Origin of the sequence: Acinetobacter sp. YH01006, assembly GCF_013420445.1 — a bacterium.
Taxonomy (GTDB): Bacteria; Pseudomonadota; Gammaproteobacteria; order Pseudomonadales; family Moraxellaceae; genus Acinetobacter; species Acinetobacter pseudolwoffii.
Genome location: NZ_VOYB01000003.1, coordinates 115,344 through 302,919, shown reverse-complemented (window position 1 = coordinate 302,919; position 187,576 = coordinate 115,344). Strand labels below are relative to the sequence as shown.

186 protein-coding genes, 1 other RNA gene and 2 pseudogenes (1 of these 189 running past the window's edge) are annotated in these 187,576 nt (G+C 43.3%); 106 read left to right on the top strand and 83 right to left on the bottom strand.

Features of this window, described 5'->3' with window-relative positions; all coding sequences use genetic code 11:
* Positions 1 to 124 precede the first annotated feature (124 nt).
* The 6 genes and pseudogenes from FTT73_RS04565 to FTT73_RS04540 form a co-directional block, all read left to right on the top strand.
* Positions 125 to 1,429 (top strand): annotated as a pseudogene (locus FTT73_RS04565) (TolC family protein); the annotation flags it as partial.
* Positions 1,426 to 3,563, top strand: a pseudogene (locus FTT73_RS04560) (type I secretion system permease/ATPase). The pseudogenes FTT73_RS04565 and FTT73_RS04560, both read left to right, overlap by 4 nt.
* Complete coding sequence (locus tag FTT73_RS04555) at positions 3,560 to 4,747, top strand: HlyD family efflux transporter periplasmic adaptor subunit (RefSeq protein WP_180191081.1); 1,188 nt, start codon at positions 3,560 to 3,562, stop codon at positions 4,745 to 4,747. The pseudogene FTT73_RS04560 and the gene FTT73_RS04555 overlap by 4 nt, the downstream one beginning before the upstream one ends.
* Positions 4,748 to 4,865: 118 nt before the next feature.
* The gene (locus tag FTT73_RS04550) at positions 4,866 to 5,465 is read left to right on the top strand and encodes a YigZ family protein (RefSeq protein ID WP_005171279.1); all 600 of its coding nucleotides are present in this window, start codon (positions 4,866 to 4,868) and stop codon (positions 5,463 to 5,465) included.
* On the top strand, positions 5,458 to 6,075 hold the full coding sequence (locus tag FTT73_RS04545) for an acyltransferase (protein WP_100328714.1): 618 nt from the start codon (positions 5,458 to 5,460) through the stop codon (positions 6,073 to 6,075). The genes FTT73_RS04550 and FTT73_RS04545 overlap by 8 nt, the downstream gene beginning before the upstream one ends.
* A 410-nt stretch (positions 6,076 to 6,485) precedes the next feature.
* A complete protein-coding gene (locus FTT73_RS04540) occupies positions 6,486 to 7,328 on the top strand; it encodes a universal stress protein (RefSeq protein WP_180191080.1) in 843 nt (280 codons plus the stop codon).
* 170 nt (positions 7,329 to 7,498) lie between these two features.
* Here FTT73_RS04540 and FTT73_RS04535 read toward each other — a convergent pair whose 3' ends face one another.
* The 9 genes from FTT73_RS04535 to dnaE all read right to left on the bottom strand — a co-directional run bounded on the left by FTT73_RS04535 (position 7,499) and on the right by dnaE (position 21,122).
* A complete protein-coding gene (locus FTT73_RS04535) occupies positions 7,499 to 8,164 on the bottom strand; it encodes an O-methyltransferase (protein WP_005096677.1) in 666 nt (221 codons plus the stop codon).
* Positions 8,165 to 8,297: 133 nt separating this feature from the next.
* The gene (locus tag FTT73_RS04530) at positions 8,298 to 9,014 is read right to left on the bottom strand and encodes a D-Ala-D-Ala carboxypeptidase family metallohydrolase (protein ID WP_005096679.1); all 717 of its coding nucleotides are present in this window, start codon (positions 9,012 to 9,014) and stop codon (positions 8,298 to 8,300) included.
* Positions 9,015 to 9,150: 136 nt separating this feature from the next.
* Positions 9,151 to 9,474, bottom strand: coding sequence for a ferredoxin FdxA (gene fdxA / locus FTT73_RS04525; protein ID WP_004279936.1), 324 nt, complete (start codon positions 9,472 to 9,474; stop codon positions 9,151 to 9,153).
* A gap of 204 nt (positions 9,475 to 9,678) precedes the next feature.
* The gene (gene mutS / locus FTT73_RS04520) at positions 9,679 to 12,327 is read right to left on the bottom strand and encodes a DNA mismatch repair protein MutS (protein WP_180191079.1); all 2,649 of its coding nucleotides are present in this window, start codon (positions 12,325 to 12,327) and stop codon (positions 9,679 to 9,681) included.
* 335 nt (positions 12,328 to 12,662) lie between these two features.
* Complete coding sequence (locus FTT73_RS04515; protein WP_180077397.1) at positions 12,663 to 14,669, bottom strand: triacylglycerol lipase; 2,007 nt, start codon at positions 14,667 to 14,669, stop codon at positions 12,663 to 12,665.
* Positions 14,670 to 14,792: 123 nt separating this feature from the next.
* Complete coding sequence (locus FTT73_RS04510; RefSeq protein ID WP_005171266.1) at positions 14,793 to 15,734, bottom strand: ABUW_2363 family tetratricopeptide repeat lipoprotein; 942 nt, start codon at positions 15,732 to 15,734, stop codon at positions 14,793 to 14,795.
* A 120-nt stretch (positions 15,735 to 15,854) separates the two neighbouring features.
* The gene (gene cysE / locus FTT73_RS04505) at positions 15,855 to 16,664 is read right to left on the bottom strand and encodes a serine O-acetyltransferase (protein ID WP_005096684.1); all 810 of its coding nucleotides are present in this window, start codon (positions 16,662 to 16,664) and stop codon (positions 15,855 to 15,857) included.
* Entirely contained in the window at positions 16,664 to 17,512 is an 849-nt protein-coding gene (locus FTT73_RS04500; RefSeq protein WP_180077399.1) for an RNA methyltransferase, read from the bottom strand. Before FTT73_RS04500 ends, cysE begins: the two co-directional genes overlap by 1 nt.
* Before the next feature lie 37 nt (positions 17,513 to 17,549).
* Complete coding sequence (dnaE, locus tag FTT73_RS04495) at positions 17,550 to 21,122, bottom strand: DNA polymerase III subunit alpha (protein ID WP_180077401.1); 3,573 nt, start codon at positions 21,120 to 21,122, stop codon at positions 17,550 to 17,552.
* A gap of 363 nt (positions 21,123 to 21,485) precedes the next feature.
* On the opposite strand from dnaE, the gene FTT73_RS04490 reads away from it, so the two are divergent.
* Positions 21,486 to 22,250 carry an IS5 family transposase gene (locus FTT73_RS04490; RefSeq protein WP_180191087.1) on the top strand — a complete coding sequence of 255 codons (765 nt, stop codon included), beginning with the start codon at positions 21,486 to 21,488 and terminating at the stop codon, positions 22,248 to 22,250.
* A gap of 299 nt (positions 22,251 to 22,549) precedes the next feature.
* Here the strand turns inward: FTT73_RS04490 and FTT73_RS04485 are convergent, their stop codons facing one another.
* From FTT73_RS04485 to FTT73_RS04435, 11 genes are all read right to left on the bottom strand, one after another.
* Positions 22,550 to 23,245, bottom strand: coding sequence for a methionine ABC transporter permease (locus tag FTT73_RS04485; RefSeq protein WP_005096687.1), 696 nt, complete (start codon positions 23,243 to 23,245; stop codon positions 22,550 to 22,552).
* Positions 23,242 to 24,267 carry a methionine ABC transporter ATP-binding protein gene (locus tag FTT73_RS04480; RefSeq protein ID WP_005171261.1) on the bottom strand — a complete coding sequence of 342 codons (1,026 nt, stop codon included), beginning with the start codon at positions 24,265 to 24,267 and terminating at the stop codon, positions 23,242 to 23,244. Before FTT73_RS04480 ends, FTT73_RS04485 begins: the two co-directional genes overlap by 4 nt.
* 76 nt (positions 24,268 to 24,343) lie before the next feature.
* Positions 24,344 to 25,219, bottom strand: a complete 876-nt coding sequence (locus FTT73_RS04475) for a MetQ/NlpA family ABC transporter substrate-binding protein (RefSeq protein ID WP_005096689.1) — start codon at positions 25,217 to 25,219, stop codon at positions 24,344 to 24,346.
* Positions 25,220 to 26,160: 941 nt separating this feature from the next.
* Positions 26,161 to 27,444 carry a phosphoribosylamine--glycine ligase gene (gene purD / locus FTT73_RS04470; RefSeq protein ID WP_100357115.1) on the bottom strand — a complete coding sequence of 428 codons (1,284 nt, stop codon included), beginning with the start codon at positions 27,442 to 27,444 and terminating at the stop codon, positions 26,161 to 26,163.
* 162 nt (positions 27,445 to 27,606) lie between these two features.
* Positions 27,607 to 29,181 (bottom strand): bifunctional phosphoribosylaminoimidazolecarboxamide formyltransferase/IMP cyclohydrolase, encoded by a 1,575-nt coding sequence (purH, locus tag FTT73_RS04465; protein ID WP_005096691.1) that lies wholly within the window; start codon positions 29,179 to 29,181, stop codon positions 27,607 to 27,609.
* Positions 29,182 to 29,276: 95 nt separating this feature from the next.
* Entirely contained in the window at positions 29,277 to 29,546 is a 270-nt protein-coding gene (fis, locus tag FTT73_RS04460; protein WP_001086304.1) for a DNA-binding transcriptional regulator Fis, read from the bottom strand.
* A 396-nt stretch (positions 29,547 to 29,942) separates the two neighbouring features.
* Complete coding sequence (locus tag FTT73_RS04455; RefSeq protein ID WP_180191078.1) at positions 29,943 to 30,797, bottom strand: DUF3426 domain-containing protein; 855 nt, start codon at positions 30,795 to 30,797, stop codon at positions 29,943 to 29,945.
* Positions 30,798 to 30,812: 15 nt separating this feature from the next.
* Complete coding sequence (gene prmA / locus FTT73_RS04450) at positions 30,813 to 31,718, bottom strand: 50S ribosomal protein L11 methyltransferase (protein ID WP_005171256.1); 906 nt, start codon at positions 31,716 to 31,718, stop codon at positions 30,813 to 30,815.
* A gap of 129 nt (positions 31,719 to 31,847) precedes the next feature.
* The gene (locus tag FTT73_RS04445) at positions 31,848 to 32,735 is read right to left on the bottom strand and encodes a bile acid:sodium symporter family protein (RefSeq protein WP_005096694.1); all 888 of its coding nucleotides are present in this window, start codon (positions 32,733 to 32,735) and stop codon (positions 31,848 to 31,850) included.
* An 88-nt stretch (positions 32,736 to 32,823) separates the two neighbouring features.
* A complete protein-coding gene (locus FTT73_RS04440; RefSeq protein ID WP_005096695.1) occupies positions 32,824 to 33,711 on the bottom strand; it encodes a bile acid:sodium symporter family protein in 888 nt (295 codons plus the stop codon).
* 145 nt (positions 33,712 to 33,856) lie between these two features.
* On the bottom strand, positions 33,857 to 34,327 hold the full coding sequence (locus FTT73_RS04435; protein WP_180191077.1) for a hypothetical protein: 471 nt from the start codon (positions 34,325 to 34,327) through the stop codon (positions 33,857 to 33,859).
* A gap of 255 nt (positions 34,328 to 34,582) precedes the next feature.
* On the opposite strand from FTT73_RS04435, the gene mnmG reads away from it, so the two are divergent.
* The 3 genes from mnmG (at position 34,583) to FTT73_RS04420 (ending at position 38,444) form a co-directional block, all read left to right on the top strand.
* Positions 34,583 to 36,463 (top strand): tRNA uridine-5-carboxymethylaminomethyl(34) synthesis enzyme MnmG, encoded by a 1,881-nt coding sequence (gene mnmG, locus FTT73_RS04430; protein ID WP_100328704.1) that lies wholly within the window; start codon positions 34,583 to 34,585, stop codon positions 36,461 to 36,463.
* Positions 36,464 to 36,779: 316 nt separating this feature from the next.
* Complete coding sequence (gene mhpT, locus FTT73_RS04425; protein WP_180077406.1) at positions 36,780 to 37,985, top strand: 3-(3-hydroxy-phenyl)propionate transporter MhpT; 1,206 nt, start codon at positions 36,780 to 36,782, stop codon at positions 37,983 to 37,985.
* 132 nt (positions 37,986 to 38,117) lie between these two features.
* Positions 38,118 to 38,444: a hypothetical protein gene (locus tag FTT73_RS04420; protein WP_035337926.1), complete on the top strand. Its 327-nt coding sequence runs from the start codon at positions 38,118 to 38,120 to the stop codon at positions 38,442 to 38,444.
* Positions 38,445 to 38,486: 42 nt separating this feature from the next.
* On the opposite strand, the gene glnG is transcribed toward FTT73_RS04420, so the two are convergent.
* Both glnG and glnL read right to left on the bottom strand, forming a co-directional pair.
* Positions 38,487 to 39,968 (bottom strand): nitrogen regulation protein NR(I), encoded by a 1,482-nt coding sequence (gene glnG / locus FTT73_RS04415; protein WP_180000891.1) that lies wholly within the window; start codon positions 39,966 to 39,968, stop codon positions 38,487 to 38,489.
* Positions 39,955 to 41,064 carry a nitrogen regulation protein NR(II) gene (glnL, locus tag FTT73_RS04410; RefSeq protein WP_005096702.1) on the bottom strand — a complete coding sequence of 370 codons (1,110 nt, stop codon included), beginning with the start codon at positions 41,062 to 41,064 and terminating at the stop codon, positions 39,955 to 39,957. Before glnL ends, glnG begins: the two co-directional genes overlap by 14 nt.
* A 341-nt stretch (positions 41,065 to 41,405) precedes the next feature.
* Here glnL and rimO point away from each other — a divergent pair, with 341 nt between their 5' ends.
* The 12 genes from rimO (at position 41,406) to lpxA (ending at position 53,715) form a co-directional block, all read left to right on the top strand.
* A complete protein-coding gene (gene rimO / locus FTT73_RS04405; protein ID WP_005096703.1) occupies positions 41,406 to 42,749 on the top strand; it encodes a 30S ribosomal protein S12 methylthiotransferase RimO in 1,344 nt (447 codons plus the stop codon).
* Positions 42,750 to 42,795: 46 nt separating this feature from the next.
* Positions 42,796 to 43,524: a UMP kinase gene (gene pyrH / locus FTT73_RS04400; protein WP_004279886.1), complete on the top strand. Its 729-nt coding sequence runs from the start codon at positions 42,796 to 42,798 to the stop codon at positions 43,522 to 43,524.
* 78 nt (positions 43,525 to 43,602) lie between these two features.
* Entirely contained in the window at positions 43,603 to 44,157 is a 555-nt protein-coding gene (frr, locus tag FTT73_RS04395) for a ribosome recycling factor (RefSeq protein WP_005096705.1), read from the top strand.
* Between the two features lie 7 nt (positions 44,158 to 44,164).
* On the top strand, positions 44,165 to 44,917 hold the full coding sequence (gene uppS, locus FTT73_RS04390) for a polyprenyl diphosphate synthase (protein ID WP_005096706.1): 753 nt from the start codon (positions 44,165 to 44,167) through the stop codon (positions 44,915 to 44,917).
* Positions 44,918 to 44,920: 3 nt separating this feature from the next.
* Positions 44,921 to 45,745 (top strand): phosphatidate cytidylyltransferase, encoded by an 825-nt coding sequence (locus tag FTT73_RS04385; protein ID WP_005096707.1) that lies wholly within the window; start codon positions 44,921 to 44,923, stop codon positions 45,743 to 45,745.
* Positions 45,746 to 46,942, top strand: a complete 1,197-nt coding sequence (gene ispC, locus FTT73_RS04380; protein WP_100534993.1) for a 1-deoxy-D-xylulose-5-phosphate reductoisomerase — start codon at positions 45,746 to 45,748, stop codon at positions 46,940 to 46,942. It begins immediately after the preceding gene.
* A 3-nt stretch (positions 46,943 to 46,945) separates the two neighbouring features.
* Positions 46,946 to 48,301, top strand: coding sequence for an RIP metalloprotease RseP (rseP, locus tag FTT73_RS04375; protein WP_100355037.1), 1,356 nt, complete (start codon positions 46,946 to 46,948; stop codon positions 48,299 to 48,301).
* Between the two features lie 39 nt (positions 48,302 to 48,340).
* A complete protein-coding gene (bamA, locus tag FTT73_RS04370; RefSeq protein ID WP_180077410.1) occupies positions 48,341 to 50,785 on the top strand; it encodes an outer membrane protein assembly factor BamA in 2,445 nt (814 codons plus the stop codon).
* 82 nt (positions 50,786 to 50,867) lie between these two features.
* Positions 50,868 to 51,365 (top strand): OmpH family outer membrane protein, encoded by a 498-nt coding sequence (locus FTT73_RS04365; RefSeq protein ID WP_005171235.1) that lies wholly within the window; start codon positions 50,868 to 50,870, stop codon positions 51,363 to 51,365.
* 3 nt (positions 51,366 to 51,368) lie between these two features.
* Entirely contained in the window at positions 51,369 to 52,439 is a 1,071-nt protein-coding gene (lpxD, locus tag FTT73_RS04360) for a UDP-3-O-(3-hydroxymyristoyl)glucosamine N-acyltransferase (RefSeq protein WP_005096712.1), read from the top strand.
* 5 nt (positions 52,440 to 52,444) lie between these two features.
* The gene (gene fabZ, locus FTT73_RS04355) at positions 52,445 to 52,930 is read left to right on the top strand and encodes a 3-hydroxyacyl-ACP dehydratase FabZ (RefSeq protein ID WP_171063349.1); all 486 of its coding nucleotides are present in this window, start codon (positions 52,445 to 52,447) and stop codon (positions 52,928 to 52,930) included.
* Complete coding sequence (lpxA, locus tag FTT73_RS04350; RefSeq protein ID WP_074382858.1) at positions 52,927 to 53,715, top strand: acyl-ACP--UDP-N-acetylglucosamine O-acyltransferase; 789 nt, start codon at positions 52,927 to 52,929, stop codon at positions 53,713 to 53,715. Before fabZ ends, lpxA begins: the two co-directional genes overlap by 4 nt.
* A 73-nt stretch (positions 53,716 to 53,788) precedes the next feature.
* Here the strand turns inward: lpxA and FTT73_RS04345 are convergent, their stop codons facing one another.
* Complete coding sequence (locus FTT73_RS04345) at positions 53,789 to 54,586, bottom strand: YbgF trimerization domain-containing protein (RefSeq protein ID WP_074382857.1); 798 nt, start codon at positions 54,584 to 54,586, stop codon at positions 53,789 to 53,791.
* 293 nt (positions 54,587 to 54,879) lie between these two features.
* Here FTT73_RS04345 and ffs point away from each other — a divergent pair.
* Positions 54,880 to 54,976, top strand: an RNA gene (gene ffs / locus FTT73_RS04340) — signal recognition particle sRNA small type.
* A gap of 192 nt (positions 54,977 to 55,168) precedes the next feature.
* On the opposite strand, the gene FTT73_RS04335 is transcribed toward ffs, so the two are convergent.
* The 4 genes from FTT73_RS04335 to FTT73_RS04320 all read right to left on the bottom strand — a co-directional run bounded on the left by FTT73_RS04335 (position 55,169) and on the right by FTT73_RS04320 (position 58,164).
* Positions 55,169 to 55,780, bottom strand: coding sequence for a regulatory protein RecX (locus FTT73_RS04335; RefSeq protein WP_180191076.1), 612 nt, complete (start codon positions 55,778 to 55,780; stop codon positions 55,169 to 55,171).
* A 90-nt stretch (positions 55,781 to 55,870) separates the two neighbouring features.
* Positions 55,871 to 56,911: a recombinase RecA gene (gene recA / locus FTT73_RS04330; protein WP_005096717.1), complete on the bottom strand. Its 1,041-nt coding sequence runs from the start codon at positions 56,909 to 56,911 to the stop codon at positions 55,871 to 55,873.
* Between the two features lie 145 nt (positions 56,912 to 57,056).
* The gene (locus FTT73_RS04325) at positions 57,057 to 57,497 is read right to left on the bottom strand and encodes an RNA-binding S4 domain-containing protein (protein WP_180191075.1); all 441 of its coding nucleotides are present in this window, start codon (positions 57,495 to 57,497) and stop codon (positions 57,057 to 57,059) included.
* Complete coding sequence (locus FTT73_RS04320) at positions 57,490 to 58,164, bottom strand: HAD-IA family hydrolase (protein WP_218955688.1); 675 nt, start codon at positions 58,162 to 58,164, stop codon at positions 57,490 to 57,492. The genes FTT73_RS04325 and FTT73_RS04320 overlap by 8 nt, the downstream gene beginning before the upstream one ends.
* Positions 58,165 to 58,385: 221 nt before the next feature.
* Here FTT73_RS04320 and FTT73_RS04315 point away from each other — a divergent pair, with 221 nt between their 5' ends.
* Complete coding sequence (locus FTT73_RS04315; RefSeq protein WP_174894521.1) at positions 58,386 to 59,687, top strand: integrase family protein; 1,302 nt, start codon at positions 58,386 to 58,388, stop codon at positions 59,685 to 59,687.
* Here FTT73_RS04315 and FTT73_RS16305 read toward each other — a convergent pair.
* The 9 genes from FTT73_RS16305 to FTT73_RS04275 all read right to left on the bottom strand — a co-directional run bounded on the left by FTT73_RS16305 (position 59,597) and on the right by FTT73_RS04275 (position 64,726).
* Positions 59,597 to 59,818, bottom strand: coding sequence for a hypothetical protein (locus FTT73_RS16305; protein WP_005251506.1), 222 nt, complete (start codon positions 59,816 to 59,818; stop codon positions 59,597 to 59,599). The two genes, FTT73_RS04315 and FTT73_RS16305, sit on opposite strands and share 91 nt — an antisense overlap.
* Positions 59,819 to 59,938: 120 nt before the next feature.
* Entirely contained in the window at positions 59,939 to 60,232 is a 294-nt protein-coding gene (locus tag FTT73_RS04310; RefSeq protein ID WP_180191074.1) for a hypothetical protein, read from the bottom strand.
* A 9-nt stretch (positions 60,233 to 60,241) separates the two neighbouring features.
* Entirely contained in the window at positions 60,242 to 60,556 is a 315-nt protein-coding gene (locus tag FTT73_RS04305) for a hypothetical protein (protein ID WP_174894519.1), read from the bottom strand.
* Positions 60,556 to 60,780 carry a hypothetical protein gene (locus tag FTT73_RS04300; RefSeq protein ID WP_180191073.1) on the bottom strand — a complete coding sequence of 75 codons (225 nt, stop codon included), beginning with the start codon at positions 60,778 to 60,780 and terminating at the stop codon, positions 60,556 to 60,558. Before FTT73_RS04300 ends, FTT73_RS04305 begins: the two co-directional genes overlap by 1 nt.
* Positions 60,781 to 60,825: 45 nt before the next feature.
* Complete coding sequence (locus FTT73_RS04295) at positions 60,826 to 62,358, bottom strand: recombinase RecT (RefSeq protein ID WP_180191072.1); 1,533 nt, start codon at positions 62,356 to 62,358, stop codon at positions 60,826 to 60,828.
* A gap of 30 nt (positions 62,359 to 62,388) precedes the next feature.
* A complete protein-coding gene (locus tag FTT73_RS04290) occupies positions 62,389 to 63,207 on the bottom strand; it encodes a PD-(D/E)XK nuclease family protein (protein WP_180191071.1) in 819 nt (272 codons plus the stop codon).
* Positions 63,204 to 63,446, bottom strand: a complete 243-nt coding sequence (locus FTT73_RS04285) for a hypothetical protein (protein ID WP_180191070.1) — start codon at positions 63,444 to 63,446, stop codon at positions 63,204 to 63,206. Before FTT73_RS04285 ends, FTT73_RS04290 begins: the two co-directional genes overlap by 4 nt.
* 189 nt (positions 63,447 to 63,635) lie before the next feature.
* Positions 63,636 to 64,001 (bottom strand): hypothetical protein, encoded by a 366-nt coding sequence (locus FTT73_RS04280; protein WP_180050308.1) that lies wholly within the window; start codon positions 63,999 to 64,001, stop codon positions 63,636 to 63,638.
* Positions 64,001 to 64,726, bottom strand: coding sequence for a S24 family peptidase (locus FTT73_RS04275; RefSeq protein WP_180050310.1), 726 nt, complete (start codon positions 64,724 to 64,726; stop codon positions 64,001 to 64,003). Before FTT73_RS04275 ends, FTT73_RS04280 begins: the two co-directional genes overlap by 1 nt.
* 116 nt (positions 64,727 to 64,842) lie before the next feature.
* On the opposite strand from FTT73_RS04275, the gene FTT73_RS04270 reads away from it, so the two are divergent.
* The 31 genes from FTT73_RS04270 to FTT73_RS04120 all read left to right on the top strand — a co-directional run bounded on the left by FTT73_RS04270 (position 64,843) and on the right by FTT73_RS04120 (position 92,081).
* On the top strand, positions 64,843 to 65,058 hold the full coding sequence (locus FTT73_RS04270) for a hypothetical protein (protein ID WP_005251531.1): 216 nt from the start codon (positions 64,843 to 64,845) through the stop codon (positions 65,056 to 65,058).
* Positions 65,058 to 65,366: a hypothetical protein gene (locus FTT73_RS04265; protein ID WP_180191069.1), complete on the top strand. Its 309-nt coding sequence runs from the start codon at positions 65,058 to 65,060 to the stop codon at positions 65,364 to 65,366. Before FTT73_RS04270 ends, FTT73_RS04265 begins: the two co-directional genes overlap by 1 nt.
* Before the next feature lie 54 nt (positions 65,367 to 65,420).
* A complete protein-coding gene (locus FTT73_RS04260; protein WP_180191086.1) occupies positions 65,421 to 66,335 on the top strand; it encodes a DNA cytosine methyltransferase in 915 nt (304 codons plus the stop codon).
* A gap of 59 nt (positions 66,336 to 66,394) precedes the next feature.
* Positions 66,395 to 67,225 (top strand): hypothetical protein, encoded by an 831-nt coding sequence (locus FTT73_RS04255; protein WP_257232853.1) that lies wholly within the window; start codon positions 66,395 to 66,397, stop codon positions 67,223 to 67,225.
* The gene (locus FTT73_RS04250) at positions 67,222 to 67,827 is read left to right on the top strand and encodes a restriction endonuclease (RefSeq protein ID WP_180191067.1); all 606 of its coding nucleotides are present in this window, start codon (positions 67,222 to 67,224) and stop codon (positions 67,825 to 67,827) included. The genes FTT73_RS04255 and FTT73_RS04250 overlap by 4 nt, the downstream gene beginning before the upstream one ends.
* Positions 67,824 to 68,075, top strand: coding sequence for a hypothetical protein (locus tag FTT73_RS04245; protein WP_064096026.1), 252 nt, complete (start codon positions 67,824 to 67,826; stop codon positions 68,073 to 68,075). The genes FTT73_RS04250 and FTT73_RS04245 overlap by 4 nt, the downstream gene beginning before the upstream one ends.
* Positions 68,072 to 68,587 (top strand): RusA family crossover junction endodeoxyribonuclease, encoded by a 516-nt coding sequence (locus FTT73_RS04240; protein ID WP_180191066.1) that lies wholly within the window; start codon positions 68,072 to 68,074, stop codon positions 68,585 to 68,587. The genes FTT73_RS04245 and FTT73_RS04240 overlap by 4 nt, the downstream gene beginning before the upstream one ends.
* Before the next feature lie 19 nt (positions 68,588 to 68,606).
* Entirely contained in the window at positions 68,607 to 69,059 is a 453-nt protein-coding gene (locus tag FTT73_RS04235; protein ID WP_257232852.1) for a hypothetical protein, read from the top strand.
* Positions 69,056 to 69,346 (top strand): hypothetical protein, encoded by a 291-nt coding sequence (locus FTT73_RS04230; protein ID WP_180191065.1) that lies wholly within the window; start codon positions 69,056 to 69,058, stop codon positions 69,344 to 69,346. The genes FTT73_RS04235 and FTT73_RS04230 overlap by 4 nt, the downstream gene beginning before the upstream one ends.
* Before the next feature lie 259 nt (positions 69,347 to 69,605).
* Positions 69,606 to 69,914: a hypothetical protein gene (locus tag FTT73_RS04225; protein ID WP_180191064.1), complete on the top strand. Its 309-nt coding sequence runs from the start codon at positions 69,606 to 69,608 to the stop codon at positions 69,912 to 69,914.
* A gap of 2 nt (positions 69,915 to 69,916) precedes the next feature.
* Positions 69,917 to 70,147 carry a hypothetical protein gene (locus tag FTT73_RS04220; protein WP_180191063.1) on the top strand — a complete coding sequence of 77 codons (231 nt, stop codon included), beginning with the start codon at positions 69,917 to 69,919 and terminating at the stop codon, positions 70,145 to 70,147.
* Position 70,148: 1 nt separating this feature from the next.
* A complete protein-coding gene (locus tag FTT73_RS04215) occupies positions 70,149 to 70,361 on the top strand; it encodes a hypothetical protein (RefSeq protein WP_174893646.1) in 213 nt (70 codons plus the stop codon).
* A 3-nt stretch (positions 70,362 to 70,364) separates the two neighbouring features.
* Entirely contained in the window at positions 70,365 to 72,023 is a 1,659-nt protein-coding gene (locus FTT73_RS04210) for a portal protein (RefSeq protein WP_180191062.1), read from the top strand.
* Positions 72,020 to 72,565 carry a hypothetical protein gene (locus FTT73_RS04205; RefSeq protein WP_180191061.1) on the top strand — a complete coding sequence of 182 codons (546 nt, stop codon included), beginning with the start codon at positions 72,020 to 72,022 and terminating at the stop codon, positions 72,563 to 72,565. The genes FTT73_RS04210 and FTT73_RS04205 overlap by 4 nt, the downstream gene beginning before the upstream one ends.
* A complete protein-coding gene (locus tag FTT73_RS04200; protein ID WP_180191060.1) occupies positions 72,558 to 73,199 on the top strand; it encodes a hypothetical protein in 642 nt (213 codons plus the stop codon). Before FTT73_RS04205 ends, FTT73_RS04200 begins: the two co-directional genes overlap by 8 nt.
* A gap of 15 nt (positions 73,200 to 73,214) precedes the next feature.
* Positions 73,215 to 74,117, top strand: a complete 903-nt coding sequence (locus FTT73_RS04195; protein ID WP_180191059.1) for a phage capsid protein — start codon at positions 73,215 to 73,217, stop codon at positions 74,115 to 74,117.
* A gap of 182 nt (positions 74,118 to 74,299) precedes the next feature.
* The gene (locus FTT73_RS04190; RefSeq protein ID WP_180191058.1) at positions 74,300 to 74,803 is read left to right on the top strand and encodes a Gp49 family protein; all 504 of its coding nucleotides are present in this window, start codon (positions 74,300 to 74,302) and stop codon (positions 74,801 to 74,803) included.
* Positions 74,804 to 74,861: 58 nt separating this feature from the next.
* The gene (locus FTT73_RS04185; RefSeq protein WP_180191057.1) at positions 74,862 to 75,425 is read left to right on the top strand and encodes a hypothetical protein; all 564 of its coding nucleotides are present in this window, start codon (positions 74,862 to 74,864) and stop codon (positions 75,423 to 75,425) included.
* A complete protein-coding gene (locus FTT73_RS04180) occupies positions 75,425 to 77,449 on the top strand; it encodes a carbohydrate-binding protein (protein WP_180191056.1) in 2,025 nt (674 codons plus the stop codon). Before FTT73_RS04185 ends, FTT73_RS04180 begins: the two co-directional genes overlap by 1 nt.
* 2 nt (positions 77,450 to 77,451) lie before the next feature.
* Positions 77,452 to 77,904 (top strand): GNAT family N-acetyltransferase, encoded by a 453-nt coding sequence (locus FTT73_RS04175; protein WP_180191055.1) that lies wholly within the window; start codon positions 77,452 to 77,454, stop codon positions 77,902 to 77,904.
* A gap of 2 nt (positions 77,905 to 77,906) precedes the next feature.
* Positions 77,907 to 78,290, top strand: a complete 384-nt coding sequence (locus FTT73_RS04170) for a hypothetical protein (RefSeq protein WP_180191054.1) — start codon at positions 77,907 to 77,909, stop codon at positions 78,288 to 78,290.
* Entirely contained in the window at positions 78,290 to 80,320 is a 2,031-nt protein-coding gene (locus FTT73_RS04165) for a methyl-coenzyme M reductase (RefSeq protein ID WP_180191053.1), read from the top strand. Before FTT73_RS04170 ends, FTT73_RS04165 begins: the two co-directional genes overlap by 1 nt.
* On the top strand, positions 80,320 to 83,145 hold the full coding sequence (locus FTT73_RS04160; protein WP_180191052.1) for a lytic transglycosylase domain-containing protein: 2,826 nt from the start codon (positions 80,320 to 80,322) through the stop codon (positions 83,143 to 83,145). Before FTT73_RS04165 ends, FTT73_RS04160 begins: the two co-directional genes overlap by 1 nt.
* A gap of 93 nt (positions 83,146 to 83,238) precedes the next feature.
* Entirely contained in the window at positions 83,239 to 83,463 is a 225-nt protein-coding gene (locus FTT73_RS04155) for a hypothetical protein (RefSeq protein WP_180191051.1), read from the top strand.
* A 66-nt stretch (positions 83,464 to 83,529) separates the two neighbouring features.
* Positions 83,530 to 86,697: a hypothetical protein gene (locus FTT73_RS04150; protein WP_180191050.1), complete on the top strand. Its 3,168-nt coding sequence runs from the start codon at positions 83,530 to 83,532 to the stop codon at positions 86,695 to 86,697.
* A gap of 66 nt (positions 86,698 to 86,763) precedes the next feature.
* The gene (locus tag FTT73_RS04145) at positions 86,764 to 87,072 is read left to right on the top strand and encodes a hypothetical protein (RefSeq protein WP_180191049.1); all 309 of its coding nucleotides are present in this window, start codon (positions 86,764 to 86,766) and stop codon (positions 87,070 to 87,072) included.
* Positions 87,072 to 88,775 (top strand): phage terminase large subunit, encoded by a 1,704-nt coding sequence (gene terL / locus FTT73_RS04140; RefSeq protein ID WP_180191048.1) that lies wholly within the window; start codon positions 87,072 to 87,074, stop codon positions 88,773 to 88,775. The genes FTT73_RS04145 and terL overlap by 1 nt, the downstream gene beginning before the upstream one ends.
* A 9-nt stretch (positions 88,776 to 88,784) precedes the next feature.
* Positions 88,785 to 90,827 carry a hypothetical protein gene (locus FTT73_RS04135; protein WP_180191047.1) on the top strand — a complete coding sequence of 681 codons (2,043 nt, stop codon included), beginning with the start codon at positions 88,785 to 88,787 and terminating at the stop codon, positions 90,825 to 90,827.
* Between the two features lie 71 nt (positions 90,828 to 90,898).
* Positions 90,899 to 91,183: a holin gene (locus FTT73_RS04130; protein ID WP_257232851.1), complete on the top strand. Its 285-nt coding sequence runs from the start codon at positions 90,899 to 90,901 to the stop codon at positions 91,181 to 91,183.
* Positions 91,167 to 91,709 (top strand): glycoside hydrolase family protein, encoded by a 543-nt coding sequence (locus FTT73_RS04125; protein ID WP_180191046.1) that lies wholly within the window; start codon positions 91,167 to 91,169, stop codon positions 91,707 to 91,709. The genes FTT73_RS04130 and FTT73_RS04125 overlap by 17 nt, the downstream gene beginning before the upstream one ends.
* Complete coding sequence (locus FTT73_RS04120) at positions 91,710 to 92,081, top strand: hypothetical protein (RefSeq protein WP_180191045.1); 372 nt, start codon at positions 91,710 to 91,712, stop codon at positions 92,079 to 92,081.
* A gap of 168 nt (positions 92,082 to 92,249) precedes the next feature.
* Here FTT73_RS04120 and FTT73_RS04115 read toward each other — a convergent pair whose 3' ends face one another.
* Positions 92,250 to 93,185, bottom strand: a complete 936-nt coding sequence (locus FTT73_RS04115; protein ID WP_180191044.1) for an acyltransferase family protein — start codon at positions 93,183 to 93,185, stop codon at positions 92,250 to 92,252.
* A gap of 305 nt (positions 93,186 to 93,490) precedes the next feature.
* Between FTT73_RS04115 and FTT73_RS04110 the strand changes: the two genes are divergently transcribed.
* Together FTT73_RS04110 and FTT73_RS04105 are read left to right on the top strand one after the other, a co-directional pair.
* Positions 93,491 to 94,342, top strand: a complete 852-nt coding sequence (locus tag FTT73_RS04110) for a 3'(2'),5'-bisphosphate nucleotidase CysQ (RefSeq protein WP_005096720.1) — start codon at positions 93,491 to 93,493, stop codon at positions 94,340 to 94,342.
* A gap of 60 nt (positions 94,343 to 94,402) precedes the next feature.
* Positions 94,403 to 95,137, top strand: coding sequence for a phosphoglycerate mutase family protein (locus FTT73_RS04105; RefSeq protein ID WP_034608526.1), 735 nt, complete (start codon positions 94,403 to 94,405; stop codon positions 95,135 to 95,137).
* Between the two features lie 85 nt (positions 95,138 to 95,222).
* On the opposite strand, the gene FTT73_RS04100 is transcribed toward FTT73_RS04105, so the two are convergent.
* Positions 95,223 to 95,663, bottom strand: a complete 441-nt coding sequence (locus FTT73_RS04100) for a hypothetical protein (RefSeq protein WP_180000046.1) — start codon at positions 95,661 to 95,663, stop codon at positions 95,223 to 95,225.
* A 201-nt stretch (positions 95,664 to 95,864) separates the two neighbouring features.
* Entirely contained in the window at positions 95,865 to 96,131 is a 267-nt protein-coding gene (gene rpsT / locus FTT73_RS04095; protein ID WP_005171172.1) for a 30S ribosomal protein S20, read from the bottom strand.
* Positions 96,132 to 96,345: 214 nt separating this feature from the next.
* On the opposite strand from rpsT, the gene FTT73_RS04090 reads away from it, so the two are divergent.
* From FTT73_RS04090 to FTT73_RS04070, 5 genes are all read left to right on the top strand, one after another.
* Complete coding sequence (locus FTT73_RS04090) at positions 96,346 to 97,011, top strand: NAD(P)H-binding protein (RefSeq protein ID WP_100357128.1); 666 nt, start codon at positions 96,346 to 96,348, stop codon at positions 97,009 to 97,011.
* 11 nt (positions 97,012 to 97,022) lie between these two features.
* Positions 97,023 to 97,532: a ribonuclease E activity regulator RraA gene (rraA, locus tag FTT73_RS04085; RefSeq protein WP_100535000.1), complete on the top strand. Its 510-nt coding sequence runs from the start codon at positions 97,023 to 97,025 to the stop codon at positions 97,530 to 97,532.
* Positions 97,533 to 97,641: 109 nt separating this feature from the next.
* Complete coding sequence (locus tag FTT73_RS04080) at positions 97,642 to 98,424, top strand: glutathione S-transferase N-terminal domain-containing protein (protein ID WP_180191043.1); 783 nt, start codon at positions 97,642 to 97,644, stop codon at positions 98,422 to 98,424.
* Positions 98,425 to 98,643: 219 nt separating this feature from the next.
* On the top strand, positions 98,644 to 99,327 hold the full coding sequence (locus FTT73_RS04075) for a response regulator transcription factor (RefSeq protein WP_005096728.1): 684 nt from the start codon (positions 98,644 to 98,646) through the stop codon (positions 99,325 to 99,327).
* Complete coding sequence (locus FTT73_RS04070) at positions 99,327 to 101,249, top strand: ATP-binding protein (RefSeq protein WP_180191042.1); 1,923 nt, start codon at positions 99,327 to 99,329, stop codon at positions 101,247 to 101,249. Before FTT73_RS04075 ends, FTT73_RS04070 begins: the two co-directional genes overlap by 1 nt.
* A gap of 58 nt (positions 101,250 to 101,307) precedes the next feature.
* Here FTT73_RS04070 and FTT73_RS04065 read toward each other — a convergent pair whose 3' ends face one another.
* The 3 genes from FTT73_RS04065 to FTT73_RS04055 are packed head-to-tail and all read right to left on the bottom strand — an operon-like array spanning position 101,308 to position 103,480.
* Positions 101,308 to 102,477: a cupin domain-containing protein gene (locus FTT73_RS04065; RefSeq protein ID WP_100535003.1), complete on the bottom strand. Its 1,170-nt coding sequence runs from the start codon at positions 102,475 to 102,477 to the stop codon at positions 101,308 to 101,310.
* Positions 102,478 to 102,503: 26 nt separating this feature from the next.
* Positions 102,504 to 103,097: a nucleoside triphosphate pyrophosphatase gene (locus tag FTT73_RS04060; RefSeq protein WP_074382848.1), complete on the bottom strand. Its 594-nt coding sequence runs from the start codon at positions 103,095 to 103,097 to the stop codon at positions 102,504 to 102,506.
* Positions 103,097 to 103,480, bottom strand: a complete 384-nt coding sequence (locus FTT73_RS04055) for a DUF2237 family protein (RefSeq protein WP_005096732.1) — start codon at positions 103,478 to 103,480, stop codon at positions 103,097 to 103,099. The genes FTT73_RS04060 and FTT73_RS04055 overlap by 1 nt, the downstream gene beginning before the upstream one ends.
* Before the next feature lie 139 nt (positions 103,481 to 103,619).
* On the opposite strand from FTT73_RS04055, the gene FTT73_RS04050 reads away from it, so the two are divergent.
* The 4 genes from FTT73_RS04050 to FTT73_RS04035 all read left to right on the top strand — a co-directional run bounded on the left by FTT73_RS04050 (position 103,620) and on the right by FTT73_RS04035 (position 107,340).
* Positions 103,620 to 104,807, top strand: a complete 1,188-nt coding sequence (locus FTT73_RS04050) for a phosphoglycerate kinase (RefSeq protein WP_074382847.1) — start codon at positions 103,620 to 103,622, stop codon at positions 104,805 to 104,807.
* Between the two features lie 154 nt (positions 104,808 to 104,961).
* A complete protein-coding gene (locus tag FTT73_RS04045; RefSeq protein ID WP_100535005.1) occupies positions 104,962 to 105,240 on the top strand; it encodes a hypothetical protein in 279 nt (92 codons plus the stop codon).
* Between the two features lie 119 nt (positions 105,241 to 105,359).
* Positions 105,360 to 106,400 carry a class II fructose-bisphosphate aldolase gene (fba, locus tag FTT73_RS04040; protein WP_180077423.1) on the top strand — a complete coding sequence of 347 codons (1,041 nt, stop codon included), beginning with the start codon at positions 105,360 to 105,362 and terminating at the stop codon, positions 106,398 to 106,400.
* A gap of 85 nt (positions 106,401 to 106,485) precedes the next feature.
* Entirely contained in the window at positions 106,486 to 107,340 is an 855-nt protein-coding gene (locus tag FTT73_RS04035; protein WP_005096737.1) for a DMT family transporter, read from the top strand.
* Here the strand turns inward: FTT73_RS04035 and FTT73_RS16300 are convergent.
* Positions 107,303 to 107,530: a hypothetical protein gene (locus FTT73_RS16300; protein WP_005096738.1), complete on the bottom strand. Its 228-nt coding sequence runs from the start codon at positions 107,528 to 107,530 to the stop codon at positions 107,303 to 107,305. The genes FTT73_RS04035 and FTT73_RS16300 overlap by 38 nt on opposite strands.
* Positions 107,531 to 107,636: 106 nt before the next feature.
* Positions 107,637 to 108,290 carry an oxygen-insensitive NAD(P)H nitroreductase gene (nfsB, locus tag FTT73_RS04025; protein WP_005096739.1) on the bottom strand — a complete coding sequence of 218 codons (654 nt, stop codon included), beginning with the start codon at positions 108,288 to 108,290 and terminating at the stop codon, positions 107,637 to 107,639.
* Between the two features lie 733 nt (positions 108,291 to 109,023).
* Here nfsB and FTT73_RS04020 point away from each other — a divergent pair.
* Complete coding sequence (locus FTT73_RS04020) at positions 109,024 to 109,242, top strand: hypothetical protein (protein WP_005096740.1); 219 nt, start codon at positions 109,024 to 109,026, stop codon at positions 109,240 to 109,242.
* Positions 109,243 to 109,272: 30 nt separating this feature from the next.
* On the opposite strand, the gene FTT73_RS04015 is transcribed toward FTT73_RS04020, so the two are convergent.
* Positions 109,273 to 109,992: a UDP-2,3-diacylglucosamine diphosphatase gene (locus FTT73_RS04015; RefSeq protein WP_074382842.1), complete on the bottom strand. Its 720-nt coding sequence runs from the start codon at positions 109,990 to 109,992 to the stop codon at positions 109,273 to 109,275.
* A 125-nt stretch (positions 109,993 to 110,117) separates the two neighbouring features.
* Positions 110,118 to 110,627, bottom strand: a complete 510-nt coding sequence (locus FTT73_RS04010) for a peptidylprolyl isomerase (RefSeq protein WP_005171140.1) — start codon at positions 110,625 to 110,627, stop codon at positions 110,118 to 110,120.
* A 422-nt stretch (positions 110,628 to 111,049) separates the two neighbouring features.
* Between FTT73_RS04010 and FTT73_RS04005 the strand changes: the two genes are divergently transcribed.
* Together FTT73_RS04005 and FTT73_RS04000 are read left to right on the top strand one after the other, a co-directional pair.
* Entirely contained in the window at positions 111,050 to 112,777 is a 1,728-nt protein-coding gene (locus FTT73_RS04005; protein ID WP_005171137.1) for a glutamine--tRNA ligase/YqeY domain fusion protein, read from the top strand.
* A gap of 68 nt (positions 112,778 to 112,845) precedes the next feature.
* Positions 112,846 to 113,757 carry a bestrophin family protein gene (locus tag FTT73_RS04000; protein ID WP_005096746.1) on the top strand — a complete coding sequence of 304 codons (912 nt, stop codon included), beginning with the start codon at positions 112,846 to 112,848 and terminating at the stop codon, positions 113,755 to 113,757.
* 82 nt (positions 113,758 to 113,839) lie between these two features.
* Here the strand turns inward: FTT73_RS04000 and FTT73_RS03995 are convergent, their stop codons facing one another.
* The 4 genes from FTT73_RS03995 to putA form a co-directional block, all read right to left on the bottom strand.
* Positions 113,840 to 114,400, bottom strand: coding sequence for a lecithin retinol acyltransferase family protein (locus FTT73_RS03995; RefSeq protein ID WP_034608524.1), 561 nt, complete (start codon positions 114,398 to 114,400; stop codon positions 113,840 to 113,842).
* A 405-nt stretch (positions 114,401 to 114,805) separates the two neighbouring features.
* Positions 114,806 to 115,030, bottom strand: a complete 225-nt coding sequence (locus FTT73_RS03990) for a hypothetical protein (RefSeq protein WP_005096749.1) — start codon at positions 115,028 to 115,030, stop codon at positions 114,806 to 114,808.
* A 243-nt stretch (positions 115,031 to 115,273) separates the two neighbouring features.
* Entirely contained in the window at positions 115,274 to 116,356 is a 1,083-nt protein-coding gene (gene trmA, locus FTT73_RS03985) for a tRNA (uridine(54)-C5)-methyltransferase TrmA (RefSeq protein WP_005096751.1), read from the bottom strand.
* Positions 116,357 to 116,540: 184 nt separating this feature from the next.
* Positions 116,541 to 120,257, bottom strand: a complete 3,717-nt coding sequence (gene putA / locus FTT73_RS03980; protein ID WP_373686431.1) for a trifunctional transcriptional regulator/proline dehydrogenase/L-glutamate gamma-semialdehyde dehydrogenase — start codon at positions 120,255 to 120,257, stop codon at positions 116,541 to 116,543.
* A 158-nt stretch (positions 120,258 to 120,415) separates the two neighbouring features.
* Here putA and FTT73_RS03975 point away from each other — a divergent pair, with 158 nt between their 5' ends.
* A complete protein-coding gene (locus tag FTT73_RS03975; protein ID WP_180191040.1) occupies positions 120,416 to 120,910 on the top strand; it encodes an Lrp/AsnC ligand binding domain-containing protein in 495 nt (164 codons plus the stop codon).
* A 77-nt stretch (positions 120,911 to 120,987) separates the two neighbouring features.
* Here FTT73_RS03975 and putP read toward each other — a convergent pair whose 3' ends face one another.
* Complete coding sequence (gene putP, locus FTT73_RS03970) at positions 120,988 to 122,496, bottom strand: sodium/proline symporter PutP (RefSeq protein ID WP_074383168.1); 1,509 nt, start codon at positions 122,494 to 122,496, stop codon at positions 120,988 to 120,990.
* 420 nt (positions 122,497 to 122,916) lie between these two features.
* Here putP and aspA point away from each other — a divergent pair, with 420 nt between their 5' ends.
* From aspA to FTT73_RS03945, 5 genes are all read left to right on the top strand, one after another.
* Positions 122,917 to 124,359 (top strand): aspartate ammonia-lyase, encoded by a 1,443-nt coding sequence (aspA, locus tag FTT73_RS03965; RefSeq protein WP_218955684.1) that lies wholly within the window; start codon positions 122,917 to 122,919, stop codon positions 124,357 to 124,359.
* Positions 124,360 to 124,489: 130 nt separating this feature from the next.
* Positions 124,490 to 124,855, top strand: a complete 366-nt coding sequence (locus tag FTT73_RS03960) for a hypothetical protein (protein ID WP_005171129.1) — start codon at positions 124,490 to 124,492, stop codon at positions 124,853 to 124,855.
* Between the two features lie 123 nt (positions 124,856 to 124,978).
* A complete protein-coding gene (gene mfd / locus FTT73_RS03955) occupies positions 124,979 to 128,437 on the top strand; it encodes a transcription-repair coupling factor (protein ID WP_005171128.1) in 3,459 nt (1,152 codons plus the stop codon).
* Positions 128,438 to 128,666: 229 nt separating this feature from the next.
* The gene (locus tag FTT73_RS03950) at positions 128,667 to 129,101 is read left to right on the top strand and encodes an HIT domain-containing protein (protein WP_100357142.1); all 435 of its coding nucleotides are present in this window, start codon (positions 128,667 to 128,669) and stop codon (positions 129,099 to 129,101) included.
* Between the two features lie 56 nt (positions 129,102 to 129,157).
* Positions 129,158 to 130,648: an adenylate/guanylate cyclase domain-containing protein gene (locus tag FTT73_RS03945; protein ID WP_005171127.1), complete on the top strand. Its 1,491-nt coding sequence runs from the start codon at positions 129,158 to 129,160 to the stop codon at positions 130,646 to 130,648.
* A 66-nt stretch (positions 130,649 to 130,714) separates the two neighbouring features.
* On the opposite strand, the gene fdx is transcribed toward FTT73_RS03945, so the two are convergent.
* From fdx to FTT73_RS03905, 8 genes are all read right to left on the bottom strand, one after another.
* Positions 130,715 to 131,053, bottom strand: coding sequence for an ISC system 2Fe-2S type ferredoxin (gene fdx / locus FTT73_RS03940; RefSeq protein WP_005171126.1), 339 nt, complete (start codon positions 131,051 to 131,053; stop codon positions 130,715 to 130,717).
* Positions 131,054 to 131,068: 15 nt separating this feature from the next.
* Positions 131,069 to 132,928: a Fe-S protein assembly chaperone HscA gene (hscA, locus tag FTT73_RS03935; protein ID WP_100357144.1), complete on the bottom strand. Its 1,860-nt coding sequence runs from the start codon at positions 132,926 to 132,928 to the stop codon at positions 131,069 to 131,071.
* A 34-nt stretch (positions 132,929 to 132,962) separates the two neighbouring features.
* Positions 132,963 to 133,478: a Fe-S protein assembly co-chaperone HscB gene (gene hscB, locus FTT73_RS03930; RefSeq protein ID WP_005096765.1), complete on the bottom strand. Its 516-nt coding sequence runs from the start codon at positions 133,476 to 133,478 to the stop codon at positions 132,963 to 132,965.
* A gap of 103 nt (positions 133,479 to 133,581) precedes the next feature.
* Positions 133,582 to 133,902: an iron-sulfur cluster assembly protein IscA gene (gene iscA / locus FTT73_RS03925; protein WP_005096766.1), complete on the bottom strand. Its 321-nt coding sequence runs from the start codon at positions 133,900 to 133,902 to the stop codon at positions 133,582 to 133,584.
* 34 nt (positions 133,903 to 133,936) lie between these two features.
* Positions 133,937 to 134,323: a Fe-S cluster assembly scaffold IscU gene (gene iscU / locus FTT73_RS03920; protein WP_005171124.1), complete on the bottom strand. Its 387-nt coding sequence runs from the start codon at positions 134,321 to 134,323 to the stop codon at positions 133,937 to 133,939.
* 107 nt (positions 134,324 to 134,430) lie between these two features.
* On the bottom strand, positions 134,431 to 135,648 hold the full coding sequence (locus FTT73_RS03915) for an IscS subfamily cysteine desulfurase (RefSeq protein ID WP_005171123.1): 1,218 nt from the start codon (positions 135,646 to 135,648) through the stop codon (positions 134,431 to 134,433).
* 1 nt (position 135,649) lies between these two features.
* Positions 135,650 to 136,123, bottom strand: coding sequence for an Rrf2 family transcriptional regulator (locus tag FTT73_RS03910; RefSeq protein WP_005096769.1), 474 nt, complete (start codon positions 136,121 to 136,123; stop codon positions 135,650 to 135,652).
* 112 nt (positions 136,124 to 136,235) lie between these two features.
* On the bottom strand, positions 136,236 to 136,886 hold the full coding sequence (locus tag FTT73_RS03905) for a hypothetical protein (protein WP_180191039.1): 651 nt from the start codon (positions 136,884 to 136,886) through the stop codon (positions 136,236 to 136,238).
* 203 nt (positions 136,887 to 137,089) lie between these two features.
* Between FTT73_RS03905 and FTT73_RS03900 the strand changes: the two genes are divergently transcribed.
* The 3 genes from FTT73_RS03900 (at position 137,090) to FTT73_RS03890 (ending at position 139,995) form a co-directional block, all read left to right on the top strand.
* On the top strand, positions 137,090 to 137,569 hold the full coding sequence (locus FTT73_RS03900) for a phasin family protein (protein WP_100355016.1): 480 nt from the start codon (positions 137,090 to 137,092) through the stop codon (positions 137,567 to 137,569).
* Positions 137,570 to 137,726: 157 nt separating this feature from the next.
* Entirely contained in the window at positions 137,727 to 137,999 is a 273-nt protein-coding gene (locus FTT73_RS03895) for an HU family DNA-binding protein (RefSeq protein ID WP_004786051.1), read from the top strand.
* Between the two features lie 130 nt (positions 138,000 to 138,129).
* Positions 138,130 to 139,995 carry a SurA N-terminal domain-containing protein gene (locus tag FTT73_RS03890; protein WP_179999936.1) on the top strand — a complete coding sequence of 622 codons (1,866 nt, stop codon included), beginning with the start codon at positions 138,130 to 138,132 and terminating at the stop codon, positions 139,993 to 139,995.
* A 63-nt stretch (positions 139,996 to 140,058) separates the two neighbouring features.
* Here FTT73_RS03890 and FTT73_RS03885 read toward each other — a convergent pair whose 3' ends face one another.
* Positions 140,059 to 140,928 (bottom strand): DUF2797 domain-containing protein, encoded by an 870-nt coding sequence (locus tag FTT73_RS03885; RefSeq protein WP_005096774.1) that lies wholly within the window; start codon positions 140,926 to 140,928, stop codon positions 140,059 to 140,061.
* A gap of 34 nt (positions 140,929 to 140,962) precedes the next feature.
* On the opposite strand from FTT73_RS03885, the gene FTT73_RS03880 reads away from it, so the two are divergent.
* Together FTT73_RS03880 and FTT73_RS03875 are read left to right on the top strand one after the other, a co-directional pair.
* On the top strand, positions 140,963 to 141,433 hold the full coding sequence (locus FTT73_RS03880) for a DUF6231 family protein (RefSeq protein WP_005171117.1): 471 nt from the start codon (positions 140,963 to 140,965) through the stop codon (positions 141,431 to 141,433).
* A gap of 98 nt (positions 141,434 to 141,531) precedes the next feature.
* Positions 141,532 to 142,212, top strand: a complete 681-nt coding sequence (locus FTT73_RS03875) for a YidB family protein (RefSeq protein WP_180191038.1) — start codon at positions 141,532 to 141,534, stop codon at positions 142,210 to 142,212.
* A 65-nt stretch (positions 142,213 to 142,277) separates the two neighbouring features.
* Here the strand turns inward: FTT73_RS03875 and FTT73_RS03870 are convergent, their stop codons facing one another.
* From FTT73_RS03870 to FTT73_RS03860, 3 genes are read right to left on the bottom strand one after another with little or no spacing between them, the layout of a single operon-like run.
* Entirely contained in the window at positions 142,278 to 142,892 is a 615-nt protein-coding gene (locus FTT73_RS03870; protein ID WP_005096777.1) for an OB-fold-containig protein, read from the bottom strand.
* Between the two features lie 20 nt (positions 142,893 to 142,912).
* Positions 142,913 to 143,221 (bottom strand): Rieske (2Fe-2S) protein, encoded by a 309-nt coding sequence (locus tag FTT73_RS03865; protein WP_171304337.1) that lies wholly within the window; start codon positions 143,219 to 143,221, stop codon positions 142,913 to 142,915.
* Positions 143,222 to 143,235: 14 nt separating this feature from the next.
* Positions 143,236 to 144,240, bottom strand: coding sequence for an adenosine kinase (locus FTT73_RS03860; RefSeq protein WP_159138148.1), 1,005 nt, complete (start codon positions 144,238 to 144,240; stop codon positions 143,236 to 143,238).
* Between the two features lie 277 nt (positions 144,241 to 144,517).
* On the opposite strand from FTT73_RS03860, the gene FTT73_RS03855 reads away from it, so the two are divergent.
* From FTT73_RS03855 to FTT73_RS03845, 3 genes are all read left to right on the top strand, one after another.
* The gene (locus FTT73_RS03855; protein ID WP_100535023.1) at positions 144,518 to 144,970 is read left to right on the top strand and encodes a GNAT family N-acetyltransferase; all 453 of its coding nucleotides are present in this window, start codon (positions 144,518 to 144,520) and stop codon (positions 144,968 to 144,970) included.
* A gap of 165 nt (positions 144,971 to 145,135) precedes the next feature.
* Positions 145,136 to 148,075 carry an insulinase family protein gene (locus FTT73_RS03850; RefSeq protein ID WP_005171109.1) on the top strand — a complete coding sequence of 980 codons (2,940 nt, stop codon included), beginning with the start codon at positions 145,136 to 145,138 and terminating at the stop codon, positions 148,073 to 148,075.
* A gap of 21 nt (positions 148,076 to 148,096) precedes the next feature.
* The gene (locus FTT73_RS03845) at positions 148,097 to 149,239 is read left to right on the top strand and encodes a phospholipase A (RefSeq protein ID WP_180191037.1); all 1,143 of its coding nucleotides are present in this window, start codon (positions 148,097 to 148,099) and stop codon (positions 149,237 to 149,239) included.
* Positions 149,240 to 149,310: 71 nt separating this feature from the next.
* On the opposite strand, the gene FTT73_RS03840 is transcribed toward FTT73_RS03845, so the two are convergent.
* The 3 genes from FTT73_RS03840 to ilvA form a co-directional block, all read right to left on the bottom strand.
* A complete protein-coding gene (locus FTT73_RS03840) occupies positions 149,311 to 150,651 on the bottom strand; it encodes a TrkH family potassium uptake protein (protein ID WP_180191036.1) in 1,341 nt (446 codons plus the stop codon).
* Positions 150,648 to 151,304, bottom strand: coding sequence for a TrkA family potassium uptake protein (locus FTT73_RS03835; protein ID WP_180191035.1), 657 nt, complete (start codon positions 151,302 to 151,304; stop codon positions 150,648 to 150,650). The genes FTT73_RS03840 and FTT73_RS03835 overlap by 4 nt, the downstream gene beginning before the upstream one ends.
* Before the next feature lie 162 nt (positions 151,305 to 151,466).
* The gene (gene ilvA, locus FTT73_RS03830; protein ID WP_005171103.1) at positions 151,467 to 153,005 is read right to left on the bottom strand and encodes a threonine ammonia-lyase, biosynthetic; all 1,539 of its coding nucleotides are present in this window, start codon (positions 153,003 to 153,005) and stop codon (positions 151,467 to 151,469) included.
* Positions 153,006 to 153,109: 104 nt separating this feature from the next.
* Here ilvA and rpiA point away from each other — a divergent pair, with 104 nt between their 5' ends.
* The 7 genes from rpiA (at position 153,110) to FTT73_RS03795 (ending at position 159,862) form a co-directional block, all read left to right on the top strand.
* Positions 153,110 to 153,781: a ribose-5-phosphate isomerase RpiA gene (gene rpiA, locus FTT73_RS03825; RefSeq protein WP_100355010.1), complete on the top strand. Its 672-nt coding sequence runs from the start codon at positions 153,110 to 153,112 to the stop codon at positions 153,779 to 153,781.
* Positions 153,782 to 153,931: 150 nt separating this feature from the next.
* Entirely contained in the window at positions 153,932 to 154,609 is a 678-nt protein-coding gene (locus FTT73_RS03820; RefSeq protein WP_180039759.1) for a M48 family metallopeptidase, read from the top strand.
* 202 nt (positions 154,610 to 154,811) lie between these two features.
* On the top strand, positions 154,812 to 155,867 hold the full coding sequence (argC, locus tag FTT73_RS03815; protein ID WP_171304333.1) for an N-acetyl-gamma-glutamyl-phosphate reductase: 1,056 nt from the start codon (positions 154,812 to 154,814) through the stop codon (positions 155,865 to 155,867).
* Positions 155,868 to 155,944: 77 nt separating this feature from the next.
* Complete coding sequence (locus FTT73_RS03810) at positions 155,945 to 156,694, top strand: DUF6776 family protein (protein WP_074382830.1); 750 nt, start codon at positions 155,945 to 155,947, stop codon at positions 156,692 to 156,694.
* Positions 156,695 to 156,712: 18 nt separating this feature from the next.
* Positions 156,713 to 157,126, top strand: a complete 414-nt coding sequence (clpS, locus tag FTT73_RS03805; protein ID WP_005171093.1) for an ATP-dependent Clp protease adapter ClpS — start codon at positions 156,713 to 156,715, stop codon at positions 157,124 to 157,126.
* A gap of 9 nt (positions 157,127 to 157,135) precedes the next feature.
* Complete coding sequence (gene clpA, locus FTT73_RS03800) at positions 157,136 to 159,412, top strand: ATP-dependent Clp protease ATP-binding subunit ClpA (protein WP_005171089.1); 2,277 nt, start codon at positions 157,136 to 157,138, stop codon at positions 159,410 to 159,412.
* 96 nt (positions 159,413 to 159,508) lie between these two features.
* Positions 159,509 to 159,862 (top strand): YnfA family protein, encoded by a 354-nt coding sequence (locus FTT73_RS03795; protein ID WP_005096798.1) that lies wholly within the window; start codon positions 159,509 to 159,511, stop codon positions 159,860 to 159,862.
* Positions 159,863 to 159,966: 104 nt separating this feature from the next.
* Here FTT73_RS03795 and FTT73_RS03790 read toward each other — a convergent pair whose 3' ends face one another.
* The 3 genes from FTT73_RS03790 to FTT73_RS03780 form a co-directional block, all read right to left on the bottom strand.
* Positions 159,967 to 160,440 (bottom strand): hypothetical protein, encoded by a 474-nt coding sequence (locus tag FTT73_RS03790; RefSeq protein ID WP_180077435.1) that lies wholly within the window; start codon positions 160,438 to 160,440, stop codon positions 159,967 to 159,969.
* Positions 160,441 to 160,543: 103 nt separating this feature from the next.
* Positions 160,544 to 161,464 (bottom strand): ornithine carbamoyltransferase, encoded by a 921-nt coding sequence (gene argF / locus FTT73_RS03785; protein WP_005171086.1) that lies wholly within the window; start codon positions 161,462 to 161,464, stop codon positions 160,544 to 160,546.
* A 113-nt stretch (positions 161,465 to 161,577) separates the two neighbouring features.
* Positions 161,578 to 162,225 (bottom strand): TetR/AcrR family transcriptional regulator, encoded by a 648-nt coding sequence (locus FTT73_RS03780; protein ID WP_005171084.1) that lies wholly within the window; start codon positions 162,223 to 162,225, stop codon positions 161,578 to 161,580.
* A gap of 231 nt (positions 162,226 to 162,456) precedes the next feature.
* Here FTT73_RS03780 and prpB point away from each other — a divergent pair, with 231 nt between their 5' ends.
* Together prpB and prpC are read left to right on the top strand one after the other, a co-directional pair.
* The gene (prpB, locus tag FTT73_RS03775; RefSeq protein ID WP_005096803.1) at positions 162,457 to 163,341 is read left to right on the top strand and encodes a methylisocitrate lyase; all 885 of its coding nucleotides are present in this window, start codon (positions 162,457 to 162,459) and stop codon (positions 163,339 to 163,341) included.
* Between the two features lie 4 nt (positions 163,342 to 163,345).
* A complete protein-coding gene (gene prpC, locus FTT73_RS03770) occupies positions 163,346 to 164,485 on the top strand; it encodes a 2-methylcitrate synthase (protein WP_005096804.1) in 1,140 nt (379 codons plus the stop codon).
* A gap of 52 nt (positions 164,486 to 164,537) precedes the next feature.
* Here the strand turns inward: prpC and FTT73_RS03765 are convergent, their stop codons facing one another.
* Both FTT73_RS03765 and FTT73_RS03760 read right to left on the bottom strand, forming a co-directional pair.
* Positions 164,538 to 165,158 (bottom strand): aminotransferase, encoded by a 621-nt coding sequence (locus tag FTT73_RS03765; RefSeq protein WP_220387178.1) that lies wholly within the window; start codon positions 165,156 to 165,158, stop codon positions 164,538 to 164,540.
* Between the two features lie 98 nt (positions 165,159 to 165,256).
* On the bottom strand, positions 165,257 to 165,730 hold the full coding sequence (locus tag FTT73_RS03760; protein ID WP_180191034.1) for a CinA family protein: 474 nt from the start codon (positions 165,728 to 165,730) through the stop codon (positions 165,257 to 165,259).
* Positions 165,731 to 165,983: 253 nt separating this feature from the next.
* On the opposite strand from FTT73_RS03760, the gene FTT73_RS03755 reads away from it, so the two are divergent.
* Positions 165,984 to 166,214 carry a hypothetical protein gene (locus FTT73_RS03755; protein WP_004280185.1) on the top strand — a complete coding sequence of 77 codons (231 nt, stop codon included), beginning with the start codon at positions 165,984 to 165,986 and terminating at the stop codon, positions 166,212 to 166,214.
* 646 nt (positions 166,215 to 166,860) lie between these two features.
* Entirely contained in the window at positions 166,861 to 167,097 is a 237-nt protein-coding gene (locus FTT73_RS03750; protein ID WP_005096808.1) for a hypothetical protein, read from the top strand.
* A gap of 172 nt (positions 167,098 to 167,269) precedes the next feature.
* Here FTT73_RS03750 and FTT73_RS03745 read toward each other — a convergent pair whose 3' ends face one another.
* Complete coding sequence (locus FTT73_RS03745; protein WP_005096809.1) at positions 167,270 to 167,611, bottom strand: hypothetical protein; 342 nt, start codon at positions 167,609 to 167,611, stop codon at positions 167,270 to 167,272.
* Between the two features lie 1,294 nt (positions 167,612 to 168,905).
* Between FTT73_RS03745 and FTT73_RS03740 the strand changes: the two genes are divergently transcribed.
* The 3 genes from FTT73_RS03740 (at position 168,906) to FTT73_RS03730 (ending at position 169,951) form a co-directional block, all read left to right on the top strand.
* Complete coding sequence (locus FTT73_RS03740; RefSeq protein WP_180001698.1) at positions 168,906 to 169,196, top strand: type II toxin-antitoxin system HigB family toxin; 291 nt, start codon at positions 168,906 to 168,908, stop codon at positions 169,194 to 169,196.
* Between the two features lies 1 nt (position 169,197).
* Positions 169,198 to 169,599 carry a type II toxin-antitoxin system HigA family antitoxin gene (locus FTT73_RS03735; RefSeq protein WP_180075069.1) on the top strand — a complete coding sequence of 134 codons (402 nt, stop codon included), beginning with the start codon at positions 169,198 to 169,200 and terminating at the stop codon, positions 169,597 to 169,599.
* A 211-nt stretch (positions 169,600 to 169,810) separates the two neighbouring features.
* Entirely contained in the window at positions 169,811 to 169,951 is a 141-nt protein-coding gene (locus FTT73_RS03730; RefSeq protein ID WP_005096816.1) for a hypothetical protein, read from the top strand.
* 40 nt (positions 169,952 to 169,991) lie between these two features.
* On the opposite strand, the gene FTT73_RS03725 is transcribed toward FTT73_RS03730, so the two are convergent.
* Positions 169,992 to 170,627 carry an SOS response-associated peptidase gene (locus tag FTT73_RS03725; RefSeq protein WP_180077437.1) on the bottom strand — a complete coding sequence of 212 codons (636 nt, stop codon included), beginning with the start codon at positions 170,625 to 170,627 and terminating at the stop codon, positions 169,992 to 169,994.
* Between the two features lie 458 nt (positions 170,628 to 171,085).
* On the opposite strand from FTT73_RS03725, the gene FTT73_RS03720 reads away from it, so the two are divergent.
* Positions 171,086 to 171,355 carry a hypothetical protein gene (locus FTT73_RS03720; protein WP_074382825.1) on the top strand — a complete coding sequence of 90 codons (270 nt, stop codon included), beginning with the start codon at positions 171,086 to 171,088 and terminating at the stop codon, positions 171,353 to 171,355.
* Positions 171,356 to 171,795: 440 nt separating this feature from the next.
* Here FTT73_RS03720 and FTT73_RS03715 read toward each other — a convergent pair whose 3' ends face one another.
* The gene (locus tag FTT73_RS03715; RefSeq protein ID WP_180077439.1) at positions 171,796 to 171,972 is read right to left on the bottom strand and encodes a hypothetical protein; all 177 of its coding nucleotides are present in this window, start codon (positions 171,970 to 171,972) and stop codon (positions 171,796 to 171,798) included.
* A 680-nt stretch (positions 171,973 to 172,652) separates the two neighbouring features.
* Here FTT73_RS03715 and FTT73_RS03710 point away from each other — a divergent pair.
* Complete coding sequence (locus FTT73_RS03710; protein WP_074382824.1) at positions 172,653 to 173,822, top strand: MFS transporter; 1,170 nt, start codon at positions 172,653 to 172,655, stop codon at positions 173,820 to 173,822.
* 19 nt (positions 173,823 to 173,841) lie between these two features.
* Here FTT73_RS03710 and FTT73_RS03705 read toward each other — a convergent pair whose 3' ends face one another.
* Positions 173,842 to 175,332 carry an amidase gene (locus FTT73_RS03705; protein WP_159515793.1) on the bottom strand — a complete coding sequence of 497 codons (1,491 nt, stop codon included), beginning with the start codon at positions 175,330 to 175,332 and terminating at the stop codon, positions 173,842 to 173,844.
* Positions 175,333 to 175,380: 48 nt separating this feature from the next.
* Complete coding sequence (locus tag FTT73_RS03700; RefSeq protein ID WP_180191033.1) at positions 175,381 to 176,811, bottom strand: diguanylate cyclase; 1,431 nt, start codon at positions 176,809 to 176,811, stop codon at positions 175,381 to 175,383.
* 317 nt (positions 176,812 to 177,128) lie between these two features.
* On the opposite strand from FTT73_RS03700, the gene FTT73_RS03695 reads away from it, so the two are divergent.
* Positions 177,129 to 177,572, top strand: coding sequence for a hypothetical protein (locus tag FTT73_RS03695; protein ID WP_005096827.1), 444 nt, complete (start codon positions 177,129 to 177,131; stop codon positions 177,570 to 177,572).
* A gap of 58 nt (positions 177,573 to 177,630) precedes the next feature.
* Here FTT73_RS03695 and accC read toward each other — a convergent pair whose 3' ends face one another.
* From accC to aroQ, 3 genes are read right to left on the bottom strand one after another with little or no spacing between them, the layout of a single operon-like run.
* Positions 177,631 to 178,995 carry an acetyl-CoA carboxylase biotin carboxylase subunit gene (accC, locus tag FTT73_RS03690; protein WP_180191032.1) on the bottom strand — a complete coding sequence of 455 codons (1,365 nt, stop codon included), beginning with the start codon at positions 178,993 to 178,995 and terminating at the stop codon, positions 177,631 to 177,633.
* An 18-nt stretch (positions 178,996 to 179,013) separates the two neighbouring features.
* The gene (accB, locus tag FTT73_RS03685; RefSeq protein WP_005107117.1) at positions 179,014 to 179,430 is read right to left on the bottom strand and encodes an acetyl-CoA carboxylase biotin carboxyl carrier protein; all 417 of its coding nucleotides are present in this window, start codon (positions 179,428 to 179,430) and stop codon (positions 179,014 to 179,016) included.
* Between the two features lie 16 nt (positions 179,431 to 179,446).
* Positions 179,447 to 179,902, bottom strand: a complete 456-nt coding sequence (aroQ, locus tag FTT73_RS03680; RefSeq protein ID WP_180191031.1) for a type II 3-dehydroquinate dehydratase — start codon at positions 179,900 to 179,902, stop codon at positions 179,447 to 179,449.
* A gap of 960 nt (positions 179,903 to 180,862) precedes the next feature.
* Between aroQ and ybaK the strand changes: the two genes are divergently transcribed.
* The 3 genes from ybaK (at position 180,863) to FTT73_RS03665 (ending at position 183,330) form a co-directional block, all read left to right on the top strand.
* Positions 180,863 to 181,330, top strand: coding sequence for a Cys-tRNA(Pro) deacylase (gene ybaK / locus FTT73_RS03675; protein WP_180191030.1), 468 nt, complete (start codon positions 180,863 to 180,865; stop codon positions 181,328 to 181,330).
* Between the two features lie 194 nt (positions 181,331 to 181,524).
* Positions 181,525 to 182,778 carry a YncE family protein gene (locus FTT73_RS03670; RefSeq protein WP_005266472.1) on the top strand — a complete coding sequence of 418 codons (1,254 nt, stop codon included), beginning with the start codon at positions 181,525 to 181,527 and terminating at the stop codon, positions 182,776 to 182,778.
* Positions 182,779 to 182,847: 69 nt separating this feature from the next.
* Positions 182,848 to 183,330: a hypothetical protein gene (locus FTT73_RS03665; protein ID WP_180191029.1), complete on the top strand. Its 483-nt coding sequence runs from the start codon at positions 182,848 to 182,850 to the stop codon at positions 183,328 to 183,330.
* Positions 183,331 to 183,442: 112 nt separating this feature from the next.
* On the opposite strand, the gene FTT73_RS03660 is transcribed toward FTT73_RS03665, so the two are convergent.
* Genes FTT73_RS03660 through tusD form a run of 4 tightly spaced genes read right to left on the bottom strand, consistent with a single transcriptional unit; the run spans position 183,443 to position 184,836 of the window.
* Positions 183,443 to 183,754, bottom strand: coding sequence for a TusE/DsrC/DsvC family sulfur relay protein (locus tag FTT73_RS03660; protein WP_005171043.1), 312 nt, complete (start codon positions 183,752 to 183,754; stop codon positions 183,443 to 183,445).
* Positions 183,755 to 183,768: 14 nt separating this feature from the next.
* Positions 183,769 to 184,053: a hypothetical protein gene (locus FTT73_RS03655; RefSeq protein WP_180191028.1), complete on the bottom strand. Its 285-nt coding sequence runs from the start codon at positions 184,051 to 184,053 to the stop codon at positions 183,769 to 183,771.
* Between the two features lie 19 nt (positions 184,054 to 184,072).
* Positions 184,073 to 184,423, bottom strand: coding sequence for a hypothetical protein (locus FTT73_RS03650; protein ID WP_005096837.1), 351 nt, complete (start codon positions 184,421 to 184,423; stop codon positions 184,073 to 184,075).
* A gap of 44 nt (positions 184,424 to 184,467) precedes the next feature.
* On the bottom strand, positions 184,468 to 184,836 hold the full coding sequence (gene tusD / locus FTT73_RS03645) for a sulfurtransferase complex subunit TusD (protein WP_005096839.1): 369 nt from the start codon (positions 184,834 to 184,836) through the stop codon (positions 184,468 to 184,470).
* A gap of 71 nt (positions 184,837 to 184,907) precedes the next feature.
* Here tusD and FTT73_RS03640 point away from each other — a divergent pair, with 71 nt between their 5' ends.
* The 3 genes from FTT73_RS03640 to FTT73_RS03630 form a co-directional block, all read left to right on the top strand.
* Positions 184,908 to 185,918: an NAD-dependent epimerase/dehydratase family protein gene (locus tag FTT73_RS03640; protein ID WP_074382815.1), complete on the top strand. Its 1,011-nt coding sequence runs from the start codon at positions 184,908 to 184,910 to the stop codon at positions 185,916 to 185,918.
* Positions 185,919 to 186,053: 135 nt separating this feature from the next.
* Positions 186,054 to 187,448: a class II fumarate hydratase gene (gene fumC, locus FTT73_RS03635; protein ID WP_180191027.1), complete on the top strand. Its 1,395-nt coding sequence runs from the start codon at positions 186,054 to 186,056 to the stop codon at positions 187,446 to 187,448.
* Between the two features lie 126 nt (positions 187,449 to 187,574).
* Positions 187,575 to 187,576, top strand: a 2-nt sliver of a protein-coding gene (locus FTT73_RS03630; RefSeq protein WP_100355114.1) for a hypothetical protein. 490 nt of this gene lie beyond the right edge of the window; only 2 of the gene's 492 nt are visible here; the start codon is cut by the window's right edge — 2 of its three bases fall inside, at positions 187,575 to 187,576; its stop codon lies beyond the right edge, outside the window.

The window sequence follows — 187,576 nt, the reverse complement described above, 5'->3', positions numbered from 1 at the left end:
TTAATCCTATTGAAAAAATGTGGGCATGGGTGAAAGCAAAAAGGAAAAAATGGTTGGTTAACTCAATAGATAAGCTTTTTAGTCGTTTCTTTAACGAGTGTATGGGTAATTAAGCGGTTTGACTATAGCTGAACTGCCACAGATTACCCGGCCACAACAGGGACAGTCTGCTACCGGCCCTATCGTGGCTCCTATTCCACAAAAGATGAATGTGGTGGAAGCGATCCATACCGCAGTTCAGCGACGTCCTGAAATTAGCCAGAGTATTTCTACCCTGTCTGCACAGGCGGCCAATATTGATGTGGCAAAAGCAGCCTATTATCCGCAGTTATCGGGCGGATTGGGGACCGGTGATCTGACCTCGGGTGAGCGTGGACGTCAAGTGATTTCCTTAAATGCGACACAGATGCTGTATGACTTTGGCAAGATCAAAACCAATGTCAGTATCGAGGAAGCCAGATTGGCAGAAGAGCAGGCAAGGGTGCTGGTCAGTCTGGATCAGGTAGCTTTTGAAGTGGCAGATGCGATTGTTAATATCAAGCGTTATCAGGAAATTACCAAAATTGCCCAGCAACAGATTCAGGGCATTGGACGGATTGCAGAAATTGCCAATTTGCGTGCCCGTGCCGGTATCAGCAGTCAGGCCGATCCAATTCAGGCTCAGTCCAATCTGGAAGCGGCACAATCGAACCTGCTGGTGCAGCAGACCCAGCTCAGACAATATCAGCAACGTTTACGCACTTTGCTGGGGTTTGATGTGTCTGCGGTGGAATGGGAGATTCCAGAACGTATTGTGGCGCAGGCCGATCTGTATCAGGATCCGGAATTTACCTAGATTCCCAATATGATTCTAGCACAATCAGGTGTAGAGGTTGCACGCTTTCAAAAAGATCAGGCACGTTTAAGTCGTTATCTAAGCATTCATCTGAAAGGCAGTTTAAGTCAGGCTGTTAATGGGCGGAATCCGAATAATAATGAAGATGACGGCTTTTATAATTCAATCATGATTGAAGCCAGCAGTAATTTTTATCAGGGTGGTGCAGCACGCTCTCAGGCACGTTCTGCCAGTTATGCCGAAGAAGCTGCACGTGCGCAGGTCAATACGGTTTATCTGGATGTACTGGATCAGGTTCGCTTGATTCGTGAGCAGATTGAAAATAAGCAAAAACAAATGGGAGTTTTATCCCAACGTCGTGCAACCACGGTACGAACCAAAGAGCTGTATCAAGAACAATATAAATTGGGTACCCGAACCGTGGTGGATTTGCTCAACGCAGAACAGGCGATTCATAGTGCAGCACAGGAAATTGAATCTGCGCGCTATGACATCTATTCGGCGATTGTGCAATATATTCAGGTTACCGGCCGTACACGGGATATTTACGCGCTTAACCGTATTTCTATTCAGGGGTTTGAAGTTCAGCCATGAGTACTACAATAAATTATCAACCGTGGCTTAAAGCGGTTTTGAATATTGCCAGACATTACCGGATTGAACCTTCTGAGGAGCGGATTCGTCTGCAACTGGACTGGAACCAGCATCATGACATCGACGAGATGCTCAAAATTGTCAGCCGGCAGATTGGTTTAAATGTCCGTAAAAATAATTTGACAGCAGCTTGCTGAATCCGTGGCGTTTGCCTTTGCTGGTGGAGTTTGAGAGTGGGGATGTGGGTGTGATTGAACGCATCGACACCCAAGCTAACGTCAGTATACAGCTCAGTGGCGATGAAGGCTTGTCTCAAAGTTTCACGGTTGAACAGTTAGAGACGGGCGTAAAGCATCTGTATGTTCTGCGTCCCGAATCTTCTGTGCCGGATGCGCGGGTGGATGAATATATCAAGCCGTTTGAGAAAAACTGGTTCTGGTCAATTGTCTTGAATGACTGGAAACGTTATATCGATGTCATGTTCGCCTCTTTAATCGCGAATATTCTGGCACTGGCCACGATTGTTTTCTCGATGAACGTGTATGACCGCGTGATTCCATCACAATCGATTCCTACCTTATGGGCTTTGGCTGGCGGTGTGCTGATTGCGGCAATTTTCGAGTTTGTTTTACGCGTCTCCCGAATCTATCTGTCAGACATTATTGGTAAACGTGCTGATCTGAAAATTTCGGATCGGGTATTTGGCCATTCTTTGCGCATCAAAAATAGTGAACGTTCCAAATCGACTGGTACCTTTATCTCGCAGATTCGGGAACTGGAAGGGGTACGCGAACTGGTCACTTCAACCACAGTGACTGCGATTGCCGACCTGCCATTTTTCTTCCTGTTCTTAGGGATTTTCTGGGTGATTGGCGGCAACCTGTTCTGGGTGATGCTGCTGGTGGTGCCACTGATGATTCTGCCTGGCATTCTGGCGCAGAAAAAACTGGCAGAACTGGCTCAGCTGGGCATGCGTGAATCTGCCATCCGTAATGCCTTGCTGGTAGAAGCCGTGCAAGGGATTGAAGATATCAAGCTGCTCAGAGCTGAAACACGCTTCCAGAATCAGTGGAACCATATGAATGAAGTTTCAGCCGATGTCAGCATGCAGCAACGTAAGATTGTGGGTTTGATGACGGCCTGGACGCAAAAAATCCAAGGCTTGACCTTTGCCATTGTGGTATTGGTCGGTGCTTTTGCGGTGATGGACGGCGAGATGACCACAGGTGCATTGGTGGCCTGTTCGATTCTGTCTTCACGAATGCTGGCACCCATTTCACAAATTACTGGCGTGTTGGGTCGTCTGCAACAGGCCAAAGTGGCCAAAGCCGGTCTGGATGAGTTGATGAAAAAATCGGTCGATCAGCCGGATTATTCTCATCTGATTCATCGCCCAGCTCTGGATGGCCATTATGAACTCAGTGGTGTGGTATTCAAATATGGCGAAGATGATCCAAAACCAAGCCTGATGATTCCAAAGCTTGAGATCAAACCGGGTGAAAAGATTGCGATTCTGGGCCGTAACGGTGCCGGGAAATCAACCTTGTTGCAGCTCTTGTCTGGTATGCAGACGCCGTTACAGGGCAAGGTCAAACTGGATGGTATTGATTTAACCCTGATTGATCCTTCAGATGTACGTCGTGATATGGGCTTGCTGAACCAGAATTCGCAGCTATTTTATGGTTCGATTCGTGAAAATCTCAGCTTGGGTGCGCCCTTGGCCACCGATCAGCAAATTCTGGAAGCGCTGCAAATCACGGGTGCATTCGCTTTTGTGCAGGAGAAAAAAGAAGGTCTGGATCATATCATTCTGGAAGGTGGTGTTGGCTTTTCTGGCGGTCAGCGTCAGGCGCTGTTATTAACACGGTTATTGATCCGTCAACCGAAAATTCTACTGCTAGATGAACCTACTGCTGCGATTGATGATGTGTCAGAAAAGCAGTTGATTGATCATCTTAAAAGTTATTTGAGCCATCGTACCATGGTGGTTGCGACACATCGCCGTGCGGTACTGGAGCTGGTGGATCGTATTATTGTGGTGAATGATGGGAAAATTGTCATGGATGGTCCACGAGATCAGATCCTGAATCAGTCACAGGGTGGCAATAAGCGGGTTGTTGGAGCAAGTGCATGAGTGAACTCAAAGAACTAAAACGTTCAAGCAAAGTCAGCTTTCAGGAACCACCTTTGCCTAAATCGAGTGTCATTATCTGGATTGTCGGCATTGGTTTATTGGTATTGCTGATCTGGGCCTGGTTATTTAGCTTGGAAGAAGTCTCTACCGGTACGGGTAAAGTGATTCCATCTTCTAAAGAGCAGGTGGTTCAGTCTTTAGAAGGCGGTATTTTGACCACACTCAATGTTAGAGAAGGTGAAATTGTAGAGCGCGGCCAAGTGTTGGCTCAGCTTGACCCGACCCGTTTTGAATCCAATGTCGGTGAATCTGAATCCTTACTGATTTCATCACGTGCGACCTCAGCTCGCTTACGCGCGGAAGTGAGCGGTACGCCATTGGTATTTCCCGAAGAAGTCTTGAAATACCCAAAACTGGTGAAAGAAGAAACGGCACTGTATCAGTCACGTCGTGCCAATCTGGAGGAATCCGTGGCCGGTCTAGAACAGGCCTTGGTACTGGTACAGCAAGAGCTGGAAATGACAGCACCACTGGTGGCTAAAGGGGCAGCCAGTGAGGTTGAAGTACTGCGCTTAAAACGTGAAGCCAACGACCTGCGTAATCAAATGAATGATATTCGTAATCAATATTATGTGAGCGCGCGGGAAGAGCTGTCCAAAGCCAATACCGATGTGGAAACTCAGCAGCAGGTGGTACGCGGCAAGTCAGATACCTTGAGCCGGACTATTTTTAAATCACCGGTACGCGGTATCGTAAAAGAAATTGATGTGATGACCTTGGGCGGCGTGATTCTACAAAATGGCAAGTTGATGACCATCGTGCCACTCGACGAAAAACTACTGGTTGAAGCGCGGATTTCACCACGTGATATTGCCTTTATTCGTCCAGATCAGGAGGCACTGGTTAAAATTACAGCATATGATTATTCAATCTATGGTGGGTTGAATGGTAAAGTTGCGATGATTTCACCAGACACCATCCGTGATGAAGTCAAGCAGGATCAGTTCTATTACCGGGTCTATATTCGCACGGAGAGTGACAAACTGAATAATAATGCGGGTCAGGAGTTTAATATCACCCCAGGTATGGTGGCCACGGTAGACATTCGCACCGGTTCAAAAACTGTCATGGATTATCTGATCAAGCCATTCAACAAGGCCAAAGAAGCCTTGCGGGAACGCTAATCTTTTCAGGCCATTGAGTTAAACAATCGAGTCAAATCGGGCCTCTCCATGGAGAGGCTTTTTATTTGTTGGAGTAAAGCAGGTATACTGCCAGGGTTCGATTTTAAAGCCTGAAGTTATGCCATATACGCTTGCCAGCCTGGTCAGTTTTGAGGAAGACATCAAAAAAAGCCGATTTCAGGCATTTGCGACCCCTGTAGAAAATGAACAGCAGGTCAAAGATTTTCTGGACGTTTATCGTGATCCAAGTACCACGCATCAATGCTGGGCCTGGAAAATTGGCCATCAGGTGCGCTTTAACGATGATGGTGAACCTTCAGGCACTGCGGGGCGCCCGATTCTCGCCACCATTGAAGGTAATGAACTGAGCAATGTACTGGTGCTGGTCAATCGCTGGTATGGCGGGATTAAACTCGGCACCGGAGGTTTGGTTCGTGCCTATGGCGGCTGCGCTGGACAATGCTTGCTGCTGGCAGACAAAATTGAACTGATTGAAAAGAAAAAAGTGCAATTTTTCTGTCAGTTTAATGAATGGGCCATTTTTCAGTATGAACTGAATCAGCAGCAAATCGATTATCAGGAAGACTATAGTGCCGAAGGCGTTCAGGTTCAGGCACAGTTGCAGAAGCATCAGATTGAAGCTTTTGCTTTAAAAATTCAGGATGTGACTCGTGGCCGTGAACAGCTCAAAATCATAGAAGAAGCGACAGATGACTGAAGCAGATCCATTACTGAAATATCGTGAGCAGCATAAACATCGCCTGAACTATATGCCTTGGCTATACTGGTCCTTAAAGCCGAAAAACCGTGGCTGGGCAGAAGCTTGGCAAAAAGAATATCAGGCTTATCTGATGGAAATGGAAACCGTCGAGATTGGTGAAAACTGTTTCATTTCGCCACTGGCACATATTTTTGCGGAACCGGGACGCAAGATCGTCATTGGCGATAATACCTTTATCGCCGCAGATTGCACCCTGCATGGCCCACTGGACATTGGCAATGAAGTGGCGATCAATCATCACTGTATTCTGGATGGTGGCCGGCTGGGGATTAAACTGCATGATCAGGTGCGTATCGCAGCGTATTGTCATCTGTATGCATTTGATCACGGTATGCAGCTAGAACAGCCAATTTATCAGCAAGCGGTACGCTCACAAGGCATCGAAATTGGCCGGGATGTCTGGCTCGGCGCACATGTCGGTATTAAAGATGGCGTTAAAATCGCAGATCAGGCCATTGTCGGAATGGACAGTATGGTCACCAAAGATGTCGAAGCACGGGCTATCGTTGCTGGGAATCCTGCAAGCTTTATTCGATACCGCAAATAAAGCTTTACACTCGGTAGATCTCTTTCATCAATCAGAAAATGATGGTTCTATTGATATTTAAATCCACGAGATATTAAAAGCCCTTTCTTCCTTTCGGATGAGAAGCAGTGCTTCGCAAGGGCATGAGCGGATTTTATAAAGACCTCTTCCTTATGCAACAGTATTGCTGACTTCCTAACAGCAAGAGGGAATTTCGCTGGTATAAATTAGAAAATGATTTTAAAAGCATTTTAATGATCTGAATTTAAGTGTTTGGCCTAATGGCTGAATTATTCTTCTAATTATCGGTCAATCACATAAAAGTTAACATATTTCAATTCAAGCCTTACAGATTTTGCTGCACATTTTATAAAGCTTATGCTAAGTTAAAAATAACAAAGAAATTTTTATCATAAATAGAGAGGCTAAACATGAAACGTGTCATCGCCTGCATCGACTCTTCACCATGTATAAACGCGCTGGCAGACGCGGCTGCATGGATTGCCAAACAGACTGGACGTGAACTGGTTTTGTTACAGGTCTTGGATTATTACCCGGCCAGTTATCATCTGGGCGAGATCAGTGGGGTAATCGGGTTTGAAAGCAATGCCATGTTGCTGAAGGAATTGGCCGAGCTTGAACAAAAACAAAGCGAAATTGCCTTGGATTATAGCAATAATCTGCTGCAACATATTTCCGAGCGGATTTTAGCCGAATATGGTATTCAAACCACACATATTCAGGAAAAAGGGGATTTTCTGGAGCAAAGTTTCCAGATTCTTGAGCCGGATGATATCGCATTAATTGGATTGCTCGGTGAGCGCTCAGCTGAAAAGAATAAACCGATCGGCACCAATGTCGAGAATTTTATTCGTGGTGCCAATTGTACGGTCATGACCGTTGGGGAGCAGTTTAAACCGCCAACACGATTTATTTTTGCCTATGAATATTCTCCAACCTGTATCAAAATGATGAGACGGATTGCGGAAAGTGATCTGCTGCGCTTATTACAATGTCACCTGTTATATATTGGCGATCATGCCGAAATTTTAACTGAGCCGCTGCAATATCTGACTCAAGCGGGTCTAGATGTAGTGCCGCAATATCGCTATGGCGATGTCGCCGAGAATATTTTGACCTATCAACAGGAGATGGGTATTCAACTGATTGTTCTGGGCGCATTTAGTCACAGCAAAATCCATCAGTTTTTCCTCGGTAGTATTGCCACCACAATTTTCCGTAATTCCAAGGTGCCTTTACTGGTCGCAAAGTGAGGATTGCCTAAAAAGCAAACAAAATTAAAATTTAAACGTAAATTGTTACAGCTTGATTTAAAAATGATCAGAGTTATCCTCATATATTGTGGATAACTCTGTGGTTAATGTTTTTAAGTTAATGTTATATATAATAAATATGGCGCTGGGTAATTTTTGTTCTTCTGATTTTATTTGACAATCGCAAGTGCAAAACCATCATGTCCTTTACTGCCTACAGTCTGTAAAGCGGTACAAGACAAGATACGTGGATGATTTTGCAGCGCTTTAAACATGGCACGGATGCCTTCAATACTTGGCTTGTGATTGTCCGGATTGATAATCTCGCCTGCACGGATTACATTGTCCAGAAAAATAAGTGTACCTGAATGCGACAGGTTTAAACTGAGTTCCAGATATTCCGGATAACTCTGTTTGTCTGCATCAATGAAGATAAAATCAAAAGCCTCGGTCTCTGCGGGTAGAGCTTTGAGTACATCTGCTGCACGACCACATTTCAGTTCAACAGTTTGCTTGAGCTGGGCACGGTCAATATTTTCCTGACCCATTGCCGCGTGGGTATCACGTCCTTCAATTGTCAGGATATAGCCATCATCGGGCAAAGCACGTGCCAACCACATGGTGCTGTATGCGGCAAATGTTCCGAGTTCCAGTACACGTTTACATTGATTCATCTGGATCAGCATCTGCAACAACATGCCTTGATTTGCTGCTACAGCCAGATGATCTGGCAGACCATGCGCAGCAGTATTTTCCAGCGTCTGGTTCAGGATGGGATCTTCAGGAATTAAATGTGACTCAATGTAGTTGTCAATGTCTGTCCACATGTGTTGCATAGTTTTAGCACCATCAATTGCGATGGGTGCATTTTAAACTTTTCGCGGCATAGCGCAATTTATTGTGCTATAGCTGCTGTTTTTTTAGGCTATATAAAGTCTTAAATGAACTTTGTATAGCCGTTGTCATGACTTAGTAATTACACATTGAAGAATTTCGCCCCAGACTTGGCCCCCAGGTACGGTAACCTTGGGTATCGATGTGGATCTGACCAGAAGCATACATGCCGAGTCCCATATTCAGACTTTGACCATGTTGCGCCCAGAACTGGCACAGTTTGAACTTGGTATTTTCAATATAACTATAGTCTTGCGCTTGTGGATATTCTGGGCCAATACGAAAATCGATGGCAGAATTATACAGATGGCGTGAAGAATTGGCGCCACCGGCACACTGGTTTAAAGGCAGGTCACGATAGACGGAAGTGACTTCAAAATCAGTCAGGACATTGGCGGCTACTAAATATTTAAATACACGCAAGGTTGGAACCTGATTGGCCCATAATTCACGGCTTGGAATCATGTACTGTGAACGACCACATTTGGCCCAGTCCCGCGCGGTACGCATTAATTCAAAACTGGGAATAATATTGCCTACGCCATTGCGTTCCAGAAACACTTCATACTCACGTACACGTGATAAATTATCCAGCGCAGAGACCCAGTGGGTATACAGATAAGGTACAGTTTTGGGTTGGACTTTGCGGTCGTATTGAACACGTTCTTGGGGAATATAAATCCGCTTTCCATCGGGCACGGTCTGTCCCGGTGGTTTTGGGGTCGTGGTACAACCCACAAAAACGAGAGGGATTACACACAGACTCAATAATCCCTTTGCAAAATTCTTCATTTATAGAAATCAGATATTTATAAATAGCGCTATTTTAGACTAAATATAGGGAGAAATTTGGAGAATATTGCAATGAAATGTGTGCGTTGAGTATAAAAAAGATCAGCATTTGCTGATCTTTTAAAGTTTAAACTAATTACTTTTCAAGGTATTGTAATTTGTCTGCTTTGCCATTCCATTCTTCACGGTCTGCTGGCTGGTCACCAATTTGTGTGATATTTGGCCATTTTTGTGACAGGTCAGCATTCAGTTCAATAAAGACTTCCTGACCTTCTGGTAATTCGTCTTCAGAGAAAATTGCATTTGCCGGGCATTCAGGTTCGCATAACGCACAGTCGATACATTCGTCCGGGTTAATCACAAGGAAGTTAGGACCTTCATAGAAACAGTCTACAGGGCAAACTTCAACACAGTCTTGATATTTACATTTAATACAATTTTCAGTGACAACGAAGGTCATGGCGACAGCTACCTAAAAAATATGGTTCTAATTACGAATGCTGTATTTTAGGCAAAAACAGGGGGAACTAACAATTCCTTTTATTGATATTTGTTATATATAGGGCTGTTAAATTTGAAAAAAGGTCGCATACCGATGAATTACAGCATTCATCGGTATGTTCAGGACATCGACCCTATGCCAGATGAGGTCTAGGACCGAGAATTAACTTGGCTGTTTGATCAGGTCTTTGAGCGCATATAACTGCTGCAAGGCTTCACGCGGAGTTAAACTATCTACATCAATATCTTCGAGTAAGTCCAGTGCAGGCGATTCTTTTTCAATTTCGATGATACGTTCTATAGGCTCCATAACTTCAGGCATTGCAAACAGATCATGCTGCGGGCTCAGTGGCTTGGCCTGATGCTGTTTTTCCAGAATCTTTAAGCGGTTTTGCGCTTCTTTAATCACCGCAGCCGGAATGCCTGCCAATTTCGCGACTTGCAAGCCATGACTTTGACTGGCCGGGCCATGTTGCACCTTATGCAATAAAATCAGATTGCCATTCAGCTCTTTGGCCGTGACATGGTAGTTGTTAATGCCACTTTCCTTATCCAGTTCAGTCAGTTCGAAATAATGCGTGGCGAATAAACACAAACATTGAATGCGTTTGCTCAGATCTAGCACACAGGCCCAAGCCAGCGACAAGCCATCATAGGTACTGGTTCCACGGCCAACTTCATCCATCAGTACCAAAGAATGACTGGTGGCATGATGCAGGATTTGCGAGGTTTCGGTCATTTCCACCATAAAAGTCGATTTGCCTGTCGATAAATCATCGGCAGAGCCAATACGGGTGAAGACACGATCTACAGGGCCTAGGGTTGCAGCTTGCGCTGGAACATAAGCGCCACAATAAGCCAAGAGTACGATCAATGCAGTCTGGCGCATAAATGTAGATTTACCGCCCATATTGGGTCCGGTAATGATGGCCATCCGATGGGAAAAATCCAGTCGCATATCGTTCGGAGTAAAGGCCGATTTACTGAGGGCTTCTACCACCGGATGCCGACCAGCAGTGATACTTACACCAACTTCAGGACTGAATTTTGGACGCGACCAGTTGCGTAAACGCGCCTGATGGGCAAAATTCGCAATCAGATCAATCTGGGCTATGGCGCTGCTCATCATCTGTAAATTGCCGATATCCTGACGCAGTTCATCCAGCAGCATTTCAAACAGCATTTTCTCACGGGCCAAAGCACGCGATTCGCTAGATAAGACTTTGTCTTCAAATGCTTTCAGTTCAGGGGTGATGTAGCGTTCGGCATTTTTCAGGGTTTGCCGGCGAATATAATGCTCGGGTGCTTGTTCGGCCTGTGCGCGGGTCAGTTCAATATAATAGCCACTGACGCGGTTGTAGCCAATTTTCAGTCCCGGAATTCCGCTTTGTTCACGCTCTTTAATTTCCAGATCAATCAGGAACTGGCTGGCATGATCACGAATCTGACGCAATTCATCCAGTTCACTGTCAAAACCTTCGGCAATGACATTACCATCACGAAGCAGGACGGGCGGGTTTTCCACAATGGCGGACATCAGACGTTGATGCAGACCATGGAAGTCGCCTAGCTCTTCATTGAGTTGTACTAAAAGTTTGGACTGTTGCTGACTGACAATCGGTTGCAGGGCATGGCGTAAAAATGGAATTTGCGCACAGGCCTGACGCAGTTGTACCAGATCACGTGGACGGGCACTGCCAAGCGCAATACGGCTCAGCACGCGTTCAATATCGCTAATTTCTTTTAGTACCAAACGTACAGGTACTTCGTGGAAACCTTGCAGCAGGGCTTGAATGGCATCCAGGCGCTCATCCAGCAAGGCGGTATCGCGTAAAGGTTGCATCAGGGTGCGACTGAGCAAGCGCCCCCCCATGGCAGTCTGGCAATCATTGATCAGCTGAAATAAGGATGTCCCATGCTCAAATAAAGGCTCAATCAGTTCCAGATTGCGACGTGTCACTGGATCTAGGGCAATAAAGTCGGAACTCTGTTCTAGCTGAATCGAACGAATATGTGGTAAAGCGGTTTTCTGGGTTTCTTTGGCATAGTGAATCAGTGCCGCAGCGGCAGCTTTTGCCAACGGCAAATGATCAATCCCGAAACCGGAAAGTGTGCTGACGGCAAACTGGTCGCACAAGGTTTTTTGTGCATTGTTCAGGTTAAAGTCCACATTAGGACGCTTCGTCACGGAAATATCAAGTTGCTGCTTGAGTTGCTCGGTCAGCATCGGATCAGTCGTATTTTCATCCAGCAAAATTTCGCTTGGCATTAGGCGCGCCAGTTCAATCATGAGCTGGTTGAGATCATAATCCTGCTGCTGTACTTTAAACAGGCCGGCGCTGAGATCGAGCAGTGCAATCCCGATCTGATTTTGCTGAATACATAAAGCCACCAGATTAGAGCTTTGATGTGCACCGAGCATGGCATCATCGGTCAGGGTGCCCGGGGTGATAATCCTTACCACGCCGCGCTCCATGGGAGCCTTACCACGAGTACTTGTGCTCTCGCCCTCACCAATCTGTTCACAGATCACCACCGTTTCGCCTTTTTTGACCAGACGGGCCAGATAGCCTTCGGCTGCATGGAAAGGCACACCTGCCATTGGGATCGGCTGACCATTGGCTTTACCGCGATGGGTCAGGGTAATGCCTAAAATTTTGGCTGCCTTGTGTGCATCTTCAAAGAACAGTTCATAAAAATCACCCATACGATAAAACATCAATGAGTGTGGATGCTGCACTTTCACCGACATGTATTGCTGCATCATGGGCGTTAAGGTAGAAAGATCAGCCATAATTTCCGAACTGGTCATTAAAAATAAATCCTTTCAACAAGAGAGAAATGCAAATACTGATAAGCAGCGTATGCACAAAAAATTAAAGCACATCTAAACAGATCTATAAAAATATTTTATCGAGGATCTGCTCAGGAGCATAGTGAATGAGGTCGCTTATCTTAGGGTGCTTTAAATCAAGATTGACACAAGTCTATCAAATTTAATTTTTAGAAAGAAATGAAATCCAGATGAATGTTTAAGTCATGCGACAGATCTGTCGGTCTGAGTTTTTATTCAGCATGATTTCCAATTTTAAAAAACAAACCACTGGATGTGAACATGCAGTGGTTGATTTAAATTAAGGGAATTGTTTATTCGGGATCATAAAGACCAAGGTCAGACAGGTGTAATCTGAGAATCCGGCGCAATTCCAGTACAGCCTCAGGGGTTTCCTGAATGGAATGGCCACCCTTGATCACTTTACTGGATACCGCACCTTGCAAATAAGCACTTTCGTAGGAAACAATGCCATCACTCATCAGCTGAGGTTCTGTAGTATCTACGGTATTACCGATGATGGAGTGAAATTTGAAGCCGGTATAGGGCTGAATGTTTTTAGTCAGCGCATTGAATTTCGAATTTTCACTCAAATCACTCGGGCCATTTTGAATCAGGTCATGTCCCAGTTCTTTGACAAATTCTTTTAATCCGATTTCGCCTTGTAAAGTATCAGCAAAGGCACCTAAAAATGCACCTGGAACCCGAATAATTTTACGCGCCAGTTTGGTATGCCAGCGATTGGCATATTCTGTGCCACGATGCGGTGTGGCCAAGAAAATCGCCCGACTAAAATTTGGAATCGGCTGCATTTGCAGGCGTGCTTGAAACAGCGGTTTATCCTTAAACTGTTCAATACGGGTATTTTGTACCAGTTTAAAAGCATCTTGGCTGATATCGGCATTGCTGACCATCAAACGGGCAATCACGCCGCCCATACTATGTCCGACCAGTACGGCATCTTTTTTAGCTGCGGCATTGTTCGCGACCTGGGCAAATCCTTGCTGAACCAGTGCATTGATTTGAAAATGGCTTTCCAGAATCGGCATGTTGGTGGAATAAAACACCTGCCAGACCTGAAAGTTTTCTCTTAGAACCGGATCCCCCATAATATCGTTGGTCATACGAATCCAGGCTTCGGGGCTGCTGGCCAGACCATGGACCAATACCAGGATCTTCTTGTTCGGATTATAAGGTTCCAGCATATACAGGTGGGGCATGCTCAGACTATCATCCCGATCAATCAGGGTCAGATAGGCCAGACGCCCCAGATTGTTCTCGGCCAGCCATAAACCATAAGGTGCTGAAAAATTGGCTGCCAGAGCATATTCCTTAGAAGCGACCTTAATTTTTTCATATTTATAGGGATCATAGAGTTTCAGATGAAATTCGGAGGTCGATAAAATCTGTTCAGTACTATTGGCTGATTTAGGTACAGCGGTGATCGTGGTGGCCAGATATCGTGCTGCATGGATATTGGGATTGATACCATTCGGATATTTGTGATTGAGTGGGTCAGTAATATATTTTTTATCCTTTTCGGATGGTTGCTGCTCCGGTAGAACCACTAAAAACTCTGAACCAAAACCGTCACGACGGGTAATTGAACGCAGTCCAGAGAAGTTCATGTTGTAGGTGGACAGTAGTTGCTCAATGGGCTGGTTTTTCAGCTGCGGAAAATTTTCCAGATCAATGCTATACACACTGTTACCCACCTGAATCCGTTGGCCGGAACGCTTGGTTTCATAACGTTCAGCATAGCGTTGAATCAGATGGGCAATCGCCAGGTTGTAAAAATCACGAATCTGAACCTGACGGTTGTCGAAAATACGGTCTTGCGGGGCACGCTCGGTTTTAAACAGGTAGGCATAACTATAACGAATGCTTTTATCCAGCATGCTGAGCTGCTGATCCAGACATTTCTGGATATTCTGTTTTTGCAGCTGTTGCTTTTCCTGAGATTGGGTCTTGCTCAAAACACTGGTGTTGCACTCGGCTGACTTGGCATTCTGTAAAGAATTGGCGAGATACAACTCACTTGCTGTAGAAAGTAATTGTTCATCTAAAATCTGGGGAATCTTTTTAAGATCCTTTACACATTCTTCGGGCTGGTCAATACAGATCTGGGCTTCACGCCCCGTCATGGACAACACATTTAGACTGGCTTCGCTCAGTTTGTCGCGCGTCAAAATACTGTCACGCTCATTGCTGAGTGTGACATTAAGTGCCTGTTCCTTAACACTGACCACCTGACAGCCGCTCAGCACGCTGGTGATGACTAAAGTGCACAGTATTAATCTTTTATTTATTTTTTCGTGCATAAAACCTTTCACTGAATTTAAGTTGTAAGTTTGGATAATGGTTTGTATTTTACTAATTTTTTCTCATAAAAATAGACCGCCGTAGCAGTCTATTTGTAATCAGAGAAAGAAGATAAATTTTGATTATGGCGTTTTAGGCGTTGCAGCAGCTGGAGCTTGATTTGCGGTTTGCAGAACTTGCCAAACATTCCAGCGACCTTGTTTCTCAATTTCCTGAATCAGACGGTCTGCCACTTCAGCTTCTTGCGGGTATTTCACTTTATAGTTTGCCAAGGTTTGAGCCGCATTTTTTTTCTGTTCCAGCGCAATATAATTATTGGCTGCAGCAAGATAGGCTTCCTGAACGCCAGCTTTCATGGCTTTGTCCAGATAAGGGATCGCTTCACGTTGACCGCCACCTTCGGACAGGCCAAAGCCGAACCAGAAGTTCACTTCAGGATCATCTTGGTTGATCTTAAGAATTCGTTGTGCATAGGTCAGGGATTTGGTGGTATAGACTGAACCCAGATCCAGATTACGTGCCATGACACTGGCTTTAAATGCACGTACCAGAACATCGAAAGAGGCATTTTCACGTGCAGCTAAAGTATCCAGCTGTTGAGTGACTTCACGCAGTTTGGCTTCAAAGCCACGACGTTCCTGACGATCGCTAAAACGTGGTGGATAATGACGTGCTTTACCTTCCACCATTTGCAGGAAATCATCAATCTCGGTGATGTCGATTTCATTGGTATTTGCCAGAGCCGCATAACGCATTGAACGTGTATTGCTGTCTACAATGGGAATAATCAGTTTATTGACATCCAAGGTTAATTGCTTGGATGGATCATTTGGATGAGTCACGACCATTTTGGTCACGGGTTGAGCCGCAGCTTTTTGCAAATGCACCTCAAACGGAGGTGGTTCATTATAATTGAATGGATTTAATGCATAAAATGGCGGACTTAATTCAGGTTCTACAAAAACCACTTGATCCACAGGTTTCTCAGCAGACTTCTGAGAGACGGTCGAACATGCAGTCATTGTGAATGCTAAACAAGCAAGTGCCAAGGGCTTAAAGGTCATAATATTCATCCATTCGTGTTATTTTTTAAAACAGCTAGTACAAAAATCACATGACCGTCAGTCTATGAAAACTCTAACGATCATGCAAGTAAATGCATGTTACAGAATTGAACGCTCTATTCAGGCTTTAGACTGACTGGTTTGAGCTTCACATTCACGGCGCGCTTCTTCCAGAATCTGTAATTCTTTTTTGCTTAAAGGCTGCCCATCTTGTTGCTGTTTATTAAAGGTCGGATCCAGCAAAGAAAGACGGTTGCACAAGTTGTTCATGCGTTTTTCATTTTGCTGAATACGGTCCAGCAGAATGCGCATACCCTCCAGAATTGGATCAGACTGGTCTTCAGTTGCAGCATAGGGCTGGAAGCCGATACTTTCTGCATAATCACGACGACGGGTTTCTGCATCATCCTTCGGTTTGTTTTTGGTAATAAAGCGTGCAGGGTTACCCACAGCCGTCGTGTTTTCAGGAACTGCTTTAGTCACGACCGCATTAGAACCGACCTTGGCATTTTTCCCGACAGTAAATGGCCCTAAAATCTTGGCACCAGCACCAACCACCACGCCATCTTCTAAAGTTGGATGGCGTTTGCCTTTATTCCAGGTCGTTCCACCCAAAGTCACCCCATGATAGAGGGTAACATCATCGCCAATTTCTGCAGTTTCCCCAATTACGACACCCATGCCGTGATCAATAAAGAAACGACGGCCTATCTTGGCGCCCGGATGTATTTCAATACCAGTCGCAAAACGGCTAAATGAAGACAATGCACGTGCAGTTCCCTTACAGTCTTTGTTCCATAGCTCATGTGCCATGCGATGCATGATCAGCGCATGGATGCCAGGGTAAGTGGTTAAGACTTCTAAGGTATTGCGTGCTGCAGGATCGCGCGCAAAGACAGCTTGTATATCTTCTTTGAGCTGTTTTAGCATTAGATTTGATCCTCGTCCTGTGATGATGTATGTGAAGATTTTTTCCAGGTGCCGTTATTTAAGGCCTGAACGCGGCTGAAAATACCACGAAGTGAATGATATTCCATACGATCTAATTGTATACGTCCAAAAAGACGACGCAAGCGTAAAGGCAATAATCTTGGATTTTTTGGGTCCATAAATTCAATTTCGGCCAGCATTTTTTCCAAATGCGGATAGAACTGTTCCATCTGCGCATGATTCACCAAAGGCTCATCCCATTCCATTTCAATGCCATCAATGACTTGCATGGTTGCTTTAGCATCACGTGGTTGTTCAATCTGGCTCATGGCTGCCATGCGCATTTCATAGCAGATCACCTGAATGGCTTGAGCCACATTCAGTACGCCGTAATCGGTATTGACTGGAATGGTCAGGTGATAGTTGGCCATTGCCAGTTCTTCATTGGTCAGACCGCGGTCTTCACGGCCAAATAGAATTGCAACTTCTTGCTGCTCTTGTACCACGGCGCTCATGGCTTTTGTCGCAGCAGGGCGCACATCTAACAGCGGCCAGGGAATGGTACGGCTACGTGCGCTGGTACCGAATACAATCTGACAGTCTTTAATGGCATCTTCGAGCGTTTCTACAATCTCGATCTGCTCGATCAGGTCAGTTGCGCCTGCGGCCAGTGCATCAATATCCGGATGCGGATAGGTTTTTGGCGCCACCAGAACCAGCTTGGACAGGCCCATGGTTTTCATGGCGCGTAAAGCACTGCCGATGTTGGCAGGTAAAGTGGTATTGACCATGACAATACGCACATGGGAGAGATGTGCTGAAACAGCAGCATTGTCAATTTGACTCATGAGGATTCCAATTTAAAGGTGTTTTAAAGATCAGGATTTATGAATATTGTGGCTGGGATTCAGCCTGATACAGTTCCAGCGCATTGTCCATGCTCATGCCAGCAGGTGGCGGTGGAACATTGACCGGTTTGGCCTGTTCATAAGAAACAGCTTTGGCGGCTTTGGACTTGACCTGATATTCAATATGCAATGCTTCTTTACCAAAATAATCACGCAATTTAGCCAATAGTTCGTCCCGTGGCGCCACTTTCCAGTTGAGACCCAGATGAAGTTCGGTCGTAGCATAAGGATAGTCTAAATACAGAATTACCGGAATATGCGCTGACATGTCGATATTGGTATATGGCGTCAAAATCTGCTGCAAGTCACGACTCAGACTTTTACTGAAATGCTCGGCAGTTAGGGTGATTTTAATGCTGTTGGCACGCTTCTGGCGAATTTCATTCAGGCTAAAGGCTTTAGTAAGACGTCCCATTGGGCGGTCAAAGCCTTCACGCTCATAGATTTCACCTTCAATCACCACAACTTTATCCAGCTGGATAATCTCTTTAAAGCGGTTAAAACGTTCATGATTGGCTGAAATTTCAATACGCGCCGTACCATCATCCAGAGTCATCATCATCCGGTTCGGGAAATTGGCAATATCCACCACCAGTCCTGCAAATACGGTGGTCACGCCACGGCGGGTCGGCGTCAGCTCATTGATCTGACTAGGTACAAAGGATTTCAGTTCATTACGATAGACATCAATCGGGTGGCCGGTGAGGTACAGGCCGAGGGTGTCTTTTTCACCTTTCAGGCGAACTTCATCCGCCCATGGCTTGACCGGTTTAGAGGGTTTGCGCTGAACTTCTTCCACTTCACCAAACAGATCCATGATGCCGGTTTCACGGTTGGAGCGCGCCTGTTCCGCAGCTTGCACCGCTTCAGGCAGTTGTGCCATCAGGTCGGCACGATCAATGCCTAAACAATCCAGCGCACCGGAGCGAATCAATGCTTCCAGGGTACGTTTATTGATTTTTTTCAGGTCAATACGATGACAGAAATCAAACAGGTCACGGAAAGGACCTTCTTGTGTACGCGCGTCAATCACTGATTGCATCGCAGCTTCACCGACACCTTTAATCGCACCCAGACCATAGACAATGGTTTGTTCATCCGTGGCATGGAACTGATACAGCGACATATTCACGGAAGGTGGTAAAACTTCCAGATGATTCTTGCGACAGTCATCAATCAGGAATACCACGTTGTCGGTGTTCTGCATCTCCGAGGTCAACACCGCAGACAGGAATTCCGCCGGATAATGCGCTTTTAGCCATGCAGTCTGATAGGCAACCAAAGCATAGGCCGCAGCATGTGATTTGTTAAAGCCATAGCCGGCAAACTTTTCCATATAGTCGAAAATATGGTTGGCAGTGGCTTCATCAATGTCTTTTTTCGATGCACCTTCAATAAAGATCTGGCGCTGTTTGACCATCTCTTCCGGTTTTTTCTTACCCATGGCACGACGTAACAAGTCCGCGCCACCGAGGGTATAGCCGGCACAGTACTGTGCAGCCTGCATGACCTGTTCCTGATAGACCATAATCCCGTAGGTGGGTTCTAGTACGCCTTCAAGCAAGGGATGCAGATATTCAAAATCGCCTCCATGCATCCGGTGGATAAAGTCAGGAATCAGATCCATCGGGCCCGGACGGTACAGCGACACGAAGGCAATAATTTCTTCAAATTTGCTTGGGCGTGCCTCTTTCAGCATCTTCTTCATGCCCACGGATTCAAACTGGAATACCGCGGTGGTGTTGGCATTGGCAAAGACCAGATACGCGTCTTTATCTTCAAGCGGGATATAGGCAATGTCTAGAGGCTTGTCAGATTTGATGCGTTTATTAATATTTTTAACTGCATCTTCAATTACGGTCAGGTTACGCAGACCCAAGAAGTCAAACTTTACCAGACCAGCAGATTCAACATCATCTTTATCGAACTGTGCCACGCGTGAAGTACCATCAGCCTCACACATGACGGCAGAGAAATCGGTAATTTTGGTTGGTGAGATGACCACACCGCCGGCATGTTTACCGGTATTTCGGGTAATACCTTCCAGTTTTAGTGCCATTTCCCAGATTTCAGCCGCATCATCATTATCTGGGTTGGATGGATTGGTGACGATATCTTTAAGCTGTGGTTCGGCTTCTAGCGACTCAAGCAAGCTTAAACCCAAAGGCTTGGTCGGGATCATTTTCGAGATACGATCGGCCAGACCATAAGATTTACCCAAGACACGCGCCACATCACGAATCGCACCTTTGGCCGCCATGGTACCGAAGGTGGCAATTTGCGAAACTGCATCACGGCCATAAGTACGCGCCACATAGTCAATCACGCGGTCACGACCTGCGATACAGAAATCGACGTCGAAATCGGGCATCGACACACGTTCCGGGTTCAAGAAACGTTCGAACAGCAGTTCATAACGTAGCGGATCAAGATCGGTGATTTTTAAGCTATAAGCCACCAGTGAGCCTGCACCTGAACCACGGCCCGGACCGACCGGAACGCCGTTACTTTTCGACCACTGAATAAAGTCCATCACGATCAGAAAGTAGCCCGGAAACCCCATCGAGTTAATGATATTAATCTCGTACTCGATTCGCTCATCATAAGGCTTGCGAACTTCTGGCCAGTGTTCATCACGCTGTTCAGGTGGATACAGGAAATTCAGACGTTCTTCCAGACCTTCTTTGGACAAGTGTGCAAAGAAAGTATCAATGGTATGACCTTCAGGAATCGGATAATCCGGCAGAAAGTATTGACCCAGTCGCAATGTGACATTACAGCGTTTGGCAATGTGGTAAGTGTTCTCAATCGCAGAGGGAATATCCGAGAACAGCTCTGCCATTTCCTCTGCAGATTTAAAATATTGTTCAGGTGAATAGGTTTTAGGGCGGCGGTTATCCCCCAGTACATAACCATCGGCAATGCAGACTCGGGCTTCGTGGGCTTCATAATCATTGCGGGTCATGAAGTGCACGTCGTTATGTGCCACTACACCGATATTATATTTTTTGGCCAGTTTCACTGCTTCCAGAATAAAGTCATCTTCATCCGGACGGTTGGTGCGGGTCAGGGCGATATAAACGCGATTGCCGAATTTTTCGACCCATTCTTCCAGCAAGGGTTCCGCTTTTTGCGGATTTGAACTCATCAGCATCTTGCCGACATCGGAATGCATGCCGAGCAGGGCAATCATGTCCTCGGACTGGTTTAAAATCCATTGTTTTTGTACGCAGGGAATGTCTAATTGCTGACCACTGATAAAGCCTTCAGACACCAGTTCAGTCAGGTTACGCCAGCCTTTATTGGTCATCGCCAATAAGGTCATACGATGTTCGGCATCATTCAGGCGAATTTCAGAACCGAGGATCGGCTTGATGCCTTTGCCTAAGCATTTGCCATAGAACTTGACTGCGGCATGCAGGTTAGACAGATCCGTCAGCGCGAGGGCAGGCATCTGTTCTTTTTCGGCAGCTTTGACCAAGTCAGGTATCCGTACGATGGATTCAGTAATCGAAAATTCTGTATGAATACCAAGATGAACAAAGTGCATAGATGAGTCCCTGCTAAAACCATTGAATAGTTTAACATGGGATTTATTGTTTCAGTTTGAAAATGAGGGGAAATGGCTAACTTTTAGATTTTAATTAAATGTTGATTTGGGGCTTTGTCCATATCTATAACGAGATGGGATTGTTAACTGAAATTGAATTTCTGACTAGCGACATGGATGTCGCCAGTTGATCTGTGGCACAAGGAAGTATCATCAAGCCAACAGAAGATTTTTGTTACCTTGCATAGCAGTGCTTTCAAAAGTAAAAGAAGAATTTTAAATATTAGGGTCTGTTGACATTTTCTGTTCAAAAAAATAGCGAGAAAGTAAAATTTAATCGCCAAACCAAATTTACTTCTCGCTATACCTCGTACAATGCTGAATGATCAACACTGGTCTAAGTTACTTTCTATTTTCCGAAATTTTGATATCTATTTCAAATCTAATTTGAGAAATTTTGTCGAAGCAATACTTTATAGAATAAGAACAGGCTGCCCATGGCGTGATTTGCCTAAAGAATTTGGTTCGTATAACTCAATCTTTAAAAAATATAATCGTTGGTGTAAAAATGATAAGTTAATGAAAATATTTAAATTAATTTCTTCAAATACTGATATGGAATGGGTTTTTATTGATGGTAGTCATGTTCGGGCACACCAACATTCTGCTGGAATAAAAGATCAGGATATTTCTAAAAGCATTGGTGGAAATAGTTCTAAAATACATTTAGCTGTTGATGCGGATGGCAATCCAATCGAAATTATTATCTCCGATGGAACGATACATGATGTCAAGATTGCTCCCAAAATGATTGAAAAACTTGATTTGAGTGAAACGGAAGTATGTTGTGCAGACAAAGGATATGACTCTGAATCATTAAGAGAACAAATATCTGCGAAAAAAACTAAAGCGAATATTCCAAGAAAATCAAATACTCAGTCAAATAATGATCATATGGATTGGTATTTATATAAAATCAGACACTTAGTTGAGAATGCATTTTGTAGGTTAAAGCAGTTCAGAGGAATAGCAACACGATATGATAAGCTAAAGTGTAGCTATGAGGGGGCAGTTGCATTAGCTTGTATATTTATTTGGCTACCTTTATCGGGTAAATTCTATACTTGAAATGTCAACAGACCCTAGTAAGTTTATTCATGACATTATTTGAAAAATAGAATTTCGTTATTTTTACTTCAATTTTAACTTTGTAATATTTGTGCCTTACTTTTGACGGGGCAAAAGTAACAAAACCCCTTTATCTGATGGTACATCCCAGTACCACAGATCAACGGGCGACTTCCTGTCGCCGTGGCACGTATCAAATAGTTGCAGGACTTTACTTTGAAATAATGAGAAAGGGTTCGTAAGTATTAAAAACAATAAAACCCTCTTTTAGAGGGCTTTATTCATACATAAAAACTAGATTAACGAAGTCGGGACAACCAGTCCCCCAGACTTTGTACAATCTGTACCAAAATCAATAACACAATCACCGTCATGATCACCACAGAGGTATCGAAACGCTGATAACCGTAAGAAATGGCCAGATCACCGATACCGCCGGCACCGACAGCACCCGCCATTGCTGTTGCACCAATCAAGCTGATGGTGGCAGTGGTCAGGTTCAGAATCAGTGAACTACGTGCTTCAGGTAAGACAAACTTGAAGATAATCTGCATTGGGGTTGCACCCATCGCTTGCGCAGATTCAATAATGCCTTCATTCACTTCCAGTAATGAGGTTTCAACCAAGCGACCAATATAAGGGCCGACATAAATAGTCAGTGGTACAATTGCGGCCCAAGTACCAATTGAAGTGCCGACCAAAAACTTGGTCAGCGGAATAACGGCAATCAGTAGAATAATAAATGGTAGTGAACGTAGCGCATTGACAATCGGATTGAGACCGTGATAAATCACACGATTTTGCAAGATGCCGTTAGGACGCGTCACCACTAAAGTAATTGCCTGAATAAAACCCCAGATACAGCCAAACAGCATTGCGAAGAACACCATATGAAAGGTTTCTTGCAGCGCTGTCACAAATTGATCCATCGACAGCGAGCTTTTCCAGAACGGCGCAGTAATTGTCGTCAGCCACTGTACAATTAAATCTCTCATGCCTGTACTCCTGCTTGATCTACCTGTACGCCGTTATCTTTCAGATATTGCACTGCAGCGCTAATCTCTGCGGAATCACCCAGGAGCTGAATAAACATCTGACCAATCACCGAACCATTAATTTCGGTCATGTTGGCAAACAGGATATTTAAACTGATATCAAACTGTTTAATCACGGCCTGAATCACCGTTTCCTGAGCCGAGCTGCCAAGGAATTTTAAACAATAAATACTGTGATGATTCTGGTTTTCCAGATTATTCAGAATATTGACCGGCAAATGTTGCTGAAGCACGGTTTGAATAAAATTTTTGGTGGTCGGGTGTTGCGGCTGACTGAAGATCTGTAGCGTGCTGCCGGTTTCAATCACATCACCTTTTTCCATCACAGCGACATAATCACAGACGGTTTCAATTACATCCATTTCATGAGTGACCATGACAATGGTAATACCTTGCTCTTGATTGATTTTTTTGAGTAATTGCAGAACTGATTTGGTGGTTTGTGGATCGAGTGCCGAAGTCGCTTCATCACAAAGTAAAATCTTGGGATGGTTGGCAAGGGCACGGGCAATCCCGACGCGCTGTTTTTGACCACCAGACAATTCATCCGGAAAAGCCTGCCGTTTATGTTTCAGGTCAATAAAATCTAATAATTCTTCGAGGCGTTTTTCCCGTTCAGCCTTGCTCCAGCCCAGAAGCTTCATAGGCATTTCGATATTGGCCGCCACGGTTTTGGTTTGCATTAAATTAAAATGCTGGAAAATCATGCCGATATTGGCACGTTCTTGACGCAATGTTTTGGCATCGAGTGCGGTAAAATCTGTTCCATTAATGATAATCTGACCTGAGCTTGGACGCTCAAGTAAATTAATCAGACGGATGAGGGTACTTTTACCGGCACCACTATAACCGATGATGCCAAAAATACTGCCGGTTGGAATCGATAGATTAATCTGATTCAAGGCATGCAAGGTTTGACCCTTAAGCTCATACTGTTTTGAAATATCTTTAAATTCAATCATAGTGTCAAAAACTGCATCACGGATAAAAAAACAGGCAAGAAATCGTCCTTGCCTGTTCTAAAAGACTATTATAGTACTATTTTGATTCAGTTAAATACGTCACCGGCTTGTTTACTGCAACTTTAGTGCCACCAAAATTTTCATCGACATACGCTTGAACTGCTGGCGTATGATACAAGGCACCTACTTTTTGCAGTACAGGATCCGTTTGACGATCTGCTGCAACCGCTAATACGTTTACATTCATTTTTGTGCTTTGATCAATTGGCTCATAGTAAACCGCATCTTTTAATACGTTTAAACCGCCTTCCATTGCCAGCGTATTGCCTAGCACAATTGCATCAACTTCATCTTTTACACGTACTGCAGTTGCCATTTGAATAGGCTTAATCACGATTTGTTTTGCATTTTCAGCCACATCAGCTGTTGTGCCTTTTACATTGTCAAAGCCAGCTTTTAATTTGACCAGACCTGCCGATTGTAAAAGTAATAACGCGCGTGATTCATTTGCACCGTCGTTTGGAATGGCAATGGTTGCACCTGTTTTAAACTCATTCAAAGATTTTACTTTGCTTGAGTAAATTCCCATTGGTTCTAAATAGGTGGTAGACAATGGTGCAATTTTTGCTGTATTGGCATCGTTATACGCAACCATATAGGCATATGACTGGAATGCATTGACATCGATTTCTTTATTGGCAACGGCTGTGTTCATTGACACATAGTCAGTGAAATTTTTCACATCAAGTTTAATGCCGGCTGCTTTGGTTTCAGGTAATGTGGCGATATAGCGCCATACATCTGCATCTGAACCGGTCGATGCCATGGTTACGGTTTGAAGGCCATTCGCATCATTGGCTTGTGCTGCATCATTGGCAGGCGCTTCTTGTTTGCCACACCCAGTCAAAGTTAATACAGAGGCACTCAATAAAACGCCAAGTAATTTTTTCATGAAATTTTCCTAATTTTAATCTTGCCTAGAGTATAAGCATTTTTAAATCGTGTTAAATAAGATTTTTATACGATCTAAGTATGTGTCCTGATCGTTGTTGGTACTGGCCTTAAACTAAAAGAATCCAAGCCTACAGCAATCGTTCTGGTGAACGCGATCAAGTCAGAAATGCCACAAACCTGATTGTAAATAATCTATTTTGGAGAGAAAAAATAGATAGTTTATAAGCACATGAAGTAGTTTGAGCATTCTGGGATTGTCGATATCATAGCAATAAAACTATATTCGATATACTGGATAGCAAAGCCTTGTTTAGCTCTTTAATTGAATAAAAAACCAAGTTGTTTTATAAAAATATTAATTAAAACAATATTTTATTTATATTAGGAGTATGGTTTTTAGGGAGTTGTTTAAATAGTGAGCTTTATAAGATTTTATCCAATCTAAATCATAAAAATGGATATATATGATTTATTGATGGAATCAAAGTAGCGTTGCGCTGTTCTAGACATCAGGGTGTTATCTCGATTCAGCTTCTTTGGGAAATAGCACATAACTTCATCGTCTGTGCACATTTGGATAAATGGGTCGGTGTCGGCGTCTTGGTATTAGATTTGCATAAACTTATTAGGGATGAGCATACAGTTTTTTTTAAAAATTTATGTAATTTCAAAAGGTTGCGTTAAGGGGCTTAGGTAACGCCGAGTTTAATGAGTTATATAAAGCTTTGAATAAGTTGCATGAGGAAAACACCTATGCTTTAGATATAAAAAATTGAAGTAGATGTTCAAACTTATAACGATAAATTCCCATATTTGTATGACTATTACCAATAATTTCTTGAAAATAAAGAAAATTATGAAAAACTAGCTAAAAATTACCTTATTGCAAAATAAGAAAACCCCGCACTCAGCGGGGTTTTTACTTAATCAAATGAATGGTTAAGCATTTTCACGAGCAATCGCACGGTAACCAATATCTTTACGGTATTGAACACCATCAAAAGTCACTTTTTGACAAAGCTCGAGCGCTTTTGCTTGCGCTTCACCAATGGTATTACCGAGTGCAGTCACACAAAGTACACGACCACCAGCCGTTACGATGTCACCATTCTCAAGTGCTTTCGTACCTGCATGGAATACTTTCGCATCTGCCATTTCTGTGTCTAAACCAGAAATTACATCACCATTGCTAGAAGTTTCTGGGTAGCCTTTAGATGCAAGTACGATACCTACAGTTTTACGTTCATCCCATTCAGCTTCCGCAGGTAAGTTACCCGCAATACCAGCTTCAACCAAATCAACTAAAGATGATTTTAAACGCATCATAATTGGTTGAGTTTCAGGGTCGCCAAAACGGCAGTTGAACTCGATCACTTTTGGTTGACCTTGTTCATCAATCATCAAGCCTGCGTATAAGAAACCTGTATAAACGTGACCGTCTTTTTTCATACCTTCAACGGTAGGACGCATCACTTCATTCATGGTTTTTTCAAATACATCTGCAGTCACAACAGGTGCAGGAGAATAAGCACCCATACCGCCAGTGTTTGGACCTTGGTCGCCTTCAAAGATACGTTTGTGATCTTGTGAAGTCGCCATAGGTAAGATGTTGTCGCCATCAATCATGCAAATGAAAGATGCTTCTTCGCCTGCAAGGAATTCTTCAATTACAACGCGAGAACCTGCATCGCCAAATTTGTTGCCTGCAAGCATGTCATCGATCGCATCAAATGCTTCTTGATTGGTCATGGCAACGATCACGCCTTTGCCCGCAGCAAGACCGTCGGCCTTAATGACGATCGGCGCACCATTTTTTTCAACAAATGCTTTCGCAGCATCTACTTCTGTAAATACATCGTAGAACGCAGTTGGAATGTTGTGGCGTTTTAAGAAATGTTTCGCGAAAGCTTTAGAGCCTTCAAGCTGCGCAGCAAATTGAGTTGGACCCCAAATTTTTACACCCGCCTCACGGCAAGCATCAACGACACCGTTTACCAATGGAGCTTCTGGGCCGACAATGACAAGCTCAACTGCATTGTTTTTTGCGAAATCGATAATCGCAGCATTGTCTAAAATGCTTAAATTTACGTTTTCACATTTATTTTCAGTGGCTGTACCTGCGTTGCCCGGAGCAACAAAGACTTTTGCAACTTTATCGTCTTGTGCGATTTTCCATGCCAATGCATGTTCACGACCGCCATTACCCAAAACTAAAATATTCATCTAAAAATCCCTCAAAAGAATAGAATCCCACCTTGCGAAGCCATGCTTCTCACCCTGTAAAAAAGAAGGGCTTCACGAATAAAAATGTCCCTTTATTTGTGAAAAGTCCCCCTTTTTACAAAGGGGGATTTAGGGGGATTAATAAATACGACTTTGAATCAATTAGTGACGGAAATGACGCATGCCAGTGAACACCATCGCAATACCTGCTTCGTCAGCAGCCGCAATGGTTTCTTCGTCACGCATAGAACCACCCGGCTGGATAATACATTTGATACCCGCTTTAGCGGCGTTATCAATACCATCACGGAATGGGAAGAATGCGTCAGACGCCATGACTGCACCCTCAACCACCAAGCCAGCATGTTCAGCTTTAATTGCAGCAATACGAGCAGAGTTCACACGGCTCATTTGACCTGCGCCAACACCAATCGTTTGACGGTTTTTCGCATAAACAATCGCATTAGATTTCACGTATTTTGCGACTTTCCAGGCAAAGATCATGTCATCAATTTCTTGTTCAGTCGGAGCACGCTTGGTCACCACTTTAAGATCAGCTTTAGTAATCATGCCCAAGTCTTGATCTTGTACTAACAAGCCGCCATTCACGCGTTTGTAATCAAGTTGCGATTGACGCGCATCGATTGCTGGAAGTTCACCGCAAACTAAAACACGTACGTTTTTCTTCGCACCAGTCACTTCAAGTACGCCATCAGCAATACTTGGTGCAATGATCACTTCAACGAATTGACGCTCAACAATCGCTTGAGCCGTTGCAACGTCTAATTCACGGTTGAATGCAATGATGCCGCCAAATGCAGATTCGGGATCTGTTGCATACGCAAGGTCATAAGCCGCTTGAATGCCGTCTAAAGACACTGCAACGCCACATGGGTTTGCGTGCTTAACGATTACACAAGCAGGTTTCGCAAAAGATTTAACACATTCAAGCGCAGCGTCTGTGTCTGCAATGTTGTTATAAGAGAGTTCTTTACCTTGTAGCTGTTTCGCAGTTGAAACTGAGGCTTCTGTCGCTGTGTCTTCAACGTAGAACGCAGCAGACTGGTGCGGGTTTTCGCCGTAACGAAGATCTTGAACTTTGTTCAATTGTGTATTGAAGGTACGTGCAAACTTGTCCGCTTCACCTTCTTGTTTGCCTACGCGAGCGCCAAGGTAAGATGCGATCATGCCGTCATATTGTGCAGTATGTTCAAATGCTTTTACTGCAAGGTCGAAACGAGTCGCATGCGATAAAGCGCCTTCAGCTTTAAGCTCAGCTACAACAGTGGCATAGTCAGAAGCATTCACCACGATGCCTACAGATGCATGGTTTTTTGCCGCAGCGCGAACCATGGTAGGGCCACCGATGTCGATGTTTTCAATCGCATCAGCCAGTGAACAGTTTGGTTTTGCTACAGTTGCAGCAAATGGATAAAGGTTTACAACGACTAAATCAATAGCATCAATGTTGTGTTCAGCCATCACAGCTTCGTCTAGACCACGACGAGCCAGAATACCACCATGAATTTTAGGATGTAGCGTTTTTACACGGCCGTCCATCATCTCTGGGAAACCAGTATGCTCTGAAACTTCTACTACAGCGACACTATTGTCTTTCAACAATTTGTAGGTACCACCTGTAGATAAAATTTCTACCCCTAGAGCAGCAAGTTCTTGTGCAAATTCAACAATACCAGTCTTGTCAGACACAGAGATTAAAGCGCGTTTAATAGTCATGATCTTCGTCACAGTTTTCAAGGAACAGAATAAAACAAAATCAGCAATTTACAGGTTAAAAAAAATGCCTGCGGAAGCCGCAAGCATTTTATCATTTATTCACTCATTAAACCGTGAGCTTTTAACTTTTTACGTAAAGTACCACGGTTGAGTCCGAGAATCTCGGCAGCACGTGTTTGGTTACCACGTGTATATTCTAGAACTACAGATAGAAGAGGTTTCTCCATTTCTGCTAGCACCATGTCGTATACCTGAGATGGTTGCTCGCCCTGTAGTTGCGCAAAATAATGGCGAACTGCGCGATCTACGTGGATACGTAAAGCAACATCAGATTGTGCAGTAAAAATAGGAGATTTGCTATTCATGCGAATTAATCCGAAAAACAAATATCGCTTGGGTAAAGCGATATAAAAAGTGGTCTAAAATTGAAATGAACTCCGCTTTAGATCCTAAAACTGGAGTTCTAAAACTTAATCATTGCATTGAGCCAATAGCTTGACACATCTCAACGTTTTGGTCGAAAAATAAGCGTAACAATAGTTAAAGTTTTGTTACTGACCAAAATCAAAACAAAAAAATCTGCACGATACGCAATAAATTTTATAGCGCATTAGGCAAGACTGTATTTGTTGTGAAAAAGTAGCGAGGAGTTGCAGCACATAGCTTTCGTGGCGCGTATCATACCATTGTCTAAGCAAAAGTGAGCAAGAAAACTGCATTTTTTTTAACTTTTTTTAATTTTTTAATGCTTTCTATTCAGATTAAGGGCGAATTATTTCCAAACTATAGCGATCAAAGCTTTTACGATCGACAGGAAGCTCAAATTTGAATTTGAATGGACTGTTTTTCGGGATACGTTCAATATTGACCAGACTTTCAATCAGGTACTCTTTGGCAGACAGGTTATAAGTCGCAACAACTTCACCGCGCTGTTCCAGATTGATTCTTAAAATCGGTAAAGCCAGGCTACGGTCATGGAAGTTGATCAGCTCACCGCTAAATTCAGTTTTCTTGTGACTGGTTGCCTTGATCTTGACTTTATTGACCTGAATCAGCGTGTAGTATTTTTCCAGATTGGAACAATTAAACACCTCGCATACATTGTTAAAGGCCAGACTCATGATATGACTATTTTTGATGTATTGCGGATTAAACCAGAAAAACTGGAACAGCAATACGCCAAATAGCATCAGGTTCAAGATGCTCCAGCCAATATAATACATTGGCCCACGGTATATCTGTTTTTCTGCCTGATCTTCCCAGTTCATGCTCGGCAGTACCGAGATAGGTTCGGTACTGAAATAGTTCAGATTATTTAAATAGGTTTCCAGATTGATATTTGAATGTTCAACTTTCTGATCGAAAATATATAAAAGACTGTGCGTATTTTGCTGTTGATCGCGACCATATACAGGTGGGTTATATCGAGAATAGGTTTGATCCTGAGACGCTGAGGTAGTGACCGAGTTTTGGGCTTCGGCCACCAGATGCGATAAGGCATTAAATGAAGTGGTACATTTGGGACAGCAAACCATACCCTGCGCAATGGTGAGTTGAGCAACTGTGACCTTGTAGGTGGTGGAACAGGTAGGGCAATGGGTTCGTTTGTCACTCATAAACTATTTGTAGACTCATTCATTCTTATGGCGTTTACCCGAGATACGGCACCAGTGCTCGTCTCGTTTTTCTACGTCTAATATATCAAAATAATTTGAGTAAATGCTAGTAACATCAGCAACTTGCTCTTCGATAACTCCGGCAAGTGCGAACTGTCCCTCAGATTTAATTAAAGTTGCGAACTCAGGAGCCAACATCATTAGTGGCGCAGCCAAAATATTGGCAACAAATACGTCAGCCTTGGTAGTGCCGAGTTCATCTCTAAATTCTTCTGGCAGGCCGACATAAAGTTTGTCCAGTACACCATTCAGTTCAGCATTTTGCTGGGTGGCCAGAACTGCTTGTGGGTCAATATCAGTGGCATATGCTTTTTTAGCACCTAAGAGCAGGGCAGCTACCGCGAGAATGCCTGAACCACAGCCATAATCGATGACGATTTTGTCTTTAACGTCAATTTTGCCGAGCCATTGTAAGCACAAGAATGTAGAGGCGTGGTTCCCTGTACCGAATGCCAGACCCGGATCAAGCTTGATATTGACTGCATCGGCTTCAGGTGCTTGCATCCATTCCGGTACAATCCAGTATTTTTCAGCAATCTGGATTGGCTCATACGCATCCATCCAGGTGCGTTCCCAAGCCTGATCTTCAATGAATTCGTACTTGATCGGCGCTTCTGGCATTTGCGCACCAATAAAGGTTTCTAGTGCAGCAACGTCAATTTCTTCGCCTTCTTCCTGTGCATAAATACCAGTCACAATCACTTTATTCCAGAGTGGTGTTTCGCCTGGAAGTGGTTCCAGCAAATCCTGGTTTTCAGCATCATCCAGGGTCACACTCACTGCGCCTAGTGAGCTGAGTAATGTCTCAGTATAATCGACCTGAGCTTGTTCAACCGTAATATGAATTTGTAACCACTTCACAGAAATAACCTTTATACATTTTTCAAAAAGCTATTGTAACGGAAGTTCAGACACAACGCTGCTATCTTCTTGATGCATACCCAAAATAAAAAGGATGCCGAAGCACCCTGTATAAAGCTCTATAAAGACTTATGAAACCTTAGAGAGAAGAGGTGTTCTGTCTAATGGTGCAAAGCGGTTAAGCAGCAGACCAAAAATGGCAGCAAAAATATACATGAAGATTGAATAAACCGCGGCAGGCATGGCCACAGCAGTGCTGGACATCACGGTCAGGGCAATAGTCATGGCTAATGTGCTGTTGTGAATGCCGATTTCAAAGGCACTGGCCCGTGCCTGAGCGGTATCTATATTCATTAAGCGGGGGACAAAATAGCCGATGGTCAGGCTGAAAATACAGAACAATGCCGTGGCGACACCGACCTGAGTCAGATATTCGGCAATATTGGTGCGTTCACTATAGATGGCCCCGACAATAATCAGAATCAAGAATATGACTGCAAAAATGCGCAGCGGTCTATTCAGTTTTTCAGTCAGGCGTGGTGCATGATGTCGAATCAGCATACCAATCGCGACAGGAATAATAATGATGCCAAACACCTGAAGAATTTTGCCAAGCTGGAGCGTGATCTGCTGGCTGTCCTGCATGAAATGCATAATCGAAAAATTAACGATCAACGGTAAAGTTAAGGCTGCAATCACTGAATTAATTGCAGTCAGGGTGATGTTGAGTGCCAGATCACCTTTGAAAAGATAGCTAAACAGATTGGCCGTACTGCCGCCGGGTGAGGCGGCTAACAGCATCAGACCCACGGCAAGAAGTGGGGGTAGGGCCAAAACTTTACACAGGATAAATGCAATACCGACCAATAAGACCAGTTGACAAAATAATGCGACTAAAACAGCTTTAGGATGTTGGGTGACCCGGGCGAAATCTTTGAGGGTAAGTTCGAGACCTAAACCCACCATAATAATTGCGAGCGCAAGCGGCAGTAAAATCGTAATAATGCCAGAATCCATCTGTCATGCTCCTTGTTAAAAATTATTTTAATACTTTTGCTTTTCTTGGGAAAAGCATACAGCTTTATCGCAGACTCAGCCAAATAAATTACAAATCCGATAAACGATTTTTATGGCGATAAGCGATATATTGGCGACTCATCATCACCCCGAAAATAGTCGCAAAACTATACATGACAATGGTGTAAATGCCGGCCGGAATCGCCATGGTGACATTGCCTAAGACCGAAATCGCAATGGTGATCGCAATCGCCGTATTATGAATGCCGATTTCAAAGGTACAGGCCCGTGCCATTTTTTCTGGAATACCCATCAGTAGCGGAATGCAATAACCAATAAACAGGCTGGAAAAACATAAAATCACAGTGGCTAAACCAATACTGGAAAAATATTCAAAGAGATTAAAACGATCTCTAAAAACGGCAAATATCAAGAGTATGCTTAAAAAACTAATTGAAACGAAGCGCATCGATTTGCTGACGGTAATGGATAAGCGTGGAAATTTGGCTCGAAGCAGCATCCCGATGATCACGGGGATCAGGGTAATTAAAAACACCTGTATCATTTTTTCAACTGGAAATGTCACAGTCGAGTCGTGACTCATAAAATATTGTAATGACAGATTGATAATAAAGGGTAGGGTGAAAATAGAAATGATGGTATTGATGGCAGTCAGGGTGATATTCAGCGCGACGTCGCCTTTATACAGATAGCTAAACAGGTTGGCGGTTGGGCCTCCTGGTGAAGCGGCCAGAAGCATTAAACCTACTGCGAGTAAAGGAGCTAAGTCTAGAATCAGGCAAATAAAGAAAGCAATACTGGTCAACAGCACGAGCTGTGTAAATAGGGCAATAAAAATGACTTTAGGATAGCGGCTTAAGCGCAGGAAATCCTTGATTTTTAATTCGAGTCCCAGCCCCATCATCATGATTGCCAAGGTAATAGGCAAAAAAAAGTTAAAAAACCCCGAATCCATGAAAAACCCTTTTTATTATTGATTTTTAGATAGATTTTAAGTGTAGCCTAGCTGAATAAATAAGCAATATAAAACGGGCAAAATGTATTCACTTTGCCCGTCAAAGCTTTTACTTGAAATGTAAGCTATTTAGAGCTATGACGGCTTACATTCCTGGCTGAGTTTGCATTTGCGCATCAGGCAGAGTCTGCTGGTCATTCATTGGTTGCTGCATTTGCGGCTGACTCATTTGTGGTTGCATTGGCTGACTGTGCATTTGGGATTGTCCCTGAGGGCGTGGCGGCATAAAGCCTAAAGCACATTTACCTTTGACTTCGGTTCCATTAATGGTGGCAGTGGTCGCGCTACTATTGCCACTACAGGTACTCATGAGTTCAGCTTCATCACCTTTGATTGAAGCATTTTTTGATGAAGCGAAAAACTGTGGCTCACAGGTTCCATTCCAGATAATGCCTCGATGAGCAAAACTGACTTGAGCACCTTGGGTTTTGCCTTTACAAACCTGTTGATACTTTTGCGCATTATAAGTGGTTTCGACCTTATCATTTGCTGAGGCTACAAATGGCGCAAAACATAAACCACACAGAACAGTTGAGAGAAAAATATTCTTATTCATCAGTTATACCTTTGTTTGTAATGTAAGCAGTATATAGCTTAAAAAATACTCAAAATTAAACAGTGTAAATCGAGTAATTTTCTGAACTTATATGTTTAATTTATATAGTCCCTCTGCAAAGTTAAATTACAGTGCTTGATTCTTGTACAGGATGATTCATTTTTTATCTCAGGATAAATTCGACTGAATCTGTCTACTTTAGAATGAAATTTGCTATAATACTCAGCTATCCTTTTTTATCTCTCAATTACCACTATGCATTATCCTAAAGTATACGATGTCATTGTTATCGGTGGCGGTCACGCCGGTACAGAAGCAGCTCTGGCTGCAGCGCGTATGGGTCGACAGACTTTACTCTTAACTCATAACATTGAGACTTTAGGGCAGATGAGCTGTAACCCGGCCATCGGTGGTATTGGTAAATCGCACTTGGTGCGTGAAATTGATGCCTTGGGCGGTGCAATGGCGCTGGCTGCCGACAAAGGCGGTATTCAGTTCCGTATTTTGAACTCGCGTAAAGGTGCAGCAGTTCGTGCAACACGTGCGCAGGCAGACCGTGTCCGTTTTAAAGCGGCAATTCGTGAAACCTTAGAGAATCAGGCGAACTTGGATATTTTCCAGCAAGCGGCTGATGACCTGATTGTTGAAGGCGATACCGTCAAAGGTGTGGTTACCCAAATGGGCATTCGTTTTGATGCCAAAACTGTGGTGTTGACTGCGGGTACATTCTTGGGTGGCGTAATTCACGTTGGTCTGGAAAAATCCAGTGGTGGTCGTGCCGGTGATCCGCCGTCGATTTCATTGGCAGCACGTTTGCGCGAATTGAATTTACCTGTGGGGCGTTTAAAAACCGGTACACCACCGCGTATCGATGCACGTTCGGTCGACTTTTCTGTAATGACACCGCAGCCGGGTGATTTCCCATCTCCAACCATGTCGTTTATGGGCGATGCGTCTATGCATCCGGAACAGGTGAACTGCTATATCACCCATACCAATGAACGTACGCATGAGATTATTCGCGGTGGTCTAGATCGATCACCAATGTATACCGGTAAAATTGAAGGTGTGGGGCCGCGTTATTGCCCATCAATTGAAGATAAGATTCACCGTTTTGCCGATAAAGACTCGCATCAAGTATTCTTGGAACCGGAAGGTCTGGATACGCACGAGCTTTATCCAAATGGTATTTCAACTTCATTGCCATTTGATGTGCAGTTTGAGTTGGTTCGCTCAATCCGTGGTATGGAAAATGCGCATATTTTGCGTCCAGGCTACGCCATTGAATACGACTATTTCAACCCGCAAGCGTTGAAATTTACCCTTGAAACCAAAGCGATTAATAACCTGTATTTTGCTGGTCAAATTAATGGAACCACTGGTTATGAAGAAGCAGGTGCACAAGGTTTGCTGGCAGGTTTAAATGCTGCACGTCGTGCCTGGGATCAAGAGCAGTGGACACCAAAACGCGATGAAGCCTATATGGGTGTATTGGTAGATGACCTGATTACGTTAGGCACCAAAGAACCGTACCGTATGTTTACCTCACGTGCTGAATATCGTTTGATGTTACGTGAAGACAATGCTGACCAGCGTTTAACTGCGATCGGTCGTGAATTGGGTCTGGTCGATGATGCACGTTGGGCGGTTTACTGCGAAAAAATGGAAGCAGTTGAAAAAGAAACCGGTCGTTTGCAGCATCTTTGGGCGGCTCCAAACAATCCGATGGGCAAGAAATTCGTTGAGATGACTGGCGCAGATTTATCTAAAGAATGTTCAGCGATCGATCTTTTGAAACGTCCAAATATTTCATTTGCGCAAATTGCCGAGTTAACCGGTTCTGATGTATCTGCGCAGGTCGGTGATCAGATTGAAATCGCAGTGAAATATGCGGGTTATATCAACCGTCAGCATGAAGATGTGGCACAAATGAAACGTCTTGAAGAAACCCGTATTCCAGGCGACTTCGATTATGACATCGTGTCGGGGCTGTCGCGTGAAATCACGTTGAAACTGAAGGATGTACGTCCTGAAACATTGGCGCAAGCCAGCCGTATTCCGGGTGTGACGCCTGCGGCTGTTCAATTGGTGATGATTACGATTCGTAAGAATGCACAAACGAAAAAATCTGCTTAAGAATACAGTGTGAAAAAGCCCGCGCAATGCGGGCTTTTTATCGGCTGATATTTTTGTATAAGTCTCGGCTATCTTTCAATTATAAATAACTACTATTTAACTAAGTGACTTATTTATAAAGATAATAAAAATTATTAAGATGTAAAAAGTCTATAAATTTTAGCTTTTAGGTCTAATGGAAAGGGTATTAAGTAGAGTTGATGGACTTAAATCCGACTATTGTCGTGGTATTTCTCTGACCAGATTAGGATAAGAATAGGGGAAATAGGATCGTCAGGCTATCAAACGATTTATAGGTTATTGATGGAGATCAATCATGATGCAGCCTTATAGTGAAAAATTACGAAAAATATTGACGATTTTCTTGTGCTTTTGGGTGGCATTTTTTGAGGGTTTCGATCTTCAGGCTCCTGGAATTGCAGCAAAAGGAATTGCGGCAAGCTTTGCTTTAGATCAGGTTCAGATGGGCTATGTGTTTAGTCTGGGTGTCTTTGGAATGCTCTTTGGTGCATTCTTTGGCGGACGTATCGCGGATTATTTGGGACAAAAGAAAGTCCTGATGTTGTCTGTGGCTATTTTTGGTGTGTTCATGTCACTGACTGCAATTGCACCGAGCATCGAGGTTTTATATGCTGCGCGTTTCTTGACCGGTTTGGGTCTGGGTGCTGCAATGCCGACCATGATTTCCGTGGTTGGAGATGAAGCAACTGAAGCCAATCGCGGTAAGCTCAATAGCTTGATGTATTGTGGCCTGCCTGTTGGTGCTATTTTTGTCGCCGGTTTGGCTATGCTGCTTCCAGATATTCAATGGCAGACTTTATTTTTAATTGGTGGTTTAACGCCTTTAGCGCTTCTCCCTTTTATGGGCTTTATTCTTAAAGATCAACCTAAAGCAGCGGTAGCGCAAAAAAGATCTGGCGAAGCTGTACCGGGCATGGTCGAGGTTTTGTTCAAGCAGCAACAGTATAAAAATACAGTGCCGCTTTGGGTGGGTTTCTTTTTTACCTTGATGATCAACTATATTCTGATTAGCTGGTTGCCTAATCTGCTAATGGAACAAGGCTTGCAAAAACAGCAGGCATTTCTGGTGATGCTGGTGTTTCAGGTGGGTGCGGTGATAGGAACCTTGGGTTTGGGTTATTTGCTAGATCGTTTAAAATTGTGGCAAATGGCAACCCTTATTTACAGCGGCTTATTTGTTGCCTTGGTTTTGTTGTTCACCAGTACCTCGATTCCGCTATTAATTTTAGCCGGCGTGATGGGTGGGATCTTTTCTACAGGTGGTCAATCTATTCTGTATGGCATCTCACCGATTTTTTATTCAGGTGCAGGTAAAGTTACAGGCGTAGGCAGCGCCATTTCTTTAGGTCGTTTAGGTGCCATGACCGGTCCGTTATTAACCGGGAAAATTTTGGCATTAGGTTTGGGAACTACAGGTATCCTTATGGCAAGTTTACCTGCGGTGGTTGTATCAGCGGTAGCAGTCACGGCACTGTCACGTTATAAGGCAGCTCATAAATAAGCCAGTTTTCTATTTTTATTGCTATTAAAAAGGAATCTACGGATTCCTTTGTTATGGCTCATATTTTAATTGAGTAAAATCGGCAGATAAAATTTGCTAAAATAGATGGATAGCAAACAGACTGGTTTTTATATGCCTTACCAATTGATCGAACTCGATATTCAGGCCACCGATAATATTGCCTGTCCACATTGCCAGCAGAACATTATTGACTGGACTGAAGAACAATATGTACAGCCATGTGAACATACTTTATTTATTGCCATGGATATTGGCTTTGAATATATGACCGATGAATTTGAGCACAGTATGCCGCGTTCGGTAGATGATCTGCATGCCAATGACGATCAGGTGAATATGTTTGATGAAATTACCGCCAGTACTTATTCAGACTATCTGATCTTAAAGTCAGACTTGGGCGCAGCAGGTTATTCGCGTTATATCGGCTTAACTGTTTAACTCATCTCAGTATAAAAAAGCACCCGAAGGTGCTTTTATAGATTAGCTTGGACTTTCGATTTCTTCTTCTACCTCATCATCGGCCGTATCCATACCGAGTTCTTTGAGCTTGCGGGTCAGCGTGTTACGGCCCCAGCCCAAAAGTTCAGCTGCATGACGTTTGCGACCACGGGTTTGTTGTAGCGCAGCATTAATCAGGGTGCGTTCAAACATCGGCGTCGCAACATCCAGAAGTTTCATCTCGCCATTTTTGAGTTTTTGCATGGCCCATTGACCCAGCAATTCATCCCAGTGCTGTGGACCCACTTGGTTTAAGTTTGGAATTGGTGAGCCTAAATCTAAATCTTGAATTGGGATTTGTTTCAGCTCAGGTGGTAGGTCTTCTGGATAGACTTCACGACCTGTGATCATCACGGTCAGCCAGCGACAGGTATTTTCAAGTTGACGCACATTACCTTGCCACGGCAGTTTTTGCATATATTCCTGGGTTTCAGGACGCAAAATTTTGGGATTAACGCCGAGTTCTTTACCAGCACGTGCCAGGAAGTGCTGCGCCAGCATCGGAATGTCTTCACTACGATGTGCCAGTTTTGGAATGTGAATCCGAATCACATTCAGGCGGTGATACAAGTCTTCACGGAAACGGCCGTCATGTACCAGTTTTTCCAGATCCTGATGTGTCGCTGCCACGATACGCACATCGACCTTAACTGGAATATGACCGCCAACACGGTAGAACTCGCCATCGGCCAAAACACGCAATAAACGGGTTTGGGTTTCAAAAGGCATGTCGCCAATTTCATCCAGAAACAGCGTGCCGCCGTTGGCCTGTTCAAAACGACCTTGACGCTGGGTATTGGCACCGGTAAATGCACCTTTTTCGTGACCAAAAAGTTCGGTTTCGATCAGGTCTTTTGGAATAGCTGCCATATTGAGGGCAATAAAGGGCTTTGCACTACGCGGTGAATGGCGGTGCAAGGCATGTGCCACCAATTCTTTCCCTGTACCGGACTCACCATTAATGAGTACAGTAATATGCGATTGCGCTAAACGGCCGATGGCGCGAAACACTTCCTGCATGGCGGGAGATTCACCGATAATTTCAGTCGATTGAATCGGCGGGGCAACTTTTGCTGATTCTTGTTGTTGCAGCTTGGTAATATGCAAAATCGCACGATTGACCAGTGCCAGCGCTTCATCAATATCAAAAGGCTTTGGCAGATATTCAAAAGCACCAGTTTGATAACTTGATACAGCAGACTCTAGGTCTGAATGCGCCGTCATAATAATCACAGGCAGGTCAGGATAATTGTGTTTGACCTTACCCAAGAAGGTGAGTCCATCAATCCCCGGCATACGGATATCGGTCAGAATCACATCTGGTGCATCAATACTGAGTTGATCTAGTGCAGATTGTGCTTCTTCAAAGCTGGTCACGTCCAAGCCTTCTTCTTTAAAGGTTTTTTCCAGTACCCAGCGCATGGCACGATCGTCATCAATCACCCATATTTTATTTCGCGACATGATTCGACTCCCAAGGTAAATATAAGCTAAACACGGTTTTTCCAGCCACGGACTGACATTCAATCATGCCGTTATGCTGATGAATAATATTTTGAGCAATACTGAGACCCAGTCCGGTACCTTTGGCGCGACTGGTGACCAGTGGATAAAACACAGATTCGATAATGTCTTCGGGGACCCCAGGGCCATTGTCTTCAATATCAATGCGTACCACAGAGCGATGAATTGCCCCGTTAATGGTAAATAGGCGCTGAATCCGGGTTCTTAAAACCAGTTCAGGCTGGTGATCGACAAAAAACTCTTTGTTCTCGGTCATGGCCTGTACTGCATTGGCGCAAATATTCAAGATCACCTGAATCAGTTGATCACGGTCTGCCAGCACTTCAGGTAAGGACAGGTCATAATCCCGAATAATCTTGATTTTCTTTTTGCTTTGATTGGCGATGAGTGAGCGCACCCGCTCAAGTGGCTCATGTACATTTACCAGCTCATAGCTTGGCAGTTGGCGTGAACCGAGCATGGTGTCGGCCAGATTTCGGAGTCGATCGACTTCACTAATAATAATATCGGTAAATTCTTTGTATTGTGGATCATTCAGACTGCGAGCCAGAAGTTGTGTTGCCCCCCGAATTCCGCCGAGTGGGTTCTTGATTTCGTGCGCGACACCGCGAATCAGCTGGCGAGCCACTTGATGTTGCTGAATCAGGTTTTCTTCACGCGAAATTTTAAGCATACGGTCACGAGGATTGAGCTCGATTAACAACAGTGGGTGATAGGGCTTACCCAGATTTAGTTGAGAAACCGTGTAATCGACATGAATGTCCTTAAAGTTGACAATCAGTGTGGCTTCACGGCGCGTATAAGGTTGGCCTGTAGTTAAAGTGTTGTTCAGCGCTTCTTCAGTATTAAACTCATCGGTCGGATGTTGCAGAAGACCCAGTGCCGGACTTCCACTGGCGCGAAATAAGCTCACATCAAATAAGGCTTCGCAGGCAGAGTTGAGATAATAAATATTAAGATCGCGGTCTACCAATAAGATACACGTGGTCATATTGTCCACTAAAACACGATAGTCGATCGGAATAAGCTGATCCATTCGCGGTTTTTTTCCTGTATTAAAATGGCGCAATGGCATCTTCATAAAGCAATTTAATCAATTTTAAGTTCTGATTTGATGCAAGATGCACGCCAACTTTTATGACTAAAGCTTATTTATTGCGATGAAATGCAGAAATGTGCCACAGCGACACAATTCATCTTAGGTATAGCGGATTAAATTGAGGCTGTAAATCTAAAATGTTCTATTTTGGTGCGCGCGCAAATATGTTGTATATTTTATGGCGTTATTTTAGTGCATGATGCAAAGAGTCAGGTTTTCAACTATTTTTATGATGCGAAAAGACATACAATACGCGCATTCTAGTAGAGCGAAAATTCATGAAGTCCCCCAAAGTCGGTTTTGTATCTTTAGGTTGTCCTAAGGCATTGGTAGATTCTGAACGTATTTTAACCCAGTTAAAGACTGAAGGTTATGACGTCGCTTCGGATTATGACGGTGCTGATTTAGTTGTAGTAAATACCTGTGGTTTCATTGAATCCGCAGTGCAAGAATCGCTAGACGCGATTGGTGAGGCGATGAGCGCGAATGGTCGCGTCATCGTAACAGGCTGTCTAGGTAAAGACGAAGACAAGATTCGCCAGATGCATCCGAATGTCCTGAAAGTGACAGGTGCAGCGGCATATAAAGATGTTATGGATGCGGTTCATCAATACGTGCCTGAACCGCCAAAACACAATCCATTTATTGATTTAGTTCCAGAGCAAGGTATCCGCCTAACACCTAAACATTATGCCTATTTGAAAATATCGGAAGGCTGCAACCATCGTTGTACTTTCTGTATTATTCCAAGCATGCGTGGTGATTTGGTCTCCCGTCCAGTTGGTTCTGTGCTTGAAGAAGCCGCAGCGCTGAAACGTGCCGGTGTTAAAGAAGTACTCGTTATCTCCCAGGATACTTCTGCTTACGGTCTGGACACCAAATACAAGCTGGATTTCTGGAACGGCCAGCCGGTGAAAACCAAATTCTATGACATGTGTGAAGCACTCGGTCAGTTGGGAATCTGGGTGCGTTTGCACTATGTTTATCCATATCCGCATGTCGATGCCGTGATTGACCTGATGGCTCAAGGCAAAATCCTGCCTTATCTGGATATTCCATTTCAGCATGCGAGTCCAAAAATTCTCAAGCTGATGAAACGTCCTGCGCACAGTGAAAACACACTGGAGCGATTGAATATCTGGCGTGAAAAATGTCCTGATCTGGTTATCCGTTCAACATTTGTGGTGGGCTTCCCGGGTGAAACCGAAGAAGACTTCCAGATGCTGCTCGATTGGCTGAAACAAGCTCAATTGGATCGTGTAGGTTGCTTTACCTATTCACCAGTTGAAGGTGCGACAGCAAACGATTTGCCAGACCACGTTCCTGAAGAAATTAAACAAGAGCGTTATGAGCGTTTCATGCAGGTTCAGCAAGAAATCTCGGCAGCCAAACTCCAAAAACGTATTGGTCAGACCATGACCGTGCTGGTAGATGATCTGGAAGAAGAATTCCCGGTGGCAGTTGCGCGTTCTTATGCAGATGCACCTGAAATTGATGGCAATGTTTTTGTTGAAGATATCGATAAAAGCGTCATTAAGGCAGGGGATTTGCTTGAAGTCGAGATTACCGATGCAGACGAGTACGATCTGTATGCAAAACTCATTTCAGTCAAATCTGCTTAAAATTTTGAATTAAAAAAATTTAAATTGAATACTTTGGAGTTTGATGATGTTGGATTCTAAAAAGCCACGCTTTGGTCGCATCCTGTTAAAGCTTTCTGGTGAAGCACTGGCAGGCAATAAAGACATGGGAATCGATGCACAAGTGCTCGACCAGATGTCGCTTTCTATTGCGCACCTTGTGGGTTTAGGCGTACAAGTAGGTATCGTGGTTGGTGGTGGTAACCTGTACCGCGGTAGCCAGCTGCAAAAAGACGGTCTGGTTGGCCGGGTCACTGGCGACCAGATGGGTATGCTGGCAACCGTGATGAACGGTCTGGCACTACGCGACGCTTTGGTGCGCCGTAATATTAAAACCCGTTTGATGTCTGCACTGCCAATTGGTGCAGTGGTTGAGTCTTACTCGAGCCGTGATGCGATCCGTCACCTGACTCAGGGTGAAGTGTGTGTATTCGTGGCAGGTACAGGTAATCCATTCTTTACCACAGATACCGCAGCATGTTTGCGTGGTATTGAAATCGAATCAGATTTGATTTTGAAAGCCACTAAAGTCGATGGCGTATATAACAAAGATCCAAGCAAATATGACGATGCGGTTAAATATGACACTTTAACCTTTGATCAGGTGCTGGATGAAAAACTGGGTGTCATGGACTTAACTGCGATCTGTTTATGTCGTGACCACAATGTGCCACTACAAGTATTCGATATGAATAAATCTGGCGCATTACTTTCAGTGGTGATGGGCGAAAAAGAAGGGACTCACGTTACCAATTAATGACGTGAGCACCAAAGCACTTTATACTACGCGCTAATTTAGCAATTAACTTTTTTAGAATTAAGTAAGGAAGATCATATGATTAACGATCTTAAAAAAGACAGCGAAGACCGTATGAACAAAACTCTAGAATCTCTAGAGCATGGTTTTGCAAAAGTTCGTACCGGTCGCGCGCATCCATCTATTTTAAATAATGTGATGGTTTCTTACTATGGTTCAGACGTTCCATTGAACCAGGTGGCAAACGTTGGTGTTGAAGATTCACGTACCCTGTTGGTTCAACCGTTTGAACGTTCAATGGTGGCTGCAATTGATAAAGCGATTCGTGAATCTGACTTGGGTCTTAACCCGATTTCAGCAGATGCGATCCGTGTACCTATGGCAGCACTCACTGAAGAAACACGTCGTGACATGCAGAAAGTTGCCCGTACTGAAGCAGAAAATGCAAAAGTGGCAATTCGTAACATTCGCCGTGATGTATTGGGTGATATCAAAGCTTTATTGAAAGAAAAAGAAATTTCTGAAGATGAAGAACGTCGTGCTGCTGATGAAATCCAGAAAATTACCGACAAATTTGTTGCTGAAGTTGACAAACGCTTGGCTGCGAAAGAAGCTGAATTGATGAAGGTCTAATTCATCGATGACCGCTGCTGAAGAAAACCCCTGTCTTCCGAAACATGTTGCCATCATTATGGATGGCAACAATCGTTTCGCCAAAAAAAATCAGATGCAGAAAGGTGATGGACACCGTGAAGGAAAAACGGTTCTAGATCCGATTGTAGAACACTGTAGAAAAAGAAATATCCAGGCTTTAACTGTTTTTGCCTTTTCCAGTGAAAACTGGAATCGTCCACAGTTTGAAGTCGAATTGCTCATGAAACTCCTGCTTGACACGATTCATGAGCAACTCCCCCGCATGGAAAAATTCAATATTGCCTTACGTTTTATCGGTGATCGCAGCCGTTTGTCCGCTGAATTGCAGGGACTCATGTTGCAAGCCGAACAAAGGACTGCTAATTTCAATAGTATGACACTCACTATTGCAATCAGTTATGGCGGTATGTGGGATATGGCACAAGCTGCAAAGCAAATTGCCAGTGATGTTTTAACAAATAAATTAGATCTTGATGCAATTGATACTGATGTATTTGGTCAATATGTCAGCCTCGGTGACTTACCAGCAGTTGATCTGCTGATTCGTACTGGCGGAGATTTCCGTCTGTCGAATTTTCTGTTATGGCAGGCAGCCTATGCAGAGCTTTATTTCACTGAGACGCTGTGGCCAGAATTTACCGTTGAAGAACTTGATGATGCACTTGCCGTATTTGGTGGGCGTGAACGTCGTTTCGGTAAAACATCAGAACAGGTTCATCAGGAAAAACTTGAGAATTAATACATGTTTGAGCGGATTATAACCGCATTGGTGTTGGTAGCAGTTGTACTGAGCTGTATGTTTGCTACTGAATCACATTATCCAATGTTTGTATTGATGGTTCTTGCTGCCGGGGTTGCCGGTTATGAGTGGTTTAAACTCATGCCGCGAAAATTTAAGCAGGTCATCAAGCCCGTTGCATGGGGATATGGGTTGCTGACCGCGGCTCTATCAGCATTGGCATTGTATTTTGCTGAAGTCGCTTTGTTGTTATGGGTGGCTTCTATTATTACCTGGTTACTCAGTATTTACTGGGTCAAGTCTTATCCTGAGTATGACGGCTGGTACAACGCAAGCCTAAATGGCATTGGTGTAGTGCTGATTTCTGCTGCTGTCACCGCAATTTTCTCGGTTTGGCAAAGTTCACCGTGGTGGTTGATGTACCTGTTTTTACTGGTATGGGGCGCAGACAGCGGTGCATATTTTGTCGGCCGTAAATTCGGTAGGAAAAAACTTGCACCAAATGTCAGCCCAAACAAATCTGTAGAAGGGCTGTATGGTGGTGTGGTCACCTCAATGCTGATTGTGATTGCAGTTGCTTTGCTTTATCTGGAGATGACCTGGCCAGAACTTATTTTATTCCTGATCTTATCGGTGATCACGGTCTTCAGTTCAGTACTGGGAGATCTGTTTGAATCCATGATCAAACGACGTGCCGGTATTAAAGACTCGGGCCGTATTTTACCGGGTCATGGTGGGGTGCTGGATCGTATTGATTCTTTGCTTGCTGCAGCTCCAATCTTTGCGGCAGGTATTGCTGTTCTAAAACTTATTGGTGTAGATTTATAAATGTCACAAGCGGTTTGTATACTGGGTGCTACAGGTTCTATTGGTCAAAGTACTTTAAAAATCTTGCAGCGACATCCTGAAGCGTACTCGGTTTTTGCTGTAACCGCGCAAAGTCGTATTGATGAGCTGGTCAAGATTTGCCAGCAATATCGCCCTAAAGTGGCGGTGGTGCCTGCGGCAAAAGTGGAGGAGTTTTCAAAACTCCTTCAGCAACATGGTCTGGCTGATATTGAAATTCTGCAAGATGAAGCCGGTTTAATTGCTGTGGCTGAACATGCGGATGTCGATATTGTCATGGCTGCCATTGTCGGTGCTGCCGGATTGTTGCCGACACTGGCTGCAGTAAAAGCAGGCAAGCGCGTACTGTTGGCCAATAAAGAAGCTTTGGTGATGTCCGGTGACGTCATGATGCAGGCTGCACGCGATCATGGTGCATTATTGCTTCCGGTGGATTCCGAACACAATGCGATTTTCCAGTGTTTACCACAGCACTATTTTGAGGCAGAGCGTCATGGCAAGCCCAAGCTGGGTGTCTCGCAAATTTTGTTAACTGCATCTGGTGGGCCGTTTCTCAATCATAGTCTACAACAGCTTGAAGATGTGACGCCTGCACAGGCCTGCAAGCATCCCAACTGGTCAATGGGCCAAAAAATTTCGGTCGATTCAGCGACTTTAATGAATAAAGGTCTGGAATTGATCGAAGCCTGTCATTTGTTTGCAGTTCAAGAACAATTTGTTACAGTCGTGGTGCATCCACAGAGTATTATTCACTCCATGGTTCAATACGTTGATGGTTCAACTTTGGCACAAATGGGTAATCCGGATATGGGCACACCTATTGCACATGCATTGGCATGGCCTGAGCGAATCAGTACGCATGTACCACCCTTAGATCTGTTTATGCACTCGCAGCTTAACTTTCAGGAACCGGATGTGATTCGTTTTCCTGCATTAAAGTTGGCGCGTCAGGCGATGCAGAGCGGCGGAATTGCACCCACGATTTTAAATGCGGCCAATGAAATTGCAGTTGACGCATTTTTACATCAGCAAATTAGGTTTACCCAAATTCCTCAAGTGGTTGAACATGTCCTGAATCAGATGGACAATCAGCCGGCAAATGATCTGGAGGCTATCTTGCAGGCAGATCAAATGGCACGAGGTTTATCACAGCAGTATGTTGTGAATAAAGGAAGTTAAGACATGAACGCCTTGTTTATTATTGCAGCCGCAATCCTGTTACTCGGTCCCTTAATTGCGATTCATGAGTTTGGTCACTATATTGTGGCGCGTAAACTGGGCGTTAAAGTGTTGGTGTATTCGATTGGTTTTGGACCAACGCTGTTAAAGTGGACCTCAAAAAAATCCGGCATTCAATATCAGCTATCCGCCTTACCTTTAGGCGGTTATGTGAAAATGCTGGATGAACGTGAAGGCAATGTTGCTGAAGAAGACTTGCCCAAAGCATTTAACCGTCAGCATCCCTGGAAACGGATTGCCATTGTGGCAGCGGGACCATTGATCAACCTCATTCTTGCGGTGCTGTTATTCTGGGTGCTGTTTTTACCGGCACAAGAGCAGCTGAATACCCGCGTTGGTAAAGTTTTACCAGATACGCCGGCTGCAACAGTACAAATGCAGCCGGGTGACAAAATTGTTGCTGTGGACGGGACTCCAGTCGAAACCTGGGAAAAACTGAGTTATGCGCTGGTGGATCGTGTGGGTGAAACCGGTGTAGTGTCTATTCAGGCAGAACGTGCCGGGGAAAACAAGCTGTTCCAGTTACCGATTCGGGACTATTTAAAAGACCAGAGTCAATCTCCGTTAGACAGTCTGGGCTTCTTGCCTTATCGACCGGAAATTCCGGCTGTGATTAGCAAGCTGACTGAAGATGGTGCAGCAATTCGCCAAGGCCTGAAGCAAGGTGACAAAATTCTGGCCATTGATGGTGTCCAGATGAAAGACTGGTTTGATGTGGTACAAATTGTACAGGCATCACCAGAAAAATTACTGAAGATGGATGTATTGCGCGAAAACCAGGTGGTGCAACTTGAAGTGATGCCACAGGGCAAGCGTGACAATATGGGCAATGTCACGGGTATGCTCGGTGTACAAAGTGATCCGGGTAAAATCTCGATTCCCGCAGAATATAAGCAGACCATTCACTACAATCCAGCTGAAGCACTGGTGATGGCATTTGATAAAACGGTGCACTTATCTTCGATGATTCTGAACTCGATTGTCAAAATGGTACGTGGCATGATTGGACTGGATAACTTATCTGGACCGATCACCATTGCCAAAGTCGCAGGACAAAGCGCAGAAATGGGTTGGGAAACTTTTATTTCCTTTATGGCGCTAATGAGTGTAAGTTTAGGAATATTAAATCTACTGCCGATTCCAATGCTTGATGGCGGACATCTGGTTTACTATTTTGTTGAATTAATTCGTGGTAAACCTGTTTCCGAACAAATACAATTGGTTGGACTAAAAATTGGTATGGTACTGCTCGGCAGTATGATGCTTCTGGCATTATTTAATGATTTTATGCGTTTATAACAACGTAGATGGAATAAATTAACAGCGGAAAAGACTGGCATGCAGCACACACATTTATTTATGCCTCTGGCACTCGTTAGTGCAATGGCAGTAGCACAACAAGTATATGCAGCAGATGAATTCATTGTACAAGATATAAAATTTGATGGATTAGTGCGTTTAACTCCTGAGAATGTATATGGCCTCGTGCCAATTAACAGTGGTGATCGGGTCAATGATCCGGTCATTGCCAATGCAATTCGCAGTTTATATGCATCAGGCTTATTTGATGACATCAAAGCTGTTCAGCAAGGCAATACTCTAGTTTTTCAGGTGGTAGAGCGCCCAGTCATTTCGAAAATCGAACTGAAAGGCAATAAGCTGATTCCAAAGGAAGCACTTGAAGATGGCCTGAAAAAAATGGGTCTGGCTGAAGGTGAAGTGCTGAAAAAATCTGCTTTACAGACAGTCGAAACCGAGCTTGAGCAGCAATACATGCAGCAAGGTCGCTATGATGCAGATGTTACAGTCACGACGACAGCAAGACCGAATAACCGGGTTGAATTGCAGATTGATTTTATTGAAGGTAAAGCCGCAAAAGTTTTTGATATCAATATCATTGGCAATACTGTTTTCAAAGAATCAGATATTAAACAGGTATTTGCTGTTAAAGAAAGTAGCTGGAACTCGGTGATTTCACGTAATGACCGTTATGCACGTGAAAAAATGGCTGCAAGCCTTGAAGCATTGCGTGCTATGTATCTGAACCAGGGTTATATTAACTTTAATATTACCAATTCCAGTTTGAACTTGAGTGAAGATAAAAAGAATGTCTTTATTGAAGTGTCTGTAGATGAAGGCGAACAATTTAAATTTGGTCAAACCAAATATTTAGGTGATGCACTTTATCAAACTGAAGAATTGCAAGCCTTACAGCTGTTTAAAGAAGGTGAAACTTATTCGCAAGAAAAAGTAAATGTGGTTAAGCAGCTATTACAGCGTAAATATGGTAATGCTGGTTATTATTATGCAGAAGTGAATATTGTTCCTCAAATTAATAATGAAACCAAACAGGTTGATTTAAATTACTATATCAATCCGGGTCAGCAAGTTACAGTACGACGTATTAATTTTACCGGTAATACCAAAACTGCAGATGAAGTATTGCGTCGTGAAATGCGCCAGATGGAAGGTGCTTTAGCCAGTAATGAAAAAATTGACTTGTCTAAAGTCCGTCTGGAACGTACCGGGTTCTTTAAAACAGTCGATATCAAGCCTGCACGTATTCCGGGTTCACCGGATCAGGTCGATCTAAATGTCGCAGTAGAAGAACAGCATTCAGGTACCAGTACCTTGGCAGTGGGTTTCTCGCAAAGTGGCGGTGTGACGTTCCAGGCAGGTTTAAGTCAGACCAACTTCCTGGGCACTGGTAATAGTGTATCGATCGACTTGTCGCGTTCTGAAACCCAAGATTATTATAATCTGAGTGTGATGGACCCGTACTTTACCATTGATGGTGTACGTCGCGGCTATAACATGTACTACCGTAAAACCAAGCTCGATGATAACTATAACGTCAACAACTATGTCACAGATAGTTTAGGTGGTGGAATCAACTTCGGTTATCCAATTGATGAAAACCAGAGTGTTAGCTTAGGCCTAAATGTCGACAATACTGAAGTAACGACTGGTAATGGTGTTTCCACCTATGTTCGTGATTACCTATTAGCAAATGACGGTAAGTCAATAGGCCAAAGTCCTTACTGTATCGACAATGCTGATCCTTGTAAAACTGATTTAAAATCAGACCGCTTTCAAGGTGAATTTTTAACATATAACTTAAACTTAGGCTGGTCTTACAATACTTTAAACCGTCCAATGTTTCCGACGACAGGAATGTCACATCGTGTCAATGCTGAAATAGCCTTGCCAGGTAGTGATGTTGAATATCAAAAAGTGACTTATGATGCTCAGGCTTTCTTCCCGCTAGGCAAAGATTTTGTGCTGCGCGGTTATGGGAAGTTGGGCTATGGTAATGACTTACCATTCTATAAAAACTTCTATGCTGGCGGTTTTGGTTCAGTGCGTGGTTATGAAAACAGTACTTTAGGTCCAAAATATGACAGTGTCTATGCAGAAAATGCAGGCATTAGTGACTTTGATCTAGAGGAGGTTGGTGGTAATGCATTGGTTCAGTTTGGTACTGAACTGGTACTGCCAGTGCCATTTAAAGGCGATTGGGCACGTCAGGTACGTCCAGTGATTTTTGCCGAAGGTGCACAAGTTTTCGATACAAACTGCGATGTTTCACAATCTGGTGACTTACGTCAATATTGTAAAGATAACTTCGGTTTCGATGCAGGCAATATGCGCTATAGCGTCGGTGCGGGTTTCACCTGGATTACCATGATTGGCCCATTGTCACTGAGCTATGCTTATCCGTTGAATAAGAAAGATGGTGATGAAATTAAAAATATCCAGTTCGAAATTGGCCGTACTTTCTAAGATTATTAGCTAATCCTGAATATAGATTTTGCTCATGAGGTTGCGAGGCTTTATGAGCAAATTTTTTTGAATGAGTAAGAATATGAAAAAAATGATCATGGCGATGAGCCTGGCTTTGGCAAGTGTTGCACCTTTGACTCAAGCAGCTGGTATTGGTGTGATTGACTTGGAGCGTGTAGTCGAAGGCAGTACTTATCTGAAACAGCAAAACACGGCATTTCAACAAAAAATTCAGCCACAAACCAGCAAGATTGAACAACTCAGTAAAGAACTGGAAGCTTTGCAGCAGCGTGCTCAGTCTAATACCAAACTGAGCGATGCTGAAAAGCAGAAGATGTCTACGCAATATCAGGCTAAATTTCAGGAATTGAATCAGTTGCAACAATCTGTGCAGAGTAATGTTCAGAGTTCGATTCAGCAGATTCGGACGGTATTTGATGCACGTGTAAAGCAAATTGCTGAACAATTGCGTAAAGAAAATAACCTGGATGTGGTTTTAAATAAAAATTCAGCACTTGCTTATGACGCTAAATATGATTTAACTGATAAAATGATTCAAAAGGTTAATGCAATTAAGTAATCAATGAATCATCAACAGCTTCAGTTAGCTGACCTTGCTCGCCTGGTTCAAGGCGAGTGCGTAGGTCAGGCAGATTTGCGTTTGAGCGCTTTGGCCAGTCTTGAGCATGCGACATCGCAAGATTTGGCATTCGTCAATGCAGACAAATATGTAGAGCAAGCCAATCAAAGTCAGGCAGCTGCTTTAATTGTCACGGCTGAACTGAAACAACAAATAACGTCACATCAGAACTTTATTGTTGTTGCAAATCCTTATCTGGCTTTTGCGATCCTGACCCATGTATTTGAGAAAAAAAATACCCAGCGTGGTATCGAAAGTACTGCTCAAATTCATCCTTCAGCGATCATCGCCGATGATGCGTATATTGGACACTATGTGGTGATTGGCGAGCATTGTGTTGTGGGCGCCAATACCGTGATTCAGCCTCATGTACATGTCGATAATGATGTGGAAATCGGTCAGGACTGTTTTATTGATGCGCATGTGACGCTGACGGGTGGCGCCAAAATTGGCAATCGCGTTCGTATTCATGCCAATACCGTGATTGGCAGCGAAGGTTTTGGTTTTGCACCTTATCAAGGTAAATGGCATCGTATTGCCCAGCTTGGTTCTGTGCGTATTGCTGATGATGTGCGTATCGGGTCAAACTGTAGTATAGACCGCGGTGCATTGGATGATACGATTTTGCAACAGGGTGTGATTATTGATAATCTTGTGCAAATCGCGCATAACGTCAAGATTGGTGCCAATACCGCACTCGCAGCAAAATGCGGAATCGCCGGAAGCACTACAATTGGCAAAAACTGTGTATTTGCAGGTGCGGTGGGGGTAGTAGGCCACATTAATATCGCAGATAATGTCACAATTACTGGCATGTCAATGGTGACAAAAAATATTTCTGAGGCGGGCAGTTATTCTTCTGGCACACCTATGTTGGAAAGTTTGCACTGGAAACGTGCTGCTGTGCGTTTTAAACAATTAGCAGATGTGCCATTGACCCAGGTGATGAAACGACTAGATCATATGCAATCTCAAATTGAGTCCATTGAATCAACATTTAAGTTGCGTAAATAATTATGATGACAGAGTCGAATTTGCCTACATTCACGAAACCTGAATTGCCAATGAATATTCAAAAGATTCGTGAATATTTGCCCCATCGTTATCCATTTTTATTGGTTGATCGCGTGGTCGAGATTACCGAAAATGGCATTGTTGGTTATAAAAACGTCTCAATTAATGAAGAGTTTTTGCAAGGCCATTTTCCGAATTATCCAATTATGCCGGGTGTGCTGATTGTTGAAGCACTGGCACAAATCTCGGGAATCTTGGGTTTTGTGATGAACAATGAAACACCAAGTGCGGGTTCATTGTTCCTTTTTGCCGGTGCGGAGAAGGTTAGGTTTAAAAAACAGGTGGTTGCAGGCGATCAATTGGTATTAAAAGCTGAATTGGTGATGCAAAAGCGCGGCATTTACAAATATAATTGTATTGCCACTGTAGATGGCGTCGTCGCAACAACCGCGGAAATTATGGTTTCGCATCAAAAAGTCGAGCAGGCATGAGCAATAATCCCCTTATTCATCCAACTGCCATTATTGACGCATCAGCAGTCATCGCTGCTGATGTAGAAATTGGTCCATACTGTATTATTGGGCCAAACGTCACTATTGGTGCGGGTAGCAAACTTCATTCACATGTAGTGGTGGGTGGCTATACGCGTATAGGTGAATATAATGAAATTTTCCAGTTCGCCAGTGTAGGCGAGGTTTGTCAGGATCTTAAGTATGCCGGTGAAGAAACCTGGCTTGAGATTGGCGATCACAACAAGATCCGTGAGCATTGTAGTTTGCATCGTGGTACCGTTCAGGATCAGGGTTTAACCAAGATTGGCAGTCATAATCTTCTAATGGTCAACACCCATATTGCCCATGACTGCATGGTCGGTGATCACAATATCTTTGCCAATAATGTCGGTGTGGCTGGACATGTTCATGTCGGGGATTATGTGGTCATTGGTGGAAACTCAGGGATTCATCAATTCTGCAAGATTGACTCTTATAGCATGATTGGCGGAGCATCACTGATTTTGAAAGATGTGCCGGCCTATGTGATGGTGTCAGGTAATCCTGCGCACGCTTTTGCTATGAATATTGAGGGAATGCGTCGTAAGGGCTGGTCTAAGGCCATAATTGACGGTTTGCGTACTGCCTTTAAACTGATTTATAAATCAGGTTTAACCACTCAGGAAGCAATCGAGCAGATTCGTAAAGATATCTTGCCGGAAGTTGCCGAAGCACAACGTTTGATTGATTCTCTTGAACAATCCAAGCGTGGTATTGTGCGCTAAAATATTTCAAGTAAAAAAAGACACCTTTAAGGTGTCTTTTTTATTGCTGAATTAAGGGTTATCTAGAAGATTATTACTTAAAAAATTTAGCTTCTTCAGATTGCGGGTAATTACTGAGTAATTTGTTCTTGTACTGGGTGGCAATGGCCGGTTTTTGCTCGACGTCCTTGCTAATGTTATGCAGTTGATAAAGCGCACGCGAAGCACGGGTCGACTTTGGATAGCGGTCTGCCACAATGGTGTAATTGCGTTTTGCTTCTTCAAAATTTGGCGGATCGATGGCCAGATTGAATTCTGCTAACCAGAAATAGGCATTGCTGATATACACACTATTCGGATTGTTTTTAATAAAGTTCTGCATGGGTGCAATGGCTTTGGCTGCACCGCCATTTTTATAGGCATCTAAGGCTACTGTATAGGCTGCTTTGTCCAGCTCGGTGGGCTGTTGTCCGCTGCTCGCTGTATTGATCTCATTCGCATTTAAACTGGGAGAACTATCCTGTGGGTTGTCCTCCGTTGGGTTTTCTTCAGCCGGTTCAATTTTTTGCTGTAACAGTTCCAGGCGCTGATCGAGATCGGCATAGCGATTGGTCAGTTCGCTTTTCAGTTGGGCAATTTCATTTTCCTGTTCTTCCATTTTGCCGCGCAAGATCCGCAGATCACTTTCCAGTTGCTGGTTTTTTTGCATAATCTGCCAGCTGGTATTGGTTTGCACAGGTGTCGATACGCCGGCAGAACTCGCAGACTGGGTATTCATTGACGCTTGATTGGCAGTCTGGCTCAAGCCACGCGATTCAATTGGAATATTGGCAAATAGCGGTGTGGTAAAGAGTGCTGTCACTGCACACAATACGGTCTTTTTAAACATCATAAAATTTCCATAATTCTTTGTGAGATACGTATCCGCTGCTCATCTTTTAAAGAAGATCATTCATATACATTGCACACATTAAAAACGGCATTTTTAGAAATTGCAACAAGGTTTTACAAAGATCATGCGAATCTGGGTGTTGATGGATTGATTGTGAAGATCGCTTGAAAATCAGCAGAAATATTAATATTGTTTTTAAAATAATCAAACGGATAGCTTGATGGATTATTTTAAGGAACAAAGCTTGCAACTTGATTAAAAATCTCTATACTCTGTTTTTGTAATGGTAGCCCTGCTGGTTACTTCGCAATTGTACTCTATGAACCCCGCCAGGACCGGAAGGTAGCAACGGTAATAGAACTATGATGTGCCGGAGCTTTGCTGGTAGGGTTGCCACCATATTTTTAAATAATAAAAACATTTTATCCCAGCCTATTAATCTCAAAGCTCACTTCTAATATCAGCTAATTTTTAATATTTTATTATCCCGATAATTCGTTCTGCTAGCGAACTGATTTTCTCATTTTAAGATCAATCTGCAAACACTTTTGTAGTGGGTCTATTAATGAATCTGAATACAAATTAATCTTCCACTTTACGGTTAATCGCCTTAATAATCGTATCCATTTCAAAACCACGGTACATCAGAAAACGGATCTGTTTGGCCTTGAGCTTCGGATCTTTAGTAACTTCCGCCCCATATTTTTTGACTTTCAGCGCATAGGCTTGCTGCACCCAGTCAGTTTCTTTCAGTTCTTCTGCGATTAAAGCCGTATCAACTTTCTTGTTTTTTAATTTCATTTTAATCTGATTGGGGCCTTTGCCTTTACGCTTTTGGCTCGACAGCATGGTTTCTGCGACACGCTGATCACTCTGGTAATTCTCTCGTGATAATTCTTCAACTAATTCTAGTACTTCATCGCGATCCTCTGCATATAGGCATAGCTTCTCGATCAGTTCGGCTTTGGCATATTCCTTGCGGGTCAGTACGGCAAAGGCATAAGAACGCAAACGCGAGCCAGTTAAGCCCGGTTTTTTCTTTTCATCACCAGAGGTATCAAACAGGCGCTCTTCTGAATCGAAAGTGGGTTTTTGTTTCGATGTGTTTTGCTGGGTCGCTTGATCATCAGCATCGCCAAATTGCTGTTTTAAAGTTTCATAATCGAGCAGTTTGCTGAATTTTGCCTCTGACATCTTTCTCTCGCATTTTATCATCTACCCATCATAACAAAACGCCCCGTAGGGCGCTGTGTCGTGATGTTTAAAGACTAGGCAAATAATAGATTAGGCATCTAAAAGATCTGCTTCTTCTTTATTATCTTCTTCAGTGATCACGGCTTTGGTCAGCAGTTGCTCGCGAATCAGCTTTTCAATGGTTTGTGCCATTTCTTTATGCTCTTCCAGATAACGGATGGTATTGTTCTTACCTTGGCCAATTTTGTCGCCTTGATAAGAATACCACGCACCGGCTTTCTGCACGATTTCTTGCTGTACAGCAAGATCGATCAATTCACCTAGATGGTTCACGCCTTTGCCGTACAGAATCTGGAACAGCGCTTCTCTAAATGGAGGTGCCATTTTGTTTTTCACGACTTTGACTTTGGTTTCAGAACCAACGATCTCGTCACCTTCTTTCACCTGACCAATACGACGGATGTCTAGACGTACAGATGCATAGAACTTCAATGCGTTACCGCCAGTCGTGGTTTCCGGGCTACCGAACATGACACCAATCTTCATACGAATCTGGTTAATGAAGATCACCATACAGTTGGAACGCTTGGCATTACCGGTGATTTTACGCAGTGCCTGGCTCATCAAACGGGCTTGCAGACCCATATGCGAGTCACCCATTTCGCCTTCAATTTCCGCACGTGGCGTTAGAGCAGCTACAGAATCGACCACGATCATGTCAATTGCACCAGAGCGTACCAGCATATCTGCGATTTCAAGTGCCTGTTCACCGTGATCGGGTTGCGATACCAGCAGGTTGTCGATATCTACGCCAAGCTTACGCGCATATTGCGGATCAAGTGCATGTTCGGCATCGATAAATGCGCACGTACCACCGGCTTTTTGACATTCTGCAATTGCTTGCAGGGTCATCGTGGTTTTACCTGATGATTCAGGACCATAAATCTCGACGATACGGCCCTTCGGTAGGCCACCAATACCGAGTGCGATATCCAGGGTTAAAGAACCTGTAGATACAGCTTCAACAGCCTGAACGGTATTGTCACCAAGACGCATGACTGTATTTTTACCAAACTGTTTTTCAATCTGGCTTAAGGCAGCGTTAAGCGCCTTGTTTTTATTCTCATCCATCTTACAACCTCAATACGATGTCACTCAGTTAGTACTCAAGTGGATGTCTTAAATTAGAGCTTTGTTCCACAGGCGTATAGTGACAGAATTTTCCCTAGTGTTCTATCAATGTCAGCGCATGTACGACACATTCTGACGCTTGGATTTAATCGTCATTATACGACCATGACTGATCAAAACTCTGACTATTTTCATTTTTAAATTTACTGATATCCCGGCGATCTTTCTTGCTTGGGCGATGATCGGGACGAGCTAGATTATGCAACTTTCTTTGTGAGGTAATCAATTCCCGTCGAGCAATACTGACTTCGGTTTCTTCATACAGTTTTTGTGCCACAGGTGCAGGGCCGCGAACATCAGAAAGTTCTTTAACCAGCACGGTTTTCTTGTCGATGCCTTGCTGAATCGTCAGTTCCATGCCAACACGAACTTCGCGTGATACTTTGACACGTTCACCATTGTGGTGGACTTTACCACCTTCAATTGCATGTTTGGCAATGGAACGGGTCTTGAAAAACCGTGCTGCCCAAAGCCATTTGTCTATACGCATGCCTACCACATCTTCGGGTAAAGACGATTTACGCATATTTTTTCTCTACCTCAGCCTGATTTAAATAAGTGATTAAATCTGTTAATTGGTGCAGCATCGGATAATTGCAAGTCTCGCGTGCGACTTTGGCCGAAGAGGGTTGCTGGATACTGAGCAGGTTTTCAATCCCGTAGGCTTTGGCTCCATTCAGGACTTTTTCAGTATCATCAATAAAATAAGCATGTTGCGGATCGAAGGGATGCATGGCGTTCAAGCCTTGCCAGAATTCAACAAATTCTTTGGCGTGCCCAATCGTTTCTGAACTGACAATCACATCAAAATAATGGCTTAAATTTAAGTGATCCAATTTAAAGGCCAGTCCGGCACAATCGGCATTGGTGGCCAGCCAGATCGGGTAGCCATTCGTTTTCAGATAATCCAGTAATTCGAGACAATACGGGCGTAAAGCGACTTTGTCTTTATGTTCAATCTGCATCGCCAGAACATCAACTTCGACTTTAGCCGTCCAGAAGCGTGAGGAGTACCAGTTTAGGGTATGATTATGTTCCTGATAGAATGCGGAGAGGGTCGCCTGACTGTGTTCCATGCTACAGCCATGTGTGGCAGCATAACGCACAGGCAGCAACTCATTCCAGATGAAATCATCGTAGGCAAGATCAAGTAAAGTTCCATCCATATCGAAAATTATAGTCGGCTTCTGCATTCAAGATTCTCCAAAGTTTTTCAAAGTTCAACAAAGCATATAGAAAAGCTTTAGATTCAATAGAATTACTCAACTTTCGCGTTTATTAACGACAATCAAATAATTTCAAAGTTCAACAAAGTCATTTACCTTTCAAGAAAAAATATGTACATATGTGTGTACATAATTTCGCTCTGCCTGAATATGTACAGAGTATAGAACATTTGGACTGGAAAATTTAAATGGCTTTAAGTGATAGTTGGCTCAAATCCAACAATGGGAAACCGCGTGAAAAAGTTGAGGTGGTGACGGATCGGGATGGCCTGTCAGTTCGAATTACACCTAAAGGCAAGATCGTCTTTCAATATCGCTATCGTTTTGGCGGCAAGGCCAAAAGACTGGACTTAGGGACCTATCCTTTACTCAGTTTGAAAGATGCCCGGGTACAGGTGCATAAATATAAAGCTGAACTCGACCAGGGCAAGGATCCGATGCAGCTTAAACTGAAAGGGGAAAGCGACTATCTGAAACAGCTCACAGTCAAAGACATTTGCGATCTTTGGTTTAATACGGTGGCCATTCATAAAGTCTCATATAAGGATGATTATCGGGCCTTTGAGTTGCACGTTTATCCGCGTATAGGTAGACGGATCTGTGATGATGTATCGCTGCAAGAATGGTCACAATTGCTTTTTGATATTGCTGCAGATGCTAAAACCGTATCGATTAAAGTACTGGGCAATTTAAGAATGATCATGCGCTGGGGATGCATTCACGGAAAATTACAGCATCAGCCGATTCAGCATTTAAGAGCAGCAGATCTAAACGTGAAGAAAGTGAAACGGTCGCGTTATCTTTCAGAACAGGAAATATTCTGGGTGGTGCATGCTTCACTGAGATCCAATGCCATATCACCAAAAAACAAAGCTATTATCATCATGCTGCTGTTCTTCGGTTGTCGTGTATCAGAATTAAGGCTGGCCAAGAAGTCTGACTTTGATTTTCAGGAAATGATCTGGCACGTACCACCAGAGAACCACAAAATGGGGGATCGTACCCATAAGCCGATTATTCGGCCCATCATTCCGCAAATTGTGCCATTCATTAAGTATGTGTTTTCACTATCACCAGATAGCTGTGAATATGCTTTCCCGAACTTAAAAGGCAAAGCCTATACCATGCTGGCCAAAAGCTTTCAGACCACTATCCCTGTATATGTGAATGAGAATGTGCGTAAACGTTTTGGTGTGGAGATCCAGCACTGGACCACACATGATTTACGCAGAACAATGAGAACGCATATATCCGAACTGGCACCACCGCATATCTGTGAAATTATGCTTGGCCATGGTTTACCTGCAGTGTGGGGAACTTATGATTTACATGAGTATTTAGATGATCAGGCGCAGGCGTATGAAAAGTGGTTCTTCAAGCTCTGCGCCATATTAGACAATTACGAGCGCTTTGATATCAAAGGCTGTATTTCAAGTGATTCAAGCAATCCGTTGTCTCTTTCCCAAGCATCCACGGCTTTGATCCCGTAACGGCTGCTTGAGCGCCCATGTGCTTTGATCACTGGTTCAGGAAAATCCTTTTTATTGCGCCAGTTGATCAAAGTGCCTTTTGTTACCCCATAACGCTTCAGTAACTCAGGCGTTGAGATATATAAAACCATCAAGACACCTCCTTTGAAACCTTCAAATATTCCGCTTTAGCAGCTGCCCAATTCGCTGCATCGTATGGGCTTAAACCTTGTTCTTTGCACCAGTTGGTACACCAGAGGAATTGAGCATGATCAAAGTTCATTGGCTTTTTCCTGTGCTTCGATCATTTCGTTAATTACTTCTTCAACAAAGTCTAGAGCCATCAACTGGCCAAAGCTTTTATCGTCATAACCTTCCTGATGCATTGCGTCATTAACGGTGTCATATTGATTTTCAAGACGCTGTTTTAGGTTTCTAATATTTTCAGACTTAATCAAAATAAACCCAGCTTCATTAATTGCCTTCAAAACTGCTTCCGCCTGATCTTCTGTCCACTCCGCAAAGTTCGCATGTAATGCCTTGGTAATAACTTCTTTAAGTTCCATCACGCCACCTTAATCCATCTGCCAGTGCATATAGCAATCAACACCATTATTTTTCATGTGGTCTAATGCAACTGATAAGCCTTTGCAATTTTTATTACCTTGACCAAATGAACTGCTTAAAATAAATGTTCCTGGGAAACTCCAATGCTTATAGCAGTTGATACCAGCATTATTTAACGTGCTTTCACGAACACCTTTCAGGCCACTGATACAAATTCGGTCATTGTTGGCAGTGCCACCATCATCAACAGTTTTTGCAGCCTCACGACCTAGACTTACTGCTTCACTAATTATTTTGCTTAAGTCGCTGTATTTATTTCCCATCACGCCAATTCCTCTAAAAATTCTTTTCCGTGTTCCAGGTACTGGCCTAAGAACATTTTAAATACCGGCTGACAAGGTTTATTCATTTGCAGTCCGATGATCTCAATCTGTTTGTGCTTCGGCTTCCAGGCTGTTAGATGGTCGCCTTTGCTAACGCCACGGTATCCATTTCTAACCAGCCAGTTTTTAAACGGATTCAATAAATTTAATGGGATAACTTTCATAATTTATTCCTGTAGACCACACCCGAAGGTGTGGCCAGATCCGTATTATTTATTTGGGAACATATCCATCTGATCTTCGATCAATTTCTTTTTTTGCTGGTAGGCTTGCAGTAATTCCTGTTGATGCTCACTGGTCAAGTTCGGCTTCGCTGCATTCATTTGCTGGGCGACTTGTCGAAGATCCTCACCGTTCTTGGCATCAGAGATCAGTAGGATAAGACCGCTTTTAACTGACCCACTTTTGAGAGGATCTACAGCTGGCGCTTGTGATGCCTCAAACTTGGCGCGTACTTCCTCAATGTTGTCTGCTAGATACTTTGCATCACCTTGATTTAAGGCACTGTCATTTTCGATCTGTTCTTCGATATCCAAGACTTCAGCTAGTGACTTGGCTTGGTTTAATGCTTTGGCGTAAGCTCTGCGCAATTCAGCAGGTGCCGGCTGTTTCTTTTGCTGTACCAGTGCTTCAGCTTCTTGTTGCAGGCGCTTCAATTCATCAACGCTTATGCCGCTATCTGCATCATTTGATGACTTGGATTCTGAAACCGAACATTCTTGAGCTCGAGCATTAATCTGTCTCATCAGGTCTTCTTGTTGGTCGATATTCAGACCATCTTCATTAATAACCTGAATACGTAGATCAGCAAATTCCGAATCTTTAGTGCACGTTTTTAAGCTCTCAGTGAATTTTTCTATAAGCTTCACGTCTTTGGATTTAGTCGCACGCTTTGGCTTTTCTTCTGCAGCAACTTCTTTCACAACATTCTGCTTAATGCTGTCCAAAGTTTGCGGTGCTGTATTCACTGGCTCAGGCGTTACATCAATGATTGATTCAAGTTCTTCTTCCTGTGTACGGATACCCATCAACACTTCTGGTGCATAGATCCGGCCAAAGAATGATGCAGCACGATAGCGAAGCATCTGCTCAGGCATGGTTTGCCATTTAGATCCATTCTTCTGGTACCAGCCTTCTTTAACAGCCATTTCCATAGAGATTTCGGCAGATTCAAGACGCTCACCTGTACCGGCTTCAATTGCCCAGGCTTTACATACGATGTTGCGCAATTTAACTGTATGTGTTTTTTCTTCTGGCAAGCTCTTACGTTGTTGAGGATTCCACTTCCATTCTTTGGTGGTATAGGTCACTTCAATTTCACCACGATCTTCCATTGCAAAGCGAAGCGGTGAATATTTGCCAGAGGTATTAATAGCACCAATAACAAACTGAGATGACCAGGCTGGACGACCTTCAACAATGTAAAGGTTTTGCATAATCATTAGCGGATCTGCACCCATACGATTGGCCATATTGAGTGCAATCACACAGTTGGCCAAGCCGTTTGGATTTGGTTCTGAACGATATAACCAGTTGCCGTTCTGATCTTTACCATCTTTGACTTTTAGTGTGTCGCGGTAAACTTCCGGCACCATGGTTGAGGCTGCAAGCATCTTGGCAATACGCTGTGCTAATTCAAAGCCTTCAAGTGAAGTAAGGCCCACTTCAACCGGTTTAGGTGCAGCATGAGCAGCTTGGCGAGAAGTACGAAGTTGTTCAGTTGTCATTACTTGAGAAGTCATTGTGGTATTCCTTATTTTTTAAAAAATTAATTACTTACGAAATTTGCAGGTAGCGTACGCAGGGCAGAACTTTTCATTGCAGAGCATTGATTTAGAGTTGCCGTAAAACGTACCGTGTTTAATAATTTTGGCCGCGTGGTGCAGTAGTCCTGGATCTTCTTCAGTACCCAGCAGTACTTCTGCAGGTGATTCAATTTCACCGATACCCACGTGCTGACCTTTATCTGTTTTGCCAGTGGTCAGGCCATAAATACGGGCAGGGGCTGTTACCGGTTCCTGTAGAGCATGTGCAGCAAGTACGGTATAAATTCCCATTTGCGGCGCATGGCCAACGGTCTTCACTACGCCGTCACTGCTTACAGCAGCCTTACCGGTTTTGATATCAGAGATACCTAATTCACCATCTTCATTTTCATAAATGCGGTCGATGGTGCCAGTAAGTTCAATGCCTAGATCTGCAAGGATTAATGATTCACAACGCACTTCCACACCGATGAAGTTCTGAGTAGGTGCAATGTGAGTGATGTACTTGTGCATCAATGATTGACCAATTGATTCAGCGTCATTTTGATTCAGATCAGACCAATCAACTTCCTCATTCGGCTGCCAGATCTGGTGATGCAAAATTTCTTCGCATTCTTCCAGGCTAACTTCTTCACCGATTAAGTTCAGGTGATCCCATTGGGTTACAGCTTCGTGAATTGCAGTACCCAAGCGAGTGCGTGCACCAGCTGGATTACGTTTATTTAAAAGATTCTTTGCTTCCCAGCGTGCAGGGCAATCAAACAGATCACCTAACGATGAAGCGCGGATCGGGATAATCCGGGTAGGATTGACGTAGGCATTCACTTCGCACCCCCTACAGACTTCGCAATCGCTTCCGCCTGATACGCAGACTGCTTTTCCGCTGCATGCAAAATCATGACTGACAGACCAAAGAAGATTGAAAACAGGAGCATCCAAGCAGCGACATTAGAAGCGACTTCTTTCGCTACAGACTTAGATTCTGGGTGCTGGTACAAACGCTCAGACGTTTGGCTTGATTGGCCGAACTCTGGCAGGTTGCTTTGAATAGGATTTTGTTTCATACTTATCTCGCATATTTGCAAGCCCGCTAGATTTCCAGTCCCTGCGGGCTTTTTATTGGGCACGATATAAATATCGCATTAACGATAAATATAGTCAATAGCTATTGCGATATTTTATCGCTAAAAAGATCTAATTATTTTTATGGCAATAAAAAACCACCTGAAGGTGGCTTTGGGGGCAGAAGGTAATTAACGTGACTTACACATATCTCCTTTGTATCTATAGCTCTCCACTATTCCCTCAACCAACTTAAATTCTAGTCTGCACCACATGTTCTGAGGAACTGAGGTTTGCGTATTGATTAAATAACCATTGACTACAGACGTATCAGACTTGGAATTGAATACGGTTTGGCTTTGGTTGTATTCAAGGATTTCAAAGTTACTTATTTTATATTCTCTGTCCGGAATTCCCATTTCCTCAATCAATTGGGCTTTGTTTAAGCCCTTTTTTTCATCCATTCTTTTTTCAAACTTAGCAACTGTTACGCAAGCTGAAAGAAAGAGTACAAGTAAAGAAGCTACTGATAGTCTTAATAATTTCTTTTTGTTCATCACCAGTTCTCCATGGATTGCCAAGACCAAGCCCAGCCAATAATTTGAAATTGTTGATCAATTATTTCCTGAGCGGTTAATCTTTCTTCTGGAAATTCCACAGTATTATCGGAAACAATTCGCACACCACCGAGAGGGAGATTGTAAAGTCGCTTAAATTTAAAAAGTCCACCATGGCAAATAGCAAATACTTTGCCATCTTTTATAGTTGTACGCTCTAAATCAACGTAAACAGTATCCCTGTCTTTAATAGTTGGTAGCATTGAATCACCACTCGCAGGAAATGCCACACAGTTTGCTTGATGAATGTGCCTATCGTTTAGAGATTTACTATTTATAGTGATTTCCTCATGCTCTTGTTCAAGAACCTCCCCAAATGATCCAGATCCACAGGAAATAGAAAGATTCGGATAATACCTAATTTTCACTAGATTATTTATTTGATAAATAATCTCATCATTATTATTAACATGTTCAATTATTTGATCAATTGTGCCGTTGGTATGCTCTTTGTTATTTACAGATTCCTGTTTACCTGTCAATAAATAACTACTTGAAGTACCTAGTGCCTGAGCAATAGCTTCCATATTTATAGCTGATGTACTTTTTTTATCATTCTCTAAATCGGAAATAGTTGATTGGCCAACTTTTGCTTTTTTAGCTAGTTCAGGCTGAGACATGCTTAGAGATCTTCTTAGTGTTCTAATTCGATTTCCTACACTCATGATTATTGCTCCAAAGTTGATATCGCTATTGTGATGTAAATTTATATCGCTATGGCGGTTGCTTAAATATCGCAATCAAGATAAATTATCCCAATAGCTATTACGGGAATGATGAAATGACTAATTGGAGTCAGTTAATTAAAGACCTTCAGGACAAAGAGAAGGGGAATATGACTCAGCAACAAATTGCAGAGAGTGTTCCTTGCTCACAAAACTACATAAGCGACCTAAAGGCTGGAAAGAAAGGTAAAAGGCTTTCTTATGAAATCGCTGACGGTTTAAAGAGACTACACAAAGAGAAAGTAAACCCAGAAAACGAAGGGGTTGCTTAATGTCAGAAAAATTAACTGAAAGCATCACGTTCAAATGCACGTATGAAGAAAAACGTGATTTAGAAGCTATTGCGAAGTCTGAAAACAAAACTTTGTCTGAACACATTAGAAGTTTGGGCATATCAAATATTTCTGAAATTCGGGAACGTTTAAATAATCTCGCATCTCTTATGCGTCTGACCACAGATACCGTAGACACGCCTATTTTTGAATTAACACCCGAACCATTGATGAAACCTACCGGCACAAAAAAAGCCCATCTGTACGACCAGATGAGCTTCTTTGCCATTCACTCAGAAAGTAAATGAGGCATGTAACCAATGTTGAATTTAACACGAAATAAAGAATCTATCAAAGGGGAAGTGAATGAGTTGGCTCTTTTCGCAGGCGCTGGTGGCGGAATACTCGGATCGCATCTCTTGGGGTGGAACACAGTCTGCGCAGTTGAACGTGATGCCTACGCAGCACAAGTTTTGGCGCAACGACAAAATGATGGAATTCTCGCGCCTTTCCCAATTTGGTCTGACATTACAACTTTTGACGGAAAACCATGGAGAGGAATTATTGACGTTATATCTGGCGGATTTCCATGCCAGGACATCAGTTCAGCAGGTAAAGGTGCAGGGATCAATGGGGAGCGTTCTGGGCTTTGGGCAGAAATGGCACGAATTATCGGTGAAGTACGACCGCAATACGTGTTCGTGGAAAACTCACCAATGCTTGTTTCCAGAGGACTTGCCCGAGTCATCAGTGACCTTGCCGAAATGGGGTATGACGCACAATGGGCACGTTTTTCAGCATCTAACTTTGGAGCGCCCCATCAGCGTGACCGAATCTGGATTGTTGCCCACGCCAAAAGCTACGGATTCTCGATCGAGGACTTCACCAAGCGATTTCCTGCGCAAATCACCAGGACTGGAAACAGTCGTCAATATGTGGCCAACACCGAAAGCATCGGACTGGAACAAGCGGGGGGAAGTCAGCCCTCATCCTCGCAACGGTCTTGCGGGAGCTGTAATGAACTTTCCAACCCCAACTGCTTCAGATGCAAACAAGTGGAGCAACGAATCACTGGAAGAAAGACAAACCAAGGGCAGGCAGGTGCGACTGAACACTGCGGTAGCCCCAGAGGGGGGCAATGGTGGTCGGTTGAACCCCGATTGGGTCGAGTGGCTGATGGGGTGGCCCATCGGGTGGACCGACTTAAAGCCATTGGAAATGGACAAGTTTCAATCGTGGCTAAAAACGCATTTGAGATCTTAGGCGGTGAAGTATGAATGCTGCAAAAGTAATCGACTTCCCTAAGCCGACACTGAAGCAAGGGGCTGGGAAAAACATGTATAGCGATAAGTTTGATCAAGGCTATGTGATGTCTAGCCGCTTGTATCGAAAAGAAGTGTGGCCATTCATTAGTGATGCTGCACGTAACGTCTATGCGGAGCTGGAAAACCGCATTAACGGACATAACAAGGAGTCTGATTTTGTCAGCTATTCACAACTTCAGGGCAGTGATCTACCAGGTGCACGTCAATTGGGCCGTAAAACTGTATCTGCTGGCTTAAAGGAACTTATTAAATACGGCGTTATTAGTGTTGTTGCTAGCGGAAAACAAGGCATGAAGTCTTATCGAATTAATGAGATTTCTATCAAAGATCGGTTCACTAAGGGAACTAGTTCACCTACGACACCGGTTTCATTAGTGAACCAAACTAGTTCACCTACGACACTAGTAACTAGTTCACTAGGGGAACACACAATAGATACTCCTATAGATCCTTTAGAAAATAATAATTATAAAGCGCCGTCTGAATTTGTTCCTCAGGATCGTGGTGCTTTGAATTTTATTGACTACCACTCTGACGATCCAAAGCTGTACACGCTGAAAGATCTATCTGGGATCTACCCAATCAAAAAAGATTTCATGGCTCAAGCAGCTGTGAGCTTTTCAAAGCTGTCACAAGACATCGTACTTGAACAACTCAAAGAGCTGGCGCAATGGTCAGTTGGCCAACCTGAACGCATTTCTCAAAAGTGGATGACCACCTGGTTGAACTGGTTACGCAATTACCAGCCGGCAAAACCGAAGGCAGAGTCAAAACAACCTAAGGCTGAACAACCAAAACGCCATCGCTATGGCCAAGGTGTAATTCCACGAGGTGAATCATGAGCAATATTCAATTATTCCAGGACGCATTCGTTGTTGATTTCCCAGCTGAGATTGCAGACCAGGTCTTAGGTCGGATGCAAGTGCTGTACGGTGAAATGTTCGATAAAAAATACGGATATATCAATCCAGCAGAGCTGCAATTCACTGTTTGCACGGTTTTGAACGGTTTGAAACCTGCAGAGTTACGCCGTGGTTTAGAGCGTATGAATTCTGAAAAATGGTGTCCATCACTTCCAGAGTTTCGTTCTTGGTGTGTGCATGACGGCGACTGGTGGACAGCTGAACAAGCATGGGCCAAAGCTTTAAATTTTGAAGCAGATCCGACCAATAAGATCACGACATTGGCCAAACGTGCACTGGATGAAGTACGCCACATACTCAAAACCGAAGGCCAGAAAGCAGCTCACTTTGCATTCAGAGATATTTACAGCGATTACCTGGACAAAGCTAAAAAGGCCGGACGTGTTCAAGTGATGTACGTACCACCGATGAAGCCAGTAGCGATTGAGCATAATGAGAAGAATCGTAAAGGCGTGCCATGTCCACCTGAATTGGCGGCAAAAGTGAAAGGTGTTTTTAATCGTGCAGGGGGTGCAGCGTGAGTATCAGTCAATCACACGGCCACATGTTTGAACTCACGATTGAAATCGTTTTGTTCATCACGTTCCGGAGAAAGAAAACCTATGTGCAGGATGTTCTGGATGATGTGGTTTCAGACGTAAGCAAAAGAACTGTGCAGAAGTATCTGGCATCACTTGAGAGGCTTGGATACATCACAGGCGATAAAAAATACCCACAAGGCTTCCTGCCAACCGAAAAAGCTAAACAATTATTTGAGGCTGGTACATGACTGGAACCCGTTGGAGCGAAAAGCAGTTAGAAGTTCATTTGAATAAGCATAATTTGCGCAAGGAATGCGCGTCAGTGCAATTTAAAAACAAAATTGAAGCAAAGACACATGAAGCAGAACAAAACGCCGTAGACGCGAAACTAGGGCGAAATAGCGCAGGGGGAGAAAAAGTTATTTTAGATTTTAATTTGCCGGCTATTCCTCCATCGGTAAACCACTACTGGAAGAAATCTGGACGCGGTTTCAAGTTGAGTGATGAGGCAAGAGATTTTCACGATCTGGTCAGCATGTTGGTACCGCCAACCAGAACAGCAGCACGGTTAAAACTGGAGGTGACGTTTCATTTTCCGAATCGATTAAGACGGGATATCGATAATTACTTGAAAGCAACGATTGATAGCCTGGTGAAGTGTGAATTTTGCGTAGATGACGAACAGTTTGATGAGCTGATAGTACGCCGGGGCAATGTGGTTAAAGGCGGATTACTCAAAATAAAAGTGATGGAAATTTAAAGTGAGTATAGGGGTTGCTATGGGAAGTTCTATGGGGCTGCAACTAACAGGCGGTGAGTGTGGAGAGGGGGTATATACGAACGACCCTCGCGCGCGCGCGCGTTTTATCAATCTGCATACCAAAAAGAAGGTCAAAGAGTTCAAGTTAAAACTACGGAATTACAAGCGTCCGGACTTCAATCGCATGATTCTGGACTTAGGCAAATGCGGCTGGACACACGAAAAGATTGCAGACGTTCTGCCGGTGTCTGGTGCTTCTACAGTTTCAGAATGGGCGCGTGGTGGCGTTCCAAACTATGACAACGGCCATGCATTCATTTTGCTATGGCAAACAGAGACGGGCATTGTGCGCTACCCACTGGAAGGTGAATGGATGACATACAAGTACAAGATTGGCCAGATGGATATTTTTGATGACGGCGGCCTGTGTGATCAGGTTATTGATGAATTGGATCGGGAGTTAGGGTTGTGAAGAATTATAAAAGCTTTAACCAATGGATGGGCGAGCAAGGCTTTAATGCTCTGCGTCATGCCAATTGCTGCCGTATCGCTTATGAGGGTGGTCAGGAGTCTATGAAAATGCGTATTGATGAACTGCAAGAAACAAACCTAAACCTTGAGGGGGAGTGTGTACAGCTGCAGAAACGTCTTGATGCTGTAAAAGCAATCATGAATGAATATTACACTGGGAGTTATGAAGAATCGGCAGAAATGGCAGGATTAATCAGTGCTGCGCTGGAAGGTGACCATGCCACCTGACTACACCCACATAGAGAATGACGGCACGCCGTGGAAGGAATCCAACGGCGATTGGTTTTACTGGCGTGATGTATGGGGCTGGATTCAGTATGTCGGGCCGAAGAATAGTAATTTTTTTAATAAGTTTAGATAACTTGCACAGTAAAACCGAACGAATGTATTGAGAGAATGAAAGGTTTGACTAGTATCCAGGAAACACAGCAAACTTTCCTGCAAACATCGGCACAGTAACCCTATCAACCAACGATAGGGTTTTTTTATGGCAGCTCGCAAAGTAAATACACCAGGTGCACCAGAGAAAGCACCAACTACAGCAGAACAGGCCGATGCAGCACTGGAACACATCACAGGTCAGGATGCTGAATCACAAGACCAGTCTACTGATGAAACCAGTTCACTAGGTGCACTAGTTGAACCTGTCGAAGATCCACGTATTGATCAGATCCTTGTAAACCAAGCACGCATCGAAAAGAAACTCGACCAGTTATTAAAGTCGGGTGGCATTGAAGTGAAGAAAAAACAGCGCTGGTCCCAAGGTAAAAACGGTCTAGAACTTAAGGATATCTAATTATGTGTGGTGGATTCGTAGGCAAGGCCATTAGCACTGTAACGGATGCCATTGGCCTGACTGATACCAAAGCAGCATCTAAAGGCTATGACGCTCAGGCAGCAGAAGCCAAAGCCCGAGCAGAGGCACAGACAGCAGAAAATGCAGAGATTGCCACACGTAAAAAGCGTAAGGCATCTGAGGTGCTTTCATCATCTTCTCAGGACGAGAAGAAAAATACCTTAGGAGGCTGATATGTGTGGTGGAAAGTTAAGAGGCTTATTTGGCGGTAGCATCAAGGACTTTGGTAAAAACCTTCAGAACTACTCCAAAGACCAGGCTGCTGAAAACTCACCAGAGGCCAAGCAATCGAAACAGGACAATGCACAGGCTGCCATGAAAAAGCGTCGCGCATCGGAAGTTCTGAGTGCTGGTGATAGCAATAAAAAATCAACACTAGGCGGATAAGGCATGAGTGATCGAGCAAGTCAAATTTGCAAACGGTTAGGTGAGCTTCGGGCAGAACGTGCCAAATATGAAGCGCACTGGACTGAATGCTACAAGTACGGAGCACCTGAGCGCCAGCAGTGTTTTAGTGGTAGTTCAGGTACCGAAGGCACCAGAGAGAAACAGCGTGCTGATTTGCTGGATTCTACTGCTGCCGAATCAATCCTGATCTTTGTATCTAACCTGATTGCAGGTACCACACCTGCAAACGCGATCTGGTTTAAAGCTGTGCCTGATGGCATGGATGATCAAGCTGAACTCACACCAGGGGAACACTGGCTTGAACAGGTCGCACAATTCTTATTTCGCAATATCCACGGCGCAAACTTTGACAGTGAAATCTACGACATGATCATTGATTTCGCCGTTGCTGGTTGGGGCGTGGTTTATCAAGACATTGACCGTGAAAAAGGCGGTGGCTTCACATACCAGTGCTGGCCAATTGGTGAATGCTTTATTGCTTCCACGCGTCCAGACGGGCAAGTAGATACGATTTACCGCGAGTACACCAAAACTGCTGCACAGCTGGTGACAGAGTTCGGCGAAAACAAAGTAAGTGATGCAGTACGTAACGCTTACCAGAGCCGTCCAGATGACCGTTTCAAGATTGTGCATGTGATTGAACCACGCAAGGTCAAAGCATCAATGACCAACCGTGTATTGCTGCCAAAGAACATGCCGTTCGCTTCATATCATGTGGAGGTAGATGGAAAAAACATCCTGAAAGAATCTGGCTATAACGAATTCCCATGTGCGGTACCACGTTTTAGAAAGATCCCGGGTAGCGTGTACGGGATTGGCATCATGTCTACGGCGTTACCAGATGCTAAATCAGCCAATGCTTTGATGCGTGACACCTTACGCAGTGCTGAGATTGATGTGCTTGGTTTCTGGATTGCTGAGGATGACGGGATTTTAAACCCACGTACTGTACGTATCGGTGGCGGCAAGATCGTTCCTGCAGGAAACGTGGATTCAATGAAGCGTCTGGATAGTGGTCGGGGCTTTCAGGTCGCAGATCCGCTGTTAGATCGTCTTCAATCCAGCATACGCAGAAAGCTTATGGCCGATGGTATGTCTCAGCATTACAACACGCCACCAACGGCAGCAGAGATTTATGCACGTGTCGATATGATCCGGCAGCAGCTTGGTCCCTTATATGGCCGTGCACAGGCTGAGTTACTTGTCCCTATCCTTGATCGTGCTTTTGGTTTGGCATATCGGGCAGAAGCATTAGGCGAAGCACCAGAAGATCTACAAGGCCGCAATCTTTCATTCAAGTTTATTTCACCACTGGCACGTGCTCAGAAGCTTGAGGAAGTGGCCAGTATTGAACGTCTTATGGCTTCACTTGGATCAATTATTGAAGTCGCACCGGATGCACTGGACAACATCAATCTTGATGCAGTTCCACAAGTACTGGCGGCTGGTCTAGGTGCACCAACTTCAATCATGCGTACTACAGATGAACTTCAGGCATACCGTGAACAGAAAGCACAGGCACAACAGCAGGCAGCTGCACAGGAACAAGAAGCGGCCATGGCACAACAGATGACAGGTGCCATTACTCAAGGCATGGGTAAAGGTCTGGAAGCACAAATGGTCAGTGAGGTGATGCAATGATTTTAGGTTTTGCGGTGATGGCTATTCTTGCGCTGATTGCTTGTGCTTCGTTTTATGCGGCTGAAAACAAGGTCAAAGCCTTAAGCAATGAGCTGTTTGAGGAAAGAGCAATATCCAGCAACTTGCGCAATGAAAAGCACCATGAATGGGAACGTGCAGAAATACTGCAAGGACAAGTTTTTGCATTGAAGCAGGACATTGCCGACCTTAAGGCTCAGCCTGATCAGGAATTTAAAGAACTGGTCCAGGAGCAAGAGGGCGAATTAGGTTTTGGCCACCACGTCAAATGGCGCTCACATCGAAAGCCAACGGCGCAAACCTACCAGATTCACTTTGATATTGAGCCGAACGGCCAACGAATTTTAGAAGAACTTACGGCGCGTTTTAAGCGCAATCCATTTACCGATGATGAACGCGAAACCTGCCGCCGTCTTGGCCGTGCGGAAGTCGTGGACTTCATTCTTAATCGAATCAACACAGCAAACGATCCTCGTTATAACGAGCAATTAGAACTTGCACACATGGAGCAAAACAATGGATGAACAACAAGCAGCAAACACACCAGACGTTCAAACAACTGAACAAACTCAGACTACAACACCACCTGCAGCAACAGAAACGCAGCCGGTGCCAGGTGCTGATACAACACAGCAGGCTCCTGGTGAGCAAGAAACGCAAACAACTGAAACAGATCCAGCTACGGCGGTACCAGAGTCTGCCGATGCTTATGCCGTTGAAATTGAGGGCTTCGATTTTGATGCTTTTAAAGCGGATAACACTGAAGTACTGCAATCATTCCATGCTGAAGGCATGACCAATAAGCAAGTCGAAGCAGTCGTTAAAGCCTATGAACAACACCAATCCGTTCAAATGGAAGCACTGCAGGAAGAATGGGGTAATGACTTTGGGGTGAATGTGAACTTGGCCAAGCAAGCCATTGAAGCACTAGGTTTTCAGGCTTCGGATCTGGACTCACCAATCGGTGCGTTAAAGCTGGCAGCCGCTATTGGTAAGCACATTCAAGAAGATTCACCACCACAGAACACACAGCAAAGCGGTAGCGAGTCTATTGAACAATTGATGTTATCGGAAGCATACAGCAATGCTAATCATCCTGATCATAAGTCAGTTGCAGCGCGTGTAAGCCAGCATTTCCAAAAGCAGTTCCCAGAATAATTTAAGGGGTTAAAGATGTCTCAAGACTTCGCAACAAATAATGGAATGATCACCGCTGCATTTAAGCGTGAGTTCCATGCCGCATTTGAAACTAAGGCCAAGACTACAGCTTCAGCACTACAAGTCTTGACCGTGGATCGCGGCAATATCGGTGGCTCATCATTCACAGTGAATGACTTGGGCACTCTTAAAATGAAAGAAATGACTGATCGTTTCCAGGATACAGATTGGTCGGTACCAGAAGCCGGTACACGTCTTGCTGTAATGAAAGATTTCGGCTTGTTCGTGCCAGTTGATCCACGTGATGAAGCGAAGCTTTCAGCAAATCCAACATCTGAATATATGCAGTTATGTTTAGGTGCTGAGTATGACGAACGTGACACCACGATTATTAAAGCACTAGGTGCTTCAGTACAGCGTAAAACAGCTGATGGTGAGGACTATACCGCTACGCCGTTGCCTAGTTCACAAATCATTCTGGCGAATGCATCACCAATGAATAAAGCCAAGATTGTGAAAGCACGTGCAACCATGCGTAAAACCAAAATGGACAAGCGTGGCCCGATGTATGCCATCTATAACTCAGAAATCCTTGAACAGATTCTGACTGATGATGAGCTGACCAAATGGGATCGTGACACTATTCAATCGATTCAAGATGGTGATGTGGCTAAAAAATGGGCTGGCTTTATCTGGTTGCCTTATGAAGAGCTACCAGACGGCGCAGGTGGTGTAACTGAAGGACGTACATTCTTTTCTGCATCACGTTCAGTTCATTTCGGTCGAAACATGATTTCTAACTTTGACATTGCTGTTCGAGCGGATAAATCCAATACCAAGCAGATCGGCGGTATCGCTTCATACGGTGCAGCACGTTCACTGGAAGAAGCAGTTATTGCTATCGACTTCCTTCGTTAAGTAGGGGTTTTGGCTCGACATCTTGGGCATGGGGTGTCGGGTCTTTTTTAATTGGCACGAATTCGAGGGAATTAGAATGATTCAATTTCTGATGTGTCTTTTTGGTTTTCATGGTGCGACTGAGATTGGATCTGATGCCAAGCCAGAGTGCCGCAATTGTTTGAAAGAAGTGGAATAAGAATATGAGTAAAAAATTACTAGCCTTAACCATGGTTGCATTCGCTGGTACAAGCCTGGTGCACGCAGCAACTATGACTCGTCAGGAATATAACGATTATCGCGGTTGGCAACTGCCAGAAGGTGAAAATGGTGAGGATCAAGGTTATTTGATTGAAGACCGGGCAGGCAAAAAGAATACTGAACAACTTAATGGTTTTGTTCTATGGTTGCCTAAAGATGAATTTGATCGAAAATTTAAGCCGCAGCCTAAAGTCACACCGGAACGAATTAAGGAATTATTGACCCGTGTGCAATTGCATTTCACTTTTGGTGAGACGCCAACTAAATACGTTCGTGCGGATGCTTGGCTTGATGGCTCTTTTCATCTAGCAACAGCAATGTCAAAAGCAGTAAATCCGGAAAATTTTAGCAAAGAACTTGGCATTGAGTATTCAAGAGAAGATGTCATGGCCATTGCAGAAAATAAACTCTGGGAGCTTGAGGGCTATCGCCTGTTCCGTGGCTAACACCCAACAAACTACAATTTAAAAGCCTTCAAGATCATTAAAACTTGAGGGCTTTTTTATGTCTATTACAACCAGAACATCCATCGTCAACCATGCTTTAAGCCTGATCGGGGATAGCAACATTGCATCATTCGATGAGAACACGGCACGTGCTGAACGCTGCCGGAATATCTATGACCAGGTGCGTAAATCCATCCTGCGTGATCATCCGTGGTCGTGTGCAAAGAAACGTACCATTCTTGCACCGGTGACAACTTATCCGGCCTTTGGCTATAGCAACGCCTTTCCTTTGCCGCGTGACTTCATCCGGCTTGTAAGCGCCAATACAGAAAAATATGAGGTCGAGAATCGCTACATTCTGGCCAATCAGCAGCAGATCAACCTTGAATATATTTTTGACAACGATAACGAAGATTCTTGGGATTCAATGCTGGTGGAAGCCATGTCACTTAAAATGGCCGCCAAGCTATGCAAACCGAATACTGGTAGCGATGCAGCAGGACAATCAGCAGAAGCGCAGTACCGCGATCTAATCAAGCGTGCACGTACGATCAATGCGCAAGAACGACCTTCTGAAGACATCGTGTATGAGGAATCACGCTATATCGGGAGTCGCTACTAATGAAGCAATGGCTACTCAAAAATAACCTGTCCAGTGGTGAGCTGTCACCGTTACTGCATACTCGAACTGATGTGCAGCAATATGCCAACGGCGCTAAAAAACTATTGAATGCAATTCCATTGGTCGAGGGTGGAGCAAAGAAACGACCAGGTACTAAGTTTCGCGGTATTTTCGCTGGTGCATTGCGTCTGATCCCTTTTGTACCGAACTCAGACAATCCATTTCTATTGATCTTGGGTATTAATACACTGCAGGTGTATGACCCTTTAACGCAATCCATAGTCCATACAGGAAGTACGCCGTATAACACAGCGGCCAAAGTTGCACAGATCCAAGTGGCACACTCACGCTATCGCATGTTCTTTGTTCAGGGTGATCATCCGGTGCATCGTCTGGTCTGTAGTAAAGACTTTGATAATTGGGATTTTGATCAATTCACTTTTGTCACCGCACCGGTGGATGAAATTAACACTACGCCTAACGTGGCATTAAAGCCAAATGGCACAGATGTTGGCAAAACCATCACATTGACCGCTTCATCATATCCAAACTGGAAAAATACTGAAAACTACATCATTGGTGAGCGTGTTATTCACCTGCTTAAAACATGGGAAGCGGTATCAGATAACTCTGCATCCGAGCCGACGGATCTGAATGATAAGTGGCAGGAAGTCGCTTGGTATGACATTCCAGTTTTTAATGTTTCTCACATTGGCGCAATCGTAAATATCAACGGTGGCCAAGTCCGTATTACTACGATCACATCGGGTACAGTGGTTTCAGGTGAGGTGCTAGTCAAACTCAATGCAGACGTTCAGGCCATTGCCAAATCATGGACCTTAAATACTGCAGCGTTTACAGCAGCGACTGGCTACCCATCCACGGTGACATTCTTCAAACAGCGCCTGGTCTTTGCCAACACAAAGAACAACCCGAACCAGTTATGGGTTAGTGCAATCGGGAATGATGGTGATTTCTTGGAAGCAACGGACGATGCCAGCGCATTTTCCATGGCTTCATCTTCTGCACAGGCAGACAACATTCTGCATCTGGCACAGCGTGGTGGTGTGGTGGCGCTTACTGGTGGATCTGAGTTTCTGATCAGTTCAACCGGTGCATTTACACCAGCATCTGCACAGATCGAACAGCATACAACTTACGGCGCACAATCTAATGTTCGTCCGTGTCTGGTGGGTAATGAGCTGCTATTTGTCCAGCGTGGTGGTAATCGTCTACGTGCCTTGTCTTATCGTTATGAAGTAGACGGTCTGGTCAGTCCGGAGCTGTCAGCCATTGCACCACACATTGCAGAAGATCACGGTGGTATCAAAGAACTGACCTATCAGCAAACGCCGTATAGCCTGGTCTGGATGGTGCTCAATGATGGCAAGGTGGCCAGTATTACTTTAAACCGTGATCAGGAGATGAATGCCTGGGCACAGCATGACTTTGGTGGATCTGTACGCTCAATCTGTGCATTACCTCAAGCTGCCGGCAATGACCTGTGTTTCATGCTGATTCAGCGTAAAGCATCTGTGGTGCTTGAGCAGCTGGACGAAACATCATTCATGGATTGTGAGATCGCACATAACGGCGCATTGGCAAATAGAAACCTGCATAACAGCACACAGTATCGATTCCAGAATGCAGACGGTTATTTCTATGATGATAACCAACCAACATCCGGCACGTGGTTTGCCGGTCAGTCGTTCAATATGGAAGTTGAGTTTTTACCACCGGATCACAGCCAGGTGCCAAGTACTGCAATGCTTCATAAGATTCAGGCGCATGAAACGGTTTTGTATGTGCGTAATTCAATTGGTGGCTACTGCAATCAGTACGAACTTGAGCATAAGTCATTTAACCAGTCTGCATTCCAGAACCTGACCTATACGGGGCCAGTCAGTGTCAGCATGAATGGCTGGTCGACCTTGCACGAAATGGAATTAAAAATAACACACAACAAACCGCTGCCTTTCCACGTCCAAAGTGTAGCTATGTTGGTATCAATGAATGAGAGATAAAGATGCTTGTACGTGCAGCAACACTAGAAGATTTAGACACGCTTGTTGACTGGGGCAAGCGTCTGACCAATGAATCACCACGGTTTAAAAAGCAGGGCTTTGATGAGAAGCGCGCTAGAAATGTATTTACGCATTTGATTAATGAGCTTGAGTCCATCTTGATCGTGATAGACGAGTACTCGAATCCGGTAGGTACATTGATCGGTGCGATTGATATTGATTGGCGAACAGGCCAGAAACTTGCTTATGAGCAGGGGCTTTATGTCCTGCCTGAATATCGTAAATCAGGTGCAGCCAGTGATCTGATTGAAACATTCAAAGTATGGGCAGAGATGAACAAAGCAGACCGTATTCAAGTCGGTACCATCACCGGCATTTATGCTGAACGTACTGTGAAGCTGTATAAATCTCTAGGCTTTGAGTTGGTCGGCTATGTTCTGGAAATGGAGGTCTAATCATGTGCAATCCAGGCGGAATCATGCAAGGCGTTCAAAACATGGCAAATGCTCAAATGGCGGATGCTATATCAAAAGGTAATGCTAAGACAGTTAATTCAGTCGCACGTGCAGAAGCTGAAAAAATGAAGCGGCAAGGCAAGAGCAATGCTTCAACGGCGCGTGCACAGGCTGCGGAAAATGGGGTGAATGTTGATGTAGGTGCAGCAGCAATGCTTCAGGATGAGCATATTTCTGATGCAGCCTATAACGCATCACTCAATATTTCGGATGCAGGTTATCAGGCTAAACAGGTTCGCATGCAGGGCAAAATGCAACGTAATAATTATGCGATGCAAGCCGCCTCTGACTTTATGGGTGCAGCATCAACAGGAGGATGGAAATAATGGCGTTAATTCCAAAATCTCAAGGTCGGAATACATCTCGGCCAGTTATGCAGCAGCACACACCAATGACCGGACTCGGAAGTATTGGTAAGACAATTGACGGCATTATTGATGAACGCAGACGAAAATCCGATGAAGCCGATGTATCTGCCAAACGTGCAGAGCTTTATCATAATGATCTGGCAGAGAAAGAAGCCAAAGTTAAGCTAGATGATGTACTGACGACCGAACTATCAGAGCAGGTTACATTGCTTAAAAACGATGTGGCCAACGGCGCAATGAATGCTGATGTAGCCAATAAAACATTACAGCAATGGTCTGAAAAGCGTTTCAAAGATATGGAAGGTGAGCTGCCCGGGCATGCACATCAGGCATTAAGTCAGCACTGGTCCAGCAATGTGAGCCGTAATGCCACTGCATTCCTGCCATTGCAATTAAGCGCAGACTCCAAGAAAGGCGAGGTATTGGCTGATCGTTATCTTGAGATCGGCACACGTATGGATCGTGAAGCCGGTGCGGAATACGTCAAATCCAATATTCAAAGCTTAAATATCCCAGAAGCACAAAAACAGGCGCTGATTTATAAATACCAAGGCGCACGTGATCTGCAAGATATTGACGGACGTATCACCAGTGCCATTGAAAACAAGGATACAGCCAGCCTGCAGCAGCTCATTACCGAAATGGATAACGGTGGTTTTGGTTATACCGATGGCCCAACGCTACAGCAAAAGAAAGCCCAGGCACTCAGCCGGATCGATGCAATCAATAAACAGGTTGAAGTTGAAGAAAATAAGCGTCTGCAATTAGCCGGCAAAGTTCTGAATGATTTTAAATCTCAGGTGCTGACTGGTCGTGCTTTGGATGATGATTATCTGGCAAGTGTAGGCGGTGCAGTGGTCGGTACTGAACATGAAGCCGAATATAACTTCTACAAATCACAGTCCAATAATTTTCAGCAGTTTTCTAACCTGTCTACATCTGAGCAGCTAAAGCGTATCAATGAACAGAAGGTGCGTGCCAAGAATAGCAAGACCACTGATGCTGTGAATGAGGAAAAGATTTTAGGCGTGTATGAGTCGATCCATAAGGAAAAGACAGAAACATTAAAAAATAATCCCAATCAGGCGGTACGTGAAGCAGGTTTAGAAATACATAGCCTGAATGCTGGTGAGTTGAAAGGCAGCCCTAAATCATTTGCTGCAAAGGCGATTGATAACGGCGTGAGTCAATTGGCACTTAAAGATCCAAACATTGTGGTGAAACCAATTGCTGTAGAAGACCTGCCAGAAGCCAAACAGGCGTTTGAAGCGAAGTCTGTGAATGACAAACTGGATTTTATTGGAGAGCTGATCAACCAATCAAAAGGCGTACCGAATGGCAGTAAGATCTGGTCTGCAACCATGGGGCAGCTAGGGGGTGGCGATCTATCTTATTTAATGGCTGGTGTAGCACGTGCCAATAACTATCGCTCACGTGATGGCGAGGATGTAGCGGCTGCAATCATTTCTGGTACTCAGGCACTAAAAAACAAAGCTTTGGTTATGCCTACAGATGAACTACTCAAAGAAGAATTTAATAATTACGTGGGTAATTCTGTTTCTGGTGCTACAGCAAACATGAATTTTTCGGCGTTTAAATCAATCTATGCACATTTATCTGAGCGTAATGGCTACCAGCACAAAGACAAAGACGATATGAGCAAGGATCTGGTCAAAACTGCATTAAGCATGGCTACTGGTGGCGTATATGAACAAGGCATGAAGTACGGTAATCAAAAGACATGGAAGGTATCTAAGCCCTATGGCATGGATGATGACCGCTTTGAAAGTGAAGTCAGCAAAGGCTATGCCGCGATTTCTCAGGCTACTGGTATCAGCACAGCCGAACTGGAAGATTTACGCCTACGCCGATCTGACAAGCGATCTAAAAAAGGCGAGATCCAATATGACTTGATCAATGAACGTGGTGCACCCTTGCAAGTGGGTGGCGTGATGTGGCGGATCAATATGCAGGGAGCAACCAAGTAATGAGTAACTGGCTATCTGAATACTCCACTGATGACCAAAAGCAGGTCGATCAGCTGAATACACCAGGCGTGGCGTTTAAGCCGCTTGAGCAGAAAGCAGAATCTGGCGCATTGTTTAAGGTGGCTGCACCGTTTCGTGGTGCGGCAGCTGGCTTTGCCAAAGTCGGTGATGCGATTGCCGCGCCAGTTGATGCTGTTGTAGATCGTGTTTCATATTCCCTTGATGATGTTGGCAAAGAAGAATTTAGCGAGCCGTATTCTGCCTACAAGGAACGCAAGCAAAAGACGCGTGATGATCTGGTATACGAGTCGATTGATTATCTGCAAGACAAAGAGAATACCGGCACAGTCGGCAATATCGCATTCAGTCTGGGCGACTATGCAACACGTGCGGTGGTCGGTAGCGCTGTTGGTGGTATTGCCGGTGCGGCAGCTGTTACCGGTGGATCTGAAACTCACTATGTCTATGGTGATTTAACCCGGGAAGGTGTGGACGAAGAAACCGCTTTAAAAGTCGCTTTGACTGATGGTGCTGTGGCTGCAGTATCAACGGCTTTGCCTATGTCTTATGGTTTTAAAGGCACAGGTGGAGTGATTAAAGATGGTCTGCTTTCCGTTGGTGGCGCATCTGGTCTATCCATTGGTGGCCAAGCTGTATCAGGTGCAATCCTAGAATCGGAAGGCTACGACAAACAGGCCAAAAAATACGAAGTCACAGCCGAATCAGTCACCACCGATGTTCTATTAAATACCCTGTTTTTTGGTGCAGCACGTGGTGCAGGCAAGTATTTTAATAATCCCGATGTCACACCAGAACAGCAGCAGGCAGCACTGGTTTTAAATGAATTGGAGTTTGAAAATACACTGGCACCAGTGAATCCGGCCAATCCAGTTCAAGCCAATAACCATTATAAAAATATGGATGCCGCAACTGAAGCAATCCGTATGGGTCGACCGGTGAATGTGGTGCATCCAGTTAATGGTGAGGATAAGCAGAAGCCTGTTAATTACGACACCATGGCTTTACCAACCAATGCCAAAACGATTGCACGCAAAGCACAACAGGCCGGGATTCCTCCAAATGTAGCTTTAACGATTGCCCATATTGAAACTGGCGGCTCATTTAGCCATACAGCCAAAAACCCAACATCTACTGCACACGGTTTATTTCAGGTACTGGATAAGTCCTGGAAGAACTTAGGCGGTGGTGATCGGGCGAATATTGACGAACAGATCCGCATCGGTTTCAAGCACATGAAGCAGGCAGAAAGCCATATCAAGAAAAGTATTGGCCGTGAGCTGCAACCGCATGAACATTATTTAGGGCATTTACTTGGACCAGGTGGAGCGTCTGCAGTATTAAAGGCAGATCCTAATACTCCTTTGATCGATGTGGTTCGTAAATACGATCCAAAAAATGCCGATGCTATTGTGAAAAATAATGCCATGGATGGTATGACCGTCGGCCAAGCGATTGGCAAATGGCGTAACAAGTGGAATGGTTTAAGCGCTCGATATGGTGGCAATGGCACCAGTACTGCAATCGGCATGGATGGTTCAAGCTATGACATGGCTTATGAGGTCAAATCACTGGATGAACTAATCGCATCAAACGATCTGGCTTATGGGGTAAATCCGCTTTATCCATCGGAACTACAACCGCGTGACCGTACCCGTGAAGCATCACGTCAACAGATTGAACGCATGGCAGAGGATCTGCGACCTGAGTTGCTTGGCGAATCTCCAAAGCTGTCTGATGGTGCTCCGATCATCGGCATGGACAATGTGGTCGAGTCTGGTAACGGACGTACACTGGCCATTGCAAAGGCTTATGAATCGGGCCGTGCTGAAGAATATCGGGCCTTTCTGGAACAGTACGCGGCTGAACGTGGTATCGATATTGCTGGTATCAATAATCCTGTTTTAGTCCGGACACGTTTAACCGATACCGACCGTACGCAATTCGCAAAACTGGCCAATGAATCGGACGTTGCGCAGTACTCCGCTACAGAACGTGCTGTGAGTGACTCAGATCGTCTGCCTGATGCTTCCTTGCTAAAGATTAACAATGATGGCTCAATTAATTTAGATGGCTCTATGGACTTTGTACGCGGTTTTGTGGGGTCATTGCCAAAGTCAGAACAGGGTACAGTGATTACCGGTGACGGACGTTTAAGCCAGGAAGGGAAACGCCGTATTGAATCTGCAATCATGCAACGTGCTTATGATGATTCGTCCTTGATTGGCCGCATGGCTGAGAATCTGGATGATGACAGCAAGACAGTATTGAATGCCTTGTTACGCGCTGCACCACAATTGGCACAGCTTGATAGCTTAGTGAAGCAGGGTGGTCGTCATCAAAATACTTTGGCCAAGGATCTGGCACAGGCAGCGCAAAAGCTCAGTGATCTGAAAGCCAATGGCCAGACCGTACCAGATTATTTAAATCAAGGTCAGCTCCTCGAGGACGGTTTAAGTGATGGTGCAAAGCAGTTTTTAAACGTATTTGATACCAATAAGCGCAGTGCTAAGGCCATTTCAGACAATATTCAAAGTGAGATTGATCGGATCGAGGGGATGGGCGATCCGCGACAAGGTTCGTTGTTTGGTGATGGACCAGAAGAGTCAGCGGCTTTAGATATCATCATGCAGAATCCGGATCAGCAAATTTCTGTCAGTCGTATGCGACCGGATGGTGAGATGGAAGAAATCACAATGACCTTGCGTGAACGACTGGATGAAATGGAAGCTGAAGCGCGTCAGGCACAAGAAGATACTTTGGCCGCACAAACTGCCATTAGTTGTGCTTTACAGTTTGGGGAATAAATCGTTTAATGATTAGGCGGATAGGGTCGCTCCTGAAAGGCATTTAACCTGAATGCTTTCCGCACTCTTTTCAGGTATTTACAGAGGTGTGAAATGGAATTAAAAATAGAAAATTGTTTTTGGCTGGATACAAATGCTCCTTATGTTTTTCTTAATGAGAATAATGATGGATTATTTTTAATAAAAAAAATGGAAGAAAACTCTTTTGAATATTTAGATCAAAAATTTTTCACAAAAATATATACATTTTCAGGAAGTCCGAATGATGTAGTTCGTTTAGCAAATGAAAAGGAAAGATTGGCTGGTCACAGATTATAATCCCTACCCAACAAACCCAATCCTAAAAGATGCTCAGATGATGAAAATTATCTGGGCATTTTTATTATGAAAGACCAATGTAAGGCCGCCGTAGCCAAGGCACTCGGTAAGGCCACACTAAACCAGCAAGAAGCAGCCGACATTGAAAACCGCATTAAAGATGCAATGAAGTCTTTGGCCAAGCAGGATATTCAGAACTGGCGCAATTTATCTGATGCTGAAAAACTGGTGAAAGCCGGTGAATTTGTCGCAGAAGATATTCAGGCACAACTAAAACGAAAACACGCCATTGCAGCACGCGACATTCTCACTCAAAACAAAAACCTTGCCCTGCTGGATCATCCGACCTTAACCGCCAGTGAAGTTGTAGATCGTATGGTTGCAGCACATGGTGATATGTCCGGCATCCAATCAATTGATACTAAAGCTCGTGCGATTGCAGCCATTTACCGTGGTGAGCTGGTGGACTTTTATACCAATGTTAAAGGCGGTTTAGGTGTATTCACCGATGCTGAACTGGTGCAAAAGATTGTTCGTGAACGATTCAATGACAGCACTGGCGACCCATTGGCCAAGAAGATCAGCGACAAGATGGGCGAGGTCTTTGAAGGTATGCGCGAACGCTTTAACCGTGCCGGTGGTGATATTGGAAAACTGGATGATTGGGGATTACCGCAGACGCATAGCTTAGAAAAGATTGTATTAGCCGGCAAACAGGCATGGGTGCAGAAAGCTGAAAGCTTAATCGACACTTCAAAATACGTGCATGAGGACGGATCGTATTACTCTCAGCAAGAGATCCGCGAACTACTCGAATACTCATTCGATACCTTGAGCAGCAACGGTGCCAATAAAACTGAAATTGGCCGTCAGTCCTTCGGTGGTAATTCCAAAGTTACCAGCCGACATTCTGAAAGCCGGGTACTGCATTTTAAAGATGCTGAATCATGGATGGAATATCAGGCAGAGTTCGGCGGTATGCCGTTTGTAGACTTGGTGGAAGCACATATTAACGGCTTATCCAAAGATATTGCTATGGTGGAAAATCTTGGCAGCAGTCCTAAAAATTCCATGCGCATATTGATGGATGCAGCAGAGCAAAAGGACTGGCAGAAGGGTGTTGATGCAAACGATACGGGCAAGTCGCGTAAACGTGCACAGACCATGTTTGACGAGTTTTCAGGCCAAAATACACCGCAATCCGAAGTGCTGGCCAATATGGGTTTAGCGTACCGGTCAATGAACGTGGCATCCATGCTAGGTGGTACCACAATTTCATCCGTCACCGATCAGGCCATGATTGCAAAAACTGCATCGATCCATGGTATTGCCTACCGCAAAACCTTTGGTGAACTGATTTCGCAACTCAATCCAAAAAATAAAGAGGATCGACAGCTGGCGCACAGTTTAGGTCTGGCCACAGAGGAAATGCTCGGCTCTATCGCACGTTGGTCTGATGATGGTCTAACTTCAGTACATGGCAAGTCACAGAAACTGGCTCGAGTGTCCAGTGGTATTGCTTCACAGGTTATGCGCGTATCTGGCCTAAACGCACTCACAGCAGCTTCAAAAGTCGGCTTTAGCAAGATGCTTATGCATAAATACGGCACTTTAACCCGCTCTAAAGCATGGGCCGATCTGGACGCAATGGATCGTGAGCTGATAGAAAAAACAGGACTGAACGAACGCGCTTGGGAAGTCATGCGCCTGGCTGATCCGGTCGTGGATCGTAAGGGAAATCAGCTCATGTCAGCACGTTCTATTTATGAAATTCCAGATGATAAGATTTTAAGTGCTGTGGATGGTGACGTTAAAGCTTTGACGGATGATATTGATAGTCAGATTAAAGCACTAGATGATCGTAACGCTTTAGATGATCAGCGCATGACCAACAGATCACAAAAGGTTGATGATGTTAAACGACAGCTATCACAACGTCTTCTAGATTATGCCAATCGAAAAGATGCTAAATCACAGGCTGAAAAACAAGCCCTTCAGGATCGTATTGATTTAATCGATGCGCAGAAGGAGGCTGCAACTGCTCAGACAGATATAAACCGTTATCTTCAATCAGAAAAGCAGGCTGGTCGAATTCAAGATTTCCTACAGCAAGTCGAAGATGGCCGTCACTCCGATAAAGCTTCAGAATCCACACGCAAGAATATTGAACGCAATGCTAAGCAGTATGGGAATAGAGCAGAAAGTTTAGGTTATCGCCTTGGTAATGCTGAGCGAAGAATGACAGAGCTTCGTGCAAAAATGCGCAATGCAGATAGCAGTGCCAATAAATCTATTCAGCAGAAGTTTAAGGAACTGGATAAGCGTGTAAATACCTTGGATGCGGAGTTTATTGAATACCAGACAAAGGTTGCTGAGCGCCAGGCTAAACGTCAGCATGTCATGGATCGCCTTGCAAATAGCATTGATGGAGAGAAAAAATTATTAGCGCAAAAAATCCGTGATGAAGTGGCCACACAATTTCAGGCGCATTTACTGGATGAGCAGGGAATGGCGGTAGTTGAAGCCGGTCTACGTGAGCGTACATGGATGAGTGCAGGGCAAAAGAAAGGTACAGCCATGGGTGAAATTCTAAAAGGGATGCTTCAGTTTAAATCCTTTCCAGCAGCATTCTTGATGCGCCATGGTTCACGTACCATGGCACAGGATGGTGTGAAAGGTAAGGCGGCTTATGGGGTGTCATTATTTGCCATGACCACCATACTGGGCGCACTGGCGGTACAGCTTAAAGAACTGGCCAACGGCAATGACCCTTCGACCATGTGGGATAGTGACGATCCACAAAAGACTATGAACTTCTGGACTCGTTCAGCGGTTCAGGGTGGTGGTCTATCCATTCTTGGCGATATTCTTGTTGCTGGTACGGATACTTCAGGGCGTAGTACCTCAGACTTTATGGTAGGTCCATTGGGTTCAGATGTTAAAGCTGTGCTCGGTTTGACTGTAGGCAACCTGACGCAGTACTACGATGATAAAGATACCAACGCATCCAATGAAGCATTCCGCTTGCTCAAGAACAAGATACCAGCGCAAAACCTGTTCTATACCAAAGCTGCGACTAATCGCCTAGTCTTTGACGAAATTCAGGACATGATTGCACCAGGCTACCGTGAAAAATTATTGCGGAAAGCTGAACGTCAGCACGACCGGACGCGCTTCTGGGGTGATGATGTCGGTGATATTCAGATGCCTGATTTTGATCGTATCGTGGAGTAAGTAGGACACCCAATTTAGCCCAACCGAACCCCCTGTATATATAGCTTATATACGGGGGATTTTTTTATGCGTGATGACCAGATAGAGCGAATCAAATTACTTTCAGAAGAAATTGCAGACGACATGGTTAGTACTGCGGAAGCAGCGATTGATACCAACATTGCAACAAAAGTAGGGCGTGGGGATAAAGCCTTTTTATATGGCATCGTCAAAAATCAGGCTGGTGTTATGGCGACCCTGCAACGTGTTTTAGATGTTAAATCCGGCAAGATTCCGCCGATCAGTGCAACTCAGGCAACACAGGAGAAATACGAACAGCAACTGATTAAAAAAGCCGAAGCAGAAGCTGCAAAACTTAAACAACGCCTTAGCTAATGACTAAACCTAAGATTTCATTCTTAGCGTTCTTTCTGCTTTGGGCTGAGCTGCAAGGCTGGAAGGTACCGCTATTCCATGTTCAGGTCTGTATTTTCCTTGAAGAATTTTATCTTAAAGGTCGTACAGGCTTGCTTATGCTTCCGCGTGGGCATTCCAAGTCAAGTATTCTGGACGTGTTTAACGCCTGGGTAATTTACTGCTGGCCACATACACAGATCCTGCACCAGGGAACAACTGATTCAGATGCATATAAATGCTCAAAAGGCACACGTGATGTACTGGAAAAGCATCCGCTGTGTATTGATAATCATAATGTCAGCATTCGTCAGGGGGAGATTGAACGCTGGTTTGTAAATGGTACGCTAGATGTTCGATACGGTACCATGCTGGCCAAAGGGATTCTTTCTGGTGTCACAGGCCATCGTGCGCACTTCATTCAAAATGATGACGTTGAGACACCACAAACCACAGCCAATCCGGATCAACGTGAAAAGCTGCCGAAAAAATTATCTGAGCAGACACACATTGCCATACCAGGTGCAAAAAAGCTTTGGATCGGCACACCGCATACCCACGATTCACTTTATGAAAAAATTAAAAAACAAAGAAAGGTGGATAAATTAATTCTCAAAATGTTTGAGCATGAAAAGCGTTTTGAGGATACCCAGAAAGGCCAGAAAGTTTTACTTGATTTCAATCCTGTTCACGGCTTCTCTGGCATCGGCGTTGGTGCAAAGTACCTGCATAAAGGTGAACATTATGAATGCCGAAAGCTAAAAAATGTCTGGGAAATTACCTTTCTTGAATCAAACTATATTGTTGATTTCTATTCTGAAGGACTTTGGGAGGAGCGATTCACACCGGAAGAAATGGAATTCCGGCGCGAAGAATGTAAAACCCTGAATGAATGGGATTCACAGTATCAGATGCATGCCAAACCTATTGGTGATGTGCGTCTTGATCCAGATAAGATTCTGGCCTATGACTGTGAGCCGGTGCTAAAACGCGCCAATGGAGAATACTTCATGATGCTGGGTGAACGCCGTATTGTCGGCATGTCCGCCAAGTGGGACCCATCATCCGGAAAACTTAAATCAGATATTTCATCTACAGCATTGGTTCTGCATGACGACCTTGGGAACAAGTACTGGCACAGATCCATTGCATTGACTGGTCCGGATATTATCACCAATGAAAATGGTGAAATTATTGGCGGTCAGGTATGGCAGTTGTGCGATCTGATTGAAGAATTCCATGTGCCGAAAATTGTAATTGAGACTAACGGCATTGGCGGCTTTGCGGGTTCTTCACTTAAAGCAGCTTTGAAGAAGCGAAAACTTCGTTGTGGTGTAGAGGAACGACATGCTTCACAGAATAAGAATAAGCGCATTCTTGAAAGTTTTGAAGGACCGCTTATGTCTGGTCTGCTTTGGGCGCATATCTCTGTTCTTGTGGTTGCCAATCCAGATGGTAGTGAAGAAGATGGTAGTGAAGAAGATGCACCAGCGGCTAAACAGATGCGTGAATGGAATCCAGCCGTGGCCAATCAACCAGATGATTACATGGACTCAGCAGCCGGTGCAATCGTAGACCAGCCGGAACGCGTAGGCAAAATACACAGAAATAATGAGGTCAATGAAGGCCCTAATTGGAGAGGGAATAGTGGCGTGATTGAAGCCACTCTAGACTTTGAAAATTAGGGGCAGATCATGGCAGTTCCAGAACAAACGTCGTATATCGAACACACCGGGAATGGTGCAACTACTAGCTTTGCGCTGAAATTCCAGTGTGAATCAAAAGACCATTTAATTGTATTAATTGATGATATAGAACCACCGATTGCAACGTGGAGCTTAACTGGTGGAAATGTGGTATTCACTACTGCACCAGCAGCTGGTAAAAAAATCACATTACAGCGAAACACTCCATTTGGCCGGACTACAGATTACCAATCTTTCAATAACTCATTTCGACCACAAACGGTAAACAGTGATTTTGATCGGCTTTGGTTAAAGCTGCAGGAGCTTGGTGTAGCTGACTGGCTTATGAAGCTTTATGTGGATCGACTGCATCAGCAACAAGAAGAAAAAATCAACGATCTAAAAGGCTATGTAGATGATCGAGATGATGAGCTTCGAGCTTATCTCATGGAAGAAATCCGCAAGCAGGGTGTAGCTCTAGATCAGCTAGATGAGTATTACAATTATCTCATGCAGCGCCTTGCCCAAATTGCTGTAGATAAGGGTTGGGATGCCTCTTTTGTTGTAGATGGAGATAAAACCCAGAAACAAATTAATGCTGCTTTGATGGATGGTAATGCTTATGTAGAGTTTTTTGGAGACACTACTATTGATGCAACAAATGCTATTAATATGTGTCTACTGTACTGTCAGACTTACAATAAAGTAGCGAAAAGCGTACACGGAAAAACGTATACATTAAATGACACTGTAATCGTACCAACAAATTGCGATTTTAGTGGATCAGAATTTGTATTTCCTACTGCATTGAATAAGCCTGCTGTAGAAATTAAGCGGATGTCTGGTGCTAACCAAGTTCTTATTGAAAACGTATCTATAAAGCTACCATCTATTGCGAATAATCGAAAAATTGGTCAGATACCCGCTGCGGGGGGTCGAGGTGTAAAAATTTCCGGTCTGCGTGATAGTGAGGTAGTGTTTAACTCGATTCGAGGGTTTGAAGAAAATATCGAAATGTTCAGTGATACAGGGAATATCTACATTTCTTACAACGATTTCAGATTCTTAGGTATGGTTGATGCGTCTAAAGTCAATATCCACATTAATGTTGAAGGTGGTGGCTGGATCAATGAATGTACTTGGTATCGGGGACACTTCGCACGGTACACGGCAGACACAACGGCATTCGGAACAACTTGTTTAAAAATATCAAAAGCTGCGGGTGGTAATAATGCGCCTAACGGTCATGTGTTTTTCGCTTGTTCAATGGAAGGTGCATTCACTAAGACTATTGATTTCAACTATGATCCTGCACTTACAACTTCGTTCTTTAGCGCAAATAAGTGGATTTCCTGCCGCTTTGAAGATGCACATGAGTTTAAATTCTCTGCTGTTTCTCTATATGACACATTTATTTCTTGTATGATTTCACCTCATGCTGTTTTTACAAATGATGTTACTCCAATCATGCTTGCATGTACACGACACGCCAAGTTTTCTTTGGATGGGGCTGACGATATTGGAACCACAAGAAGAACAACTAAAAGTCATTTCTTTGAATCCAAACAAAGTGCATCAAATATGGCGCTCAGCGTTGGTATTTCCGGACAGTTAAACTTTGCTGTTACTTCATCGGGTGCTTTGCATGTATTCAGCCCTTCAGACCCTCTAAAGTTATGGGGTATAGCAAAGCTATATAGTCGTGGCGGTGTTCCAGCTTTAGCTTTTGGTGACGGTTTTGCGGATGCCCCCGAATCACTGTTTAGAAATAATATCGGCGACTGGAGAATTGAGGCGAGTTTATCACCAACCGTAGCACAAACGGGAACGAGGGATTTGGGGTATGCGAATGCAACTTGGCGAACTCTGTATGCTGTTAAAACTCAGCTTTCCGGCGGTATAGGTGCGTTTGGAGTAACACCACCAACAACTAAACGAAGTATTACAGGGAAGAAAACACCTACAACCATTGCAGAGCAGAATGCTGTCCTAGATAGTATTGTTTCGGCGTTAGTTGCTTACGGTCTTGTTAGTGATGATCGGACAGTTTAGGAAACACATCTTCGCAGGACACACAACAAACAACATTTAACCCTGATTTTTAATTAGATCAGGGTTTTTTAATGTCAAAAATTGGGGGCGGCATGTCCGATCAGAAATCAGCAGTAATGGAAATGGCAGCGACTGTCTCATCCGCTGCATCAAAAACAACGTATGCAGGGGCTGCTTCTGGTTTTGTGGCATGGCTGGCTTCAGTCGATGTCCTGGCCTGGATGGGTATCGCACTTGCTTTAGCGGGCTTTGTTGTGAACTGGTATTACAAGCGGCTGGAAAATAAACGAGCTGACGAGATCCACAAACTAAAAGTAGAGCAATGGGAGAAATATTACGATGTCAAACAAGACTAAATACTATGTGATTGGTTCTTCTCTGGTGCTTGCTGCAGGCATGTGGATCACTGGTCCAAGTGATCAACAGGTGCAAGCCACTGCAGTAAAAGAAGGCTATACACCCAAGCCAGTCATTCCAGTTAAAGGGGATGTACCGACTATTGGTCACGGCACGACAGTCTATCCAAACGGTGTGCGCGTAAAGATGAGTGATCCAGCGATTGACCGCAAACAGGCGTTTGAATATCTCAAACTGCACATGGATAAAGATGCACAGCGCTTCAATAAAACAGTTCTGAATATTCCAATTTCACAACCTGAATATGATTTGTACTTAGATTTCACATACCAATATGGCACCGGCGCATGGTCTGGATCGTCAATGCTTCGTCATTTGAAAGCACGTGAATATATCCAGGCGTGTAAGTCACTTTTGAAATGGAAATATGTGGCCAAGCGCGACTGCAGTATTCGTTCTAACAACTGCTATGGCGTATGGACCCGACAAGTTGAACGCTATAACAAATGCATGGGAGTGAACTAGATGCCGTTTTTATCGCTGATCTGGAATAACAAACGCTGGTCCTTGATCGTGGTGCTGTGCATCGTGATTCTCTGCCAGCTCTTTCAGGCCAATCGTTTAGCCGGTGATTTACGAAAAGCTGAAACGACATGCCAGGACAAAATTAATAAAAAGCTAAAGCCATATCTTGATGCTGAAAAGGAAGCACAGAAGCTGGCCAATAAAGCAGGGGAAGAATATGAAGAATCAAAAGAAGTTGAGCGCGTTAAAACCGAGACAATTACACGTGAAGTGCAAAAGATCGTTGAGCGTCCTGTTTATATCCACACTAATTGCTTTGATGACGACGGGGTGTCAGCAGTCAACACCGCTGGTAATACCGGCAAACCTTAAAACACTCTGTCCGGATCTACAGGAATTAAAGTCTGGCCAAGCCAAAGAAGTACTGCAGGTGATGGTTGATGATCGACGAAAGTATGTAGATTGCCAGAACAGACACAAAGCCATTGTGTCGATTATAGAAAAGCCCTCTAAGTGAGGGCTCTCTAACTTAATAAATCTTTATAAAATATATTTAAGTCGTTTATTCAGGAGAACCAATATCAAGCCGGCAATAACAGAACTTAATAACACACAGATCGAAATCAAAGTGTTTTGATGGTTAGGAATGATTTGTCTAAATAAAAATAAAAACAGGGGGTGTATTAGAAATATTCCCGTTGATAAGCTTGCTAAATTCTTAGTCTTTCCTTTTATTTCAAGATTAAGCACAAAGATGAACAGGGCGGGAACTACCAAGAACAACATCAGCAGCTGGTCTAAACCTTCTGTTGTGCTAATAAACATATAATTTAAATATGACTCAATAATAAGCAAGCTTGAAAGCAACAAAACAAGATTAATGTTTATTTTAAATTTACTGAGGTAAACATGGTGCTTATTAATTAGATAGCCAAGAGTGAGAAAAGGAAAACAGATAAAGAAAAAATTACGATGGAATGGTGTAGAGTTCAATAATTTATCAACGCCACCTGAGAAAAGATGCATATTTCCTGCTTCTTGAGCTAACCATCCAAGAATATAGATCAACAATGAGGCAAGAACTAAATATAAACTTTTCACATTTTTAACGAGAAACAACATACAACCTGCGAGTGCGGTTCCTGATAGATACCAAAGCACAAAATATCCATTAATCGCATTAAATAACAGGCTCTTTAATTCTGGTTTATACCAGAATGGGAGATAGAAAAGATTCCAAATTAAAAAAAGAATAGCTACTCTACTTAACCACTTTAAAAATTTTTTCAAGTCTGTAATTAGAAAGAAGTAATAACCAGTGATTATTAAAAATGTTGGAACAGCAATACGAAAAACACCGTTAACCAATATAAAACTGAGTTCTTTAGAAAAGTCAAAAAACAATGCTGTATGAAGAAAAACAACAAAAATCGCTAAAGAAATTTTAAGAATATCTATCGATATATTTCTATCCATAATTTTGACCGTAATCCTTTTTTTAATTCACACGCCATATTAAGAGAATTTCGTACCTTTATCTAAGAATTTTATATTTATTTTGCTATATCATTTAAAAGTGTAGAATTGAGCACTAAGTACTCTAATGAATACCAGTACTAGATAGGTATATATGTGGATGTGTACAGGAGTGTGTACATAAATATTTATAAAATTAGATATTAAATAAAAAATATATCTAAATTAAAGGTTTGTAGTCTTAACCGTCCATATCGAAAATTATGGTAGGTTTTTCAGAGCATTTTGACATATTTAGGTTTTCTATGTTTAAAGCAATAGCAGCACCACAAGATCCGATGATTTTGCAGTTTGTGCCCATTTTGACACAAGCCTGTGAAATTTTGCGAGAAGAATATCAGCGTTATTGTTCTGGTGCGGCTTTTGATGTCATCCAAAAAAATGATAATTCTCCGGTAACTCAGGCAGACTTAAGGGTCAATACTTTTCTAACTCAGGCTTTGGCAGATATTTCAGACTTGCCTTTATTGTCAGAAGAAGGAAAAGAACATGAGCGTCGTTCATGGCCAGAATTCTGGTTATTAGATCCGCTAGATGGCACCAAGGAGTTTTTGCATCAGCGGCCTGAATTCACCATCAATTTGAGTTTGGTTCGTGGAAGTTTGACGACTTTTGCCATATTGGCAGTACCAGAACAGCAACTGATTTATTTCTGTGCAGAGCAGGGGCTGCCTTATAAATATGATATTCAGCGAGATACGTGGTTTGGCTATGAAGCAGCGCCAACAGACCAACGAATTGCGATTGGTCTGAGTCAAAGTAGCCAGCAGAAACCGAAATATGTCGACTATTTACAGCATCTGGCCAAACTTACCGAATATACAGAGTTCAAAGCGGGCAGCGCCTACAAGTTTTGTATGATGCTGGAAGATCAGGTGGATATCTATCCACGTTTTCACCCAACTTCGGAATGGGACACCAGTGCTGGTCAATGTATGCTCGAACGGATTGGTGGTGGTTTGGTCGATTTAAAAGGACGGCCATTTATTTATAATCATCGCGATACCTTGCTCAATGGCGGATTTATTGCCTATAAAAATAATAATATGAAAAATATTGCATTACAGGCGGTGGCTGACATGCAGGCCGAGCATTGAGCAAAATCCTGAGCATGGTATAGTGATGATTAACTCATTACCAATCCAGTTGGCTGTCACGTGTCCCTGAAACTGCTTCCACCGAGTATGTTAAGTGCAATTGATTTATTGCCTGATGTACAGACGCCTGTCACCTTATTCACACGCCATTCGGTTCGTGAAGATGTTCCGGGTCAAGGTCTGGCAGGTTATGACCTGCAATTGACTGGTCAGGGGCGGGATCTGGCACAGGAATGGGGCGCTTATCTGGCTGATCAGACAGATCGTGTAATTCATCACTGTATTTCGAGCCCGATCCAGCGCTGTATTGATACTGCTGCGCTCATGATTGAAGGTGCGGATGCGGTTACCCCTGAGCAGAATACCCATCGTATTGAAATTATCGAACAGGGATTGCTGGTCGAGCCGGGCAGTTTTGTGCTGGATATTCAAAAAGCCGGTCCTTATTTTGCCAAGCAGGGCGCTCTCGGTTTTGTGAACAGTTTTGTGAATAATGCCTTGCCGGGGATGAAACAGCCGATTCATGGTGTGGTGGATGTGCTGGAACTGATTTATAACACCCATCCGCAAAATAAGTATGGGCTGAGTCTGGCGGTCAGTCATGACACGATTCTGGCAGCGATGATTGCCGTAATGTCCGGGCGTCAGGACATCAGCCGAGAAGACTGGCCTAAAATGATGGAAGGTCTGTTTGTCTGGTTCGAGGGTGATGTTTTTCTGGAATCAAAACTGAAATGGATCTGGCGTGGTCAGGTACATGAGCTGGATATTGCTGATTTTAAGCGTTCCCAGTAATTTTAATTCAATAGGTATTCATTTATCATAAAGGAAGCCCAATCGCAGATATGATTGGGCTTTTTACATATAGGTCTGTTTTTTTCTAAATATTGGCTTTTAAACGCTGAGGATAGGCATTGAGATCAAGCAGGTCACCTGTATCATTCAGCGGCCAAAGAGGACTATTGACTGGAACCTGTTGCTGATGAATGCGACTATATTTGTCGGCGGCGATCAGTGTTGCGATGTCATGTTCCGGAAGGCTGTAAGCTGCGACGACTTGTTGGGGATAGCTGGTGCGTATATAAAAATCTACTTCATTTTCACCGTTATATCGGGCAAAGATATATTCTACTGCGGGCAAATACACACCATAGCCTAACCAGGCGTCTACGCCTTGAGATGCCTGAAGTTCAGCAGTGCCTTTCATGTTGGAAATCACCCGGCCTAAAATGTCTTTTTCACCTTGGGTCTTAAAGTATTCAATATATTGCTGTTCGATTGCTAGAAACTTCTCTAAAGATGGCAAATATTTTGTAATCATGGTTTTTATTCCCCTCACAGCCAGCGAAATAGTGACAAGCTTAAAATTATAGTGATGTAAGCAATATGATTGAGAATACCATAGTTTTTATATGGGATTATATCAGAGTAAAAAATTGAAAATAAAAATGAGAAAAATACAGAATCATTTTTTAGCAGACACAAAAAAAGCCCTAAAAAGGGCTTTTTTCATTGCAACAAATTAGTTAGCTAATGCTTTAACTTGTGCGTTCAAGCGGCTCTTGTGACGAGCTGCTTTGTTTTTATGGATGATGCCTTTGTCAGCCATGCGGTCGATTACTGGAACAAGCGTTTTGTACGCTTCAGTAGCAACAGCATAGTCATTAGTGCCGATAGCAGCTAATGTACGTTTAAGATAGGTACGAACCATAGAACGCAAGCTTGCGTTGTGTTTGCGTGCTTTAACGTTTTGACGAGCACGTTTTTTAGCTTGAGCAGAGTTTGCCACTCGTGCACTCCTTGAAATAGATTGGTCTGGGCGGGCTGAAACTCAACTGAAAACCATCATCAGAGGAATTATCACCAGCCCGTAAACAAGTGCCATATTTTGATTAAACTGAGCACCGAAGTCAAGTCTTGACATGCTTTGACAACATTTTAGATGCAGAAAAATTCTAAAGAAAACGTTAGATTAGTATTCTACCTAGGAGATCGTATAAAAAATGACTAAATCGCTGATTCATCCCATCGTCATAGGTGCCACCGGTTTGGTGGGAAAACAACTCTTAAAACGTCTGCAAGACGAGCCAACTTGCCAGCAGATTACTGCAGTGGTCAGAAAATATCAAAATGATCTGGATAGTTTGGATAAAGTCCAGCAATTGGTGCTTGAAGATTTCCTGATGCTGAATGATCAGGATGTCAGTGAGCACAGTCACGGTTTTAGCTGTTTGGGCAGTACCATGAAACAAGCCGGATCCAAGCAGGCCTTTTATAATATTGATTATACCATTAATGCCCATTTTGCCGAATTGCTGCAACAGACTTCAGCGCATTACTTGTTGTTGAGTGCGATGGGCGCCAACTCCCAGTCTCATTTTTATTATAATCAGGTTAAAGGCCAGCTAGAAGAATATGTACAGACCTTGAGTCTGGATAAAATCAGCCTGATTCGGCCTTCATTATTAATTGGCGAACGTCCCGAGCAGCGTTTTTTGGAGGATGCCGCACAGCAGGTTTATCATAAAATATCGCGTTTTATTCCGGATGGTTTTGCTTATAAGCCAGTGACAGCCGAGCAGGTGGCTCATACTATGGTCGAGGCCGCGCTGACTCAGACGGTAAAATTTGAAATTTATGATAATTTACGCATACAAAAAATGAAATGAGGGGAAACACCGTGTCTACAGCAGCATTTGTCACCTGTGACTTATTAGATGATCATCCGGAATTAGAGCTTCAAGTGGTGACACCTTGTCTGGACGGTAAATTTTTTAAAAGTTATGGGGCCCGTAAAACCTTTGGCGGTCAGATTGTGACGGTGAAATGTTTTGAAGATAACTCCCGGGTGAAAGAGTTACTGGGCACAGATGGAACAGGCAAGGTACTGGTGGTCGATGGCGGTGCATCGATGCGCTGTGCCTTGATGGGTGACCTGATTGCGGAATCTGCGGTCAAAAATCACTGGAATGGTGTAATTATTTATGGTTGTGTGCGTGATGTCGATGCGATTGCTGAATTAGACCTTGGTGTGCATGCCTTGGCGGCTATTCCACAAAAGAGCAATCGCAAGGGCGTGGGTGAGGTGGATATCTCCCTCTGTTTTGGTGGAGTCACGTTTAATGCTGGCGATTATGTCTATGCAGACAATAATGGCATTGTGATCTCTAAAACAGCCTTAGTGGCTTAATTGGCCAAGTGTTACATTAAAGAATAACAACAAAACTGATCTATACCGCGAAAGACAGGATGCTTAGATTCTGTCTTTCAGTTGAATAAAACTAAAATAGGAAAATATTATGTTGGGTCATCAAATTAAAGTTGCACAAGCTTTGGCCTCTGCAGTCGCTCAAGGTGGACGTGGCATGGTCGGTACACCATTTCCGAATCAGCCTGAAAAAGCCTTAAAGCTCTATGAATATGAGGGTTCGCCATTTTGTCGCCGGGTGCGTGAAGTCATGACTTTGCTGAATCTGGATTATGAAGTCTATCCATGTCCACGGGGTGGTACTCATTTTCGTCCCGAAGTTCAGCAATTAGGCGGAAAACTCCAGTTTCCATTTCTGGTAGATGAAAATACGGGCGATCGACTTTATGAATCGCAAGATATTATTCATCATCTGTTCAAGCACTATGGCAAAACAGGCAAGACACCCAAAAAATATGCTCACTATCCCAAAATTCCGGTGGTTGCAATTGCTGGCACAGTCATCAACGGTTTACGCGGAGGAATGGTGAATCCCAAGATCAAGGATCGGCCAACACCTGAACAGTTACTAGAATTATGGGGTTTTGAGGCTAGTCCTTATACCCGGATCGTACGTGCCGTTTTGAGTGAGCTGGAAGTTCCCTTTATTTTTCACAATGTCGCCAAAGAACGCTGGCAGGATTATGGGCCAGCCAAGTTGCGCTTAAGACCAGGGAAATATGAACCACTACCAGGCGGGAAGCGTGAACATTTATTTGAAATGATGGGAAATAATATCCAGGTTCCTTATCTGGTCGATCCAAATACAGGCGTGAATATGTTTGAATCAGCTGAGATTGTAAAATATTTAAAACAGCAATACGGCGTCGCTTAAAATATTCAGCCTATTAAAATTCTAAAATTGTGCTTAAGAAATGCCATTCACTGCGTAGATGGCATTTTTTATGCTGGTTTTAAGCAGACGGTATTTAGAATATCCCTATGAGGCTAGAAAGAAATAGCATAAAAATGAAATAAATCATGATTTTTAGAGTTTTTTTGGTTATATTTTACTCTTCAAGGTGACATAACAATAAATATAAGGGGCGTGCTTATGACAGCACTAGAGGCAGTCTTGCCAGTACCTGTATTAATCGTTGAAGATGAGTATGTCATTCAACGACGTTTAAAAATTATATTAACCAATTTGGGCTATAGCGAAGATGTTCTGCTCTTTGCCAATAATCTTAAAGAAGCATATTTCATTTTAAAACAACAGCCGATTTCACTGGCATTGGTCGATTTGGGGCTGCCAGATGGGAGTGGGATTTCGATTATTGAAAAAATTCGCGAAAATGACGCACAAACTCTGATTTTGGTGGTTTCGGCCTGGAGTACGCAAAACAGTTTATTTACCGCAATTCAGGCGGGTGCCACCGGTTATGTATTAAAAGAACGCGATGATGTGGAGGTCACTTTGGCGATCCGCAGTATTTTACGGGGTGGCGCGCCAATTGATCCTTTTATTGCGCGGGAAATTCTCAAGCAGATTTCTATACCTGCTTCATCACCACCAGTCGAACGCAACCATTCGGATGCCGAGCAGGAAGTGCTGACCCATCGGGAAAAAGAAATTCTGTCACTGGTCGCACAAGGCCTGAGTAATCGAGAGATTGCCGAGCAACTTTGTGTGTCACGTTATACCGTCGAAAGTCATATCAAGCATATTTACCGGAAACTGTCCGTCAGTCGGCGTACCAAGGCAGTCAGTACCGCACGGCATTTAGGAATTCTGTGATGCATCCAGCTCGTTCTGGAAGCAGGCAGCGACAGAGATTGCAATGGATCGGTATTTTGCTCTTTTGCTGCTGGCTGTGTCTGTTAAGTGGTATGAGTCAGGCGCAAGACCATTTTCAGGTCAATGATCTCTGTGATGTAAAGATTGACTACATTCAAAAGGTTCAGGTGCAAAATCCTAGCCAGATGCCTGCATCTGGCTGGCAAAGTGTCAGTTTACCGGATAACTGGCAGCGTAACTGGAAAGATTATCATGGTGGGGCCTGGTATAAAATTGTTTGGAACTGGTCATGCCAAGACAATATTCGTCTTGCAGAACCGATTGCCTTTTCCATTGATTATATTAATTCGGCCGGCGCCGTGTTCCTGAATGGTGATTTACTCTGGTCAGATCAACACCTGCAAGAGCCATTGTCAAAAAGTTGGAATATGCCGCGTTACTGGATTTTGCCCATCAGTGGCTTAAACAAGGGCAGTAATGAAATTCTGGTTTATGTACAGGGTTATAGTTTTCAGAACGCCGGACTGGGTAAAATTGAATTTAATAATGTGCTGGTCAATAGCCAGAAGCATTTAGGCGAAATCTGGGATCGTCGCACGCTGTTTCAGATGAATATGATTTTCTCTGCAATGATTGGGATCATCTGCTTCATTGTCTGGCAATTTCGACGTTCAGAAACCACCTTTGGCTGGCTGGCACTCAGTTCATTCCTATGGATTCTGTTTATTTCCAATGTGCTGACCACAGAAAGCTTTCCATTTCGCTCCAGCATCGCGGCCAGCAAAGCCAATATGCTTTGTTTTATTGCCTATATCCACTGTTTTAGTCTGTATTTGATCCGCTTTTTAAAACAGAGATTTAAGTATGTGGAGCGGGGATTTATCCTGATCACGCTTTTATTTGCTCTGCTGATTGTGATGAGTTCCTTGGATTATCTGGGGCAGATACTGGGTACAGCATTTATTTTCTATGTGGGATTATTTATAAGCTGTATTATTTATGTGAGCTATCAGGCACTGAAAACCCGCAATGGGGAATATCTTTTCCTGATGCTGTGTCTGTGGGGGATTTTGTTATGTGTAATCGTAGATCTGATCATTTTAAGTCAAACGGCAATTAGTGATTTTTCACCTTTATCACCCTATACCTCACCGATTATTACCCTGTTTGTGGTGCTGATTATGGCCACGCGGTTGAATCGTAATGTCAGGAAAATCGAAAAATTTAATAGCCAGTTAGAACGTAAAGTCCAGCAGGTCGGTGCTGATCTGAATAAAAGCCTGAACGATAAACATCAACTGGAGCTGGATAATGTCCGCTTACAGGAGCGGATTAACTTATCGCATGAACTGCATGACGGGCTAGGAGGCTCGATTGTGCGCTCTATGATTCTGGTCGATCAGAGTACTGACAGCATTCCCAACCGACAGTTTCTTTCCATGCTGAAATTGCTCAGAGATGATCTCAGACAAATCATTGATAGTGGTTCGTCTATCGAAAATAAAGTACCGAAAACCCCGCTACTCTGGATTGCCCCGGTACGTTATCGTTTTACCCAGTTGCTGGAAGAGATAAATATTGAGGTTGAATGGTTATTTTCAAAAGTCTGGCAGCGTGAACCGACCGCATTGCAGTGTTTGACCCTGATTCGGGTGGTCGAAGAAAGTCTGACCAATATCATTAAGCACAGTCAGGCCAGTCAGGCGAAAGTCAGTCTGGAATATTTTCTGCCACATCAACTCACCTTAAGTATTCAGGACAATGGCGTTGGGTTTGATGCTGAAATAGTGCAAAAAAATGGTCTGAGTATTGGGATGCGCAGCATGAAAATGCGGGTCGAACGTATGGGAGGCGTGTTTCAGATTGAGTCTGAGAAAGGGCATACAGTGATTCAGGTCGTATTGGAGCTCTATCAACCCTAATCTTTGCAAATAAAAAGAGGATTATTTAATCCTCTTTTTATTTGGCTTTAGCTTAGAATTAGTCTTGTTCTGCTGGCGGAACCAGCATCAGTACCGCATCATTTAATAATGCCGCGACATCTTCCAGAATATCTTCATCAGCGAAGTTTTCATCGAGCAATATGGTTTCACCGTCTGCAAGCTGCTTGAGTTTTGTGGTAAATGCCTCAGAGATCTCAATCCCTTCACCATTGGCCCAGAACAGAACATCGCCGTCTGCTTCAGTGTAGAGCAGGCGTGAAGCCGGTTCGAGCATCAGGCTATAACCCTGATCCAGTGCTTCTTCCAGATCACCTGTACCGATTTCTTCTGCTTCTGGAAGGTTCTCTGGATATTTGGGTTCTGACATTAAAGTCATAATGGCATCTTCTAAAACATTCGAATTATGCAGTTGCTGCATGATCTGTTCTTTTAGATATTCCAGCTCATTGCCGCTGACTTCACCAATGGCTCCGACCTGGTCACGAATAATATCAACCAGTGGATTGCGTAAACTTTCATTCTCAGAAAATTTATCACCAACACGGTCCATCATATCGCTCACATTTGGCATACGGAAGCCAAAGGAAAAGGTTAGACAATCATCTTCTGCAACGCCGTAATGCGCCAAACCAGGTGGCACATACAGCAAGTCGCCAGGTGCCAGAACTTCGTCAAAATTCACCTCAATTTCAGGCAATAATTTCAGTGGCTGACCCGGAACCAATGCAGTTTCGGCATCACACATTTGTCCGAGCTGCCAGCGACGATGCCCGTAGCCTTGTACCAGAAAGACATCGTAAAAATCAAAGTGCTTTCCTACAGAGCCGCCTTGAGGTGCATAAGACACCATGATGTCATCGCGGCGCCATTGCGGAATAAACGGGAACTTTTTCCACATTTCCGACAGGTCAAATGAATAATGATCTACCGCCTGAACCAAAAGTGTCCACAGCTTGGGCATTTTCTGAAAATCAGCTTTAAGTAAAGGCGAAGATTTCACGCTCCACTGATTCGGATCGCGATCTTTTTGCTTGATTAAACGCGCAGTGACATGTTCCTCAAGCGCAAGTTCCATCACGTCATCAGGTTCAAGCAGATTGGCGATTTCAGGCATCGCATTACGCACCAGTAACGGTTTTTTTTGCCAGTATTCACTCAAAAATTGTTCAGCGGTGATTCCGCCTAAAACGTCTAAAGGTTGAGACATAGATTACAGCCTGAATTAAGGGGAGATTAAGGAACTAAAATTTTCAATTCACGAAGAATGTGACACAGCTTGATCATCGGCATGCCCATCAAAGTGGTCTGGTCTTGCCCGATCATTTTTTCAAACAGGCTGATGCCGAGGCTTTCACATTTGAAACTGCCGGCACAATGCAGTGGCTGTTCAATCGTGACATAGCGTTCAATTTCGGCTTTGGACAGTTTACGGAACTTGACTTTATAGTGCTCGACCAGCGTTCGTTCATAACCAGTAGCCTGCTGTTGCACACTGAGTGCAGTACTGAAATAGACAATCTTGTCCGAATTGGCCTGTAACTGGCGAATGGCTTTTTCAGGGGTTAAAGGTTTGCCAATAAAAATATCTGGTGCGCCTTCACGCCATGCCACCTGATCCGAACCAATCACAATCGCTTCAGGATTTTTCTCAGCAATATATTTGGCTTTCTCAAAAGCCAGACGCTTGGCCAAATCATCTGCGTGATTTTCACCGCGAGGAGATTCATCGATATCCGGTACTAGAGAAATATAATCAATATGCAGGCGATCCATCAACTCTTTACGGGTTTGGCTGGAGGATGCCAAAATAATCTGTACAGCATTCATTAGACAGCATATTCCTCAAGAATATTTAAAGGTACATAAGACAGCACCGCTTTATGGCAGGCTTGCAGCTTGATCGGGGGCGCTTGACCTGCTTCATAGGCTTCGACCCAGCGTGTCACGCAGAGGCACCAGAAATCACCGGGTTGCAGGCCAGGGAAGTCCAGCTCTGGCAAAGGTGTGATCAGGTCATTGCCCACTTTTTGCGAGAAATTGAGAAATTCCGACGTCATCTGCGCGCATACCGTATGCTGCCCCAGATCAGTGGTCGCAGTATGGCAAAAGCCATTGCGGAAATAACCGGTAATCGGATCGAAGCAGCAGCTTGATAAAGGCTCACCTAACACATTCAAACGGTTAAGATTTGGATCAGGATGTATCGACATAGGCACTGAATCTAAAAGAAGCTTTTTTCTATCATAACAAAACTTTGGCATTCAGAATGTTTTCTGCAAAAGATGCTAACCTTTTTCTGCATAATCATTTAAAATCGGCTGGTTTTAATATCTATAAAGTGAGCTCTACATGAACTTTCAGCGTATGACTGACCTCGATTTAGCAGGTAAACGTGTTCTGATCCGTGAAGATTTAAACGTTCCTGTTAAAAATGGTGTGATCACCAGCGATGCGCGTCTTCGTGCAGCATTGCCAACCATTCAAGCAGCAGTTGAAAAAGGCGCTGCAGTGATGGTGTATTCTCACCTTGGTCGTCCGGTTGAAGGTGAGCCTAAAGCTGAACAATCGCTTGCACCTGTAGCGGCTTACTTGACTGAAGCTTTGGGTCAAGACGTAAAATTATTTACCGACTACCTAGATGGCGTTGAGGTTCAGCCGGGTCAAGTTGTGTTACTTGAGAACTGCCGTTTTAACGTTGGTGAGAAGAAAAACAATCCTGAACTTGCTGCAAAATATGCAGCGCTGTGTGATGTATTCGTGATGGATGCATTCGGTACAGCGCACCGTGCAGAAGCATCGACTGAAGGCGTAGCGCGTCTTGCTAAAGTTGCAGCAGCAGGTCCTTTATTGGCAGCTGAACTTGATGCACTAGGCCGTGCACTTAAGACACCTGAAAAGCCAATGGTGGCAATTGTTGCGGGTTCTAAAGTATCGACTAAACTTGATGTATTGACTTCACTGTCTGACATCTGCGATCAATTGATCGTGGGTGGTGGTATTGCCAATACTTTCCTTGCTGCGGCAGGCTATAACGTTGGTAAGTCACTGTGTGAAAAAGATCTGATCGATACTGCAAAAGCCATTGCTGCAAAAGTATCAGTGCCACTTCCAACTGACGTTGTGGTTGCCGATGCTTCTGAAATCAACTTTGAAGATTTCCTGGGTTCATTGGCTGCTGCGAAAGCAACTGTGAAAAATGTTGCCGATGTTGCTGATAACGACATGATTCTGGATGTAGGTCCGGAAACTGCGAAAGCATTTGCAGAAATCCTGAAAACCTCTAAAACCATTCTCTGGAATGGCCCGGTGGGTGTGTTTGAAGTCGATCAATTCGGCGAAGGTACCAAAACTTTATCTTTAGCGATTGCTGAATCTGCCGGTTTCTCGATCGCGGGTGGTGGTGACACATTAGCTGCAATCGACAAGTACGAAGTAGCAGATAAAATTGGCTATATTTCTACGGGTGGTGGTGCATTCCTCGAATTCGTTGAAGGTAAAACCCTTCCTGCAGTTGCCGTACTCTTAGAACGTGCTTGATTGCATGTCCTAAGCTAAAAAAGCTGGCCAAGTGCCAGCTTTTTTATGTCATTTTTTTGACAATGAAAACTTACCCTTCATAGCTTCGTCATGAAAATGCAATAAATCTGTCATAAGATGCAGTCATTAAATCACCAAATGATGAGATCACGTGATGAAAAAACAGTTAACTTTGGCGGCTTTATTCGCTGCATCATTGGCACTGACTGCATGTGCGAAACAGGAAAATGCACCGGTCGCTGAAACAGAAAGCTCGGCAGCAGTAGCCAATGAGACTATAACGCCAGAGCAGCAAGCAGCCATTGATGCTATTGACCAGCCAGTTTTAGATGAAAAAAATACCGATATTCCAGCTGAAATTGCCAATGCGCCAGCAGATGAAGCAACTGCAGACCAGTCAGTTGCAGCGACTTCTGAGCCTGTAGCACCTTAATCCAGTGCATGTGAGACAAAATCCCTGCAAAAGCAGGGATTTTTTTTAAATAGTGTTATTTGTTGCTGAATTGAAACCTTTGAACATGTAGAATATGTGGCATTCACTGGGAGGATATTATGGCTCTTATTTCATTGCGCCAGCTCTTGGATCACGCCGGCGAACATGCTTACGGCGTACCAGCATTTAACGTAAACAACTTAGAACAAATGCGTGCAATTATGCTTGCAGCAGATGCAACCAATTCACCTGTTATCGTACAAGCATCTGCGGGTGCGCGTAAATATGCAGGCGCTCCGTTCTTGCGTCACCTGATTTTGGCTGCAATTGAAGAATGGCCACATATTCCAGTGGTAATGCACCAAGACCACGGAACCAGCCCTGACATTTGCCAACGTTCAATCCAGCTCGGCTTTTCATCAGTGATGATGGACGGCTCACTTGGTGAAGATGGCAAAACCCCAACTTCATACGAATACAACGTTGATGTGACTCGTCGTACGGTTCAAATGGCACATGCATGTGGCGTTTCTGTAGAAGGGGAGATCGGTTGTTTAGGTAGTCTTGAAACAGGTATGGCGGGTGAAGAAGATGGCGTGGGCGCAGAAGGCGTACTGGATCATTCTCAACTCCTGACTTCAGTTGAAGAAGCACGTAGTTTCGTTGCAGATACCAATGTGGATGCGCTGGCGATTGCTGTAGGTACTTCACACGGTGCGTACAAATTTACGCGTCCACCTACAGGCGATATTCTGGCGATTGACCGCATTAAAGAAATTCATGCGGCACTTCCAAATACGCATTTGGTTATGCACGGTTCAAGCTCTGTGCCACAAGAGTGGTTGGCAGTAATTAACCAGTATGGCGGCGACATCAAGGAAACTTATGGTGTTCCGGTTGAGCAGCTGGTTGAAGCGATCAAACATGGCGTGCGTAAAATCAACATCGATACTGACTTGCGTTTAGCATCTACAGGTGCAATGCGTCGTATGATGTCAGAAAAACCAAGCGAATTCGATCCTCGTAAATTCTTCAGCGCAACGGTTGATGCCATGAAGCAAATCTGTATCGATCGTTATGAAGCATTTGGTACTGCCGGTAATGCAGACAAGATTCGCCCAATTTCTTTAGAGAAAATGGTGTCGTACTATAATAAATAATTCCCAGTGAATCATTTATAGAAAAAGCCCACAGCGAATGTGGGCTTTTTTGTAGACTGATAAAGATCAAGAATAAGAGCAGCATATGGAACTGATTTTCGCAGCAGCGCTGTGTAGCGTTGTGGTCTCAATATTATTAAAAGTCGCCAAAAACAGAGGACTGAGTCCGATCCACATGATTAGCTGGAATTATGCCACCGCCAGCTTGTTGTGCTTTTTCTGGTTCAAGCCGGATATCCAGCATATTTCGCCAAGCCAGACACCATGGTTCCTCATTCTGGCATTGGGTATTTTGCTTCCGAGCGTATTTCTGTTGCTGGCCAAAGCCTTAGAAAGCGCTGGAATTTTAAAAACAGAAATCGCCCAGCGGCTTTCTGTAGTCTTGTCACTGGCGGCGGCTTATTTTATTTTTCAGGAACAGTTTAATCAGCTGAAAATACTCGGTATTGCCCTAGGTATTGGCGCAGTGCTGTGTATTTTATTTTCACATCGGCAAGGATCAGGACAGGGCAGTCAGGGCATGTTGTATCTGGGGCTGGTCTGGGTGGGTTATGCACTGATTGATGTATTATTAAAATATACAACCAGTTTAGGTTTGCAGTTCGCCGTTGCACTCAATCTGATGTTTATTTGCGCTCTGATCATGTCGATGGGCTATCTACTACTTAAATATAAAAGCTTGGGGTCGATACAGAATATCGGCGCTGGTCTGTTATTGGGTGTGCTGAATTTTGCCAATATTGCGTTTTATGTCAAAGCTCATATGCTGCTCAAGGATTCGCCGGCAATTGTCTTTGCTGGCATGAATATTCTGGTGGTGGTATTTGGAGTCATTGCAGGTCTGATGTTCTTTAAAGAGCGACTCAAACCTGCAAGTGCCGCGGGTTTACTGCTAGGTCTCACTAGTGTGATTTGCCTAGCTTATGCAATGTCTGTTTGACATAAGACGATGCAAATTCAATCGGATGTCGCAGCAGGTCGCCTGCCTCGGCCAGTCCAAGCAGTAAACCCGCCTGTTGGCAGTCAGGACAGTGCGGATAACGATGCTGTTGATCTTTATAGTGTTGGAGATAAATTTTATCGCAATGATGGCATGCAAATTTCAGGGATTTGGAGGTAAGGAGCGACATAGATGACCTCTATTGTTATTCTATTGGATGACAATTAAATAAAGCAAAAAATAGGCCCGAACTGATATGGAAAGGGGCGCCTGGCCCCTTTTATAGCATAAAATCCTTACAGTTTGGTGAAAATGTCTTCAGCAGGTAGACGTGATTTCGGCAGTTTGGCATTGAAGTCATTTTCACTGCGATAACCCAAAGTCAGCAAGACAGAGGGAATTAAACCCTGTTCTGCGAGTTGTAATTCTTCACTAATTATCTCTTCATCAAAGCCGCCAATTGGTGTGGCATCGACACCTTCAATTCCGGCAGCCAACAGCATCTGACCGAGCGCAATAAAGGTCTGATTTTCAGCCCAGCGCTGAATATCACCTTTTTCATTACGATAATAATGAATATAGCCTGCACGGGTATTTTTCTGGCCTTCTTTGGCCGATTCATCTTTAAAACGCCCGCTGAGATCGTCGCGATTCAGTAAGTTTTCCAGATGCAGCTCATTAATATCGGCTTTGGTGCAAAATAAAATAGTATGCGAAGAATCCAGAACTTTGGGTGCATTGTAGGCATAAGTACCGATCAAGGCTTTGGCAATGCGCTGTTTGGCGGCATCATGATCGGCAATAAAAAAATGCCAAGGCTGAATATTGATTGAGGAAGGTGCAAAACGCAAAACTTCTAATAAACGTTCAAACTGGGCTGCCGGGATTTTCTTGCTAGGATCATAGGCTTTGGTGGCATAGCGGGTCTGTGTGATCTTGAGTAAATCCATCAATGGACTCCAATTTTTTTAAATAAAATGAGGGTAGATGCTCTGGATCTATAAAATTTTTCAGATCTGGAGATTATTACAATAAAACAGCATCAGGCAAAGTCTGTTGTTTAATGATCTTGATATAGATTCAAGCAAAACTTAGTGTTGAATCAGATGAAAACCCGGTTTTTGTCTATTGGCATTTTTTAGCAAGAAGCGTGGAAGAGTAAGTATCGCCGGCAATGTGCAAATGGGGCAGTGAATGCGGTTTACAATTATTTTAAAGATAAACTGAAGACCTGGCAGCAAATCGCGTGGTGGATTGGACTGTAAAATGCCGGAAATGAATCTGAGTTAATAGGCTGTAGAGATTTTTATTTTCTATCAGGAATAATCTGGTTATTTAAATCCAAGTGAATGTTAATGAACCGCTACAAAGAGGAACAATTTGTACGAAAAACAGCTTAGAGAATAGCGCTGATAAAGTGTGCAAAATAATTATTTAAAAGAATAGGGTTAATCTTTATTTGTAATGACAATGTATGTTTGCTTTCTATTAAATAAGCATGTATACTTATAGATACTTCGAGCGGGTATAGTTCCCGCTTTTATTATTTCTAGCTAATTGTGATTCACTTTTGGTTCAAGCTTGAGCTTGAATAACATCTAGTAACTACAGAATTATTATACAAATTTGGTTTTCTTAATCTCTTTGTACAGTCACAAAAAGCTCATTTTATGAGTAAATATTTTGAATATATTAAATGAATGGCATACCGCTACAGCCGTAAATGGTGGCGAAATTAATGTTAAACTGGTTCCTTTAAAGCGTAAGCAAAACACTCAGGATGGTTTTATCTGGGTAGAAGTTGGAAAAATGATCCAGCTACAAACAGGTGAAGAAATTCTGTTTAACCTTGATGGTAAAAGTTTCTATACCGGTGTGAATAAGCTTTATCGTCTGTGCTAAGCAAACACATATCTTAAAAAAAGTGGCCGATTAATATCGCCACTTTTTTAGTTTTAGGGTCTCGAAATCTTGGTTTTCCTGAATTTCCAGTATCTCGGCACTGTCTTCCTTCCAGTCACCCAGTACGATTCTTTTTTTCTGACCTAGCGGATGAATGGCTGCGCGATGCGTATGGCCATGGATCAATACGTCAACGTCTTGTAATGCCAGCTCAACGGCCTGATCATTAACATCCATCACTTCATAGCTTTTAAACTGCTGCGCCTGATGACTTTGCTGACGAAAGCCATTGGCTAATTTTTTACGGAAAGACAGCGGTGTACGCTTTAATAAGCCTAGCAGAAGTGGATGCCGGATAATCTTTTTAAAGCGCTGATAAGCGATGTCATCGGTACACAGTGCATCACCATGTTCCAGGCGAAAACGTGTTCTTGCAATGTTCAGTTGGTCTATCTCAGGAAGCAGCTTTCCGCCAAATTGAGCTAAAAACTTGCTGCCGAGAACAAAATCCCGGTTGCCTGCCTGAAAATATACCTGATTGCCAGCCTGAATAAACTGTTTTAAGGCAGTGATAATTTCGTCCAGCCATGGGGCTGTATAGTCATCACCGATCCAGGCATTGAACCAGTCACCCAAAATATACAATCGGGTATTTTGATCTTGATATTCGGTCAATAAATCTAAAAACCCCCGAACAAGTCGAGGGTGATCAGGTGACAAATGTAAATCTGAGATAAACAGATAGGTCACGAATCTTTTCCTTATTTTTTAATCCCACCTAACCTCCCTTACTTGTACTTCATTTAAAGCAGTGCTTTAAATTTTATTCAGGAAGGAAAGTCCCTCTTTTTTAAAGAGGGATTTAGGGAGATTAATTATTCAGAAATGATTTTTGCAGACTCAATAACCACATTTTCTAGTGGAACATCAGCGTGGTAGCCACGGTTGCCAGTACGAACGCCTTTAATTTCGTTGACAATGTCCATGCCGTCAGTCACTTTACCAAATACTGCATAACCCCAACCTTGTGCTGTTTTACCAGAATGGTTGAGGAATGCGTTGTTGCCAACGTTAATGAAGAATTGAGCAGATGCAGAATGTGGAGCTTGCGTACGCGCCATGGCAATTGTGCCCAAATCGTTAGTTAAGCCATTGTCTGCTTCATTTTCGATTGCATCACGGGTCGCTTTTTCTTTGAAGTTTTCATCCATACCACCACCCTGGATCATGAAACCATCAATCACACGGTGGAAAATTACGCCGTCATAAAAACCGTCACGCACATATTCTAAAAAGTTAGCCACTGTTTTAGGTGCTTTTTCAGCATTGAGTTCAAGAACAATACGACCTTTATTGGTGTTTAATTCGACTTGAGGAAAACTCATTGTGTAATCTCCTAATCATGGACGAGTGCCATGGTTTTTTCTGAATGAGTGAAGCATAAGCAAACTACAATCGACTAGGCAAGTAAAAACATTATTTTCTTTGTTAAAAGCATAAAAATAGTACCTTATTTATACGTTGATTTATCAAGGCATTTCAGATATTGCCCTATCAGGCACCCTATTTTGAATTGGCGTAAATTAATGATTTTACTGCTTGTACAGGCACTGATATTTTAGTTTCAGGCAACTCGCCGTATTTTCATTTTTTAAAATGGGTGAATTGAAATCAAATACCATAGTTAGCGGTTGAGAGATTATTCACCTCTAGTTAAACTAAGGAACTTTGATAATGAATATGCGTACAACCTGTGCGATTAAATATTCGTTAATCCCTTTTTAACTTTAGAAGTGAATGATTGATCATGAAGCCAAATGATGTTGTGACATCTCTGCCCGAGAACCCGACCCAAAAGAACAATGCAGTCGATTCAGTGCAGCAGCAAGAACAACAACCGGGCTTGGACTTTGTACGTCAGGTCATTACGGATGATTTAGCCGCTGGTCGTACCCAACAGATCGTCACGCGTTTTCCGCCTGAGCCAAATGGCTACTTACATATTGGCCATGTGAAAGCAATTTGCTTGAACTTTGGGATTGCTGAAGAATTCCAGGGGGTGTGTAATCTTCGTTTTGATGATACCAATCCGGATGCTGAAGAACAGGAATATGTTGATGGTATTGCCAATGATGTGAAATGGTTGGGCTTCCAGTGGGAGGGCGAGCCGCGCTATGCATCGAGCTATTTTGATCAACTTTATACATGGGCGGTTCAGCTGATTGAACAGGGTGATGCCTATGTGGATTTACAAAGCCCCGAAGACATCCGTTTAAACCGCGGTAATTTTGTCGAGCCGGGTAAGAACTCGCCACAACGTGATGCAACTGTTGCAGAGAATCTGGAACGTTTTGAGAAGATGCGTAGCGGCGAATATGCTGAAGGTCAGGCTGTTTTACGCGCTAAAATCGATATGACCTCACCGAACGTACATATGCGTGATCCGATCTTGTATCGTATTTTGCATTCAGCGCACCATCAGACGGGCGATACATGGAAAATTTATCCAATGTACGACTATGCGCATCCATTGTCTGATGCGATTGAAGGCATTACCCACTCGCTTTGTACATTAGAGTTCCAGGATCACCGTCCGTTCTATGACTGGGTGGTGGCAAAGGTTAAATCACCATCTGTGCCACGTCAGTACGAATCTAGCCGTTTGAATGTGGATTACACTATCACCTCGAAACGTAAATTACGTAAACTGGTTGAAGGTGCTCATGTGAATGGTTGGGACGATCCACGTATGCCAACTGTAGTCGGTATGCGTCGCCGTGGTTTTACACCTGAAGGTCTGCGTGATTTCTGCCAGCGTGTCGGTGTATCGAAAGTGGATGGTAGTATTGTCGATGTCGCGATGCTGGAATATTGCATCCGCCAGTCTCTGGAAAATACCGCAGCGCGTGGTATGGCCGTGTTAAATCCACTGAAAGTGACCTTAAGCAACTTGCCAGCCGATATGGATCTGACCCATTCACGTCATCCGAACGTGGACATGGGCGAACGCGTGATTCCTTTAACCACTGAGCTGTTTATTGACCGTAAAGACTTTGAGGAAGAACCACCAAAAGGCTTTAAACGTCTGATTCCAGGTGGTGAAGTACGTTTACGTCATGCCTATGTGATCAAATGTGATGAAGTCATTAAAGATGAAAATGGTGAAGTGGTTGAGCTGAAATGTTCGATTGATCCTGAAACTTTGGGTAAGAACCCTGAAGGCCGCAAGGTGAAAGGCGTGGTTCACTGGGTATCTGCGACTAAAGGTGTGCCTGCCGAAGTCCGTATTTATGAACGTCTGTTCACTGAGTCGGATCCTGAAGTGGGTGATGACTTCCTGGCCAACCTGAACCCTGAATCATTAAAGGTGGTTCAAGCCGTGATTGAGCCGGCATTGGCGCAAGCTCAACCGGAAGATCGCTTCCAGTTTGAGCGTGAAGGTTACTTCGTTGCCGATCAATACGATCATAATAGCAAGAAACCAGTATTTAACCGTATTCTTGACTTGAAAGACAGTTTCAAGCCAGGCAAATAATCAGGTTTAAATCAGATATTAAAAGCCCAACTTCGGTTGGGCTTTTTCAATACAGCAGGGAAAATGCCATGATTGTGCGTGATAAAAACAATAGTATCGGTTTACTGTTTGCCTGGCAGGGCACAATTTTGCCTAAGGTATTGCCGGCTTTAGTCTTGGTGGTCTTTATTTCCGGCCTACTGGTCTATTTGAGTCAGGCACATTTTGTGAATCTTCCTGCCGTACCCGCAATCGGCTTTACCATTTTTGGTGTGATTCTTTCGATCTTTCTCAGCTTTAGAAATACGGCATGTTATGAGCGCTGGTGGGAAGGGCGCAAGCTCTGGGGAGCGCTAATCGCCACCACACGTCATTTATGCCGGGACAGCCATGTGCTGGATGATCAGACCCGCGAGGTCTTGTTATATCGCATGATGCTGTTTAGCCATCTGTTGCGTGACCGGCTCAGACAGCAAGTACAAAGTATTCAGCATTACCAAACAACCACGCATTTTGAAAATATGGCATTCGATCAGTTGCTCGTGCAAATCAATCCTTCACAATGGGTGCTGGAACAGATGCAAAAGGAGTTGGTTCAGCAATATAAGCAGGGCAACATCAGCGATATTATTTATAACAATTTGAATCAGCATACTGTGGCCTTGGGCAATATTCAGGCCGGTTGTGACCGGATACTGTCGACGCCATTGCCATTTTCTTATTCGGTACTGTTACATCGTGCAGTGTATTCGTTCTGTTTTATTTTACCTTTTAGTTTGCAGGCCAATCTGGGCCTGTGGACGCCGATTCTGGTCGGGTTGATTGCTTATATGCTCTTAGGCCTAGATGAGCTCAGTGCTGAGCTAGAAGAGCCTTTTGGGCTACAGGATAATGATCTGCCACTCGATTCAATGGTACGACTGGTAGAACGGGAAACCTTAAGCTCTTTGGGTAAAGGTTTACCTGAAGCGATTCAGGCCAAAAAAGGTTATTTAACCTGATCTGTTCCTTTTAATATCAAAGTTTAAACCCGAACTCAAAATTTCTTACTAACAAAAAATCATCGGCAGGCTGAGCTTTAAATTAACGATGTTTAAGATTAGTCAGGTCTGACACTTTCGTTTTAGCCTGATCTTGCAATTCACGGTATTGTTGCAAACGCAGATTGGCTTTATCTCTAAGCTTCTTCTTGATGTACAAGGCCAAGGCAAAACTCGTCGTGGTCAGGGTCAGGAACATGCTGTTCATGAAGCTCATCATCGAGCTGATATAACCAATCGTGGTCAGGCGATTCATCATATAGATCACTTGCGGGCTGCTTTCTACGCCAGTAATCGCCCAAGTACACAGATGTTCGCAATTATTGATAATTAAATGATAATTATTTTCATGCATTCTGGAACGCATGCGACGCACAACTTTACGGCCTTTATATTTCGCCGAGTCATAATGTTGCACATGAATCGCTTTGCCATGACTGAATTTTTCAATAGAGGTTATTTCAATGGGGCGTTTCTTAAATAAATGTGCAAAGCCCGAATAATGAATAACACGACCACGTCCAGCGTATATCCCATGATGGGTATAACCGAAATGTTTAACCATAAGATGTGCTCCTATGGGAAACCGTTTAGTCTGTTGCATATCAGAATTAAGCCATTTAAAAAAGCATTGTAGTTTAATAGCAAGTGTACTGCCTTTTGCTAAATTAATCGACGCTTTGCTTGAGTTTAGGCAGACAAGCAATAGGCGTATGCAGCAAGTGACTTGATCACCTGTATGGCAGAATTCAGATGAACATCTGTTCAGCAACACCCATAAATAGCCTAAGCTAACTTTTACATTTCAATAAAATCAGAAAAAGTGAGAGGAAGAAGTGTTCAGATTTATTACCAATTACTCAATAGAAGGCAGAAGGTTGTGTAGTCGGATTTATACAATTGAACTCTCTAAGTTTGGTTCTTCTTCAATGTAATTAAAGCGACAGATATAAAAAAAAGCACCTGGTTACACAAGTGCTTTTTTTGATCAGGCTAGAGCCTTTGCCGATTACTGCAAGGGCAAGTGTTGAAGTTCATTCAGTTCCTTACGACTATAGCCGCGTGATACAAGAACCTTTTTGATTCCGATGATGATCTCTTCATCAGTTGCTTTAGACAAAGCTTCAAGAAGCTGTTCATTTGTCTTGAAAGAGCAATCATTTTCTACACAAGCAATCTGATTCTTGTGTTCATTGTGTTGTTCCACAGAAAACAACTTTTGCCAAAAACTCATAGAGCCTTCATACAACAACCTAACATAGAGTGAAATATAGCCAATTAAATAAATAAAGCAATAGGACCTATGTGATAAAAGCAGCAGTTGGTCTTTAAAATTTCCGATTGAAGCTCAAAGAGCTAACGATATTTTTAGCTTTACAAATGATAATTTGTTATTAAGTTAATGATTTAAGATATAAAAAAAGGAATTTCGAAAAACTCCTTTTTTGTAACAAGAAAATAAATTGAAACAAATTCTTTATCTTCTTTCTAACAATACGCCCGTTTCTACATGGTGTGTATATGGAAATTGATCAAACATAGCGAATTTGCTGATTTTATGGGTTTGAGACAACTGTTTCAGATTGTCATGCAATGTGTCTGGATTGCAAGAAATGTAAATAATGCGTTGGAAGCGCTGTAATAGTTTAAGCGTTTCATCATCAATACCGGCACGCGGTGGATCGACAAATACCGTATCAAAGTCATAAGTCGCAAGATCAATATTGGCTTCTTGCAGGCGGCGGAACACACGCTCGCCGTTGTAAGCTTGGGTGAACTCTTCTGCAGAAAGACGCGCGACCTGAATGTTCTCAATCTGGTTTTGCTCAATATTCCACTCAGCCGCATAGACTGAAGATTTGGCTAACTCGGTTGCCAGAACACGGCGGAACTTGGTCGAGAGTGGCAGGGTAAAGTTACCATTACCACAATATAATTCCAGCAAATCTTGATCAGATTGCTCTGCCGCATCACATGCCCATTCCAGCATGTTTTGGCAGACTTGGGCATTCGGCTGGGTAAAGCTGCTTTCGATCTGTTTGTATTGATAGGTACGATCAAAAACAGAAAGTTCTTCCACCACATATTCATCAGACAGGACAAACTTCTGTCCACGGCTGCGGCCAATTAACTTGATATTTAACTGTTCTGCCAGTGCTTTGGCTGCCGGTTCCCAGCTTTCATCCAATTTACGATGATAAATCAGAGAAACCAGAACCTGACCACTTAAGGTCGCCAGAAAATGTACTTCAAACAGACGTGTCGATAATACTGGATCTGCTTTGAGCGCTTGCAGTAATTTAGGCATCAACTGATTGATACTGAGGTCTGCAACCGGAAATTCATCAATGCGGATGACTTTTTTCTGTTGATCTTCATTGCGCTCGAACATGGCATAGAACATGTCATCCTCAGTATGCCAGATCCGAAATTCAGCACGCATGCGGAAATATTTTTCAGGAGACTGGAATACTTCGAGGGCAGGTGGTTGATATTCGGCAAACTGAGCGCTGATGCGTTCAATTTTGGCATCGAGTTGTTGCTGATAAGATGAAGTCATATGCAGTAAGAAGTCGCAAATATTTTAAAGCGCAAATGGTAGCAAATAATTGCTGATCTGCCTAAGCCTATTGTGGCTGAGCGGCTTTAAAAACTGCATAAAAAAGACCAAACCCTCTGAGGAGAAAAATTTGGCCGTAAAGAGGAAATCATGAACAGAAAAATGACAAGATGATTCGATTAATTTAGAGATGACTCATCGTCATCAAGCTGGCATTGCCACCGGCCGCCGCCGTATTGATACTGATCGCGCGCTCAATCACAAAACGCTCGACCGGAATATTATAATCTCCCGGACGAAGATGGGTGATGCCTACAATTGCACCTTTACGGGCTGCAATGCGTTTCTGCAAATTAATCAGCTCAGAAGAATCGCCATGCTGCAGTACAGCATCAAATGCACCTGTTTCAATATCCCGGACCACTTTAAATTGCTTGCTGACAGCGGCTGGCATCGTTGGTAAATATTTCAGAATAAAAGTATTGTCAGCCAGTACCGCAGGACGACTGCCAACCGATAAAATCGCCAGAATTTGCTGAATCTGGTCTTGATCCGTCTGTGCCAAAGACAGCACACTTTCACGTGGCAAGATCATGTACTGGTTTTCCTCGCCGGTTGGGCCTTGCAAGACAAAACTTTGGCCGGTAGCAATCGGATATGCTGGGTGTAAACTTAGATGGGGGAAGGTTTGCAACGCCCAGGCTTTGAATGCCTGCAGCAGTTCATTTTCCACCGGAGCCTGACCCGATTTCACCGCATAGGGCGCAGTAAGTTTCTTCTCGGAAACCTGATGCATTAAACGGTACAGATACAATGGTCCGCCTGCTTTGGGACCCGTTCCGGACAGGCCTTCACCGCCAAAGGGCTGTACCCCGACCACGGCACCGACAATATTACGGTTGATATATAGATTCCCGACTTCGGCCTGAGCCACCACAGTCTGGATGGTTTCATCAATACGGGTATGTAAGCCCATGGTCAGACCATAGCCTTTGCCATTGATCTGCGCTAATAACTGCTCCAGTTCGCCATATTTATAGCTGATTAAATGCAGCACCGGGCCAAAGACTTCACGCTCAAGATCATCCAGATTCGGCAGTTCAATCAGGATCGGTGGAATAAAGGTTCCCGGCATGAGTTCAGTATGATCAGGATTAAACATCAGTTGATGAACTTTATGACCTTTGCTGCGCATCTGTTCAATATGCTTCTGAATATTTTGCTGGGCTTCTGCATCAATAACCGGGCCAATATCCGTGGCCAGCAAGACCGGATTGCCCACACGTAATTGCTGCATGGCACCTTTCAGCATAGTGCGTACCGCATCAAGATTATCCTCCTGCACACAAAGCACACGCAGAGCAGAACAGCGCTGACCGGCACTGTCATAGGCAGAACTGACCACATCCAGTACCACCTGTTCGGTCAGGGCGGATGAGTCCACGATCATGGCATTTTGACCACCGGTTTCGGCAATCAGGGTGACACTCTCACCAAACTGGTTCAGACGTGTTGCCACGGTTTTTTGCAGAATATGCGCCACTTCAGTCGAGCCGGTAAACATGATGCCCTGAATGCGTGAATCCGCACTGAGTTGCGCACCGATCGTTTCACCACGACCAGGCAACAGTTGCAACACATCTTGTGGAATACCTGCTTCCCATAGAATCTGCACCGCTTGTGCGGCAATCAATGGGGTCTGTTCAGCCGGTTTGGCAATTACCGTGTTGCCGGCAACCAGTGCTGCTGAAATCTGACCAGTAAAAATGGCCAGTGGGAAATTCCATGGACTGATACACAGCACGCTTCCCAAAGGCTGAATCTGTACATTATCAGGCAGATCCATGACTTGACCGGCATAGTAACGCAGGAAATCAATCGCTTCACGCACTTCCGCAATCGCATTGGCATAGGTTTTACCGGCTTCACGTGACAGGAGCACCATCAGTTGCAGTAAGCGTTGCTGCATAAGGTCTGCGGCTTTATTCAGGCAGTCAGCACGTTCATTTTTAGGCAGGTTGGCCCAGTAGCTTTGTGCATGGACGGCTTGCGTTAAAGCAGTTTCCGCCTGTTCAGGGGTGGCTTCATAAACCACCCCAACCACATCCTGATGTTGTGCGGGATTGATGATCTGAACCGTATGTGTGGTATCTGGCTGGGTAAACGCCGTTCCCATCGCTGCAGCTTGAAATTGCGTGCTTGCTAAGTCTGACGCTATTTTATTAAGTGTAGCAAGATCAGCATCATTGGCCAGATCCAGTCCGGAAGAATTCGGACGTAAAGGGCTGTATAAATCGTTTGGATAAGGAATATGCGGATGCTTGGCACCGATCACGCCTTCCTGTTGAGCCGCTTTTAAAATGGTCTGGCGTGGATTTTCAATTAAATCTTCAAGTTTCAGGGTTTTGTCGGCAATCCGGTTTACGAATGAAGTATTAGCACCATTTTCCAGTAAACGGCGCACCAGATAAGCCAGTAACGTTTCATGATTGCCGACTGGCGCATAGATCCGGCAGGGTACACCCAGTTTATTTTTCGATGGATCGCCCACGACATTTTCATACAGCGGTTCGCCCATGCCATGCAGACATTGGAACTCGTATTGGCCGGCATAATACTGCTCAGGTTGCGCCAGTTGATAGATCGTCGCTACCGTTTGTGCATTGTGTGTGGCAAATTGCGGGTAGATATAATCTGGCTCAGCCAACAGCTTACGCGCACAGGCGATATAAGACAGATCGGTATGCACCTTACGGGTAAATACCGGATAATCCGACATTCCATCAATTTGGGCTTTCTTTATTTCGCTGTCCCAATATGCGCCTTTGACCAGACGAATCATCAGGCGTTTCTGGCTGCGTTTTGCCAGATCAATGATGTAATCCACGACATAGAAGCAGCGTTTCTGATAAGCCTGAATCACAAAGCCAATACCTTTCCAGTCCTGCAATTGTGGTTCAAAACACAGACGTTCTAATAATTCTAGCGAAATCTCAAGGCGATCGCTTTCTTCAGCATCGATATTTAAACCAATATTGTATTGCTTGGCCAAGACCGCGAGTTTCAGTACTTTTGCATAGAGCTCATCATGCACTCGATCCATTTGCGAACGCTGATAACGCGGATGCAGGGCAGAGAGTTTGATGGAAATGCCCGGGCCATCATAAACGTCTTTATCCTGCGAGGCTTGCCCGATGGCATGAATCGCTTGCTGATAATCCTGATAATAGCGTTCCGCATCCGGATCGGTCAGTGCTGCTTCACCAAGCATGTCATAGGAATAACGAAAGCCTTTTTCTTCCAGACGTTCTGCATTTTTCAGCGCCTCATCAATGGTTTCACCCGTCACAAACTGTTCGCCCATCATGCGCATGGCAACATCGACAGCCTTACGGATAATGCCGCGACCACTGCGCGCCAACATGCCGGTTAATAAACTGGACAGGCTTTTTTGCTGTGGGGTTTCCATTAATTTACCCGTCAGCATCAAGCCCCAGGCTGCGGCATTGACAAACATCAGCTGGCTTTGACCGAGATGTTCTTTCCAGTTGCCCTGATTGATCTTGTCGCGGATCAGCAGGTCACGCGTGGCTTTGTCTGGAATACGCAGCAAGGCTTCGGCCAGACACATCAGGGCAATGCCTTCCTGAGAAGATAGGGAAAATTCCTGTAACAATCCTTGTACGATGCCCGCTTTACCGCCTGAATTTTTACGTTCACGCAAGGAATGCGCCAGATCAAAGGCAAGCGCTTGAATCTTGTTGCTGAGTTCGGAGGAAATTTCACTATGCAGCAAGAGTTCTTCGACGCATTCAGTTTCCGCACGGCGCCATGCAGTGTTGATACGTTGTTCGTACTCATTTTTATCTTTGAATTCGGCGATATAATTTGGCTGCTTCATGGCATCTGAACCATAGGTGGGGCTTAGTGTGGTCGGCATAGTGACATCCTGTACTGCTGCAATCAGATCTAGCGGGGCTAACGAGTTTTAATCTATAATCACAGAATATTTGACGAATATCTCACTATAGTTTTTACATTTTTTAGAGGATAATTCTAATGCAGCCTCCTTGTTTAAGCCTAGACCGTATAGATATTCGTATCCTGAGTTTATTACAATCCGATGCCAAATTATCCAATATTAAACTGGCTGAACTGGTAAATTTATCGCCGACCGCGGCACTGGCGCGGGTGCAGAAACTGAGCAAAGAAGGCTATATTCTGGGCTACGAAGCCCGTCTGAATCCAAATCTGCTCAATAACGCTTTTGTGGTTTTTGTAGAGATTTTACTGGATAAAACCACACCGAATGTTTTAGATGAGTTTTCCCATGCAGTCCGGCAGATTCCAGAAATTATTGAATGTCATATGATCAGTGGCGGTTTTGATTTCGTGGTAAAAATCCGCTGCGCCAATATGGATGAATTCCGTAAAATTTCCGGGCAAATCTTGTGGCAACTGCCTGGGATCAAGGAAACACGCAGTTATCCGGTGATGGAGGTGATTAAAGAAAGTCAGCAGATCCATCTAAAAATACCGGGAAAATCTAAATAATTTGTAGCGTATTAACGACTAATCTAAAAAACACAAAAGGGACTCGAAAGTCCCTTTTATTGTATTGAATATCCAGACTATTTTTTCATTTCAGCCATTTCTTTTTGATATTCAGCTTTGGCCATTTCAAAACGATGTACCACATCATCACTCGGTGCCTTATCCACTAAGCTGACAATCACGATACTCAGGGTAGCCAGAATAAAACCGGGAATAATCTCGTACAGGCCGGTATCACCCATATAGTTTTTCCAGACGATTACCGTCACCGCACCGACCAGCATGCCGACAATCGCGCCGTTGAGGGTCATACGCTTCCAGAATAGCGACAAGATAATCAGCGGGCCAAATGCTGCACCAAAGCCTGCCCAGGCATAAGCCACCAGACCTAAAACCTTGCTGTTCGGATTAATCGCCAAGGCAATCGCAATTAACGCAATTACTAAAACCATAGCACGACCGACCCAGATCAGTTCTTTTTGCGAGGCATTTTTGCGCAGGAAGCTCTTGTATAAATCTTCAGTCAGGGTGGTTGAACAGACCAGAAGCTGACAGCTCAAGGTGCTCATAATCGCGGCCAGAATAGCTGCAAGTACGATGCCAGCGATCCATGGATTAAACAGGATTTTAGTCAATTCCATAAACACGGTTTCAGGGTTCTGGTTCACCACCGAGGCGAATGCTGGATTAACGGTGAAATAGGCAATCCCGATATAACCAGCTGCCACTGCGCCGCCCAGACACAGAATCATCCAGGTCATGCCAATACGGCGTGCAGCAGGAATGGTCTTCACTGAATCTGCTGCCATGAAGCGCACTAAAATATGTGGTTGACCAAAATAACCCAAACCCCAGGCCAGACTGGAAATAATCGCCACCACGCTTAAGCCTTCAAGCATACTGGACGCATGTGGACGGGCAGATTCAAGGATGACACTCACTTGCTGGCTATTGTCACCCAAGGCCAGGAAGGTAATGATCGGGGTCAGCAACAGTGCGAAGATCATCAAACCGGCCTGAAAAGTATCCGTCCAGCTGATTGCCAGAAAACCACCAATACACACATATAAAATTGTCGCCATCGCACCGATGATAAGCGCCGTGGTGTAATTCCAGCCGAACAGGCTTTCAAACAGGCGTGCACCTGCGACCATGCCCGAGGCACAATAAATTGCAAAGAACACCAGAATCACCAAGGCAGACAAGACCCGTAAAATGCGTTTGCGGTCGGAAAAACGGCTGGTGAAATAATCTGGCAGGGTCAGGGCATTATTCTGGTATTCGGTATGCGCCCGTAGACGACCTGCCACCAGTAACCAGTTTAGCCACGCTCCGATAATCAGGCCGATGGCAATCCAGGCTTCTGACAGGCCAGACAGGTAAATTGCGCCCGGAAGACCCATCAGCAGCCAGCCACTCATATCTGATGCACCTGCGGAAAGAGCTGTAACGACACTGCCCAGACTACGTCCACCTAAAATATATTCATCAAAATTGGAGGTTGCACGGTAAGCATATAAACCGATTGCAATCATGGCGATAATATAAAACATGAAGGTAATCAGGGTCGGATTTAAATAAGTCATAGGCAGGGCATCCTGTAAATATGGAAACCATCGTTCCAGATGATTTTTTGTACGGAGATCACAAGGCAGTGATTCAAGCACGGTTTAAAAATTACACTCTGTAACATTTACACAGCTTTTATGTATGTTTATTGTAAATACCAATTTAACTAGATGGAACTTAAGGAAAGATAAGCCACTTAACACAGAGAGATAAAGTATTGGATTGAGGCAAAACAAGCTAATTCAGGATAAGCGATTAAAAGATTTAAATTTTAGCTTTTTATTTACATGATCTTACAAAACTCACAGCTTTACTGTATTGGTAATAAATATTAGCAAATTTAGGTTAAAGTCCTCCTATTCGCTCTGTATTTGTTTGCTCATATTGAGACCACACCAAATACGGTGCATCGCCAAGAGTATTTTTTAGTGGACAATATGCTGCAAATCGAACCAACCCGCATTGAACGTGACTTATTGGGGGAAAAACAGATCCCGTTGCATAGCTATTATGGGATTCACACTTTACGTGCCATCGAAAATTTCCAGATTTCAGGATTGGCTATAGGGCAACAATCACATTTTATTTGTGCATTGGCCCAGGTCAAAAAAGCTTCGGCACAGACCAACCTGCATTTTCAAAAAATATCCGAGCAAACCAGTACTGCGATTCAAAAAGCATGTAATGAATTGATTCAGCATCCTGAAAACTGGCAAGCAGCCTTTCCACTTGATCCTTATCAGGGCGGTGCTGGTACGTCAATTAATATGAATGCCAATGAAGTCATTGCCAATATCGCCTTAGAGCTCTTGGGGCATCATAAAGGTGAGTATCACATCCTGCATCCGAATGATCATGTGAATACTTCGCAATCGACTAATGATGTCTATCCAACTGCTTTGCGTTTGGCAACTTATAGCAGCCTGAATGAATTATTGGCAGTGTTAAAAGCACTGATTGACTGTTTATATACGAAGGCAGCCGAATTTCAGTATGTGATCAAGATGGGACGTACCCAGTTGCAAGATGCCGTCCCGATGACCATGGAGCAGGAATTCCGGGCTTTTGCGACTTTATTAAAGGAAGATTTAAAACTGATTGAGCAGATGCGCCAGTTATTGCTGGAAGTGAATTTAGGTGCAACGGCGATCGGGACTGGGGTAAACACGCCGCCAGGTTATGCGACACAAGTCGTCGAAACTTTGGCGCACCTGACGGGGCTGCCTTTAAAAGGTGCAGAAGATTATGTGGAGGCCACCAGTGATTGTGGTGTCTTTATTATCTTGTCGAGCAGTTTAAAACGTCTGGCAGTGAAACTGTCCAAAATCTGTAATGACTTGCGCTTGCTTAGCTCGGGACCACGTACAGGTCTGGCTGAAATTCGCTTACCGGAATTGCAGGCAGGCTCATCAATTATGCCGGCAAAAATCAATCCTGTGATTCCGGAAGTGGTCAATCAGATTGCCTTCCGGGTCATCGGTAATGATTTGACCATTACTATGGCAGCGGAAGCTGGGCAGTTACAACTGAATGTGATGGAACCTGTGATTGCCCTGACCATGAATGAGTCGATTCAATTGTTGACTCAAGGCATGCAAACCCTGAATCAGAAATGTATTGCTGGCATTCAGGCCAATGAAGAAATCTGTTTAAGTTCGGTCATGCGCAGTGTCGGGATTGTGACCTTACTTGAGCCGATTCTGGGGCATGCCAAATGTGATGAAATTGGTAAACAATGTATGCGTGAAAATAAAACCGTGCCGCAAGTGGTATTGGAACTCGGTTTATTAAGCGAAACACAATTAGAAGAAATCTTTGCATTTGAAAATCTGGTGTCTGAAATACCTGTAGCAGAGAGTCAGCTCGAACAGGTTTCTTGATAGCATAAATTGTCTTGAAACAGCTCAACTCAACTGATTGTTGTGATTTTGACAATTTGCCTCAAGTTCGATATGTGGATTTGAGGCATTTTCATCTAGACTAGGGTCTGAACTTTATTTGGCTGGGTAAATGGCGATGTTTGATAAAATCAGTGCATTATTTAAAACTAATAAACCGACTGCTGCACAGTTATATTTAGACGAGCAGAATATCCAGCATGTCGAAGGCACAGGTTATATCGTGGATGGCATTGACTTAAATCAGGAACTGGCCGCACGCTTAGAATATTTGTCCAATCGCCGTCTAAAACAGTTTGATGATTTAAAAGCTTTATACGACACCGCGATGCTGATCAATGAAAAGATTGATCTGGAAATTGCCCATCAGCGTTTTAATGTGACTTTGGGAAATACCGAAGAGAACCTGCTGCAATTTAAAATGATCCTCAAGAAGTTAAATGATTATTATCGTAACTTTCTGCGAGAGAAAAAATAAGTGTTAAAAGTGGCTTGAAATCGAAGCGTATGGATGTGGCAAGACTGCATAAAAATAACAAAATATCCTGAGATCATCGTGCTAGTATAAGCCTCAGGTTATTTAGACTTTAAAGCTATATCCATGTTCCAACAAGAAATTTCCCAACTCAATTTACCACAACTCAAAGCAGGCGAGAAACGCTGGTTAGGCAATCTGCAAGGTTCCTCGACGGCATTGTTGCTCAAAGAAATCGTGCAGCAGCAATCGCGTTTATTTATTGTGATTGCACGCAATAACCAGCATTTGGGTCAACTGGAAAGTGAACTGGAATTTTATGGGATTAAACCCACGATTTTTCCAGATTGGGAAATTTTGCCTTATGACCGCCTGTCTCCGCACCAGGATATTGTCTCGGAACGTCTGGCTATTTTATCCAATATGCCAAAAACTGGCGTGCTGTTACTTTCTGCCTCAACCTTGGCCCAGCGTATCGCACCGACTTCATGGATTTTGGGTGAACATTTTGATATTCACGTCGGACAGAAATTCGATCTGGAACAACAGAAGAAAAAGCTGATTCAGGCCGGTTATCATCTGGTCGATACGGTTTATGATCCGGGTGAGTTTGCGGTACGCGGCAGTATCATGGATATTTATGCCTCGGGGCAGGAAGCACCGATTCGGATTGACCTGTTTGATGATGAAATTGAAAGCCTGAAATTTTTCGATTCCGAAACTCAGCGCACCACACAAAGTTTGCAACAGTTTACCGTATTGCCGGCACAGGAATTTCCACTCAAGGAAGGCCGTGCCACCTTCCGTGACCGTTATGCCGAATTTTTCTCAACTGCCAATCCAAAGAAAAACCCGATCTATCTGGATGTGATGGAGGGCATTGTTTCACCGGGAATCGAGTTTTATTTACCGCTGTTTTTCAGTGCTGAGGCCATGCAAGACCAAAGCTCACTTATTTCGTACTTACCAAAGAATGGCATTGTCATTACAGATCGGGCTTTAGACGAGAGTTTGACCCAATTCTGGCAAGATGTGGTGCGCCGTTATGAAGATCGCCGTCACAATGTTGATCAGCCGATCCTACCCCCAGACAGCCTGTTCTTTCAGACCAATCAGGTTCTGGAGCAGCTGAATCAATTTGCACGTATTATTGCCGCCCAAACGCCTTTTGACCAAAAAGCCGGCGTATTGAACCTCGATACCCAGTTGCCACCACGTCTGCCTGTCGATCCAAAACGTGAAAAACCATTTATTGAAGTCAAAAAATATATCGATCAGGCCAATCATCCGGTTCTGCTGGTGGCAGAGAGTGCCGGACGCCGTGAAAGCTTAAAAGATGCGTTACGACCAAGTCTGGGTGATATTCCGACGGTTGATAACTTTGAGAGCTTTATCACCTCCCTGTATGCGATTGCGATTACCAATGCGCCATTAGAGCGTGGTCTGGTGCTGACCGATCGTGTCAGCATCATTTCTGAAAACCAGCTCTATGAACATCGCGTGGTACAACGCCGCCGTAAACGTCAGCAGGAAGTTTCAGAAGAATTTCTGATCCGAAGTCTAACTGAGCTGACCATGGGCGCGCCTGTGGTACATATCGATTATGGGGTTGGACGTTATGCCGGTCTGGTCACCCTAAGTATTGATGATCAGGATCACGAATTTTTGCAGCTGGATTATGCGGATGCCGCCAAAGTCTACGTGCCGGTGACCAATCTGCACTTAATTAGCCGGTATAGTGGTGGTGATCCGGATCTGGCACCTTTGCATAAGCTCGGGACAGATGCATGGAATAAAGCCAAACATAAAGCGCTGGAACAGATTCATGATGTTGCGGCCGAGTTGCTGCATATTCAGGCACGCCGTGTCTCTAAACCCGGCATCAGTTTTGAAATTGATCAAAGTCTGTATATGCAGTTTGCCAGTGGCTTTGCCTATGAAGAAACGCTGGATCAGGCCAATGCGATTGAAGCCACGCTGCATGACATGCAACAAGCCAAACCGATGGATCGACTGGTCTGTGGTGATGTCGGCTTTGGTAAAACGGAAGTGGCGATGCGTGCTGCATTTGTTGCGGTACAGAATAACCGGCAGGTGGCGATTCTGGTGCCGACCACCTTGCTGGCACAGCAGCACTATGATTCATTCAAAGACCGCTTTGCCGATTGGCCGGTCCGGATTGAAGTGCTGTCACGTTTCGGTTCTTCCAAAGCACATACCAAGACCATTGACGACCTGATTGAAGGCAAAGTGGATATCGTGATTGGTACGCATAAAATTTTGCAGGAAAATGTCCAGTTTAAAAATCTTGGCCTGATGATTGTCGATGAAGAACATCGCTTCGGAGTACGTGACAAGGAGCGGATCAAGGCGATGCGTGCCGATGTGGATATGTTGACCCTGACAGCCACTCCAATTCCGCGTACACTAAATATGGCCTTTAGTGGCATGCGTGATCTATCGATTATTGCCACACCGCCGGCACGCCGTCTTGCGGTGAAAACCTTTGTGCAAGAACATACCGATGACACCATTAAAGAAGCGATTCTGCGTGAACTGTTGCGTGGTGGTCAGGTCTATTTCCTGCACAATGAAGTCGATACGATTGACCGTGCCGCCGAGCATATCCGTACATTGGTGCCGGAAGCCCGGGTGATTGTGGCACATGGCCAGATGCGTGAACGTGAACTGGAGCAGGTGATGCAGCAGTTCTATCACAAGGAATACAATGTTCTGGTCTGTTCGACCATTATTGAAACCGGGATTGATGTCCCAAATGCCAATACCATTTTGATTGAACGTGCTGACAAACTGGGCCTGGCACAATTACATCAGCTCCGTGGCCGAGTCGGGCGCTCGCATCATCAGGCCTATGCCTATTTAATGGTGCCGTCTTTAAAAGCCTTAAAAGGCGATGCCGAAAAACGTCTGGATGCGATCCAGCGTGCTTCGACCTTGGGGGCCGGATTTATGCTGGCTACCGAAGATCTGGAAATTCGCGGGGCAGGTGAATTACTCGGCGAACAGCAGAGCGGTTCAATGCAGGCGATTGGTTATAGCCTGTATATGGAAATGCTGGAAAAAGCCACCAAAGCCATTCAAAAAGGTAAAACCCCAAACTTCGATGCACCCTTGTCATTGACCGCAGAAATTACCCTGCATATGCCAGCGCTCATTCCGGATGATTATCTCGGAGATGTGCATCAGCGTCTGTTGTTCTATAAGCGTATCAGTAATACTGATACTCAGGAGAAGCTGGACAATATTCGGATGGAATTGATCGACCGTTTTGGCATACCGCCACAACCGGTCAAACAGCTCTTTGCCGTGCATCAGATTCGTCTCAAAGCCGAGCAGCTTGGCATCACCAAAATTGATATTAGTGCTCAAGGTGGGCATGTGGAATTCGCGCCAGATACCCCGGTTCAGGCCATGACCATTATCCAGATGATGCAGAAACATCCAACCTATTTCCGGATGAATGGCGGGCAACGTCTTAAGGTCATGGTCATGCTGGAAGATTACCAAAAGCGGATTCAGTTTATTCAGGATTTGCTGGACAGTCTATTGAAAGAAGTGGGCTAATTTGATTTAAACTAAATCAGTTTGAAAGTTCATGATACATTTCATTTTCATTGAAATTTTCAGGAATGATAAACCAGCTTTTTTTAATGAAATGTTCGAACAAATTCTCGTGATGCGCCTTGCAACAAATCATGAGAATTTGTCTTTAAACCCATTGCTTTCAATATTCAGCTTCGGTTGGATATGTTAGTATTAGCCATCATTCTAATTTTGCATCATTTATAAAGATATGTTTAGTTTGCATCCACAACTTGCTCAAGATACTTTTTTTGTAGGCGACTTTCCTTTGTCAACATGTCGTTTGATGAATGATATGCAATTTCCCTGGCTGATCCTGATTCCACGTGTGCCGGGTGTCTCTGAATTATATGAATTGAGCCAAGCTGACCAAGAGCAGTTTTTACGTGAATCAAGCTGGTTATCAAGCCAGCTGGCACGTGTTTTCCGTGCGGATAAAATGAATGTCGCGGCATTGGGCAATATGGTTCCGCAATTGCATTTTCATCATGTGGTTCGTTATCAGAACGATGTAGCATGGCCGAAGCCTGTTTGGGGTACACCAACTGTTCCTTATAGCAGTGAAGTATTGGCACATATGCGTCAAACACTCATGCTGGCGCTACGTGGTCAAGGTGATATGCCATTTGACTGGCGTATGGACTGATTAGCCCCAAGTATTCCGAGATCTATGAACGATTGCGGATTTCAGGGAGTGACTGAATGCAATTAGACGACTGGATTCAAAAAGAACCACAACAGTTTGAATATTTTCATCGCTTGATGGGCTATATCATGCTGTCTCTGGTTCTGGTCGTCTTTCATTACACTGAACCGGATACCCAGTATCAGCTCTTTGTTCCTGTATTTTTATTCCTGATTTTATTGATTAGCTCGAAACTGTCGCGCTGGTTAATCTATCGCCATGATTATCGTATTCGGCGCAATGTTCTTTTTCTGATTGATGTTATTGTCATTGTAGTGGTTTTAGCCGCAGTACAGCTGGATCTGGTATTGTCCTTGCTGGGTTTGGTGGCAATACTCTATACCGCAATCAGTAATAAAATTTCATTGATGATGGCTTCTCTGGCCAGTCTGGTCGGGATCACCGTTTTTTATCTGGCCAATATTCTGGTCTTTGGTTTTGGGACTTATTTTGAACCGACCAGCAGTGAACTGACGGTTTTAGGCTTCATCTGCCTGATTACCTATTTTGGTGTCGGAAGTTTTTATCAAAGTGGTCGTGTGCAATATATGACCCAGAAGAAAAATCATTATTTTGAACAGATGAACCGTTATATGGAATTTGCCAATCAGCTGAGTCGTTATGCGCCTGTGCAGTTGTGGCAATCCATCATGAAAGGTGAATCTGAAGCGAAAATTGAATATAAGCGTAAAAAGTTAACAATTTTCTTCTCGGATATTCAAGGCTTTACAGAACTGTCTGAAACGCTTATTCCAGATGATTTAGCATTCTTGCTCAATGATTATTTGCGGCATATGACCGAAATCGCCAAAAATTATGAAGCGACTGTTGATAAATTCATGGGGGATGCCATCCTGATTTTCTTTGGTGATCCAAACTCTGAAGGCGTAGAGCAGGATGCCAAGAACTGTATGGAAATGGCGATTGCCATGCGTCAGCAAATGAAACTGCTGCGTGAGCGCTGGATTAAAATGGGTTATCCGCCACTGCATATCCGTATGGGTATTTCGACCGGTTATTGCCACGTCGGGAATTATGGTGCGACGCATCGGATGGCCTATACCATTGTAGGACGAGATGCCAACTTGGCAGCGCGCTTACAGAGTGCAGCTGAAGTGGATGAAATCCTGATTTCAGAAGATACTCATAATCTGATCAAAAATGATTATTTATGTGCGCCGAAGAAACCAATTTTCTTGAAAGGCATTAAAGCACCGGTAAGAACCTGGCAGCTCATGGAAAAATATGCATCGCAGAAAGTTGAGTATCAACGTTGGTTCGACTATGAATATAAAGGCTTTCATTTACTGCTCAATCTGGACGAAGTACAAAACTTTGAATATCCAGAATTGATTCATGTACTGGAAAAAATGATTAAACGCATTGAAACTCAGCAGAAATTGACCAACTCTCAGGGCATCGTCAAGCTTAAACTTGAAGATGAAGTGATTGAGCATCTCCAGCCACAAGACGAATTTGAATCACTCAAAGACTCCAAAGTAATCTAATCATTCTCATAAATATAAAAAACCACGTCTAAGCGTGGTTTTTTATATGATCTTTCAAGAAAAATCTTAATGATTTTCCGAAGCGTGATTGATGGTGTATTTTGGAATTTCAATTTCCAGATCTTCATCGACCAGTGTGACCTGACAAGAAAGGCGTGAATCAGGTTCCAGACCCCAAGCGCGATCCAGTAAATCTGCTTCTACATCATCCATTTCTTCGAGGCTGTCGAAGCCTTGACGTACCACAACGTGGCACGTTGTACATGCAGCTGACATATCGCAGGCATGTTCGATTTTAATGCCATTTTTGAGTAGGCTTTCGCACAGGTTGGCATTGTGTTCGACTTCAAACTCAGCACCTTCGGGGCAAATCTGCGCATGTGGAAGAACTTTAATACGTGGCATAGTCGTTACCTTAAATTAGTTTGAGTTTGACCAGTCGTCGAGTTTAGTGCCCTTAAGAGCGGCATCAATATGTTGATTCATACGTGCTGCTGCAAAAGCATCACTATGTATTTTAAGCAGTTCAACTGCAGATTCAATCGCTTTGATATCTGAACCTTGAAGCTCGGTTTCAAGTTGTGCCTGTGCAGTTTGCAGTGCTGCCAGTTGCTCTTCAGTCAACAGAGCGGCATCTACTTTTAGTGCCTGAACCAGTGCTTCTAGCTCACGCTGGGCTTCAACTTTGGTTTCATTCAAATGACGCAGATTTTTATCTTCCTCGGCAAATTTATAACCGTCAAGTAATAGGCGCTCAGTATCTTCACCGGATAAGCCATAAGATGGCTTAATATCAATTTGCGCATGCACGCCAGATGTTGTTTCTTTGGCAGATACCGTCAACAAACCATCAGCATCGACCTGGAAAGTTACTTCGATACGTGCCTGACCGGCTGTCATTGGCGGAATGCCATGCAAGACAAAACGACCCAGACTACGACAATGTTCAACCAGATCACGTTCACCTTGAACCACATGGATCAACATGGCAGTCTGGCCATCTTGATAGGTAGTAAATTCCTGACGACGTGCTACAGGAATGGCAGTATTACGTGAAATCAGACGTTCCACCAGTCCGCCCATGGTTTCTAAACCTAAAGACAGTGGGGTAACATCCAGTAATAAGGAACCATCAGTCGAGTTGCCAATCAGTTGGTTTGCTGTAATCGATGCGCCAATGGCAACCACTTCATCCGGGTTAATCGTGCACAGCGGTTCTTGGCTAAATACGTCACCAACTGCTTTTTGTACGGCATAAGAACGGGTTGAGCCACCCACCAGAACCACATTTTGAATGTCATCCAGTTCAAGCTTGGCATCACGCATCACACGTTTACATACGCTGATGGTTTTGTCCAAAGCAACTTTAATGATTTCTTCAAAGGTTGGACGGTCAAGGTTTAAAACTTGATCGAGTAATTTGAGTTGAACTGAATCTGCATCAGACAAAGCTTCTTTGGCCTTACGTGCTGCCACAATAAAATGTGCATATTCAGCATCATCTAAAGTTTCGATGTTTAGCTGTTTCTTGGCCCATTTCAAAATTAAACGGTCCAGGTCATCACCACCGAGGGCAGTGTGGCCACCAGTCGCAAGCACTTCAAACACGCCTTGCGAAAAACGCAAAATCGAAACGTCGAAAGTACCGCCACCCAAGTCATAAATCACATAGTTGCGATCTGTACTCAAGTTGCTTTCCTGATCGAGGCCATAAGCCACAGCAGCAGCGGTTGGCTCATTCAATAAACGTAAAACATTCAAACCGGCAAGCTGGGCAGCATCTCGGGTTGCCTGACGCTGTGCTTCATCAAAATACGCTGGAACGGTAATCACTGCACCATTCACCGGATTTTTCAGACTTGCTTCAGCACGATCTTTGAGCTGCTTTAAAATTTCTGCAGAAATTTCAACCGGAGTTTTACGACCTTGTGCGGTTTCAAAAGCCGGCATTTCATTCGCTTCGCCGACCAAGGCATAAGGATGCTGGAATTTGATATCCGCTTGAGAGCGACCCATGAAGCGCTTGACTGAAACGATGGTATTTTTAGGATCGCTGGTAATAAAAGGCGCGGCTTCATTACCATATTGAGTCTGCTGTTCTGCATAATGCACGATAGAAGGAAGTAGCACACGACCTTGTTCGTCATTCAGCACTTTGGCTTTACCTGAAAGAACCGTGGCAACCAAAGAGTGGGTGGTGCCTAAATCGATACCAATCGCAATGCGGTGTTCATGTGGTGCACTTGATTGACCTGGTTCTGCAATTTGCAAGAGAGCCATAGTGTTACATCCTTTGCACGTTAAATATTAAAAATTAGAAATCATCATCAAGGTCAAAGCTGTCATCGTCCAGGAAGCGGTCTTCCGCCTTGTCGATATCTGCCATGACTTTAACAAAGAAGCGTAGTTTACGCACTGTATCGCGTGCTTCAGCCCAGTCTTCATCGGTATAGTCAATTTTAAACTCACGAACCAGACCGTCAATCCATTGCTGTACTTCAACTTTCAGTGAAGTTAAATCTTCAGCAGAGGTGGCATCGTCGAGTTGTTCACGAATTTCCAGAGCGTCCTGCAAGAATTCAAAATCACTGATCGATTGATCTAAGTGATAATCCTGTTTCTTGAGGGACAATAAATACGCTGCACGGCTATCGACCGCTGACAAAACTTTAAAAGCCTGATTGATATCACTTGATTTAATCAGGGCCTGATCTTTGTCTTCAGCTTTATCGGGATGATATTGTTGCTGTAACTTTAAAAATTCAGTTTTTAAAGTTGCCAAATCAATATCGAGTGCTACTGGAAGATTGAACAGCTCAAAATGATTCATGGGAGATGGGGTCCGCGATTAATGTGCAAAAATAACTGTATAAATGCAATTAAAACAGTGTGAAACACACTGTTTTAATGTCAAAAGAGAATAACTGCCGGGTTTATACAGTGAAGGATTCACCACAACCGCATTCGCCTTTTTTGTTGGGGTTGTTAAATTCAAAGCCTTCGTTCAAGCCGTTTTTAACATAGTCCATCTCCATACCTTCAAGATAAACCAGACTTTTCGGATCAATGAATACTTTAACCCCAAACTGCTCAAATGCTTGGTCATGTGTATCGACTTCGTCAACGAACTCGAGTACATAAGCCAGACCAGAACAGCCTGAAGTTTTCACACCAACGCGAATGCCTTCACCCTTACCGCGATTTTTTAAATAATTGCTGATATGAGTTGCAGCATTTTCAGTTAAATGGATCATGAAAACTCCGTTAAAATTTAAAAACGTGGAACAATTAAGCTTTAACTTTCTTGTTACGGTAGTCTTCTACAGCTGCTTTGATTGCATCTTCTGCAAGAACAGAGCAGTGTACTTTTACTGGTGGAAGTGCCAGTTCAGTTGCAATATCGATATTCTTGATTGCTTGAGCTTGATCCAAAGTTTTACCTTTAAGCCATTCAGTCACCAAAGAACTTGATGCGATTGCTGAACCACAACCATAAGTTTTAAAACGTGCTTCTTCAATCACGCCTGCATCGTTGACTTGAATCTGTAAACGCATCACGTCACCACATGCGGGTGCACCAACCATACCCGTACCAACGTTTTCAGCATTTTTATCTAAAACGCCAACATTACGAGGGTTTTCGTAATGATCAATTACTTTTTCGCTATAAGCCATGTTGCTTCTCCAAACCTCGGGGTCAGCCTTAGTATTATTAAATATGGGGGTTAAAAAACTTTTCTCAATGAGATAGCAACCGATTGGTCACTATCTCAGGATGAAGATTAATGTTCAGCCCATTCAACTTTAGAAAGGTCGATACCTTCTTTAAACATATCCCAAAGCGGAGAAAGTTCACGTAACTTCTCAACAGCAGCTTTAGTGATACTCAATACATGGTCGATATCTTCTTCAGTGGTGTATTTACCAAAGCTGAAGCGGATCGAACTGTGTGCAAGCTCGTCTGAAAGACCCAATGCACGAAGTACATAAGAGGGTTCAAGTGTTGCAGAGGTACATGCTGAACCTGAAGATACCGCAGCATCTTTCAAGGCCATCATCAGTGATTCACCTTCAACAAAGTTGAAGCTGATATTCAAGTAGTTCGCTACGTTTTGTGTAGGATGACCATTCAAGAACACCTGTTCAAGGTCTTGTACGCCATTCCAAAGCTTGTCGCGAAGTACACGTAAGCGGGTTTGTTCAGCTTCCAGATTCTTGCCTGCAAGTTCGAATGCTTCACCCATCCCCACGATTTGATGCGTTGCCAGCGTACCTGAACGCATACCACGTTCATGACCGCCACCATGCATTTCAGCTTTTAGGCGTACACGTGGGCTACGACGTACAAACAGGGCACCAATACCTTTAGGGCCGTAGATCTTGTGCGCAGAGAAGCTCATCAGGTCTACTTTTAAAGTTGAAAGATCAATTTCAACTTTACCTGCCGCTTGTGCTGCATCGACATGGAAGAAAATTTTGTTGGCACGAGTGATTTCACCAATCGCTGCAACATCAGTAACCGTACCGATTTCGTTGTTCACCATCATCAGTGAAACCAGAATCGTATCTGGACGAATTTCTGCTTGAACCATTTCCGGAGTAATTAAACCGGTTTGAGGTTGTGGTTCAATATAGGTAATCTCAAAACCTTCAGACTCTAACTCACGGCACGTATCTAAAATTGCCTTGTGTTCGATCTTAGAGGTAATGATATGTTTACCTTTCGATGCATAGAAATGAGCCACACCTTTAAGCGCAAGGTTGTCTGATTCGGTTGCACCTGAAGTCCATACGATTTCACGTGGATCAGCTTTAATTAAATTAGCGACCTGTTCACGTGCATATTCAACTTTTTCTTCTGCTTGCCAGCCATAAGCATGTGAACGAGATGCAGCATTACCGAAGGTACCTTCGAATGTTAAACATTCCATCATACGTTCAGCAACCTGAGGATCTACCGGAGTCGTAGCTGCATAATCAAGATAAATCGGACGTTTCATGTCAAATACCTGTAACCGATAAAAGGGCTGAATCAAAGGGTGCTGAATTTTGGCGTAATGACACTGTTTGTACATTGTCACGTGCAACCAGATCAGCAAGCGAGATTTTTGCTAAATAATCGGCAATGTGGTGGGAGAGTTCCTGCCATAAATCATGAGTCAAGCACATCGCACCATTCTGGCAGTTGCCTTTATGGTCACAGCGAGTCGCATCAACTGTTTCGTTTACAGCTTCGATAATTGCTAACACAGTAATTTCATCTGCATTACGTGCTAAATGGTATCCACCATTTGCTCCACGAACACTTGAAACTAAGCCATGGCGCTTGAGTTTCGCAAATAACTGCTCAAGATAGGCAACAGAAATAGTTTGACGTGCCGCAATTTCGGCGAGCGTAATCGTTTTTTCAGAAGGCTGCAAAGCTAGATCAAGTAGAGCAGTCACAGCGTAGCGACCGCGAGTGGTTAGGCGCATGATTCGATACACATGGTTAGACTAGATGTGTCGATTTTAAGAATCCCGACTAAATTAGTCAAGTTATTTTTAGTAGACCTTAGTGGGATTTAATTTTTTCATAATGAAAGATTTAGATACTGAGCCAATTATACACTAATAACGTAATCAAAAGTATGCTACTCAGGCCGAAAATGATATTAGTACGCTTTTGACAGCGTTCGATCCGTTTCAGGCGGTTTTTATACTGTTTGACTTCTACTTGCAAGGTATTGATCTTGGAACGCTGCTCTTCAATTTTCTTTAAGAGTGGTGCTATACGCTTTTTGGACGCAATAATTTCCGTTTCATCAGTGGGTGTTTCAGACAGCCAGTGTTTCCAGTCGGCTAATACTTTTGGCAAGCTGAATACGGTTAATAAATCACGAAATTCGTCTTTCAAAACCTGGTGACCATCAATGCGCATACTACGAATGCTACGACGATTGCCAAAAATAAAAATTTTGATCAGATCGGGAAGTGTGGTACGCACATCCAGATCTACAATGCGACCCGGTGCTTTATGGTCAAATAAAAGACCATTTGTGGTGAATTGCACATAAAAGTCGAAATATGGAATATAGCTATTGATTTTAATCGAGATATTTTCATCTACAAACTTCTTGGCTTGTAATGCAACGACACGATCATGCTTGAGAATGAAGGTAAATATTGTTTCTAAAACAATTAACGTCATCGTAAGCAACAAATGCGGTTGATTTTGACTTTGTTGCGATTCGCTCATATACAACCAATCCTTACCTGAAATATAAAGTGAAAAAGCTTCCTGCCTGTGAAGAGATTTCAGGGTTAAATCAAATTAGACTTGAAATAAATTGCTTTGTAGAACAGTTTAGCAAATCTATCAAGTACTAAATTTGCTATTATGCAGTGATTTTGTAGAATAATTTATAATAATTGCGCAGAAAACAAACAGGAGCCGTGCACATGGACAAGTCAAAAACAGCACAAGACTCAGCTGAAGCTTTAAACCAGAAAACAGTGAAAGCCAAGTCCAAATCTGCCTCGGAGCGCAAATCGGCTCTTGATTTTCGTAAATACACCAAACAGATCTGGCTGGCTGGACTGGGAGCATTTTCACGTGCCGAAGAAGAAGGCAATAAACTGTTTGACTCACTGGTCAAGGTTGGAGAAGAACTGGAGTCTAAAACTGCAGATATTGCAGATCAAACTGTAGAAAAGGTCTCAGAAAAGGCCAAAGAGTCGGTCACAGAGACCAAAGATAAAGTGGAAAAGCTGATCGACAACTCTGTTCATCACTCATTGAATCGTATAGGATTAGTCACACTCAAGGATGTACAACATTTGGAACGTTTAATCCTTCAGTTACATGCCAAGGTTGATCAGTTGACTGCGGAACAAGAAAAAATGCAGGAAGAATTGTCGAAAAAAACACAAATAAAATGACTTTATTTATTATTCAATGTTTTTTTCGCATATTTTTTGAAAAAAAAGAGGTTCTTAAGTATTGCGTTTATACCTAAAGCATTGCTATAAAGGCGTTATGGCATGTTAAACAAATTCTTGAACCTTAAATAAACGATATTAAGAGGACGTAATCTTCATGAATAAATCAGAATTAATTGATGCAATTGCAGAGAAAGGGGGATTATCTAAGGCTGACGCAGGTAAAGCTTTAGATGCTACAATTGCTTCTGTTACTGAAGCTTTAAAAGCGGGTGATACAGTTACTTTGGTCGGTTTTGGTACTTTCGGTGTAAAAGAACGTGCTGCACGTACTGGCCGTAACCCACAGACTGGCGCTACTCTTGAGATCAAAGCAAGCAAAGTGCCTAGCTTTAAAGCGGGTAAAGGCTTAAAAGACGCTGTAGCTTAAGCTTACCCAGCGATGAAACGCGCCTTCTTTGGCGCGTTTTTTATTGATAAAATAAATTGTGATGATTAACACATTCATTCAATGGGTATTTTCGGTTAAAATCCTTTGCAAATAAAATATTGGAATACTTATGGAAGCTTTTCGTAAAGTTATTAAGGGTTGGTTGGGTAAAGTTTTACTCGTTCTGTTTTTGACCCCGTTAGCGCTTGTAGGTATTGAAGGATATTTTAGCGGCGGGAGCTCTGATGCGGCAAAATCCGTGAACGGAACTGAAATATCTCAAAAAGAATTAGAGTCACTGACGAAATCATTTAAAGAACAATATCTCAGTTATGCCAATGGCGATGAAACCTTGCTGAATCAAAGCTTCATTGACCAGAAAGCCATGGATACTTTGGTTTCACGTACTTTATTGCTACAACAGGCAGAAGAATTAGGCATCAGCCTGAGTGACCAGCAAATTGTACAGATGATTGCCCAGCAGCCGACTTTCCAGCAAGATGGTAAGTTCTCTGATGCTTTATATGAGAACTATCTTAAATCAATTGGCATGACCAATCGTGCTTTAGTCGAAAGTTTGCGTAAAGATCATGCGCTGAAAATGCTGTCTTCGACATTCCTGGACTATCCACTGGTGAGTCCGGTCGAAATGCAGCAAATTGCCGATTTACAGACTGAACAGCGTCATATTCATATTTCCAGTATTAATCTGGACAGTTATAAACAAGATGTCAAAGTCAGCGATGCTGAAGTCGCTGCCTATTATGAACAGCACAAGGGATCGTTTACACAGCCGACCAGTGTCGATGTCGACTATGTGGTGTTGAAGCCAAGTGATATTCAAGCACAGGGTTTGGCAGTGACAGATGCTGAACTTCAGGAAGCGTATACAGCCTTTGTTGCGACACAAAAACAGGCAGTTAAACCAGAGGTGAAGCATATTTTGATTACGGCGGACAGTCGTAGTGATGCTGAAGCACAAAAACTGGCTGCAGAAGTGGCAGCGAAAATTAAAGCCGGTAACACTTTTGCACAGGCTGCAGCACAATATTCTGAAGATCCTGAATCCAAGTCTAAAGGCGGAGCAATTGCAGTTTATGAAACTGGCGTATTTGGTAGCACATTTGATCAGACTGTTAGCTCTTTAAAATCAGGTCAGGTCTCTGCTCCTGTGAAAACAGATTATGGTTATCATATTATTTCTGTGCAATCGCCTGATGTGGCTGTGCCATCTTTTGAGTCACAAAAAGCACGTTTATCTGAAGAGGTTTTGACTGCTAAAAAATCCAATGCATTCTCCGATACGGTGAATAGCTTGAATGATATGGTGGTGGGAAGTGATTCTCTGGAGGTTGTTACACAAGAAGTGAAAGGCGTGCAGGTTCAGAAAGCCCAAGGAGTAAAACTTTCAACCCGTGACCCAGTGTTGAGCGATGCCAACCTTAAAGTCAAACTGTTTAATGATGATGTCAAAAATGGTGATCGTAATGCTTCATCAAGCATTCAGTTGGCCAATGGTGATGTGGCCTGGATCAAGGTGCGTGACTATCATGCAGCTGGTGAACAAACACTGGCAGAAGCGAAACCGCGTGTTCAGGCTCAATTGATTGAAGACAAAGCCGCTGCTTTGGCAAAAGCAAAAATTCAGAAAGCTCTGGATGAGTTCAAAACCAAACCTGCTGCATCAGTCGCCAAAGGTGCTTTGATTTTTGAAGATGCTGGCGTGTATACCCGTGCTGAAGGTTTGCTAAAACGTGATGTACAACGTGCCGCTTTTAGTCTTCCGACACCAAAAGCAGGCCATTGGTCAGTGACCACAGCGAAAATGCCAAATGAGCTGGTCGTGGTTGCGGTATCAGAAGTAAAGAAAAACCCGGTGGATGTATTGAGTGCAGAGCAACGTAGTGAGTTGGTGAAGTTGTATCAGCAACTTCGTGGTCAGCAAGAATTTGATGACTATACGCGCTACCTGAAATCTCAGGCAAAAATCAAATAAGACGATCTTGAATAAAAAAACCAGCCTGCGGGCTGGTTTTTTATGCTCTAGCCAAATGAGGGTTTAAGCACGAATAATCAGTTCATAACCGGTATATTTACGCATATTGATTACACCGGTATCCAGAATTAAATACTGACCTTTAATACCCTGTAATTTGCCACGAATCACCGGAGTTTTATCCAGATTATGTGATTTAATCTTTTCTGGATATTGCTCGACCGGATAAATAAACTCGCGTGCCAATTCCTGCTCAAGCACTTCAATATTTTCATTAAACTCAAGATTCTGATTAAATTCTTCACGAATGCTTTGAATTTTAGGTGCAAATTCTTCTAACAGCTGTTCACGGACTTCAATCAGATTCAGTGGTTCTGCTTCACCTTTGAGCAGCTTGCGCCAGTCTGTTTTGTCTGCGACCTGCGTACCAAACATGACTTCCAATTTGCCAGAGAGGCGACGTGAGCCAACTTTCATAATCGGCAGGGCTTGGGTTGCGCCCTGATCCAGCCAGCGGGTCGGCATTTGGCTGGTACGGGTAATCCCGACCTTTAATGCACTGGAATTGGCTAGATAGACAATATGCGGTTGAAAGCAGACATTCTGGGCAAATTCATCTTCGCGGCAAGTGCCTAAATGATAATGACAGGTTTCTGGCTTCATGATGCACATATCACATGAAGCATTGGTCTTAAAACATTTAAAACAATGACCTTGCGAGAAAGATTTTGAGGTTTTATTGCCACAAGATACGCAATAAATCTTCCCCGTCCATTCAATCTCGATGTCTTGGCCTAAATTAAACGGAAGATCAATTTCTGCACGATCCAGAATTAATTTATACTCAACATTTGCCCGCTGTATCTGTTGATCAGTTACACTAAGGTCTTTGAGGCCGACATGCATTTTATGGCAAATGCCCTGAAGTTCCATAAAGATTACTCACTTAAATCATAAGGATGCAGTTATGGCTGAGCAGAATGTCATTACTTCAATGCTAGACGATTTCGCACAGGAACAGCCAATTCATACTGCTATTTGTATTGGGCAGGACTTAAGGCAAGTCCAGTTTCAGCCATCTATTCAATGGCACTATTTTAGCGTATCTGGCTTTTTAAATCTGCCTTTTCAACAACGTTATGACCTGGCTGTGGTAATGCTGGATACGATAGAAACCGAACATTTGTCTGAACAGATCATGAGTCAAATCTTGGTAAAATTGCGTGATTTATTTGCTAAACGTCTGGTGGTGATCAGTCGGCTGCAAGATGAAAAACTATTGAGAGCTTTGGGGTTTACCCAGCTGATTGACAAGACCACGCACGGAGCGGATTTTGCGCTGTGGCAGTTTAATATTTTAACCTATAAGCATGTGCCCGACTGGTTTAACTCCAAGTTCTGGGCCAATCCGGAAAACTGGGATAAATTTCGCTGGTAAGCCTGTGCCTGCTTAATTGCAAATATTAACACAATCCTGCCTAGACAATATGAGGACAGACCGTATTCTGTAACTATGATGCATACAGGATATAGAGCATGACGAATCTGAGTAATATCGTGGAAATATTGGCCAAGCAGGCATTGGGTGGCGGGCAGTCTCAAAAGCGATCTTCACAGCAGGGTGGTCTGGCAGATATCCTGGGATCGGTATTGGGTCATTTGAATAAATCTCAGACTCAACAAGATCAGAGTCAACACAATCAGAATCAGCAGAATCAAGCCGGCCAGCAGACCCGACAAAATGGTTTGGGTGCAATTTTAGGTTCAGTTCTCAGTCAGTTAGGTGGTGCAAATCGTCAAAGTACTGCTCAACCCCGTTCAGGATTGGGAGGAGGTTCGACTGGCAAAACCTTATTGATTGCTGTGCTACCTCTGGTACTGACCTGGATTCAAAAACAGGGTGGTTTACAGGGTGCATTGGATAAGCTTAAAGGACAGGGGTTGAATAGTCAGGTTGATGACTGGGTGTCGACTGGCCCGGGTGAAAATGCCAATGTCGATCCGCAGCAGGTACAAAATCTGTTTGATGATCAGGAAATTGAAGAAGTTGCACAGCAAACTCATGCGCCTAAACAGGATGTGTATAGTGCAATTTCACAAGTCTTGCCGCAGATTATTGACTCACTTACGCCACAGGGTGAACAGACCAGTAAGCAGGAAGCCAATAATGATATTCAAAATGTCTTGAATATGGTCTCAGGGCTTCTCAAAAAATAAATTCCATCATGTAAAAATCCCGATTTGAGTCGGGATTTTTTAATGCTATGCAGACTTTAAAATCGCTAATCTAGGTTCAGGCTAAACAGCTGGTTAGAGTCGCAGATTTTTTTGGCAATATAATGAGATTTTCGGGTGCGAATTAAAATAATTTGCGATTGAAAACCCAGTTCACCAAATTCCGGTTCTACCTGTACATAATGCAGTTGTCCATATTCATCTCGAACCCGCGCTTGAGCAGAAAATCCAGGGCGGGCATTGCCACTTGAAATCGTTGCCAGACGGCCGAGCAAATTGACATTATTCTTTTTATATTTGGGTGGAATGACCTGATCCAGGCAATGAATCATGAAAATCGTAAAAAAAGTGGCAATAATTAAAGCCGGAATAATCAGATAATAAGCCGGCAGAAACTCAAACTCCTGAGAATAGATCAGGAATTGTAAAACATAGCCAGCAAAGCTGAAATTCATCAGAAAGAAAAATACAATTAGAGTTTTGGAGAATTTGACATTTAACAGGTCTAATTGTTGAAAATTATAAGGTGAAATTTTTTGCAAAAATTTGCTGGATCTGAGTCCAAAATAGAAACCAATGGTTTTCACCACGCCAAACAAAATAATCGCCAATAAACTGAGATGAAAAGGCATCAGATTATAGTCTAGAAAAAATGCAGGCATGGTGAAGTCCGTTTTAGGTCTTATTCTGTGAGGTAAATTCCACCATCAGAATGCACGGTAATTTCTACTTTTTCAAGTGACTGACCTTGGCAAGGCCCGGAAATACATTCACCGCTTTCTACCAAAAACAGTGCACCATGCGTTGAACATTCAATAAATTCCTGATCACGATCCAAAAACTGGTTTTCCAGAAATTCCAGCTCGACTTGCAAATGCGGACACAGGTTTTGATAGGCATAAAAGGCTCCATCGCGCTGGGTAATAAAAATAATATCCCCATTCTCCAGTTCAAAAGCTCGGGCTTCACGCTCTGGAATATCTTCGGTCATACAAATTTTAAACATTAAGCACATTCCTTCTGAAAGTCTTGTAATAATGCCGCATAGTCTTCAATCGCTAAACGTGGGCCAAATTGCGAAACCACCTGACTGGAAATTAAAATCGCCAGTTCAGCCGCAGTTTTAAGACCTAGGTTGGCATTCAAGGCATACAGGAAAGCCCCGGCAAATGCATCACCGGCACCATTCGCATCTACTGCAGTAACTTTGCGGCCAGGAACTTTAAATGTATTGTCGTGATCCGAAATAAGTGCACCCTCGGCTGACAATGTAATGACAACGTGTTGACTGAGTGTTTTTAATTTAACTAGAGCCGCGTCAATATTATCGGTCTCTGTATACATCAGGGCTTCTTGCTGGTTACACAGCAACAGGTCGACACCTTCTGCAATCATTTCATCCAGACCGGCACGCGCATATTGCACCATGGCAGGATCCGATAAAGTTAAAGCAATTTTAACTCCGTTAGCGCGGGCAATTTCACGTGCCTGTTTGACGGCATGGCGTGCTGTTTCAGAAGTCGATAAATAACCTTCGATATATAGCCATTTCGCAGTATTTAGCGCACTAAAATCAATTTGTTGATCCGTGAGTTCAGCAGTAATACCTAGATAAGTATGCATGGTACGTTCAGAATCAGGACTCACCAGAACCATACAAGTTCCCGTTACACCTTCGCTGATCGACTGGATTGTGGTCTGAATGCCCGCATCATTTAAACCTTTCAGATAGATTTGCCCCAGTTCATCATTACCAACACGGCAACCATAAAATGCAGAACCGCCAAGTGCAGAAAATGCCACGGTAGTGTTGGCTGCTGAACCGCCTGAAGCCTGACCTTTATAAACTTGAGTCGCTTGAAGATTTTGATAAAGCGTGGCCTGAGTATCACCATCTGTCAGCTGCATGGTGCCTTTTTGCAAGTGATGTGCAGTTAAAAAGTCGTCAGACACTTTAAATTCTTGGTCAATCAGCGCATTACCAATTGCAAAAAGATCAACATTTGCCATGTTTAAATATCACATTAAAAATGAAAGTGCCAAGTTTACACGATTGCTTGGGATTGCTGTAGTTTGCTGAATCATTTTCAAATATTTTCCAAGAATGCTGTATTTTATTCAGTGACTATCTTTGGTCTAAGATTTGACTTATTTTTATGCACTACGTTGCTGTAGCATTGATTTAAGCATCAAATTTTATTTATAAGGATATATCGCGTTCGACATGATACTTTAAAGTCGCTCTGCGAAGATCATTCTTCACAATCATTTCAAATAGTGTGCGTATATGGATATTAAAATTGTAAAAGTTGAACAACTTCCTGACCAGGTCGAAACGCTAGCTACCCTTGCGCGTAAAGAAGGCTTAGATGTGATGGATAAGTTAATTGAAGAATATCGCACCGGTAAAAACTGCTTTGCTCAAGCCAATGAACATTTACTGGTCGCGCATGATGGCAAAAAACTGATTGCCTGTGGTGGCCTAAACCAGCAATGGGGCGATAATGGCATTGAAGAGCGGATTGGTCGTGTGCGCCGTTTCTATGTCCATCCAAAATATCGGCTACATGGGGTCGGTAAACAGCTTCTGGCTTATCTGGAACAGTTGGCAGCTCCGCATTATTCGGCCTTATGTCTGCAAACAGATACCCGACTGGCTGCAAGTTTTTATCAAAAACAGAATTATGTATTTGTGGAAAATAATCCAAGTTATAACTACTTCAAATATTTGATTTCGTGATCTTGCTGCTGTTGAGCCAGACTTAGCCAGTAAATTTGATGATTTAATTTTCAAATGATCAAGTTTACTTAATTCGATCAAAATCCTCGGTTTTCAACGTGAATAATTCAGATAACTAAAGCTATAATGTCCTTAGTTATTTTAATTAAAGCATTAGGAGATCGCATGACTGTAGATGTCACTGAAACCATTTCTCAAACTGTACATCCTGCGTTTCAGTTGTTACGTCAACAACATGTTGAAGCTTTAGACATTTTTGTGTCTGAATATAAACATAAAGTGACTGGCGCCACACATTATCACCTGGCGACCAATCACGATGAAAATGTCTTTCTGGTGGCGTTTCGTACCCAGCCGATGGATTCTAAAGGCGAAGCACATATTTTGGAACATACTGCATTATGCGGTTCAGAAAAGTTCCCGGTGCGTGATCCATTCTTCCTGATGATCCGCCGTTCATTGAACACCTTTATGAATGCCTTTACTGCGGCAGACTGGACGGCTTATCCATTTGCAACGCAAAACAGCAAAGATTTTCAAAACCTGCTTGAAGTGTATATGGACGCGGCATTTGCTGCGAACCTGAATCCACTGGATTTTGCTCAGGAAGGCATTCGCATTGAACTGGAAAATGGCGAGCCAGTCTATAAAGGCGTGGTCTTTAATGAAATGAAAGGGGCGATGAGTTCGCCTTCAGACCAGCTGTATCATACGCTGGCGCATCATTTATATCCGCATACCACTTATCATTATAATTCTGGTGGTGATCCTAAAGATATTCCTGACTTAACTTACCAAGAGTTAGTCGATTTCTATAAGTCACATTATCATCCAAGTAATGCAGTCTTCATGACTTTTGGTAATCAATCTGCATTTGAACTGCAAGAACAGTTTGAAAAACTGGCATTGTCCAAATTCGAGCAGGGTCAGACCTTATATCCAACGCCTGAAACCCGTTTGACTGCACCATTGACTGTGACAGACAGCTATGCGGTCGATGCTGAAGATTTGCAGGACAAAACCTATCATGTGCTGTCATGGTTATTGCCAGAAGCCAGCAATATTAAACTGCGTTTGGGTATGCGTTTAGTCGAAGGGATTCTGCTGGAAGATTCAGCATCACCACTGCGTCATTATCTGGAAACCTGTGACTATGCACAGTCTAGTGGTCCATTTATGGGCGTGGATGATTCTAATTTTGAAATGACCTTCTACTGTGCGGTGCAGGGTTCAAATCCTGAACATGCAGAAGAATTTAAAAATGGCGTGTTTAAAGTTTTAGAAGATGTCGCCTCTAAACCGGTCGATCAGAACATGGTCGATGCAATTTTGCATCAAATTGAACTGCATCAGCGTGAAATCAATGGGGATGGCACGCCTTATGGTCTGAGCCTGATTCTGAGCGGTTTGGGCAGTGCGATTCATCACCGTGATCCGGTGGAAGTCTGGGATGTGGATTCCGCGATTGCTGCGGTGAAAGAAGAACTGCAAGATCCAATGTGGTTATCCAACCTGATTCAAGAGCATCTGCTGGATAATCCGCATCGTGTACAACTGACCCTAGTTCCGGATGCGACCAAATCTGCCAAAGAAGCGGCCGATGAAAAAGCCCGTCTGGCTGAAATTGGCAAGAATCTAACCGAAGAGCAGAAAGCTGACATTATTGCCCAGACTGAAGCATTGAATGTGCGTCAGGATACACCGGATGACTTGAACTTATTGCCAAAAGTCGGTCTGGAAGATGTACCTGCGGAATTACAGATTGTTCAGGGCCAGTTACGCGAGATTATCTGTAATCAGGTCGATACGCCGTTGAACCTGTATCATGCCGGTACCAATGGTATTTATTATCAACAGGTTTTAGTGAATATTCCAGATGACGTGGTGCAGTCGCCATACTTCAACCTGCTTTCGATCCTGATGGGCGAAGTCGGTGCGGGTGAATATGATTATCTGGAATTCCAGCAACTGCAAACTGCAGTAAGTGGCGGTCTGGGTATGGGCGCATCGCTGCGCTCTAAAGTCGATGACAAAAACAAGATCACGGCTTGGCTGACACTGACCACCAAATCGCTGGTGAATCATTTAGATGCCATTCGTCTGTTAAAGATCGGTTTTGAACAGCTGCGTTTTGATGAAAAAGACCGTATTATTGAACTGTTACAACAGCGTAAAACACGTTGGCAGTCACGTGTTTCCGGTTCGGGGCATAGCTATGCGATGCAATCTGCATCTCGTCAGCACAGTGCCTTGGCATTGCGTGATTATCACAATACTGGTTTGGGTGCATTAAACTGGCTGATCGAGCTGGTCTCTAAAATTGAAAAAGATCCGGCTGAATATGATCTGCTGATTGACGAGTTAAAACGAATTCATCGTGTCTTGTTGCAAGCCCCGAAGCAGTTCCTGCTGGTGTGTGAAGAGCCGCAATCTGATAGCTTGATTGAAGAAATCCAGAATGTCTGGGACAAACTGGCGGTTGATCCTGCACCGGTTGCACTGACTCAAATCGAAAAAGTGACGCATGATCAGCATGAAGCCTGGTTAATTCAGGCCAATGTCCAGTTCTGCGCGGCTGCTTATCCGGCGGTCGAAGTGGCGCATCCTGATGCTGCTGCCTTGATGGTGCTGGCGGGTTATTTACGTAATGGCTTCCTGCACAGTGCAATCCGTGAAAAAGGTGGTGCTTATGGCGGTGGTGCCAGCTATGACGGCAATGCCTGTTCATTCCGTTTCTACAGCTACCGTGACCCGCGTCTGGCAGAAACCTTTCAGGACTTTGATGCCAGTATTCAGTGGTTACTCAATGCGCCGCAACAGCCGCATCAACTGGAAGAAGCGATTCTGGGTCTGATTGCCAGTATGGATAAACCGGGTTCACCAGCGGGCGAGGCAATCACTGCATGTTATGCCTATCTGCATCAGCGTACACCAGCATTCCGTAAGAAATTACGTGAACGTCTGTTAAATGTCACACTGGATGATTTAAAGCGTGTTGCACAAACTTATCTGCTTGAGCAGCAGGCCACTAAGGCAGTCGTGGCGCCAGTGGCAAAACGTGAAACGCTGGAGCAGCTTGGTTTTGTAATTCAACAAGTTCTATAAATAAAAAAATGAGGATAAGGGATGGCGCTTAATTCGTTTAAGCGCTCAACTCTGCAGCTGAGCGTTGTGCTGGGCTGTACAGTTGGGACGCAAGTGAATGCGGAAGAAAAAATAGTGGTGAATAGTCCCATGCCGGCAACGGCTGAAGCTTGTGCAGCACTGGAAATCAGTGCAGAACGTCTGGCCTGTTATGATAGCTTGTTTAAAATAGTGGTTACCGATAAGCCGGTGATCGTTTCTGAACGTCGTGCAGCAGCAGAAATTGCGCCTGAACCGGATAATTTAAAAGCCAAAATTGGACAAACCGTTTCCAATATTTATGCTTCTGAAGGATCAAAGCTGACACCAAATCTGTCTTTGCTGGATAGTCGCTGGGAATTGTCTCCGGAAAGTAAACTGGGTACCTGGAACATCCGTTCTTATCAGCCAATTTACCTGATGCCCGGTTTTTGGACTTCAAAGAAAAACGAATTTCCACAGAGTGAAAATCCACAAAATACGGTAGAAGAGGATCAAAATCTCACCTCAATCGAATCAAAGTTTCAACTGTCTCTAAAAACCAAGGCCGTTGAAAATATTCTGGGGAATAATGGGGATCTCTGGCTCGGTTATACTCAGTCTTCACGTTGGCAGGTCTATAACTCGGAAGAGTCACGTCCGTTTCGTGAAACCAATTATGAACCCGAAGCAAGTTTTGTTTTGCGTACCAATTATGACCTTTTTGGTCTTAACTGGCGTATGTTGGGACTAACCATTAATCATCAGTCCAATGGCCGTTCTGACCCGTTGTCGCGTAGCTGGAACCGCGTCATGCTGAATCTGGGCTTTGAAAAAGACAATTTTGCCCTGATGGTTCGCCCTTGGTATCGCTTTGAAGAGAATCGTGACGACGATAACAATCCCGAGATCAAGAACTATATTGGACGCGGCGATATGACGGCTTTTTATCGTCATAACGAACATGATTTTTCTTTAATGCTGCGTCATACCTTAAAAGGCGGAGATGACAATCGTGGTGCAGTTCAGTTCGACTGGTCATTCCCGATCAGTGGGCGCTTACGTGGTCAATTCCAGCTTTTTGATGGCTATGGCGAAAGTCTGATTGATTATAACCATCGTGCCACTTATGTGGGCTTGGGTGTTTCCTTAATGAACTGGTTCTAAGTTTCCAGACTTCATCATTTTAGAATTAATATAAAAAAACCATGCTGTGGCATGGTTTTTTATTGGGTGGTTTAACCAATCTGGATTTCTGAAGGTGGATGTTTGATTCGGCTCTTTTTCGGGGTAGCAATGAAATAAGCTAAAGTCAGTGGCCCTAAACGTCCTGCAAACATTAACAGCATCAAAATAATCAAACTGGCAGGTTGCAGCTCTTCGGTTATTCCTCGGGTCAAGCCGACCGTGCAGGCTGCTGACACGGCTTCAAACAACAGATCGAGAAAGTCATGTTCAGGTTCCAGAATTAATAAACTCATAAAGCCCATCACAATTAAGGCAGCTGTAATACAGACCACGGCCAGTGCCTTAAATGTGGTTTTTTCGGGAATAGAATGATTAAACAGACGGATTTCATCTTCACGTCTTAAAAAACTGATTACGCTAATCAATACAATAATAAACGTGCCGACTTTAATTCCGCCCGCCGTACTTAAGGAGCCGCCGCCAATAAACATCAGAAACATGGTGACGAGGGTCGATGCATCACTCATTTGCTCCATCGGTAAGCTATTAAAGCCTGAAGAGCGGGGAACAGTGGCATGGAACCAGGCATTTACGGCTTGATCGCCTAGACTCATCAGGCCCAGAGTTTGCGGATTAGAGGCTTCGAGTAGCCATAGTACAATAAACGCACTCAGATTGAGCCCCAGAATCGTCGAAAGAATGAGCTTGCTATTGGTACTTAACTTGCGCCAGCGTCTATGTTGCTTGACATCCATCAGCACCAGAAAGCCGATACCACCAATGATATACAGCATACTGATGGTAAAGGTGATCAGATACTGCCCTGAAAAACTCATCAAGCTATTTGGAAAAAGTGAAAATCCACCATTATTGAACGCTGACACACTATAAAAGGCAGCATAAAAGAGTGCTTCACTGAGCGGATATTCTCTGAGCCAGGACAAGGTCAGAATCAGCGTACCGATGGCTTCAAAAAACAGGGAATATAAAAATACCGCTTTAATGGTAAAACTGACTTTTTTCAGGCTGGTCTGGCCAATCGATTCCTGTGCCATGACTTGCTGTTTGAGCCCCATCTTGGGTGCCAGACTCATCACTGCCAGAATGGCAAAAGTCATAAAACCCAGTCCACCGCATTGTAGTAAAAACATAATGACTATCTGGCCAAATACCGTATAGGCCTCACCGACATTGACCACTGACAGTCCGGTAATCGTCACCGCAGAGGTTGCTGTAAAAATGGCTTCCAGCCAGCTGATTTCCCCATGATGCGCAATAGGCAGCATCAGCAGCAGCGAGCCGAGCAGGATTAATCCGAGAAACCCCAAAGCCAATAAGCTCGGAGGGCTGAGATTAACGGTTCTATGTTGCTTTAGGTCTGAGGTGTTCATAGGTGTTTGAAGTATTTGGAAAGACGGCGTAAGGGTTCCAATAATCCTTCAACCAGCAAAATATCGTTTTCCTGGAGAATTAAATCGGCTGCTACCTGGTATTGCACCACAGATCCACGTTTATGTAATAAGGTGCTGATTTCGGGTGCATGCTTCATCAGTTGATTCAGTGGCGTACCATGATGATCAGCATGAATCTCGATTTTGACAATATAATGATCATCTTCAAGTGCCATATAGCGACTGACCATCGGATAGCTTAAGGACTGCGCCACACGAACACCCATATCTTCTTCGGGATGAATGATTTTCTCGACATTGAGATGGGTCAGAATCATGTGATGGGATTTGGATTTGGCTTTTACCCAGATTTTTTTGACGCCCATATTTTTCAGGTGCAATACACACAAAATACTGGCTTCAATATCTTCTCCGATCGCCACGACTACGGCATCACAACGCTGCACATTCAGTTCATCCAGCACATGCTCATCGGTTGCATCAGCAATTACAGCATGGGTCAGTTGATCAGAAATATTTTCTACATATTTTTTATTCAGATCGATTCCGATCACTTCATGATTCAGACTGATCAGTTGCGTGGCCACAGTCGCACCAAAACTACCCAGCCCAATCACTGCAAATAATGCCATGAATATTGTCCTAACTATTTTTATTACATCTCAATTTTAGTGTAAGAGAATTTCGTAAAAATTGCGCTGCTATTCAGCAAGCTATGCCGAGATAAATAGTATGATCATGATTTTGAGTTGCACATAAAAAACCGCCTCGAAAGGCGGTCTATATTTTAACAATTACTTCAGGAAGCGCTGATAGCCCAGATTATTGGTAATTTCCTGATATGGATATGTAATGGTTTCAAGGGTTTCAATCAAGCCATCCGGATTCTGCTGCGCATCGGTCGCCTCCAGACCCACCAGAACACGCCCTTCCGCAGCGCCGTGGTTACGGTAATGGAACAGGGTAATGTTATGCGTTGGGCCAAGACGTTCCAGGAACATTAATAAAGCACCAGGACGTTCTGGAAATTCCACCCGGAACAGGCGTTCATTTTCAATATCGGCATGACCACCAATCAGGTAACGAATATGCAGTTTTGCCACTTCATCATCAGACAGGTCATCGACGTCATACTGGAATTTTAGCGTTTCATAAATTTCCTGACGTTCTTTTTCACCATTTTTTAAGCTGATCCCAACAAATACTTGAGCAGCAGAGACATCACTGGCACGGTAATTAAATTCGGTAATATTGCGACCTTGCAAAGCGCGACAGAAGTTGAGGAATGAACCTTTCTGTTCCGGAATCGTCACGGCAAAAATCGCTTCTTTACGTTCACCGAGTTCGGTACGTTCGGCGATATAACGCAAACGGTCGAAGTTCATATTGGCACCGCATACAATCGACACCATATTTTTGCCTTCGATTTTATGTTCTTCGACATATTTTTTAATGCCGGCCAATGCCATAGCACCTGAGGGTTCGACAATGCTGCGGCATTCGTCATAAGTATCTTTAATGGCTGCACAAATTTCGTCGGTATTGACCAGTACCACATGTGGTTCTACGATCGGGCCAGAATTATCTGACTTTTGCAGGCGAATCACTTCAAATGGTTTTTCACCAATTTGTGCAACGGCTGTACCGTCAGCGAATAAACCCACAGAAGGTAAAATGACACGTTCATTGGCCTCTAAAGCTGCTTTTAAGCATGCCGATTCGTCATATTCCACCGGAATGACTTTGACATGCGGGGCAACATCACCCAGGTAGGCTGCCACACCTGCGATCAGGCCACCGCCACCTACCGCTACAAATACATAATCAACATCGCGCCATTGACGCAAGATTTCATTGGCAATGGTACCTTGACCCGCCATCACCAGCTCATCATCATAAGGCGGAATAAAAGTCATGCCATCTTCTTGAGCACGTTGAATTGCATATTTGTTGGCAACGTCGAATGAGTCACCATGTAAAACAACTTCACCCCCAAGGCGTTTTACCGCTTGGACTTTAATATCTGGTGTTGTTTTTGGCATTACGATAATGGCGCGAATACCCAATTTTTTACCCGATAATGCCACGCCTTGCGCATGGTTGCCTGCTGAAGCTGTGATGACACCACGTTCCAGTTGAGATTTCGGCAATTGACTAATGCGGTTATAAGCACCACGTAATTTGAATGAAAAAACCGGTTGTAAATCTTCACGTTTAAAGCGGATGTTATTATTGAGTCGTTCGCTAATTCGTGGTGCTGCTTCGAGTGGAGTTTCGATTGCAACATCGTAGACCGTTGCTTGTAATATTTGTCGAACCAAACGAGACAGCATGTTAATTTTCCATCTAACAGTTTAAAATAGGCGCTTATTGTAACAAACCATACGGCTTTGCGGTTCGAAAATACTGCAAAAGTCCAAAATAGTTGAGTGAAGCCATGAGTCTATATGCAACCCAAGATGAGAAAAAACAAGCAGCGGCCCGTGCTGCTCTGAAACACTTACCAAAAGGCGGCATTTTAGGCGTAGGTACCGGAAGTACGGTTAACTTTTTAATCGATTTATTGCCAGAACTTCAGTTAGAAGCGGCTGTGGCAAGTTCTGAAGCAACGGCGCAACGTCTTAAGAAGTTAGGCATTGAAGTGGTCGATATGAACTCTGTCGGCGGACTAGATGCTTATGTCGACGGCGCAGATGAAATTGATCGTCATTTGCATATGATCAAAGGTGGTGGTGCAGCACTGACACGTGAAAAAATTGTGGCATCGATTGCGAAAAAATTTGTGTGTATCGTGGATGATTCAAAATGGGTCGGACAATTAGGACGCGATTTCCCACTGCCAGTTGAAGTAATTCCTATGGCACGTTCTGCGGTTGCACGTAAAATTGTCTCTCTGGGCGGTGATCCTGCATATCGTGAAGGTGTCGTGACTGACAATGGTAATGTGATTTTAGATGTGCATAATCTGAATATCTTAAATGCACTCGAGCTTGAAAAAACGCTTAACAATATTCCTGGCGTGGTCTGTAACGGAATTTTTGCGATTAATAAAGCGGACATCGCAATTGTGGCAACCAATGATGGTATTGAAGAACGTACTGCGGTTTAATCCTTTAATTTTATAAATTAAATCCCCCTAAATCTCCCTGAGCGAAGTTTTAAAGCACTGCTTTAAAACAAGTGCGAGAAGGGAGACTTTTAAAAGCCCCTCTTTGAAAAAAGGAGGGTTAGGGAGGATTAAAAATAAAATCAATAAAATATGATTCCAAACCTCCCTGAAATCCAAATCACTCGAAAATTACGCGCAACACGCTTGAGACTGCGTGTAGAGCCGACGCAAATTAAATTAACTGTGCCGCAGTTTTGTACACAGCGCCAAGTTCAAGAATTTTTAAAACAATCAGAACAATGGCTGATTAAAACCTGGCAATCGCAGCAGGAAAAAGTCCAAAAAATAGACCGAACGCTACCAACTGAGCTACAGTTGTTTAATTTAAACGTGCCAGTTCAGATTTATTATCAAAGCCAGAAACATAACTTTGTTTTTGATTCTGAGAAGTTACAGCTCTGTGTCAGTGATCGACATCCTGAGGAATATTTAAAAGCCTTTGTCATCAGCTATGCCAAAGACCAGCTTCCCCTATATTTAAATCTTGTCTCACAGCAATGCAATCTGCCTTTTAAGAAGTGCAATATTCGACAGCCCAAAACCCGCTGGGGCAGTTGTTCTGCTCAGCATGACATTATGCTGAATAGTGCTTTGGTGCTATTTCCCGAAGAAATTACCCGTTATGTCGCGGTACATGAACTGGCACATACCCAATATTTTGATCATAGTTCACTTTTTTGGGCGGAAGTGGCCAAATATGATCCGCATTTTCAGCAGCATCGGAAAATGCTAAAAAATACGCCGTTGCCATATTGGTGGGAAGCTTAAAATTGAACTGAATAGAGAATGAGAGGGAAATAAAGGCTTAAAATAGCCTAAGCAATATAGATATTACTTTTCCATCTCTCTTTAATTTTAAAATTGTCTTCAGTACTTATAAAAAACCAGTAATCCCCGCTGAAACAGTTTAGAAAACCTCAACTTCCTGTCATACTACGCAGTTACGAAATGGAAACTTTGATTTGAGGTAGTGATCGTGATTACTGTTGGTATTGTCGGTGGTACAGGTTATACAGGCGTTGAATTGTTGCGTCTTTTGCTACGACACCCAAATGTACAGGTGAATGTACTAACATCACGTACCGAAAATGGTCGCCGTGTAGATGATATGTTCCCAAGTTTACGCGGACATACCGATCTTCAATATTCAGATTTAAATATCGATGAACTTAAAAAATGCGATGTCGTGTTCTTTGCAACGCCGCATGGTGTCGCAATGAAACATGCTGAAGCGCTTGTGGCTGCAAAGACCAAAGTCATTGACCTGGCTGCAGATTTCCGTTTACAAGATCTGCAACAGTTTGAAAAATGGTATGGCATGCAACATGCTTGCCCAGAACTGTTGAAAGACTCTATTTACGGTTTATCTGAATTGAATCGTGAACAAATTAAACAGGCCAATGTAGTTGGAAACCCGGGTTGTTATCCAACCACGGTTCAGTTGGGGCTGGCGCCAGTATTAACATCAAGTGACGCATTAGTGAAACCTGAAAGCATTATTATTGATGCGAAATCAGGTGTGTCGGGTGCAGGTCGTAAAGCAAGCTTGGGCGGCATCTATACTGAAAATGCCGATAACTTTAAAGCCTATGGCGTAGCAGGTCACCGCCATCATCCTGAAATTGTCGAAGCTCTGGAAAATATCTCAGGTCAAAAAGATGTGTTTGATCACATTTTATTTGTTCCGCATTTGGTGCCAATGATCCGTGGTATGTTGTCGACCATCTACATCGATCTCACTGAAGCAGGACAAGCAGCAGATTTACAGGCATTGTATGAACAGTTCTATGCCAATGAAACTTTTGTCGATGTCATGCCAGCAGGCAGCTCACCAGAAACCCGTTCAGTGCGTGGTGCCAATCAGTTGCGTATAGCCTTGTACAAGCCGCAACCGACCAAGCTGGTAGTCCTGGTTGTACAGGATAACTTGGTGAAAGGTGCAGCAGGTCAGGCCGTACAAAACATGAACCTGATGTTCGGATTTGCCGAAGATGCTGGCTTAAATAATATTGGTTTATTACCATAAGAAACGTATTAGAACTTCACACACATTTAGATTTGGATTTAAATGTGTGTCTTGAATAAAGCAAACAAGAGATCAAAATGCCGAATAACGAGTCAAATACGACCATTCCTCAGGAACCAGCTGCAAAAAAATCTTTGATGAAAGGCAATACGCCCTTGGTCATTGGTGCGGCTGTATTGATCTTGAGCAGTGGTGTGCTCGGATATACCGTAGGACACCGTCAGGGTTTGACTGCGGCGGGTTATGATGCAGATGCAGAGCAACTGGTCGATGTGGTACAGACACAAAAAGCCAGTCTGGAAACATTAAATAAGAATCTGAATACTGCGGTTCAGGAGCGTGATCTGGCGGTGAGTAATGCCAATGATCTCTATCTGGCCATGACCAAGGCGCGTGATGAACAGGTGCAGGCTGAAAGTGTCGGAACCATTTATCGCGAGGTCTTACGTCAGCGTGGCGGTTTGGCTTTGGCCGTGCAAAACCTGTCGATTAAGCCTTTGCCTGAAAATGCCTTTGAATATCAGATTGATCTGGTTCAAGTTAGTCCGGGCAAAAGTCGTGCCTCTGGGAGTATTGAATTACGCTTGATTAAAGGGACTGAAATTCTGGTGGTGCCACTGGAAGACAAAAACTTTAATTTTGAAAATTATGAGCGTTTAACAGGTCGCTGGAGCATGCCAAAAGGCTTTAAGCCAGAATTTATTGAGATACGTCTCAGCGGTGCCAAACCGGTGATCCGTCGTTTTAGCTGGGAACAGGGCAAAGCAGTTGAAAATCAGTCTGCCGCCTTGTCAGAAATTCCGAAAACCGAAGCAAATGCAAATTAAGTGTGAAATATAAATCTTATGCCAAGCAATAAACGTCAAATGTGTTTAAGTGATATCAAAAATTCTTTTTATGAATCTGGAATTGTTGATTGGCATATCAGCCCGCGTTTAGCAAATGAACCTCTGGAAGGTGATGATTCTGACCTTGCTGTGCAGACTGCACCGCCAGAACTGAAACGTCCGCCCTTATATGCTGTCGTTTTAATGAACGACGACTATACCCCGATGGAATTTGTAATTGAAATTTTACAACAATACTTTGCAATGAATCTTGACCAAGCTACACAAGTAATGCTAACTGTACATTATGAAGGAAAGGGTGTAGCTGGGGTCTATCCTCGAGACATTGCGGAAACCAAAGCGAACCAAGTCAATAATTATGCTCGATCACAAGGTCATCCATTACTTTGCCAAATAGAGCCTAAAGATTAAGGGGGTTACATGCTCAGTCGTCAATTAGAAGTATCACTACGTTTGGCTGTCAGCATGGCTCGTCAAAAGAGACATGAGTTCCTGACCGTAGAACATTTATTATTAGCCTTGCTTGACAATGACTCTGCCGTAAATGCGCTTAAAGCATGTGGCGCAGACATTATCGTGTTGCGCAAGGAATTAGAAGAATACGTAGAACAGCATACCCCTAAGCTTGGTGAAAATAGTGATCAGGCACCACACCCAACAGAAAGTTTTGACCGGATCTTGCAGCGCGCGATTTTTCACGTGCAATCTAGCGGTGGTGATCGGACTGTAGAAGGTGCTGATATTCTGGTTGCGATGTATTCTGAGCGTGACTCATTTGCCGTCTATCTATTGAAACGTCATCAAATTAATCGCCTTACGCTAACTCAGTACCTGTCTCATGGTACGCGTAAAGAAGAAGTACAGGGTGAAGAAGAAATTGAAGACCTCGATGGTGAGTCTGCATCTTCAGCCAGTTCAGGTCCGCTTGAACTGTATACGACTAATCTCAATATCGAAGCGCAAAAGGGCAAGACCGATCCACTGATTGGTCGTGAAAAAGAAATTGAACGTGCCGCTCAAATTCTGTGCCGCCGCCGTAAAAATAACCCACTTCTTGTCGGTGATCCGGGGGTCGGTAAAACCTCGATTGCAGAAGGTTTGGCATGGTTGATCGTTAATGGTAAAGCGCCAAAACCACTCGAAAATGCTGAAATTTTCAGTCTGGATATTGGAGCATTAGTTGCCGGAACAAAATACCGTGGTGACTTTGAAAAACGCTTGAAACAGCTTTTAAATGCGCTGAAAAAGAAACCTGAAGCTGTGCTGTTTATTGATGAAATTCACATGATTATTGGTGCAGGCTCCAGTATGGGCAGCACCATGGATGCATCGAATCTGATCAAGCCTGCATTGGCCAATGGCACTTTACGTTGCATTGGTTCAACCACTTTTCAGGAATACCGTCAGGTCTTTGAGAAAGATCATGCTTTGTCACGCCGTTTCCAGAAAATCGATGTGAATGAGCCATCTATTTCTGAAACCATTGATATCCTACGTGGCCTGAAATCCAAGTTTGAAGATTTCCATCATGTGCAATATGACGATCAGGCATTGGTATCTGCGGTTGAACTTTCTGCGAAGTTCATCAATGACCGTTTCTTGCCAGATAAAGCCATTGACGTGATTGATGAAGCAGGTGCGCAGCGCCGTTTAAAAGCTGAACAAGATGACAGTTTGATCACGGTAGAAAATATCGAAGATATCGTGTCGAAAATTGCGCGTATACCACCAAAAACGGTCTCTAAAGATGACAAGAGCGTACTGGAAAATCTTGAGCGCGATCTGAAACGGGTGGTCTTTGGTCAGGATGAAGCGATCGAAGCTTTAGCGTCTGCCATTAAACTGTCTCGTGCCGGTTTGAAATCTCCAGATAAACCTGTGGGCAGCTTTGTTTTTGCTGGCCCAACCGGTGTCGGTAAAACCGAAGTGACCAAGCAGCTGGCTAAGCAGATGGGCGTAGAGCTGGTTCGCTTTGATATGTCCGAGTACATGGAACGCCACGCAGTGTCGCGTTTAATCGGTGCACCTCCGGGCTATGTCGGTTTTGATCAGGGTGGTTTGTTGACTGATGCGATCCATAAAAATCCACATTGTGTGCTATTGCTTGATGAGATCGAAAAAGCGCATCCAGATGTCTTTAACCTGTTATTGCAGATTATGGATCATGGTTCCTTGACCGACAATAACGGACGTAAATCGGATTTCCGTAACGTGGTCTTGGTACTCACCACCAATATTGGTGCTGAAAGTATTTCACGTATTAGCATTGGCTTTATGGAACAGGACAATAGCAACGATAACCAGGAAGCGATGAAGAAAGCCTTCTCTCCGGAATTCCGTAACCGTCTTGACGGCGTGATTCAGTTCAAGGCATTGCCAAGCAGCATCATTGAAAATGTCGTGGATAAATTCCTGACCGAACTTCAAGCGCAACTGGATGATAAGAAAGTCATGCTGGAAGTGGATCAGAGTGCGCGTGAATGGATGTCAGAGCAAGGCTATGACCGTTTAATGGGCGCACGCCCAATGCAGCGTCTGATTCAGGAACACCTGAAAAAACCATTGGCAGAAATGATCCTGTTTGGTGAACTGGCTGAAAATGGCGGTAATGTTGCAGTGTCGGTGAAGAAAGAAAATGGTAAAGCTGTTGGCTTAAAACTTGAAGTCTTTGAAGACCAGACTGCTGAACCTGCTTAATCAATATGAAAAAATAAAACCCGTGCAAGCACGGGTTTTTTCATGCACTCATATTTTAAATCATCAAATTCATTCATACAGTTCAAAAGACAAATCATGGATATTCAAATTACCAAGCTGCTCACCACTTTTTGCCTGTTTCTGGTCACGGCATTGATGGAAATTTTAGGCTGTTATTTTCCCTACCTGATTTTAAATCAGGGAAGAAGTCACTGGTTGTGGATTCCAACAGCTCTGGCTTTGGCGGCTTTCGTCTGGCTACTCACCTTGCATCCGGCTGCTTCTGGACGGATTTATGCCGCTTATGGTGGCATCTATATTTTTTCGGCGCTAATGTGGTTGCGCTTCGTTGATCAAGTCACACTGTCACGTTGGGATTTGCTTGGCGGGATGGTAGTAATACTGGGGGCACTGATTATAATTCTACAGCCGCAAGGTTTGGTGCGTTAGCAGGATATAACAGCAAACCTCATCAAAAAGAGGCAGCTATAGCGACCTCTTTGTTTTCTTGATGTTTTAATCCTGAATAAAAGCCAATATCTTATTTCTTTAGACTATTTCAATTTGCAATCTTTCTGGGAAATATCAGTTTTATAGGTTTGTGTTTGCGAGCTCAGGCTGAGCTCGACCTTGTATGGGTTTTCAATCTGATAGCGATGCTCAAAGAAAATCTCGCAATTATTGAGCAGATTATTACGGATCATTTTCATCACTTCTTTGCGGCCCAGATCTTTTTCAAATTGGCTAAAATCCGGTGTGGTGATTAAACCTTTCAATGTGGTTTTATTGGCACTTAACTGTAATTGTTCAATAATTGTATTCTGATCGATCTGTAAAGGTAAAGTTCTGGAATCTTCTGCACTCAGTACTGCGAGTAATTCATTCAGTTCAGCTTTTTTCTGAATTTTAAATTTGCTGTCAATAATATTTTTTTCCTGAAGATATTGATCAAATTCAGAAGCATGAACGGAGAAGGTGGCACTGCTAAAACCTACCAATAGTGCCAAAGCCCAATATTTTTTTTGCATTGTATAACATCACTTTTTATTCCATTTCAATCATGATTATAAGAGCTGAGACAAAAAAAGCACCAGAGATTGGTGCTTAATTTGTGAAGATTCAGCTTTTAATTTAGTCTTTTTTCAGATTTTCATTAATCAGGAATTCAACCAGGGCTTTCTGTGCGTGCAAGCGATTTTCAGCTTCATCCCAAACCACGGCATTTTTATGGTCAAGCAAGTTTTCTGAAATTTCTTCGCCGCGGTGCGCAGGTAAGCAGTGCATAAACAAACAATCCGGATGCGCAAGATCCATCAGGCGTTCATTCACTTGATAGTCTGCAAATGCTTTCTCACGGATTTTTTGTTCTTCTTCTTGGCCCATGCTTGCCCAAACGTCAGTCACAATCAGGTCAGCATTCACGGCTGCATCTTCAGCGGTATCGACCAGTTCAACACAATGCGCAAATTCAGACAGGAATTTTTCTTGTGGTTCATAACCTTTTGGCGCTGCAATTTTCAGATTAAAGCCCCACATGTGTGCTGCTTCAATATATGAATTACACATGTTGTTGCCATCACCGATCCAGGCAACAGTTTTACCTTCGATTGAGCCGCGTTGCTCTACATAGGTCTGCATGTCAGCAAGTAACTGGCAAGGATGGTGATCATCTGTTAAAGCATTAATCACAGGAACTTTTGAATAAGATGCAAAACGTTCCACGATATCATGACCGAAAGTACGGATCATCACGATATCTAGCATGCTTGAAATCACGCGTGCAGAATCTTCAATCGGTTCACCGCGGCCTAACTGGGTATCGCGAGAAGACAGGAAAATTGCGCTACCACCAAATTGGCTCATGCCAGCTTCAAACGAAACACGCGTACGGGTACTCGATTTCTCAAAAATCATGCCCATCACTTTACCAACAAATGGTTGGAACACTTCATTGTTATGCTGTTTGCGCTTAAGCTCAATTGCGCGTTGCAAAATCTGGTTAAGTTCTAAAGTTGATAAATCGCGTAAGGTGAGAAAGTGACGGAGAGCCATTCGTTACTCCACAATAATTGCCGAAAAACTCGATCAACAATCAGTTGTTGGTTAGTTTAAGAAAAAATACGGAATCGGCTAATATACTATAAGCAATGAAAAATGCAAAAAAACTAGACTTTTTGATGACCGTCTAAAAAGCGATCCACACAATAACTGATGTATTTGTCGATTTCCTGATCATCTTCTTGTATGGAAATTCCCATCAGGATGCGCCATTCCAGATTACGCAAAATACCAAAATATAGCTGAGCCGAATATTGCGGATTTTCACAATGCAATAAGCCTTGTGCATCTGCCTGTTCTAATGCAGTGGCAATCGCACTCTGGACATGTACAGGACCGTGTTCATGAATATGCTGAGCCAGTTCTGGATTACGCTGACTCTGTTCCAGAACCAGACGCATGAAGGCTGAGTTTTCAGGTTGCATGATCTGATGATAAAAATTCAGCAAGGTGTGAACCAGATAACTACGAAAATCCAGTGCCATCAGTTCGATCGGAATGCTGATATCTTCAAAAAACTTGATACGACGATAATCACAGATGGCCTTAAACAAGCCTTCTTTATTGCCAAAGTACTTATAAATGGAGGCCTTGGAGCCACCTGCGTGCTGAACAATATCATCGAGAGACACAGCATCATAACCCCGTTCCAGAAACAGCTCGGTTGCACTGTTCAGCAGCGCAATACAGCGCTCATGACCACGTTTGGTCTGCGGCAGGTCTTTGGCGAGCGGTTCTAGGACGAGGTCTTGCATAGGAGATAATACATCAACATGTCAATAAAGATTGAAACGCCATCATAGCAAATATATGTACATATTTCATAATTGCACCGCATAAGCGCAGTATTTGCCGGATTAGGTAAAGTAAAACTTAAAAATTTGACTAAAGTTTTAGAGTATTTGTTCTATCAGATTGTGGAATGAACAAGCCAAATGAGTATACTCGAGTTTCAATAATTATAGCCAAGACTGTGGAAAAGGAAGATGACAGAACAAATGTCTGCAGGTCTAAGATTTAGACAAGCACTTGAAGTCGAGAAACCATTGCAAATTATGGGTACGGTAAATGCCTATGCTGCCATGATGGCCAAACAAGTCGGTTATAAAGCCATTTATTTATCAGGTGCGGGTGTCGCGAATTATTCTTATGGTTTGCCTGACCTGGGCATGACCAGTCTGGATAATGTTCTGGAAGATGTACGCAGGATTACAGAACGTGTTGATACACCTTTATTGGTCGACATCGATACCGGTTGGGGCGGCGCATTAAATATTGCCCGCACGATCAAACAGATGATTGCAGCTGGTGCAGCCGCGGTGCATATTGAAGATCAGGTGGCACAAAAGCGTTGTGGTCATCGTCCAAATAAAGAAATTGTGTCACAGCAGGAAATGGTCGATCGTATTAAAGCGGCGGTCGATGCGAAAACCGATGCAAACTTTGTGGTCATGGCGCGTACCGATGCGCTACAAAAAGAAGGCCTGCAAGCGGTGATTGATCGTGCTTGTGCCTGTGTTGAAGCGGGTGCAGATGCAATTTTTGCCGAAGCGATGACCGATATCACCATGTATCGCACCGTATGCGATGCAGTTGGTGTGCCAGTCTTGGCAAATATTACCGAATTTGGTGATACACCGTATTATACGGTAAATGAGTTGGCAGAGCAGGGTATTGGCATGGTGCTGTATCCATTATCAGCGACACGTGCCATGCAAAAGGCAGCCCTTGAAGTGATGCGTTCGGTGCGTGAACACGGCACTCAGGTGAATGTGTTGGATATTATGCAGCAACGCAAAGAACTCTACGAATTTTTAGATTATCACAGCTTCGAAGACACATTAGATAAACTGTTTAAACAGGAGAATTAAAAAAATGGCTGAAGGAAAAGTACTCACCGGCGCAGGATTGCGTGGACAAGTGGCAGGGAAAACTTCACTCTCAACTGTAGGCAAAAGTGGCGCAGGTCTGACCTATCGCGGTTATGACGTACAGGATCTGGCTGAACATTGCCAGTTTGAAGAAGTGGCTTATCTGATTTTCTTTGGCGAACTGCCAACTTCAGAGCAGTTAGTTGCCTATAAAGCCAAATTAAAATCTTTGCGCACGCTACCTCAAGCCTTAAAAGAAGTGCTAGAACGGATTCCTGCCGATTCTCATCCGATGGATGTAATGCGTACTGGCGTATCGATGCTGGGCAATCTTGAAACTGAACTGTCTTTTGAACAGCAACAGGATATTGCAGACCGTATTCTTGCCACTTTACCGGCAATTATCTGTTACTGGTATCGTTATAGCCATGACGGCGTGCGTATTGAAGAAAATACCGATGATGATTCAATCGGTGCACAGTTCCTGCATTTATTACGTGGCGAAAAGCCAAATGAACTGCATGAACAGGTGATGAATGTCTCTTTGATTCTATATGCAGAGCATGAATTTAATGCTTCGACCTTTACGGCGCGTGTATGTGCATCGACTTTATCTGACATGCATTCTTGTATTACCGGTGCAATCGGTTCCTTGCGTGGCCCTCTACATGGCGGTGCTAACGAAGCTGCAATGGATATGATCGAAAACTGGACTTCGCCTGAAGAAGCTGAACGTGAAATGCTGGGCATGTTGGAACGTAAAGAAAAAATTATGGGCTTCGGTCATGCGATTTATAAAGACAATGATCCGCGTAATGGCATCATCAAAATCTGGTCTGAGCGTTTAGCCAAAGATGTCGGTGATACGGTACTTTATCCGGTCTCAGTGCGCTGCGAAGAAGTGATGTGGCGTGAGAAGAAATTATTCTGTAATGCCGATTTCTTCCATGCTTCGGCTTATCACTTTATGGGGATTCCAACCAAGCTGTTTACCCCGATTTTTGTCATGTCACGTGTCACAGGCTGGGCAGCACATGTGATGGAACAGCGTGCAGACAACCGTATTATCCGTCCAAGCGCGGATTATACTGGGCCTGAACTGCGTAAAGTAGTACCGATCGCCGAGCGTTCTACAGCGGCTTAATATTTATTAATATCTTGAATAAAAAATAAGGTCTCAATCGAGACCTTATTTTTTATCGACTTAACAGGACTGGATCTTCAATGCTATAGCCTGTTTCAAAAGGAATCCCCAAATACTTGACTGTCACCAGCGTTTTATTCTGTTTAGGAACTTTATAGGCCTGGCTAATTTTTAGACCTTGCTGATAACTGACCGCTTGATGGGTCGGACTTTTTTGTGAGCCAGATTTGACTTGATATTGATAAGTCCATTTTGGCACTTTTTCTTGTGGATCGTACCAGGCAGCTGCCGTCCCTGTTGTGGTTTTTAAAATTTTAAGTTGTGGCTTTGAACTTTGAATCGGACTCAGTGGAACTAAACGCTTTTTGATTTTGGCAATGTCCTGATCAAACTTGCGACTGTCTTGGTCATAATCAATACGTTTGGTTTTTGGATTGATATATAAGGAGTTGACCTGAATCAACTGATTCGGTTTTGCGGATTTAAAATTATAATAATACAGCTGTGGCAAGCGCCCACGACCATCAAGGTAATGACGCATGACATAGAGCTTTTGCTCTTTGACTTCATAGCCTAGAATTTCAATATTTTGTGGGCCACCGACCGTAGCAAAAGCCAGACTGGGCAAGCCAAGAGGGAGCAGAAACAGCGCAGTTTTAATATTCATGGTTATTCTACCCGCAAAAAATAGATTAGCATTTGATCATGCTAATCTATCTTAAAATACAGTAGAAATAATGAAGCTTGTTGCGGCGTAATTATAAAACTAGATTAATGATTGAGTAGATTAATCATATCGTGTGCAACCACGGCAGACAGTTTATTCAGACGTTCGAGTGGAGTACCTTTCAAATAATACTGGAATTGATGCACTTGAGTACCATCATTAATTGCTACAAAAAAAGTCCCTCCCGGTTTCTCTGGTGTCGCACTACCACCGGGTTTAAGCAAACCTGTACAGGCAATAATCCAGTCTGCATCCCGGAACATCTTTTTACCCGCTTCTGCCAAGGCAACAGTAACTGGCATGGATTCGGCAGTGTAACTATTGATCAAAGTCTGGGGAATGTTTAATACCGAAGTTTTTACACCAACATCGTAGCAGACCAATCCGCCAGCCAGAATTTCGGCGCCGTCACTTTTACAGATGGAAAACTGGCTACATAGATATCCAGAGCTCGCACTTTCAATAAAGGCAATTTTTATATTTTTCTCTTCGAGTAAGTTGCAACAGGTCTTTATCATAGTCTCTATATTTTCTTTATGATCCGAGTGGTTTTAGCTTAATTTAGACAGATTTTTTCTGTCGTTCAACTCCGAGTATATTTATATTTTTATGAAAGTTAAAATTTTTCATGGATTAGTACAATTTGATACTGATTTGATCACAAAACCTGAGTGGTTAAAGCTTAGACTATTTTTTCAAATAGAGGTTTCTTCTCAAGCTGAACAGTGGTAAAAATAAAAATAAAGTGCTTAGTGAAAGTAGGGCGTTAGAATGAAAACCACAGTAAAATATGTAGTCTTAAAAAGTCTTGACTACCAATTGGGTACACCATTATTTCAGGAAGAAATTGATGCTGATGGTCAATATTTTGATCAGATTCCAAGCACGATTTCTTATCAGAATTTACAGTTCAAAGTAAAAAGCAAAGAGCTTAAACGTTTACATCTGGCTGAAGAGCAGGAAGATACCCAAACGATTATTGTTAAAGTTGTGAATATCTAAGATAAACCTTAAAGTGAATAAGCCTCTTTTTTTAAGAGGCTTATTATTTGGCTAACATTAAGTTAATAAAAGCTTTTTAAAAATAAAAAATTACCAAAATTAATGTCAGTCTGATTGATAAATATCTTTTATTAAAGTCAAGATAAATTGGAAACAACTTAGTCGTTATACGTGATTCAATGTTACGTATCGTATATTCGTTTATTAAAAAACTGTTTAGAACAATTACCTTTTGCATGTTTTATTCCATTTTTAAAAATATTAATACTTAGGCTGAGTTATTGAATTTAATCATAAATATCATGAGCATAGGTTTTTAATATATTTTACTTGATAATATATTGTTATTTTTTAAAATATTTTAAATGTCTTTTTTATATATTTTACTCAGGTTAAGTTATTCCTTTTATTGAATAATAAAAATTTCGAAACATATTATCTTTCATCATGTGTCTATTTTATTGGATAAAGTAATTTATGTTGCTTATTAATCTTGATTTCAACTACTTGGCTTACCATTTTTTACATTGAATTAATCTGTAACAGGTTATAGGTTGGAGAATTCTGAAAAATGCATAGAGTAGATATTAAGTCGAAACTCTATCGGCTTTTAATTAATTTAAAGCAAATAGTAAGGAGTTACACCATGGCTAATAATCAACAGCAAGACCAACAGAAACAGCAACAACAGCAAAACCAACAAGGCACGCAAGATCAACAGCGTCAGCAAAACAACCAGCAAAACCCAAACCAGCAACAAAATAACCAGCAGCAACAACAGCCGCAGGGACAAAATAACCAACAACAGCGCGATCAGCAGCAACAACAGCAGCCACAGCGTAATCAGCAAAAAAACCAGCAATCTCAACAAGATCTGGAATAATCAACAGAACTAGCAGCCATAATAGAATTAACTAGTAGCGTGGGTATGATTCATAAGATCTGCCAAAACTGTAGCGTTAATTCTGTTTAAGCTGTACGTTCATAAAAAAACCGCCTGAATCAGGCGGTTTTTTTAGGGTGAAAATTTGGTTATAGACGTTAATCAGTATGAATTAACACTGGATATTGGCTTTCTGCTTATAAAAGCTTAAGGCATTGTCTAAATCTGTAAGCAGTCCTTTTTCTGTATATTCCTGAGGCATAAGTTTTAATAAAGCCGGCATATAACGAGTTTTATATTCTTTAGGATATTGTTCACAGAGTATGCGTGTTCTTTCTTCTGGACTAATACTGGAAGAATCTAGTTTGTCCAGATAAGCACTGAGTTGATTATCTGATTGTTCAAATTGGGCTTTGAGGGCTTGATCAGGTTCCGCTGAACTGTCGGCTTGCTGCTTTTGGCAGCCACTTATTGTCAGACTTATCAATAAAGTAATCAGTATACGATTTATCATGATGTCAAAATCTTGTTATTTGTCATATCAAAAATTATAGAGAGAAATAGCCAAAAAGAAAGCAGTCATCTACCAACTTTAGAAGAAGTCAAAAATTCCTGATATTCACATACAGTACAGCAACAGGGAATTTTATCCTAAAAAATGAACAAATTTATTGTTATGCATATTGATCTAAAGTGTCCATCTGTTTTCTCTTAAGCATAAAATTTAACGAATAAAATATATTTTGCCTAAATTAAAGCCATTCAATTAAGAAAAGTAACGCTTATTGCACATTTAGAAACATAGCCTCTATATATCACACACAGATTGACTGCTGGGCCAGTGATATCTTGGCTTCATTCCAAGAACTTAATGAAAATAATTAGAAAATCAGCACATTATAAAGCCTGCTTAATTTAGGAGAGTTAAGCAGGCTTTTTCTTGTTTATAAACACGGATTGCTCAATGAGAGCTTTTTACTTTAATTATTCTCTTTCACATAAGTTTTCATATACAACATAAAGCCTGAAAATTCTCTCAAGAGTGAAACATGAATAGATGGTATTTATATATCTCTTTTTATAAAAAGACAGGACAAAGCTATGATGAGATGTATATGTGCATTTGGCATGGGCGTGATGGTAGGTTGTTGTTTTAAATCTTGCAAAGAAAAAATGTGTCATATGATGGGCAATGATCATTGTAAGAAGGATCAAAAGACTAAAAGTGAAGAGCCTGCACGAACTTAAATGCCAAAAACTTAACTTTGCTTGAATTGTGAAATGTATTCAGGCGGTTAAGTTATTACTCAGGTCGTGATCCGATTATTCCGTATCGAGTTATTGAGTCTTAAAATCAATACAAGCTTAATCACTGATTAAGCTTGTTACATTCAGGAGAAAAGCATGATCCAGTTTATATTTTGTTTATTTGGCCTTCATGGTGCGACTGAAATCAATTACACCTGTGATCATGAAGAGGTGAAAGAGTGTCGTGATTGCTTGAAAGATATTGAATAATGTTCCAATTCACCGGATGTGTTAATGAAGCTCAATCCCCGTTCAATCATCAGTTGGCGGGGTTTTTGTTTGTGGGTGAAATTTTTATAATAAAAATCCAAGATAACGATTGAACTCAACTGGATTTAAATGATACGGGTCACAGTCTATACTTTATGAGAGTATGATTTAAATAGGATTACATGTCGATTAATGATTAAAATTGAGAACTAAAATAGCCGGATAAGAATATATTGCAAAAATGCGATAATTTATATATACTAGAAATATAGCAAAATGCGATAAAATATATGCATGTGATCACCCACGCTCGAATTCTTGAAGCAACGCAAAAGTGGCCACAGGCTGGAACGGCATTAGATGGTTGGTATCGACTGATGAAGGCCAATCATCCTAAGGATTTTGCTGAGATGAAGAGACTCTTTCCCGCAGTAGATAAGGTTGGAAAGTTTCATATATTCGATATCGGTGGAAACAAGCTTCGGCTGATTGCTGTGGTGATGTATCAGGCAAAACGCGTTTATATTCGCCATGTCTTGTCTCACCATGAATATGATAAAGGTCATTGGAAGGAAGGTTAGAATGAATGCAATGATTAAACAGGCCGTTGATCACTGGCGTTATGTTGCACCATTGCTCAGCAAGCCGGAAAATAAAGATGACTTTCATACACTAACTGAAGCTCTGGATGAGCTTCTGGACATTGTCGGCGATGATGAATCACATCCTTTAATGGGGCTTATTCATCAACTGGGTGATCTGGTTTCGGCGTATGAGCATGAACATCTACCCATGCCAGAAGGTGATGGACGAACGGCTTTGGCCTTGTTGATGGAGCAACACGGGCTTAGTCAAGCAGACTTGTCTGATGTCGCGACACAATCAGTAATTTCAGAAATATTGAATGGCAAACGTCAGCTGAATATCCGTCATATCAAGGCTTTGTCTGAGCGCTTTGATGTATCGGCAGATACTTTCTTTTAATCGATGCCCGCCTAAGCTGATATTTCCATGCTGTGCTGTCTAATCAGGTAGCGCTGCTCATTTGATTATTTAAATTTCAAGTGTCGTGAAAGGTGAGAGCGCCTCCAGAAAAGTTTGCTTTTCTAAAAAGTGAATGTGAAACATAAATAATATTGATGTTTAGGATCAGATGTCATATTTATTTCTTAATGGATCGATAAAGGAGATACACATGACCAATAAATCAGAGCAAGAATCAAATCCGCAAAAAGAATCTAATGATGATAAAGGCAATCAGGATTCGTATAAGGGCGTGAAGCCAGAGAAAAAACCCAATGCAGAACCGGAAAATCCATTGAGAGAACAAAAATAGCTCTTTCACATTTTAAAAGCCCTAACTTGCTTTAGGGCTTTTAGTTTTTCGACAACCGGTGATCTCTGGGTGTCGCTCTAAACTCATCTCTCATTTCAAAGAAAAGCTCATGAGCTTGTTCATGATTGCAGCATAACCAATCATGGCGTGATTCTTCAGGAATCACAATAATCGAGCGCTTCTCGTCATCTGGATGGTGGAACTGTTTCATCAATAGGTGTTGATCGGAATTTATAGTCAGCATCGAAAATGATCTGATTTTTTCACCCTCAATGAGCACATCATCATAAATGGCTGCAACGGTAAAAGGGTTGCCATCTTCACGTGAAATACCAAACCAGTGCGGTTTTCCATCGATATATTTAGGTTCATAGAAAGTATCCACGGGCACTAAAGCAAACTGGTTATTTTTCCAGGCATGTCGAAAACTTGGCTTGGACGCTATTGTTTCAGTTCGGGCATTGTAAGTATGTCGACCATATTTTAATTCTTTCGCCCAAAAGGGAATCAGTCCGAAACGTGCAATATCTAACTCAAACCCCTCAGCACCTCGCATCATGATAGGAGCAGGTGCTAAGGGGTAAACATGTGATTTCATGTTCAATTCAAGTTGTTCTGCATGAAGATCTAATAAAGAGAGCTGACTTTTTGAGGGGAATTCATAGTTTGAACACATGACCGACCTCTTTGCTTAGCATTCTGATCTGCGATAACAATTAAACTATAAGAATGATGACCTCAAAACAATTCGAAATCGTAAATGTAGTTGGGTCTGGAAACGGAATTTTTATGGTGAATATGAATGTAATTTTTCGCCAATGGATGAAAAATAATCTTCGATAAAATGAGCGCCCAGATTCCATTGCTATAGTTTTATTTCCAGTTTTGCCTCCTTTGCCTGAAGGAGCTATCTTTTGCGCAGAAAGGTCATGCTGCATTTTATCTTTTGTTTATTCGGTCTTCATGGTGTCACAGAAATCGAATGCCAAGCGGATGGTAAAGAAGTGAAAGTATGTCGTGACTGCTTGAAAGAAGAAAGAGTTACATAAACGGTAAGAAAAGCTTAAAAATTCTTATCACTATTAATTCAGAATAGGCATTCACAATAAAACTCATAATTTTAGAGAATATAGAATGCCTAGAAATAATTATTTACCCGCTCTAGAACAAGTTTATGAGTTTTTAAAAGAACGTCCTGGCTTTAAAGAGAAAAGTGAGTTTGATAAGTCAGTAGAGTATTTTAGAACGCTGCACGAAGGAGAGCCTCAGGAATTTAAAGTCCAAGCATTCCATAACATTAGTGGTAAATTTGGAAATAAAGAAATACTGAGCATAAGTTCTGCACCTAAATTTACGGATAAAAACAGCTTCCTTAATTGGGTTGATATGCACATCAACAATTAGGTTTTGACGTTAGAACAGCTTATCCAATGGTCAGCTTTGTTATTTTCTACCCATACATTAATTAACATGGAGTACAAAAAACACTCTAAATTAAGTTGGAAAACTACACATTTGAATGCTAATTTTTGTATTCAAATCTGACAGTTAATGAGGTGAGCAATGAAGTTGTTGACTTTGTTTGGTGTAGGCGTAGCCGCAAGCTATTGTTATAAATCTATGAAAAATGGCAAGCTCGCTCTTTCCAGACCAAATTTTGATGAAAGTGTAAAACAATTTGTACTGCAAGAATTCGCAGCTTCGTAAGAATTAGATCTATTGGATTAAAGAGCTCATCATAGGATGGGCTTTTTTATTTCTCAGGCTTTTATGGAAAATGTTTATCTTTTGAATGCAAAAAGCCTATCAGGGAGATAGGCTTCTTTTATTAATTCAACATAATATTATGAGTTTTTCTTATCCGCCTGATTTTTTTGATCATTTTGCTCTTTGGTTATAGGAGCTGGCTCTCCTTGATTCGGTTTTTGCTCTTGCTCATTTTGCTTGGGTTTGTTCTCAGTCGCATTATTAGAAAATTGATTGAAAGACGCTTTTTGAGCAGTATTTGTATTAACTAACATAAGTTTCTCAATTTTTAATTGTCGAAGATTCGACCTGCCTAGAATGGTATATTAAAAGCACTTACAATGAGATGATTTAGAGATGCGAGTGTAGCGATATGTAGGATTTCGAGATTTATATCTTATTCATATTTCATCATATTTTTGAATCATGGTGCAGGTAGATGATTTGTCTACTAAAGTGCGAAGTCAGTGGAATTATCGGATATTGCTTCGATACCTAAACTCCACAATGAGTATTTTAGTTCTAAAAATAGGCCTCTTAAATAGAGGATTGAAGATTTTAAATCAGTGGCTTAGCTATTTGGAGAGAAGATTTAAAGCGTGTTTTTATTTCAAAAGTATTCAATATTCCCGTAACTTTGCTTTATTAAGTATCAAAGGTGAATTGAAATAACTCCTTCTTAAAAATATTCCCATTTTTATCCGAGGTTGCTCTATAAAAATAGATTCATGTTTTACGCATTGTAAATGCCTTTCAATATTGATTTTTTACTTTAGCCACATTTAGCCATAAACTTACGAAAATTTCGTGCCTTAGGGTGCACTCTACAAATTTTTTTAAAATATATTTTCTGTGGATTTGTAGACCTTTGAACAGCAAGTAAGGGCAATTCAATGCAATATGACGCAACTATTAGTATTTATAAGCCATTGAAGATGCAAGGGAATACAATTTAATGCAAGCACTTGCAATCAGTACCAGACTGGGAGGATTCTATTTTTTCTACTATGCGATTGTGGGCGCATTCATGCCGTTCTGGAGTCTGTATCTGGAAGATCAAGGCTTTAACTATCAGGAAATCGGTATTTTATCTTCTATTGCGATTCTCACTCGGTTTTTTGCGCCTTTTATTTGGGGCTGGATTGCAGATAAATCTGGTAAGCGCATGTTGCTGGTACGGATTGCCACCTGGATGGAAGCCTGTATCTGGTTGATGATGTTTATCATTCCTAACAGCTTTCAGTCAGTGGCTTTACTGATGCTGATTTTCAGCTTTTTTCAAAATGCGATTTTGGCACAATTTGAAGGCGTGACTCTATTCTGGCTCGGGGAAAAAAGAGCAGAACTTTATGGCAAAGTCCGGAAATGGGGTTCGGTTGGATTTATTATCGGTGTATTCGGCTTGGGCGCCATCTTTGAAATTATCAGCATTAGCATGCTTCCAGTTTTATTGCTGTGTATTTCATTTCTGGCTTTTCTCTGGTCTTTTAGCATTAAAGAACCTACGGCGGCGCCTACTGCACAGAAAAAGCTGGAAGCCCTCTGGCCGATTTTCAAGCGCCCGGTTGTATACAGTTTTTTTCTGATTGAACTGATCATGCTGTTTTCACATGCGCCGTTTTATAGTTTTTATAGTAATTATCTTAGTCAGGCGGGATTTAGTAGCAGTCAGATCGGATTGCTTTGGTCCATTGGGGTTATTGCCGAAATTATTATGTTTGCTTATGCTACCTTCTTTCTGACACGCTGGTCATGGCGTCATTTGGTGATACTTTGCCTGTTGATGACTGGCTTAAGATGGCTGATTGTAGGCGTATTTCCATCTGCATTTGTGGCACAATTTTTTGCCCAAACGATTCATGCCTTGAGTTTTGGTTTATTTCACATGATCGCCATGCGGGTTATTTTCCAGAATTTCTCTGCTGCACAGCAAGGCCGTGGACAGGCTTTATATAGCACCATGTGGGGCTTAGGCGTAGCAAGTGGCAGCATTCTGGCGGGCTATTATTGGGATAAAATTGGCGGAGAAACCATCTTTATGTTTGCCGCCGCATCGACTTTGTTTGGTTTGTTATTGATTTTTGGGTTGCCCAATACAGTTGAGCAATCAAAGATATCTTCATGATGTCTCTGATGCTTAAAATTTAGATCCGAATTTTGGCGTACTGATGAACCCAAGGCTGTGCCTGTTCCAGTTGAGCAGCTAATTGCAATAGCAGGTCTTCACGGGCAAAGGGTGCAATAAACTGCGAACCGAGCGGCAGGTTTTGTTCATTCCAGTACAACGGCACTGACATGGCTGGAAGCCCGGTAATATTGGCAAGTTGAGTAAAAGGTACCCATTTCAGGTTTTCTTTGACAATCTGATCGACCAGTTTACCTTGTGCCAGCAGATGGGCCTTACCTACACCCAATAAAGCCTTTAAAATTGGCTTCTGCCATGCAGGTGTTTTGACTTCGCCATTTTTCGGTGCGACGGTTGCGGTTGCAGGCGTCAGATACAGATCATAATCATCAAAGAAATGATTCATCTGGGTCACGTACTGGCCCCAGTTATTCAGGTTCTGGATATAATCAAGTGCGCTGGTTTTAGCTCCAAAAGCCGCCAGTGCTAAAGAGTCCAGTTCAAAATCCTTCGCTTTAGACGGGTAGCCTTTCTGGATTTCATCCAGCATAAATGAAAACTGGCTAAACCAGGTGGTAATAAAATCCTTGGCCAGTTGCATGCCATCGATGGCCGGACGGTCTTCAACCACCTCATGTCCCAAAGATTCCAGCAGTTTGGCCGTCTGTTCGATGGCTTTCACAGCATCCGGAGAGACAGGCGTGCCAATGGTAGAATGGGGATTAAAGGCAATTTTCAGTTTTTTCGGTGGTTGCTGAATCACATCCAGATAATGATGCTGTGGACGCTGAATCTTAAATAGCGAGCTGTGATCTTCACCATGCGTGGCATCCAGCATTGCAGCACTGTCCCGCACTGTTTTAGTCAGGACATGCTGAATCGCTGCACCATGCATGGCCTCACTCATTTGCGGCCCCCAGGGGGTACGGCCACGACTTGGTTTTAGACCAAACAGCCCGCAATATGAAGCGGGGATACGTATCGAACCGCCGCCATCGCCTGCACCCGCAATTGGCACAATGCCGGCAGCCACAGCAGAAGCTGAGCCACCCGATGAGCCGCCGCTATTATGTTGTAAATTCCATGGATTTTTACAGCTACCCCAGGCATCTGGTTCGGTAATCCCTTTAATGCCAAATTCAGGCGTATTGGTACGGCCAAAAGTGACAATTCCAGCTTTTTCCCAACGATTGACAATCTCGGCATTGGTTTCGGCAATATAACCGATCCGTTTTAAGCCCTGACAGCCATAAGAGGTTGGATAACCTGCATATTCCTGAAACAGGTCTTTGACCAGAAAAGGCACACCGGCAAAAGGTCCGGATAAATTCTGCTGGGTACGTTTTAATGCATGCTCATGCATGGGAATAATAATAGCATTCAGCTCGGGATTGGCAATTGAGCTACGCTCTAAGGCAGCGGATAAAAGTTCACTTGAATGTACCTGTTTATTGGCGACCAGTTCAGCCAGTCCTAAACCGTCATATTGTAGATATTCTTCTAATTTCATTGCCATTCCCTAGCGTTAATGTTGTTCAAGGTTGTAGATGATTTTAGTTTAAGATGCAAGCACCACCTGATTACGTCCACGATGTTTGGCCTGATATAAGGCCTGATCTGCAATATTGATCAGGTGTTGCAGGTCTTGTGATTGTGGTTCATTTTGATGGGTAATCCCTACACTCACGGTAATGTAGAGATCTGAACCATCTGATTGATGCATCGGGGTTTTTTCTACACGTTTACGTATGCGTTCTGCAATATCCTGAGCCTCAAAAGGCTCGGTGTTCCAGAGTAACAGCACAAATTCTTCCCCACCAATTCGTGCAAACAGATCTTCAGCACGTAAATTGCAGCGAATGATTTCCGCAAAATGTTGCAGCACCTTGTCACCGACATGATGGCCAAAATCATCGTTCAGACGTTTGAAATGATCAATATCCAGCATGATGACCGAAAATTCCATTCTGTTGGCATATTGCAGTAAATATTCACCTTTCTGAAAGAAAAAATGACGGTTCATGGTGCGGGTCAGACTGTCATGATTGGCCAGATAGAGAACCCGTTTAAACAGCTCATTGCGGTTTTGACTAATAATACAAAGAATAAGCGGCGATAAGGCCAGCATAAACAGCCCGATCCGGAGCGAAATATAAATCGTAGAATCTGCCAAGGTGTCATGCGTTGTGGCATAAAACCGCGTCAGGCTGTAATAGGTCAGGATAATCACAAAAGCGTTGATCATGGTCATGGTAAACAGGCGATAGGTCAACGCAGCCCAGATCAGTGCAGCCAGAGGGTAGAGCATTGCGCCCGGACCTGAAAAAATATTGGTGATGATGACACAGAGTACGACTGTAGCTGCGGGCAGAAAATAACTGAAATGATGACGCTTTTGACGGCGGTTTTTAAATAAGTACTGCATGTCTTTTATTCTTGGGAATGCCAAGATTAAAGGAAGAAACACAATATAATTCACCATTTCACCGGTCCACCACAGACCAAAATCAATCCATAAATTTTCTTTGGTCATGAATGAATTGGGTAGATTGGGCAAGGTGATAACTGCAAAAGCCGCACTGGCCAGGCAGCCTGCAAAAGCGAAGATGCCAAATAAATGAACGAAGGTATAACCGGTATTATAGTATTTGTAATTAATCTTGAAATAACGAATAAAAAATATCGAGACAATGGTACTAATCAGATTGGAAAGTGTAAGAAACAGGCTTTGCAGCAGACTGTTGCCTGTGACCAGATCTGCAAACATAAAAGCACTGACTGCACCCAGCCAGCCGCCCAGATGATTTAAATGTGGAAAACGCAGGAATATGGCCAGTAAGGCAGCATTGGCTGGCCAGATCAGGGCGAGATAGCCGAGTGGCCTGGTTGCGATCCCAATAAAACAACAGACTAAAACAGCGAACACAATGACAAAATAAGCATAGGTTTCATGATTTAATTGTTGTTCTGTTATTCGAGCCAATTGCAAATTTAAAATCCTATATTTAAATTTTTAAGTGTGAATGATCACTTTGTTTAGCAAGTAAGTCTGATTTTATATATACAGTTATTTTTTGATTAATCTGTTATTAATACATGATGTTAAGATTGTTATATACGAAATATATACAAAATAAACTGGAAAAGAAATCCATGTTTTTAAACAATATGATAAAAACTTTATGGACTCAGATTTAAACTGCTCCAGAGTGGGATACGATTCTGAAAAAATATGCTAACTTAGAATCAATTGTTAAAACGATGCCGGTAAATATGAAAAAAATATGTCTTAGCCTTATCTTACTCATGAGCTCACCTTGGCTAATGGCGACAGAAAATAAAAAACCAGCGGAAGTTTCTGCTAAGGCTGCTGAAATCCCAAATACATTTACCGTGAAAACCCGTCCTGAAATTGTGGGATTGTGGGGGATGGAAATTCCGGATAATAAAAAATGTATCGAATATTATAATTTTAAAAGCAATAATAATGTCGTAATTAAAAGTGGTGAAGAGTGGACTTCAGGATTATATGACTATCAGCCTGCACAGGATCCGACTGTTCAGATTCCAGCACTGATTCTTCAGGTTAAATATGATAATAATGAGAAAGACTGCTCAGGCAATCAGGTTGATCAATCCGGTGAAATTTCCCAGTATTTTGTGAAATGGCAAAATCCGTACACGATTAATTTCTGTGCCAATGACAAGGCCGAGCAATGCTTTGCGGTACTCAGACGTGTATTACCATAAATGAGTCATCAACATAAAAAAACCGCTGAATGACAGCGGTTTTTTTATGAGCTTTGATTTAAGCTTTGTCTTCAGCACCTTCAAGCTGCTTTAACAAATGTTTTTCCAGATAATGAATATCCATTGCCTGTTTGCAGAAGTTTTTATCCTGAAGGATTAAATCTTTATGCAAAGGAATATTGGTTTTAACACCAGTCAAAATCATTTCTTCCAAGGCATTTCTCATGCGAGAAATAGACGTCTCACGGTCCTTGCCATGCGAAATCAGTTTGGCGATCATCGAGTCATAATACGGCGGAATGCTATAGCCTGGGTAGATGTGCGAGTCTAAGCGGATACCTGCGCCGCCTGGTGCATAGAAGCTCTCAATCTTGCCGGGTGAAGGCAAGAAGGTTGATGGATCTTCTGCGTTAATACGGCATTCAATCGCATGTCCTAAAACCTTGACATCTTCTTGCTGAATATCCAGACCTAAGCCACCAGCAATACGCAATTGCTGTTCGATAATATCAATACCGGTCACCATTTCAGTTACCGGATGTTCAACCTGAACACGCGTATTCATTTCAATGAAGAAGAATCCATCATCTTCAAACAGGAATTCGAATGTACCTGCACCACGATATTGCATCAGTTTACAGGCATTGACACAGGCTTCTAGAATATCGGCACGTGCTTGCTCTGGTAGATTCGGTGCTGGCGCTTCTTCCAGTACTTTTTGATGGCGACGCTGTAGCGAGCAGTCACGATCATAGAGATGAATCGCATGGCCATTACCATCAGCCAGTATCTGTACTTCAACGTGACGTGGTTTTTGCAGGAAACGCTCCATATAGACCGTATCATCACCAAACCACATTTCCGCATCACGCTGTGCAGCCTGAACAGATTCCAGCAGGGTGTCGACATTTTCGACGATACGCATACCACGACCACCACCACCAGAAGCAGCTTTGACAATCAGCGGGAAACCGATCTCTTTCGCTTCAGCGAGTGCATTGTGAATGGTTACGGCATGGTCGCAGCCCGGTACAGTTGGTACACCCGCTTTTTTCATGGCAATAATGGCAGAAACCTTGTTCCCCATTAAACGAATATGTTCTGGACGTGGACCGATAAAGATAAAACCAGAATTTTCTACGATTTCAGCAAATTCAGCATTTTCAGCGAGAAAACCATAACCAGGATGGATTGCATCTGCGCCGGTAATTTCAGCAGCTGTAATAATCGCAGGAATATTCAAGTAGCTGTCACTGCTCGCACCAGGGCCGATACATACTGCTTCATCACAGAAACGTAAATGCATCAGGTCCTTGTCTGCGTCAGAATAGACACCTACAGTTTTGATCCCTAAAGTTCTGCAAGCACGGGTGATGCGTAACGCAATTTCACCACGGTTTGCAATTAAAACTTTTTGCAACATTATAAATCCCCGGGGTGATTAAGCGCGGTAGCGGAAAAGTGGTTGACCGAATTGAATCACTTCACCATTTTTCACCAGAATTTCTTCAATCACACCGCTTTGAGTTGCTTCTATCGGGTTCATGATTTTCATTGCTTCGATAATACCGAGCGTATCGCCTGCAGAAACGGTCTGGCCAACTTTAACAAAGGTCGGCTCACCTGGGCTTGGTGCTGCATAGAACACGCCGACCATTGGTGAAGTTTCAACAGCACCGCGAGGAGATTTTGCTGCTGGCGCTTCGGCTGCTGGTGCAGGCATCGCAGGAACAGCTGCTGCAACCACTGGATTACGACGAGTTAATGCAATCGATTGATCGCCTTCTTTAACTTCGATCGCCTGTAAGTCAGATTCAATCATCAAGTCGATGAGTTTCTTGATTTTACGGATATCCATGAGACAGTATTCCTAATTAAGATTGTGTAGAAGGTTGTATTTTTTCAATGATATAGTCGAGGGCAGCAGCATAGCCTTTTGCACCTAGACCACAAATCACGCCGATGGCTTTATCGGACAAGTACGAATGATGTCGGAATGCCTCACGTGCATGCACATTAGACAGATGGACTTCAATGAAAGGAATGGCAACGCCAAGAAGGGCATCGCGAACCGCAACAGAGGTATGAGTCAATGCTGCCGGATTAATAATGATATATTGAACGCCGTCTTGCTGAGCTTGATGAATTCGGTCAACAATGGCACCTTCCCAGTTGCTTTGGAACGTTTCGAGTTGTAATGTGGCCTTTTGAGCGTGAGTAATCAGTTGCTGGTTAATATCGTCAAGACTAAGGTGACCATAAACTTCCGGTTCGCGCTTCCCAAGCAAGTTTAAATTCGGTCCATGAATAACCAAAATGGTCGAACTCATCCAGCATGCTCCAATTAAAAAGTATCGGGGTTTGTTTGCAAGATGTCTGCAAACTCTGCTTATTATTGCATGATTTTCTACATTACTATTTATAATTTCTTTGAATTAACGTAGAAAGCATATAGCAAACAGTGGCGCTATAATGAAAACTTTGCAGAGATTTGGCAATGTTAAAAAATTACAATTCGCTGGGTATTCAGATTATTTTCATTCTAAACCCAATTGGCAAAAACAGTTAATATCCTTTATGTAACTGTATCTTCATGTTAACGCTAAATTCTTCCTTTTAGTGATATTTTTAGTTTTGAGCAAGAGTTGTCTGGCTGATTTTACCGCAATGTTCGACTTCTAGAGCATAGAAAACTCTTTACATTCTGACTTTAGAGTTGTGCTGATTATCCTCTTTATATATAAGCTATCGACCGATTCTCAAAACGTGATGAAAATTTAAAAATATAAGATAAGACAATATGTTAATGATGTTTTCTCTTATTTTACTTGGATTTTTCTAGGTCTGTTTTTCCAATAGATTGGAATTAGTTACATCACTTTCAATTCAAGTATTCATGACAGACACTGCACAAGAATGTACTTCATCTTCCAGATATAAAGGTTGAATCTCAGCAGGTTTAAGATAAAACGCTCGACCTATATGCTTCATGTGTATAGATGGGCGAAGTGACGAATGTGTTCATCTTCAAGTCTTCTATATAGTGAAGCCATTAATTGCCTAACGCTTAGATAGTGGCAAAAACGCATACATTTGTTGCAATTTTGCGCACCATCATCTTTTCAAGAAAAGTTTAAAAGTATTGAAGAGCGTAATGATTGAACTAAATAGGCCTGATTGAAGCGGAATACGAGCTTAAAGTAAAATTTGCTCTATAGTTGCCTCATCTAAATTAACTTCTTGAGCTAATCTTTATATAATCATGCGATCCATCTCAAACAAGACTTTCTATGACCCCTGCATGCAAACTATTAAAAGCCAATAAAATCGAATACAGCATTCATGAATATGAACATGATGCCAATGCCAAAAGTTTCGGGCTAGAAGCTGCTGAAAAATTAGGGCTTTCGGTGGAAGAAGTCTTTAAAACTTTATTAGTCACGGATGATAAACAGTATTTTGTTGCTATATTGCCGGTACATCATCAACTCAATCTGAAAAAAGTAGCCCAGGCCGTAGGATGCAAAAAACTCCAGATGGTAGATCCTAAACATGCAGAACGCTTGACCGGCTATCTGGTTGGCGGAATCAGTCCCATTGGTCAAAAGAAACGATTAAAAACGGTGATTGATGCCACCGCAGAACAGTTGGATAAGATCTATGTCAGTGGCGGTAAAAGAGGCTTGGATATTGGATTAAAGCCGGCTGATCTTGCCAAAGTGCTCAATGCACAGTTTGTCGATGTGCTGGATACATAAGATCGAAGCACGATGATCACCTAAATTTATAGAACCTGAAGTGATAGATTTAAAATAGCTGCATATTTTTTTGGTCGGAAATAACAGTAAATCATTTTATACGTTTGTATATTAGATAAGTTAAAACACAGCCGGACTGTGTACACAACAAGGAATGAAAACAAAAATATAAATTATTATGCGGAGCATAATGGATGCAAATTCAAAATAAAAAATGGCCACGGTTCTGTCTGACATTATCTGCGATGGTGATTCTATCTGCGTTGCCGAGTGTACAGGCCGCTTCTGCACCTTCAGCTGCACCTGCCAATTCACAGCAGGTTTTCTTTGTCGGAAATAACTGGGATGGCACGGTAACCGTGATTCGTCCATCGGGTGATTTTGGCAAAATTGGCGTCATTAACATGATTCCTGACCGGAAAGAGCGCCTTAAAGAAATTCACCTGAATCCAATCAAACTGATTGCTTATACTTACATTCAGGCTACAGCCGGTGAAGGCAATGACCAGCTGGTGGATGATATGTACTCGACACCAGATGGACAGTCAGTCGTTGCATCACGCCCAAGTTTCGCCGATGTGGTATCAATTAATATCAAAACCGGCAAGATTAACTGGCGGACGTCAGTCGAAGGTTTCCGTGCCGACCATATGGCGGTATCACCAGATGGACAACGGGTTGCTGTTTCTGCATCTTCAGGGAATGTGGTGCATGTACTGGATATCCATACCGGTAAAGAGTTGGGCCGTTTCAGCACTGGCGATAAACCGCATGAAAACATTTACTTCGATGGCGGCAACAAGATCCTGAACTCTGCCATCGGCAATGTTGAAACCTCGATGGATGCACAGTGGCAAGACTTTACTAAAGGTAAGCGTTTTATCACTATCGCAGATGCCAACACGCATCAGGTGCTAAGAAAAATTGACTTCAGACCTGCACTGGATGCATTTGGTCGTAAAGATTTATCCAACTCAGTACGACCAATTGTATTTAGTAAGGATGAAACCAAACTGTATGCCCAGGTTTCATTTTTTAATGGGCTGATTGAGTACGATCTGAATCAGAACAAGATTAGCCGGATCGGACAGCTCCCTGGCAGTGACAGTATCCCGAAAGACCGAACCAAATGGGTGAATGATTCACGCCATCATGGCCTATCAATCAGTGCGGATGGTGAAAAGCTCTGTGTCGCCGGTACGATGGATAACTACGCTACGATTGTAGATCGCAAAACACTGACAGCCGGGAAACTGATTTCTGCAGGTAAACCTTATTGGGCAACGCGAAGCCCGGATGGTCGTAGCTGTGTAATTTCAGAAAGTGAAACAGATGTAGTCACAGTGATTGATTTTGCCACAGGCAATAAAGTGCTGAGTGTGCCGGTAGGAAATCATCCACAACGCGTCCGGATTGGATATGCACCAGCAGACTGGTCAACGCCGTAGTCAATCGTCGATGAGCGAAAAAGACAGCTTTTTGATAAAGGCTGTCTTTCTTTAGCTGAGGACATAAAAATGAATGATAAAACAATTCTGTTCTATGTAATACTCGGATTGCTATTGTTTGGGACTTTAGTCGGTATTGGCTATCAGGTACGACAAGAAATCTATCGGACGAATTTTACTGATCAGACCCATTCTGATCCGGTCCTGCCAGCTGAAAAATCGGCAAGCTATATATCTGTTAACTCTCCTGAGAATAGTCAAACTACGAATAAGGAACAGAATGATACGGTTGCAAAGCAAAGCGAATTATCAAAGCAACAAGAACAGTTATATCTGGACTTTACTCAGATCATTAACGCTTTAAGTGAGGGACAACGACCAGATCCTCACCAAGTCAGTTTGTTGATCACTCAGCAGCAAAAACTGGTAGAGGCCCAACTGGTGAGCAAGGCCGAAGCGAAAGCACAAATTGATTTTCTGATTAAGGTTCTGCCTGAAATGGATCATGAATTGCATCGGGCTTTGCGAACCTTAGAACAAATCCGAAGTTGACGAATTCAAGCCACGAAGATCTTTTATTATTTTAGATGTGAAAATTGCTTTCATAAAAAAGCCCAAATGAGAATTCAGGCGTTTAGATATAAGTATTGAAGACAGCGTACTTTTATAAACAATTCGCAGGCTTGGGTACGCCGGCCAAACGGCTTAAATGCCGCGCGACCAGACCCGTATTAAACTTTTCCTGAAGCATGGCATTGTTGATGTCAGCACTAACCGTTTTCATTAGGAATTTAATTAAGGGACGTGTGGCCGGTGAATGGCCAAACTGCTGATAGAACTGACGCACTGCTTGCAGAATTTCAAAATGCCACGGGGTTAAGTTCAGTTCCAGGTTATTGGCCAGGACTTGCGCGACTTCTTCACTCCAAATGGTGTAATCGATCAGATGACCATCTTGATCCAGTTCTAAATTCATATTTAACTCATTGATTATTTCATTGAAATACAGCGATTAAACCCGAGGCAAAGATCTGCAAAATCGGCAAAATTGACAAGCTTGACTTGAACCGACAAAGGCTGTGTCAAAAGCTCTGCATCATTTTCCAGCATGTAAATTTGCGGCAAATTTTGTAGAAATGAATGCTCCAGCTGTAATACGGCTTCACCCATCAGTACGATCTGATCAACTGGGGTATAAATTTGAGCGAGTTGTTCCAGAGTCTGCGCCGTTGCCGCATAGTTCGATTGGATCAGATAAAGTGTGTGATTTGACATTTTATATATCCTTTATTCCTTACCAATACAGCACATGATCAAAGCCTTGAATAAACGCTGGGCTTAGCTCAATAAATTCAATCTCTTGTTCGCTCTGAGCCACAAAGGGCGAGTTTTGGTTTTTCTGTTCAATCAGAATTGGAGTCAGGTCATAAAACTCAAAACTGTCGACCATATTCGATGCCAGTTTAAAGGCATGTTGTAACTGATCAAATTGCAGTTCTGAGCGTAGAAGACTAAGGCCTGCACCTTGTAGCAGAACTTTCACTTCCGCACCAAATGTCGCCAAAACCATGGTCGCAGACAGGCTTTCATGCACTTGCAGGCTGGTCAGATTGGCTTGGGTTAATATAACAAGTACAGATTTCACACAAGATTCCTTGGAAAAGCAACACATTCTAAAAAATGGAACATCTAGAATTGAATCAGACGTTGTGAGGATTGAACAGCATCGGCAAGTTCACCTAAACCGACCAATTCAAAGGCATCCGCCAGATTATGCTGCTGAATATTGTGACGTTGAGCATTGTCCTGATCTGTAATCCCTCGCGCCAGTGCTGCACTTACACAGACCGGTAGGCGAATATTGAGTGCTTGCCAGGCATGTGTAAGATGACGTTGATCGTCGGGCACCCATTGCAGTGCATTTGCGACCGACACGCCGTCCTGATAAAAGAATACGCGGAATTCTTGGTTTTTGTTGTGTAATGCCTGCGCCAAACCAAGGGCATGCCAGGCATAAATAGAAGTTGGTGCGGAGGTAACAAGAATTAAGGTGCTCATCGAAATTCACTACAGGCTTGATCAATAGCAACAGCTTGATCTGGGCTTCATCAGAAAGTAGGTAGTATACAATGATTTTAGTGACGGGTGGATTAGGCTTTTTAGGCTCACATATTGCTTTAAGTCTGTTAGCACAAGGATTAGAGGTCATTGTGGTCGATAATTTGGCCAATGCCAACTTGCAGACGCTGGAGCGACTTGAATATATTTCCGGGATGTATGTGCCTTTTATCAAAATTGATATTCGCAATACGCCTGCATTAAACAAAGTATTTGAACAGCATTCGATTCAGGCTGTAGTACATGCTGCCAGTTTTAAGTCGCTAGAAGAATCAGTATTAAAACCCCTTGAATATTATAATGATAATGTCAGCTGTATTATGAGCTTAATGCGCGCCATGCAACGTACCGGCGTACGGCATCTGGTGCATTTATCCAGTCTGGCAGTCTATGGACAATCCGGTACGGATCTCAATGAAGATCTACCTTTTAACTATACTTATCCCAATCCCTATATTAAATCGCAACAGATGGTTGAGGAAATTATTCGGGATACTGTCAAAACAGATAACGAGTGGCGCATTGCCATCTTAAGACTATCTAATATTAGCGGCGCCTTCGAGCATGGTGTCCTAGGCGAGGCGGTGCCACCTTTACCGAAAAATATTGTGCCTTTGGCAATGCAGGTCGCTGCGCAGCAGCGCGAATATCTGGAATTACGCCGTCAGGCTTATACTGCGGATGGAACAGTAGAGCGGAGTTTTCTGCATGTGGCAGACAGTTGTGATGCGGTGATTAAATCCTTGCAGTGGCTATGGCAACAACAGGAATTAAAATGTGAAGCCTTCAATATTGCTGGAACGCTCATTTCGATACAGGATTTGTTGGATCAACTGGCAGAAGTGACCCAGTCTGCAATTAGAACAGTCGATGCCTTGCCTTATCCTCATGCAGAGCTTGACCAGCTAGGCGCGAATATTGAAAAGGCACAGCAGATTTTGCATTGGCAACCGCAGCGTTCACTGAAAAAGATGCTTGAGGATGAATGGCTATTTTATCAAAATATACTGAGAGGACAGTAAATGAGATAAGTAAAAAATATTTGATAATAATTATCATTTACATATTTAATATAATCGATTACTTTTAATCAATCTAGCAAAGTATCGTGATAGATGCTTTTAAAATCAGCGATATGTAAAAAATTGAGGTTGAACATGCAAACACGTATTGAACATGACACCATGGGCGAAGTGGCTGTACCGAGTGAGGCTTTATGGGGCGCTCAGACCCAGCGTAGCTTGCAAAACTTCAAGATCGGCAATGAACGCTTGCCACGGGCAATGATTGGTGCAATGGGACTGGTAAAAAAAGCTGCAGCCTTGACCAATGCTAAACTGGATCAGATTCCTCAAGAGCTGTCGGGCTATATTGTGGATGCAGCAGATCAGGTGATTAGCGGGCAGTGGGATAGCCAGTTTCCACTGGTGGTCTGGCAAACCGGTTCAGGCACGCAAAGTAATATGAACTGTAATGAGGTGATAGCCAATATTGCCAATCAAAAATTGGGCAATCATTTAGGTGCGCAAAAACCGGTTCATCCAAATGATCATGTCAACCGTGCCCAATCGACCAATGACTCTTTCCCAACTGCGATTCATGTCGCAGCGAGTTTGCAGATTAATCAACTTCTTATTCCAGCGCTTACCCGTCTACGCGATACCTTGCATGCAAAATCTTTAGCCTTTGCCGATATTGTCAAAATTGGCCGGACGCATTTACAGGATGCGACACCTTTAACCCTAGGTCAGGAATTTAGTGGTTATGTATCCCAACTTGATCATGGCTTGATTCGCTTACAGCAAGCTTTACTGGGTTTGTATGAATTGCCATTGGGCGGGACGGCTGTTGGTACAGGTCTAAATGCCCATCCTGATTATGCAGTTCAGGCCGCAGAGACACTGGAGAAGCTGACAGGTCTACCATTTGTCACTGCTCCAAATAAATTTGAAGCTTTGGCCGGCCGTGATGCTGCGGTATTTGCTTCAGGCGCATTAAAAACCCTTGCAGTCAGCCTAAATAAAATTGCCAACGATATTCGTTGGTTAGCCAGTGGGCCTCGTTGTGGATTTGGTGAACTGCGTATTCCTGAAAATGAACCGGGTTCAAGCATTATGCCGGGTAAGGTCAATCCGACGCAAAGTGAAGCCATGACCATGGTGGTGGCGCAAGTGCTTGGAAATGACACCACGATTAATGTGGCAGGTGCATCGGGTAACTTTGAGCTGAATGTGTTTATGCCTGTGATTGCCTATAACTTACTGCAATCCATCCAGCTTTTGGGCGATGCCTGTAATAGTTTCAATGATCACTGCGCCGTAGGTATTGAGCCGAACCGTGACAAGATTGATCATTTCTTGCATGACTCATTAATGCTGGTCACTGCATTAAACCCGGTGATTGGTTACGAGAATGCAGCCAAGGTTGCTAAAACTGCCTATAAAGAAGCTAAAACCTTAAAGCAGGTGGCTGTTGAACTTGGTTTAGTCACGGCTGAACAGTTTGATGAGGTGGTACGTCCTGAACAGATGGTCTCACCAAATGCAAAATAAAGCGTTTAAGGCTTTTATTTTCAATCTTTCAGCCTGTTTTATCATGGAATCGTCAGCAGTGGTTTTTATCTCAGGCAGAGTTGCGTACAATAGATCTCGATGAGATTAACCACTGATGATTGTTTTAT

Bases quoted from the DNA above. Each gene is read 5' to 3' on its own strand.
- FTT73_RS04555 (WP_180191081.1), top strand. From the start codon at position 3,560: ATGAGTGAACTCAAAGAACTAAAACGTTCAAGCAAAGTCAGCTTTCAG.
- FTT73_RS04550 (WP_005171279.1), top strand. From the start codon at position 4,866: ATGCCATATACGCTTGCCAGCCTGGTCAGTTTTGAGGAAGACATCAAA.
- FTT73_RS04545 (WP_100328714.1), top strand. From the start codon at position 5,458: ATGACTGAAGCAGATCCATTACTGAAATATCGTGAGCAGCATAAACAT.
- FTT73_RS04540 (WP_180191080.1), top strand. From the start codon at position 6,486: ATGAAACGTGTCATCGCCTGCATCGACTCTTCACCATGTATAAACGCG.
- FTT73_RS04535 (WP_005096677.1), bottom strand. From the start codon at position 8,164: ATGCAACACATGTGGACAGACATTGACAACTACATTGAGTCACATTTA.
- FTT73_RS04530 (WP_005096679.1), bottom strand. From the start codon at position 9,014: ATGAAGAATTTTGCAAAGGGATTATTGAGTCTGTGTGTAATCCCTCTC.
- fdxA (WP_004279936.1), bottom strand. From the start codon at position 9,474: ATGACCTTCGTTGTCACTGAAAATTGTATTAAATGTAAATATCAAGAC.
- mutS (WP_180191079.1), bottom strand. From the start codon at position 12,327: ATGACCAGTTCGGAAATTATGGCTGATCTTTCTACCTTAACGCCCATG.
- FTT73_RS04515 (WP_180077397.1), bottom strand. From the start codon at position 14,669: ATGCACGAAAAAATAAATAAAAGATTAATACTGTGCACTTTAGTCATC.
- FTT73_RS04510 (WP_005171266.1), bottom strand. From the start codon at position 15,734: ATGACCTTTAAGCCCTTGGCACTTGCTTGTTTAGCATTCACAATGACT.
- cysE (WP_005096684.1), bottom strand. From the start codon at position 16,664: ATGCTAAAACAGCTCAAAGAAGATATACAAGCTGTCTTTGCGCGCGAT.
- FTT73_RS04500 (WP_180077399.1), bottom strand. From the start codon at position 17,512: ATGAGTCAAATTGACAATGCTGCTGTTTCAGCACATCTCTCCCATGTG.
- dnaE (WP_180077401.1), bottom strand. From the start codon at position 21,122: ATGCACTTTGTTCATCTTGGTATTCATACAGAATTTTCGATTACTGAA.
- FTT73_RS04485 (WP_005096687.1), bottom strand. From the start codon at position 23,245: ATGAGAGATTTAATTGTACAGTGGCTGACGACAATTACTGCGCCGTTC.
- FTT73_RS04480 (WP_005171261.1), bottom strand. From the start codon at position 24,267: ATGATTGAATTTAAAGATATTTCAAAACAGTATGAGCTTAAGGGTCAA.
- FTT73_RS04475 (WP_005096689.1), bottom strand. From the start codon at position 25,219: ATGAAAAAATTACTTGGCGTTTTATTGAGTGCCTCTGTATTAACTTTG.
- purD (WP_100357115.1), bottom strand. From the start codon at position 27,444: ATGAATATTTTAGTTTTGGGTAATGGCGGTCGTGAACATGCATTGGCA.
- purH (WP_005096691.1), bottom strand. From the start codon at position 29,181: ATGACTATTAAACGCGCTTTAATCTCTGTGTCTGACAAGACTGGTATT.
- fis (WP_001086304.1), bottom strand. From the start codon at position 29,546: ATGAATAGCAAATCTCCTATTTTTACTGCACAATCTGATGTTGCTTTA.
- FTT73_RS04455 (WP_180191078.1), bottom strand. From the start codon at position 30,797: ATGAGTGACAAACGAACCCATTGCCCTACCTGTTCCACCACCTACAAG.
- FTT73_RS04445 (WP_005096694.1), bottom strand. From the start codon at position 32,735: ATGGATTCTGGCATTATTACGATTTTACTGCCGCTTGCGCTCGCAATT.
- FTT73_RS04440 (WP_005096695.1), bottom strand. From the start codon at position 33,711: ATGGATTCGGGGTTTTTTAACTTTTTTTTGCCTATTACCTTGGCAATC.
- FTT73_RS04435 (WP_180191077.1), bottom strand. From the start codon at position 34,327: ATGAATAAGAATATTTTTCTCTCAACTGTTCTGTGTGGTTTATGTTTT.
- mnmG (WP_100328704.1), top strand. From the start codon at position 34,583: ATGCATTATCCTAAAGTATACGATGTCATTGTTATCGGTGGCGGTCAC.
- mhpT (WP_180077406.1), top strand. From the start codon at position 36,780: ATGATGCAGCCTTATAGTGAAAAATTACGAAAAATATTGACGATTTTC.
- FTT73_RS04420 (WP_035337926.1), top strand. From the start codon at position 38,118: ATGCCTTACCAATTGATCGAACTCGATATTCAGGCCACCGATAATATT.
- glnG (WP_180000891.1), bottom strand. From the start codon at position 39,968: ATGTCGCGAAATAAAATATGGGTGATTGATGACGATCGTGCCATGCGC.
- glnL (WP_005096702.1), bottom strand. From the start codon at position 41,064: ATGGATCAGCTTATTCCGATCGACTATCGTGTTTTAGTGGACAATATG.
- rimO (WP_005096703.1), top strand. From the start codon at position 41,406: ATGAAGTCCCCCAAAGTCGGTTTTGTATCTTTAGGTTGTCCTAAGGCA.
- pyrH (WP_004279886.1), top strand. From the start codon at position 42,796: ATGTTGGATTCTAAAAAGCCACGCTTTGGTCGCATCCTGTTAAAGCTT.
- frr (WP_005096705.1), top strand. From the start codon at position 43,603: ATGATTAACGATCTTAAAAAAGACAGCGAAGACCGTATGAACAAAACT.
- uppS (WP_005096706.1), top strand. From the start codon at position 44,165: ATGACCGCTGCTGAAGAAAACCCCTGTCTTCCGAAACATGTTGCCATC.
- FTT73_RS04385 (WP_005096707.1), top strand. From the start codon at position 44,921: ATGTTTGAGCGGATTATAACCGCATTGGTGTTGGTAGCAGTTGTACTG.
- ispC (WP_100534993.1), top strand. From the start codon at position 45,746: ATGTCACAAGCGGTTTGTATACTGGGTGCTACAGGTTCTATTGGTCAA.
- rseP (WP_100355037.1), top strand. From the start codon at position 46,946: ATGAACGCCTTGTTTATTATTGCAGCCGCAATCCTGTTACTCGGTCCC.
- bamA (WP_180077410.1), top strand. From the start codon at position 48,341: ATGCAGCACACACATTTATTTATGCCTCTGGCACTCGTTAGTGCAATG.
- FTT73_RS04365 (WP_005171235.1), top strand. From the start codon at position 50,868: ATGAAAAAAATGATCATGGCGATGAGCCTGGCTTTGGCAAGTGTTGCA.
- lpxD (WP_005096712.1), top strand. From the start codon at position 51,369: ATGAATCATCAACAGCTTCAGTTAGCTGACCTTGCTCGCCTGGTTCAA.
- fabZ (WP_171063349.1), top strand. From the start codon at position 52,445: ATGACAGAGTCGAATTTGCCTACATTCACGAAACCTGAATTGCCAATG.
- lpxA (WP_074382858.1), top strand. From the start codon at position 52,927: ATGAGCAATAATCCCCTTATTCATCCAACTGCCATTATTGACGCATCA.
- FTT73_RS04345 (WP_074382857.1), bottom strand. From the start codon at position 54,586: ATGATGTTTAAAAAGACCGTATTGTGTGCAGTGACAGCACTCTTTACC.
- FTT73_RS04335 (WP_180191076.1), bottom strand. From the start codon at position 55,780: ATGTCAGAGGCAAAATTCAGCAAACTGCTCGATTATGAAACTTTAAAA.
- recA (WP_005096717.1), bottom strand. From the start codon at position 56,911: ATGGATGAGAATAAAAACAAGGCGCTTAACGCTGCCTTAAGCCAGATT.
- FTT73_RS04325 (WP_180191075.1), bottom strand. From the start codon at position 57,497: ATGCGTAAATCGTCTTTACCCGAAGATGTGGTAGGCATGCGTATAGAC.
- FTT73_RS04320 (WP_218955688.1), bottom strand. From the start codon at position 58,164: ATGCAGAAGCCGACTATAATTTTCGATATGGATGGAACTTTACTTGAT.
- FTT73_RS04315 (WP_174894521.1), top strand. From the start codon at position 58,386: ATGGCTTTAAGTGATAGTTGGCTCAAATCCAACAATGGGAAACCGCGT.
- FTT73_RS16305 (WP_005251506.1), bottom strand. From the start codon at position 59,818: ATGGTTTTATATATCTCAACGCCTGAGTTACTGAAGCGTTATGGGGTA.
- FTT73_RS04310 (WP_180191074.1), bottom strand. From the start codon at position 60,232: ATGGAACTTAAAGAAGTTATTACCAAGGCATTACATGCGAACTTTGCG.
- FTT73_RS04305 (WP_174894519.1), bottom strand. From the start codon at position 60,556: ATGGGAAATAAATACAGCGACTTAAGCAAAATAATTAGTGAAGCAGTA.
- FTT73_RS04300 (WP_180191073.1), bottom strand. From the start codon at position 60,780: ATGAAAGTTATCCCATTAAATTTATTGAATCCGTTTAAAAACTGGCTG.
- FTT73_RS04295 (WP_180191072.1), bottom strand. From the start codon at position 62,358: ATGACTTCTCAAGTAATGACAACTGAACAACTTCGTACTTCTCGCCAA.
- FTT73_RS04285 (WP_180191070.1), bottom strand. From the start codon at position 63,446: ATGAAACAAAATCCTATTCAAAGCAACCTGCCAGAGTTCGGCCAATCA.
- FTT73_RS04280 (WP_180050308.1), bottom strand. From the start codon at position 64,001: ATGAACAAAAAGAAATTATTAAGACTATCAGTAGCTTCTTTACTTGTA.
- FTT73_RS04275 (WP_180050310.1), bottom strand. From the start codon at position 64,726: ATGAGTGTAGGAAATCGAATTAGAACACTAAGAAGATCTCTAAGCATG.
- FTT73_RS04270 (WP_005251531.1), top strand. From the start codon at position 64,843: ATGACTAATTGGAGTCAGTTAATTAAAGACCTTCAGGACAAAGAGAAG.
- FTT73_RS04265 (WP_180191069.1), top strand. From the start codon at position 65,058: ATGTCAGAAAAATTAACTGAAAGCATCACGTTCAAATGCACGTATGAA.
- FTT73_RS04255 (WP_257232853.1), top strand. From the start codon at position 66,395: ATGTATAGCGATAAGTTTGATCAAGGCTATGTGATGTCTAGCCGCTTG.
- FTT73_RS04250 (WP_180191067.1), top strand. From the start codon at position 67,222: ATGAGCAATATTCAATTATTCCAGGACGCATTCGTTGTTGATTTCCCA.
- FTT73_RS04240 (WP_180191066.1), top strand. From the start codon at position 68,072: ATGACTGGAACCCGTTGGAGCGAAAAGCAGTTAGAAGTTCATTTGAAT.
- FTT73_RS04235 (WP_257232852.1), top strand. From the start codon at position 68,607: ATGGGAAGTTCTATGGGGCTGCAACTAACAGGCGGTGAGTGTGGAGAG.
- FTT73_RS04225 (WP_180191064.1), top strand. From the start codon at position 69,606: ATGGCAGCTCGCAAAGTAAATACACCAGGTGCACCAGAGAAAGCACCA.
- FTT73_RS04220 (WP_180191063.1), top strand. From the start codon at position 69,917: ATGTGTGGTGGATTCGTAGGCAAGGCCATTAGCACTGTAACGGATGCC.
- FTT73_RS04215 (WP_174893646.1), top strand. From the start codon at position 70,149: ATGTGTGGTGGAAAGTTAAGAGGCTTATTTGGCGGTAGCATCAAGGAC.
- FTT73_RS04210 (WP_180191062.1), top strand. From the start codon at position 70,365: ATGAGTGATCGAGCAAGTCAAATTTGCAAACGGTTAGGTGAGCTTCGG.
- FTT73_RS04205 (WP_180191061.1), top strand. From the start codon at position 72,020: ATGATTTTAGGTTTTGCGGTGATGGCTATTCTTGCGCTGATTGCTTGT.
- FTT73_RS04200 (WP_180191060.1), top strand. From the start codon at position 72,558: ATGGATGAACAACAAGCAGCAAACACACCAGACGTTCAAACAACTGAA.
- FTT73_RS04195 (WP_180191059.1), top strand. From the start codon at position 73,215: ATGTCTCAAGACTTCGCAACAAATAATGGAATGATCACCGCTGCATTT.
- FTT73_RS04190 (WP_180191058.1), top strand. From the start codon at position 74,300: ATGAGTAAAAAATTACTAGCCTTAACCATGGTTGCATTCGCTGGTACA.
- FTT73_RS04185 (WP_180191057.1), top strand. From the start codon at position 74,862: ATGTCTATTACAACCAGAACATCCATCGTCAACCATGCTTTAAGCCTG.
- FTT73_RS04180 (WP_180191056.1), top strand. From the start codon at position 75,425: ATGAAGCAATGGCTACTCAAAAATAACCTGTCCAGTGGTGAGCTGTCA.
- FTT73_RS04175 (WP_180191055.1), top strand. From the start codon at position 77,452: ATGCTTGTACGTGCAGCAACACTAGAAGATTTAGACACGCTTGTTGAC.
- FTT73_RS04170 (WP_180191054.1), top strand. From the start codon at position 77,907: ATGTGCAATCCAGGCGGAATCATGCAAGGCGTTCAAAACATGGCAAAT.
- FTT73_RS04165 (WP_180191053.1), top strand. From the start codon at position 78,290: ATGGCGTTAATTCCAAAATCTCAAGGTCGGAATACATCTCGGCCAGTT.
- FTT73_RS04160 (WP_180191052.1), top strand. From the start codon at position 80,320: ATGAGTAACTGGCTATCTGAATACTCCACTGATGACCAAAAGCAGGTC.
- FTT73_RS04155 (WP_180191051.1), top strand. From the start codon at position 83,239: ATGGAATTAAAAATAGAAAATTGTTTTTGGCTGGATACAAATGCTCCT.
- FTT73_RS04150 (WP_180191050.1), top strand. From the start codon at position 83,530: ATGAAAGACCAATGTAAGGCCGCCGTAGCCAAGGCACTCGGTAAGGCC.
- FTT73_RS04145 (WP_180191049.1), top strand. From the start codon at position 86,764: ATGCGTGATGACCAGATAGAGCGAATCAAATTACTTTCAGAAGAAATT.
- terL (WP_180191048.1), top strand. From the start codon at position 87,072: ATGACTAAACCTAAGATTTCATTCTTAGCGTTCTTTCTGCTTTGGGCT.
- FTT73_RS04135 (WP_180191047.1), top strand. From the start codon at position 88,785: ATGGCAGTTCCAGAACAAACGTCGTATATCGAACACACCGGGAATGGT.
- FTT73_RS04130 (WP_257232851.1), top strand. From the start codon at position 90,899: ATGTCAAAAATTGGGGGCGGCATGTCCGATCAGAAATCAGCAGTAATG.
- FTT73_RS04125 (WP_180191046.1), top strand. From the start codon at position 91,167: ATGTCAAACAAGACTAAATACTATGTGATTGGTTCTTCTCTGGTGCTT.
- FTT73_RS04120 (WP_180191045.1), top strand. From the start codon at position 91,710: ATGCCGTTTTTATCGCTGATCTGGAATAACAAACGCTGGTCCTTGATC.
- FTT73_RS04115 (WP_180191044.1), bottom strand. From the start codon at position 93,185: ATGGATAGAAATATATCGATAGATATTCTTAAAATTTCTTTAGCGATT.
- FTT73_RS04110 (WP_005096720.1), top strand. From the start codon at position 93,491: ATGTTTAAAGCAATAGCAGCACCACAAGATCCGATGATTTTGCAGTTT.
- FTT73_RS04100 (WP_180000046.1), bottom strand. From the start codon at position 95,663: ATGATTACAAAATATTTGCCATCTTTAGAGAAGTTTCTAGCAATCGAA.
- FTT73_RS04090 (WP_100357128.1), top strand. From the start codon at position 96,346: ATGACTAAATCGCTGATTCATCCCATCGTCATAGGTGCCACCGGTTTG.
- FTT73_RS04080 (WP_180191043.1), top strand. From the start codon at position 97,642: ATGTTGGGTCATCAAATTAAAGTTGCACAAGCTTTGGCCTCTGCAGTC.
- FTT73_RS04075 (WP_005096728.1), top strand. From the start codon at position 98,644: ATGACAGCACTAGAGGCAGTCTTGCCAGTACCTGTATTAATCGTTGAA.
- FTT73_RS04070 (WP_180191042.1), top strand. From the start codon at position 99,327: ATGCATCCAGCTCGTTCTGGAAGCAGGCAGCGACAGAGATTGCAATGG.
- FTT73_RS04065 (WP_100535003.1), bottom strand. From the start codon at position 102,477: ATGTCTCAACCTTTAGACGTTTTAGGCGGAATCACCGCTGAACAATTT.
- FTT73_RS04060 (WP_074382848.1), bottom strand. From the start codon at position 103,097: ATGAATGCTGTACAGATTATTTTGGCATCCTCCAGCCAAACCCGTAAA.
- FTT73_RS04055 (WP_005096732.1), bottom strand. From the start codon at position 103,480: ATGTCGATACATCCTGATCCAAATCTTAACCGTTTGAATGTGTTAGGT.
- FTT73_RS04050 (WP_074382847.1), top strand. From the start codon at position 103,620: ATGAACTTTCAGCGTATGACTGACCTCGATTTAGCAGGTAAACGTGTT.
- FTT73_RS04045 (WP_100535005.1), top strand. From the start codon at position 104,962: ATGAAAAAACAGTTAACTTTGGCGGCTTTATTCGCTGCATCATTGGCA.
- fba (WP_180077423.1), top strand. From the start codon at position 105,360: ATGGCTCTTATTTCATTGCGCCAGCTCTTGGATCACGCCGGCGAACAT.
- FTT73_RS04035 (WP_005096737.1), top strand. From the start codon at position 106,486: ATGGAACTGATTTTCGCAGCAGCGCTGTGTAGCGTTGTGGTCTCAATA.
- FTT73_RS16300 (WP_005096738.1), bottom strand. From the start codon at position 107,530: ATGTCGCTCCTTACCTCCAAATCCCTGAAATTTGCATGCCATCATTGC.
- nfsB (WP_005096739.1), bottom strand. From the start codon at position 108,290: ATGGATTTACTCAAGATCACACAGACCCGCTATGCCACCAAAGCCTAT.
- FTT73_RS04010 (WP_005171140.1), bottom strand. From the start codon at position 110,627: ATGAGTTTTCCTCAAGTCGAATTAAACACCAATAAAGGTCGTATTGTT.
- FTT73_RS04005 (WP_005171137.1), top strand. From the start codon at position 111,050: ATGAAGCCAAATGATGTTGTGACATCTCTGCCCGAGAACCCGACCCAA.
- FTT73_RS04000 (WP_005096746.1), top strand. From the start codon at position 112,846: ATGATTGTGCGTGATAAAAACAATAGTATCGGTTTACTGTTTGCCTGG.
- FTT73_RS03995 (WP_034608524.1), bottom strand. From the start codon at position 114,400: ATGCAACAGACTAAACGGTTTCCCATAGGAGCACATCTTATGGTTAAA.
- FTT73_RS03990 (WP_005096749.1), bottom strand. From the start codon at position 115,030: ATGAGTTTTTGGCAAAAGTTGTTTTCTGTGGAACAACACAATGAACAC.
- trmA (WP_005096751.1), bottom strand. From the start codon at position 116,356: ATGACTTCATCTTATCAGCAACAACTCGATGCCAAAATTGAACGCATC.
- putA (WP_373686431.1), bottom strand. From the start codon at position 120,257: ATGAAGCAGCCAAATTATATCGCCGAATTCAAAGATAAAAATGAGTAC.
- FTT73_RS03975 (WP_180191040.1), top strand. From the start codon at position 120,416: ATGCAGCCTCCTTGTTTAAGCCTAGACCGTATAGATATTCGTATCCTG.
- putP (WP_074383168.1), bottom strand. From the start codon at position 122,496: ATGACTTATTTAAATCCGACCCTGATTACCTTCATGTTTTATATTATC.
- aspA (WP_218955684.1), top strand. From the start codon at position 122,917: ATGCTGCAAATCGAACCAACCCGCATTGAACGTGACTTATTGGGGGAA.
- FTT73_RS03960 (WP_005171129.1), top strand. From the start codon at position 124,490: ATGGCGATGTTTGATAAAATCAGTGCATTATTTAAAACTAATAAACCG.
- mfd (WP_005171128.1), top strand. From the start codon at position 124,979: ATGTTCCAACAAGAAATTTCCCAACTCAATTTACCACAACTCAAAGCA.
- FTT73_RS03950 (WP_100357142.1), top strand. From the start codon at position 128,667: ATGTTTAGTTTGCATCCACAACTTGCTCAAGATACTTTTTTTGTAGGC.
- FTT73_RS03945 (WP_005171127.1), top strand. From the start codon at position 129,158: ATGCAATTAGACGACTGGATTCAAAAAGAACCACAACAGTTTGAATAT.
- fdx (WP_005171126.1), bottom strand. From the start codon at position 131,053: ATGCCACGTATTAAAGTTCTTCCACATGCGCAGATTTGCCCCGAAGGT.
- hscA (WP_100357144.1), bottom strand. From the start codon at position 132,928: ATGGCTCTCTTGCAAATTGCAGAACCAGGTCAATCAAGTGCACCACAT.
- hscB (WP_005096765.1), bottom strand. From the start codon at position 133,478: ATGAATCATTTTGAGCTGTTCAATCTTCCAGTAGCACTCGATATTGAT.
- iscA (WP_005096766.1), bottom strand. From the start codon at position 133,902: ATGATCCATTTAACTGAAAATGCTGCAACTCATATCAGCAATTATTTA.
- iscU (WP_005171124.1), bottom strand. From the start codon at position 134,323: ATGGCTTATAGCGAAAAAGTAATTGATCATTACGAAAACCCTCGTAAT.
- FTT73_RS03915 (WP_005171123.1), bottom strand. From the start codon at position 135,648: ATGAAACGTCCGATTTATCTTGATTATGCAGCTACGACTCCGGTAGAT.
- FTT73_RS03910 (WP_005096769.1), bottom strand. From the start codon at position 136,123: ATGCGCCTAACCACTCGCGGTCGCTACGCTGTGACTGCTCTACTTGAT.
- FTT73_RS03905 (WP_180191039.1), bottom strand. From the start codon at position 136,886: ATGAGCGAATCGCAACAAAGTCAAAATCAACCGCATTTGTTGCTTACG.
- FTT73_RS03900 (WP_100355016.1), top strand. From the start codon at position 137,090: ATGGACAAGTCAAAAACAGCACAAGACTCAGCTGAAGCTTTAAACCAG.
- FTT73_RS03895 (WP_004786051.1), top strand. From the start codon at position 137,727: ATGAATAAATCAGAATTAATTGATGCAATTGCAGAGAAAGGGGGATTA.
- FTT73_RS03890 (WP_179999936.1), top strand. From the start codon at position 138,130: ATGGAAGCTTTTCGTAAAGTTATTAAGGGTTGGTTGGGTAAAGTTTTA.
- FTT73_RS03885 (WP_005096774.1), bottom strand. From the start codon at position 140,928: ATGGAACTTCAGGGCATTTGCCATAAAATGCATGTCGGCCTCAAAGAC.
- FTT73_RS03880 (WP_005171117.1), top strand. From the start codon at position 140,963: ATGGCTGAGCAGAATGTCATTACTTCAATGCTAGACGATTTCGCACAG.
- FTT73_RS03875 (WP_180191038.1), top strand. From the start codon at position 141,532: ATGACGAATCTGAGTAATATCGTGGAAATATTGGCCAAGCAGGCATTG.
- FTT73_RS03870 (WP_005096777.1), bottom strand. From the start codon at position 142,892: ATGCCTGCATTTTTTCTAGACTATAATCTGATGCCTTTTCATCTCAGT.
- FTT73_RS03865 (WP_171304337.1), bottom strand. From the start codon at position 143,221: ATGACCGAAGATATTCCAGAGCGTGAAGCCCGAGCTTTTGAACTGGAG.
- FTT73_RS03860 (WP_159138148.1), bottom strand. From the start codon at position 144,240: ATGGCAAATGTTGATCTTTTTGCAATTGGTAATGCGCTGATTGACCAA.
- FTT73_RS03855 (WP_100535023.1), top strand. From the start codon at position 144,518: ATGGATATTAAAATTGTAAAAGTTGAACAACTTCCTGACCAGGTCGAA.
- FTT73_RS03850 (WP_005171109.1), top strand. From the start codon at position 145,136: ATGACTGTAGATGTCACTGAAACCATTTCTCAAACTGTACATCCTGCG.
- FTT73_RS03845 (WP_180191037.1), top strand. From the start codon at position 148,097: ATGGCGCTTAATTCGTTTAAGCGCTCAACTCTGCAGCTGAGCGTTGTG.
- FTT73_RS03840 (WP_180191036.1), bottom strand. From the start codon at position 150,651: ATGAACACCTCAGACCTAAAGCAACATAGAACCGTTAATCTCAGCCCT.
- FTT73_RS03835 (WP_180191035.1), bottom strand. From the start codon at position 151,304: ATGGCATTATTTGCAGTGATTGGGCTGGGTAGTTTTGGTGCGACTGTG.
- ilvA (WP_005171103.1), bottom strand. From the start codon at position 153,005: ATGCTGTCTCGTTTGGTTCGACAAATATTACAAGCAACGGTCTACGAT.
- rpiA (WP_100355010.1), top strand. From the start codon at position 153,110: ATGAGTCTATATGCAACCCAAGATGAGAAAAAACAAGCAGCGGCCCGT.
- FTT73_RS03820 (WP_180039759.1), top strand. From the start codon at position 153,932: ATGATTCCAAACCTCCCTGAAATCCAAATCACTCGAAAATTACGCGCA.
- FTT73_RS03810 (WP_074382830.1), top strand. From the start codon at position 155,945: ATGCCGAATAACGAGTCAAATACGACCATTCCTCAGGAACCAGCTGCA.
- clpS (WP_005171093.1), top strand. From the start codon at position 156,713: ATGCCAAGCAATAAACGTCAAATGTGTTTAAGTGATATCAAAAATTCT.
- clpA (WP_005171089.1), top strand. From the start codon at position 157,136: ATGCTCAGTCGTCAATTAGAAGTATCACTACGTTTGGCTGTCAGCATG.
- FTT73_RS03795 (WP_005096798.1), top strand. From the start codon at position 159,509: ATGGATATTCAAATTACCAAGCTGCTCACCACTTTTTGCCTGTTTCTG.
- FTT73_RS03790 (WP_180077435.1), bottom strand. From the start codon at position 160,440: ATGCAAAAAAAATATTGGGCTTTGGCACTATTGGTAGGTTTTAGCAGT.
- argF (WP_005171086.1), bottom strand. From the start codon at position 161,464: ATGGCTCTCCGTCACTTTCTCACCTTACGCGATTTATCAACTTTAGAA.
- FTT73_RS03780 (WP_005171084.1), bottom strand. From the start codon at position 162,225: ATGCAAGACCTCGTCCTAGAACCGCTCGCCAAAGACCTGCCGCAGACC.
- prpB (WP_005096803.1), top strand. From the start codon at position 162,457: ATGACAGAACAAATGTCTGCAGGTCTAAGATTTAGACAAGCACTTGAA.
- prpC (WP_005096804.1), top strand. From the start codon at position 163,346: ATGGCTGAAGGAAAAGTACTCACCGGCGCAGGATTGCGTGGACAAGTG.
- FTT73_RS03760 (WP_180191034.1), bottom strand. From the start codon at position 165,730: ATGATAAAGACCTGTTGCAACTTACTCGAAGAGAAAAATATAAAAATT.
- FTT73_RS03755 (WP_004280185.1), top strand. From the start codon at position 165,984: ATGAAAACCACAGTAAAATATGTAGTCTTAAAAAGTCTTGACTACCAA.
- FTT73_RS03750 (WP_005096808.1), top strand. From the start codon at position 166,861: ATGGCTAATAATCAACAGCAAGACCAACAGAAACAGCAACAACAGCAA.
- FTT73_RS03745 (WP_005096809.1), bottom strand. From the start codon at position 167,611: ATGATAAATCGTATACTGATTACTTTATTGATAAGTCTGACAATAAGT.
- FTT73_RS03740 (WP_180001698.1), top strand. From the start codon at position 168,906: ATGCATGTGATCACCCACGCTCGAATTCTTGAAGCAACGCAAAAGTGG.
- FTT73_RS03735 (WP_180075069.1), top strand. From the start codon at position 169,198: ATGAATGCAATGATTAAACAGGCCGTTGATCACTGGCGTTATGTTGCA.
- FTT73_RS03730 (WP_005096816.1), top strand. From the start codon at position 169,811: ATGACCAATAAATCAGAGCAAGAATCAAATCCGCAAAAAGAATCTAAT.
- FTT73_RS03725 (WP_180077437.1), bottom strand. From the start codon at position 170,627: ATGTGTTCAAACTATGAATTCCCCTCAAAAAGTCAGCTCTCTTTATTA.
- FTT73_RS03720 (WP_074382825.1), top strand. From the start codon at position 171,086: ATGCCTAGAAATAATTATTTACCCGCTCTAGAACAAGTTTATGAGTTT.
- FTT73_RS03715 (WP_180077439.1), bottom strand. From the start codon at position 171,972: ATGTTAGTTAATACAAATACTGCTCAAAAAGCGTCTTTCAATCAATTT.
- FTT73_RS03710 (WP_074382824.1), top strand. From the start codon at position 172,653: ATGCAAGCACTTGCAATCAGTACCAGACTGGGAGGATTCTATTTTTTC.
- FTT73_RS03705 (WP_159515793.1), bottom strand. From the start codon at position 175,332: ATGAAATTAGAAGAATATCTACAATATGACGGTTTAGGACTGGCTGAA.
- FTT73_RS03695 (WP_005096827.1), top strand. From the start codon at position 177,129: ATGAGCTCACCTTGGCTAATGGCGACAGAAAATAAAAAACCAGCGGAA.
- accC (WP_180191032.1), bottom strand. From the start codon at position 178,995: ATGTTGCAAAAAGTTTTAATTGCAAACCGTGGTGAAATTGCGTTACGC.
- accB (WP_005107117.1), bottom strand. From the start codon at position 179,430: ATGGATATCCGTAAAATCAAGAAACTCATCGACTTGATGATTGAATCT.
- aroQ (WP_180191031.1), bottom strand. From the start codon at position 179,902: ATGAGTTCGACCATTTTGGTTATTCATGGACCGAATTTAAACTTGCTT.
- ybaK (WP_180191030.1), top strand. From the start codon at position 180,863: ATGACCCCTGCATGCAAACTATTAAAAGCCAATAAAATCGAATACAGC.
- FTT73_RS03670 (WP_005266472.1), top strand. From the start codon at position 181,525: ATGCAAATTCAAAATAAAAAATGGCCACGGTTCTGTCTGACATTATCT.
- FTT73_RS03665 (WP_180191029.1), top strand. From the start codon at position 182,848: ATGAATGATAAAACAATTCTGTTCTATGTAATACTCGGATTGCTATTG.
- FTT73_RS03660 (WP_005171043.1), bottom strand. From the start codon at position 183,754: ATGAATTTAGAACTGGATCAAGATGGTCATCTGATCGATTACACCATT.
- FTT73_RS03655 (WP_180191028.1), bottom strand. From the start codon at position 184,053: ATGTCAAATCACACACTTTATCTGATCCAATCGAACTATGCGGCAACG.
- tusD (WP_005096839.1), bottom strand. From the start codon at position 184,836: ATGAGCACCTTAATTCTTGTTACCTCCGCACCAACTTCTATTTATGCC.
- FTT73_RS03640 (WP_074382815.1), top strand. From the start codon at position 184,908: ATGATTTTAGTGACGGGTGGATTAGGCTTTTTAGGCTCACATATTGCT.
- fumC (WP_180191027.1), top strand. From the start codon at position 186,054: ATGCAAACACGTATTGAACATGACACCATGGGCGAAGTGGCTGTACCG.